Source organism: Labilibaculum sp. DW002, from assembly GCF_029029525.1.
GTDB lineage: Bacteria > Bacteroidota > Bacteroidia > Bacteroidales > Marinifilaceae > Paralabilibaculum > Paralabilibaculum antarcticum.
Map to the genome: position 1 here is coordinate 2,422,204 of NZ_JAKJSC010000001.1, position 230,686 is coordinate 2,652,889.

General features: G+C 35.3%; 201 protein-coding genes and 5 tRNA genes (2 of these 206 running past the window's edge). 115 read left to right on the forward strand and 91 right to left on the reverse strand.

Annotated elements, in window-relative coordinates:
* Positions 1-1,120, reverse strand: the 5' portion of a protein-coding gene (locus tag L3049_RS09555; protein ID WP_275109579.1) for a tetratricopeptide repeat protein. It extends 1,754 nt beyond the left edge of the window; the window shows 1,120 of its 2,874 coding nt (coding positions 1-1,120); its start codon is at positions 1,118-1,120; the stop codon falls past the left edge of the window.
* Positions 1,121-1,562: 442 nt separating this feature from the next.
* Between L3049_RS09555 and L3049_RS09560 the strand changes: the two genes are divergently transcribed.
* Together L3049_RS09560 and L3049_RS09565 are read left to right on the forward strand one after the other, a co-directional pair.
* The gene (locus L3049_RS09560; RefSeq protein WP_275109580.1) at positions 1,563-2,228 is read left to right on the forward strand and encodes a phosphoadenylyl-sulfate reductase; all 666 of its coding nucleotides are present in this window, start codon (positions 1,563-1,565) and stop codon (positions 2,226-2,228) included.
* 36 nt (positions 2,229-2,264) lie between these two features.
* Entirely contained in the window at positions 2,265-3,182 is a 918-nt protein-coding gene (locus tag L3049_RS09565; protein WP_275109581.1) for an NAD-dependent epimerase/dehydratase family protein, read from the forward strand.
* 88 nt (positions 3,183-3,270) lie between these two features.
* Here L3049_RS09565 and L3049_RS09570 read toward each other — a convergent pair whose 3' ends face one another.
* From L3049_RS09570 to L3049_RS09610, 9 genes are all read right to left on the reverse strand, one after another.
* The gene (locus tag L3049_RS09570) at positions 3,271-3,702 is read right to left on the reverse strand and encodes a hypothetical protein (protein ID WP_275109582.1); all 432 of its coding nucleotides are present in this window, start codon (positions 3,700-3,702) and stop codon (positions 3,271-3,273) included.
* Positions 3,703-3,722: 20 nt separating this feature from the next.
* Complete coding sequence (locus L3049_RS09575; protein ID WP_275109583.1) at positions 3,723-4,823, reverse strand: AI-2E family transporter; 1,101 nt, start codon at positions 4,821-4,823, stop codon at positions 3,723-3,725.
* 125 nt (positions 4,824-4,948) lie between these two features.
* Complete coding sequence (lon, locus tag L3049_RS09580) at positions 4,949-6,511, reverse strand: endopeptidase La (protein ID WP_275109584.1); 1,563 nt, start codon at positions 6,509-6,511, stop codon at positions 4,949-4,951.
* A complete protein-coding gene (locus tag L3049_RS09585) occupies positions 6,454-7,548 on the reverse strand; it encodes an LON peptidase substrate-binding domain-containing protein (RefSeq protein WP_275109585.1) in 1,095 nt (364 codons plus the stop codon). Before L3049_RS09585 ends, lon begins: the two co-directional genes overlap by 58 nt.
* A 41-nt stretch (positions 7,549-7,589) precedes the next feature.
* Positions 7,590-8,780 carry a GlmU family protein gene (locus L3049_RS09590; protein ID WP_275109586.1) on the reverse strand — a complete coding sequence of 397 codons (1,191 nt, stop codon included), beginning with the start codon at positions 8,778-8,780 and terminating at the stop codon, positions 7,590-7,592.
* Positions 8,781-8,895: 115 nt separating this feature from the next.
* Positions 8,896-9,147: a type B 50S ribosomal protein L31 gene (locus L3049_RS09595; protein ID WP_275109587.1), complete on the reverse strand. Its 252-nt coding sequence runs from the start codon at positions 9,145-9,147 to the stop codon at positions 8,896-8,898.
* A 107-nt stretch (positions 9,148-9,254) separates the two neighbouring features.
* Positions 9,255-10,448 carry a GNAT family N-acetyltransferase gene (locus L3049_RS09600; RefSeq protein ID WP_275109588.1) on the reverse strand — a complete coding sequence of 398 codons (1,194 nt, stop codon included), beginning with the start codon at positions 10,446-10,448 and terminating at the stop codon, positions 9,255-9,257.
* A 53-nt stretch (positions 10,449-10,501) separates the two neighbouring features.
* Positions 10,502-11,254: a Bax inhibitor-1/YccA family protein gene (locus tag L3049_RS09605; RefSeq protein WP_275109589.1), complete on the reverse strand. Its 753-nt coding sequence runs from the start codon at positions 11,252-11,254 to the stop codon at positions 10,502-10,504.
* A 115-nt stretch (positions 11,255-11,369) separates the two neighbouring features.
* The gene (locus L3049_RS09610) at positions 11,370-12,044 is read right to left on the reverse strand and encodes a DNA alkylation repair protein (RefSeq protein ID WP_275109590.1); all 675 of its coding nucleotides are present in this window, start codon (positions 12,042-12,044) and stop codon (positions 11,370-11,372) included.
* Between the two features lie 135 nt (positions 12,045-12,179).
* On the opposite strand from L3049_RS09610, the gene L3049_RS09615 reads away from it, so the two are divergent.
* From L3049_RS09615 to L3049_RS09680, 14 genes are all read left to right on the forward strand, one after another.
* Positions 12,180-12,255, forward strand: a tRNA-His gene (locus L3049_RS09615).
* Positions 12,256-12,546: 291 nt separating this feature from the next.
* Positions 12,547-13,056 (forward strand): DUF3124 domain-containing protein, encoded by a 510-nt coding sequence (locus L3049_RS09620; RefSeq protein ID WP_275109591.1) that lies wholly within the window; start codon positions 12,547-12,549, stop codon positions 13,054-13,056.
* Positions 13,057-13,477: 421 nt separating this feature from the next.
* A complete protein-coding gene (locus L3049_RS09625; RefSeq protein ID WP_275109592.1) occupies positions 13,478-14,149 on the forward strand; it encodes an MORN repeat-containing protein in 672 nt (223 codons plus the stop codon).
* 132 nt (positions 14,150-14,281) lie between these two features.
* Entirely contained in the window at positions 14,282-15,181 is a 900-nt protein-coding gene (locus L3049_RS09630; RefSeq protein ID WP_275109593.1) for a DMT family transporter, read from the forward strand.
* Position 15,182: 1 nt separating this feature from the next.
* Entirely contained in the window at positions 15,183-15,689 is a 507-nt protein-coding gene (locus L3049_RS09635; RefSeq protein WP_275109594.1) for a YkgJ family cysteine cluster protein, read from the forward strand.
* 55 nt (positions 15,690-15,744) lie between these two features.
* Entirely contained in the window at positions 15,745-16,770 is a 1,026-nt protein-coding gene (gene porQ / locus L3049_RS09640; protein ID WP_275109595.1) for a type IX secretion system protein PorQ, read from the forward strand.
* A gap of 150 nt (positions 16,771-16,920) precedes the next feature.
* Positions 16,921-17,616: a (d)CMP kinase gene (gene cmk, locus L3049_RS09645; RefSeq protein ID WP_275109596.1), complete on the forward strand. Its 696-nt coding sequence runs from the start codon at positions 16,921-16,923 to the stop codon at positions 17,614-17,616.
* Positions 17,617-17,642: 26 nt separating this feature from the next.
* Entirely contained in the window at positions 17,643-19,490 is a 1,848-nt protein-coding gene (gene pfkA, locus L3049_RS09650) for a 6-phosphofructokinase (protein ID WP_275109597.1), read from the forward strand.
* Between the two features lie 110 nt (positions 19,491-19,600).
* Positions 19,601-22,075: a replication restart helicase PriA gene (gene priA / locus L3049_RS09655; protein WP_275109598.1), complete on the forward strand. Its 2,475-nt coding sequence runs from the start codon at positions 19,601-19,603 to the stop codon at positions 22,073-22,075.
* Between the two features lie 127 nt (positions 22,076-22,202).
* Complete coding sequence (locus L3049_RS09660; protein WP_275109599.1) at positions 22,203-23,204, forward strand: bifunctional heptose 7-phosphate kinase/heptose 1-phosphate adenyltransferase; 1,002 nt, start codon at positions 22,203-22,205, stop codon at positions 23,202-23,204.
* Between the two features lie 215 nt (positions 23,205-23,419).
* Positions 23,420-24,223 (forward strand): ParA family protein, encoded by an 804-nt coding sequence (locus L3049_RS09665; RefSeq protein ID WP_275109600.1) that lies wholly within the window; start codon positions 23,420-23,422, stop codon positions 24,221-24,223.
* Between the two features lie 15 nt (positions 24,224-24,238).
* The gene (locus tag L3049_RS09670; protein WP_275109601.1) at positions 24,239-25,117 is read left to right on the forward strand and encodes a ParB/RepB/Spo0J family partition protein; all 879 of its coding nucleotides are present in this window, start codon (positions 24,239-24,241) and stop codon (positions 25,115-25,117) included.
* Positions 25,118-25,146: 29 nt separating this feature from the next.
* On the forward strand, positions 25,147-25,806 hold the full coding sequence (locus L3049_RS09675; RefSeq protein ID WP_275109602.1) for a DUF5683 domain-containing protein: 660 nt from the start codon (positions 25,147-25,149) through the stop codon (positions 25,804-25,806).
* 10 nt (positions 25,807-25,816) lie between these two features.
* Positions 25,817-27,511 carry a lytic transglycosylase domain-containing protein gene (locus tag L3049_RS09680; protein WP_275109603.1) on the forward strand — a complete coding sequence of 565 codons (1,695 nt, stop codon included), beginning with the start codon at positions 25,817-25,819 and terminating at the stop codon, positions 27,509-27,511.
* Between the two features lie 384 nt (positions 27,512-27,895).
* Here the strand turns inward: L3049_RS09680 and L3049_RS09685 are convergent, their stop codons facing one another.
* The 3 genes from L3049_RS09685 to L3049_RS09695 are packed head-to-tail and all read right to left on the reverse strand — an operon-like array spanning position 27,896 to position 31,076.
* Entirely contained in the window at positions 27,896-29,410 is a 1,515-nt protein-coding gene (locus tag L3049_RS09685; RefSeq protein ID WP_275109604.1) for a GldG family protein, read from the reverse strand.
* A 10-nt stretch (positions 29,411-29,420) separates the two neighbouring features.
* Positions 29,421-30,140, reverse strand: a complete 720-nt coding sequence (locus L3049_RS09690) for an ABC transporter permease subunit (RefSeq protein ID WP_275109605.1) — start codon at positions 30,138-30,140, stop codon at positions 29,421-29,423.
* A gap of 6 nt (positions 30,141-30,146) precedes the next feature.
* A complete protein-coding gene (locus tag L3049_RS09695) occupies positions 30,147-31,076 on the reverse strand; it encodes an ATP-binding cassette domain-containing protein (RefSeq protein WP_275109606.1) in 930 nt (309 codons plus the stop codon).
* A gap of 159 nt (positions 31,077-31,235) precedes the next feature.
* On the opposite strand from L3049_RS09695, the gene hxpB reads away from it, so the two are divergent.
* Positions 31,236-31,889 (forward strand): hexitol phosphatase HxpB, encoded by a 654-nt coding sequence (gene hxpB / locus L3049_RS09700; RefSeq protein ID WP_275109607.1) that lies wholly within the window; start codon positions 31,236-31,238, stop codon positions 31,887-31,889.
* On the opposite strand, the gene L3049_RS09705 is transcribed toward hxpB, so the two are convergent.
* The 6 genes from L3049_RS09705 to hpt form a co-directional block, all read right to left on the reverse strand.
* Positions 31,876-32,388, reverse strand: a complete 513-nt coding sequence (locus tag L3049_RS09705) for a shikimate kinase (protein WP_275109608.1) — start codon at positions 32,386-32,388, stop codon at positions 31,876-31,878. The genes hxpB and L3049_RS09705 overlap by 14 nt on opposite strands.
* A 25-nt stretch (positions 32,389-32,413) precedes the next feature.
* Positions 32,414-35,017 carry a DNA gyrase/topoisomerase IV subunit A gene (locus tag L3049_RS09710; RefSeq protein ID WP_275109609.1) on the reverse strand — a complete coding sequence of 868 codons (2,604 nt, stop codon included), beginning with the start codon at positions 35,015-35,017 and terminating at the stop codon, positions 32,414-32,416.
* Between the two features lie 48 nt (positions 35,018-35,065).
* Complete coding sequence (locus tag L3049_RS09715; RefSeq protein WP_275109610.1) at positions 35,066-36,898, reverse strand: DNA topoisomerase IV subunit B; 1,833 nt, start codon at positions 36,896-36,898, stop codon at positions 35,066-35,068.
* Between the two features lie 327 nt (positions 36,899-37,225).
* Positions 37,226-38,215, reverse strand: a complete 990-nt coding sequence (gene obgE / locus L3049_RS09720; RefSeq protein WP_275109611.1) for a GTPase ObgE — start codon at positions 38,213-38,215, stop codon at positions 37,226-37,228.
* Between the two features lie 11 nt (positions 38,216-38,226).
* Positions 38,227-38,835: an adenylate kinase gene (locus L3049_RS09725; protein WP_275109612.1), complete on the reverse strand. Its 609-nt coding sequence runs from the start codon at positions 38,833-38,835 to the stop codon at positions 38,227-38,229.
* The gene (gene hpt / locus L3049_RS09730) at positions 38,836-39,378 is read right to left on the reverse strand and encodes a hypoxanthine phosphoribosyltransferase (protein ID WP_275109613.1); all 543 of its coding nucleotides are present in this window, start codon (positions 39,376-39,378) and stop codon (positions 38,836-38,838) included.
* A gap of 292 nt (positions 39,379-39,670) precedes the next feature.
* Between hpt and purE the strand changes: the two genes are divergently transcribed.
* The 4 genes from purE (at position 39,671) to L3049_RS09750 (ending at position 43,849) form a co-directional block, all read left to right on the forward strand.
* Positions 39,671-40,177, forward strand: a complete 507-nt coding sequence (purE, locus tag L3049_RS09735) for a 5-(carboxyamino)imidazole ribonucleotide mutase (protein WP_275109614.1) — start codon at positions 39,671-39,673, stop codon at positions 40,175-40,177.
* Between the two features lie 271 nt (positions 40,178-40,448).
* On the forward strand, positions 40,449-41,258 hold the full coding sequence (locus L3049_RS09740) for a PorV/PorQ family protein (RefSeq protein WP_275109615.1): 810 nt from the start codon (positions 40,449-40,451) through the stop codon (positions 41,256-41,258).
* A 9-nt stretch (positions 41,259-41,267) separates the two neighbouring features.
* The gene (locus L3049_RS09745) at positions 41,268-43,310 is read left to right on the forward strand and encodes a ComEA family DNA-binding protein (RefSeq protein WP_275109616.1); all 2,043 of its coding nucleotides are present in this window, start codon (positions 41,268-41,270) and stop codon (positions 43,308-43,310) included.
* A 65-nt stretch (positions 43,311-43,375) separates the two neighbouring features.
* A complete protein-coding gene (locus L3049_RS09750) occupies positions 43,376-43,849 on the forward strand; it encodes a PaaI family thioesterase (protein ID WP_275109617.1) in 474 nt (157 codons plus the stop codon).
* 4 nt (positions 43,850-43,853) lie between these two features.
* Here the strand turns inward: L3049_RS09750 and L3049_RS09755 are convergent, their stop codons facing one another.
* Positions 43,854-44,756 carry an RluA family pseudouridine synthase gene (locus L3049_RS09755; RefSeq protein ID WP_275109618.1) on the reverse strand — a complete coding sequence of 301 codons (903 nt, stop codon included), beginning with the start codon at positions 44,754-44,756 and terminating at the stop codon, positions 43,854-43,856.
* Positions 44,757-45,119: 363 nt separating this feature from the next.
* Between L3049_RS09755 and ybaK the strand changes: the two genes are divergently transcribed.
* The 5 genes from ybaK (at position 45,120) to L3049_RS09780 (ending at position 49,383) form a co-directional block, all read left to right on the forward strand.
* The gene (gene ybaK, locus L3049_RS09760) at positions 45,120-45,608 is read left to right on the forward strand and encodes a Cys-tRNA(Pro) deacylase (protein WP_275109619.1); all 489 of its coding nucleotides are present in this window, start codon (positions 45,120-45,122) and stop codon (positions 45,606-45,608) included.
* Positions 45,605-46,243 carry an HAD family hydrolase gene (locus L3049_RS09765; protein ID WP_275109620.1) on the forward strand — a complete coding sequence of 213 codons (639 nt, stop codon included), beginning with the start codon at positions 45,605-45,607 and terminating at the stop codon, positions 46,241-46,243. The genes ybaK and L3049_RS09765 overlap by 4 nt, the downstream gene beginning before the upstream one ends.
* A 56-nt stretch (positions 46,244-46,299) precedes the next feature.
* Entirely contained in the window at positions 46,300-46,944 is a 645-nt protein-coding gene (locus L3049_RS09770; RefSeq protein WP_275109621.1) for a DUF5020 family protein, read from the forward strand.
* A gap of 27 nt (positions 46,945-46,971) precedes the next feature.
* Positions 46,972-48,294: an NCS2 family permease gene (locus tag L3049_RS09775; protein ID WP_275109622.1), complete on the forward strand. Its 1,323-nt coding sequence runs from the start codon at positions 46,972-46,974 to the stop codon at positions 48,292-48,294.
* Between the two features lie 228 nt (positions 48,295-48,522).
* Entirely contained in the window at positions 48,523-49,383 is an 861-nt protein-coding gene (locus L3049_RS09780; protein ID WP_275109623.1) for a hypothetical protein, read from the forward strand.
* Positions 49,384-49,473: 90 nt separating this feature from the next.
* Here L3049_RS09780 and L3049_RS09785 read toward each other — a convergent pair whose 3' ends face one another.
* The 4 genes from L3049_RS09785 to lipA form a co-directional block, all read right to left on the reverse strand.
* Positions 49,474-50,706, reverse strand: coding sequence for a uracil-xanthine permease family protein (locus L3049_RS09785; protein WP_275109624.1), 1,233 nt, complete (start codon positions 50,704-50,706; stop codon positions 49,474-49,476).
* A gap of 315 nt (positions 50,707-51,021) precedes the next feature.
* A complete protein-coding gene (gene recJ, locus L3049_RS09790) occupies positions 51,022-52,731 on the reverse strand; it encodes a single-stranded-DNA-specific exonuclease RecJ (RefSeq protein WP_275109625.1) in 1,710 nt (569 codons plus the stop codon).
* 23 nt (positions 52,732-52,754) lie between these two features.
* Entirely contained in the window at positions 52,755-53,459 is a 705-nt protein-coding gene (gene lipB, locus L3049_RS09795) for a lipoyl(octanoyl) transferase LipB (protein WP_275109626.1), read from the reverse strand.
* Entirely contained in the window at positions 53,452-54,330 is an 879-nt protein-coding gene (gene lipA / locus L3049_RS09800; protein WP_275109627.1) for a lipoyl synthase, read from the reverse strand. The genes lipB and lipA overlap by 8 nt, the downstream gene beginning before the upstream one ends.
* A 538-nt stretch (positions 54,331-54,868) precedes the next feature.
* Here lipA and lysS point away from each other — a divergent pair.
* The 3 genes from lysS (at position 54,869) to L3049_RS09815 (ending at position 59,232) form a co-directional block, all read left to right on the forward strand.
* Positions 54,869-56,590: a lysine--tRNA ligase gene (gene lysS, locus L3049_RS09805; protein ID WP_275109628.1), complete on the forward strand. Its 1,722-nt coding sequence runs from the start codon at positions 54,869-54,871 to the stop codon at positions 56,588-56,590.
* A gap of 127 nt (positions 56,591-56,717) precedes the next feature.
* The gene (locus tag L3049_RS09810; protein ID WP_275109629.1) at positions 56,718-57,713 is read left to right on the forward strand and encodes an NAD(P)H-dependent glycerol-3-phosphate dehydrogenase; all 996 of its coding nucleotides are present in this window, start codon (positions 56,718-56,720) and stop codon (positions 57,711-57,713) included.
* 178 nt (positions 57,714-57,891) lie between these two features.
* Positions 57,892-59,232, forward strand: coding sequence for a glucose-6-phosphate isomerase (locus L3049_RS09815; RefSeq protein ID WP_275109630.1), 1,341 nt, complete (start codon positions 57,892-57,894; stop codon positions 59,230-59,232).
* A gap of 30 nt (positions 59,233-59,262) precedes the next feature.
* Here L3049_RS09815 and L3049_RS09820 read toward each other — a convergent pair whose 3' ends face one another.
* Entirely contained in the window at positions 59,263-59,550 is a 288-nt protein-coding gene (locus tag L3049_RS09820) for a hypothetical protein (protein WP_275109631.1), read from the reverse strand.
* Positions 59,551-59,654: 104 nt separating this feature from the next.
* Here L3049_RS09820 and L3049_RS09825 point away from each other — a divergent pair, with 104 nt between their 5' ends.
* Positions 59,655-60,554: a DMT family transporter gene (locus L3049_RS09825; RefSeq protein ID WP_275109632.1), complete on the forward strand. Its 900-nt coding sequence runs from the start codon at positions 59,655-59,657 to the stop codon at positions 60,552-60,554.
* On the opposite strand, the gene L3049_RS09830 is transcribed toward L3049_RS09825, so the two are convergent.
* Together L3049_RS09830 and L3049_RS09835 are read right to left on the reverse strand one after the other, a co-directional pair.
* Entirely contained in the window at positions 60,551-63,016 is a 2,466-nt protein-coding gene (locus tag L3049_RS09830; RefSeq protein WP_275109633.1) for a PAS domain S-box protein, read from the reverse strand. The two genes, L3049_RS09825 and L3049_RS09830, sit on opposite strands and share 4 nt — an antisense overlap.
* Before the next feature lie 245 nt (positions 63,017-63,261).
* Positions 63,262-64,614 carry a cyclic 2,3-diphosphoglycerate synthase gene (locus tag L3049_RS09835; protein ID WP_275109634.1) on the reverse strand — a complete coding sequence of 451 codons (1,353 nt, stop codon included), beginning with the start codon at positions 64,612-64,614 and terminating at the stop codon, positions 63,262-63,264.
* A 276-nt stretch (positions 64,615-64,890) separates the two neighbouring features.
* Between L3049_RS09835 and L3049_RS09840 the strand changes: the two genes are divergently transcribed.
* Positions 64,891-65,514, forward strand: a complete 624-nt coding sequence (locus L3049_RS09840; protein ID WP_275109635.1) for an acyl carrier protein phosphodiesterase — start codon at positions 64,891-64,893, stop codon at positions 65,512-65,514.
* Here the strand turns inward: L3049_RS09840 and rodA are convergent.
* The 8 genes from rodA to rsmA form a co-directional block, all read right to left on the reverse strand.
* Positions 65,468-66,892, reverse strand: a complete 1,425-nt coding sequence (gene rodA / locus L3049_RS09845; protein ID WP_275109636.1) for a rod shape-determining protein RodA — start codon at positions 66,890-66,892, stop codon at positions 65,468-65,470. The genes L3049_RS09840 and rodA overlap by 47 nt on opposite strands.
* Before the next feature lie 15 nt (positions 66,893-66,907).
* Entirely contained in the window at positions 66,908-68,764 is a 1,857-nt protein-coding gene (gene mrdA, locus L3049_RS09850; protein WP_275109637.1) for a penicillin-binding protein 2, read from the reverse strand.
* Positions 68,765-68,781: 17 nt separating this feature from the next.
* Entirely contained in the window at positions 68,782-69,285 is a 504-nt protein-coding gene (mreD, locus tag L3049_RS09855; protein ID WP_275109638.1) for a rod shape-determining protein MreD, read from the reverse strand.
* Entirely contained in the window at positions 69,282-70,109 is an 828-nt protein-coding gene (gene mreC / locus L3049_RS09860; RefSeq protein ID WP_275109639.1) for a rod shape-determining protein MreC, read from the reverse strand. Before mreC ends, mreD begins: the two co-directional genes overlap by 4 nt.
* Before the next feature lie 46 nt (positions 70,110-70,155).
* Entirely contained in the window at positions 70,156-71,178 is a 1,023-nt protein-coding gene (locus tag L3049_RS09865) for a rod shape-determining protein (RefSeq protein ID WP_275109640.1), read from the reverse strand.
* Positions 71,179-71,208: 30 nt separating this feature from the next.
* A complete protein-coding gene (gene purH, locus L3049_RS09870) occupies positions 71,209-72,741 on the reverse strand; it encodes a bifunctional phosphoribosylaminoimidazolecarboxamide formyltransferase/IMP cyclohydrolase (RefSeq protein WP_275109641.1) in 1,533 nt (510 codons plus the stop codon).
* Between the two features lie 282 nt (positions 72,742-73,023).
* Entirely contained in the window at positions 73,024-74,385 is a 1,362-nt protein-coding gene (mgtE, locus tag L3049_RS09875) for a magnesium transporter (RefSeq protein ID WP_275109642.1), read from the reverse strand.
* Positions 74,386-74,410: 25 nt separating this feature from the next.
* Positions 74,411-75,202 (reverse strand): 16S rRNA (adenine(1518)-N(6)/adenine(1519)-N(6))-dimethyltransferase RsmA, encoded by a 792-nt coding sequence (gene rsmA, locus L3049_RS09880; RefSeq protein ID WP_275109643.1) that lies wholly within the window; start codon positions 75,200-75,202, stop codon positions 74,411-74,413.
* Positions 75,203-75,419: 217 nt separating this feature from the next.
* Between rsmA and L3049_RS09885 the strand changes: the two genes are divergently transcribed.
* Both L3049_RS09885 and L3049_RS09890 read left to right on the forward strand, forming a co-directional pair.
* On the forward strand, positions 75,420-76,433 hold the full coding sequence (locus L3049_RS09885; protein ID WP_275109644.1) for a lysylphosphatidylglycerol synthase transmembrane domain-containing protein: 1,014 nt from the start codon (positions 75,420-75,422) through the stop codon (positions 76,431-76,433).
* 7 nt (positions 76,434-76,440) lie between these two features.
* Positions 76,441-77,622, forward strand: coding sequence for a hypothetical protein (locus tag L3049_RS09890; RefSeq protein WP_275109645.1), 1,182 nt, complete (start codon positions 76,441-76,443; stop codon positions 77,620-77,622).
* Between the two features lie 50 nt (positions 77,623-77,672).
* Here the strand turns inward: L3049_RS09890 and recQ are convergent, their stop codons facing one another.
* Positions 77,673-79,850, reverse strand: a complete 2,178-nt coding sequence (recQ, locus tag L3049_RS09895; protein ID WP_275109646.1) for a DNA helicase RecQ — start codon at positions 79,848-79,850, stop codon at positions 77,673-77,675.
* Positions 79,851-80,112: 262 nt separating this feature from the next.
* Between recQ and L3049_RS09900 the strand changes: the two genes are divergently transcribed.
* The 9 genes from L3049_RS09900 (at position 80,113) to clpX (ending at position 89,180) form a co-directional block, all read left to right on the forward strand.
* Positions 80,113-81,081, forward strand: a complete 969-nt coding sequence (locus tag L3049_RS09900) for a KpsF/GutQ family sugar-phosphate isomerase (protein WP_275109647.1) — start codon at positions 80,113-80,115, stop codon at positions 81,079-81,081.
* Between the two features lie 26 nt (positions 81,082-81,107).
* Positions 81,108-81,932 (forward strand): twin-arginine translocase subunit TatC, encoded by an 825-nt coding sequence (gene tatC / locus L3049_RS09905; RefSeq protein WP_275109648.1) that lies wholly within the window; start codon positions 81,108-81,110, stop codon positions 81,930-81,932.
* An 83-nt stretch (positions 81,933-82,015) separates the two neighbouring features.
* Complete coding sequence (locus tag L3049_RS09910; protein WP_275109649.1) at positions 82,016-83,176, forward strand: DUF5686 and carboxypeptidase-like regulatory domain-containing protein; 1,161 nt, start codon at positions 82,016-82,018, stop codon at positions 83,174-83,176.
* A 14-nt stretch (positions 83,177-83,190) separates the two neighbouring features.
* Positions 83,191-84,531, forward strand: coding sequence for a DUF5686 family protein (locus L3049_RS09915; protein ID WP_275109650.1), 1,341 nt, complete (start codon positions 83,191-83,193; stop codon positions 84,529-84,531).
* Between the two features lie 107 nt (positions 84,532-84,638).
* On the forward strand, positions 84,639-85,373 hold the full coding sequence (gene lptB, locus L3049_RS09920) for an LPS export ABC transporter ATP-binding protein (protein ID WP_275109651.1): 735 nt from the start codon (positions 84,639-84,641) through the stop codon (positions 85,371-85,373).
* A gap of 141 nt (positions 85,374-85,514) precedes the next feature.
* Positions 85,515-85,596 (forward strand) — tRNA-Leu (locus tag L3049_RS09925).
* Between the two features lie 103 nt (positions 85,597-85,699).
* Complete coding sequence (gene tig / locus L3049_RS09930; RefSeq protein ID WP_275109652.1) at positions 85,700-87,049, forward strand: trigger factor; 1,350 nt, start codon at positions 85,700-85,702, stop codon at positions 87,047-87,049.
* A 148-nt stretch (positions 87,050-87,197) separates the two neighbouring features.
* Entirely contained in the window at positions 87,198-87,878 is a 681-nt protein-coding gene (gene clpP / locus L3049_RS09935; protein WP_275109653.1) for an ATP-dependent Clp endopeptidase proteolytic subunit ClpP, read from the forward strand.
* Between the two features lie 87 nt (positions 87,879-87,965).
* Positions 87,966-89,180: an ATP-dependent Clp protease ATP-binding subunit ClpX gene (gene clpX, locus L3049_RS09940; protein ID WP_275109654.1), complete on the forward strand. Its 1,215-nt coding sequence runs from the start codon at positions 87,966-87,968 to the stop codon at positions 89,178-89,180.
* Between the two features lie 30 nt (positions 89,181-89,210).
* Here clpX and L3049_RS09945 read toward each other — a convergent pair whose 3' ends face one another.
* The 4 genes from L3049_RS09945 to L3049_RS09960 all read right to left on the reverse strand — a co-directional run bounded on the left by L3049_RS09945 (position 89,211) and on the right by L3049_RS09960 (position 92,492).
* Positions 89,211-90,050, reverse strand: coding sequence for a hypothetical protein (locus L3049_RS09945; RefSeq protein WP_275109655.1), 840 nt, complete (start codon positions 90,048-90,050; stop codon positions 89,211-89,213).
* Positions 90,051-90,057: 7 nt separating this feature from the next.
* Positions 90,058-90,543, reverse strand: coding sequence for a dihydrofolate reductase (locus L3049_RS09950; RefSeq protein ID WP_275109656.1), 486 nt, complete (start codon positions 90,541-90,543; stop codon positions 90,058-90,060).
* A 95-nt stretch (positions 90,544-90,638) separates the two neighbouring features.
* A complete protein-coding gene (locus L3049_RS09955) occupies positions 90,639-91,433 on the reverse strand; it encodes a thymidylate synthase (RefSeq protein ID WP_275109657.1) in 795 nt (264 codons plus the stop codon).
* Between the two features lie 75 nt (positions 91,434-91,508).
* Positions 91,509-92,492: a nucleoside recognition domain-containing protein gene (locus L3049_RS09960; RefSeq protein ID WP_275109658.1), complete on the reverse strand. Its 984-nt coding sequence runs from the start codon at positions 92,490-92,492 to the stop codon at positions 91,509-91,511.
* A gap of 325 nt (positions 92,493-92,817) precedes the next feature.
* On the opposite strand from L3049_RS09960, the gene L3049_RS09965 reads away from it, so the two are divergent.
* Positions 92,818-94,074: a nucleoside permease gene (locus L3049_RS09965; protein ID WP_275109659.1), complete on the forward strand. Its 1,257-nt coding sequence runs from the start codon at positions 92,818-92,820 to the stop codon at positions 94,072-94,074.
* Positions 94,075-94,140: 66 nt separating this feature from the next.
* Here L3049_RS09965 and L3049_RS09970 read toward each other — a convergent pair whose 3' ends face one another.
* A complete protein-coding gene (locus L3049_RS09970) occupies positions 94,141-94,752 on the reverse strand; it encodes a bifunctional nuclease family protein (RefSeq protein ID WP_275109660.1) in 612 nt (203 codons plus the stop codon).
* Positions 94,753-95,239: 487 nt separating this feature from the next.
* Between L3049_RS09970 and rplU the strand changes: the two genes are divergently transcribed.
* From rplU to ruvC, 7 genes are all read left to right on the forward strand, one after another.
* Positions 95,240-95,551: a 50S ribosomal protein L21 gene (gene rplU / locus L3049_RS09975; protein ID WP_275109661.1), complete on the forward strand. Its 312-nt coding sequence runs from the start codon at positions 95,240-95,242 to the stop codon at positions 95,549-95,551.
* A gap of 19 nt (positions 95,552-95,570) precedes the next feature.
* On the forward strand, positions 95,571-95,831 hold the full coding sequence (rpmA, locus tag L3049_RS09980) for a 50S ribosomal protein L27 (protein WP_129252600.1): 261 nt from the start codon (positions 95,571-95,573) through the stop codon (positions 95,829-95,831).
* A gap of 113 nt (positions 95,832-95,944) precedes the next feature.
* Positions 95,945-97,219, forward strand: a complete 1,275-nt coding sequence (serS, locus tag L3049_RS09985; RefSeq protein ID WP_275109662.1) for a serine--tRNA ligase — start codon at positions 95,945-95,947, stop codon at positions 97,217-97,219.
* 86 nt (positions 97,220-97,305) lie between these two features.
* A complete protein-coding gene (locus tag L3049_RS09990; RefSeq protein WP_275109663.1) occupies positions 97,306-99,123 on the forward strand; it encodes a tetratricopeptide repeat protein in 1,818 nt (605 codons plus the stop codon).
* A 38-nt stretch (positions 99,124-99,161) separates the two neighbouring features.
* Entirely contained in the window at positions 99,162-99,464 is a 303-nt protein-coding gene (locus tag L3049_RS09995) for a DUF4286 family protein (protein ID WP_275109664.1), read from the forward strand.
* Positions 99,465-99,474: 10 nt separating this feature from the next.
* Complete coding sequence (locus L3049_RS10000; protein WP_275109665.1) at positions 99,475-100,368, forward strand: DMT family transporter; 894 nt, start codon at positions 99,475-99,477, stop codon at positions 100,366-100,368.
* On the forward strand, positions 100,361-100,915 hold the full coding sequence (ruvC, locus tag L3049_RS10005; protein WP_275109666.1) for a crossover junction endodeoxyribonuclease RuvC: 555 nt from the start codon (positions 100,361-100,363) through the stop codon (positions 100,913-100,915). Before L3049_RS10000 ends, ruvC begins: the two co-directional genes overlap by 8 nt.
* A gap of 55 nt (positions 100,916-100,970) precedes the next feature.
* Here the strand turns inward: ruvC and L3049_RS10010 are convergent, their stop codons facing one another.
* The 3 genes from L3049_RS10010 to L3049_RS10020 form a co-directional block, all read right to left on the reverse strand.
* Positions 100,971-101,363 carry an HIT family protein gene (locus tag L3049_RS10010; RefSeq protein WP_275109667.1) on the reverse strand — a complete coding sequence of 131 codons (393 nt, stop codon included), beginning with the start codon at positions 101,361-101,363 and terminating at the stop codon, positions 100,971-100,973.
* 30 nt (positions 101,364-101,393) lie between these two features.
* Positions 101,394-101,867 carry a transcription elongation factor GreA gene (gene greA / locus L3049_RS10015; RefSeq protein WP_275109668.1) on the reverse strand — a complete coding sequence of 158 codons (474 nt, stop codon included), beginning with the start codon at positions 101,865-101,867 and terminating at the stop codon, positions 101,394-101,396.
* Positions 101,868-102,045: 178 nt separating this feature from the next.
* Positions 102,046-102,486: a hypothetical protein gene (locus tag L3049_RS10020; protein ID WP_275109669.1), complete on the reverse strand. Its 441-nt coding sequence runs from the start codon at positions 102,484-102,486 to the stop codon at positions 102,046-102,048.
* Between the two features lie 97 nt (positions 102,487-102,583).
* Between L3049_RS10020 and L3049_RS10025 the strand changes: the two genes are divergently transcribed.
* Both L3049_RS10025 and L3049_RS10030 read left to right on the forward strand, forming a co-directional pair.
* Positions 102,584-103,045 carry a Rieske (2Fe-2S) protein gene (locus tag L3049_RS10025; RefSeq protein WP_275109670.1) on the forward strand — a complete coding sequence of 154 codons (462 nt, stop codon included), beginning with the start codon at positions 102,584-102,586 and terminating at the stop codon, positions 103,043-103,045.
* Between the two features lie 194 nt (positions 103,046-103,239).
* A complete protein-coding gene (locus L3049_RS10030) occupies positions 103,240-105,681 on the forward strand; it encodes a sodium-translocating pyrophosphatase (protein WP_275109671.1) in 2,442 nt (813 codons plus the stop codon).
* Between the two features lie 97 nt (positions 105,682-105,778).
* Here L3049_RS10030 and L3049_RS10035 read toward each other — a convergent pair whose 3' ends face one another.
* Positions 105,779-106,711: a bifunctional riboflavin kinase/FAD synthetase gene (locus L3049_RS10035; RefSeq protein WP_275109672.1), complete on the reverse strand. Its 933-nt coding sequence runs from the start codon at positions 106,709-106,711 to the stop codon at positions 105,779-105,781.
* 417 nt (positions 106,712-107,128) lie between these two features.
* Between L3049_RS10035 and L3049_RS10040 the strand changes: the two genes are divergently transcribed.
* The 8 genes from L3049_RS10040 to L3049_RS10075 all read left to right on the forward strand — a co-directional run bounded on the left by L3049_RS10040 (position 107,129) and on the right by L3049_RS10075 (position 114,891).
* Complete coding sequence (locus L3049_RS10040; RefSeq protein ID WP_275109673.1) at positions 107,129-108,283, forward strand: TlpA disulfide reductase family protein; 1,155 nt, start codon at positions 107,129-107,131, stop codon at positions 108,281-108,283.
* Between the two features lie 144 nt (positions 108,284-108,427).
* Positions 108,428-109,189 (forward strand): UDP-2,3-diacylglucosamine diphosphatase, encoded by a 762-nt coding sequence (locus tag L3049_RS10045; RefSeq protein WP_275109674.1) that lies wholly within the window; start codon positions 108,428-108,430, stop codon positions 109,187-109,189.
* 163 nt (positions 109,190-109,352) lie between these two features.
* Complete coding sequence (locus L3049_RS10050) at positions 109,353-110,726, forward strand: DNA recombination protein RmuC (protein WP_275109675.1); 1,374 nt, start codon at positions 109,353-109,355, stop codon at positions 110,724-110,726.
* A 497-nt stretch (positions 110,727-111,223) separates the two neighbouring features.
* Positions 111,224-112,042 (forward strand): hypothetical protein, encoded by an 819-nt coding sequence (locus L3049_RS10055; RefSeq protein WP_275109676.1) that lies wholly within the window; start codon positions 111,224-111,226, stop codon positions 112,040-112,042.
* Between the two features lie 155 nt (positions 112,043-112,197).
* Positions 112,198-112,572, forward strand: coding sequence for a hypothetical protein (locus L3049_RS10060; RefSeq protein WP_275109677.1), 375 nt, complete (start codon positions 112,198-112,200; stop codon positions 112,570-112,572).
* A 101-nt stretch (positions 112,573-112,673) separates the two neighbouring features.
* Positions 112,674-113,240 carry a LemA family protein gene (locus tag L3049_RS10065; protein ID WP_275109678.1) on the forward strand — a complete coding sequence of 189 codons (567 nt, stop codon included), beginning with the start codon at positions 112,674-112,676 and terminating at the stop codon, positions 113,238-113,240.
* Positions 113,241-113,245: 5 nt separating this feature from the next.
* Positions 113,246-114,172, forward strand: a complete 927-nt coding sequence (locus L3049_RS10070; RefSeq protein WP_275109679.1) for a DUF3137 domain-containing protein — start codon at positions 113,246-113,248, stop codon at positions 114,170-114,172.
* A gap of 86 nt (positions 114,173-114,258) precedes the next feature.
* The gene (locus L3049_RS10075) at positions 114,259-114,891 is read left to right on the forward strand and encodes a hypothetical protein (protein ID WP_275109680.1); all 633 of its coding nucleotides are present in this window, start codon (positions 114,259-114,261) and stop codon (positions 114,889-114,891) included.
* Positions 114,892-114,987: 96 nt separating this feature from the next.
* Here the strand turns inward: L3049_RS10075 and L3049_RS10080 are convergent, their stop codons facing one another.
* From L3049_RS10080 to L3049_RS10115, 8 genes are all read right to left on the reverse strand, one after another.
* Positions 114,988-116,217 carry a PLP-dependent transferase gene (locus L3049_RS10080; protein ID WP_342753444.1) on the reverse strand — a complete coding sequence of 410 codons (1,230 nt, stop codon included), beginning with the start codon at positions 116,215-116,217 and terminating at the stop codon, positions 114,988-114,990.
* Between the two features lie 25 nt (positions 116,218-116,242).
* Positions 116,243-117,574 (reverse strand): 4Fe-4S dicluster domain-containing protein, encoded by a 1,332-nt coding sequence (locus tag L3049_RS10085; RefSeq protein ID WP_275109681.1) that lies wholly within the window; start codon positions 117,572-117,574, stop codon positions 116,243-116,245.
* A gap of 217 nt (positions 117,575-117,791) precedes the next feature.
* The gene (locus L3049_RS10090; protein WP_275109682.1) at positions 117,792-119,825 is read right to left on the reverse strand and encodes a molybdopterin-containing oxidoreductase family protein; all 2,034 of its coding nucleotides are present in this window, start codon (positions 119,823-119,825) and stop codon (positions 117,792-117,794) included.
* Between the two features lie 270 nt (positions 119,826-120,095).
* The gene (locus tag L3049_RS10095; protein ID WP_275109683.1) at positions 120,096-121,337 is read right to left on the reverse strand and encodes an aminotransferase-like domain-containing protein; all 1,242 of its coding nucleotides are present in this window, start codon (positions 121,335-121,337) and stop codon (positions 120,096-120,098) included.
* A 91-nt stretch (positions 121,338-121,428) separates the two neighbouring features.
* The gene (locus L3049_RS10100) at positions 121,429-122,337 is read right to left on the reverse strand and encodes a thiamine pyrophosphate-dependent enzyme (protein ID WP_275109684.1); all 909 of its coding nucleotides are present in this window, start codon (positions 122,335-122,337) and stop codon (positions 121,429-121,431) included.
* On the reverse strand, positions 122,330-123,520 hold the full coding sequence (locus L3049_RS10105; protein ID WP_275109685.1) for a transketolase C-terminal domain-containing protein: 1,191 nt from the start codon (positions 123,518-123,520) through the stop codon (positions 122,330-122,332). Before L3049_RS10105 ends, L3049_RS10100 begins: the two co-directional genes overlap by 8 nt.
* 182 nt (positions 123,521-123,702) lie before the next feature.
* Complete coding sequence (locus tag L3049_RS10110) at positions 123,703-123,996, reverse strand: 4Fe-4S binding protein (protein WP_275109686.1); 294 nt, start codon at positions 123,994-123,996, stop codon at positions 123,703-123,705.
* Positions 123,997-124,044: 48 nt separating this feature from the next.
* Positions 124,045-124,626 (reverse strand): 2-oxoacid:acceptor oxidoreductase family protein, encoded by a 582-nt coding sequence (locus L3049_RS10115; RefSeq protein WP_275109687.1) that lies wholly within the window; start codon positions 124,624-124,626, stop codon positions 124,045-124,047.
* A gap of 301 nt (positions 124,627-124,927) precedes the next feature.
* Between L3049_RS10115 and L3049_RS10120 the strand changes: the two genes are divergently transcribed.
* The gene (locus tag L3049_RS10120; protein ID WP_275109688.1) at positions 124,928-125,386 is read left to right on the forward strand and encodes an Lrp/AsnC family transcriptional regulator; all 459 of its coding nucleotides are present in this window, start codon (positions 124,928-124,930) and stop codon (positions 125,384-125,386) included.
* 110 nt (positions 125,387-125,496) lie between these two features.
* Here L3049_RS10120 and tnpA read toward each other — a convergent pair whose 3' ends face one another.
* The 9 genes from tnpA to L3049_RS10165 form a co-directional block, all read right to left on the reverse strand.
* The gene (gene tnpA / locus L3049_RS10125) at positions 125,497-125,955 is read right to left on the reverse strand and encodes an IS200/IS605 family transposase (RefSeq protein WP_275109689.1); all 459 of its coding nucleotides are present in this window, start codon (positions 125,953-125,955) and stop codon (positions 125,497-125,499) included.
* 161 nt (positions 125,956-126,116) lie between these two features.
* Complete coding sequence (locus L3049_RS10130) at positions 126,117-126,461, reverse strand: chaperone NapD (RefSeq protein ID WP_275109690.1); 345 nt, start codon at positions 126,459-126,461, stop codon at positions 126,117-126,119.
* A gap of 50 nt (positions 126,462-126,511) precedes the next feature.
* A complete protein-coding gene (locus L3049_RS10135; protein ID WP_275109691.1) occupies positions 126,512-127,081 on the reverse strand; it encodes a nitrate reductase cytochrome c-type subunit in 570 nt (189 codons plus the stop codon).
* A gap of 61 nt (positions 127,082-127,142) precedes the next feature.
* Positions 127,143-127,940, reverse strand: a complete 798-nt coding sequence (napH, locus tag L3049_RS10140; RefSeq protein WP_275109692.1) for a quinol dehydrogenase ferredoxin subunit NapH — start codon at positions 127,938-127,940, stop codon at positions 127,143-127,145.
* A 76-nt stretch (positions 127,941-128,016) separates the two neighbouring features.
* Complete coding sequence (gene napG, locus L3049_RS10145; protein ID WP_275109693.1) at positions 128,017-128,808, reverse strand: ferredoxin-type protein NapG; 792 nt, start codon at positions 128,806-128,808, stop codon at positions 128,017-128,019.
* Positions 128,809-128,870: 62 nt separating this feature from the next.
* On the reverse strand, positions 128,871-131,660 hold the full coding sequence (gene napA / locus L3049_RS10150; protein WP_275109694.1) for a nitrate reductase catalytic subunit NapA: 2,790 nt from the start codon (positions 131,658-131,660) through the stop codon (positions 128,871-128,873).
* Positions 131,661-131,707: 47 nt separating this feature from the next.
* A complete protein-coding gene (locus tag L3049_RS10155) occupies positions 131,708-132,598 on the reverse strand; it encodes a c-type cytochrome (protein WP_275109695.1) in 891 nt (296 codons plus the stop codon).
* 4 nt (positions 132,599-132,602) lie between these two features.
* Positions 132,603-133,925 (reverse strand): NrfD/PsrC family molybdoenzyme membrane anchor subunit, encoded by a 1,323-nt coding sequence (nrfD, locus tag L3049_RS10160; RefSeq protein ID WP_275109696.1) that lies wholly within the window; start codon positions 133,923-133,925, stop codon positions 132,603-132,605.
* Between the two features lie 120 nt (positions 133,926-134,045).
* A complete protein-coding gene (locus tag L3049_RS10165) occupies positions 134,046-134,945 on the reverse strand; it encodes a 4Fe-4S dicluster domain-containing protein (RefSeq protein WP_275109697.1) in 900 nt (299 codons plus the stop codon).
* A gap of 388 nt (positions 134,946-135,333) precedes the next feature.
* Here L3049_RS10165 and L3049_RS10170 point away from each other — a divergent pair, with 388 nt between their 5' ends.
* From L3049_RS10170 to L3049_RS10190, 5 genes are all read left to right on the forward strand, one after another.
* Positions 135,334-136,104, forward strand: a complete 771-nt coding sequence (locus L3049_RS10170; RefSeq protein WP_275109698.1) for an outer membrane lipoprotein-sorting protein — start codon at positions 135,334-135,336, stop codon at positions 136,102-136,104.
* A 51-nt stretch (positions 136,105-136,155) separates the two neighbouring features.
* On the forward strand, positions 136,156-137,376 hold the full coding sequence (locus L3049_RS10175) for an ABC transporter permease (RefSeq protein WP_275109699.1): 1,221 nt from the start codon (positions 136,156-136,158) through the stop codon (positions 137,374-137,376).
* 94 nt (positions 137,377-137,470) lie between these two features.
* Entirely contained in the window at positions 137,471-138,688 is a 1,218-nt protein-coding gene (locus L3049_RS10180; protein ID WP_275109700.1) for an ABC transporter permease, read from the forward strand.
* Positions 138,689-138,728: 40 nt separating this feature from the next.
* Positions 138,729-139,418, forward strand: a complete 690-nt coding sequence (locus tag L3049_RS10185) for an ABC transporter ATP-binding protein (protein ID WP_275109701.1) — start codon at positions 138,729-138,731, stop codon at positions 139,416-139,418.
* 4 nt (positions 139,419-139,422) lie between these two features.
* A complete protein-coding gene (locus tag L3049_RS10190) occupies positions 139,423-140,586 on the forward strand; it encodes a hypothetical protein (RefSeq protein WP_275109702.1) in 1,164 nt (387 codons plus the stop codon).
* Between the two features lie 126 nt (positions 140,587-140,712).
* Here the strand turns inward: L3049_RS10190 and L3049_RS10195 are convergent, their stop codons facing one another.
* The 6 genes from L3049_RS10195 to L3049_RS10220 all read right to left on the reverse strand — a co-directional run bounded on the left by L3049_RS10195 (position 140,713) and on the right by L3049_RS10220 (position 145,836).
* Positions 140,713-141,387 carry a GyrI-like domain-containing protein gene (locus L3049_RS10195; protein WP_275109703.1) on the reverse strand — a complete coding sequence of 225 codons (675 nt, stop codon included), beginning with the start codon at positions 141,385-141,387 and terminating at the stop codon, positions 140,713-140,715.
* 497 nt (positions 141,388-141,884) lie between these two features.
* Complete coding sequence (locus tag L3049_RS10200; RefSeq protein ID WP_275109704.1) at positions 141,885-142,391, reverse strand: GNAT family N-acetyltransferase; 507 nt, start codon at positions 142,389-142,391, stop codon at positions 141,885-141,887.
* A 9-nt stretch (positions 142,392-142,400) separates the two neighbouring features.
* Positions 142,401-142,664, reverse strand: a complete 264-nt coding sequence (locus tag L3049_RS10205) for a hypothetical protein (RefSeq protein WP_275109705.1) — start codon at positions 142,662-142,664, stop codon at positions 142,401-142,403.
* A 103-nt stretch (positions 142,665-142,767) separates the two neighbouring features.
* Entirely contained in the window at positions 142,768-143,043 is a 276-nt protein-coding gene (locus tag L3049_RS10210; RefSeq protein ID WP_275109706.1) for a hypothetical protein, read from the reverse strand.
* A gap of 83 nt (positions 143,044-143,126) precedes the next feature.
* Positions 143,127-144,482, reverse strand: a complete 1,356-nt coding sequence (locus L3049_RS10215) for a sensor histidine kinase (protein ID WP_275109707.1) — start codon at positions 144,480-144,482, stop codon at positions 143,127-143,129.
* A complete protein-coding gene (locus L3049_RS10220; protein ID WP_275109708.1) occupies positions 144,472-145,836 on the reverse strand; it encodes a sigma-54-dependent transcriptional regulator in 1,365 nt (454 codons plus the stop codon). The genes L3049_RS10215 and L3049_RS10220 overlap by 11 nt, the downstream gene beginning before the upstream one ends.
* 202 nt (positions 145,837-146,038) lie before the next feature.
* Between L3049_RS10220 and L3049_RS10225 the strand changes: the two genes are divergently transcribed.
* From L3049_RS10225 to L3049_RS10255, 7 genes are all read left to right on the forward strand, one after another.
* The gene (locus L3049_RS10225) at positions 146,039-147,310 is read left to right on the forward strand and encodes an efflux RND transporter periplasmic adaptor subunit (RefSeq protein WP_275109709.1); all 1,272 of its coding nucleotides are present in this window, start codon (positions 146,039-146,041) and stop codon (positions 147,308-147,310) included.
* A gap of 78 nt (positions 147,311-147,388) precedes the next feature.
* Positions 147,389-148,081: an ABC transporter ATP-binding protein gene (locus tag L3049_RS10230; RefSeq protein WP_275109710.1), complete on the forward strand. Its 693-nt coding sequence runs from the start codon at positions 147,389-147,391 to the stop codon at positions 148,079-148,081.
* 37 nt (positions 148,082-148,118) lie between these two features.
* The gene (locus tag L3049_RS10235) at positions 148,119-150,488 is read left to right on the forward strand and encodes an ABC transporter permease (protein WP_275109711.1); all 2,370 of its coding nucleotides are present in this window, start codon (positions 148,119-148,121) and stop codon (positions 150,486-150,488) included.
* A 28-nt stretch (positions 150,489-150,516) separates the two neighbouring features.
* Entirely contained in the window at positions 150,517-152,859 is a 2,343-nt protein-coding gene (locus L3049_RS10240; protein ID WP_275109712.1) for an ABC transporter permease, read from the forward strand.
* Between the two features lie 15 nt (positions 152,860-152,874).
* Positions 152,875-155,259: an ABC transporter permease gene (locus tag L3049_RS10245; protein WP_275109713.1), complete on the forward strand. Its 2,385-nt coding sequence runs from the start codon at positions 152,875-152,877 to the stop codon at positions 155,257-155,259.
* Between the two features lie 16 nt (positions 155,260-155,275).
* Complete coding sequence (locus tag L3049_RS10250; RefSeq protein ID WP_275109714.1) at positions 155,276-157,666, forward strand: ABC transporter permease; 2,391 nt, start codon at positions 155,276-155,278, stop codon at positions 157,664-157,666.
* 52 nt (positions 157,667-157,718) lie between these two features.
* Positions 157,719-158,189: a nuclear transport factor 2 family protein gene (locus L3049_RS10255; protein WP_275109715.1), complete on the forward strand. Its 471-nt coding sequence runs from the start codon at positions 157,719-157,721 to the stop codon at positions 158,187-158,189.
* Between the two features lie 72 nt (positions 158,190-158,261).
* Here the strand turns inward: L3049_RS10255 and L3049_RS10260 are convergent, their stop codons facing one another.
* The 6 genes from L3049_RS10260 to lpcA form a co-directional block, all read right to left on the reverse strand.
* Positions 158,262-158,783 (reverse strand): GNAT family N-acetyltransferase, encoded by a 522-nt coding sequence (locus L3049_RS10260; protein ID WP_275109716.1) that lies wholly within the window; start codon positions 158,781-158,783, stop codon positions 158,262-158,264.
* Positions 158,784-159,004: 221 nt separating this feature from the next.
* Positions 159,005-159,676, reverse strand: a complete 672-nt coding sequence (locus tag L3049_RS10265; RefSeq protein WP_275109717.1) for an inorganic pyrophosphatase — start codon at positions 159,674-159,676, stop codon at positions 159,005-159,007.
* Between the two features lie 478 nt (positions 159,677-160,154).
* Positions 160,155-161,453 (reverse strand): cation:proton antiporter domain-containing protein, encoded by a 1,299-nt coding sequence (locus tag L3049_RS10270; RefSeq protein ID WP_275109718.1) that lies wholly within the window; start codon positions 161,451-161,453, stop codon positions 160,155-160,157.
* Positions 161,454-161,686: 233 nt separating this feature from the next.
* Positions 161,687-162,190 (reverse strand): hypothetical protein, encoded by a 504-nt coding sequence (locus L3049_RS10275; RefSeq protein WP_275109719.1) that lies wholly within the window; start codon positions 162,188-162,190, stop codon positions 161,687-161,689.
* 117 nt (positions 162,191-162,307) lie between these two features.
* Entirely contained in the window at positions 162,308-163,846 is a 1,539-nt protein-coding gene (locus L3049_RS10280; RefSeq protein WP_275109720.1) for a YifB family Mg chelatase-like AAA ATPase, read from the reverse strand.
* 159 nt (positions 163,847-164,005) lie between these two features.
* A complete protein-coding gene (lpcA, locus tag L3049_RS10285) occupies positions 164,006-164,581 on the reverse strand; it encodes a D-sedoheptulose 7-phosphate isomerase (protein ID WP_275109721.1) in 576 nt (191 codons plus the stop codon).
* A 166-nt stretch (positions 164,582-164,747) separates the two neighbouring features.
* Here lpcA and L3049_RS10290 point away from each other — a divergent pair, with 166 nt between their 5' ends.
* The 6 genes from L3049_RS10290 to L3049_RS10315 all read left to right on the forward strand — a co-directional run bounded on the left by L3049_RS10290 (position 164,748) and on the right by L3049_RS10315 (position 171,128).
* Positions 164,748-165,551 carry an ion transporter gene (locus tag L3049_RS10290; RefSeq protein ID WP_275109722.1) on the forward strand — a complete coding sequence of 268 codons (804 nt, stop codon included), beginning with the start codon at positions 164,748-164,750 and terminating at the stop codon, positions 165,549-165,551.
* Positions 165,552-165,814: 263 nt separating this feature from the next.
* On the forward strand, positions 165,815-166,120 hold the full coding sequence (locus tag L3049_RS10295; RefSeq protein WP_275109723.1) for a hypothetical protein: 306 nt from the start codon (positions 165,815-165,817) through the stop codon (positions 166,118-166,120).
* Between the two features lie 75 nt (positions 166,121-166,195).
* Entirely contained in the window at positions 166,196-168,178 is a 1,983-nt protein-coding gene (gene mutL, locus L3049_RS10300; protein WP_275109724.1) for a DNA mismatch repair endonuclease MutL, read from the forward strand.
* Positions 168,179-168,272: 94 nt separating this feature from the next.
* On the forward strand, positions 168,273-169,094 hold the full coding sequence (locus L3049_RS10305; protein WP_275109725.1) for a rhomboid family intramembrane serine protease: 822 nt from the start codon (positions 168,273-168,275) through the stop codon (positions 169,092-169,094).
* A gap of 20 nt (positions 169,095-169,114) precedes the next feature.
* Positions 169,115-170,050 carry a rhomboid family protein gene (locus L3049_RS10310; RefSeq protein WP_275109726.1) on the forward strand — a complete coding sequence of 312 codons (936 nt, stop codon included), beginning with the start codon at positions 169,115-169,117 and terminating at the stop codon, positions 170,048-170,050.
* Positions 170,051-170,054: 4 nt separating this feature from the next.
* Entirely contained in the window at positions 170,055-171,128 is a 1,074-nt protein-coding gene (locus L3049_RS10315; protein ID WP_275109727.1) for an endonuclease/exonuclease/phosphatase family protein, read from the forward strand.
* Here L3049_RS10315 and L3049_RS10320 read toward each other — a convergent pair whose 3' ends face one another.
* The 4 genes from L3049_RS10320 to dnaE form a co-directional block, all read right to left on the reverse strand.
* Positions 171,129-171,851: a toxin-antitoxin system YwqK family antitoxin gene (locus L3049_RS10320; protein WP_275109728.1), complete on the reverse strand. Its 723-nt coding sequence runs from the start codon at positions 171,849-171,851 to the stop codon at positions 171,129-171,131.
* Between the two features lie 176 nt (positions 171,852-172,027).
* The gene (locus L3049_RS10325) at positions 172,028-172,948 is read right to left on the reverse strand and encodes a DUF58 domain-containing protein (RefSeq protein WP_275109729.1); all 921 of its coding nucleotides are present in this window, start codon (positions 172,946-172,948) and stop codon (positions 172,028-172,030) included.
* Between the two features lie 77 nt (positions 172,949-173,025).
* Positions 173,026-173,343: a thioredoxin gene (gene trxA / locus L3049_RS10330; protein ID WP_275109730.1), complete on the reverse strand. Its 318-nt coding sequence runs from the start codon at positions 173,341-173,343 to the stop codon at positions 173,026-173,028.
* A 47-nt stretch (positions 173,344-173,390) separates the two neighbouring features.
* Positions 173,391-177,767, reverse strand: coding sequence for a DNA polymerase III subunit alpha (gene dnaE, locus L3049_RS10335; RefSeq protein ID WP_275109731.1), 4,377 nt, complete (start codon positions 177,765-177,767; stop codon positions 173,391-173,393).
* A gap of 294 nt (positions 177,768-178,061) precedes the next feature.
* Here dnaE and L3049_RS10340 point away from each other — a divergent pair, with 294 nt between their 5' ends.
* Both L3049_RS10340 and rimM read left to right on the forward strand, forming a co-directional pair.
* Positions 178,062-178,598 carry a 30S ribosomal protein S16 gene (locus tag L3049_RS10340; RefSeq protein ID WP_275109732.1) on the forward strand — a complete coding sequence of 179 codons (537 nt, stop codon included), beginning with the start codon at positions 178,062-178,064 and terminating at the stop codon, positions 178,596-178,598.
* Between the two features lie 10 nt (positions 178,599-178,608).
* Complete coding sequence (gene rimM, locus L3049_RS10345) at positions 178,609-179,145, forward strand: ribosome maturation factor RimM (RefSeq protein ID WP_275109733.1); 537 nt, start codon at positions 178,609-178,611, stop codon at positions 179,143-179,145.
* Positions 179,146-179,218: 73 nt separating this feature from the next.
* Here rimM and L3049_RS10350 read toward each other — a convergent pair whose 3' ends face one another.
* Complete coding sequence (locus tag L3049_RS10350; protein ID WP_275109734.1) at positions 179,219-179,638, reverse strand: acyl-CoA thioesterase; 420 nt, start codon at positions 179,636-179,638, stop codon at positions 179,219-179,221.
* A gap of 192 nt (positions 179,639-179,830) precedes the next feature.
* Between L3049_RS10350 and L3049_RS10355 the strand changes: the two genes are divergently transcribed.
* Positions 179,831-180,550, forward strand: coding sequence for a head GIN domain-containing protein (locus L3049_RS10355; RefSeq protein WP_275109735.1), 720 nt, complete (start codon positions 179,831-179,833; stop codon positions 180,548-180,550).
* 57 nt (positions 180,551-180,607) lie between these two features.
* On the opposite strand, the gene L3049_RS10360 is transcribed toward L3049_RS10355, so the two are convergent.
* Together L3049_RS10360 and L3049_RS10365 are read right to left on the reverse strand one after the other, a co-directional pair.
* Positions 180,608-181,171: an L-threonylcarbamoyladenylate synthase gene (locus L3049_RS10360; protein WP_275109736.1), complete on the reverse strand. Its 564-nt coding sequence runs from the start codon at positions 181,169-181,171 to the stop codon at positions 180,608-180,610.
* 67 nt (positions 181,172-181,238) lie between these two features.
* Positions 181,239-182,033: a 2,3,4,5-tetrahydropyridine-2,6-dicarboxylate N-succinyltransferase gene (locus L3049_RS10365; RefSeq protein ID WP_275110003.1), complete on the reverse strand. Its 795-nt coding sequence runs from the start codon at positions 182,031-182,033 to the stop codon at positions 181,239-181,241.
* A gap of 236 nt (positions 182,034-182,269) precedes the next feature.
* Between L3049_RS10365 and L3049_RS10370 the strand changes: the two genes are divergently transcribed.
* The 3 genes from L3049_RS10370 to L3049_RS10380 all read left to right on the forward strand — a co-directional run bounded on the left by L3049_RS10370 (position 182,270) and on the right by L3049_RS10380 (position 184,829).
* On the forward strand, positions 182,270-183,013 hold the full coding sequence (locus tag L3049_RS10370) for a uracil-DNA glycosylase (RefSeq protein WP_275109737.1): 744 nt from the start codon (positions 182,270-182,272) through the stop codon (positions 183,011-183,013).
* Positions 183,014-183,124: 111 nt separating this feature from the next.
* A complete protein-coding gene (locus tag L3049_RS10375) occupies positions 183,125-183,976 on the forward strand; it encodes a carboxypeptidase-like regulatory domain-containing protein (RefSeq protein ID WP_275109738.1) in 852 nt (283 codons plus the stop codon).
* A 19-nt stretch (positions 183,977-183,995) separates the two neighbouring features.
* The gene (locus tag L3049_RS10380) at positions 183,996-184,829 is read left to right on the forward strand and encodes a carboxypeptidase-like regulatory domain-containing protein (RefSeq protein WP_275109739.1); all 834 of its coding nucleotides are present in this window, start codon (positions 183,996-183,998) and stop codon (positions 184,827-184,829) included.
* Here the strand turns inward: L3049_RS10380 and cls are convergent.
* Complete coding sequence (gene cls, locus L3049_RS10385; RefSeq protein WP_275109740.1) at positions 184,813-186,285, reverse strand: cardiolipin synthase; 1,473 nt, start codon at positions 186,283-186,285, stop codon at positions 184,813-184,815. The two genes, L3049_RS10380 and cls, sit on opposite strands and share 17 nt — an antisense overlap.
* A gap of 87 nt (positions 186,286-186,372) precedes the next feature.
* On the opposite strand from cls, the gene prmC reads away from it, so the two are divergent.
* From prmC to L3049_RS10405, 4 genes are all read left to right on the forward strand, one after another.
* Entirely contained in the window at positions 186,373-187,236 is an 864-nt protein-coding gene (prmC, locus tag L3049_RS10390; protein ID WP_275109741.1) for a peptide chain release factor N(5)-glutamine methyltransferase, read from the forward strand.
* On the forward strand, positions 187,236-187,730 hold the full coding sequence (locus tag L3049_RS10395) for a regulatory protein RecX (RefSeq protein ID WP_275109742.1): 495 nt from the start codon (positions 187,236-187,238) through the stop codon (positions 187,728-187,730). The genes prmC and L3049_RS10395 overlap by 1 nt, the downstream gene beginning before the upstream one ends.
* A 78-nt stretch (positions 187,731-187,808) precedes the next feature.
* The gene (locus L3049_RS10400; RefSeq protein ID WP_275109743.1) at positions 187,809-189,218 is read left to right on the forward strand and encodes an LPP20 family lipoprotein; all 1,410 of its coding nucleotides are present in this window, start codon (positions 187,809-187,811) and stop codon (positions 189,216-189,218) included.
* Between the two features lie 61 nt (positions 189,219-189,279).
* Positions 189,280-189,876 carry a hypothetical protein gene (locus tag L3049_RS10405; protein WP_275109744.1) on the forward strand — a complete coding sequence of 199 codons (597 nt, stop codon included), beginning with the start codon at positions 189,280-189,282 and terminating at the stop codon, positions 189,874-189,876.
* Positions 189,877-189,949: 73 nt separating this feature from the next.
* Here L3049_RS10405 and L3049_RS10410 read toward each other — a convergent pair whose 3' ends face one another.
* On the reverse strand, positions 189,950-190,468 hold the full coding sequence (locus tag L3049_RS10410; RefSeq protein WP_275109745.1) for an outer membrane beta-barrel protein: 519 nt from the start codon (positions 190,466-190,468) through the stop codon (positions 189,950-189,952).
* Positions 190,469-190,854: 386 nt separating this feature from the next.
* Between L3049_RS10410 and prfB the strand changes: the two genes are divergently transcribed.
* Positions 190,855-191,953, forward strand: a protein-coding gene (prfB, locus tag L3049_RS10415) for a peptide chain release factor 2 (RefSeq protein WP_275109746.1) whose coding sequence is annotated in 2 segments (ribosomal slippage) — positions 190,855-190,917 and positions 190,919-191,953 — 1,098 coding nt in all. Because the reading frame shifts where the segments join, the coding sequence is not laid out codon by codon here.
* A 30-nt stretch (positions 191,954-191,983) separates the two neighbouring features.
* Here prfB and L3049_RS10420 read toward each other — a convergent pair.
* Positions 191,984-192,190: a hypothetical protein gene (locus tag L3049_RS10420; RefSeq protein ID WP_275109747.1), complete on the reverse strand. Its 207-nt coding sequence runs from the start codon at positions 192,188-192,190 to the stop codon at positions 191,984-191,986.
* Positions 192,191-192,386: 196 nt separating this feature from the next.
* Between L3049_RS10420 and arsC the strand changes: the two genes are divergently transcribed.
* The 8 genes from arsC to L3049_RS10460 all read left to right on the forward strand — a co-directional run bounded on the left by arsC (position 192,387) and on the right by L3049_RS10460 (position 199,953).
* Positions 192,387-192,728, forward strand: coding sequence for an arsenate reductase (glutaredoxin) (gene arsC / locus L3049_RS10425; protein ID WP_275109748.1), 342 nt, complete (start codon positions 192,387-192,389; stop codon positions 192,726-192,728).
* 80 nt (positions 192,729-192,808) lie between these two features.
* Complete coding sequence (locus tag L3049_RS10430) at positions 192,809-193,864, forward strand: endonuclease/exonuclease/phosphatase family protein (RefSeq protein ID WP_275109749.1); 1,056 nt, start codon at positions 192,809-192,811, stop codon at positions 193,862-193,864.
* 115 nt (positions 193,865-193,979) lie between these two features.
* A complete protein-coding gene (locus L3049_RS10435) occupies positions 193,980-195,842 on the forward strand; it encodes a methylmalonyl-CoA mutase family protein (RefSeq protein WP_275109750.1) in 1,863 nt (620 codons plus the stop codon).
* A 62-nt stretch (positions 195,843-195,904) separates the two neighbouring features.
* A complete protein-coding gene (gene scpA, locus L3049_RS10440; protein WP_275109751.1) occupies positions 195,905-198,061 on the forward strand; it encodes a methylmalonyl-CoA mutase in 2,157 nt (718 codons plus the stop codon).
* 88 nt (positions 198,062-198,149) lie between these two features.
* Complete coding sequence (locus L3049_RS10445; RefSeq protein WP_275109752.1) at positions 198,150-198,659, forward strand: hypothetical protein; 510 nt, start codon at positions 198,150-198,152, stop codon at positions 198,657-198,659.
* Positions 198,660-198,692: 33 nt separating this feature from the next.
* Positions 198,693-199,151 (forward strand): hypothetical protein, encoded by a 459-nt coding sequence (locus L3049_RS10450; protein WP_275109753.1) that lies wholly within the window; start codon positions 198,693-198,695, stop codon positions 199,149-199,151.
* Positions 199,144-199,587: a DUF2752 domain-containing protein gene (locus L3049_RS10455; RefSeq protein ID WP_275109754.1), complete on the forward strand. Its 444-nt coding sequence runs from the start codon at positions 199,144-199,146 to the stop codon at positions 199,585-199,587. The genes L3049_RS10450 and L3049_RS10455 overlap by 8 nt, the downstream gene beginning before the upstream one ends.
* 30 nt (positions 199,588-199,617) lie before the next feature.
* The gene (locus tag L3049_RS10460) at positions 199,618-199,953 is read left to right on the forward strand and encodes a hypothetical protein (protein ID WP_275109755.1); all 336 of its coding nucleotides are present in this window, start codon (positions 199,618-199,620) and stop codon (positions 199,951-199,953) included.
* On the opposite strand, the gene L3049_RS10465 is transcribed toward L3049_RS10460, so the two are convergent.
* The gene (locus L3049_RS10465; protein ID WP_275109756.1) at positions 199,946-200,788 is read right to left on the reverse strand and encodes an MBL fold metallo-hydrolase; all 843 of its coding nucleotides are present in this window, start codon (positions 200,786-200,788) and stop codon (positions 199,946-199,948) included. The genes L3049_RS10460 and L3049_RS10465 overlap by 8 nt on opposite strands.
* 111 nt (positions 200,789-200,899) lie before the next feature.
* Here L3049_RS10465 and L3049_RS10470 point away from each other — a divergent pair, with 111 nt between their 5' ends.
* Both L3049_RS10470 and L3049_RS10475 read left to right on the forward strand, forming a co-directional pair.
* On the forward strand, positions 200,900-202,267 hold the full coding sequence (locus L3049_RS10470; protein ID WP_275109757.1) for a UDP-N-acetylmuramate--L-alanine ligase: 1,368 nt from the start codon (positions 200,900-200,902) through the stop codon (positions 202,265-202,267).
* Between the two features lie 93 nt (positions 202,268-202,360).
* Complete coding sequence (locus L3049_RS10475) at positions 202,361-204,667, forward strand: tetratricopeptide repeat-containing sensor histidine kinase (RefSeq protein ID WP_275109758.1); 2,307 nt, start codon at positions 202,361-202,363, stop codon at positions 204,665-204,667.
* Positions 204,668-204,738: 71 nt separating this feature from the next.
* Here the strand turns inward: L3049_RS10475 and L3049_RS10480 are convergent, their stop codons facing one another.
* Complete coding sequence (locus L3049_RS10480) at positions 204,739-206,052, reverse strand: acetyl-CoA hydrolase/transferase family protein (protein ID WP_275109759.1); 1,314 nt, start codon at positions 206,050-206,052, stop codon at positions 204,739-204,741.
* Positions 206,053-206,584: 532 nt separating this feature from the next.
* On the opposite strand from L3049_RS10480, the gene L3049_RS10485 reads away from it, so the two are divergent.
* From L3049_RS10485 to upp, 6 genes are all read left to right on the forward strand, one after another.
* Positions 206,585-207,526: a hydrogen peroxide-inducible genes activator gene (locus tag L3049_RS10485; protein ID WP_275109760.1), complete on the forward strand. Its 942-nt coding sequence runs from the start codon at positions 206,585-206,587 to the stop codon at positions 207,524-207,526.
* A gap of 231 nt (positions 207,527-207,757) precedes the next feature.
* Positions 207,758-207,829: transfer RNA gene (locus tag L3049_RS10490), tRNA-Glu, on the forward strand.
* A 43-nt stretch (positions 207,830-207,872) separates the two neighbouring features.
* Positions 207,873-207,944, forward strand: a tRNA-Glu gene (locus tag L3049_RS10495).
* 31 nt (positions 207,945-207,975) lie between these two features.
* The gene (gene rpsT / locus L3049_RS10500; protein ID WP_275109761.1) at positions 207,976-208,227 is read left to right on the forward strand and encodes a 30S ribosomal protein S20; all 252 of its coding nucleotides are present in this window, start codon (positions 207,976-207,978) and stop codon (positions 208,225-208,227) included.
* Positions 208,228-208,351: 124 nt separating this feature from the next.
* Positions 208,352-209,047, forward strand: coding sequence for a RadC family protein (radC, locus tag L3049_RS10505; protein ID WP_275109762.1), 696 nt, complete (start codon positions 208,352-208,354; stop codon positions 209,045-209,047).
* Between the two features lie 95 nt (positions 209,048-209,142).
* The gene (gene upp / locus L3049_RS10510; protein ID WP_275109763.1) at positions 209,143-209,796 is read left to right on the forward strand and encodes a uracil phosphoribosyltransferase; all 654 of its coding nucleotides are present in this window, start codon (positions 209,143-209,145) and stop codon (positions 209,794-209,796) included.
* 50 nt (positions 209,797-209,846) lie between these two features.
* Here the strand turns inward: upp and folK are convergent, their stop codons facing one another.
* Positions 209,847-210,332 (reverse strand): 2-amino-4-hydroxy-6-hydroxymethyldihydropteridine diphosphokinase, encoded by a 486-nt coding sequence (gene folK / locus L3049_RS10515; RefSeq protein WP_275109764.1) that lies wholly within the window; start codon positions 210,330-210,332, stop codon positions 209,847-209,849.
* 190 nt (positions 210,333-210,522) lie between these two features.
* Between folK and sppA the strand changes: the two genes are divergently transcribed.
* The gene (gene sppA, locus L3049_RS10520; RefSeq protein ID WP_275109765.1) at positions 210,523-212,316 is read left to right on the forward strand and encodes a signal peptide peptidase SppA; all 1,794 of its coding nucleotides are present in this window, start codon (positions 210,523-210,525) and stop codon (positions 212,314-212,316) included.
* A gap of 267 nt (positions 212,317-212,583) precedes the next feature.
* The gene (gene lpxK / locus L3049_RS10525; protein ID WP_275109766.1) at positions 212,584-213,708 is read left to right on the forward strand and encodes a tetraacyldisaccharide 4'-kinase; all 1,125 of its coding nucleotides are present in this window, start codon (positions 212,584-212,586) and stop codon (positions 213,706-213,708) included.
* A gap of 195 nt (positions 213,709-213,903) precedes the next feature.
* Here the strand turns inward: lpxK and L3049_RS10530 are convergent, their stop codons facing one another.
* On the reverse strand, positions 213,904-220,206 hold the full coding sequence (locus L3049_RS10530) for a lamin tail domain-containing protein (protein WP_275109767.1): 6,303 nt from the start codon (positions 220,204-220,206) through the stop codon (positions 213,904-213,906).
* A 93-nt stretch (positions 220,207-220,299) separates the two neighbouring features.
* Here L3049_RS10530 and L3049_RS10535 point away from each other — a divergent pair, with 93 nt between their 5' ends.
* Positions 220,300-221,289 (forward strand): aspartate-semialdehyde dehydrogenase, encoded by a 990-nt coding sequence (locus L3049_RS10535; protein ID WP_275109768.1) that lies wholly within the window; start codon positions 220,300-220,302, stop codon positions 221,287-221,289.
* Positions 221,290-221,400: 111 nt separating this feature from the next.
* Here the strand turns inward: L3049_RS10535 and hflX are convergent, their stop codons facing one another.
* Both hflX and L3049_RS10545 read right to left on the reverse strand, forming a co-directional pair.
* The gene (hflX, locus tag L3049_RS10540; protein WP_275109769.1) at positions 221,401-222,675 is read right to left on the reverse strand and encodes a GTPase HflX; all 1,275 of its coding nucleotides are present in this window, start codon (positions 222,673-222,675) and stop codon (positions 221,401-221,403) included.
* Positions 222,676-222,851: 176 nt separating this feature from the next.
* Positions 222,852-223,535, reverse strand: a complete 684-nt coding sequence (locus L3049_RS10545; protein WP_275109770.1) for an energy transducer TonB — start codon at positions 223,533-223,535, stop codon at positions 222,852-222,854.
* 588 nt (positions 223,536-224,123) lie between these two features.
* Here L3049_RS10545 and L3049_RS10550 point away from each other — a divergent pair.
* Positions 224,124-224,197 (forward strand) — tRNA-Ala (locus L3049_RS10550).
* Positions 224,198-224,572: 375 nt separating this feature from the next.
* Here L3049_RS10550 and L3049_RS10555 read toward each other — a convergent pair.
* Positions 224,573-224,947, reverse strand: coding sequence for a DUF3592 domain-containing protein (locus L3049_RS10555; RefSeq protein WP_275109771.1), 375 nt, complete (start codon positions 224,945-224,947; stop codon positions 224,573-224,575).
* Between the two features lie 894 nt (positions 224,948-225,841).
* On the opposite strand from L3049_RS10555, the gene L3049_RS10560 reads away from it, so the two are divergent.
* The 5 genes from L3049_RS10560 to L3049_RS10580 all read left to right on the forward strand — a co-directional run.
* A complete protein-coding gene (locus L3049_RS10560) occupies positions 225,842-226,117 on the forward strand; it encodes a hypothetical protein (protein ID WP_275109772.1) in 276 nt (91 codons plus the stop codon).
* A gap of 112 nt (positions 226,118-226,229) precedes the next feature.
* Positions 226,230-226,604, forward strand: a complete 375-nt coding sequence (locus L3049_RS10565; RefSeq protein ID WP_275109773.1) for a hypothetical protein — start codon at positions 226,230-226,232, stop codon at positions 226,602-226,604.
* 65 nt (positions 226,605-226,669) lie between these two features.
* Positions 226,670-227,263: a hypothetical protein gene (locus L3049_RS10570; protein WP_275109774.1), complete on the forward strand. Its 594-nt coding sequence runs from the start codon at positions 226,670-226,672 to the stop codon at positions 227,261-227,263.
* A gap of 563 nt (positions 227,264-227,826) precedes the next feature.
* On the forward strand, positions 227,827-228,639 hold the full coding sequence (locus L3049_RS10575; protein ID WP_275109775.1) for a T9SS type A sorting domain-containing protein: 813 nt from the start codon (positions 227,827-227,829) through the stop codon (positions 228,637-228,639).
* Between the two features lie 42 nt (positions 228,640-228,681).
* Positions 228,682-230,686, forward strand: the 5' portion of a protein-coding gene (locus L3049_RS10580) for a tail fiber protein (RefSeq protein WP_275109776.1). It continues 1,877 nt past the right edge of the window; only the first 2,005 of its 3,882 coding nucleotides appear in the window; it begins with the start codon at positions 228,682-228,684; its stop codon lies off the right edge, out of view.

The following is a 230,686-nucleotide window of genomic DNA, read 5'->3' on the forward strand; positions in this document are numbered from 1 at the left end:
CCTGTGAAGTCTCTGAATTGTATAGGGAATCGGTGTAAATTTTAGTTTGTAATAAAGAGTTACATGCCTCCTTATACCTTTCTGTTTCAGAATAAACATTGTAAAGCGTCTGATTACATAGAATTAAATTATCAAGAGAATGAATTTTTTCTGCAATCGCCCTTCCTTCCAACAAATTCTTTTCTGCCTCTTTATAGCGTTTTAATTTAGCGCAAGCAGTTCCATGATGAATTAAAATTGCACTCAAATATCGTTTGTCTTTTATCTCTCGCTGAATGCTTAAAGATCTTTCAAAATGAGAATAAGCCTCAGAATAGTTCTTTAATGACATATCAACTTGCCCAAGAAGTTGGTAACAAATCCCCTGACTCATAGGGTAGTTTCGTTTCTTGGCTAAATCTAAACACTTATGTATGTAATAATTAGCTGAATCGGTTTCATTAAGAAACATATATGCTTCTCCTACATTTCCATAACTCAACTCTAAATGAAAACTATTTTCGCTACTAATTCCATATTTTAGCGATTCCTTAAAATAGGAAAGTGCCTTTTTGTACTCTTTTTGTACCAAATAAATGTTGCCAATACCATTTTCGGCAATTGCTTTTCCATATAAATTATTACTGTATTTGGTACTGTTTATCGACGAAACAAAGTAGTTAATTGCTTCTTGATTTTGATCGGTTTTACGACAAACAACGCCCAACTCGTTATAAATACGTCCAATTTGATAATGATCTTCATTCTTATGAGAATAAGGCAAAGCTTTTTTATAATAATATTTAGCCGAATCGTAAACATGCTGGTACCTGTGATTCACGCCTAATCGGTAATAGATCTCAGGTAAATTTATACTGTCAATATCTACTTCTATTTTCTTTCTAAGAATTTCTAGGTAATCACCATATTCACTTTTGAATAGTTTTCGATTCCTTACAACCAATTTTATTGCTCTCTCAGAATCCTTAATTTCACCTTTCTCAAAAAGCAAATCTTGAATCTCAATTTTTAAACTATCTAGGTTCTTGTATTTAGGAACCTTCAACTTATCCTGTGAAAAAAGATTTCCCGAAAAGGATATGAATAAAAAAACGAAAGAAAACTTCGCAAGAAAGTTCATTATATTGTTAGTTAAATAAATAGTCATTAGCACAATAAAATAAATACATGAAAATCAAATGCACACATCCCAACATCAATCACCACAAACAATCACAACGCATTATTAATTAACGAATTTATAACATTCAAAACGCAGATGCAAATAAACATTACAACTTAACAAAACAATAATCTTAGTACCAGCACAAATATCACTTTAAAAGCTTCCATTAACCCACATTAAGTTAGCTTACATCTGATTTATCCATTCACTTGTAAAACAAATTACAATTGCTGTAAGTAAGGAATACGAATAGGAACATCAACCTATTAAATAGTAAAAATCCTGAACTGGATCTCAAGTCAATTCCCCACAAACTTGCAATTTTTATTAGTATCTTTACAGTCCTTTACACAAACATTAATTAGCCTTGTAAATTAAAAGGCAAAAGGATTTTAGAATGGATTTTGAAAGCATAAAAAATAAATTACAACAGTACAAAGCGGAAGGAAAGAAGATGTTTACCACTTCATCTTTTCAATCACACAGTTTAGTATTGCTTCACATTATCAGCAGAATAGACAATACAATTCCTGTGTACTCTATTAATACTGGATTTTTATTCCCAGAAACAATTCAATTTAAAGATCGAATTGCAGAAGAATTTGGCTTAAATATTATTGATGCTAAATCATCGATACCGAAAGCACAACAAAAAGATGCAAAAGGCAATTTTCTTTTCACATCTGACCCTGACTATTGCTGCTTCCTAAATAAGGTGCAACCTTTAGATGGTGTTTTAGCAGATCATGATGTCTGGATTAATGGCGTTAGAGCCGATCAATCTGCTGTGCGAAAAGCGATGGAAATTGAACAAGCTGCCCCGCACGATGTGATTCGTTTTCACCCGATGTTAGATTGGAGTAAACAAGAAATTTACAAATACATTAAAGAGCATAACTTACCTCGTCATCCGCTTGAAGCTAAAGGCTACGATAGTATCGGTTGTGAACCGTGTACCCGAAAAATGATTTTGGGTGATGATCGTTCGGCCAGATGGTTTGGGATGAAAAAAACCGAATGTGGTTTAAATACCGATTTGGTTGTTAAAAAGGATAAAAAATAAATTTAGATCGCGAGTCGAAATTAAAATACACACACAATGAGAGTATTAGTAACAGGTGGTGCGGGATACATTGGAACCGAGCTATGCATAAAATTGAACCAGAATCCTGAAGTGAAAGAAATTATTGTACTCGATAATTTGCATCAGGCTAATTTCAATTTGTTTTTACACTCACAAATAAAACCTGGCAAATTAACCTTTGTAAAGGGAGAACTTTTAGATTCAAGAACACTTGATAAAATTGTAAAAGATGTTGACGTGGTTTATCATCTTGCTGCTGAAAATACGGACAGCGATAAGCTTCATCACCTTCACGAACAGGTTAACAATTGGGGAACAGCCGAATTGGTATACGCTATTGAAGAAAGTAATGTAAAACAATTGGTTTATGTTAGTTCTACAGCTGTTTATGGGTATTCCGATGATGAATTTAATGTTTATACAAACCCAGAACCATCAACTTCCTTAGGAAGCTCAAAATTAAGAGGCGAACAACATGTTGAACGCATTATGTCGAAAGTAAATACGCAAATTATTCGTTTGGGTAATGTTTTCGGATATGGTGTAAGCATGAACATGAAAGAAATTTTAAATAGCCTACTATTCGATTCCCATTTTGTTGGACGCATCTCTATTCATGGAAGTGGAAATCAAAAACGTCCTTTTATCTCTCTCGATAAAACAACAAATATATTGGCTAATTTATTGGGTGGAAAATTAGATTCTGGCGTGTACAACCTATCGGAACACAACAAATCAATTATGGATCTAGTTGAGATAATGCAAACTCAAAATCCAGACATGGAAATGATTTTCACCAATCAACATTTGGAGTTACCTCAACAATTGATTGCTAAAGATGAAAGAATCATGAAATTATACGAAGGTGAAAATTTAGGTTTTGAAGAGGAACTTAATATCCTTAAAAAGCACTTTGCAGCTTCGAGCATATAAAATTAGCATCTGACTTATAGTCATTCACATAAAAAATCCTGATTCACTTACGAATCAGGATTTTTTTATAATATTTATGATCTCCAAATCATTTAATCCTCTTATAAACAATACTCGATCCTAATTTGATTGTATTTTTATCGATAAATTCGACTTTAAATTCTTTACTCGTACCCAATCCATAAGTTGAAAACAAATCGCTACCTATCTTCTTTTCTGTTAACCTAAATTCAGAATTGGAAGACCTTTTAATTTTACTAACCAAAACATCACCAGGTTTCATAAAGAAATTCACATATTTATTTTGGTTAATCTCAGTAATCTTACCAAGCAATGCGCCACTTTCCGTTTTATTAATCGATACTCTAATTCCATCTAACATCGATCTTCCTTGCAATTCCCAATTACCAACAAATTGATCTACAGGAATTTTTTTCATACTTTCAGTATCGCAAGATGAAAATACTAAACTAGCTATGATCACTAATAAAACCTTAAAAAACTGATTGTTTTTTTTCATTTATATCCTTTTTGCAAATATTAAATTTTCTCCGTCAATTTTTTAACGAATCGATATTTATTAAAAAACTCTTTTGCAATAACACGAATCAATGTATAAGTGGGTATGGCTAAAACCATTCCCAAAATACCAGCCATGCTACCAGCCATAATGATTACAATAAATATCTCTAACGGATGTGCATTAACGCTATTTGAATAGATCAAAGGTTGAAACAAAATGTTATCGATTACCTGAACTACAGCAAACACAATAGCCATATACCCAAGCAATGGAAGAATTTCAGCATAAAAATCAACATCTAAATTCGTAGCAATTCCAATGATCATACCAAAACATGCACCTATAATCGGGCCAATGTAAGGAATCACATTCATCATACCAGCAAACAAACCAATAACAACAGCTGTTCCAAATGGCAAGCCTACAATGGTTAAGCCAATGGTTACCATGAACCCTACGAGAATTACTTCGAAAAACAAGCCGACAAAATAACGCATCAAAAGATTCTTAATCGACTCTAACACATGCATAACTCCTTCTTCGTGCTTAGCAGGAACCATAAGCACAACTCCACCAGTAAACAAACTACTGTCTTTCAGAAAAAAGAAGGTAATGAAAGAGATCGAAAACAGGGCAATAAATATATTTCCAAGCGTACCTGCAAGCGAACCAAAAATAGAAGAAACATCAGATATCTTCACAAATGATGTGATATTTTCGACTAAGACAGCTTTTAAATTAAAGGCTTCGCCATCGGCAGAATATTTTACAACTAAGCTTTCTAATTTCTGAATTGGCTCTTCTAAACTTTGAGCAGCAGCATTTACATCAATATTGGATAAATCCTGTGCCTGAGAGGCTACCATTGGTATAAATGTTCTGAAGAACATGATCATTATGAACCATAACAAAAGTAAGGTTACACCTGCCGACAAGGCAGACGGAACCTGCCATTTTTTAATTTTCAATCCATTCAGAAAATTAACAACCGGACGCCCAATAAAGGAAAGAACAACCGAAATTAAAACATAAGCTACAATATTACTGAAATACCAAAACAGAAGCCCCAATAAGATTAAACCAAGGGCGACAATAAAATATTTTCCTTTTTCATTCATAATTAGGCAAACAATTTTGTTTGTAAAATGTAGATTCTGTTTAAAAGTAAGAAATTTTACGGTATCAATAAACCAAAATAAAAAAAGGCTTTCTTTCGAAAGCCTTTCCTTAATTTTTCAATCCATTATATTTTTAAAGGAGCATTTACTTTCTGTTTCATCAAAGCAATATCAAGAACTTCCATCACATCTTCAACAAAATGGAATTTAAGTCCTTTCAGATATATGGGTTTAATTTCATCAATATCTCTTTGGTTTTCGTGACAAAGAATAATCTCTTTGATTCCAGCACGCTTAGCTGCCAGAATTTTCTCACGAATTCCACCAACTGGCAACACTTTACCTCGTAAAGTAATCTCACCTGTCATAGCCAGATTTTTCTTCACCTTACGCTGAGTAAAAGCAGAAGCGATAGAAGTAATCATAGTTACACCTGCCGATGGTCCATCCTTTGGAATAGCACCTTGTGGTACGTGAATATGAAGGTTCCAATTATCAAAAGCTTCCTTCTTAATCTCAAGCTGAGAAGCGCGAGCTCTTAGATATTCCTGAGCTAAAAGAGCTGATTCTTTCATTACATCACCAAGATTACCTGTAAGTGTTAGCTTACCTTTTCCCGGACTCAAGCTAGACTCGACATAAAGAATCTCACCACCTACCGATGTCCAGGCTAAACCTGTTACAACACCTGCAAATTCGTTCCCCTGATATTTATCGCGGCTAAACATCTTAGCTCCCAACAATTCTTTTAAGTCTTCTACGCTAATAGAAACCTCATATTTATCGTCCATTGCAACCTTACGGGCAATTCTTCTCATGATTTTAGCCAATCGTTGATCCAAAGATCTAACCCCCGATTCACGAGTATATTTATCGATCACTTCAGAAATAACCTCTTTAGATATTTTCACATCTTTCGAAGTAATTCCATGGTTTTCCAGTTGCTTTGGAATCAGATGACGCTTAGCAATCTCCGTTTTTTCTTCAGTGATATAGCCACTAACATCGATCATCTCCATACGGTCGCGAAGTGGGCCCGAAATAGCACCAACATTATTTGCAGTAGCTACAAACATCACCTTAGATAAGTCGTAATCTACATCAAGGAAATTATCGTGAAAAGCACTGTTCTGCTCCGGATCTAAAACTTCCAATAAAGCTGATGATGGGTCACCTTTATGATCTGAACCAACCTTATCAATCTCATCAAGAATGAAAACCGGATTCGATGATTTTGCCTTTTTCATTCCCTGAATGATTCGGCCTGGCATCGCACCGATATATGTTTTTCTGTGCCCACGAATTTCTGCCTCATCGTGCAAACCACCCAATGACATTCTTACGTATTTTCTATCAAGTGCACTTGCAATAGACTTACCCAAAGACGTTTTACCAACACCAGGAGGGCCATACAAACACAGGATTGGCGATTTTAAATCACCTTTAAGTTTCAACACTGCCAAGTGCTCGATGATACGATCTTTTACTTTTTCCAAACCAAAATGATCTGAATCCAGCACATTCTGAGCATTCTTTAAATCGAAATTATCCTTGGTATATTCATTCCATGGCAAATCAATCATCTCTTGCAAATAGTTCAGTTGAACTGAATATTCAGCAGCTGCAGGATTCAAGCGTTGCAACTTTTTAACTCTTTTGCAAAAATTTCCCCAACCTCTTCGGTCCACTTTTTATCTTTTGCCTTTTCTTCCAAATCAATTACATCCTGTTCGTTAGGAGTTCCGCCTAATTCATCCTGAATGGTTTTCATTTGCTGATGCAACAAGTATTCACGTTGTTGCTGATCCATATCGGTTTTCACCTTAGATTGAATATCATCTTTCAATTCCAAAACCTGCACCTCACGAACCAATAACTCCAAAAGCTTCATGGCTCTATTACCAATCTCATCAATCTCAAGTAATTTTTGCTTCTGAGTGTGTTTTATCTCTGAGTTACTAGAAATGAAATTGATTAAGAATGATGATCCCTCTATATTTTTAATGGCAAATGTGGCCTCATTCGGAATCTGAGGACTCAACTTAATAACCTTAATGGCAATATCTTTTATCGAACCTACCAAAGCCTTAAACTCATTATCCTCTTTTTCAGGACGAATGTCTTTAAGTGTTGTTATTCTGGCAACATGAAATGGGTCATTTGAGATCATCGCTTCAATTTCGAAACGCTTCTTTCCTTGAAGAATAACCGTTGTGGTTCCGTCAGGCATTTCCAAAATCTTAATGATTTGAGCCACGGTACCAATTTTATGCATATCCTCAACTTCTGGTTCTTCAACCTCATAGTCGATTTGAGAAACAGCTCCTAAAAGCCCTTTGTTTGCATAAACCTCACGAACCAGCTTCAGAGATTTTTCTCTGCCAACAGTGATTGGAATGACTACACCCGGGAAAAGTACTGTATTTCGAAGGGGTAGAATCGGCAAACTATCGGGCACCTCGAATTCATCAATGGCACTTTCATCCTCGTCTGCGATGATTGGAATAAAATCTGAGTCTTCATCCATCAAATTGGTTAGACCCATACTTCCTATATTGATTTCTATCTTACTACTCATTATTTCGCTTGTCATATTCTGTTTACTATCTTCTCTTGGAAACAAGTATTTCATCGCATTAAAATGACAAAATGTCCGTTCCGACCAAAAATAATTGGCTAGTCTTAAGTAGGCAATTGCTATGCCAAAATAAAAAATGAGTCTCATCATTCACAGATAAGACTCATTTCATGTTATTTTATTATGATTTAAAATGACTTTCTGAAATCTTTTGTCATCTCAAACACATTTGTCATGATATCTTTTTCAGCTTCATCAAACTCTATACCCCGACGCTGCATAACCAATTGAGCAACCTCATGAGCAGCCTTTAAGCGGTATTCCTGAAAACCATGATTCCCTCCCATTGAAAATGAAGGAATAAAATTACGCGGGAAACCTGCACCATACACATTGGCACTTACACCAATGACAGTTCCGGTGTTCAACATGGTATTAATGCCGCATTTAGAATGATCTCCCATGATTGTTCCACAAAACTGCAAGCCCGTTTTATTGAATCGGTTCGATTTATAATTCCATAGTTTTACCTCAGAGTAGTTGTTCTTTAGGTTAGAGTTATTGGTATCAGCTCCAATATTACACCATTCTCCGATGACTGCATTACCAAGGAAACCATCGTGAGCTTTATTGGCATAGCCAAAAAAGACAACGTTACTCAACTCTCCTCCCGATTTACAGTAAGGTCCCAGAGTTGTAGCTCCATATACCTTTGCACCTAATTTTAAAGCAGAGTGTTCGCACATGGCCAATGGTCCACGTACCAATGAGCCTTCCATTATTTCAGCATCCTTTCCAATATAGATTGGGCCCTCTTTTGCATTCAAGGTCGCAAACTCAACGCTGGCTCCTTCTTCAAGGAATATATTTTCTTTCCCAAGAACATTAACGGTATCACTTAAGACTTGTGAACTTCTCCCTTTAGTCAAGAATTCAAAATCCTCTCTTAAAGCAAAATCATTTAAACCAAATATATCGTAAGGCATTGCAATTCTAACAATCTCCTTATTGTATTCTATCTTTATTTTTTCAGATATAGCTTCTTCTTTAACCAGATTAACATCAGTATCAGAAAGCTTAGCCGCTATAATCAAATTCTCTTTTGCAAGATATTCTCCAAGCTTTAAATTTTGGATTGCTGAAATCAAATCCGAATTAGGAAGAATTGATCCATTAATCATCACATTTTCATCCTCAACTACCTTTTGGTATTTTACAGATAAGTATTTTTGAGTAAGAAAGCCAAAACTTGCATTTAAACGCTTTTCCCATTTTTCACGAATCGTAAGAATTCCAACACGAATTTCCGCAACAGGACGAGTAAAAGTTAATGGACGTAAATCATTCCACGCCTCATTATCAAAAAGAATATAGTTCATTGTAGTAGTGATTTTAATCTAAAAAGGTATCCTCTGTAGATTCTATGTACGATCAAAAATAAAAAAAAGCCTCGAATATTCGAGGCTTTTCTTGTATAGTAATTTTTTTTTGATCTTACTTTTTGAACTTCTTGTATTTGTTCATAAACTTATCAACACGTCCTGCAGTATCGATTAGAGTCATCTTACCTGTATAGAAAGGGTGAGATGTGTTAGAAATCTCAAGCTTTACTAATGGGTATTCAACATTGTCAATCTCGATAGTCTCTTTTGTATTCGCAGTTGACTTAGTAATAAAAACAGTCTCATTTGACATGTCTTTAAAAGCTACTAGACGGTAGTTTTTAGGATGTATTCCTTCTTTCATCTTATTCTCTTTAAAATTTCTTATAATCTTCTTCCAATGGACTGCAAAGGTAAATATTGTAATTTATTTTGCAAAAAAATGACACAAGAATCTAACTTTTATTGTCTTTATTCTTTAGAAGCCTTAGTTCCTCTGTTTTCCAGAGGGATAATAGCTGTTCTTTTAAAGGGTACATTCCTATCAAAAAGGTAGCGATAGGTATAATGAGTCTTCATTTTAACCCCTCCAACCGACTCATAAATCGATATCATTTTAGGATTAAAATCACCTACCCAGGATAATTCAACCTCGGTATATTGCTTCTTAGCTTTTATGGCCTTATCCATTTTCCAGAAAATAGCTGATTCAATACCGAATCGTTGATATTTTGGCACAACACCCATAATCGTAATACGAGTACGAGTAATGGTTTTTCGTTTAAGCAAATACATGAATTTCAACTTATTCCAGAAATCAAGCTTACCATTCATCTTTCTCAAAACCTGATTAATATCTGGCATGGCTACGAAAAAAGCAATAGGTTTTCCTTCATGGTAGGCAAACCAAATAAAATCTTCCTCTAATATACCTTTCCCTTCACGTGCTATTTTACGGATATCTTCAATATCTATTGGTGTAAAATTGTCATGAAACTTCCATGCCTCATTATAAACCTCAATAATATCCTGTATATATTTCTCCGAATTAGAAAACTTAAAATGCTCAAATTCAAAACCCGGCTTTTTAGATATCCACTCTGCGATTTTTGCAAATCGTTCCGGGAATGGTTTCGATCGATCAACATGATAGCTATACTGTTCGAAGAAAACTTGAAAACCATACGATTCGAAGAACTCCTGATAATAAGCTTTGTTGTATGGCATACCATAACCTTGTGGCAAAAATCCGTCAACTAACAGGCCCCAGTGGTTATCATTCTCACCAAAATTGATTGGACCATCCATAGCTTCCATACCACGCTCTTTCAACCATTCTTTTGCTGTATCAAAAAGCAAAAAAGCAGCCTCTCTGTCTTTGATGCACTCAAAAAAGCCACAACCACCTGTTGGTTGATCAAAACTAAAAGCCTTATTCGTGTTAATAAAAGCTGCAATTCGTCCAATAACCTTCCCCGAACCATCGGTAAGAATCCAACGGATAGCCTCACCATGCTTAAAAAAAGAATTCTCCTTAGGATCAAATATGCCTCCAATCTCACCATCTAAAGGGCAAGCAAAATTTGGATCATTTTTATAAATGATTCTGGCTATGTCTAAAAATTTCACTCGTTGTTTTTGATCTAAAACTTCAACTATATTCACTCGAGTCGTTTATTTAAGTAGTTTAGTTATTTGGGTCTTACTATATTACAAAATTAATCGCGACCTGCCAACTTTGCAAGTAATCGCAACAATTCTACATATAACCAAATTAAAGTTACCATGATACCAAAAGCACCATACCATTCCATATATTTTGGTGCACCTTGCTGAGCACCTTTTTCTATAAAGTCAAAATCCAACACAAGATTCAACGATGCAATTGCAACTATAAATAAACTAATACCTATACTGGTTAAACTAGAATCGTTGGCAAAGTGTAATCCAAATCCAAACATTCCCAAAATCCAGTTCAGCATGTAAAAAATAAAAATACCACCTGTTGCAGCAACAACTCCTGCTTTAAACTTTTGCGTTACTTTAATCAATCCCGATTTATAGGCAAACAACATCGCAAATAAAGTTGCAAAGGTTAAACCCACTGCTTGCACTACTATACCTGGATAATACGAATTCATTAATGCTGATAAACCACCCAACATTAAACCTTCCAATAATGCATAAATGGGAGTTGTATAAGGAGCCCAAACAGGTTTAAATGAAGTTATCAAAGCAAAAATTAACCCACCAATGGCACCACCAATTAACCAAGGCATAATAACTGCTGAATTGCCCGAGTTAGCAAATAAACCCCATGTGTAACTTGCTGCAGCTACCAAAAAAAATAATGACAATCCAATTTTATTAATCGTTCCATTAACGGTCATCGACTCGCTGTAGTCTTCGTTTCTTAAACTGGAAAATATTTTATCGCCTAAAACAGGATTTGAACTTTTAGTAAACCTCATATGTATATTTCTCTTTAAATCTATTCTTAAATAATGATTCAAATTTACTTTCTTTAATCTTCTTTTCCTAGATTAAAAAGTCATATCAGATCTTAAAAATTCTTAAAAAAAACGACTACAATTCGATTTCATATTTTAGATCGTCCCAAATATCACTCCAGTCAGTATCATTTTTCTTCCTTTCATCCACCAATGCTACAACACGTGTAACCAGTGGTTCTCCTTTTCTAACCATTTTACCAAGAGTTCTTTTCACCTGATTCATAAGGTAGTTATCCGTAAATTTTTGCGGCAACAAATCAATAAATTCAGAATACATTTCATCCTGCTCTTCTAAATCTCTCATCGCAATTCGTCCCACTGTCATAACTGCACAAACTTGCTTCGAAGGATTAGTACTTTTCATCCAATCAAAAACCAAATCTTGAATATTTGGTAGATGCTGGAAAAGATTCATACTAGCTTGTTCTAATAATTCATTAGAATCCATTTCTTCAAACCAGCGCTCCAATTGTTCTTCGGTAACCTTATCTGGCTCTTCTAGCATGCTTGCCAAGATTTTCGATTCACGAAATCCTTTGGTCCAAAGTTTATGTGCCAACAAATGGTTTTGCTGATATTCTTTTCCAATTTCTCGCAGATTAACGATAGTCGCTCCTAATGCTTTTTGATAATTCAATCCAAATTTTTTCATTTCATGATGAGTCTCACCATTACGAAGAATTTGAATTTTTTTGAAAATTTCCTGAAACAATTCCTCTGTCTCATTGTTGTCGATAAAAAAATCCATTTTTTTTTAAATTAGTTAACTATCTGCAAAGGTAGAGTTTATAATCTTTTCGGAATATTATTTCATATTTTTTTCAAAATAAATTTGGAGAATAACTAAAGAATTCTCTATATTTGCACCGCACTACAGAAAAATGGTGAATGTAGTTCAGTTGGTTAGAACGCTGGTTTGTGGTACCAGAGGTCGCCGGTTCGAACCCGGTCTTTCACCCTAAACAAAACGCAAATTACAGATTATCTGTCATTTGCGTTTTTTTTTGTTATTATTCCTTTAGATTACTTCCATCTCCATAACCAGACACGGCCCTATTCAAAACAACAATCCCTTCTAAAAACAAAATCTTTGCTTTTTTTATTAAATTAGCATGACATATTTAACAGATCTTAAGTAATTAAATTTTCTCAGGAAAGCAGCTTTTGTAACAATTGCATGTTATCCGAGAGTTAGAACCTTATAGACAACTAAATAAAAATAATACCTTACCCATTAAAAGCTGAGCAAAATGAAAAATCGTATTCTATTCATACTGATTGTAGCATTAACCATCGGATGCAACCATAATAAAGAAATTAGCTCTATAAATCCAGAAAACTGGTCCAAAAGAACGATTGATATCAGCACAAAGACCTCTTTGGAATATGGGAAATCATATCTTTCTATTTATTCGCAAATCTACAGTAATTCTGAACATAAAACTCACAACTTGACTGCAATGGCAAGCATGCGTAACACAAGTGATTCAGATACTATATTCTTACTAAAAGCAGAATATTTTGACACTCACGGAAAATCTATTCGAACATATTTTAATAAGCCAATCTATTTAGCACCAATGGAAACAACGGAAATTATAATTGACGAAGCTGATATCGAAGGTGGAACGGGCTCCAATTTTATTATTGAATGGAAAATTCCAGAGAACTGTCCAGAACCTTTATTTGAAGGAGTTATGAACTCTACCATGGGTCAACAAGGACTCTCTTTCACAACACAATCTAAACGAATTAAATGAATATTTGATAGGGAAAGCCACGTTCTGAAACCTTAATCTGTGTCAAAAACACCTATTAATATGTATTTTTTATTGCATTATACTTAAATACTATCAAATGGCAGCCTCTCTGAACTTCCATTAAAATAGAATTCCAGCATTAAAAGACACCTTAACATCTAATTAATTTAGTTCAAAACTTTCTTATGTTTGGTTTTACCTAGTCATTTTTGTACTTTAGTTCATTTCCAACAGTTTACAGTATAGATTTTAAAAACATGAAAACCTTTTAGCACAAATTTCTAAATAATTGGAATATCATAAGAAAGAAGCTACTAATGGTTATTCATTAACAATTCATCACAATACGCATGGATTACAATTTATTTTGAAAACAAGAATGGCACTGTGCAAATTATCATTATCACATAAAAAGTATCACATGAAATTCATTTTACCATTTATCCTCTTCCTAAGTTTATCACAATTTATTAGCGCGCAAGAAAACTGCAAGGTATTGCTGCACGAAATAGATAGTATTTACATTGGGAAATGTAAAAAAGGCTATGCTCACGGCAAAGGAACAGCCATTGGGAAAGATTCATATACAGGTAAATTTACAAAAGGATGGCCAAACGGTAAAGGCACCTACACTTGGGCCAATGGAGATATCTATACCGGAGGTTGGATAGAAGGTAAACGAAATGGAAATGGCAAATTAACTCTAAAATTAGCAGATCGCGATAGTATATTGGATGGACTATGGAAAGAGGATATGTATCTGGGCCCTAAACCCAAAGCGCCTAGTGTGATTACTAAAACCAGTATTGAGAGACATAGTTTCCAAAAGCTAGGAAAAATCCACAATCGAGTACTCATTAACTTCCTACAAAGCGGCGGAACAAATAACACTATTACAAATCTTTCAATTAATGCTACAAGTGGAGAAGAAACAAACTTGGGGAATTCAATTGGTTATGAATTTGTTAAATTTCCAGTCATCATAAGAGTGAGTTATGCGACCATGAACAAACTCAACACATTGAGATATCAAGCCATTTTTGAATTTGAAATCACCGAACCAGGAGATTGGTTGGTAAAGTTACACAATTGATATTTTACACTTAAAACTACCATCAACAACAAATATAAGTCAACGGGCCAATAGCAGTTTAAGGAAACATTATACTTTTCCTCATCACCTCAATTATTATCTGTATTTTCGCACAAAATTCTGAAGCGAAATATGAATAAAAAGTCCCTTTTAATTTATGGCAGCATCATTTTAGCTATGCTATTTTGGAGCTTTTCCTTTGTATGGGTGAAAATTGTTTACACAGTATACAATCCCATAACAACGGTTATTTTACGCTTAATTATCTCAACGATTCTATTGTTTGTGATAGGCAAAGGATTTAAGCGCATCGAAAAGATTGAGAAAAAAGATCGAATGCAACTGCTGCTACTCGCCTTTTTCGAACCATTCCTTTATTTTATGGGCGAAAGTTTTGGCTTAAAATTGGTTTCATCCACTTTGGGTGCTGTAATCATTTCAACAATCCCTTTGTTCTCGCCCGTAGCCGCCTATTTCTTTCATCGGGAAAAAATTGGAATTATGGGTGTTGTTGGTATTATCATATCCATTATTGGTGTATCTGTCATCATCTTCAATAAAAATTTTAACCTAATTGCTTCCCCACTTGGCATCGCGTTAATGTTTCTGGCTGTTGGAGCTGCAGTGGGCTATTCTATAGTACTGAAGAAACTGGCCGCAAAATATAATCCTGTAAGTCTTATATCTTATCAAAACCTTTTGGGAATCTTTTTCTTTCTGCCCTTATTTTTCACATTTGATTACCAACACTTTATTGCGGCAAAACCAACTACCGAAGTAATGATTTCAATATTGGAATTAGCCATATTCGCTTCATCATTAGCCTTCATATTTTTCACGTATGGTCTGAACTATTTAGGCATTACAAAAAGCAACATTTTTATTAATGCCATTCCTGTCTTTACAGCAATATTCGCCTATTTTGTAATCGATGAAGTTATTACACTCCAAAAAATGGTTGGAATAACAATTGTGATAAGCGGTTTGTTTTTATCACAAATCAAACTCAATTTTAACAAACAAGACAGATAAGATGGGAAAGATAGAAATTGACTTAGAACGATTAAAACAACAAGCGAAAAACACTGAAAGCGAAACGAAAGATTTATTCAACAAGCTGAAGAAGAAAAAACCAAAACAGCTAGATACGATTGTTCATGGTTTGCACAATGAAGTTTTTGAAGAAATTGATTGTCTTGAGTGCGCCAATTGTTGCAAAAGCATCAGCCCTATTATTATCGATAAGGATATCGAAAGAATGGCAAAACAGTTGAGAATGAAACCTTCGGCTTTTATCGATCAGTACTTGAATTTAGACAATGAGAACGACTATGTTTTCAAACAAGCACCTTGTCCGTTTTTAATGCCCGATAACTATTGCATGGTTTATGAACAGCGTCCCAGAGCTTGTAGAGAATACCCTCATACCGACAGGAAGCGCTTTTACCAGATTTTAAATTTAACTTTGAAAAATACGCACTACTGTCCTGCTGTATACGAAGTTGTTGATCGCTTAAAATTGAAAAGAGATCAATTGTAAATCCATTTCTTTTCAATCTGATTTCTATCTTTAGTGCTTGTTAACGATTAAATTCATGAATAAAAAAACGGTTCTTATTCTTGTACTGATTTTTATTTCTTTTTTGGGAAAAGCCCAAAGCGGAGGTGAAAACATCTATGAATTCCTGAACTTGGGTAGTTCGGCCCGTGTGGCTGCACTGGGTGGAAACCAAGTTGCGCTTCAAGATGCCGATGCTGATTACTCGTTCTACAATCCGGCAGCTCTTACTACTGATTTAGACCAAAAAATCGCTCTTAATTACGTCAATTATATTTCAGATATTAATTACGGTTACGCTGCCTACAATAAACATTTTGATAAAATCGGGACCTTTTCCATTGCCATGCACTATGTGAATTATGGGAAATTCATCAAAGCAAATGAATTTGGAGAAAAAAATGGAACCTTTAAAGCCTCTGACTATGCTTTTATCCTTAGTTATGGTCGACAACTAAATGAAAATTTACGAGTTGGAGCCTCTATTAAGCCAATATATTCATCACTCGAAAATTACAATTCCTTTGGATTGGCTGCGGATTTAGCCTTTATCTACGATAGTTCAAATAAACTATTTCGCGCATCAATTGTAGCTCGAAATTTTGGTTATCAACTTAAAGCATATTATGGATCTCATCGAGAAGATCTTCCCAATGAAATATTGATTGGCATGAGTACCAAATTACAACATGCCCCTTTTCGTTTTGCACTAAGCTATAGACATCTGGAAGAATTTGATATGAGCTATGCATCAGATCTAAACAAAACGGATGAAAACTTGTCGAACACCAACGAAGACAGCTTTTCTGACAAAGCCTTTAAGCATCTTATTGTCGGAACAGAATTCATTCCTTCAAAGAATTTCACAGTTCGTTTGGGCTATAACTTTCAAAGAAGACAGGAACTTAAAGTAGAAGAAAAAAGTTCCACGGTTGGTTTCACTTGGGGATTTGGCGTGAAAGTATCTCGATTTAGAATCAATTTTGCCAGTGCTAAATATCATCTGGCAGGTACAAGCAATCATTTTTCAATCAGTACCCGATTGAGTGACTTCAATTTCTAAAAAAAAACGATCCACTTTTGCGCATTGCAATCGTTTACAGGTGACTATAATACTTCCTACCCCCTATTTTTAGTGTAAAATCTCCCATTTTGATGTATTTTCTTCTTACTTTTGTACCCAATTGCACAAAAAAATCGAGCAATAAAGAGAATGGATATACCTGAAAAGAAACTAATTATAGCAATCGACGGACATTCGTCGTGTGGCAAGAGTACTGTTGCTAAAGATTTAGCAAAAAAAATAGGATACACTTATATTGATAGTGGAGCTATGTATCGCGTGGTTACCTTATTTGCCATGAGACACAATTTAATCTCTGAAGATCAAGTTGATGAAAATAAATTGGCTCACTTAATCAGTGAAGTTGCTATTTCTTTTCAGTACAACAATGAGAAACAACGTCACGAAACCTACCTAAATGGTGAGTTGGTAGAAGATGAAATTCGCAATATGAGTGTTTCGAACAATGTTAGCGTAATTGCTAAAATAAAATTTGTTCGTGATAAAATGGTTGCTTTTCAGCGTGAGCTAAGCAAAGAAGGTGGTGTAATAATGGATGGTAGAGACATTGGAACGGTTGTTTTTCCAAATGCCGAACTAAAAATATTCATGACTGCCGATGTTGAGATTAGAGCAATTCGTCGATTTAAGGAATTAAAAGAAAAAGGAGAGGATATTTCACTTGATGAAATCAGGGAGAATGTAAAAAAGAGAGATTTCATCGATGAAAATCGTGATGAAAGCCCACTTAAAAAAGCCGAAGATGCGATTGTTTTAAACAACAGTCATCTAACGCCAGCAGAACAGCTTGACTGGATTGTTGATCAAATGAATAAGGTTGGGTAATTAATCGTTAGGAAAATAAATTAATCATGAAAATTGAAATTGATCCTAATGCTGGCTTCTGTTTTGGCGTTGTAAATGCCATTAATAAAGCAGAAGAAATTTTAAAGGAAGAGAATCACCTCTACTGCATTGGCGATATCGTTCACAACAATTTAGAGGTTGACCGATTAAAACAAGCTGGATTAAAATCAATTGATCACGACGAATTTTCAAAACTATCAGGAAAAAAAGTTTTGTTTAGAGCACATGGCGAACCGCCACTTTCTTACGAAACAGCAAAAAAGAAAAACATCGAAATAATAGATGCTTCTTGCCCAGTAGTTTTAAATCTTCAGAAAAGAATAAAAAAAGCATACCACGAGATTGAAAAATCGAATGGCCAAATCGTAATTTACGGTAAAAAAGGCCATGCCGAAGTAAACGGCTTGGTTGGTCAAACAGAAGGGAAAGCCATTGTAGTTGAAAACATTGATGATCTAAAACTGATTGACAGAAATCTACCTGTTGTTTTGTTTTCCCAAACAACAAAGACCATTTCTGGATTTGAAAAAGTTTCAGAAGCTTTAAAAAGCAGCTGCCAAAACGAACTCAAAATCCATGATACCATTTGCAGAAAAGTAGCAAATCGTGTTCCGCTAATTAAAGAATTTGCGAAAAAACACGATCTGATCATTTTTGTTAGTGGCGAAAAAAGTTCGAATGGAAAATTGCTATTCGACATTTGTAAAAAATCGAACCCGAATAGTCATTTCATCACTTGCCCTGATGAATTGGAACTAAACTGGTTTGCAAATTCGAAATCAGTTGGAGTAAGTGGTGCCACATCTACTCCTACATGGCTGATGAACGAAACGATTGAAAAAATAAAATTGAATTATAAAGAGGAGTTAAACATGTCGAGAATTAAGAAAATTGGTGTGCTTACATCAGGAGGGGATGCGCCAGGTATGAACGCCGCCATCCGCGCCGTCGTGAGAACAGCCATTTTTAACAAACTAGAAGTTGTTGGAATAAATCGAGGTTACGAAGGATTAATCAAGGGTGATTTCGAGCATATGAAATCATATGATGTAAGTAACATTATCCAAAAAGGAGGAACTATCTTAGGTTCTGCAAGAAGTCAGGATTTTAGAAGTGTAGAGGGACGAAAAAAAGCACACGAGCAAATGCTTGCTGCTAAAATGGATGCTTTAGTTGTAATTGGTGGTGATGGAACATTCTCCGGGGCTCGTATTTTTACTCAAGAGTACGACATTCCTGTTGTTGGAATTCCAGGTACAATTGACAATGACCTATACGGAACAGATTATACCATTGGTTTCGATACAGCCTTAAATACAGTTATCGATGCCGTTGATAAAATTCGTGATACAGCAAGTGCTCACAACCGCTTATTCTTTATCGAGGTTATGGGACGTGATGCCGGATTTTTAGCATTAAGAAGTGGTATTGCTACAGGAGCTGAAGCTATTTTGATTCCAGAACGTCAGACGCATACAAAAGACTTAGAGAAGTATTTGGCTCTTGGTTATAAAGGACACAAAAACTCAGGTATCGTAATTGTTGCCGAAGGTGATAAATCAGGTGGAGCTTATACCATTGCCGGTGAAATTGAGAAGAAGCATCCTGAGTATGATATTCGTGTATCAGTATTAGGACATATGCAACGCGGTGGTGCACCATCGGCTTTCGACCGAGTTACAGCAAGTACTTTGGGAGTAGCTGCAGTTGATGCTTTGCTAGATGACCAAAAAAGTATCATGGTAGGAATGGTAAATGGAGAAGTATCTCACGTACCTTTCAATAAGACCATTAAGAATAAGAAAAAGGTAAAAGATTCATTGATTACAATCAACGATGTTCTTTCTATCTAAGAAATCTCATTCCGGTGGTTATTGTTCATGCAATTTTTCCTTTCAGGATTTAATGCCCAAGTGTTGAGATTCTGGTTAGAACTCATAACTTTGAGAAAAATGCCTAATAAATGAACAAGACTACCGAATTCGCAGATATAATACTGCCACTTCCATTGGCCCAACTTTTTACCTATTCAATTCCTGAAGAGCTAAAAGTTGATGTGGCCATTGGAAAAAGGGTGGTTGTTCCTTTTGGCAATAAAAAATTCTATACTGGAATTGTAAAAAACATTCACGGGAATCCACCAAAAGATTATTCCACAAAAGAAATATTAGCTTGCTTGGATGATTCTCCAATCATCAACAATTTTCAATTTCAATTTTGGGATTGGATTTCACAATACTACCAGTGTGTTCTTGGCGATGTATTTAAAGCTGCTATTCCTTCTGGCTTAAAGCTAGAAAGTCAAACCAAAATAACTGCGAACGAAGAATTTCAAACGCAGGAACTACTCAGTAAAACAGAAGAACAAATTTTGAATGTACTAAAACATTCAAAAGACGTTAACATCTCAACTTTAAATCAAGCTACAGGTTTAAAAAATACGCTTCCGCAGATCAAGTCCCTACTAGAAAAAGGTGCTATCACAGTCGAAGAGCAAATTATTAACGCTTACAAAGAAAAAACAAAGCAGTTTGTTCGATTGGCATCTGATTTTAGTGAATCAGAAATGGGAGATCTTATTATTGGTTTAAAAAGAGCGAAAAAGCAGCAAGAGATCCTACTCTCCTATTTGAATTTATCAAAATACTATTTTGAAGAAACTGCTCAAAAAGTATCCCTTACAGAATTTCTAAAATCAGGAGATTTTTCACGAGCTGTTTTAAAAAGCTTGGTCGAAAAACAAATTCTTGAAATTTATCATGAAAAATTAGATCGTATAGATCTATCACATACAGAGACTTCTGGTTTAAAAACATTAAACGAATATCAAGAAAAAGCCATTGCAGAAACTAGAAAACATTTTCAAGAGAAAAACTGTGTATTGCTTCATGGAGTAACTTCAAGCGGTAAGACTGAAATTTACATTCACCTGATTCAAGAGCAATTGCAACAAGGAAAACAAGTTCTTTACTTGCTACCCGAAATTGCTTTAACGACTCAAATCATCACAAGACTTCGAACTGTATTTGGCAATAAAGTAGGTATTTACCATTCCAAATTTAACGATGCCGAACGAGTAGAAATCTACAATAACGTCAATCAGAATGATCCTGAAAATGCTTATCAAGTAATTCTTGGCGTGCGCTCCTCTGTTTTTCTTCCTTTTAAAAACCTAGGACTTATAATTGTTGATGAAGAACACGAAAACACCTATAAACAATTCGATCCTGCACCAAGGTATCACGCTCGCGATGCAGCGCTTTATTTGGCACATCTGCACAAAGCAAAAACCTTACTCGGAACAGCTACACCAGCTATTGAAACCTATTACAACGCAAAAACAGGCAAATATGGTTTGGTAGAATTATTTCAAAGGCATCAGAATATCGAAATGCCCGAAATTATAATTGCTGATATAAAGGAAGCACGAAGAAAAAAAAGAATGAAATCCATTTTCTCTCCTGAGTTAATGGAAATGATGACAACAAGTCTTGAAAACAAGGAACAGATTATTCTTTTTCAAAACAGAAGAGGATATTCCCCTTATCTGGAATGCAAATCGTGTGGTTGGGTTCCTCATTGCCCAAACTGTTCTGTAAGCCTTACTTATCACCAATACAACAACCAATTGGTTTGCCATTATTGTGCGCATAGCATTCAACCACCAAACAATTGCGATCAATGTTCTTCTTCTGAAATTGAAGATAGAGGTTTTGGCACCGAAAAAATTGAAGACGAATTGCATAGCTTTTTTCCTGAAGCCCGAATTGGGAGAATGGACTTGGATACAACTCGTAAAAAAATGGCCTATGAGAACTTGATTTACAAGTTTGAGAACCATGAACTTGATATCCTTGTTGGAACCCAAATGGTTTCGAAAGGTCTCGATTTCGATAATGTAAGTTTAGTTGGCGTACTAAACGCCGATTCGATGTTAAATTATCCCGATTACCGGGCCTATGAGCGCAGTTATCAAATGATGGCTCAAGTTTCTGGACGAGCCGGAAGAAAGAAAAAAAGAGGAAAAGTTTTAATTCAAACTTTTACACCTGAGCATCCAATTATTAAAAATGTAATTGAAAACGATTATGTTTCAATGTATTCTTCTCAATTATCGGAAAGGCAAGAATTCATTTATCCACCCTATTATCGTTTGATAAATATTTGCTTAAAAGACAAGAACCAAACGAAACTTGACCAAGCTGCTAATGTATTGGCAAAATCGCTACGCAAAGTATTTGGCGCTCGTATTTTTGGGCCACAATCACCAGTAATAAATCGAATTCAAAATTATTACATCATCAACATTCTTTTAAAAATTGAAAAGAAAAGTTCACCGGCAAAAGCAAAATGGATTCTAAACCAACATGCTAATCATCTAAAAAACATGGAACAATTTAAATCTATTCAAATTAATTTTGATGTTGATCCCATGTAAAACAGACTGCCAAAGACAAAAAGTATAGCTTCCCGAAAATGTTAAAAATGCATAAGAAGTGAGGAAAAATTCAAGAACACATGAATTTGTTTATCTTTGTTGGGAAAACTAAAAAAAAATACCGCTTGTGAATAAATCTGAATTGAATCGTATTTTCGAATCCTTCTCTGATTACAACATACTTATTATTGGTGACGTTATGGTTGATGCTTACGCATGGGGCGAAGTCGATCGTATTTCTCCAGAAGCTCCGGTGCCTATTTTTTCATGCTCAAGTCGTGAGAACAGGTTGGGGGGTGCTGCCAACGTTGCTCTGAATATCAAATCACTAGGAGCTAATCCTATTTTGTGTTCGGTAATTGGTGATGATGACAGAGGTAAGGATTTCATTAAGTTGTTATCTGAGATTCAACAAGAGCAATCAGGTATTGTCGTCAGTTCTCATCGCAGAACAACAGTTAAAACCAGATTCATTAGCAATAATCAACATGTGATTCGTATTGATGAAGAAGATACGCATGAATTAGCGGATGAAACAGAATTAGAGTTCATCGATCACATCAAGAGTTTGCTTGAGAAACATGAAATTCATGCTGTGGTTTTTGAAGACTATGACAAGGGAGTGATCACAAAAAATCTGATTGAAGAAATAACAGATTTTGCGAACCAGAAAAATATTCCAATTTTGGTCGATCCTAAAAAACGCCATTACTCCGATTATAAAAATGTCACCTTATTTAAACCTAATTTCAAAGAATTCCTTGAAGGATCTAACTTGAGTTTAGAGAAAGGTGATATTGAAGGTTTATTTAGAGCAGCTAAACAATTTCAGTCAGAAATGGGCGTTGATAAGTTATTGATTACTCTTTCGGAGCTTGGTGTGTTTATCAGTAATGAGAATACTTATGAGCATATTCCTGCAGTTGTCAGAAAAATTGCAGATGTGTCAGGAGCAGGGGATACAGTAATTTCTGTTGCTACACTTTGTTTGGCTGCAGGAATGAATGCAGCTGAAATTGCTGCTATATCGAACCTTGCAGGAGGAATTGTTTGTGAAATACCAGTAGTTGTTCCAATTGATAAAGAACAACTGTTAGAGGAAAGCTTAAAACTATTTGCAATGGCCTAAATATGCATTCTTTGGATGTTCTTTATTATGAAAAATACTCATCAACAAGGAGTTTTATTCATGGCAGATCCAAATTATCAGTAATAAATATGTTGATAATTTACATCGTATTGTTACTATTTTAGACTGGTTCAAAATTTTAAATGTCTTTTAAAATACTATCTTTGAATCAACATCAATTTAATAAAACTAAAACCTTATAATTCGAATTGTTTATGGCTAAAATAATCGCTCTTGCAAATCAAAAAGGTGGTGTTGGAAAAACAACGACTGCTATCAATCTGGCATCAAGTCTTGCTGTATTGGAACATCGCGTTCTTATTGTTGATGCCGATCCGCAAGCTAATGCAACATCGGGTTACGGTTTTGATGTTCGTGCTATTGAAAACAGCCTTTACGAGTGTATTGTTGATGGAACCAATCCTAAGGATGCAATTCTGAAAACGGACATGGAAGGCTTGGATGTTCTTCCATCTCATATCGATTTAGTTGGAGCTGAAATTGAGATGTTGAACTTAGCTAATCGTGAAAAAATTCTTTTGAATGTCTTAAATACGCTTCGCGATGACTACGATTATATTTTAATCGACTGTTCACCTTCTTTAGGTTTAATTACAGTGAATGCCTTAACAGCTGCTGATTCTATTTTAATTCCGGTACAATGCGAATATTTTGCATTGGAAGGATTAGGAAAACTTTTGAATACGATTAAAATTATTCAAAGTCGATTGAATCCGGATTTGGAAATCGAGGGTTTCCTGTTAACGATGTATGATAGTCGTTTACGCTTGTCGAACCAAGTTGTGAGTGAAGTTAAGAAGCACTTTCAGGATATGGTTTTCGAAACCATTATTCAGCGAAATACAAAACTAGGAGAAGCTCCAAGTTATGGTAAGCCTGCTATTTTATACGATGCAGAATCGGCAGGTGCTGTTAATTACTTAAATTTGGCTCGTGAATTATTGAAAAATAATGACATGAGCAAAGCAAGCAACAAAAAAAAACTAATTAGCGAATAATATTGAAACAGTAACATGGCAAAAAAGAGCGCATTAGGAAGAGGATTAGGAGCATTAATTAATGATGTTGATGAAATTCAGGCAAGACCCGAAAGAGACTTGAGTAACGAAATTGACATCTCAAAAATTGAAGCCAATCCTTATCAGCCTAGGACTAAATTTGATGAAGAAGCTTTAAATGAACTTGCCCAATCGATTAAAGAGATTGGTATTGTTCAGCCAATTACGGTTCGAAAAATCAACAGTAACAGCTATCAGCTTATTGCTGGGGAAAGACGTTTTAGAGCTGCTAAATTAGTAGGTCTAACTAAAATCCCTGCCTATGTTCGCTTGGCAGAAGACGATAAAATGTTAGAACTTGCTTTGGTTGAAAATATTCAACGTGAAGATTTAGATTCTATCGAAGTTGCCATTAGTTACCAGAGATTAATTGATGAGTGTAAATTAACACAAGAAAGTTTATCTGATCGTGTTGGTAAAAAGCGCTCTACCATATCTAACTACCTAAGACTACTAAGACTACCAGCCGAAATCCAGAAAGGAATTCGTGAGAAAAAATTATTGATGGGCCATGCTAGAGCATTGGTTAACGTCGATGATCCTAGAGCTCAACTTGATATTTTTCAACTAACTGTTGAACATGATTTTTCTGTTCGAAAAGTTGAGGAATTAGTACGTACCTTCAATAAAGGGGATGAAAAGAAACCGGCTCCTGAAAAAGCTGTTTCTCTTCCTGAGGAGTATGAATCTTTAAAAGATCATTTAGCAAATCATTTTAGCGCTAAAGTAGATCTTAAACGAACCAAAAATGGTAAAGGGAAAATTATTATTCCATTTAAATCTGATGATGATTTGGAGCGTATTCTTGCTGTTTTGGATCAAATGAAATCATAGCTTAGTAGAAACATTTAAAAGAAATTACATTGAACAATTTGCGCCTGATATTTTTTCTTGGGCTGATCTTTCTATTGCTTTTTGGCAGCTCAAACAATGCCATTTCTCAGCAATTAGTAGAAGCAGACACAGTAGCGGTAGAATCGATTGTAAAAGTTCATTCGCCACACAAAGCAACCATGTACTCGGTGATGTTTCCGGGTTTGGGACAAGCTTACAACAAAAAGTACTGGAAGATTCCAATCCTATATGCAGGAATTGGAGCTACAATTTATGCCATCAACTGGAATTCTAAAAATTACAAAAAATACAAATCTGGTTTTCGTGATTTCTCTCAATTCTACGATTATAAATATCAAGATGAAGGATTGGAAACACCTATTGTTGAGCCGAGCTCTAAAAGTTATGAAGACCTAATCGATAGAGATTTTAGCGATACTGATCAAAGTTTTGATAATTGGTTCCAAACTCAATTGCAGAATAAAAAAGACTCTTTTAAACACGATCGTGATCTTAGCTATATCATTTTACTCGGAGTTTACGTACTAAATATTGTTGATGCGGCAGTTGATGCCCATTTTACCAATTTTAGTGTGGATGATAACTTAACGATCAATGTACAACCAGCTGTAAGTTACTCAGCTTTTACGGGAAATTCTGTTGGCTTTAAATGCCAAATTACCTTTTAAGAAAACAAGAATGAAAAAAAGTAAATATATTTTACCCATTATTTTACTGGGTACAACACTGGCTTGCAGCACAATTAAGCCAAATCAATCGGAACAAGTTGAAAGCAATGAAACAGCAATTGAACAAGTAACACTTTCAGAAATAGACACTATTTCTAAAGTTGAAGAAACAATCGAAACTATTGTCGAAAAAGATTCTTTGGCTTTTCTAAAAATTAATCCCGTTGATGTACGTTGGGATCTGAATGATAGCATCAATACCACATTCTCTAACAACTTAGAAGGTTTAATTCATTCTTGGTACGCCAAGAATTCTGATAAAACAACTACCTACGAACAAAATAGAGAAGTCTATAATTCTGCAAAAGTTCCAGACTCAGTTTACATTAAAAGACTGGAACAAATTCCTTCATTAATCGACCTTTCTTACAACAAAATTGTACGTAACTATATTGAGCTTTATACGCAACGCAGAAGAAAGCAAGTAGAGCTTATGATGGGAATGTCAGAATATTACTTTCCTATTTTCGAAGAAATTCTTGACAAAGAAGGTTTACCCCAGGAATTAAAGTATTTGCCAATTATTGAGTCAGCTCTTAATCCTAAAGCTTTATCCAGAGCTGGTGCTTCAGGTTTGTGGCAATTTATGTATTCTACAGGTAGACAGTATAAGTTGGAAGTGAACTCTTTCGTAGATGAGCGTCGTGATCCAATTAAATCGAGTTACGCAGCGGCTAAATTCCTAAAGGATTTATACAAAATGTATGGAAACTGGCCTTTGGTTATTGCAGCTTACAATTGCGGTCCTGGAAATGTAAACAAAGCGATACGTCGTAGTGGTGGTAAGAAGAACTATTGGGACATCTACTACCGCTTGCCAAAAGAAACAAGAGGTTATGTGCCAGCCTTTATTGCAGCCTTGTATACTTTTAATTATCACAAAGAGCATCAGTTGTATCCAAAACCTTCAAACCTACCAGTTGCTTGCGATACTTTATTAATTAGCGAACAAGTTCATTTCGATCAAATTTCGAAAGTTATCAACATTTCAAAAGATCAACTAAGAAATTTAAATCCACAATACAGAGCAGATATTATTCCTGCAAACAAAGCTTACGCTTTAAAAATTCCAATGGAATACACTGCAAAATTTATAGATAATCAAGATTCTATTTTTGCCTATAAAAAAGACTACTATTTCAGCATGAAAGATAAGGTAGTTAATCCTCGTGATCGATACCAAAAATTTGCTCATGCAACTCCAAAAGGGAAAGCAAAAACCTATTACAAAGTAAAATCTGGTGATGCAATAGGCTTAATTGCTTCTTGGTTTCATGTAAGAACATCAGATCTTCGATACTGGAATAACGTGAGAAGAAACTTGATTAAAGTAGGACAAAAACTTGTGGTTTATGTTCCAAAAGAAAAAGCATCTTATTACGAAAGCTTTAATACGATGAGTTATGCTCAGAAGCAAGCTACTTTAGGAAAAACAGTTTCAACCAGCAAAACGGTTGCAAGTCCAGCACCTGTAAGCAATAATGGCTCATACGAATACTACACGGTTAGAAGAGGAGACAACTTTTGGACGATTGCCAAGAAATTCCCGGGCATCTCTAATTTCGATATCATGAAAATTAATAATATTAAAGATGCAGGAAGTTTAAAAGTTGGACAAAAATTAAAAATCAGACCAAAGAGTTAATCTAAAATACACCCATAAGAAAACCGAAGTGAAAACTTCGGTTTTTTTTTGCCTTTTATTAACAATATATGTTCTTTTTTCAACAATTTATACAAATGGTTATTTTTATCACATCTAAATAACACTTGGTCAAAAACGCTGTAAGCCCTATAACTATTGAATTTAAAAAAGCTTTATAGCCTCATTATATTTTCATTAATCAAATAATTTTGATTGGATAATAATATAGTTTTAAATTGCTCTCAAGTAAATAAAACCAGACTTGTTTTGGTTTTATTTATCCCGATTTATTGATATGCTAATAAGCTTCTGGTACATTCTTTCCCGGGATTGCCAGAAGCCGGGGATAAACTTCCAACTTCTTTTGCATTTCCCTTTTCTAATTTACTTAATAAATCCAGGTTTCATTCGTTTCGAACGCCTTAAACTCCTTCTTCTAAATCTTATTAATCCATAAGTTATTAACAGCACCAAAGGCAATAAAAAATTCAAGTATTTAAGCATAAATACCTTCCCATCTGTCAATTCGTTTAATGGACGTGATTCTACTCCCTTCGTTCTCAAACTCATTAATCCAGAATCATCACTCAACCAATCAATGGCATTAGCAATAAAATTGATATTATCAGGTTGAATGGTAATCTTTTGATCTCCCACTCCATTCACAATAAAGTTGCCGTCGCCTATGACACAAATCCGAGCTTCCTTCTCTCCTCCCATTTTTCCTTTTAGCGTTGCAGCTACAGTTATTTCTGGAAATAGAAAATCATGTGTTCGCCACACTCTTCCAATATTAAAACTAATAGGTGCCTTTAATTTGCCTGATATACTAGATGTATATGCCAATGGTTTGTATTCCAGAAGAGTATCGCCAAGATAACTAATTGGACTAGCGAATTGAAGAACAACTGTCTCTAAGCCATCTGTTATGCTATGATTTGAAAAATTAGATATGACAGGTAAAAAGGGAAAATTAATTTGTTGAGGGAAAGAAAAATATCCCTGTTGATGAACGGTTACCGTACCACATTTTTTATCAACAATAAAAGAATCATCAACATGAATTCCTTTTAAAAGAAGCCATTTTTCAAGACCTGTATCAACAGAGACACCAATTCCATCATTTAACATTCCATTTACTCGCTCAATCGCAATGAATAGATTTCCTCCTTGAGCTAAATAATTATCCAAGCGCCTAAATTGAGAAGTCGATATTGTAGCCATTGGTCCTATTAGAAGCAATGATTTGTAATCTGTGAGATTTGATTGAGATAACAAACTAACTGGCTCTATATCGTACAAAATGGACAACTCTTTGATTGCTTGCTCCATCTTCGCCAATTCTGGTTCACCATGCCCAATGATGTATCCAACTTTGGGTTTATTTTTAATGGTAAGCCTTTTGATTAAGGTTGACAATGTGTATTCCATTATAATACCAGGTTTAATTAATGGTATTATCTCGGACTGATCGCCAACTTGAATTGACATTCCTAAAAAGACTCTTTGTACTTTGATTTGATCTTTTTCTCGAACTTCTAAAGGAACTGGATTAATTCCAGCTTCAACAGCTTCTTTTTCCAGGTCTTCATTTGCATTGGGATTTACATATTCGAAGCTTATTTTTCTTTTACTGTAATGATTGTATTCGGTCAACAAACTCTTTAGATCCTGAACCGTTCTATTCACATCGGGCGGTAAATTTTCCGATACATAAAGGGTCATAATTATAGGCTTTTCGACCTCCCTTAATATTCTTTTTGTAGACCGATCAAGAGTATAACGTTTATCCTCAGTAAAATCTGCCCGCAAAAAAAATACAGAAGCAATAAAATTCAGAATTATCAATAATCCTGCTACAACTAAACTGCTATAAATTATATTTTTTCTCTTGGTCATAAATCTGAGCTTATAAATTACGATTCGACAAAATCATTTTTGAAGTAAACAAACAGAAGAAAATAATTGAAAAGAAATAAACCAAATCTTTAGTATCTACAACACCTTTAGAGATGGATTGAAAATGAGTTGACAAACTTAGGTAACTAAACACACCTCCTAGAAAACCAACAAAATTAGAAGCTAACACATCAAAAATAATATGGAAAAACACTCCGATAGAAAGAGCAGATAAAAAAGCTATTATTGGATTAGATGCAATGCATGAAGTCAACAAACCAATGCTAATGTAAACCATACTCATTAACAGCAAGCCCACGTATCCTAACAAAATTGCAGAATGATCGACTGGACCAATTGCCCACAAAGTAAAATAATAAATTACGGTAGGTGCTAATGCAATAACAATCAGCAATAAGGTTGATAAAAATTTTCCAAAAATCAATTGCCAATCACTTACTGGCTTTGTTAGCAATAATTCTAAAGTTCCCGCTTTTAGCTCCCCTGCAATAGAACGCATGGTTAAAGCAGGAATAAAAATAAACAAACTCCAGTAAGCAACAGTGAAAAATATATTCAGGTTAGCCTCACCTATAAAGAAGATATCGTCTCCATAGATCCAAGTGAAGAATCCACTAAAACCTAGAAACATGATGATTAAAACATAAGCAGTTAATGAATCGAAAAAAGTACTCAACTCGCGACTGGCAATGTGTATAATTTGCTTCATAAAAATTTAATGAAGGGTTAGTTCCCTAAAAATATCTTCCAGCTTAGTTTCTATCGGTGTTAACTCAGTAATATAGTAGTTGTTTGCTACACAAGTATCAAAAATAGCTTTCACCGATGATTCATTCGGAACCGACTGAATTTCGAACAATTGCTTTTCCTCATCAATCAGATCGATTGAATCAATCGTCTCAATTTCTAATAATTGATCAAATATATCTTTTATCTCTCCTCCGCTAACGCCTAATTTTAATATCTCATTCCCCTGAGCTTGTTTTCTTAGTTCTTCAGCTGTTCCATCTACTATAACACGACCATTGTTAATAATCATGATACGGTCACAGGTAGCTTCAACTTCGGCCAAAATATGAGAACTTAAAATCACTGTTTTCTCCTTACCAATTCGCCTAATCAACTCTCGGATTTCAACAATTTGGTTCGGATCCAATCCTGTTGTAGGTTCATCCAGAATTAAGATATCAGGATCATGAATTAAAGCTTGAGCAAGACCTACTCTTTGCTGATAACCTTTAGATAATTCTCGTATCAACTTGTGCTTTTCCCCTTCCAAACCACAAACTTTTACCATATCAAGCAATCTTTCCTGAATCAAATGCTTAGGTATCTGATGAACCTTAGCAATAAACTCCAAAAAATCGATGATATTCATATCCTGATACAAAGGATTATTCTCAGGCAAATAACCAATATGTTTTTTGATTTTTTCCGGGTGCTCACGAATAGAGTAGCCTCCAATTTTCACATCGCCCTCCTCAGGCATTATAAAACATGAAAGAGCTTTCATTGTAGTCGTTTTTCCAGCTCCATTGGGACCGAGAAATCCTAAGACTTCTCCAGCTTTAACTCTGAAAGATATATTATCGACCGCTTTTTGTGGTCCATAACGTTTTGTTAGATGTTCAACGACAATATCCATAAAGAAAGAATTTCGTATTGGTTTCTAACAAATTTAAAAAAAAGGCTACCTATCTAACCTAGCTCTTGTAGTTTTAACAAATATTAACAGTTTAACAATTTTTTAATCTTCTCTTTTATCGAAAAAGGCTACATTTGCCACTCAAATACAGGAAGCAATATGATTAAAGCCGTAATTTTTGATATGGATGGGTTATTGATAGACTCAGAACCCTTTTGGCAAGAAAGTGAAACCAAAGTTTTCTCCTCCTTAGGACTAGATGTCAACAAGAAAATGTTTGAACAGTTTATGGGAAAGAGAATTGATGAAGTTGTTGATACCATGCATAAAATAACTCCTTGGAATCAGGTCCCAAAAGAACAAGTTGTTGAAGACATTGTTGAGAATGTAATTCGATTGGTAATTGAAAAAGGAGAAGCTCTTAGTGGCGTTTATGAAACACTTTCAAACCTTAAAAATTCACCATACAAGATAGGATTGGCCTCATCATCAAAAATGAAAATTATTTCTGCAGTATTGAAAAAATTACAAATTCAAGATTATTTTGAAGTTGTTCATTCTGCCGAATACGAAGAATATGGCAAACCTCATCCTCAAACTTTCATTTCAACAGCAAAAATGCTTGGCGTTCAAGCTGATGAATGTCTTGTATTTGAAGATTCCTTGAATGGTGTAATTTCAGCATTGGCAGCAGGCATGAAATGCATTGCCATTCCTGAAAAAGAAGCGACCAATCTTAATAAATTCATAATCGCCAATAAAACACTTGGTACATTAAACGAATTTGAACTTGGCTTGCTTAAGACTTTATAATCGGATCTAGTATAGCGGTGAAATTTTCGATTTCTAAATTTCCAGAAACCAACTTGTACTGCGCCTGCTCATAAAATGGTATTCTATTATTCAAATGCCTGATGATGTATTTCAACAATTCATCTTCAGATAGGTGCATGACCAAAGGGCGCTCATTATCTGAATTGGAAATTCTTTCTTGTAAAAGCTGAGGACTGCACTCTACAAATAAAGTGGTGCCCAAACTATTCATTGTTTCCATATTGTTGTGAAAACATGGCGCTCCACCACCTGTTGCAATAATTACATTCTCTTCTTCACGAATAGATTCGAGGGCCTCATGTTCAATTAAACGAAAGCCCGACTCTTCATGCTGACTAAAAATCTCAGGAATTGTAGCATTTTCTCTCTCTTCAATATGAGTATCCAAGTCAATAAAACGAAAGCCATAATGCTCGGCTATAATTTTGCCCCATCTCGACTTACCACACCCCATATATCCAATCAAAAATATCCTCATTCAATTATCTTTTAAAGAATAAGCATTATTGATTATTCTCATTATCCTCTACGACATCTACATCCACTTTGTTCTCAATCCCATTTACATCAAATTCTTCCTCACGTGGCAATGGCTCAATCTCCTTTATTTCTGCAATATCATAAATCGACAATCTTTTTCCTCTTGCTTTATACGATTTCACACCTATAAATTCTTCTCCATCGATGATGTCGTTTGGACGATCGGCATTTTTACCACCATACGAAATTTCGAATCGAGGATATTGCTCATCGGTTAAGCAAAGCAATTTATTTTCAGCATTTTCACCTAAGAAATTTACGGCCTTGCCATTTCCTTCCATGTTAAAACGCTTCAGATAGTAATATTCCTGATCGGCATCATAAAATATCGCTGACCATATTTTTTCAACTTCATATTTTTCAATGATACTGATATCATCAGAATAGTGATTACTCAAATCGAAACTTGTAAAATGAAATGAGTTTGGACGAGTAACAACAAGGATTTTTTCATCAGCAGAAAATTCACCAATAAAGTCACCTCTTTGATCCGTATTTAATCTTAACACATCTGTATCGAACCAAATTTTACGACCGCCAAGCGTAGAAACTCCTTCATGCTTTAAGGTTACTTTATGAACGTCGTTTCGGGTTAGAATATTCCCCATGGAAGCACGCCCTTTTACAGCTAATTCGGCAAAATCGAACTCAAAAACAGTTTTCTTTAAACGAGCTTTTGGTTTTAGTGCTACACGAATAACTTCTGCCTCACCATTAGGATTAGCACTAAAATAAGTAATTCTTGATCCTGGAGTTTCCTTGGTTAGGTTGTATTCTTTATCACGAGTTAAGCCCGTAACATTAAATCGTTTCGCATAAGTAACCCCAGCCTTTCCATCACGATAAACGACATTGTAAATGGTACGTTTATCGTTCTTACGGAACACAGCTATATGAATAATATTCTGACCAATAAATAACTTATCCGCTACTTTGGTTATGAAATAAGTACCATCCTTACGGAAAATAATCACATCATCAATATCAGAACAATCACATAAGTACTCGTCCTTTTTAAGACCTGTTCCCAGGAAACCTTCCTTATAGTTTACGAATAGCTTTTCATTAGCAACCACAACCTTACTTGCTACAATACTATCAAAACTTCTAATTTCAGTTTTACGCTCTTTTCCTCTACCGTATTTCTTTTTAATCGATTGGAAATAACGAATCGTAAATGGAATAATATTGGCGATATGAACTTTAATTTCCTCAATCTCATCTTCAATAGACTTGATATAATCCGTCGCTTTATTGATATCGAATTTAGAAATACGTTTAATTTTAATTTCTGTCAATCGAACAATATCCTCTTCAGTCACAGCACGCATTAAATGCTTCGTGTGTGGCTTAAGTCCTTTATCAATTGTTTCGATTACCGATTCCCAAGTTTCACATTCCTCAATATCGCGATAGATTCTATTCTCGATAAAAATTCGTTCCAAAGAAGCATAATGCCAAGCTTCTTCAAGTTCTGATTTACGAATTTCAAGTTCGAGCTTTAATAAGTCAACCGTTTTATCAGCCGAACGCTTTAATATCTCCTGAACACCTATAAACTTAGGCACATCCTCCTCTACAACACAAGCATTAGGCGAAATAGAATACTCACAATCGGTAAATGCGTAAAGCGCATCTATAGTTTTATCAGACGAAATACCATTGGCCAAATGAATCAAAATTTCAACATCAGCCGCTGTATTATCATCAATCTTTTTAATCTTAATCTTACCCTTGTCATTCGCTTTAATAATCGAATCAATCAGGGTCGATGTTGTCTTCCCAAATGGAATCTCAACAATCTTAAGAGTTTTATTATCAACTTTCTCAATACGTGCTCGCACCTTTACAGCGCCACCACGTAATCCATCATTATATCGACTTACATCAACCATCCCAGCGGTTGGGAAATCTGGATAAATTTCAAATTCCTCTCCCTTTAAATAAGCTATACAAGCTGCTAAAAGTTCATTGAAGTTATGAGGTAATATCTTTGACGCCAATCCAACAGCAATACCTTCAACACCCTGTGCCAAAAGCAATGGAAACTTAACAGGTAAAGTAATGGGTTCTTTGTTTCTACCATCGTAAGATTGCTTCCAATTGGTCGTTTTAGGATTAAATAAAACCTCAAGAGCAAATTTGGACAATCGTGCTTCGATATAACGAGGTGCCGCAGCAGAATCTCCAGTTAGGATATTCCCCCAGTTTCCCTGCATATCTATCAACAAATCCTTCTGCCCCAATTGAACCAAAGCATCACCAATAGATGCATCTCCGTGAGGATGAAACTGCATGGTATTACCAATAATGTTAGCTACCTTATTGTATCTGCCATCATCAAGTTTCTTCATTGAATGCAAAATCCTACGTTGCACAGGCTTTAAGCCATCGTTTACATAAGGAACGGCACGTTCAAGAATTACATATGAAGCATAATCTAAAAACCAATTCTCATACATCCCCGACAGATAGGTCACATTCCTCATCGCTTCGGATTGCTCCCCATTTACACTAGGTTCAATTTCCTCCGGGTTTTCCATATCGTTTGTCTCGTCGTTATTCATAGAGGTATTTCGGTTTTTTTAATTCAAAATGGATTACTTACTGCAGGTTTACACCTCATCTCGCTCAACATGCAAATTTTCAATAATAAACTCCTGCCTATTGGGCGTATTTTTTCCCATATAAAATGAAAGCATATCGGATACTGATTCTTCCTTTTTCATTAAAACAGGATCTAAACGAATATCCTTCCCAATAAAATATTTAAACTCGTCAGGAGAGATCTCACCCAAACCCTTAAATCGGGTAATCTCAGCATTAGCTCCCAAACGTTTCATTGCTCTATCTTTTTCTTCGTCAGAATAACAATATTTCGTTGTTTTCTTGTTACGAACTCGAAACAAAGGTGTTTGAAGAATGTACAAATGACCACTTCTCACAACATCTGGAAAAAACTGAAGAAAGAAAGTAATCAACAACAATCGAATGTGCATACCATCGACATCGGCATCCGTTGCGATAATCACATTATTGTAGCGCAAACCCTCAAGACCATCCTCAATATTGAGAGCGGCTTGCAGAAGATTAAACTCTTCATTTTCGTATACAATTTTCTTTGTCAGACCATATGTATTCAAAGGCTTACCCTTTAAACTAAAAACAGCTTGTGTATTTACTGATCGTGATTTTGTAATCGACCCACTCGCCGAGTCACCCTCGGTAATGAAGATACTTGTTTCAGATTTATTCTCGTGAGTCGAATTAAAATGAACCCGACAATCACGTAATTTCTTATTATGCAGATTCGCTTTTTTAGCTCTTTCTTTGGCTATTTTCTTAATACCAGATATCGCTTTTCGCTCCTTCTCCGATTCTAGAATTTTTCTATGAATGGCATCTGCTACTTCTGGATTCTTGTGTAAATAGTTATCTAGATTAGATGTCACAAAATCCATTATAAAGTTTCGAACAGATGGACCATCAGGGCCAATGTCCTTAGATCCCAATTTGGTTTTAGTCTGAGATTCGAAAACCGGTTCTTGAACTTTTATGCTGATAGCCGCAATTATGGATGTTCTGATATCAGAAATATCAAAATCCTTCTTATAAAAATCGCGAATGGCTTTTACAACTGCCTCTCGAAATGCTGCCAAGTGCGTACCCCCTTGAGTTGTGTGTTGTCCGTTAACAAACGAATAATATTCTTCACCATATTGATGTCCATGGGTCATAGCCAATTCGATATCTTCACCCTTAAGATGAATAACCTCATAAAGGCTTTTGCTACTCATATTCTCATGCAACAAATCAAGAAGTCCATTTTTAGATAAGAATTTCTTACCATTAAAATAGATTGAAAGGCCTGCGTTCAAATAAACGTAGTTCTTAAGCATTGTCTCAATATACTCGCTTATAAAGCGATAATTCGAGAACATCTCCTGATCGGGATGAAAAGTAATTCTAACGCCATTTTTTTCTTCACTTGGCTGAATTTCATCATCGTTCACCAACTCTCCTCTTGAAAAAGTAGCTTTCTTTACTTCTCCTTCGCGGAACGATTCTACAACAAATTCATTTGAGAGTGCATTTACAGCCTTAATACCAACACCATTCAATCCTACAGATTTCTTAAATACTGCAGAGTCATATTTAGCACCCGTATTCATTTTCGAAGTTACATCGATTACTTTTCCTAAAGGAATACCACGACCATAATCTCGAATACAAACCGTACGATCAGTAATATCAACATGAATTGATTTTCCAATCCCCATAGCAAATTCATCGATAGAGTTATCGATAACCTCCTTAATCAGGATATATATACCATCGTCATGAGAAGAACCATCACCCAACTTACCGATATACATACCAGGACGTTTGCGAATATGTTCTTTCCAATCAAGTGTTCTAATTGAATCTTCTGAATATTTAGCTGTCATGAAAAATCGCGTTTTTACAAATATAGCTAAAAGAACGATTCGTTAGAAAGTTGTTTATCAACAGGCTGTTGAAAATAGTCAAAAAATGCAATCTGGATGGAATCTCAGAACACCTATCCCTTTAAAAATCAACAAAAAAAGGAATGGTTAAAAAAAATAAATTAGAATAAAGTCAAATAATACTAATTGAAAAAAAGCGATTTTATTTAACATTAATATGTGTTTGACTTTAAATTTTACAATTTCTTCAATAAAAAGAAGCCTCTTATCCAATCAAATTTGGAGAAGAGGCTTCGTCAATTTTATCTAAAATATCAAGCGTATTTTTTAGCTGTTAATAGCTCTCCAAATCATATCCTTTAGCTCCATAAGTCCCTTTTGGGCTACGGAAGAAATAAACACACGTGGAATTTCTGGCAAATCTAACTCAATTTCGTCTTTCAACTCCTCATCCAACATATCAGACTTCGTTATAGCTAATAAACGTTTTTTATCTAAAAGTTCTGGATTGAATTGTTTCAGTTCATTTAGAAGAATCTTGTATTCGTTGTGAATATCGTTACTATCAGCAGCAACCATAAACAACAGAACTGAATTTCGCTCGATATGACGTAAGAAACGTAAACCCAAACCACGCCCCTCGTGTGCTCCTTCGATAATTCCAGGAATATCTGCCATTACGAATGAACGATTATCTCGATAACCTACAATACCCAAGTTTGGAACTAAAGTTGTAAATGGATAATCGGCAATTTTTGGCTTGGCAGCAGAAACTACAGAAAGTAAAGTCGATTTTCCAACACTTGGGAATCCTACTAAACCAACATCGGCCAAAACTTTAAGTTCGAGAATAACGGCACGTTCAACACGCTCCTCACCTTGCTGTGCATATCGAGGTGTTTGATTTGTTGAAGAACGGAAATTCCAGTTTCCAAGACCTCCACGACCACCTTTAACAAGAACTTTGCTCTCACCATCTTCAGTCACATCAAAAATCACTTCACCTGTTTCAGCATCACGAGCAACAGTTCCCAATGGCACTTCGATAATTTCATCAGCGCCTTCGTAACCTGTACTTCTACTCTGTCCTCCAGAACCTCCATCTTTAGCAAAAACATGTCGGCTAAAACGTAAATGAATTAGCGTCCAAAGTTGTGCATTAGCTCTAATGATAATATGACCACCACGACCACCGTCACCACCATCAGGTCCACCTTTCATGGTTAACTTATCACGATGAAGGTGAGCTGATCCTTGTCCTCCTGCTCCGGAGCGACAAAATATTTTAACGTAATCTACAAAATTAGATCCTGCCATTTTTTTATTTTTTATCTCTGTACCTCAACTGGAATCATTTCTACTGCCAAATATTCTTCCAGCAAAAGACTGATTCTATCAAGTACATTATTTAATGATCCTATTGCATCGATTGAGTGGTAAACACCTCTCTCTTTATATCGTTTTGCAATTGGAGCTGTTACATCGTCATAAATTCTAAGACGTTTAATAATAACTTCTCTTCCACTATCATCAGGTCGTCCCGATGACTCACCTCTTTTTAATAAGCGTTGAATCAGAATTTCTTCTTCAACTTTTAATTCAATCACTAAATCAACAACACCATTTCGCTTGGAAAGCATTTCATCGAAAACCTCAATTTGGCCTTCGTGACGAGGCATTCCATCATACACAAAACCCTTTGCTGTATTGTTAGAATCCAAAAATTTTTCTACAATTCTATAAGCTAATTTATCCGGGAAAAAGTTCCCTCCATCTATTAACCTTTTAGCTTCTAGACCTTCTGGTGTTGCTAATTTTATTTCTTCTCTACAAACATCTCCCGTTGAAAGGTGAATGATATTGAATTTATCTTGTAATAATTTAGACTGAGTACCTTTTCCTGATCCCGGAGGTCCAAACATGATGATGTTCACCATTTATTTATCAATTACAGTATAAACATCCGGCAAATTTCTACCGACACCATCATAATCTAAACCACGACCAACAATAAAATCGTTTGGAATATCAATACCTACATAGTCTATCTTAACATCACGCTTAAGTGCATCAGGTTTGAACAACATGGTTGCAACTAAAATTTCTTTAGCCTTATATTCTTCAATTTGAGCCAAAGTATTTTCCATTGTAATCCCAGTGTCAATGATATCTTCAAGAATAACAACAGTACGATCTTTAAGGTCTTCAGTAAAACCCATCAGTTTCTTCACCTTACCAGTTGTACCCATTCCTTCATATGAAGCCAAACGCATAAAGGTAATCTCAGCATTTTCAACAGTTATCAGTTTCATCAGGTCAGATGCAAACATGAATGATCCATTAAGAATACAAATGAACATTGGATTTTTTCCAGCAAGATCCTTGTTCATCTTCTCAGCCATTTCAGCAATAGCATTATCAATCTTCTCAGCCGGGATAGATACCTTAAACTCTCTATCAAGAATTTTTACAGTCTTCATTGATTCAATTTTTGTCTTAGTTGTCCGATTTTCCCCCTTCAAGATTCCCTTGAAATATCGGGCGTTTAAGGCAATGCCCTAAAGTATCGTAATTAAAATATGTACTTTTTTTAACTTGGAATAAAAAATGTTTCGAATCCACTATGTAACATACGTATTTTTTTTTCAATTTTACACTTGAAAAACAACAACCATTGTATGCACAACTCGGAATCAAAACAATTCCCAAATTTTTGCTGCAAAAGTACAATTTTTTGTTATTAATTTTATAAAACCACCAATATAAAACACGATGAAAGCGAAAGTTAGTATTATCATGGGAAGTACTTCGGATCTTCCAGTTATGGAAAAGGCTGCCCAAATTTTAAACGATTTTAAGATTCCATTTGAGATTAATGCCTTATCGGCACACCGTACGCCTGAAGAGGTTGAAGTTTTTGCAAAAGGCGCAATGGACAATGGAATTAAAGTAATTATTGCAGGTGCTGGTATGGCAGCTCACCTACCAGGTGTAATTGCAGCTATGACTCCACTTCCGGTCATTGGTGTACCAATCAAAGCCAGTCTTGATGGTATGGATGCATTACTTGCAATTGCCCAAATGCCTCCTGGAATTCCAGTTGCAACTGTTGCTATTAATGGCGCAATGAACGCTGGTATTTTAGCTGCTCAGATTCTAGCAATTGGCGATGCAGAATTGCAAAAGAATGTAATTGCATTCAAAGAAAGCTTAAAAGAAAAAATCGTTAAAGCGAACGAAGAATTATCTTCTATCCAATACGATTTTAAAACGAACTAAATAGAATCACTCTATTCAAATTAAAACTGCAAATCATAATACTGATTTGCAGTTTTTTTATTATATTTAACAATCAAATAATTTTGTTCACCTAATATTGATGAATAGAATTACTAAACAACCACTACAAACAATAAAACAGCTATGAATAGTATCATAAATAGATTCACTCATAGATCATAAGGTAATATTTAATTAAAACTGCATCACCAACCAATCAGTTTCAATTAACACATTACTCATTCATCTATGATAGAAATAACATTATAGAATGAAACAATTTTATTTGCTCCTCCTTATCGCTTGCTACAGCCTTAATGCCTTATCCGAAAATCATATTGCAGGTGCTCGCTCCAAATCTATGGGGAATTCATCGGTTGCTCTTGTCGATATTTGGGGAGGTTATCACAATCAAGCTACACTTGCGAAACTCAATAAACGATCATTCGGAGCTTATTATGAAAATCGGTTTGCAACAAAAGAATTAAGTACAAAAGCATTTCATTTTAACTACCCCACCAAACTTGGAACTTTCGCTGTTACTTATTCCCAATTTGGTTTTAATCTATACAAAGAATCTAAAATTGGTGTCGCCTATTCGCGAGCTTTAGGCAAACATTTTTGGGCTGGTTTACAATTCGATCAAATAACGAAACAACTCAATTCAGAATATGGCTCCCAAAGTCAGTACACTTTTGAAGCTGGTTTATTAGCTGAAGTATTTCCGGACTTTCATCTTGGCTTTCACATTTTCAATCCGATTCAAGCTGAATTTACTATGCTTGATTACAATGACAAAATTCCTTCAATTGCACGGTTTGGCTTTTCATGGAAACTATCTGATCAAACCATTATAAGTTCAGAAATTGAAAAAGACTTGGATAAGGATATGCGAACTAAAATTGGCATGGAATATAAAATTACTGATCGTCTTTTACTAAGAGCAGGAATTAATAATCATCCTAACACGATTAGTTTGGGAATGGGATTTACTTTCAAACTACTACAAACTAACATCTCATTTTCACGCCATCCTGTCTTGGGCTATTCTCCAACAGCAGATGTAAACATTTCATTTTAGATTTCTGCTATGTTATACATTAAAAAAATCAGCTTAAGCATTGGTCTAATTGTATTTGGTTCTATTGTAACCTTTTCTCAAAACACGAATGTAAATAACGATTTAATCGAAAAGATAATTGAAAACATTGCAGAACAAAGTGATGAAGAACTCGACTATTCTAATTTATTGGAAGAAATGAATATGCTAATCACAAATCCTATTAGTTTAAATACTGCTGATGAAAAAGAGCTCAAAAAATTATTCATTCTTAATCAAAATCAGATTGCTAGCTTTATTAAATACAGAGAAGGAACAGGGACCATTTTCAGTCTGTACGAACTACAGTTAATTCCAGGATTTTCAGAAGAGCTAATTCGAATGATAAAACCATTTGTGTCTCTGACCCAAAATGCAGAACGAGAATTTGATAGCAATCCCAAAGCTCAACATCAGTTACTTTTAAAGACAGAGAAAACCTTAGAAGAGGAAAAGGCTTATACAAGCACAAATCCAAACTCCAAGTTTCTTGGGAGTCCTTGGAAATATTATACCCGATATCAATACTTGTCTCCTAAAAAGAAAATGACTTTCGGATTCACCTCTGAAAAAGACAAAGGGGAACCTTTCTTTAAAGGAGAGAACTCCTCTGGATTTGATTACTATTCTGGATTTTTCCAATACAAGCTCAAAGGAATTATTAAACAAATAAACATTGGAGATTACCAAGTAAAATTTGGACAAGGCTTAAATCTTTGGTCTGGATTATCTTCAGGGAAATCCTCATTAACAACTCAAAATGCAAACAAGTCACAAGGGATTAAAAGCTATAAATCGACAAACGAAAATCAATTCTTTAGAGGTGCATCTTTGCTTCTCACACCAATTAAAAATTCAGAATTGGCCGTATTTGCCTCCTATTTAAATAAAGATGCAAGCCTAAATTCCGATTCAATCGAAACATCTGTTTCTTCAATTGTAAATACTGGTTTTCATCGAAATCTAAATGAATTTGATAAAAAACATCAACTAAATGAACGAGTTTTGGGCTCCTATTTTTATTTAAATCTTAAAAAGGTAGAATTAGGAATCTCCTATTTACAATCGGAATACTCTCTACAAATTCTTCCGGAAAACAAGGCTTACAATCACTATCGCTTTAAGGGAACAAGAAATCAGAACATTAGTCTTACTTACCAAACACAATATCAATCGATTCATTTATTTGGAGAAGTAGCACAAAGCAAATCAGGCGGAAGGGCTTTTATACAAGGGGCCAACATACAAGCTCATTCAAGATTAAACCTTGAACTAATTTATCGAAAATACGATCCAGATTACCATGCCTTTTTTTCCAGTGCTTTTTCTGAACAAAGTTCAAATCAAAATGAAGAAGGTTTTTATTTTGGAGCGGAATTTCATCCCATTCCGAAATGGACGATAAAAGCTTATTACGACCAATTTCAATTCCCATGGTTAAAATATACTGCGAATGCGCCAAGTAACGGGCACGAATATTTTTCTCAATTAGAATTCACGCCAAACAGCTCTACTTCCATTTATTTTAGATACAAACAAGAAAATAAACCCATTAACAACAGTTCTGAAATAATAAAAGGACTAACAATTCAAAAGAAAAATCAATATCGATTGCATTTATCTACACGCTTAGATGATAATTGGGAAATAAGAAATCGAATTGAAATCGCACAATACAAAAAAGCTGGAATTAAAGAATCTGGCTATTTACTTTATCAAGATATTCGCTATCAATTCTCCGAGAAACCCATTTCCATGAATCTTCGATTTGCCCTATTCGACACAGACTCTTTCAATTCAAGAATTTATGCCTACGAAAATGATATTTTATACGCTTATTCTGTTCCTGCCTATTATTTACATGGCAGTCGTTTTTACTTCAATTTTAACTGGAAGATCAATCGAAATTGTAAAATCTACCTGAAATACGCTCAAACAAAATACGCTAGCCTCTCAGAAATAGGCTCTGGAAATTCTGAAATCGATGGAAATAAAAAATCAGAAATAAAAATTCTCTTAAAATTACGCTTATAGATTACCGCGAGAATTTCTTAAATCAAAAATCCTTTCTTACTTTCGAATTCGAAAATTAGAAAATCATGAAGAAAATATTAAATCCTTATATCCATACAGAAAATGGACATTGTTTTGGTTGCTCTCCTCATAACGAGCAAGGCTTGCAAATGGAATTTTTCGAAGATGGAGATTACATTATTGCCGAATGGGAACCTCAGCGACATCTGTCTGGTTTTAAAAATGTATTGCATGGCGGGATTCAAGCCACGATTATGGATGAAATTGCCAGTTGGGTTGTGTTTGTAAAATGCCAAACGAGTGGTGTAACAACAGAGTTAAACACCAAATATCGAGGTGCAGTTTTAACCGATCATGGTTTACTTACAGTAAGAGCTCGATTAATTTCTCAAGAAAAGAAATTTGCAAATATTCATGCAGAAATATTAGACTGCAATGGTAAAGTTTGTTCCGAAGCAGAAGTTCAATATATGATTTTCCCACAGGAAATGGCCAAAAAGAAATTTGAATATCCTGGTATAGAAGCCTTTTTTGAATAGAAATTTACTCTTCCATATTTGGATTGTATTTATTATAACGCTTTTCTTCCATTTCCATAAAACGCCCGAATTTATAAGGTGGATCAATCGAAAGGTCCATCTTTTCATTTGTGAATGGATGCTCGAAATGAAGGCCTGCAGCACACAAAAACAATCCTTTTTTCTGTAAGATCTCTCCTTCCGTACCGTAAAGCTTATCACCCAAAATAGGAGTTCCCAATTCTGCCATATGAATCCTTAATTGATGCGTTCGCCCTGTTTCTGGGAATAAATGAACCATGCATAAAGATTTATTTCTAATTGAAGGAACTTTTTTAACCACTCGAAATGTACTAACGGCTCCTTTTCCGTCTACTTCCATTTCAACTCTGCCTTTATCGGGCAAATCTCCGATAACAACAGCTGTATATCTCTTTTTTATAGTTCTATTTTCGAATTGTGCCCCTAAAGCTCCAATTGCTTGAGAAGTTTTTGCAATTAACAACAAACCACAAGTTGGGTTATCAAGTCGATGAACAGGACGAAAAACCGGTAAAGCATCTTGGCAAGAAGATTCCTTTAAATTGAAAGGCAACATGTTTTGAATCGTTCGAAACATATTCCCGCTCACCGAAACTCCTGCAGGCTTATTAATAACAGCAATATGATCGTCTTCATATACAATTTCCAACTCCATTTCAAAAACCTTAGCTGGCGGCAATTCCAAATCCAACAACTCTATTCGCTGTCCCTCTTTCACCCACAAACCAGTTGGTGCAGGTTTGCCATCAACATAAACCTTTTTTCTTTTTATGGCCTTTTTCATCCCTTGATAAGACGAAATTGAATTGAAAATTTTTGGTGCATAATCCTGCAAACGAATATCTTCAATACCAGCTAGGACAATATGAAACTCAAGTACTCTCACGCTTTTTATATTAATTTACCGATCTGAAAGGTAAAACAAAATCTGCTTCAACTTTCAATCTAAAAATTCATATTTCTGAAAAAAAAGATCATATTTTCAGAATACAATACTTAATTGTCTGATTTTGTATCATTTCTCATCCTAATTTTAATTCTTAATAAATTAAAACTACACCTTTTTTCATTTACGCAATCCTTTGTATGTGACAATTATCAGCATTTCACAGAATTTCAATTTTTGTAGAAAGTTTTGAAATATAAAAAATTTACTACTTTTGCGGCTTCATTATAAGAATCATCTGGGAAACTGGTAGTTTCCAATTAAGATTACAATAGTTATCTAAATTGGCCAAAAAACAAAAGGATGAAGAAGACAAATGCAGCTCGCATACTAGATCGAGCAAAAATAGAATATGAGATTATCGACTACGATGTTGATCCAATAGAATTGGGTGCTGCACGCGTAGCTGAGAAAACAGGTCAGAATATTCGATTTGTCTATAAAACTCTTGTCCTTTCGGGTGATAAAACAGGCCTTATCCTTGCTTGCATTCCTGGAGCTTCCGAATTAGATCTTAAAGCATTCGCAAATCTTAGTGGTAATAAAAAATGTGCCATGGTTCCAATGAAAGATATCTTGGAACTAACTGGTTACGTTCGTGGTGGCTGTTCTCCACTGGGCATGAAAAAAGATTTTCCACTTTTCATCGATGATAGTGCATTTGAACTAGATCACATTTTAATTAGTGCTGGACTAAGGGGCAAACAACTAAAAGTAACTCCTCAAGACATTCAAAAAGTAACTAGTGCAGCAACTGGTGCAATATCAACTCCTAAATCCCAATTGGCATGATAGACAGCAAAGCTATAATTTGGGATTACAACGGAACACTTTTAGATGATTTATCTATTGGTGTGCAGTGCATCAATACAATGCTAACAAAAAGAGAACTTCCTCTTTTAAGCAAAGATCAATACCGTGAGGTATTTACTTTTCCTGTAAAAAAATACTACGAAACTGTTGGGTTCAACTTTAATAAAGAAGATTGGGATATCACTGCAAAGGAATTTATTTCTTTGTACACTTCTCTTTTACCTGACTCAAATATATTTCCTGAAGCAATTCAGCTTCTTTCTCAATTCAAAAGTTTGGGCAAAAAACAATTTATCCTTTCGGCAATGGAGCAAAACATGCTTAACAAATCGGTTAAAACCGAAAATATTAGCACTTTTTTCTCCGAAGTATCTGGAATTGATAACATTTATGCAAGTTCTAAAATTGAGAATGGAAAAAAAATGATTGAAAAACATCAGCTAGCAGCAAATGAGGTTTGTTTATTAGGTGATACGGTTCATGACTATGAAGTTTCACAGGAATTGGGTTGCCAATGCATATTAATTGCAGCAGGACATCAATCCATAGAAAAATTAAAACAGACAGGTTGCCCTAATGTGGTCAATCATCTAAACGATATTATAAAGAATTGAACAACCATTTTATTTTTTAAACAACCTATTTTATTTACTAAAACAATCTTTTAAAGATGAAAAAACTACTTACAATTTTCGCTATTCTTTCAGCTTTTGCTGTAAATGCTCAAAACTTACAATTGCACCGCGATTTTGAGCGAGGACATTTCACTACAACATTCGAAATGTTTAAAGTGGACAAATGGGGTAACACTTTTACCTTTATCGATTTTGATTACGATGCTGAGAATGGAATCAACCAAGGTTACTTCGAGATTGCTCGTGTATTAAAAACAGAAAAAATGCCTATCGGTTTACACATTGAGTATAACGGTGGTGTTGGAAATAATGAAAACTTCGGTTACACAATTAACGATGCATGGATCTTGGGTGCTAACTATTCTCAAGGAAGTGCAAAATGGGGGTTCTCTACATATGCAGGTTATAAAGCAATTAAAGATGCTGACAAAGGAAACTTCCAGGTTACAGGTACATGGTACGTAAACATGTTTGAAGGAAAAATGACTTTCTCTGGTTTTGCTGACCTTTGGACAGAAAATGGATTAAATGATAACACTATTTTCTTAACAGAGCCACAGCTTTGGTATAATGTAAACAAGCAGTTTTCTTTTGGTGGTGAAGTTGAAATCTCTAACAATTTTGCTGGTGTAGAGAAATTCAAAGTACGTCCTACTTTAGCAGTTAAGTGGAACTTCTAATCCAAACCAAATTAAAAACAAACAATCATGTTAGATAAGTTTTTTAATATTACTGGGCAAGGTTCAACCATGAAGACAGAAATTGTCGCTGGTTTAACAACATTTGCTACAATGGCATATATTTTAGCCGTTAACCCTTATTTCCTTTCTGTTGCAGGAATGGATTACGGTGCGGTTATGACTGCTACTGCTTTATCAGCAGTAATCGCAACTTTAGTTATGGCTTTAGTTGCAAAACTTCCATTTGCTTTGGCTCCAGGAATGGGATTAAATGCATTTTTCGCTTTCACTGTTTGTGGTGTAATGGGATGTAGCTGGCAATTAGCTCTAACAGCTGTTCTTGCTGAAGGTATCATCTTTTTATTACTAACCTTCTTTAATGTTCGTGAAGCAATTATCAATTCGATTCCTAAAAATATCAAGCACGCTATTTCGGTAGGTATTGGTCTTTTTATTGCCTTTATCGGATTAGCTCACCAAGATGTTGCAATTATTGTACAAGGACAAGGTATTCCTGTTCACTTAGGTAACCTACATGCTCCAGGTGCATTACTATGTATTGCTGGTATCATCATTATTGGTGTTCTTTTGGTTCGCAAGGTTAAAGGTGCTATCCTAATCGGATTATTAGCAGTTACTGTTATTGGTTTAATCCCAGGCTTAGACATTACGAACTTACCTAAGGATGGCGGAATCATGAGTCTTCCTCCTTCTCTTGAGCCTATCTTCTTTAAATTTGTAGGTTGGGATGAAATCTTAACTTGGAAATTTGTAACGATACTATTTGTATTCCTTTTTGTTGATATGTTCGATACTGTAGGAACACTTGTAGGTGTAGCTTCTAAAGCTGATATCTTAACAGAAGATGGAAAAGTACCTCGTGCTAAGCAAGCTCTTTTAGCTGATGCTGTTGGTACAACTGCTGGTGCTATCTTAGGAACTTCAACAGTTACTACTTATGTAGAAAGTGCTGCTGGTGTTGCTGAAGGTGGTAAAACAGGTATGACTTCATTAACTGTTGCTGTAATGTTCTTTTTAGCATTGTTCTTCACTCCATTATTTACCATGATTCCTGCTGCAGCTAGTTCTTCAGTATTGGTAATTATTGGTATTTTCATGATGAGTCCAATTACTAAAATTGATTTTGAAGATTACACGGAATTTATTCCTGCTTTCTTGACCATGATCATGATGCCACTTACTTACAGTATTGCTGAAGGTATCGCATTTGGTATGCTTTCTTACGTTATATTGAAAGTGTTAACTGGTAGATACAAAGAAGTGAATATTGCAATGCTTATAATCGCAATTTTATTTGTATTGAAATACGTTTACAACATCGGCGAATAATTTCGCAGTTTCTCATATTTAAAAGTCCTTTTCGCAGTTGCGAAAAGGACTTTTTTTGTACACTTAAAATTTAGGCAAAGTAGTTAACTATTGAAAATTCCGAAAAACAATCCACAAGCATTAACGTGGATATTATGATTGTTGGTCATTAATTTATATTGATTCATCCAAACTTTATTCGTTTTGTCTCGTTTAAGAACTTGTAGTTAGACAGATAAGGAGAGCGATATGAGGACGACAAGATTATTTATTTGGATATTTTTATTAATAGGTGTTGCATGTTCTACTGATGAAGAAGTAATGGACATGGAAATTCAAATTACCAACCCTTTAAATATTGAAGAGAATGCAATGGTCAATTGCATATTAGAAGATCTACTTTGCGAAATTGAAAAAAACGTAATTCAAGCCGATTACGGTACCAACATAAAGGACAATACCAAAAGAGATTCAATTCCTCTTGTTAAAATACAGCAAGAAGCATCTGAAAACAGCCTCACTACGCTTAGTATAAATTATGGAAACACAGACCAAACAGATCATTTAGGAAGATTAAAACGGGGAGAAATCATTACTCAAATAAAAGGTCGATTTAGCCAAAATCAATCGGAACAAGAAATCAAATTCAACAATTTTTATATCAATAAAATGAAAGTTGATGGTTCTATTACTATAAAATCAATGGGCTATAATAATTACGATCAACCTAGTTTCTCCATTTCATATGATAGCCTTTTATTCACTTGCGAAAGTGGCTTAAGCTATAGTATAGCTGGTAATAAAATCAAAGAATGGATAGAGGGATTTGAAACGCCAGAAAATCCTTGGGATGATCAATTCTTAATTTCTGGTGACACTTACGGTACAAATTCTGAAAATAGGGAATACAAATCGAAGATATTAACACCATTGTTAATAAGTAGAGCTTGTGAGTTTATTCTATCGGGAGAAACAGAATTTACAATTGAAGATGAAGCCGTAATCTACAATTTTGGCGACGGACTTTGCGACAATAAAGGATCTTATATCCGTGAAGACGAAAAACACCAATTCGAATTTGGAAGATATACATTTAGACAAAAACATTAGCCCAATAAATCTTAGTGCATAATGGTAATTAGTTAGACAAGAAAAGGCCCCAAATTGGGGCCTTTTTTATATCTATAAAAAGAAACAATTTTAGCTCTCTTCACTTCCTTTAATCGCTTTCGATTTGTCTGGTAAAATAAGGTTTAAAACAACACCTACTACCGATGCTAAACCAATTCCTGCTAAAGAGAAATTGTCATACGAAATCTGGGCTCCACCAATTCCAACAGTCAAAATAATAGAAATGATAACTTGATTTCTTGTCTTGCTGAAATCAGCTTTGGCTTCTATTAGAGTTTTGATACCAATACTGGCAATCATACCGAAAAGAAGAAGCATAATACCACCTAATACAGCCTGTGGAATTGTTTTAAGGAATGCACTTACTTTTCCAATAACTGAAAAACAGATAGCTGTAATTGCCGCAATTCTCAGAATAGCTGGGTTTGTAATTTTTGTAAGAGCGATAGCACCAGTCACCTCTGAATAAGTTGTGTTTGGTGGCCCACCAAAAAATCCTGCAAAAGCAGTTGCCACACCATCACCTAAGATAGTACGGTGTAAACCAGGTTTTTTAACAAATTCTTTGTTTGCTACTCCGCCAATTGCATACATGTCACCAACGTGTTCAATTACCGGAGCAACAGCTACAGGTAACATATAAAGAATAGCTCCCCAAGAGAATTCTGGTCTTACGAATTCTGGTAAAGCAATCCATGAAGCTTCCTGGATAGGTGTGAAATCAACAGCACCTAATATGATAGAAAGGATATATCCAACGATGATTCCACAAAAAATAGGAATCAATTTCATAATACCTTTTGCGTAAACAACAATCAAAACGGCTGTAAGTAAAACGACAGAAGCAATAGCCCAGTTTGTTTTAGCCATATTAACAGCTACAGGAGCTAAAGATAAACCAATAATCATGATAACAGGTCCAACAACTACTGCCGGGAAAATTTTTTCGATTACTCGGAGCCCCCAGGTTTTAATAATTCCTGAAACAATACCGTAAACCACACCAACTGCTATTAATCCTGATAGAGTTCCGGCAAAGCCGTAAAGCTCAGTTGCGGCTACAATAGGTGCAATAAAGGCAAAACTACTGCCTAAAAAAACAGGAACCATACCCTTTGTTATCAAATGAAAGATAAGGGTGCCGACTCCTGCTGTGAATAGTGCTACTGCCGGATCAATACCGACAAGAAGAGGAACGAGAACAGTTGCTCCGAAAGCAACAAATAAAAACTGTACCCCGACAATAATTCTTTTTGCTGGGCTGTCGAAGTTCGGAGCCCCATTTTCTTGAGATAGGATCATAAAATAGGTTTAAGATTTCACAAATTGGCGCAAAGATAATAATGAAGTACCTAAGATCAAATCCGAATTACATCTCTTTTGAATGAAGCTTTGATTCAAATAATCTTTCAAGCTATTTCAGGAGAAGACAGTCCGAAGAGTTAGAATAGCATTCCGATTAGTTAGTGCAAGACTCCGAAGTGTTAGAACAGCACTCCGATTAGTTAGTGCATGACTCCGAAGAGTTAGAACAGCACTCCGATTAGCTAGTGCAAGACTCCGAAGAGCTAGAACAGCACTCCGATTAGTTAGTACAAAACTCCAATTAGCTAATTCTTATAATTTAATATCTCGAACCATCATTTGAGTTTCAACCTTACCCATGTATTCATTCTCTTGCAACGAATAGCATATATTGAAAGGCGACCCTTTTGCAATTTTTGGATACATATTGCCCATTTGGAATGCAATTCCACTTATTACATTACCATCACGAATATCATCGACCACAGATAATTTTAGATGTTCTTTATTTCTACCAACCTGACGTGAATAGCCGTAATCCACCACATCTTCACTAATGAAAATAGGTGTCATATTTTTGGGCCCGAAAGGCTCAAATTGCTTTAACAAGCGATAAAACTTTGGTGTAATATCGGAAAGTTTAATTTTGGCATCAATTTTTATTTGAGGTACCAACATATCATCCGAAATATTGTGTTGAACGTACTCTTCGAATCGTTGCTGAAATTCACTTACATTTGCCAACTTCATTGTAAGACCAGCGGCATATTTATGTCCCCCAAAATTTTCTAAAAGATCACTACAAGCCGATATAGCCTGATATAAATCGAATCCATCAACCGATCGTGCAGAACCGGTAGCCATTCCATTCGATTCTGTTAAGATAACAGTTGGGCGGTAATAGGTTTCAATCATTCGTGAAGCAACAATCCCAATAACACCTTTGTGCCAGTTTCTATCGAAAAGGACTGTACTCTTCTTGGCTAACAAAGTTTGACTTTTAGCAACTCGATCTAGAGCCTCATCAGTTATTGTATGATCTAGCTCTTTGCGATCCTCATTCATTACATTAATGGTATCGCCAATTAATTTAGCCGAATCCATTGTATCAGCAATCAACAATTGAACTGCTCTATTTCCAGATTGAATACGACCTGCTGCATTAATTCTCGGTCCAACCTTAAAGACAACATCATTAATTGTCAAGTCTTTTTCGACACCAGCTAAATTTAAAATTGTTTTTAAGCCTAATCGTGGTGTGTTATTCAGTTGAATTAGTCCATAATGCGCTAAAACTCGATTCTCATTTTCAATAGGCACAATATCTGATGCTATACTCACAGCAACCAAATCCAACAAAGGAACTAAATTCTCAAAAGGCCAATTAAGTTGTTGACTCAAGCCTTGCATTAACTTAAAACCAACACCACATCCCGATAGACAATCACAAGGATATTCACAATCTACACGCTTAGGATCTAAAACTGCTGTTGCCTCAGGTAAAATCTCATCTGGTGTATGGTGATCGCAGATGATGAAATCAACGCCCTTTTCTTTGGCATATGCAATTTTCTCCATGGCTTTAATACCACAATCCAATGCTATGACCAAAGTCACTTTACTTTCAGCTGCAAAATCGATTCCCTTTAAAGAAATACCATAGCCTTCAGAATAACGATCAGGAATGTAATAATCGATATAGTCGAAATGTTTTTTTAGGAAGGTATAAACCAAAGCAACCGATGTTGTTCCATCAACATCGTAGTCACCATAGATCATGACACGCTCTTGATTGTTTAAGGCTGTGATCAATCTGGTCACAGCCTTATCCATATCTTTCATTAAAAACGGGTCATGCAAATCGTCGAGACTTGGTCGAAAAAATTTCTTTGCAGAATCGAATGAGGTAATCCCTCGCTGCACCAGCAAGTTTGCGACTAAACGATCTACACCTAATGAATCCATCAGTGTTGAAACCGTTTCCTCATCTCCCGGCTCTTTGATTACCCATCTTTTATCCATAGTTCGATCTTTAGAACGGGAAATTAGTCATTTTTAAACGTCATATCAAACAAGTTAGCGATATGATTTTTCAAGTTATGTTTTACCTCCTCGATATCAAGCTCTTTACCCAGTTCTTTTTTTAAAGATGTGACTCCCTTGTCTTGAAAACCACATGGATTTATATATCCAAAATAGTCTAAATCGGTGTTTACATTAAAAGCAAAACCGTGCATACTCACCCATCTGCTTACACGAACACCTATGGCACAGATCTTTCGAACACTTGGTTTATCAATATCCAGCCAAACACCTGTTGCACCTTCAAGACGATGACCTTCTAATCCATAATCAGCAATACAATTAATTACCGCTTGTTCGAGATTATCGATATAGTTTTTAATTCCCATATCGTAAGTCTCCAAATTTAGAATTGGATAACCTACAATTTGCCCTGGTCCATGATAAGTAATGTCACCCCCTCTATTAATCTTATGGAAAGTAGCATTTTTCGCTTGTAGCTGAATCATATTAAGTAGCATGTTCTGCTCTTTACCACTTTTCCCAATAGTATACACATGAGGATGCTCGCAGAATAAAAGATAGTTATTGCTCAGCTTCTTTTCTTCAGCTGGCAAATCAGCATTATCTTGTTTCGATTTTAAAACCTCATCAAATAATTCTTCCTGATAATCCCAAGCTTCCTTATAATCGATTGATCCAAGATCGCGAAAAATAGTCTTAGTCATTTTTCAAAGTCTGTTTTAAATTCAACGCATTTACATGTCGCTCTGCATGGTAAGATGAACGCACCAAAGGCGTACTCTCACAGAATGTAAATCCTTTTTCCAAACCTACAGTTTCATATTTCTTGAAAGTTTCAGGTGTTACATACTCCTCAACAGCTAAGTGCTGACGAGATGGTTGAAGGTATTGTCCAATTGTCATCACCTTAACACCTACTGCCAACAAATCATCCATTACCTGATAGATTTCTTCTTCTGTTTCACCTAAACCCAGCATAATTCCGGATTTAGCAACAATTCCTGAATCAGCTATTTGCTTCAGAACCTGTAAGCTTAAATCATATTTGGCACGGCTACGCACTTCAGGCGTTAGTCGACGAACCGTTTCCAGATTGTGAGAAATCACTTCTGGCTTCTCATCTATTACTCGCTGAATATCTTCTTCCTTACCATTAAAATCTGGAATCAAGACTTCTAATGTCGTAGTTGGGTTATTCTTTCTGATTTCCTTAATGGTTTCAGCCCAAATCCCAGATCCACCATCTTCAAGATCATCACGATCTACCGATGTGATAACCGCATGCTTAAGTTTCATCAACTTAATAGATTTGGCCAAACGACGTGGCTCCTTCCAATCTGCTGCAAGAGGTTTACCCGTTTTTACATTACAAAACTTACAGGCTCTTGTGCAGATATTTCCCAATATCATGAAAGTTGCGGTTCCATTACCCCAACATTCTCCTACATTGGGACATTTTCCGCTTGAGCAAATTGTGTGCAAACCATGATCGCGAACAATTCCATTCACATATGAGTAATCATCGCCCTTAGGCAATTGTATTTTCAACCAATCTGGTTTTCTCTTCATCTTCATCTTCTTAATGCTTATTACTTTCCAGAACAAAGCTTTTAATTCTCAATTTGGTATCTTATTATCAAGTTCGCTTCTCTCGGAAAACTCATTTGAATAAACACCTGAACCTCATCAGGAAACGTCACAATAAAATAAATCTTAGAGATAAAATATCAATTACGCAAAGGTATTCGAAACAATTAATATTTTACCGAAACTCAATTAATATTTAAGCTAGTTTAATAGAAATTATTATTCTTATTAAATCTAAATACTATTAATCTGATGCAATATTAAGCAAATAAATTTTGCTTTTCAATAGTCTTTTCATTCTCTCTTTTAAAGATCTTATTTCGAACAAACAAAAAGACACAAACAGAATGCATTAACAAACAAAGCACACCCTCCATACTAAGTTGTTTTTTAAGCAATTAACACACATCAACAATCTCCTAAAAACTGGTTAAAAGAATGAAGAGCAATAAGTAAAGCCATTGATATTAATTATTTGCACATATTATTATATCTTTGCATCCAAATTAATATTATTAGATTAGAGATGAATACGTTAGAACTTAGTGAGCAAGAAGTCATTAGAAGAAATTCCCTAAAAGAACTTCAAGCATTAGGAATAAATCCATTCCCTGCAGCACAATATCATGTAAATACCTTTTCGGCAGATATCCTAAAAGATTTCGACCCAGAAAAGAAAAACCTTCAAGAGGTTTGTATTGCAGGTAGAATTATGAGCCGCCGTATTATGGGTAAGGCTTCTTTTATTGAACTACAAGATGCAAATGGTCGAATTCAGGTTTATATTAGCCGCGATGACATTTGCCCAGGTGAAGATAAAACACTTTACAATACAGTATTCAAAAAACTCTTGGATATAGGTGACTTTGTAGGGATTAAGGGATACGTATTCAAAACAAAAGTTGGCGAAACTTCAGTTCACACTGCTGAGTTAACCGTTCTATCAAAATCTATTCGTCCTCTTCCAATTGTAAAGGAAAAAGACGGTAAAGTATATGATGCTTTTACTGATCCTGAGTTACGTTACCGTCAGCGTTACGTTGACTTGGTTGTTAACCCTAAGGTAAAAGACACATTTATCAAGCGTACTCAAATTATCAACTCAATGCGTGAGCTATTCAATAGCAAAGGTTATCTTGAGGTTGAGACTCCAATTCTACAAGCAATTCCAGGTGGTGCATCTGCTCGTCCATTCGAAACGCATCACAATGCATTGGATATTCCTTTGTATATGCGTATTGCAAATGAGCTTTATCTAAAGCGTTTGATCGTTGGAGGTTTCGATGGTGTTTACGAGTTTGCAAAAGATTTCCGTAACGAAGGTATGGACCGTACTCATAATCCGGAATTTACTGTAATGGAAATTTACGTAGCCTACAAAGACTACAACTGGATGATGGATTTTACTGAAGAAATGATTGAGAAAGTTGCTCTTGATCTTCACGGTAAAACCAAATTGGGATTAGGCGATAAGGAAATTGACTTTAAACGTCCTTTCAAACGTATTTCAATGACTGATTCTATTCTTGAATTTACAGGAATTGATATCAATGGAATGGATGATGTTCAACTTCGAGAAGTTTGTAAAAAACTGAATATCGAAGCGGATGAAACGATGGGTAAAGGAAAATTAATTGATGAAATTTTTGGTGAGAAATGTGAAGGTAACTACATTCAACCAACATTCATCACTGATTACCCAGTTGAAATGTCTCCATTGTGTAAGAAGCATCGTGAAAACCCTGAGTTAACTGAGCGTTTCGAACTAATGGTTAATGGTAAAGAGGTTTGTAATGCTTATTCAGAGCTTAACGACCCTATCGATCAATTGGAGCGTTTCCAAGAGCAACTAAAATTAGGTGCTAATGGCGATGACGAAGCAATGTTTATCGATATGGATTTTGTTCGTGCTCTTGAGTATGGTATGCCTCCTACATCAGGTATGGGAATTGGTATCGACCGTTTAACCATGTTGATGACAGATTCTCATTCTATACAAGATGTGTTATTCTTCCCTCAAATGCGACCAGAAAAGAAAGCTGTGATTGATGGTGATGAGAAATTCATGGATTTAGGTATTTCCAGAGAATGGGTTGAAGTTATTCGCAAAGCCGGATATCAAACTGTTGCTGCAATCAAAGAGATTAAATCAACAAAATTCCACCAAGAGATTTGTGGAATCAATAAGAAAAACAAAATGGGATTGAAAAACCCATCACAAGATGAAGTTCTTGCTTGGCTTTCGTAGTTAGCAATTCAAAAAATATATCCTTATCGGAGGCCGGGAATTTTTCCCGACTCCGATTTTTAGTAAATTAGAGATCTGATCGTTAACGAAAACTTTCTCTATTAACACTTGACCTATTAAATTGTATATGAACGAATCTTCTAAAATAGCCATTATTGGTGGAGGAAGTTGGGCTACTGCTATCGCAAAAATCCTTAGGGAAAATGTGCAAGGGATTAACTGGTACATGCGTAACCCAGACACCATTAGTCAATTTAAGCAATTGAGTCACAATCCTCGATATATTACCGGTGCTGAATTTGATATCGATAAAATCAACTTTTCGGATAATATAGATGAAGTTGTTTCAAACTCAGATGTGATCATATTTGCAATTCCATCTGCTTTCTTAAAAAATGCGCTAAAAAAGCTTACAGTAAGTTTAGAAGATAAATTCATCGTTTCAGCTATTAAAGGTATTGTTCCTGATGAGAATATGATTATTGGAGATTTTTTCCATAAAATTTACCAGGTCCCCACTGATAGCATCGGGGTTATCTCAGGTCCTTGTCATGCCGAGGAAGTTGCAATGGAACGTTTATCCTATTTAACTATTTCTTGTCAGGATTCTGAGAAAGCTAGTTTCTTAGCTGACAAGTTAGAATGTTCTTATATCATGACAACCATATCAGATGACATTTATGGGACTGAATATGCAGCTGTTTTGAAGAATGTTTTTGCCATCGCTGCAGGTATTTGTCACGGTTTGCGATATGGTGATAATTTCCAATCGGTATTAATTTCCAATGCCATTCAAGAAATTAAACGCTTTGTTGATACTGTTCATCCCATTACAAGAGATATTAAAAGTTCAGCTTATTTAGGAGACCTTTTAGTAACTTGCTATTCACAGTTTAGTCGTAACAGAACATTCGGAACAATGGTAGGAAAAGGCTATTCAGTAAAAACAGCACAGCTTGAGATGCATATGATTGCCGAAGGTTATTATGCTGTAAAGTGTATTAAAGAAATAAACGAAAAGTATAATGTACATATGCCTATAACCATGGCTGTTTACAATATTTTATACGAGAAAATTGCTCCGTCAATTGAAATTAAATTGTTAACGGAAGATTTACGATAAAGTAATTTTGCAATTGTATTTTTGCATCATAAATGAATGTGATTTAATCGGTTATTGAGCATTCACAATGAACTTAGAAACATATTTATTATTTATAAAGTAAAGCCATTTCTGTCTTTTCGCTCTGAGGGGGTATCGGTTCTGACAGCTATGGATTTTACAACTTAATTTCAAGAAAATGGAACACATTAAATTAAGTGTCGACAAAACTTTGAACTTTGTTAGTAAAGACGACATCTTTAAGTACAAAGAAGACAGTAAAAAGCATTTAACTGCCCTTCAAGAAGGAACAGGTAAAGGCAATGACTACACAGGATGGGTTGAATTACCATCGCAGATTACATCGGAAGAGTTAAAAGATATTCAAAAAACTGCTGCAAACATAAAAGAACGTGTTGAAGTTCTGGTGGTTATTGGTATTGGAGGTTCATATTTAGGAGCTAAAGCTGTTAACGATGCATTAGCAAGCAACTTTGATATGTTGCAAGCAGATAATGAGAATCCTCTGGTTCTATATGCAGGACAAAATATCAGTGAAGATTACCTTTACGAATTGATGGAGATTCTTGAGAATATTGAATTTGGAATTTGCGTAATTTCTAAATCAGGAACGACTACTGAGCCTGCTCTGGCTTTCCGTCTACTTAAGGAGTTACTGGAAGAAGGTGTAGGAAAAGAAGAAGCCAGAGAAAGAATTGTAGCAATTACAGATGAGTCAAAAGGTGCTTTGCGTACTTTAGCTGATCAAGAAGGTTATAAAACTTTCGTTATTCCTGACAATGTTGGGGGGCGTTATTCAGTATTAACTCCGGTAGGATTACTTCCAATAGCGGTTGCAGGTCATGATATTACACAATTGGTTGCCGGAGCAAAGGCAATGCAAGAATATACTTTTACTGCACAATTCGAAGAGAATCCGGCACTACTTTATGCCTCAACTCGAAACGCTTTATATTCAAAAGGAAAAGAGATTGAAATCTTAGCCAACTATAATCCTAAACTACACAACGTAGCTGAATGGTGGAAACAACTTTATGGCGAGAGTGAAGGAAAAGAGAATAAAGGTATTTTCCCTGCTGCAGTAGACTTCACTTGTGACCTACATTCAATGGGTCAGTATATTCAAGAAGGTAGACGCAATATCTTTGAAACAGTCGTTTCAATTGCAAAAACCAAGCATAAAGTTCTAATTCCTGAAGACAAGGCTAATCTTGACAAACTAAATTTCCTTGCTGGAAAAAGAGTTGATGAAGTAAATAAGATGGCAGAATTGGGAACACAGCTGGCTCATGTTGATGGTGGTGTACCAAACCTAAGAATTGAACTTCCGGAATTAAACGAGTTTTATATTGGAGAATTGCTTTATTTCTTCGAAATAGCTTGTGGTGTTAGTGGTTACATTCTTGACGTTAATCCATTTGACCAACCAGGTGTTGAAGCTTACAAGAGCAATATGTTCGCTTTGTTGGAAAAACCAGGTTTCGAAGAAGAGACTAAAAAAATTAAAGAGAGATTATAATAATCTGCTTTATAAATACAGAAGACCAGCTTATTGCTGGTCTTTTTTTATATCCGTAACTTCTTTCTTTTCATCAATGTAAATTCTTAACTTCTTGCCTGCAAACTGTCCAAGAAAAAAGGCACTCACCATTATTGGATAAGTATACAGCTGGAAACCTAATCCAAAAAAGTGTCGAAATAAAACAACAAATGGGATAGGTAAATGAATAGCCACAAACCATTTAACCGAGTATTTCCTGAATCCTTGACGAATATAACCAAAAGGGATATTCAAAAAGAAGGTTGCCAATGCAGCAAAGAGTAAATTTAATTCCATAGAGACGAATATATTAATAATATCTATAAAAACAGAGCACATCCTTCTTTATAAAAGCAAACAAATTTATCTACATTTGCTTCCATCAGAAAATACCTACAAACATGATTAAACCATCAAAACTGAAAGGAAGTCTATTGGCACTTTTAGCCACCATCAGTTTTTCAAATGTTTATATTTTCAGCAAATTAGCCATGAAGGATATCAGTTTACCTTCATTTGGATTGCTATGGTTCGGCTTGGCTCTTTTTTACAATCTCTTGTATTATACTTTTTTTAGTGAGAAAAAGAAAATTAGTCAACTTCCTAAAAAATCGAAATCAACTCTTATTTTTATTGGTTTATCAGAGCTCATTTCTATTTCTGCCTTCTTTTTATCTATTCAATTAACCGAAAACCCTTCTATCGTATCTTTTCTTGCCAATACAAGTCCTATTTTTGTAATCATACTTGGATTTTTCTTTTTGAAAACGAGATACAATTTGTTGGCGGTAATAGGCATAGTTATCACCTTGAGTGGTGTTTTACTTATCAATTATACTAGCTCAGGCTTTAATTTGAATAACTTTCTTCAACCTTCGAGTATTGCAGCTTTGGTATTTGCTTTGTTTTATGGAATTAGCTTACTGCTTGCTAGGCAGCAAATAAAGTCATTACCGCCAGCTATGGTAACGGTTTGTAGAACTTTTTTTCTGTTTATTGGATTTGGCCTATACAATATTGCATCGTGGCAGATACCGCAATATTCTCTCAACTCACTTTTTTATATCGGAATCGGATCGATACTAGGACCGTTTATGGGAATATCTTTAACTTTTGCTTCCTTAAAATACGTTGATGCTTCAATAACCACATTAATAGGAACCTCTAGAAGTTTTTTTATTATTCTAGGTGCTTTTCTATTTATGAGCATATTACCTACTACCAATCAATTACTAGGTGGACTTTTAACCATAATTGGAATCGTGCTTATCACAATGGAAGATATAAAGAAAAGATCCTAAACTAATACTCTCTTCACTTCGCCTAAGAATGCCTCTTTTTCTATTGGCATTGCAATGTAACCGTGACAACCTGCATTAAGAAACTTCTCTTCTTCTCCTTTTTTTCCAAATGGAGATTGAGCTATTATTTTGGTTTTTAGATTTCGACTCTTCATTTCAGCCAAATAATCCATAGAATTATTACCAGGAATGTCCACATCAAGAATTAATAAATCGGGCGCCCACTGATCGATCATACTTAAAATCATACTACCATGATGAGCATGCGAAATATTTACATTTTCACCATCGAATAACTTTTTCAAATACAAAAATGAATTGTAATCATCTTCAGCTATTAAAATATTCTTCTCCTGTAAACTACTGTTTGAAATCTTTTCGTTTACTTCAATTTCTTCAGCCAAATCCGTTTGTGAAAACGGAAGCGTAAAAAAGAATGTACTGCCTTTTCCAAGCTCAGACTCACATCTTATTTCTCCTCCCAATCGTTCCACAAGACCTCTAGAGATACTCAATCCAAGTCCTGTTCCATCATTAAATTGATCTTCGTCTCCTTGTCTAAAACGTTCAAATATTAATTCTTGCTTATCTTCAGGTATTCCTATCCCTTCGTCTTTAATATAAACTTCAATAAAGCTCTCTTTTGCTGATTTTTTAATGGAAAATCCAAGTTCAATGGTTCCTGAATCTGAAAACCGAATGGCATTACTTATTAAATTATCTAAAATCTGTTGGAATCGATTCACATCTGTGCTTAAAAAAAGATTGCGGTATTTTTCTTCAAAATTTAGATTTAGATTAACATTTACTTTTTCTGAAAGTAAGGATCCATTTTTAAAGACATTAATACTATGTGTGAATAACTCGTACAAATTGGATTCTGATTTATTAATTGACAATTGATCTAACTCCAATTTTGAAACATCCACAATATCATCGATTAATTGAAGTAATCTATTACCCGAGCTTTGTATTATATTAATATATTGAGATTTTTCATCGTCGTCTATTTCAGGAGTTACTAATAATTCTGAGAACCCCATTATTGCATTCATAGGAGTACGAATTTCATGACTCATGTTTGCTAAGAATATAGATTTCAATTTATCACTTTCCTCTGCCTTCTCTTTAGCTTTTACGAGTTCTTCCTCTGTCTTTTTTATCTCTGTAATATCTCTAGAAACCCCTAAAACCCCAAGCAATTTACCATCAGCATCATGCATTGGTGTTTTTATCGTTTCTGTTAATATACGTTTACCTTCTTTTGCTGAAACTGCCCAACTAACAAAACGAACACTCTCCGAACTTGACAGAACAGCCAAATCCTTTTGCCAATAAAATTCTGCGAGCTCTTCGGGATAAAAATCAAAATCTGTCTTTCCGATCAATTCATTATTTTCCAATCCATTAAACTGTTCAAAAAGTCGATTACACGAAAGATAAACGCCTTCAGGATTCTTTAACCATATCATTTCTGGTACAGTTTCTATCAATATTTTCAATTGAGATTTTTCATTTTCAACTTCTAATTCCGCCTGTTTTCTTTGGGAGATATCCCTTACCATTGCCCAAAAACCATCAGGATTTCCATTTTCGTCCTTCAACAAATGGATTCGTACTTCAATTGGAATTAAACTGCCATCTTTTCGGGTACACTCTTTTTCATAAATTTTCGAATTACCGTAAACCAAAACCTCCTCTTCCATTATTTTATTATCCACAGCTACCCAATTAGATGGTGTTAAATCATGGCAAGTCAAGCATAAAATTTCTTCATTTGAATAACCTAACATTTCTCGATAGGCATTGTTACACTCAACAACTTTTCCCTGCTTATCAAGAACAACAAACGCATCATTCATATTCTCATGTAAGCGAGAATATTTCTCTTCACTATGATTTAAGGCGTGCTTGTTCTTCCAATTTTGCATTTGTCGACTCATAAATAAGCCCAACAGAAGGTTTGCAAGAGGATAAACAGTTAATAATGGTATGATCAGATATGATAAGGTAGACCAGATGATATCGGAGGGTAGAAAAATAGAACAAGCAAGCATTGCAATGTGAACAACAAACCCCATTAACAAGTACTTTACCCATTGATTCACCTTAGGAAAATATTTCCATGTTTTGTTCCAGTAAATTCCAATACTTCCAGAACTAACAATTACTGCGATTCCCATTACAACACCATCTCCACCTAATGAAAACCTGTAAATTCCTGCCACCAACATAGCAACAATGGTTGGAATTGCCCCAAAAAATAATCCAGAAATGGAAAGAACCACTGATCTTGTATCAAATACCATTCCTGGTTCATACTCCCAAGAGGATAACATCAATATAATTGCAATAAAACCGATTATAATACCACTAGCCAATTTATTCCAAATTGTAATTGAATTCCTTTTCTTAACCCATAAATATTCATATAACATACTGAATGACAATAATATTGCCATATTTTGAATTAAACTTAAAAAAATAGAATCGGTCATAAATAAAACAGTAGTCCTAGTTTACAATAGCAGTTAATCTAAATTTTAGAGAATGTATTCTCCTTAATCATGCTAGTTATACTTATTTTTCGTTATAAGGTTGTGTTCACAATCCACTTTTTCAGCGTTTATATCGAGTCTAAAAAATAGAGAACAAAAAAAAAGAGCAGAAGAATCTGCTCTTTTCACTTTTAACGTAATCCACCTATTTAAGCCATCTCTTCAGTAAGATGATGCTTTTTTATAAACTGATTGATAATATGAGATAATTTTGGATAGCCTATTTCTTCCAAATCATAATAAACACGAGTTGTTGGCTTATTGATCTTTAAAATTCGATTCAAATCGATTGGCGTTCCAATAATAACAGAATCACAATCAGAAGCATTAATCGTTGCTTCCAAATCTTTCAATTGCTGATCGGAATATCCCATAGCTGGAAGAATACTTCCAATATTTGGATAAATCTCGAAGGTCTCTTTTAATTTTCCTACCAAATATGGACGAGCATCAACCTCATCAATAGCACCAAATTTTCGAGCTGCTACAGTTCCTGCTCCTATTTTCATTTCACCATGGGTTAAAGTTGGCCCATCTTCTACAATTAAAACACGCTTTCCCTTAATAATTTCAGGTTTATCAACTAATATTGGAGAAGCGCCATCTACAACAACTGCATGATCATTTACTTTAGCTATACTTTCACGTACAGTTTGAATTCCCTCAGGTGATGCAGAATCCATCTTGTTGATAATAACAACATCGGCCATACGTAAATTCACCTCACCTGGATAATACGACAACTCAGCTCCTGGTCTGTGTGGATCTGCTACTGTAATAGTTAAATCAGGCTTGTAGAATGAGAAATCATTATTTCCACCATCCCAAAGAATAACATCGCAACCTGCCGGATCATTTTCAGCTGCTCGAACGATAGCCTCATAGTCAACTCCTGCATATATGATATTCCCACGACTCACATGTGGTTCATACTCTTCCATTTCTTCAATGGTGCATTTATGCTTCTTTAAATCTTCTACTGTTGCAAAACGTTGTACTTTTTGTGCAACCAGATCGCCATAAGGCATAGGGTGACGAATCGCAATAACTCGCAACCCTCTTTCCATTAATTCCTCGATTACCTTACGTGATGTTTGAGATTTTCCACACCCTGTTCGGGTTGCTACCACTGCAATTACAGGCTTATGGCTTCGAATCATGGTATCTTCTGGCCCCAATAGTTTAAAATTGGCACCTGCAGCATTAACAATAGCACTCATATTCATCACTTTCTGATACGATACATCTGAATATGAAAAAACACAATCATCAATTTCGTGCATTTTAATCAGTTCAGTTAATTCCTCCTCCGCATAAATTGAAATACCATCCGGATAAAGTCCTCCTGCAAGTTCCGCAGGATACTTACGTCCATCAATGTCGGGAATTTGAGCAGCTGTAAAAGCTATAACCTTATAATCCTGATTGTTTCTGAAATAGGTGTTGAAGTTGTGAAAATCACGACCTGCTGCACCAATGATAATTACCTTCCTTTTAGTCATAACTTCTTTTTCTTTAGTTAAAAATTAGTATTAGGTATGATTACATAAATTATGAACATTAACACAAAACAGCTAATTTTTAAACAGATAAATCACTCAAACACTGACTGTTGCTTAACACGACTTTAAAAATTGACATTCTCAGAAAAGAGTCTTAACTTATTTAGTTATGCCAATTAATTAAACTTCATTCGTAAAGACATCAACAAAAAAGAAACAAAACACAGTTTACAATTCTGATATATTGGCTACTTTCGATAAAATAGAAAATGAAACATGAACTTTTTAGCACATCAATATCTTTCTGGAGAGTCGGAGAAAATAAAGTTGGGGAATTTTATTGGAGACTATATAAAAGGTCGTAAGTACCAAAACTACCACTCGGAAGTTCAAAAAGGTATTTTACTTCATCGAAACATAGATCATTTCACAGATCATCATCCAATAACATTAAATAGCTCAAAAAGGCTTAAAAAAGGGTACAGGAGATATTCTGGAGTTGTTGTTGATATGATTTATGATCATTTCTTGGCAAAAAACTGGAATTCTTACCACAGCGAAACAATTTCGAGTTTTGTTAATTTATCTCATGAAGTGTTAATCAGAAATTACTTAACACTCCCTAATCGAGTAAAACTTTTTCTACCATTCATGATTCAGAGCAGAAGAATGGAAAGTTATGCAAGTCTTGATGGATTGCAAACCGCATTGCAAATAATGGCCAAACACACAAGCCTTCCAAACGAATCGGATTACGCAATTGAAACGCTAACAAATGAATATGATGAATTTGAAAACGAATTTAATCTCTTCATGAAGGATTTAATTGAATACGTTCGTAACGAACACTTAATTAACGTAGCAACTCCATACGGTTGGCATCTAAACGAAGGAAAATAAACAACAAAATTGTAAAAGACCATAAAGAAGATCCTCCATAACTAAAGAATGGCAATGGAATTCCAATTACAGGCGCTAAGCCAATGGTCATACCAACATTTATAGCCAGATGGAAAAATAAAATACAGGCAACACCATATCCGTAAATTCTACTAAAGGGTGATCGCTGTCGTTCTGCTAAAAACAAAAGTCTAATTATTAACAAGAGCAGAAGAAATAAAACTACACTAGAGCCTATAAATCCCCATTCCTCACCTACCGTACAGAAAATAAAATCTGTACTTTGCTCAGGTACGAATTTAAATTTTGTTTGCGTACCATTCAAGAATCCTTTCCCCGCAAAACCACCAGAACCAATCGCTATTTTTGATTGAGCTACATTATATCCTGCTCCATAAGGATCCGATTCGACACCCAACAATTCATTTATTCGTGTTCTCTGATGAGCCTCCAAAATATTATCAAAAATATAGCTTACAGAGAAAGTATAAAAGATACTTCCAATTGCAATTGCAAAAACCCAAATTGCATTCTTAAGGCGATTTTTATAGATGTAGTATAAAAATGGAATTGTATTTAAAACGATAGACATTAACAAAATAATATAGGCTGATAATTCCATTTTAAACAAGTAGGAAATCCCCCATACAAGTCCATAACCAATAGATATTGTAGCCAAGCCAAAAAGAACATTTCTCCAACTTACCCCCATAAATTTTAGGCATAAAAAAGAGCCGGCAATCATGAAAAGTAGCACATACAACTTAGCCATTACTAGTGTAAAAACAAACAAAACAATGGCTAAAAACCCAAGAAATAAAACAATTCCAGATAAACCTTCTCGGTATAAAACTAGTATGAAAACGGTATAAACCAGAGCAGATCCAGCATCATTTTGAAATATAATTAAAACTGCTGGCGTAAATAATATGATGCCCGAAATCACAAGCGATTTAAACTTGTGAATTTTGAAATTAAACTGACTTATGTAACGAGATATAGCTAAACAGGTTGCAAACTTTGCGAATTCAGCAGGCTGAAAGCGAACTGGCCCTAGTTGAAACCAAGATCGAGCACCATTTACCTCTCTACCAAATAGTAAAACGGCAATTAAGAGAAAAATCATGGTGAGATAAGTAGGATAAGCAAAAGCTGAAAAAAACTTTCCTTCAATAATCAGAATAACAATGGCCAAAAAAAATGCAGCTCCAATCCATATCAATTGCTTACCGTAGCGTTGAGTAGCATCGAAAATACTCTGATGATCTTCGTTGTAAACTGCTGCATATATATTTATCCACCCTAAAAAAACCAGCAGAACATACATGAATATTGTCCACCAATCTAAATTCTTTATTAAGCTTACTCTTCTGGTCATTCTATATTCCGTTTTCTAGTTTGCAGTATTTTTCTTGGGTTTCTTTGCACTGATTAAATCAGCTTCCAACATTCGTTTCTCAAGGTATTTTTTATTCTCGGAGATTTCACCTTTAAGATATTTTTCAATCATTAAACCTGAAATAGGTGCTCCGTATCTGGCACCCCATACACCATTCTCAACATAAACAACAATGGCAATCTTTGGATCGTCTTTAGGAGCAAATGCTACATATACAGAGTGATCATCTCCATGAGGATTTTGTACGGTTCCCGTTTTTCCACATACGCGAATATCTTTTATTGCTGAAGAACGACCGGTACTACCTTCTCCACCATGAACAACCAAATCCATACCTTCAATTACAGGATCAAAATTTACTGAATCGATACTAGTATGCTTCTTTTCTAAATACTTTTCATCTATGGCTCCATCATTACCAACTGATTTTACGATATGGGGAACGTAATAATAGCCGCGATTGGCTATTGCTGCAACCATATTCGCCATTTGCATTGGTGTTATCATCAATTCCCCTTGCCCAATAGACAAAGAAATTACATTTAAAGCACGCCAATTTTTTCTTTTGTATTTTTCTTGATAAGTCTTGTTGGTAGGAACATCACCCGATCTTTCATAGGGCAAATCTGTACCCAAAACACTTCCTAAACCAAATGAGGTTACATGTTTTCTCCAAGCTTCATAACCTTTCTGAACGGAACCAAACTTTGGACTCTCTAATATATATCTAAACACATTTGCATAGTAGGCATTACACGAATGCATAATGGAATTACGAAGATCTAATGGTGATTTGTGAGCATGACAGCCCATTGTAAAATTTCCAATGTGATAACCACTATAGCATTCGAATTTTGTAGATGGACTAATCACTTTTTCTTGCAAGCCTATTAAGGCATTTACAAGCTTAAAAATTGAACCTGGAGGATAACTTGCCTGCATTGCCCTATCGTATAGAGGCTTTAATGAATCGTTTTGAACCAAGCTTCTGTAATTCTTATTCATGGCTCTACCAACAAACATACTAGGATCGTAGGTCGGACTTGATATTTTTGCTAAAATTTCTCCGCTAGCAGGTTCAATTGCAACAATTCCACCTTTTTTATTTTGCATTAATTGCTCACCATATTCTTGCAAATCAATATCTAAAGTTGTGTAAATATTTTTTCCAGAAACAGGCTTCTTGTCAAACTTTCCTCCTTTATACGAACCTTGAGAACGGTTGTAAACATCAACCCAATTAATTTTTACGCCTTTTTCTCCTCTAAGATCTCTTTCAAATGTTCCCTCAATTCCACTTTTCCCAATGTAATCTCCTTGGCGAAAATATTTATCTCTTTTAATTTCTTGATTATTTACTTCTCCAAGATAACCTAATGCATGAGCTGCATTTTTCATTGGATATTTTCGTAAAGTTCTTGTCTGAACGAAAAAACCAGGGAACTTGTATAATTTCTCTTGAAGAACGGCATATCGTTCCGAAGACAATTGCTTTAAGAAAATAGAAGCTTTCCGGCTAGAATAGTTTTTAGCTTTCTCTATTTTTTTAATTAAATCTTTCTTTTCAATATCCAATAAAGAACAAAAATCTAGAGTGTCAAAATCACTTAATTGACGAGGAATTAACATCAAATCGTAAGCAGCTTGATTGTAAACTATTAATTTGCCATTTCGATCATAGATCAATCCGCGAGCAGGATATTGGGTAACATGCCTTTGAGAATTGTTTTCGGCTGATTGTTTGTAAGTATCATCTGATATTTGAAGATTAAACAGACGAATAATAAAGATGAGAACTACAAGAATGAATATTCCCCCAATAATATACTTTCGGTTTGAAAAATTATTCATTTTAGGATGTTATTAATCTATTTCTTGAACATTAAGAACTGAGATGTCACCAATAAAGTTAAGGTAAAAAAGGCACTAAAAATGATTCTAATAATAGTTTCACTTAAATTCGAGAAAGAAAATACCTCAATAAAAAACAAAAAACTATGATGTGCTAAAACCAATGCAATGCAATATTTAAAGAACCAAGCAAATCCATAATGAAAAACGCCAGGTCTAGTTCCCTGTTCGTATCCATCCCTTACCGATAAATAGTTTAAGACATAAGGACGTAAGTAAGCCATAAAAACACTTGCAGATGCATGCATTCCTAATGTATTCGAAAAAATATCGACGCTTAAGCCTAAGAAAAAAGACAGCACCAACAAAACCCAGTTCGGTGTTTCGAAAGGTAGCAAAAGAATAAAAAGAACATATACATAAGGGTTAATAAAACCACTTATTTGAATATTGTTTAAAATAGCTACTTGAATAAAGACAAGTATCACAAATCGTAATGTATTTTTTAAGATTTGATTCATTTGACTTCTCCTTTCTCCAATTGAATACGTTCTGTTTTCATCAAGTCACCAATCACTTTAACGTAAGATATTCCTTTAAAATCATTGGAAAGATCAATAACTACATCATGAAAATTTCCGCCAGATTCGGGTAAAACCTTTTGAACTGTTCCCAACAATATCCCTTCAGGAAAAATAGACGAATAACCACTTGTTACAATGGTATCACCTACCTGAATTTGCACGTGAAATGGAATTTCATATAGGCGAGCCGTTTTATAGTTTTTACCATCCCAGGTAAGAGAACCAAAATAATTGTTCTTCTTAATTTTAGCTGATACTCTAATTCGACTGTTTAACAAAGAAATTGCTGTTGAAAAATTGTCAGAAACACTATTGATTACCCCTACAACTCCATTATCGGTAACAACAGCCATTTCGGGCTTAATACCATGTATTTTCCCTTTGTTAAGCGTAATGTAATTTAGCTGCTTATTAACGGAGTTATTGATGATTTTAGCTGTACGATAGATGTACTGTTGCTGATACAGTGAATCATTATAGAGATGTGAAGAATCGACTGAAACCTTAAACGATTCAGCCAAAATATTTTTCAATTTTGTATTTTCTCTATTTAATTGTTCATTGGTTTCGGCCAAAGCCAAATAATCGGTTGTAGAAGAAACCCGATCATAAATGGACCCAGTAACAACATTACTGGAGTTCAGGAATTCTGTTTTTTGATAATTATTGTAGCTAACCAACAATAACAAGCAAAAAATTTCAATTACAACAAACAAGATCGTAAAATGAAATCTTACGATGAAATGTAATAAATTCTTCATTCAAAAATTCGAATCCCTGTTAAACCAAAATAAGTTTCATTCCTGATTATCTCATTAGGAATGAGAAATTATTCACATTTTTAAGAGCAACACCTGTTCCTCTTGCAACAGCTCTCAAAGGATCTTCAGCAATATGGAATGGAATATTTAGTTTGTTCATCAAACGCTTATCTAGGCCACGAAGTAGCGCACCACCACCAGCTAGGTAAATTCCACGGTTTACAATATCTGCGTACAATTCAGGAGGTGTTTGCTCCAATGCGCTTAGAATTGCAATCTCAATTTTAGAGATCGATTTTTCCAGACAATGTGCAATCTCCTGATATGAAACAGGAATCTCAATTGGAAGAGCTGTCATCTGATTTGGTCCTTGAACACGGAAATCAGTTGGTGGTTCTTCTAATTCAGAAAGTGCAGACCCAACATGAATCTTGATATCTTCAGCTGTACGCTCACCAATTTTGATATTGTGTTGATGACGCATGTATTCTTGAATATCAGCAGTTAAATCATCACCAGCAATACGAATAGATTTATTCGTAACAATACCTCCAAGTGAGATAACCGCAATTTCAGTTGTACCACCTCCTATATCCACGACCATGTTTCCTTCAGGGGCTTCAACATCGATTCCAATACCAATAGCAGCAGCCATTGGCTCATAAATCATGTAAACATCTCTACCTCCGGCATGTTCCGATGAGTCACGAACGGCACGCATTTCAACCTCGGTACTACCCGATGGAATACATATTACCATTCTTAACGAAGGAGGAAACAGACGTGGTTTTTTGTTGATCATTTTGATCATCCCACGAATCATTTGTTCGGCAGCATTAAAGTCTGCAATTACACCATCGCGTAGCGGACGGATTGTACGAAGATTATCGTGAGTTTTACCTTGCATTTGGCGTGCTTTCTCGCCAATAGCTACCATCTTCTCGGTGCGTCGGTCTAATGCCACAATCGAAGGCTCGTCAACCACAATCTTATCATCGCAAATGATGATTGTGTTTGCCGTTCCCAGGTCGATGGCAATTTCCTGTGTCATGAATGAAAAAAATCCCATATAGTCGTTATATTTCTCTGTTATCTTATTTTAATGTTTAAAGTGACGCATTCCAGTAAACACCATCGCAATACCATATTTATTGGCTAAGTCGATAGATTCCTGATCGCGAATTGAACCTCCAGGTTGAATGATTGCTGTAATTCCTGCTTCGTTTGCAGCTTCAACACAATCGCCGAAAGGGAAAAAGGCATCTGATGCCATAGCACTTCCTTTGATGTTTTCGCCACCTTGACGAATTGCATTTTCTAAAGCCCAAATGCGACTAACTTGTCCTGGCCCAACACCAGTTGTAGTCTTGTCCTTAGCAATTGCAATACCATTCGATTTAGCATGTTTCACTGCTTTCCAAGCAAACATTAAATCTTCCATTTCTTTTTCTGATGGCTGACGTTCTGTTACAACTTTCAACTCATCCTTAATTAATTTCTGATCTTGTTCCTGGATTAATAATCCTCCCAGCACAGTACGTGCTTTAAAGGTTGAATATCCGGTTTTTAAGATTTCCGGAAGCTCCAATAATCTTACATTCTTTTTCTTGGTTAATATCTCAAGTGCTTCAGCACTGAATGATGGAGCAACAATAACTTCTAAGAAGATTTTGTTCATAATTTCAGCTGTTGCAGCATCAATCTCACGGTTTGAAGCAACAATACCTCCGAAGATTGAAACAGGATCAGCCTCATAAGCTTTCTTAAATGCTTCAGCGATAGTTTCGGCACTACCAATTCCACACGGATTAGCATGCTTAGCTGCAACAATAGTCGGCTCGCTGTATTCTTTTAATGTTTCAAGAGCACCATCGGTGTCACCAATATTGTTGTATGAAAGTTCCTTACCATGAAGCTTGTTTGCTGCAGTAAGTGTTCCTTCAGTTTCTTTAATTTGAGCATAGAAACTAGCTTGCTGATGTGGGTTTTCACCATATCTTAAATCTTGCTTCTTCTCGTAAGTTAAAGTGATCGTATCCGGAGATTTAATATCCAGTTTAGTGTTGAAATAGTTTGAAATTAAAGCATCGTAGTGTGCAGTATGTTGAAATACTTTAGCTGCTAAGTACTCTTTAGTTTCGAAACTAGTTTCGCCTTTTTCTTTAAGTTCTGCAATAACAGTATCGTAATCTTTAGGATCTGTAATAACAGAAACAAAATTGTAGTTTTTTGCAGCAGCTCTAAGCATTGTTGGTCCACCTATGTCAATATTTTCAACAATATCTTCATGGCTTGATTTCGGATTCAAAACAGTTTCCTTAAAAGGATAAAGGTTACAAACAACGATATCGATTGGATCGATTCCCAACTCTTTCATTTGTTTCTGATGCATTTCGTTATCACGAATTGCAAGTATACCACCTTCAACATGTGGATGAATTGTTTTTAAACGTCCATCAAAACATTCTGGAAATTGAGTTAAGTCTGAAATATCCATAACTGGAATTCCCTCAGCCTTAAATTTTGCAGAAGTACCACCAGTAGAAATAATTTCCCATCCTAGTTTGTCTAGTTCTCTAGCAAATTCAACAACATTTGTCTTATCAAATACACTGATTAGAGCTCTTTTCATGATTCGTTTTTTGGGGTAATTTTATAAAATGGTATCAATTAATTTTTCCTTCGAAAAATAATCTCGGCTCCTCAATCTTGCAAATAATTCAATTACAACAACTTACATCAATCTCAAAAACCTCATGCAAAGTTAAGAAAAACCTAAAAAAATACGTCCTCAAAAAAAGATTTTTATTCATCTTTTTTCCAAAATCATAATATAGGGAATTGTTTACAATAAAATGCGACTTTCTTTTCTCATCTCAACTCCTTAAATTTCATTCAAACACCTTTTTGCATTCTAAAAAGCACTATAAAAATAGACTCCAATGGCAAGATAAATTAGAAGACCAACAATATCGTTCAATGTTGTAATAAAAGGTCCTGTAGCTAATGCCGGATCAATTTTCATTCTGTTCAACATTAAAGGAATTAGAGTTCCTGCGATTGCTGCAAATATAATTACGGCAAATAATGCTACAGAAACGGAGATGGTTAGTGCGAACGAATCAGCGTAGAAAAAATAGTTGCATAAAAATAATAAAGAAGAACATGTTAGACCGTTAATGATAGCTCCTCCCAATTCACGCATCAAACGACTAAATGTACTCTCAATTCCTAAAGAATTACTAGCAATACCTTGCACAATAATTGCAGATGATTGTACTCCAACATTACCTGCCATTGCTGTGATTAGAGGTATGAAGAAGGCAAGTTTGGCATTATCTGCTAATCCATTTTCATGAATAGAAATGACCATTGCCGCTAAAATACCACCTGCCAAACCAATCAGCAACCATGGTAAACGGGCTCGGGTTTGTAGCCAAATGGAGTCATTCGCCTCAATATCTTCAGAGATACCTGATGCCATCTGGTAATCTTTTTCTGCTTCATCACGAATGACATCAACAACATCATCAATGGTAATGCGTCCCATAAGTCGACCAATACTATCCACTACAGGAAGTGCTACGAGGTCGTATTTCTCCATAATAAGAGATACTTCTTCCGCTGGTTCATCAGTATGAACAGACATGGCATCTGGTTCGAATATATTAATAATCTTGGCAGAAGTTGGACTCAAAATCATCTTTTTGAGAGAGAGAGTTCCAATGAGTTTGTTGTCATCATCAACGACATAAACGTAATAAATCTCATCAATATCTTCAGCTTGACGACTCAATTCACGGAGGCAGGTTAGAACAGTCCAGTTTTCATTGACTATAACCAACTCTTTTCCCATTAGACCACCGGCAGTATCTTCATCGTAATGAAGAAGATCTACAATATCCCCGGCGGTTTCAACATCTTCGATTTGTGAAAGGATTTCCTCCTGTTTGTCATCGGATAAGCCACCAATTAGGTCGGCAGCATCATCAGAATCCATATGGTCGATGAATTTTTTTGCAATAACCTCAACTGGAAGAGCTTTTAAAAATCTGTCTCGATCATCATCTTCCAGTTCTGCTAAAACATCAGCCGCAATATCCCCATCTAAAAGTAAATACAGAAATTTAGCTTCTTCAATGCCAAGTTCATCGTAAATTTCCGCAATATCGGCCGGATGCAATTCATCCATTAAAGCAATTGCCTCCGCTTCATTTTGTTCCTCAATAATTAGTTTAAGATCATCGATGTATTCGCGTGTTAATTCAAATTGCATAACATCTTATTTTTTGAGTGTGTTTTTATTCTCTTAATTCTGAATTAATCAATTCTTCAATTTTATTTGTTAATTCTACAAATTCTTGGACAGATAATTGCTCTGGTCTTTGTGCCATGATTTCATCGTCCAGTTTTGCGTCACCAAGAATGCTTTTAAGAGAATTTCTTAGCGTTTTACGTCGTTGGTTAAAACCTGTTTTAACGACTCGAATGAAAAATTTTTCGTCACAATTCAAATTCATTGTAGTGTTACGACTCATTCTTATTACAGCAGACTTAACCTTGGGTGGTGGATCGAAAACTTTTTCTCCAACCGTGAAAAGATAATCGATATCGTAGAAAGCTTGCATAAGTACGCTTAAAATGCCATAAGCCTTGCAGCCAGGTTTTGCAGCCATACGTTCGGCAACTTCCTTTTGTATCATACAGACAACCTCAGGTATTTGATCTCTAAAATCAAGAACTCTGAAGAAAATTTGTGAAGAAATATTGTATGGGAAATTCCCAATAACTGAAAAAGGTTCATTAAATAATTTGGATAAATCGAATCGTAGAAAATCCTCTCCAATAATTCGACCATCAAGTTCGGGATAGTTCTCTTTTAGGTAGGCTACGGATTCAGTGTCAATTTCCACAACATGTGTTTCGAAATTGGTATTGGGTAAAAGGTATTGTGTTAGCACGCCCATTCCAGGACCAACTTCTAATACTTTGTTTACCTTATCTCCATTCAAGCTGTCAACAATTTTCTTTGCGATATTTAAATCTTTAAGAAAATGTTGTCCTAAATTTTTCTTTGCTCTAACTTGTCCCATATCCTTCTATATTATTACTTCTTTTACTAGCACCTCAAGTTAACAAACATTAAAAACAGAAGCTTTTCAAAGGAGATTTCAAACATTTACTTATTTTTGTAGCTCATTATCGCTCGGCAAATTTAGAACTTAATACTTGAAACCTATCGTTTCGCTGCCGAAAAATTTAAACTTCGTTAGAAATTAGTTCCAATTTCTAACTTTAAAAATATTAAAATTGAAGAAAAAGCTCGTTCATATCATAAAATTTTTAATCTTCTTTTCGATTAGTTCGTTTTTATTTTGGTGGACCTATAAAGGACAAAACTTTTCAGAACTACTAACAACTCTGAAAACACAAGTTAATTATTATTGGATTTTACTATCCTTATTTTTTGGATTATTAAGTCATATCAGCAGAACTATTCGATGGAATTTACTGATTGAATCTCTTGGCAAAAAACCCAGAACTGTAAACACTTTTCTGGCTGTAATGATCGGATATTTCGCAAACTTATTTCTTCCTCGGATGGGAGAAATATCAAGATGTGGCTTAATTAGCAAATACGAAGATATTTCCTTCTCTAAACTAGTCGGAACAGTTGTTTTAGAACGTGTTTTAGATATTATCATGTTATTGATATTTCTTCTCATTGCCTTATCAACCCAATTTTCTATCATTGCTGATTTCTTTACTCAAAATCCGCGTGTAAGCGAAAACCTATCAAACGTTTTTGCTTCTTCCTATACTCTTTATTTCATCATTTCAGTTTCCTTAATTATCTGGATACTCAGAAAGAAATTTAGAGACACAATTGTATTTAAAAAAATCGACGCAACACTAAAAAACTTCGCCGATGGATTTAGAGCAATTAAAAAGCTTGAAAACAAATGGGCCTTTGTTTGGCATACTGTGTTCATATGGATCATGTATTACCTGATGACCTACATCTGTTTTTTCAGCTTTGGTTTTACCTCTAACCTTCCGGCAATTGCAGGACTAACGGTTTTCGTGATGGGAAGTTTTGGAATGGTTGCACCTGTTCAAGGTGGAATTGGAGCTTGGCATTTTATGGTAATCGGAACCTTATTGGTATACCTTCCTGAAGTTGCAAACATTGAAACAATGTCGAAAAGTTTCGCATTAGTAGTTCATGGCGCACAAACAGGAATGATTCTCATATTAGGTGCACTTTCAATAATTGCACTTCCAATTGCCAACAGAAAATACACAAAACCAGCTAAGGCTTAAGATTGTTATGAGTATCGAATTTAAAATAATAGAGGTTTGCGATGCCCAAACAGTTAAGGAGTTCATTGAACTTCCCGTAAGACTTTACCAGAAGAAAAAAAACTGGATTCGCCCATTGGATTCTGACATTGAAAAAGTGTTTGATCCTAAGAAAAATAAAATGTTTGAACATGGAGAATGCACCAGATGGATTCTTCAAGATAAAAACAAACAAACCATTGGACGTATTGCAGCCTTTATTGATCACAAATCAAAAGATGTAAACGAACAGCCTACTGGTGGGTTAGGATTTTTTGAATGCATTAACGATAAAAAAGCGGCATATCTACTCTTCGATACCTGCAAGCAATGGCTCGAGAAGAAAAATATTGAGGCAATGGATGGACCAATCAACTTTGGAGAGCGACACCAATGGTGGGGACTTCATGTTGATGGTGATCACAAGCCTTTGTATTGCATGCCATACCACCTTGATTATTATCAAGAGTTTTTTGAATCGTATGGTTTTCAAATCTATTTTAAACAATACACCTATCGTGCTAAATTTGAAATAGAAAGTTTAAGCGAAATTATTCAGTGGAAAGCAAATCGTCTTTTAAACAACCCAGATTACAAGGTTGTTCATTTCAACAAAAATAATTCGGACAAGCTAGTTAAAGATTTTGTGCAAATTTACAACGAAGCTTGGGTTAAGGAAATTCCAGGTATCGAAGGCATAACAATCGAACAAACCAAAGAGCTCTTCGATTCTTTAAAGCCAATTATGCATGAACAGCTAATGTGGTTTGCTTACTATAAAGAACAAGCAATTGGTTTTTTCATCATGTTACCAGACTTAAATGAGCTATTACAACATCTGAATGGGAAAATGAATTTATACGCTAAAATGCGCTTCTTATACTACAAACACATTCAGAAAAATAAAAATGCAATTGGTTTAATTTTCGGTGTTGTTCCTGAATTTCAAAAAAGAGGAATTGAGGCAGCCATGATTTATGAATTTTCAAAATCTGGCAGAAAGGCAAGTTTTCCATTCTTGAACCTAGAAATGAACTGGATTGGTGATTTCAACCCTAGAATGAGCCATTTAATGGAACACGTTGGAGCCAAAATATACAAAACTCATCACACCTATCGTAAACTTTTCGATGATACCAAAGAGTTCAAACGCTCTGTAATTATAAAATAACAAAGGCTACTCAAATGAGTAGCCTTTGTTATTTATATGATCTGATTAATCTACAATCCATTTTCTGAATGATACAAAATCCGCATCAAACGAATATCTCCTTCAGTATAGTCTTCCTCTCCTAATTCATCGAGAGCTTCTTCAATACTATCTGTTTCAGCCTCATCGAAATATTCCAAAATTTCATCCTGACGATCCTCGTCTATTTTTTCTTCGACATAATACTCTAAACTCAACTTAGTACCAGAATAAACAATTGCCTCCATCTCTCTTAACAGATCAGAAAATTCCATTCCTTTTGCTTCGGCAATGTCTTCCAAATCCATCTTTCGATCGATACTCTGGATGATATAAACCTTAAATTTTGACTTATCAACAACAGAACGAACTACCATATCCTGAGGCCTTTCAATTCCATTTTCTTCAACATGCTTCCCAATTAGGCTCACAAAATCTTTTCCAAATCGCTTAGCCTTCCCTGCTCCTACACCCTGAATATGGGATAATTCCTCAATATTTATTGGGTAATGAATCGCCATTTCCTCCAAAGATGGATCTTGAAAAACCACATATGGTGGCACCTCCTTTGTCTTAGCTACTTTTCTTCTCAAATCTTTCAACATTGAAAGCAATGCATCATCAACAGCAGCAGTTCCTGCAGCTTTAGTGGCCTCTGTGTCAATTCCATTAAAGTCATGATCATCAGTAAGCATAAAAGGAACTGGATTAGCTAAGAAATTATGTCCTTCTTTTTTAATCTTGATAACGCCGTATTGTTCAATGTCTTTTTCAATGAACATGTTGATTAATGCACGGCGGAAAACCATATTCCAAAAGTGCTGATCTTTATCTTTTCCACAACCAAAAATTTCTAAATCGTCATGTTTGTACGATTTGGTTGAAGAGTTTGATTCACCAGTGAGAATATTGACAAGGTGATCTATCTTGAATCGTTCTTTTACTGTTTTTACAACATTGAGAGCTTTAACAACATATTCTTCACCCTGGAATTCTTTTTTAGGATGTAGGCAATTATCACAACTTCCACAATTTTCTTCCGAATGTGTTTCACCAAAGTAGTGAAGTAGGACGGTACGTCTACAAACTGCAGATTCGGCATACGAAACAGTTTCTAAAAGAAGCTGCTTCCCAATTTCTTGCTCAGCAATAGGTTTGCCTTGCATGAATTTTTCAAGTTTCTGAATATCTTTATAACTATAGAAAGTAAGGCAATGTCCTTCGCCACCATCTCTTCCGGCACGTCCGGTTTCCTGATAATAACCTTCCAAACTTTTAGGAATGTCGTAGTGTATCACAAAGCGCACATCGGGCTTATCAATTCCCATTCCAAATGCGATTGTGGCGACTACAACATCGATATCTTCCATTAGGAATTTGTCCTGATTACCAGATCGGGTTGCAGAATCCATACCTGCATGATAAGGAACTGCATTAATACCATTAACCTGTAAAGTTTCGGCAAGTTCTTCAACTTTCTTTCTGCTTAGACAGTAAATGATACCTGATTTACCTGTATTAGCACGAATGAATTTTATAATTTCTTTGGTGGCATTTACCTTAGGAAGTACTTCGTAGTATAAATTTGGCCTATTAAATGATGATTTAAAAACCAAGGCATCTAACATTCCTAAATTCTTTTGGATGTCGTGCTGAACTTTTGGAGTTGCAGTTGCAGTTAATGCGATTATTGGAGCTTTCCCAATTTCCTCAACTATAGGTCTGATTTTACGATATTCTGGACGAAAATCGTGTCCCCATTCAGAGATACAGTGAGCTTCGTCAACAGCGTAAAAAGATATCTTAATATTTTTAAGAAATTCTATATTACTCTCTTTGGTAAGAGATTCTGGTGCAACGTATAGAAGTTTGGTTCGGCCTTCAATTACATCCTCCTTTACCTTTAGTGTGGCAGATTTCGAAAGTGATGAGTTCATAAAGTGGGCAACTCCATCATCTTCCCCAAAATTTCTCATAGCATCAACCTGGTTTTTCATCAAGGCAATTAGTGGGGAGATAATAATGGCTGTTCCTTCCAGCATCATGGCTGGTAGTTGGTAACAAAGTGATTTGCCACCACCTGTAGGCATTAGTACAAACGTGTCGTTACCACTTAAGATATTTTGAATTACTGGTTCTTGATTTCCCTTAAAATTCTCGAATCCAAAATACTTCTTTAAATTAGTTGATAATTCAAAGTTCTGTCCCATACTTACTATTGATATGCTTTTTCCCAAAAATATATGCGGTCGGCTAAATTAATATTTTATTACCAACCTAAAATTTTAAATGGTAATATTTACATCACCATTCATTCCCGTATTACAAATTTCGATACTTTTGTATTTTAAATTTAGATAAACATTTGAAGAAAACAAAACCTTGAAATCTTTTAACAGCTTTTAACTGAGAATTAAAGATTGATTTGTCGGACTTTGTTTAGCTTTGTGCAGACCATAAAATTCAAAAGATTTGGAGCCTACATACAATATTAAAGAAATTGCGATTAAAACGATTGCAGAAGAGGAAAAAACCATTAGTCAACTTAAAAAGTATATTGATGGAGATTTCGTCAACACAGTAGAATTAATTCTAGAAAGTAAGGGGCGTGTTGTAGTTACAGGAATTGGTAAAAGTGCCAATATTGCAACTAAAATTGTTGCTACTCTAAATTCTACAGGTACACCTTCTATGTTTATGCATGCGGCAGATGCAATTCACGGAGATTTAGGTATGATTATGCCTGATGATATTATTATTTGTATTTCGAAAAGTGGGAATACACCAGAAATTAAGGTTTTGGCACCACTAATTAAGAATGTAGGTAATACATTAGTTGGAATGGTTGCTGGTTTAGATTCTTTCCTTGCAAAACAATCAGATTACGTTCTAAAGGCTGTCGCTGACAAAGAGGCTTGTCCAAACAATTTGGCTCCTACTAATTCAACAACTGCGCAGTTAGTTATAGGCGATGCATTAGCAGTATCATTACTTGAAATGCGTCAGTTCACATCTCAAGATTTTGCTAAATTTCACCCAGGAGGAGCTTTAGGAAAGAAACTGTATTTGCGTGTTAGTGATCTTTATGGAAAAGATCTTCCGCCAAAAGTATCTGAACAGGAAACTATTCGCCCAATAATTCTAGAAATATCTTCTAAAAGAATGGGAGCTACTGCTGTGGTTAACGAAAACAATAAGTTAATTGGAATTATTACAGATGGTGACCTTCGTAGAATGTTGGAACAAAATAAGGATGTAAGTCATCTTCTTGCAAAAGATATCATGAGTAAAAATCCAAAAACAATTGATTCCGATGCGCTGGCTATCAATGCCTTTCATCTAATGGAAAGCAACAACATTACTCAACTTGCGGTTATTCAAGATGAAAAATATGTTGGAATGGTGCACTTACATGATATTTTGAAAGAAGGAATTGTTTAACTTAGCTACTTCGCAAAACAATACATATGTCAGATAAAGAGGAAGTAAAAGAAGAAGATGGGATGAGTTTCCTAGAACACTTAGAGGAACTCAGATGGCACTTAATGCGCTCGGTTATAGCAGTTATGGCTTTTGCAGTCGTAGCTTTTATTTTTTATGATTTCATTTTCAATGTTCTTATTCTAGCTCCAAAAAACCCAGAGTTTTTCACCAATAGAATGTTCTCTTTACTATCTGACTATACAGGTGTTGAATCATTAAAGATTAATACGAAGCCATTTCAAGTCATTAATATAAATATGGCTGGTCAATTTGCAACTCACATTACTGTTTCATTGGTGATTGGATTGATTGCTGGCTTCCCATATCTGTTTTTTGAGTTCTGGAGATTTGTAAAACCAGCATTATATAAAAAAGAGCAAAAACATGCGAGAGGTTCTATCTTTTACACAAGTTTCTTATTCGCATTGGGAGTTGCTTTTGGTTATTATGTGATTACACCTTTATCTGTACATTTTCTAGGTTCATATAATGTCTCTTCTCAGGTTATGAATCAGATTAACTTGAATTCGTACATTTCTACAGTGACTTCTATAGTGTTAGCAAGTGGAATTATTTTTGAGTTGCCTATTCTAATCTTTTTCTTGAGTAAAATAGGTCTGGTGAGCCCGGAATTCTTAAGAAAATATAGAAAGCATTCTATTGTGTTAATATTAATACTCTCGGCTATTATTACACCTCCTGATATTTTCTCTCAGGTATTGGTATGCTTACCATTAATGTTGCTTTATGAAATTGGAATTAAAATCTCTAAAAACGTTCAGAAGAAACAACAAGCAGCCTTTGAATAAATAACTACTCTATTTATTTGTATTTTTCATTTAACTAATGCCTGAACTATACCTATAGCTCTGGCAATTACGATTATTTATATATGATGAAGATTTTAAAAACAGGGTTTCTGTTATTAACGATATTGGTATTTTCTGGATTTAGCCAAGTAGTATTGGCACAATCAACGAAAATTCGTGGTCGAATTATCGATTCAGAAACAAAGCAACCGCTTCCTTTTGTAAATATTGCATTTAAAGGAACTACCATTGGAACAACAACTGATTTTGATGGGAATTATTTTTTAGAAACCCGAACACCAACCGATTCGTTATTTGTTTCTTTTGTTGGTTATAAAGAGCGAGTTTATAAAATTCAGAAGGGAATTTTTCAAACCCTAAATATAGAGTTGCATTCGGAGACAGTTGCTCTTAATGAAATTAAAGTGGTTCCTGGTGAAAATCCAGCGCATATACTTTTACGTAAAATAATCGCACGTAAAAAAAAGAATAACCCTGCTCGTTTAGAATCGTATCAATACGAAACCTACACGAAAATGGAAATGGATTTGAATAATATTGGAGATGATTTTAAGAACAAAAAAATCATGCGTCAATTCCAATTCGTTTTTGATTATGTCGATACATCTGTTGTGACCGGAAAGTCATACCTTCCAGTTTTTATTACTGAATCTTTATCGGATTATTATTATAGAAAAAGTCCTAAGCTTGAACGAGAAGTTATTAAAGCATCTCAAATGTCAGGAGTAGAGGATAATGCAAGTTTAGCTCAGTTTACAGGACAGTTACATCAGAATATTAATATTTACGACAATTTCATCGATCTTTTTAATAAGGGCTTTGTGAGTCCCATTGCTGATGGAGGATTGAGTTATTATAAGTATTATTTGACGGATAGTGCCTATCGCGATGGCAATTGGTCTTACCACATGTCATTCAAGCCTAAAAGGAAATTGGATCCTTGTTTTGTAGGTGATTTCTGGGTGGCTGATACAACCTTCGCTATTGATAATATGAAAATGCGTATCACCAAAGATGTTAATCTGAATTGGGTAACCGATTTGGTGAGTACCAATGAATTTCAAAAGGTAAATGACTCGACTTGGTTCTTGAAAAAACAGGATTTGTTTGTTGATTTCATGTTGACTAATAGGGATTCTACAAATCAAATGGGATTCTTTGGACGAAAATCGATTTCATATCGCGATGTAAAATCAATCCTCCAATTAAAGAAGAAATTGTAAAACTCGATAACAATGTGATTGTTAAAGAAACCGCACTTTCGCAATCTAAAGAATATTGGGATAATGCTCGCCCATTTAAACTTTCGGAACGTGAATCAGGAATTTATTCTATGGTTGATTCTATTCAAAATGTTCCATTGTATCGAAATATCGTTGATGTGATACAAACTTTCGTGACCGGATATTATACAAAAGGTATGTTCGAATATGGGCCTTATTATAAGTTGTACTCATTTAACGAGATTGAAGGAAATCGTTTTATGTTCGGAGGAAGAACATCCAATGATTTCAGTACGAAGGTGATGTATAATGCACATCTTGCCTATGGTGATAAAGACAATCGTTTTAAGTATGGTCTGGGCTTTTTGTACATGATAGACAAATTGCCTCGCGAGAGTTTTGGTATGCAATGGAGACATGACATACATCAACTTGGAAAGAGCCCCAATGCCTTTACTGAAGGTAATATTTTGGCTTCTTTATTGAAACGAAATCCTAATAATAAACTGACGATGATGAATCAGTTTGAAGCACATTACGAAAAGGAGTGGTTTCAGGGATTCATGAATACATTAAAATTTCGTTACCGAGATATTAGTCCAACTAAATTTGTCCCTTTTGGTAACACATTAGCTAACGGAGCGGCTCCAATATCTGGAATTACTTCTACCGAACTAGAATTAAGAACGCGATTTACCCAAAATGAAAAAATGGTAATGGGAGAATTCGAAAGAGTGCATTTAGGTGGCCCCTTCCCTATTTTTAACCTTTACCTTACCATGGGAATGAAAGATGCGCTTGGCGCTGATAACGAATATTACAAAGTAGATCTTAGTATTGAGCATACTGTTGAAATTCCACCTATAGGTAATTTTTACTATTTACTTAATGCTGGAAAACTATTTGGGAAAGTTCCATATCCACTGCTTCATTTACACGAAGGGAATGAGACCTATGCATTCGACCCGTATGCTTTCAATATGATGAACTATTTTGAGTTTGCCAGTGATCAGTATGTTAGTCTTTCCCTGGAACACCATTTTCATGGTTTTATTATGAATAGAATTCCCTTGTTTAGGAAACTAAAATGGAGAACTGTTATTTCTGGAAAAGGTTTAATTGGTAGCTTAAGTGATAAAAACAATGGAGCTCTTGCCGACTCTGATGCCAAAATGCTATTCCCACAAGGCTTATCAGATGTAAAGGATCCTTATTTTGAGGCGAGTGTGGGCATTGAAAATATCTTCAAGTTTTTCCGTGTAGATGCCATGTGGCGACTGAATCACTTGGATCCAAACCCAAATCAGGACTTTGAAGAATTTGGCATTCGTGCGATGTTCCAATTTACTTTTTAACAAAATTTACAATTTATTGAGATCACTAGGATTAGTGCACAGCACTTTATTCTCATAGATCTTTTTTATATTTGCACCATTCCGATCGTTAAACATATTGAATCACGATGATTTTAAGAGCTGAAAATTTAGTAAAGAAATACAAAAGCCGTACTGTAGTAAAAGGAGTTTCGGTAGAAGTAAAACAAGGGGAGATTGTTGGACTACTTGGACCTAATGGTGCTGGAAAAACAACATCTTTTTACATGATAGTTGGATTGATTCAACCTAATGGAGGTCGAATCTATCTTGATGAAAGAGAAATAACAAAGGAACCAGTATATAAACGAGCTCAAATGGGAGTTGGTTATTTAGCTCAGGAAGCTTCTGTCTTTCGTAAGTTAAGTGTTGAGGACAACATTAAAGCGGTTCTTCAAATGTCTGATTTTACAAAAGAATATCAGGAGCAACGTCTTGAAGAAATGTTGGATGAATTCAGTCTTCAAAAAATTCGTAAGAGTTTAGGAATACAACTCTCCGGTGGTGAGCGTAGAAGAACAGAGATTGCAAGAGCCTTATCAATTAAACCAAAATTTATTCTTTTGGATGAGCCATTTGCCGGAGTAGACCCAATTGCTGTAGAAGACATTCAGGATATTGTTCGTAAACTGAAAGATAAGAATATTGGAATTCTAATAACCGACCACAATGTACAAGAAACGCTTTCAATTACTGAAAGAGCCTATTTATTGTTCGAAGGGAATATCCTGAAATCGGGTACGGCAGAAGAGTTAGCCGCTGACGAAGATGTGCGTAGAGTATACTTGGGAAAGAATTTTGAGCTTAGAAAGCCAGTAAAATAAAGCTTTAGCGCAATCAATAAATTAATTCAAAAACGGAATTAATGTGCGGGATTTATCATTCTTAAAAAAAACTTCTGTTTTTTTCAAATTTACTATTGCACAAATAAAAAAAGACGTTTATATTTGCACCGCAATTAACCCGCGGATGTGGCGTAATTGGTAGCCGCGCTAGACTTAGGATCTAGTGCCGAGAGGCGTGGGGGTTCGAGTCCCTTCATCCGCACTACAGAAAAATAACCTTAAACCGCCCTGCTGAAGATGTACAACATCATGCTTGTGGCGGTTTTTTGCAATTTTAAAGGTTTTATCATTCTAATAGCTGAAAAATGAATATCACAAGAACCAACACTGATGATTTGAATGCTGTAATTAAATTACAGTTAGTAAAGGAAGATTATGCGAGTCAAGTTGACTCTGTGCTTAAGGACCATCGTAGAAAAGCTAGTATTGATGGCTTCCGTCCTGGTAAAGTGCCAATGGGTTTGATTAAAAAAATGTATGGTACTCCTGTTTTAGCTGATGAAGTAAATAAAATTCTTGGTCAAGAGCTATACAAGTATATCGAAGAAAATAAGTTGGATATCTTAGGTGAGCCTCTTCCAAACGAGACTGAGCAAAAGAGCATCAACTGGGAGAAAGATACAGAGTTCGAATTTGTATTCGACATTGCTATGGCTCCTGAGTACACTCTAAACCTAAGTAAGAGAGATAAAATCAACTTCTTTAAAATTGCTGTTGATGAGAAAATGATTCAGAATGGTGTAGATATGCACGCTCGTCGTTTTGGTTCTAACAACGAAGCTGAAGTTGTAGAAGATAAAGAAATCCTTAAAGGTAACTTTGCTCAACTTGACGCTGAAGGTAATGTTGTTGAAGGTGGTATCGCAAGTGAAGATGTAGCTATTTCATTGGAATATATGAAAGACGAAGAGTCTAAAGCTAAGTTCGTAGGTGCTAACGTAAACCAGATTATTACTTTCAATCCTGCTAAGGCATTCCCTAACAGAACTGATTTAGCTTCTATGCTAAACATCTCTAAAGAAGAAGCTGAAGTTTTAGATGCAGACTTCCAATTTACAATTACAGAAGTTAACAAATTTGTTAACGCTGAAATGAATCAGGAGTTATTCGATAAGGTATTTGGTGAAGGAAAAGTTGCTAACGAAGAAGAATTCAAAAACCAAATTAAAGCTGATATCGAAGCTCAATTGGTTAATGATAGCGATTACAAATTCCTTATCGATGCAAAAGAGAAATTAGTTAAGAAAGCTAAGATTGAATTGCCAGTAGAGTTCTTGAAACGTTGGATTATTGCAACTAACAAAGAAATGACTGCTGAGCAAGTTGAGAAAGATTTCGAAAACTACTCAGATGATATTAGATGGCAGTTGATTAAAGATAGGTTAGTAAAAGATAACGACCTTAAAGTTGAAGAAGAAGAGGTTGTAGAATTTGCTAAGAAACAAGCTTTAATGCAATTTCAGCAGTATGGTATGATGGAAGTGCCAGAAGAGTACTTGACTAACTATGCTAAGCAAATGTTAGAAAATAAAGACGAGGCTAGAAAAATCTGGGATCGTAAGTTAGATGATAAAGTTGCTGATTACCTTAAGAACACAATTAAGGTTGAAGACAAGGAGATTTCTACTGAAGAATTCAACAAAATGTTTGAATAAGTCGGTATACCGAAATAATACATTAAACCACGCTTTGTATAAAGCGTGGTTTTCTTTTTGAATTAAACTATTGATTTTGTTAAGCCATTCTTTTCAAATGGAGAAAATTTGACTAATTTAGGTCTACGAAATATAAAATCATATCACTATGATACCACAAGACGAATTTAAAAAGTTTGCGACTAAGCATAGAGGCATTAGTAGCCTGACATTAGATAAATATACTTCTATTGCGAATTCATATATTTCTCCTACAATTATCGAGGAACGTCAGTTGAATATTGCATCAATGGATGTATTTTCTCGTTTGATGATGGATAGAATCATCTTTTTGGGTGTGCCTATTGATGATTATGTAGCAAATATTATCATGGCTCAGCTTTTATTTCTTGAGTCTACTGATCCGTCAAAGGATATTCAGATTTATTTTAACACCCCAGGTGGATCTGTTCACGCTGGCTTAGGAATTTATGATACTATGCAGTATATCAATTGCGATATTGCAACAATCTGTACGGGTATGGCTGCATCAATGGGTGCGGTATTATTGACTGCTGGAGAAAAAGGAAAGCGTTCTGCCTTGAAACATTCACGAGTAATGATTCATCAACCAATGGGAGGAGCACAAGGTCAGGCATCTGATATTGAAATTACTGCTCGCGAGATTATGAAGTTGAAGAAAGAGCTTTATACGATTATCTCTGATCATTCAGGTATGCCTTTCGAAACGGTTGAGAAGAATTCTGATCGTGATTATTGGATGACAGCTCAGGAAGCTAAAGAATATGGTATGATTGACGAAGTTTTGTTGAGAGAACCTAAAAAGTAAGACTTATAGAGTCATAAAAAATTGAGAAATGCAGAGTTAAGCTTAAAATGCTTAACTTTGCATTTCTAGTGTTATAAAATAAGAATCATGGATAAATGTTCATTTTGTGGGCGAGATAAAAAAGATACCAATCTTTTAATTGCGGGGATCAGTGGTCATATTTGTGATAGTTGTATTGATCAGGCTCATGATATCATCAAAGAAGAATCTAAGGTTAATTCAGATCTTAATCTGAATGAGCTTCAATTGTTGAAACCAACCGAGATTAAAACATTTCTTGATCAGTATGTAATTGGGCAGGATGCAGCTAAGAAATACCTTTCGGTAGCCGTATATAACCATTATAAAAGATTACTTCAGGAAGATGATGAGGAGGAGATTGAGATTGAAAAATCGAATATTATTCTTGTTGGAGAAACTGGTACAGGTAAGACACTTTTGGCAAGAACAATTGCTAAAATGCTTCACGTTCCATTCACTATTGTTGATGCAACAGTATTAACAGAGGCTGGTTATGTTGGTGAAGATATTGAATCAATTTTAACGCGTTTATTGCAGGCTTCTGATTACGATGTAGAGGCGGCGGAAAAAGGAATTGTATTTATCGATGAGATTGATAAGATTGCACGTAAGAGTGATAATCCATCAATCACACGTGATGTTTCAGGGGAAGGAGTTCAACAAGGTCTATTGAAATTACTTGAGGGATCTATTATTAACGTGCCACCACAAGGAGGTCGTAAGCATCCTGACCAGAAGATGATTCCAGTGAATACTAAAAATGTACTTTTCATTTGTGGAGGTGCTTTTGATGGGATTCAGCGTAAAATTGCTCAACGTTTGAATACAGCAGTTGTTGGTTTTAATGCAAGTAAAGAGGCAGAAAAAGTAGATCAAGAGAATTTCTTGCAATATATTGCGCCTCAGGATTTGAAATCATTTGGTTTAATTCCTGAAATCATAGGTCGTCTGCCCGTATTGACTTATTTGGAGCCGTTGGATAGAGAGGCATTGAGAAATATTCTTACAGAGCCTAAGAATTCTATTATTAAGCAATACAATAAGTTGTTTAGTATTGATGATATCGAATTGACTTTCGACGAATCTGCTTTGGAGTATATTGTTGATAAAGCTGTTGAGTATAAGCTTGGAGCTCGTGGTTTGCGTTCTATTTGTGAAGCAATTATGATGGATGCTATGTTTGAATTGCCAACTAGTGACGAAAAGAAAATATCCGTAGGTAGAAAATACGCAAGTGAAAAACTTGAAAAAATAAACCTCAAGCGTTTAAAAGTCGCATAGAAAAGGCCGGATAATATCCGGCCTTTTTCTTTATAATGCTATTGTAATATTTTTTCCTGAAACCCTTAATGTTGCATTGGTATCACAATCACTGTCTGGGTCACCATAGTCGATTGTTCCATCTCCTAAATCAACAATTGAAAAATCAGCATCACCTCCATTTATATTCTTGCAAGAGTAGTCATAGGTTAAAACGTCTACACTTTCCAAATTAAAGAACATTCCATCGGGTGTTCCGCCTGAAAGAGTTGATGTAAATTCAAAAATATCATCTGTATAGGTAGTATTGTCATCATTCTCAATTAGAGTATATTCATTAATTACGGATGAGATTGGAAAAATATAGGTAATCTCATCGCTACCCAATATGGAGAAATTAGCATTTTTCACGTCTAATAAAAAATCACTCCCACTAACAATAGTAGTTGATTCAAATTCAATTGTACCTGTAATATCATAACTCGAAGAAGAAAAATCTCTTAAACGAATATCAAATTTACTTAACGCTTCATTTTTAGGATCGACAACTATCTTTCCTTGAAAACTAGCACCGTTAGAAACACAACTAGTAGTTCCATAATCCAATACAATTGAATCCAAAACTGAAGTTGATGCATCTCTGTATACTAATGCATCAAGACAATCACTTACATTCACTTTAATTGTATCTTCTTCAAAATTCAAATTATGCATCGCAATACCATTAACTTCCATAGCTAAATCGTTAACGATATTGTGAATTTGTATTGCAATTTGTGCAGGCACAGTAAATACATCCAAAACCTCTGGCTCCGGATCGGATCCGGTAGAACAGGAATTCCCAGATAATAGGACGAGGCTTAAAAATAAACCTGCAAGAATTTTATTCATAACTAAACTATTTTCTTTTGTAATCAATAAATGAATAAGCATATTCATTCTTCTCATCGGGCATACAATCTTCTCTACTTACCGATTCCCATTCTTGAAAATTTACAACTGGAAAAAAAGTATCCCCTTCGAAATCTTTGTGAACTTTTGTATAATAAAGCTTATCGGCCTTAGACAATGCTTCCTTGTAAATTGTACCACCACCAATAATGAAAACCTCTTCTTGATCTGCAGCTTTCTCAATGGCTTCTTCTAGCGAATTAACTACAATACAACCCTCAGCTTTATAATCAGCTTGACGGGTGATAATGATAGATGTACGATTAGGTAGTGGTTTTCCTATTGAATCGAAAGTTTTACGACCCATAATAATATGGTGACCTGTAGTCAAAGCCTTGAATCGTTTTAAGTCGGCAGATAAACGCCAAATCAGTTGATTATCTTTCCCAATAACATTGTTTTGAGAGGCTGCAACGATGATAGATAGTTTCATATTTCAATAATTATAAATGATAAATTATTAATTATGAATTAGAAGTACAAAATTGTACTGCTAATCATGAATAACTAATAATTCCTAATTATTTTTTAAATGGCAATAGCTCCTTTAATATGGGGATGCGGATCGTAGTTTTCCAGGCTGAAATCCTCATATTTGAAATCGAATATGCTTTTCACATCAGGATTGATTTTCATTTGAGGTAGCTTTTTAGGTTCACGTGTCAATTGTAAATCAACTTGTTCAAGATGATTGTTGTAGATATGAGCATCGCCTAATGTATGAACAAAATCACCAGGCTCTAAATCACAAACCTGTGCAATCATCATTGTAAGCAAAGCGTATGATGCAATATTAAATGGGACACCCAAAAAGATGTCAGCACTTCGCTGGTAGAGCTGACATGATAGTTTACCATCTGCCACATAAAATTGGAATAAGGCATGACATGGAGGCAAAGCCATATTTTCAATATCAGCAACATTCCATGCACTTACAATTAAACGTCGCGAGTTCGGATTATTTTTAATATCATGTATCAATTGAGAAATTTGATCAACATGTTCGCCATTAGGTTTTGGCCAGGAACGCCATTGATAGCCGTAAACATGTCCTAAATCACCATTCTCATCAGCCCACTCATTCCAAATTCTTACTCCATTATCCTGAAGGTATTTTACGTTCGTATCGCCATTTAAAAACCAGAGTAATTCGTGAATAATCGATTTTAAATGAAGTTTTTTCGTAGTCAGTACAGGAAATCCTTTCGATAGGTCGAATCGCATCTGATGACCGAAAACACTTACTGTACCAGTGCCTGTACGGTCTTCTTTTTTATTCCCTTCTTCGAGAACTCTTTCTAATAAGTGAAGATATTGTTGCATAATTATGTGTCAAAATTTAATTTTTAAAGATACATCATTAGACAATAGTATCAAGATATCAGATAATGATTTTTTTTAGTCGCCTGATTTTTTTGAATTAAAGTTCAATCCTTTTTTCAAACCTCTCTCTAACCTACAGAGCCAAACAACTAAAACTCCTAACAAAAATCTAGGTATAATTAGCCATCCTAAAGGAGCACCAATTGCTGCAAACAGCAAAGGATCTTCCAATTGCGAATGCGAAACGGCTACATGATGATTTAATAAATCTGCATCTGATTTGGCCATTTGTCCCTTCTCTACCTGTTCAATCATTATTGCTGATCCATAAGCTAATCCTAAGGTATTTGCAACAATCCATGAGAAAGAAGTAGACTCTGGTAAGCCCATTACAACTTGCAAGGGAGCTAGAATCTTGGACATTAATTTAATTACACCAAAAACTTCCAAAATTCGCTGCAAAATCATTAATAAAGTAATCAAAACAACCACTTTTACGCTTAGCAAAATAGAAGACCAAGCCCAATCCATAAACATTACTTTAAAACTTTCATTTTGCACCAAAACTTGTGTTTGCGCATGAATTAGGTCTGTAGGCAAAGCCCAATTAAGAAAAACCCCAATCGCAAAACTTCCCAGCAAACGAACTAAAAGCATTCTAATGGCCGATGATCCTGTTTTTTTCAGCACAGCTGTCTCAACAATAAATCCATGAGAAACCAAACACATCGCGGCTAAAATAGTTACCACTCTTCCTTCCAGTTCCAAACTTGTTATAACGGCTATAGCGGTATAGATATTTGTAAAAATACTTGTGAGCAAAACAAAAGCCGACTCTCCTGGTAAGCCCATCAACTCAAATACTGGAGCTAAATAGCCCGAGATAACAGCTAAAACACCTGTATAATTCAGTAACAAAACTGCAAAAGAGACAGGAATCATAATACTCAAAAGCCATTTTGTTGTTGCAAATGCCTTTGGTATTGATTCTCGAACGGCTCCCATCAGTTTCGCTTTCGCTGATTGATTATTAGCATGTAAGGAATTTCCTTGAATCATTTTATTGGTCATATGTGAATTGCAAAAGTACTTTTTATCCTCAATTTATTCGCATGCAATTCCAATCCACTCTTTAAATTTATATTGATTTTTTATAGACTTAATTATATAGAATCGTTTCAGATCACTTTTAATTGTCATAAAAAGACATTCCTACTGTTTTATGAATCTATTTTTTTACTTAGTTTTGAGAGCTTTGATTTCAAAATGATTCTATTAATCCTATTTTGATCATTTCGATTCTACAAAAAACAATGCTACTGCAAGAACAACCAATAAGCTATTAAGACATATTAAATTACTAACCTATTTTTAAAACTACGTTATGGGTATAAAGAATCGTCTGACATTATTAAACTTCCTTCAGTTTTTTATCTGGGGAGCTTGGTTAATAACCATTGCAAACTACTGGTTTGGAAATAAAGGCTGGTCGCCACAAGAATTTGGAGCTGTTTTCTCAACATTGGGAATTTCATCTTTATTTATGCCAACATTAACAGGTATAATTGCGGACAGATGGATGAACGCAGAAAAGCTATATGGAATTCTTCATTTATTAGGAGGAGTTGCCATGTTATATCTACCTCAAATTGATGATCCAACACTTTTCATTACGGTAATTTTATTGGCTATGATATGCTACATGCCAACTATTGCTCTAATGAATTCAATTTCTTATACCATATTAAAAAATCAAAATTACGATGTAATTAAGGTATTCCCACCTATTAGAGTCTGGGGAACTATTGGTTTTATTGCAGCCATGTGGGTGACTAACCTAACTGGTTCAAAAGCAACACATCACCAGTTTTACATTGCTGCAATCGCTGCAGCTGTTCTAGCGGTATACTCCTTTACAATGCCGCAATGTAAACCTCAGAATACAACCATAAGTGGTGCTTCCTTAACCGAAACATTAGGTTTAAATGCATTTAAGCTGTTTAAGAACTATAAGATGGCTCTTTTCTTCATTTTCTCAATGTTTTTAGGAGCGGCATTGCAACTAACAAACATGTATGGTGACAGATTCCTATCTGAATTTGAGAAAGTTCCGCAATATGCAGATTCTTTTGTTGTAAAATACTCAACAATTATCATGTCCATTTCTCAAATTTCTGAAACACTATTCATTCTGGCTATTCCTTTCTTTTTAAAGAGGTTTGGGATCAAAAAAGTGATGATCATCAGTATGATTGCATGGGTATTGCGATTCGCACTATTTGCTTACGGCGATCCATCAGGGGGACTTTGGATGATTATACTTTCATGTATTATTTACGGAATGGCTTTTGACTTTTTCAATATTTCAGGCTCACTTTTCGTAGAAACACAGTGTGATTCAAATATCAGATCAAGTGCGCAAGGACTATTTATGATGATGACCAATGGTTTTGGTGCTATTCTGGGCTCATGGCTAAGTGGAATTATTATTGGAGCATTCTTCACTAGTGATTCAGGAGATTTTATCTGGATGGATATTTGGAACACTTTTGCAGCATACTCATTGGTAATAGCAATTTTCTTTGCCATTCTATTCAAGCATAAGCACGATCCTAAAGAACTGGTTGATATAAAACACTAGATTATAGATACAAAAAACGGCAAGCTTAAAGCTTGCCGTTTTTTTATGATGTTATCTTGTATATCATTAACTTTTCTCTCCTCTTCTTCCAATTTCATCCCTTAATAATGATGCCTTCTCGTAATCTTCATCCTTAATGGCATCATCTAACATCCCAGTAAGTTGAGCTAAGGAATAATCAGAAAATTGATTTCCCGCAGAAGTTGATGGCATCACTGATTCTGATTCTTTTGGTGCTGCAATTGATGGCTCTTGTGATTCACCTTCAATACTTAATACAATTCCCGCCTTCTCAATAATTTCATCGGTTGTGTAAATCGGGCACTTAAACCTTAAGGCAATAGCTACCGCATCTGATGTTCTTGAATCGATACGAATTCGATTAGCTCCCTTTTCACAAATCAATTCTGAATAAAAGATTCCCTCTTCAAGACGATAAATATTTACCTCTACTACATTTACAGTAAATGCTTCGGCAAAACTCTTAAACAAATCGTGTGTTAATGGTCTTGGTGGTGCTAACTCTTCTAACTGAATGGCAATAGATTGTGCTTCAACACCACCTATTATTATAGGAATTCTCCGATCTCCATCCTCTTCAGACAGCACCAGTGCATAGGCTCCTGTTTGAGTCTGACTGTATGACAATCCTAATACATTAAGCTTTATCTTACCCATAAAAACTCCTAAAATTAATCAGCTATCAATTTAACAAATATAAGAATTGTTTTAAAAATTAGTGAAGCCTAAATTTTCAAATTACCTCTTTGCATAAATAGAAAACTGATTTCCTTTAAATTAACAACTAAAATTTAGCAGGAAATCATTCATCTAATTTTTAAAAGTATTTTTTTTTATAAAAATAGCCCTCCTATATTGTGCTTAAAATGTTTTATATGAAGATACATATTAAAGCGAAACAAAGCCAAAACTATATAGGTAAAGTTTATTTTTATAGTTTATATTTGAAAAATATTTGGGTCAAAGAAATTAAAAAAATAAAAAAGAAGAGCAAACTGTTCATTTATAGACCTAAAACTTTGTTTATCAATTATTGTTTTCTATTTTTGCAGTCCGAAAACATTTCCCTTGGGGGTTCAAAAAGAGGTTGCTTTAAACGTATTAAAACACCCACCTTCAGGAATAAACCGAAAATTGTAGAATAATGTACGCAATTGTAGAAATCGCTGGTCAGCAATTCAAAGTTGAGAAAGACCAAAAGATTTTTGTTCACAGACTTCAAACTGAAGAAGGTGGACAAGTAGAATTCGCCAAAGTTCTTTTGTTAGACAAAGATGGTGAAGTTGTAGTTGGAGCTCCAGCTATTGAAGGTGCTAAAGTTAGCGCTAAAGTAATCTCTCATTTGAGAGCTGATAAGGTAAAAGTATTCAAGAAGAAAAGAAGAAAAGGATACAGAAAACTGAACGGTCACCGTCAGAACTTATCTCAGATTCAGATTGAAGAAATCGTAGCTTAATACTTAAAAATATCTAAAAATGGCACATAAAAAAGGAGCCGGTAGTTCACGAAACGGTAGAGAATCCGAAAGTAAGCGATTAGGCGTAAAAATTTATGGCGGACAAGTTGCCAAAGCAGGTAGCATTTTAGTACGTCAAAGAGGAACAACTCACAATCCAGGTGAGCACGTAGGTTGTGGTAAAGATCACACTTTATTTGCACTAGTTGCTGGAACAGTGGTATTCAAAAAGAAAAGAAACAACAAATCATACGTTTCTATTGAGCCTCTTGCTGAATAATTTATTTAGCATTAAAATATTTAAATCTCCTCTCTTTATTTCATGTAAAGACAGGAGATTTTTTTATTTTTACACCTTGAAGTTTTAGATATAATCATTTACAAAAGTTACCGATGCTAAGTCTTAAATACATACAGGAAAACAAAGAGGAAGCTATTGAAGCCCTTAAAATCAAGAATTTCGATGCGAAAGAAATCTTTGATAAAATCACTATTCTTGACGAAAAAAGAAAAGCAAACCAAATTAAGCTAGATGCTAATTCGGCTGAAATGAATAGCCTTTCAAAGGAAATTGGAATGCTATTTAAGTCAGGAAAAGCTGATGAAGCAAATGCTGCTAAAGCTAAAACCGGAGAGTTGAAAGAGTCCATTTCGGAATTAAACACTGAAATGACTGATGCTATTTCTCAATTGAACGACTTACTTCTTAAAATTCCTAATATTCCTCACCCTACAGTACCAGCAGGTAAAGGTGAAGAAGAAAATGTGATTGAAAGAACCGAAGGTGAAATGCCTAATTTGTATGAAGGCGCAATTCCTCACTGGGAATTAGCTAAAAAATACAATATCATCGATTTTGAATTAGGAAACAAAATCACGGGTGCAGGTTTTCCTCTATACCGTGGTAAGGGTGCAATTTTCCAGAGAGCTTTAATCAACTTTTTCCTTGATGAAAATCGTAAGGCCGGATACGAAGAAGTCATTCCTCCATTGATGGTAAATGAAGCTTCTGGATATGGTACAGGTCAGCTACCTGATAAGGATGGACAGATGTATCATGCAACTGAGGATAACTTATACTTGATTCCTACAGCTGAGGTTCCGGTTACGAACATCTACCGCGATGTTATTTTGAAAGCAGAAGATTTCCCTATCAAAAACACAGCTTACTCAGCTTGTTTCCGTCGCGAAGCAGGTTCATATGGTAAAGATGTTCGTGGATTGAATCGCCTTCATCAGTTTGACAAAGTAGAAATCGTTCAACTTCAGCATCCTGATAAATCTTACGAAGCTTTAGATACAATGGTGGCTCATGTTGAAAGCATTATCAAGAAATTGGAATTACCATACCGTTTACTACGTTTATGTGGCGGCGATACAAGTTTCACAGCAGCTTTAACTTTCGATTTCGAGGTTTTCTCTGCAGCTCAAGATAAGTGGCTAGAAGTAAGTTCTGTTTCTAACTTCGAATCGTACCAAGCTAATCGCTTAAAGCTTAGATTCAAAGAAAAGAATGAGAAGAAAACTCAATTGGCTCACACATTGAATGGTTCTGCTTTAGCTTTACCTAGAATGGTAGCTGCTTTATTGGAAAACAATCAGTGCGCTGAAGGAATTAGAATCCCTAAGGCATTGGTTCCATATACAGGATTTGACTTAATTGACTAAAGGATATTTACTTAATTTTGAAGCCCGGTTCTAAACAACCGGGCTTTTTTTATATTTTTGATTATTGTATCATTAAAAATCCTGCTTTGAAAAAATTCTTAATTAGCTTTCTGCTTCTTATCTCCTTCTTGGGATCAGAACATGCCTTTTCTCAAAATCGTATTCAAACCGATAGCCAATTGGCCTTTGGTTACTTCAGAGATAAGGAATATCAGCCAGCAGCTTCTTTGTTTTTTAATTTGCACAAAGCAACTCGCTCCAAAACTTATTTCAACTACTATATTGATTGCTTAATTCAATTGGAAAATTTTCAAGAGGCAGAAAAAGCAATTAAAAAGGAGATTAAGAAAAATCCGGACGACCGAAGTTTTTTAATTGCCTTGGGCTTTCTGTATAAAAAGGCTGGAGAAAATGAAAAACACCTAAACCAATACAACAAAGTACTGGATAAATTAATTCCGGTAAAAAGCCAAATTACAAGCATAGCAAATTCTTTTATCAGTAAACGAGAATATGATTATGCCATAAAAACTTATTTGAAAGGGCGCGAAATCCTTAAGCAGGATCACGTTTTTCATCTTGAATTGGCCAATGTATTTCTTTCGCAAAGAGATTTCGAGAAAATGGTTTCGGAATACCTATTGGCATTAACGATCGATCCAAACCTAAACAAACAAATTCAAAACCGACTTCAATCGGCCCTTTTGCAGGATATTAATTCAAGTCTTGATCCAATTCTAAAAAATCAACTCTTACAAAAAATCCAAACCCAATCTGACAATCTAGCTTTTAAAGAACTATTACTTTGGTATTTTATGCAGAAAAAGCAATTTAAAGCTGCCTTTACCCAAGCCAGATCCTTAGATTTATTGAAGAATGAAGATGGCACACGCTTACTAGCTTTAGCAAATGCAGCCAGAACTAATCACGATTATGAAACAGCCCTTAAGTGCTTTCAATTGGTGATTGATAAAGGTGAATCAGCACCCAAATACTTATCTGCTCAAATGGGCGATTTGGAAACCAGGTACCAAACTCTGGAAGAGCAAAATTCCTATTCTAAGGATGTTTGGATCGAATTATCAGAACGGTATCAAAAATTCTTTGAGACAGAAGCGAATTATTTAAAAGCAATATCTAGCGTAATTCAATATGCACATATCAATTCTTTCTATTTACTGAATCCTGATAAATCAATAGAATTATTAGAGAGAACATTGGCAAAAAAAGGAATTAATAGCTTGAATAAATCAAGGTTAAAATTAGAATTAGCAGACACAAAATTATTCGCAGATGATAAATGGGATGCGATTTTACTTTACTCCCAAATTGAAAAATCGAACAGAAACAATGAGCTTGGCTTCGATGCTAAATTTAAAAAGGCAAAGGTTTCCTATTATATGGGAGAAGTAATTTGGGCGAAAGCACAGCTTGATGCATTAAAAGGCAGTACTTCGAAATTAATTGCCAACGATGCCATTTCACTATCGCAATTGATAAGCGATAACACCACCTTGGACACGAGCTATACAGCAATAAAATTATATGCTGCTGCTGATTTTTTAATCTATCAACGCAAAGATTCTTTAGCCATTTTAAAATTTGAAGATCTTCTTAAAAATCACACAGGACATTCTCTTAGCGATGAAGCCTATTTTAAGCTCTACGAAATTTATTATAAGGCAAACAAAATGGATTTGGCCAATGAAGCTTTAGATGCCATTGTTAATGAACATCCATATGAATCCATAGCCGCAAAGGCCTTATTCGTTCAAGCTGAATTATTTGAAAAGCTGCAAAAGCCCGAAAAAGCAAAAGAAAACTACAAAACAATTGTAACTGAATATCCTGATAGTATTTTCTCGGTTGATGCAAGAAAACGACTAGAAGCCTTTAGAAAGTAATATTTAAGATATCTTTGCACAAAATAAAAAAACAACTAATGATAATATACAATACAAGCTTCTTGATTGAGGATACAATGGAAGAAAGTTTTTGTGAATGGATGAAAACTAAATTTATCCCTTTGCTAAAAGAAACAGGAACTTTCTCGTCGAGTTATTTTTGTAAAGTAATGGTTGCAACTGAAGATGGAGGATTGACCTTTTCTTTGCAATTACTTTTTAAGTCTCGAGAATTGTTCAACAAGTATCACACTAGCTTTGAACCTAAAACAAAAGCAGTTTTCGATGCCAAATTTCGAAATCAGGTAATGACTTTCTCATCTCTTTTAGAAGAGGTCTAAATCGAATATTTTGAAATTACAGAGCAAAGCATACATCTACGCCCTATCCGCAATTCTTTGCTGGTCGACAGTTGCTACAGCCTTTAAAATTGCTTTAGTAGGCATGGATTTCATGCATCTTCTGTTAATTTCATCTGCAGTCGCAATGCTTTTTTTGGGAAGCTTACTTTTGTTTTCTTCTCAATTAAAAAAAGCATTCTCTGGAACTAAAAAAGATTACTTACGATCGGCAAGTTTGGGTTTCCTAAATCCTTTTTTATACTATTTAGTGCTCCTAAAAGCTTACTCGATTATTCCAGCACAATTTGCTTTAAGTCTTAATTACATTTGGCCAATTACACTTGTCTTGCTTTCGATTCCTCTTCTGAAACAGCGAATTGGGTATAAAAGTATTTTATGCATTTTACTAAGCTTTTCCGGTGTTCTTGTAATTGCAAACAAAGGGTCTTTTACATCGATAGAAACACCAAATAACCTAGGTGTTTTACTGGCTTTAGTTAGCTCCATTTTTTGGGCTCTCTATTGGATCTTTAATGTTCGTGATCAGCGAGAGGAAAAAGAAAAGCTTTTTCTTAATTTCGTTTTTGGATTTGGATACACTCTATTATTCATTTCTTTTTTTGGTGAATTTCAACTTCCAAACACGAAGAGCATTCTTGCTACAATTTACATTGGATTGGTAGAGTGTGGCTTGGCTTATCTTTTTTGGCTTAAAGCTATGAAGAGTACAAGTTCCACTGATAAAATAAGTAATCTGGTATTTTTAAGCCCATTTATTTCCATGTTCTTTCTTTATCTGATTATCGGAGAATCTATCTATATTAGTACTCTTGTGGGACTGGGTTTAATAATCTTGGGAATTGTTCTACAAAAATTCGTAAAAAAAGCCAATTCAATTGAGTAACGACAGAATTATAATGGGCATTGACCCAGGGACCAATTTAATGGGTTACGGACTCATAAGAGTTGTTGATAAAAAACCACAAATCTTAGTTTCTGGAGTCGTAGACATGAAAAAAATCACGGACCCATATATTAAGCTTCAAAAAATATTCCAGCGAACTTTGCAGGTTATCGATGAATACCATCCTGATGAACTGGCTATTGAGTCACAGTTTTTCGGCAAAAATGTACAATCAATGTTGAAATTGGGAAGAGCTCAGGGGGTTGCAATATCTGCTGCCCTGCATCGCAACATTCCTATTTTTGAGTATGCTCCAAAAAAAATAAAATTGGCGATTACAGGTACTGGACTTGCCTCAAAGGAACAAATGGCAACCATTCTTCAGCGATTTTTTAAGATGAAAGATTTTCCGCAAAACTCAGATGAAACGGATGCCATCGCAATAGCCATGTGTCACTTCTTTCAAGGGAATAATCCTTTGGCAAAAGCAAAACCAACTTCTTGGGCCGACTTTGCGAAAAAAAATCCAGACAGAATAAAGAAATAAGCATAAAAAAAGCCGCTCCAAATGAAGCGGCTTTCGTATTCTATATTTTAATTCATTAAAAATTCTTTCGAATCTTATCGGCAATCTCAGCTAACTGCTCAGCAGAAACTTCCAATTTTTGGTTTGCAAAATTTAAATCACCAATCTTATTTAATGGCACTAAATGAATGTGCGTGTGTGGAACTTCAATTCCAATAACCGCAACACCTATTCGCTTGCATGGCATTGTTTTCTCAACCGCTTTAGCTACTTTTTTTGCAAAAATATGTAAGCCACTTAAGACATCATCTTCTAAATCAAAAATATAATCTACCTCTTGTTTTGGTATAACCAAGGTATGACCTAATGCCAGTGGACTAATATCCAAAAAGGCAAAATAGTTTTCATCTTCTGCAATTTTATGACAAGGAATCTCGCCATTAATTATTTTTGTGAAAATTGAAGCCATGTTTATTTATTTTATGATTTTAAAGCTTAATTAGATAGAAATATCAACAATTTCGAATGGTATTAAACCATTTGGAACCTGAATTTCAACAATATCACCAACAACCTTACCAATTAAACCTTTTGCAATTGGTGTATTGATAGAAAGTTTTCCTTGCTTAAAATCTGCTTCTGTTTCAGATACTAAAGTATAGGTCATAACAGCTCCATTCTTTTGGTTCTTAATGGTAACTTTATTCATCATCTGAACTTTCGATGTATCAATTTTAGTCTCATCAATAACCCTACTATTTGCAACAATACCTCTTAATTGTGCAATTTTTGCCTCTAATAATCCTTGAGCTTCTTTTGCGGCATCGTATTCTGCATTTTCCGACAAATCACCTTTGTCGATTGCTTCTCCAATTTGCTTAGATATGTTTGGACGCTCGATGGTTTCAAGTTGTTCCAATTCTGCTCTTAACTTTTTTAGTCCTTCGGCTGTTACATATGAATAACCAGACATAATATCCTCCTATTTAAAATTCTCTTAATTCAAAACGATTTGATCGCTAGCGATCTATAAAAAACAAAAAGAATCTCGACACTTCGAAACTCTTCCGGATGCGAATAGTAAAATTTCGCAAAATGCATCCATTCCTGTATTGATTAACAGGAACCTATAAAAGTATAATTTTTTTACATTAATTGTACTTTCTATCTAATATTTCCTTGTAAATAATTGCCTGACGCCAATCAATTTTTTCACTTTCGTCCTCTTCCTCTTCTATTTCATCTATACGATCTATAGAAATAGAATCTAAGCCCCCAAAAGTAGATTTTTTTGTCTCCACGCGCTCTTCAGCTTTTTCCCTTTCCCTTCGATTGTATTCCTCCATCATGCTTTCCTGACGCACTGGTTCTGTTTCTTCAACAGCTTGGACTTGAGATTTGGGTATTGCTCCTCCTAAGAATGCCTCCAAAACTGATTCCAAACCCTCTTTAGGTTCGAATTCTTGCTGCTCAACTTCACCATCTTCTGGAGGGGCGACAGCTACAGGTGGCTTCTTTTTCTTCAGCATACTAATGATACCAAAGAGCACTACAGCAATCAAATAAATTATATTTCCCCAATCACCATCCATACGAATACGATTAAAATTGAATAAAAAGCTTAGTTTTGCTTCTGCGTAACACTAAAAACAACAATACAAGCGTTATTAAAAGTAAATAAACACAAGAATGAGCATCAACAAATCAAATTTACTATATTTTTTTCTTTTCCTTCTGTTAAACACGATTTTTTGTTCGTGTAGTTCCGATAATAAGAACAAAGATATTGTTCCCAATTGGCATATCAACTCAACACTATATTTAGATTACCATAGCGAACTAGGTTCAGTTAACAATGCACTTTATTTTTCTGATATAGGTGGAGAACCCGTAGGCTATATGAACCATGGCATTATAGTCGTAAAATTAAATACAGGTTTTGCTGCTTATGATGCCACTTGTACTCATGATGTTGAAGCTGAAGAAAATGTTGAACTTGATGGTGTTTTTGCAGAATGTCCAGTTTGCGAAAGTAAATTCAATATTCTTGATGGTGGATATCCTTTCGAAGGATCCGTTGCCCGATATCCTCTCAAAAAATACAATGCTCGCTATTCTTCTTCAAGTAATACACTTCGAATTTTCAACTAAATTCATTCCCATAAAAAAAGTTAGCCCTTTAATTAAAGAACTAACTTCGACAGGTTAAAAATAAGAAAATCAGGATACAATCAAAACAAAATAAAGTTTACTTTTCAAAAAAGTAATAAACTAAAGCCTTGTTTCACTGTTCAATAATGCATAATTTGAAAGGGAATTCACCTAATTAAATTAATTGTTATCCTATGAAAAAAGCATTATTACTACTAGTGTTCGGGGTATTGTTAACCCCTTTTTCAAGCGTTGCCAGTGAAGCAGATTTGGTTGTTCCGGATTTAAAACAAAGTGTTTTTACCGGTCTTGGGGGTGTGAACGGTTGGGATTTATTGTTTTATGGTATTATTGTAATTGTCCTTGGCTTACTATTTGGGCTTGTTCAATTCAATCGCATCAAAAAATTGCCAGTACATCACTCGATGGCAAAGGTTTCTAATATTATTTACGAAACCTGTAAAACGTATTTATTACAGCAAGGTAAATTCCTAATTATCTTGTTTGCAATTATTGGTGTTGCCATTAGCTATTACTTTATAGCATTGGCTCATATGTCTATCCCTAAAACTTTACTTATCCTTCTTTGGACTGTACTTGGTATTTTAGGTTCTTATGGTGTTGCCTGGTTCGGTATTCGTATCAACACGTATGCTAACAGTAGAACCTCCTTTGCTGCGCTTAAGAAACTCCCTTTTAATGTGATGTCTATTCCTTTGCAAGCTGGAATGAGTGTTGGTCTTCTTTTAATCTGCGTTGAGTTGATTATGATGATAGCCATCCTTCTCTTTATTCCTGGCGAAAGTGCTGGAGCATGTTTCATTGGTTTTGCAATTGGTGAATCACTAGGTGCATCTGCATTGAGAATTGCCGGTGGTATTTTTACTAAAATCGCTGATATTGGAGCCGACTTAATGAAGATTGTTTTCAAAATTGATGAAGATGATCCACGTAACCCTGGTGTTATTGCTGACTGTACTGGTGATAATGCTGGTGATAGCGTTGGTCCTACGGCTGATGGTTTTGAAACCTATGGTGTAACGGGTGTAGCCCTTATCACATTTATTATTCTGATGTTTGGTGAAACGGGCTTACTTCCTGATGTAGAATTTGCATCAACTCTAATTGTTTGGATATTCGCAATGCGTGTTCTTATGATTTTTACATCTGTATTTTCATATCTTGTCAATCAAGCTATAGCTAAAATAAAATACGCAAAAGAGGAACATTTCGATTTTGAAGCTCCATTAACTTCATTGGTTTGGATTACTTCTATTATTTCAATTGTTGTAACCTATGCATTAAGCTATGTTATGATATTTGATCTTCCTGAAGGATTATGGTGGAAACTTTCTACTATTATTTCTTGTGGTACTTTAGCTGCCGCTATTATTCCTGAATTTACCAAAGCTTTTACAAGCTCTAAATCTCGTCATGTACAAGAAGTTGTAAATGCTTCTCGTGAAGGCGGGGCTTCATTAACTATCCTATCTGGTATGGTAGCTGGTAATTTCTCAGCATTCTGGAAAGGAATGGTTATGATGGCGCTAATGGCTGTTGCTTTTTACACGGTTCAGGATCTAAGTTTATTTGGTGAATATCCTGGTATTTTTGCTTTTGGTTTAGTTGCTTTTGGATTCTTAGGCATGGGACCTGTTACCATTGCTGTTGACAGTTATGGCCCGGTTACCGATAATGCTCAATCGGTATTTGAATTATCACAAATTGAGAAAATCCCGAATATTAAAGAAGAAATCAATAGTGAATTTGGTTTTGAGCCTAACTTCGAAACAGGAAAGCATAATCTGGAAGAAAATGACTCTGCAGGTAATACTTTTAAAGCTACTGCGAAACCGGTATTAATTGGAACTGCGGTTATTGGTGCAACTACAATGATATTTGCAATTATTCTACTTCTTAAAAAGACAATTCTTTCTAATGGTGAATCTTTATTGCAAATTGAACTTACCGATCCGTCTGTAATTCTTGGTTTAATAACTGGTGGTGCTGTTATTTACTGGTTCTCTGGAGCATCGATGCAAGCTGTAACAACAGGTGCTTATCGTGCTGTTGAGTATATTAAAAAGAATATCGATTTAAATAAGTCGGAAGCCGATATCGAAGATTCTAAGAATGTTGTAAAGATTTGCACGCAATATGCTCAAACGGGTATGTGGAATATCTTTGCTGTTATCCTTAGTTTAACTTTAGCTTTTGCATTCTTTAGCCCTAATTTCTTTGTTTCTTATCTAATTTCAATTGCTATTTTCGGATTATTCCAAGCTATGTATATGGCAAATGCCGGTGGTGCATGGGATAATGCTAAGAAAGTTGTTGAGGTTGATTTAAAAGAGAAAAACACAGCTCTTCACGATGCAACTATTGTTGGTGATACTGTTGGTGATCCATACAAAGATACCTCATCAGTAGCTTTAAATCCTGTAATCAAATTTTCAACCTTATTCGGTTTATTAGCTGCTGAAATTGCTATTGAATTAATCGTTGAAGCTGACAAAACCGGAGGAACAAATATTGCTCCTTATATTGGTGTTGTTTTCTTAGCAATTGGTTTATTCTTTGTTTACCGCTCATTCTACGGCATGAGAATTCCGGCAAAGGAATTAAAAACGAAATAAATACATTTCAGGTAAAGCCCCGGAGAGATTTCTTCGGGCTTACTTTTTTAATAATGAGCAGTTAATGATTGGGAATTACGAATTCCCACAATCACCATTATTCCCCTAACAAATTCTCTACCTCTTTTTTATCTTTAGCCAGCTGAGCCGTTAATTCGTCTATTGACCCAAAGAACTGTTCGTTACGAATGCGTTGGTAAAAATGAATGGTAATATTTTTAAAGTAGATGTCCTGATCAAAATCAAGAATGTGAACTTCGATGGATCGATTGTCCAATTGATTGTTAACGGTAGGTCGAACACCAATGTTTAGCATTCCCAAATAACGTTTGTCATCCACCTCTACTTTAACAGCGTATACACCATCCTTAGGCACTAATTTATAGCTCTCCTGAGGATCGACATTCGCCGTTGGAAAACCAATTTCATGTCCTAGCTTCTTACCATCAACAACAATACCTTTAATGAAATAACGATGACCTAAATATTTATTAGTTGTTTGAATATCCCCTTCAGCTAAAGCTTTTCTAATTTTAGTTGAGCTAACATCTATGGTATCTACATTCAAAACCTCCAATTGCTCAATCTTAAAATTAAGCTTATCAGCATAAACTTTTAAATCTTCGTAGGTTCCTTTTCGCTTATGGCCAAATTTATGGTCATAGCCAACAACCAGAGATTTCATTCCTATCTGCCCCACTAAAATTTTCTCAACAAAGTCGGTATAGGATAATTTAGAAAATTCCTTTGTAAATGGGTAAATCACCAAATGATCCACACCAGCAGCTTCAAGTAATTTCTTTTTCTCTTCAAGCGTATTAATCAAACGTAACTCGTCGTCATGCGTGTTCAATACCAAACGAGGATGTGGATAAAACGTAAAAATTACTGTTTCTCCATTCACTTCGCGGGCTAAGTCCTGAAGGCGCTTAATGACCTTTTTGTGTCCCAAGTGCACACCATCAAATGTTCCAATGGTGACAACCGGATTGGTTGCAGAAAAATCTTTTAAATCCGTATATATTTTCATGTGAAAGCTAAATTATTAACCAAGTTAAAATATCCTCTGTACACAACCACTCAATATTCAACAACTCCTTTGCACAAAAAATAAAAGCTCGATTTCTAGCAGCAAAAATATGAAAATTTGTGGAACTAAGCCCGACTTGCCAAAAGCGATTGTATTTTCACTTCATAAATTAAAAAATCGAATGTTCTTAAAAGTTCTATTTTACCAATATCAAATTAAACTGACAGGTGAAATAATAATGATTATACAGGAAATTATTAGTAAATTTCCGCCTAATATTCTGAATTGTTACTAAGAAAATTGATTTCTAAGTCATTCCTATTCGTAAGTGAATGAAGATCATGAAATAAAAGCTCTTTATAAGCGATTCGGAAGTTTTTTTGAAATTGTAAATCCTAAACAAAGAAAACGATTCATATGAAAAAATTATTATTAGCTCTACCATTCCTTTTATTCTGGGCTTGTAGCCAGAAAGAAGTTGCTGAAATTGAAGGTGAAATTGTAAATGCCAATGGTAAAGTTTTGTATCTGGACAAGTTGCATACTTCAAGTACTGAATTGATGGATTCTGTTGTGATAGGTGATAATGGAAGATTCAAACTAGAGGTAGAAGTAACTCAGCCTGATTTTTATTTACTGCGTTTATCGAACGGGAAATTAATCACGCTTTTATTAGAGCCAAAAGAAGATGTTTTAATGCATATTAAAGGGCCTGAAATGTCGAAAGACTATATTGTAGAAGGTTCAAAAGGTTCTAAATTGGTAAAACAAATCACGGACACCTTAAATAACACTAAAGCTAAATTAGCTAGCATTCGTAAAGAATTAAACGAGAAAAAAAGCGATCCTAATTACTCTAGTATTTCTCAAAACTTATTAGCTGAATATGTTGAAACTCTTCAAAATCAAAGGAAATTCTCAGTCGATTTTGTGATGAAGAATGCGACATCTTTATCTAGTTATATGGCTCTTTATCAGAAATTAGATGATAAGACCTTCACGCTTAACGAAAATGACGATATCCAATATGTGAAAATTGTTGCTTCATCGATGAGAGCGCTATACCCGGAGCATGAGTATACAAAAGCAATTTTACACAACTACAAAACCTTGGAGAATAACTTGTCCAATTTAAAAATTAAACAATTAATACAAGAAAAAGGAGCTAGCTTCCCAGATATAACACTTCCAAACACAAAAAATAAAGAGGTTAGCCTTAGCTCATTCGACGGAAAATTCGTCATTTTAAGTTACTGGGCTTCGCAAGATGCTAATTCAAGAAAACAAAACAGCACACTGAGCAAGATCTACAAAAAATACAAAAATAAAGGTTTAGAGATTTATCAGGTTTCTGTGGATCAGAATGAAGACCAGTGGAAAGAAGCAATTAAAAAAGATGGTTTGAAATGGACAAATGTTTGTGAGTTGGAAAATGGTAGCGCCATGGCAGTTCGTAACTTTAATGTTCAGCAAATCCCTGCCAATTACCTTATTAGCAGACAAGGTGAAATTGTTGGTAAAAACCTTTACGGATTGGCTTTAGAAGAAAAAGTAGCTGATTACGTAAAGTAAGTATTAGAATACTTAAAGTATTTAGGAGTGCCTTAAGTTATCAATGAATATTTTTAACTTAAGGCATTCTATATCTACATATAATAAACAAACATTTTTTCAACTTTAAGTACTGTAACTTTTAGGCACTTATAAGTACTATTTATGGAAAACAAAAAAATCTATTTTGCTTCTGATATTCACTTGGGTGCACCAGCTTTAAACAACAATCTTCAACGCGAAAAGTTGTTTGTAAAATGGCTAAACCAAGTGAAAGAAGATGCCAAGGCCATTTATTTAATGGGTGATATTTTCGATTTCTGGTTCGAATACAAGCGAGTTGCGCCTCGGGGATTTACGCGAGTTCTTGGTAAACTTGCTGAAATTTGCGATTCCGGCATTGAAGTTCATTTCTTCACCGGGAATCACGATATCTGGGTTTTCGATTATTTGCCACAAGAGTTAGGCATAATTGTTCACCGAAACGAAGTCAAAACAGAAATAGAAGGCAAAAAATTCTTCCTTGCTCATGGCGATGGACTTGGCCCGTATGACAAAGGGTATAAAATGCTGAAGAAAATTTTCACCAGCAAATTTTTACAATGGTGCTTTGCCCGTCTACATCCGAATTTTGCAATTGGTATAGCTCACAAATGGTCGTCGCACAGCAGATTGAGCGACGGCAAAGTTGAAGCTGATCAGTTTAGAGGCACCGACAAAGAATGGCTGGTTCTATTTGCCAACGATGTACTTAAAAATGAAGATTTCGATTATTTTGTTTTTGGGCATCGTCATTGGCCTTGCGACATTGATTTAAATGGTAAAAGCCGATACATTAATACTGGCGATTGGGTAACGAACTTTACTTATGCTGTTTTCGATGGAGAAAACATGGAACTAAAGCAATTTGAAAAGCCTATTTATTAACCACTAAGGAAAACAAAGTTTTTCACAAAATAAGAAAGCACAAATTTGCAAGCATTATGCAAATCACCAATTACACAAATTAACACAGATGTGTTTATCTTCGATAAACTTAGATTGCTTTGCAATTCTTGGTTTATGATATTTGTGGAAAATTAAAAGCAAAATGGAATTTTTATATATCGCAATCGGAATTTTAAAAGGGATGATTATTGCCTGGCTAATAATGCGCAAGAAAGCATCTCAAAAAGCAGCAGCCTATCGTGAAGATTTATTGAAGCAAGAGAATACCTATATAAAAGAAAAAAGCGAACTTTCTCACCAACAATCCATTTTGGAAGAGCGAGCGCTTAACCTACAACGCGAGAAGGTTGAATTGAATGAAGTTTTGAGCTTGGAACGTGAAAAAAATGAAAAACTGACTCGCTCCGTTTCTATTTCTGCAACCGAGCGTAAGAATTTAGAAGAAAAGCTAGAATCTCAGAAAAAAGAACTTGAAGAACTTCAAAAACGTTTCACTACTGAGTTTGAGAATATCGCAAACAAAATTCTAAAAGAGAACTCAAAGGAATTTAGCTCTTCGAACCAGAAGAATATGAATGAGATTTTAAGTCCCATAAAGGAGAAATTAATTTCATTTGAAAAGAAGGTTGAAGAGACCTACGATAAGGAATTACGCGATAAAATCAGCTTGCGCGAAGAGGTAAAAAAGCTTTACGATTTAAACACGAAGATCTCTGATGAAGCCAATAATCTAACCAAAGCCCTTAAGGGTGATGTCAAAAAACAAGGAAACTGGGGCGAAGTTGTTCTTGAAAGAATTCTTGAAAGGTCGGGCTTGACCAAAGGTCAGGAATACGACAGAGAGGTTGCCATGAAGAATGACGACGGACAATCAATTCGTCCTGATGTGATTATTCGCCTACCAGAAGAGAAGCACATTATTGTGGATTCTAAGGTATCTTTGGTTGCCTACGAAAGATTTGTAAATGCAAGTAATGATACAGAAAGAGAAGCTTTTCAGAAGGAGCACATCACTTCTTTCAAAGCCCACATAAAAGGCTTGGCCGAAAAGCATTATCAAAGTTCTGATGCATTAAACACGCCTGACTTTGTATTGATGTTCGTACCTATTGAATCCTCATTCTCGGTTGCCGTTCAGGCCGATCAGGAACTATTTGGATACGCTTGGGACAATAAGGTTGTTGTGGTGAGTCCTTCTACCCTATTGGCTACGCTTCGCACCATATCATCAATTTGGAAGCAAGAAAACCAAAATAAGAATGTGATGGAAATTGCCCGTCAAGGTGGAGCACTTTACGACAAATTTGTTGGCTTTGTTGAAGATTTAATCAAGCTTGGAAAACAAATGGATGGTTCTCAGAACTCCTATCAAGATGCTATGAAGAAATTGTATGATGGTAGTGGAAACTTGGTAAGAAGAGCTGAGAACATTAGAGAACTGGGTGCGAAAGTGAAAAAGAAATTGCCACAAACTTTAATCGACAGAATGAACGATACAGATGCATTGCAACAATAACAAACACAACAATATTATTCTATTTATTTTTTTGTAATGGGCTTTCCGCCCAAACCAGACTTCATTTTTTGGCTTGATCCAAAAAACGAAGCAAAAAAGATCAAGGCTACTTTTTAAATCTCGTTCTTATTTGCCTCATGCTTAAGTGCGGCTGGGTGATTTTCGAACAAGTTCTCAACTTCCCAGTCTTACTAAAGCTTTCGTAAAACGAAAAATATTTAAAAGAGATGCCAGTTTATGGGTAACTTATAACAATACCCTTTAATGAAATCAGCTAGTATAATACCATTTAAATGAATAAATTAAAAGCTATTCTATAGAATGTTTAGGACGCGATTGCAAACACAATATAATTTATGAAGAAAGGCTGCGAATATTCGTGGCCTTTTTTTGTATCCTATAATGAGTAATCAAACTCCATTCTAAATTATTTTTTTGTTAAATTCACATGTTTATTATCATCATAATGACACATTTCCAATTTAACACATAAAAGAATGAAGTTTTTCAAATACTTATTGCCTATCCTCCTTTTTTCATCTTATCAGCTTAGTGCTCAGGATCGAATTATAAAAACAAGCAAGGATACCATTTCCTGTAAGGTAAAAGAAGTATTAACTGATGAAGTCAAATATATCTTGCCCGAAATGTCAAACGATATTCTATTTGGGATCGATAAAAATGACATCATCAAGATTATTTTAGGCAATGGAAAAGAGTTATCCTTTTCACATTCTCTTTATGGAAAGGAAACCTATGAGAATCAGAAAAAACATGCTCTTAAGGTAGATTTTCTGGCTCCTTTAACCGGAAACACAACATTTGCATATGAAAAGCTCATTCGACCATCGAGAAGTTGGGAAGTAAGCCTAGGTATTATTGGCTTAGGAGTAGATGGAAATGATGAAGATCCGCGTGGAGCTTTTGCTAAGTTTGGAATGAAATTCATTAAAAATCCGGATTTTTATTTGAAAGGCATGCGCTATGCTCATGTTTTAAAGGGGACATACGTGAAACCAGAAATAGCATTATCTGCTTATTCTTATGACAGATGGAACTATTATGATTTTGGTATTGGTTATTCTTATGATGGTGATGACAGGGAAACAAATTGGGCGATGGCCATTAATATCATTGTTGGAAAGCAGTACGTTTTTAATGACACATTTCTTTTAGATATCTACTTTGGTCTTGGATACGGCTATAGCGAGAATAATAATGACGACAGTGTTTATCATTACGGCTTTTTAGGTGCTGATTCAGTCACACCTATAACGCTTACTGCAGGCTTTAAAATTGGAATCTTGTTGAAGTAAGAAAATAACACACAAGAGGTTCGTGCCTATTTTGACGCTCAAATGATCCATTAAAGAAAAAGACACTTATACTAATTCAGCTTGCAAAGCATGTTAGTGAATATATTACACACATTAGCAGTCTTGAAATCCCTAACTAAATTAGAAAATTAACTATGAAAAAACCACTTGATACTTTTGGGAGATTTATAATTGAGAATCTGTTCGATCAAGGAATAAGAAAATTTCAACGGCTATCAAATGAAGAGATAAAAACACCTTCACTCTTGACTTTGCAACAAAACCTAAGAACATTTAATAAAAACGAAATTGAAATAATTCAGGAACTAATAATCGAAATCATGACTAGTTCAACTCATGATTTTCTTTTTGCAATTCAAGAGCAAACTGACTTAGACGAAAATATTCAAATGAATGTGGAGAATGAAAATGTAGCTGATTTAAGTGATGGTTTGCATGGCGAAATATTCACAGAAAGTGGTTGGGTTAAAAAATATAGTGCGTTTAAAGACCTATATGAAGTAAAATAAATTACGAATTGCCAACAAAAACTACATTATCATGACCGTTGACAAGTCTGAACCAGCATAACAATTGATACAACTAGAACACAATAAACAAAAATAAACATATGGATTTTACAGAAATAGGAATACTGGCATTTATATTCGTTTTTATCATCGTATTGATTATAATTTATAACGTACTAGTAAAACGAAAAAATGAGGTTAACAATGCATTTGCTTCGGTAGATGTAATGCTAAAGAAACGATATGATTTGATTCCAAATCTAGTTGAAGTCACCAAAGGTTATATGGAACATGAACGAACCGTTTTTGTTGAAATCACTACGTTGCGTACGCAGGTTGTAGAAGAAAAATCAGATGAACAAAAAGTTAAAACTCACAATGAAATTCATCGAAAAGTAAATGATTTGCTAATGAATGTAGAGAATTATCCAGATTTAAAAGCTGACAGTAGTTTTTTAGCCCTTCAGGCAAATTGGACATCTTCAGAAGAACATATATCCGCTTCGAGAAGATATTACAATACAGCCGTTACCGAATACAATAATTACATTCAAATGTTTCCTTCAAATATTATGGCAAAAATGTTTGGCTACAGGGAAAAGAAAGTATTTGAAGCAAATGAAATTGAACGCAAAAAAATAAAAGCATCAGAACTTTTTAACTCCTAAAATTAATGAGTAGCAACGGAAAATCTTTTGATAATTTTTTTAATCAAATATATCCCAAATTAGAAGAGCTTGAGGCAAAAAGATTAAAAGGAGCAAAAAAACTGAATGTTTTATATAAAATTGGTATAATTGGTTTTGTAATATTGCTTATTCTAACAATCCTTAAAGCCTATTTTATTTACTTGTTAATTATTTTTGTTCTGTTTTTTTGCGGATTATTTAATGAACGAGCAGGTAAAATATCAAAAGAACTTACACCTACTTTTAAAAAGGAAGTAATCGGTCAGCTACTTACTTATTTTTACGATGATGTAAGATATGTACCAAGGCAAAGAGTAAGTGCAAAGTTATTGCGTAATAGTTTGTTGTTTGAAAAATCAATTCGGAAAACCACAGGCGACGACTATACCGAATGTCGAATCGAAAACACATACATCCACTTCTCTGAAGTTCAAGCGTATGATCCAAGTAGCATTCTTTTTTTTAACGGCATTTTTATTGCAATTAAATTCAACAAAAGCTTTACCGCCAAAACAATCGTTATTCCCAGATCTAGAACCTCTTTTTACAAAAGAATTAAAATGAATTTAAGAGGTGAAATGAAAAATGCTTCAACCATAAATCTAGAAGATATCATATTTAACAAAGAGTTTAGAGTAATAGGTGAAGATCAGGTGGAATCGAGGTATAAGCTAACAACTAGTTTAATGCAACGAATGCTTGACTACAAAAGAAAAATAAATAAAAAGGTAGCCTTCTCCTTAGTAAATAATTGGTTGTATGTGTCAATTCCTACAAAGAAAAACCGATTTGAAGCCAGTGTTACAAAACCTATAAATAATAAAGAGTTCATTAGGTCTAGTTTTGATTATTTTCAACTTTTAACTGGCTTAGTGGATGATTTGGATCTGAATACCAAAATTTGGAAATAAATTGCTGCCTACACTAACAGGGGACAAAATAACGTATATTACTAATTAACTATCAACAACTTAACAGGTCGCAAAACAAAATGCAAATGATGGATTATACTGATAGTAAATACATTGGTTTTAACCGAGAGGAAGATATTACTGAACTTGAAAATCTTTCAAATTTATTTGTTGTTATTTCCGAATATGATAATGAAAAAAACCTTTTAGAAATTGGAAAAACCTATTCTTCATTTATTTCTATACTACTGGATATTTTTTTCCTTTTAGTATTTCTAATTTCATCTTACCTCATACTTTTTACAGATATGAACTTGAATATATTTGAAATAAATAATCCATTCATATCAAAACTAATTATATTAGGTCTTGTTACAATTGGATTAGCTTCAATTGCCTACTTAAGAATTGCCAATGCAAAGTATACAAATAAGCTTGTTTTCAATTTCGATAAAAAATTGCTAACCCTTGTTAATTTAGATCCATTAGGAAAATCTTTCTATGAAAATGTAAATTTTGATTTCTATGAAATTAGAAAATTTAGAACCCGTATTGTTAATTCAGCTGATAAATATTACTCTAGAAATAGAAGAAGTATACTAATAATTGAAACAAAAGATGATAAAGAATATCCATTATTTGTCTTTGGGGCAACACGATTATTCAGTTTTAATGAAAAACGGTTTACAGATTTATTAAATAGTATTTTGCGAGTTTGACTCTGCGCAACGTACACAGAACAAATAATATCCTTACACAATATTAAGATTCTATAAAAAAGGAATGTTCCCAAAAAGAACACTCCTAACATTAACTTACATTTTTCCTAAGGCATCACCAATCAAAGCTTTTAACTTTTCTATACTTTCGATACCAACTGAAAGGCGAATAACACCAGGCAAAGGATATTTTGCTCCCCAAACAGGTTCTACAGGCAATAGAATCGTATCGACTTCGCCCAATGTTGGTACCAATGGAATCGTATCTTCCAGGGCAGCTATAAATCGGTTACACTTTTCTCTTTTATCGGTATCAGAATCACCTTTTATATCGAAGGTTAGCATACCACCAAAGCCTTTATCGCCAAATAAAGCCACAGCCTCTTTTCGGGTTGGGTGAGATTCCAATCCCGGATACAAGACTTCTTCAATTTGAGGATGCTTCTCTAAATAAGTTGCCAACGCCATGGCATTATCGCAATGCTTCTGGAATCGAAGCTCAAAACTTTTCAGTTGAGTACCCAATCGGTAAGCATCATCCGGACTTAGGAAATGCCCTGCCCATTTGCGATACTCTATGGCTTCTTTCATCAGCTCCTCGTCGTTACCACAAATAACACCAGCAGTAATATTACCATGTCCGCTAAGGTATTTGGTAGCTGAATGAATCACCAAATCAGCTCCATCCATTAAAGGTTTCCATAGTAATGGTGTGCCGAATGTATTATCAACAATAATTTTAGCCTCGTATTGTTTTGCCAAAGCCATAATGCGTTTTACATCGGCAACAATCAGCATTGGGTTCGATACCGCCTCGAAGTACAAGAATTCGGGTTTAATCTCGGCTAACATGCGTTCCAGTTCCACGAAATCGTAACGTCCATCTGTGGCATAAAAACGGTGCACATCCAAATTACGACGCTTAATCAATACGGTATCGATAAAGGAATTCGTTCCCCCATAAATCTCATGAAAATACAAGCTAGGTCGGGTATCTTTTCCTTTCTGAAAAACCGACACAGCCACATCGATAGCAGCCATTCCCGTTTCTACAAGCAATGCCCATTTACAATCTTCAAGTGCCATAATTTGCTTCTCTACGGCTACGGTCGTCGGATTTCTATATCGGGAATAAATGTAATCTTCTGGCTCGTGTGCATGATCCAATTCAGCTGCGAAGGCCTCTTTTGTGCGTTTCGAATTCTGTAAATTAAAGCCAGCTTCGCGGTAAAGTGGCATGTGGTTAGCATTGATTTTTTTCATGGTCGTTATATTTTGGTAGAGATGCAATGTTTTGGTATGTATGTTTTTTTGATAGAGACGCAATGCATTTCGTCTTTACGATATTGCGTCATTTAATAATTTGTAATTCTTTTTCTGGCGTTGGAACATCCGATTCGTAATAAAATTCTGCTCTGCCTATAATTTCTCCAATAAAGGTAATGACTAAAACTATTGGCAAGGCCAATTCCCATTGTATATCGTAAAAAAAGTATGGCACGAACAGAAATAGAATTCTTATAATGGAAAGCACTGGAAAATAACTGGCTCCTATTTTCTTTAGCATTCCTTTTCTCCAGATATATAAACTTCCTTTTGCAAGAATTATTAATTCGATTAGGATGTGGATATCAGCAATCCATGCGAAAAACAAGATCGCTGTTGTACTCACCATTCCTGAATGCACTGAAAGACCATCTTTTCGAGTCAAGAATTTGTAGACCATGTCTACCGAAATCAAACAAAAGATTCCAAAAACTAAAGCCGCATAGCCAAATAGCTGAATTTCGGTGATTAAGTGTAAGCCTGTTAATCCAAGAAACGCAGAAAAGGAAAAGATTTCTCTACTCAACCAAGAGCCTTTTAAGTTTAGGATGAATCGCCACATTCTCAATTTTTTTCCAATGTGCAAAGAGGTTAAGGCGATTGCCAATACTGAAATTACAGCAAAAGGAATCACTGGCATTTCTACTTTTCCAAACAAATGTGCTGCTTGCCAACTTACCAGTCCGGCGACGGCTATCGTAAATAAAACCAATGTCCACTCTTTCTCCAGCGATACTTTGTCTTTGCTTTTTGGCAGCCACTCTTTTATTCTTTCCGGATCGATTTTCTCCTCATCTAAATTTTCGATAGTTGGACTCGCATGTTCTTCGCGTAATGGCACCAATTGTATGGATGGTTTTATTCCCATATCTACAAAACCGGGCATTACTCTATCTTCATCGCTTAATGATAGCTGTCCAAAATCCAAAGCACCCACAGGACAAGCCTGTGCACAAGCGGGTTGTTTGCCATCGGAAATACGATCGACACAGAAATTACATTTCTCTACAATACTGCTTGCGGGATTAAATTTTGGTGCATCGTAAGGGCAAGCCCAGGTGCAATACTTACAGCCAATACAAGCTTCGGCATGATGAATAATGGCGCCCGTTTCTTTATCGCGGGTATAGGCCAAGGCAGGACAGTTCTTCATGCAAGGTGCCTCTTCGCAGTGGTTGCAAGCCAGTGAGAAATGGAAAACGGGTAGGCTGGGGTGTTTTATTTTGTTGTGGCAATTTACCTCTCGCCAGTTCACGCCCAAGCTGGTGCCGTTTTCTATGCTGCAACCGGCAACACAAGCCATACAGCCAACACATTTGTTTGTGTTAAATATGAATGCATTTTTTTCCTCAATCATCTTACTATTGTACTTTAAGTTGATTTATAAATCACTCTTATTATTTATTCTCAATTGGGCTTTCCGCCCAAACCCGACTTCATTTTTTGTCTTAATACAAAAAACAGAAGCAAAAAAAATCAAGGCTACATTTTAAAAAGCTTTCTTATTTAGCTCTAAGTTTAAGTGCGGCCGCGAGAGCTTCTCTCTATGCTTTTTCTATATTATTAATTGATAATTAATCATTCTTAATTCTTCTAATATCTACCCAAGTATTGTGAAAGGCCGTTCCATGCCCAATATCTGTTTCTCTTCCTTCTGTGAAAAGGTTAGGGGCTGCACCATTTATGGCCCAATGCCCGTTGGTGAGAACCACATTACCTCGTCGCAAACCCAAATCGAACTGTACTTTTACTTCGGCTTTCGCCTGATGGTTAAAGAGCTCGACTAGTTCCATATTGACTATTCCTTTTGCTTCGGCATCCAGTGGATGAACAAATAGGTAGGCCTCTGGTTCGAATTGCTTGATTACCTCTAAGTTTCCAAATTGTGAATGGATCCTATTTTTCGAATTGGGTGAAATCATCTGCAAAGGAAAATCCGTTTGTTCTGGCAATGGCACATAATCGGGCAGGGGATCTATTCCCCAAAGCTCTTTGGCTTGCTCGCTATACAATTCAATTTTTCCCGATGCTGTTGGGAATTTGTGATCGGCAAAGGGAATCTCTTCGAATGAATTGGCCAGTTGCGGTCCTTCTTTTAGGGCTGCAAGACTCAATTCAGGAAATTTATCGAGGAATCCCTCTAAATATTTTTCAATGGCTTCATCCGTAGGCTCAGGAATATGCTGACTGACTTCAGTTTGATCCATACCCAGGCGTTGTGCCAGTAGATGGTATATTTCTGTTTCGGGTTTTACTTCGCCCGCAGGTTCAAGAACCTTTTGTTTTAATTGCACATAAGGGTTCCAGTACGAACCTATAATATCCGATTGCTCGAACATGTTTTTGGCTGGAAGAATAATGTCGGCCTCGTAAGCCGTATCAGTCATGAACTGCTCCACAACAACGCGAAAATCTGCTTTGCGAAAAGCCTTGCGAATGGCATTGGTATCGGGATTTTGAGCAAGAGGATTACCTCGTTCTACCCAAATCATTTTTATTTCAGGATCAACAATATTAAGTAAATCTTCGCCTAATTTGGCTACTGATATTTTTCTTCGGAAGCTTGGGTGTTCACAGCCTGGAAAATAAGATTCCGGCTCTTTCAAATCGTCGAACACATAGCTTTGCAAATTGGCATAATGCCAACAAGCGCCTTGTTTACCAACATTCCCTGTTATCACCGAAAGGGCAAGTAAGCAACGTGTGGTCTGACCACCATTTTCGTAGCGCTGCATCCCATAGCCCGGAATAAGGGTCATAGGTTTAATTGTTCCTATTTGCTTGGCTAAATCTTTAATCGCATCAACTGATATTCTACAGATCTCCGAAACTTTCTCTAAGCGATATTCTTCTACTCTATCTTTGAATTGTTCAAAACCAAGCACATATTTTGCTATAAAGTCGTGATCTATCCAGTCGTTCTTGATAATTTCTCGTGCAAGCCCCAAAGCCAAAGCTGCATCGGTTCCCGATTTCACTTGAAAGAGGCTATTCGCACGTTCGGTTGAAGGTGTTCTTCTTGGGTCGATAACGACAAATTGTGCCCCTCTTTCCTGAGCCTTTTCAATTGGCATCATCTCCTGAATGTTCGTTTCCGCAGGGTTTTTCCCCCACAAAACAATCAGCTTGGCATGCTCTAAATCCCAAGGGGCATTGTGCTTGTTAGCACCCATAGTTAGGCGAGCTGCCTCCAAGCCTGCAGGCCAACATAGGTTGCCATAGGTGGTTGTAGCACCACCAAACATTTTCCAGAAAGAGGTACTGACTCCATTCAATAAACCCGACATGCCACTCGAAGCGAAATACAAGACTGAATGAGGCCCGAACTGATCTTTACAATTCTTTAGTTTTTCTGTTATCGTATCTAAAGCCTCATCCCATGTAATTCGCTTATACTTTCCATCTGCCACTCGCTTTTGCGGGTACAAAATTCGATCTTTCGAATTAGCACGTTCCACATAGGCCAAGCCTTTTATACAAGGACCTTCTGGCGTGGCACGATTTTCGGCATGTGGCTCAATACCTGTTACGGTATTGTTCTCTACTCTCACTTTTATACTGCAAGTGCTGTAGCAATTTCTAGGGCATGCTGATGAGAATTCTTTCATTGATAGGAAACTAAATTTTTCGAAAATTTACTCAAAAAAAACAAAAGGGAATGAATACACGAAATAAATCGTGCAAAACACTCCCTCAATAAATTATTAATCTCGTGATCTATAAAGTCGCGGAACAACATTTCTCCTTCGATCAAGCAAGCAGACGCGACAGATTTATAGAACCGAAACAACCCCAGCGCGTTGCCCTGAGCTATATTATTTTTGCCTTTCAGGCAAAATTTAAATGAATAACAGAAATAAATTCCCGTGACTCAATTATTAATTGTTCATTACTAATTTTTCATTATCAACTGTCATTACTTCAGCTTCGATAATTTCTGCCAAACGCTTTACACCAGTTATTGCTTTCTCATTGTTCACATATGAGAAATTCAAACGTATGGTATTTGTTCCTCCACCATCGCAATAAAATACATTCCCTGTTACAAAAGCAACTTTCTTTTCAATAGCCTTGTGGAAAAGTTCTAAGGCATCCATATGCTCTGGTAAGGTAATGAAAAGGAACATACCACCTTCAGGACGTGTCCATTTTACACAATCAGGCATATGTTTTTCCATCTCAGCTAACATCACATCACGACGCTGGTGATATAAATCAATCGTTTTTTGAAGATTGGCTTCGAAAACACCTGAGTTCATATAACGAACAGCAATTTTCTGTACAAAAGTTGGTGTACACAAGTCTGCCGATTGCTTTGCGATTACGATTTTCTCGTTCACATCTTTTGGTCCTAAGATCCAGCCAATACGGAATCCCGGAGCAAAAATCTTAGAGAAAGTTCCCAGAGTAATCACGTGATTGTCATTGTCCAAATCATACATCATACGTTGAGGCTCTCCTTCGAAACGCACTTCGCGGTAAGGGCAATCTTCAACAATAAGAACATCGTATTTGTGAGCTAATGCGATAATTTCCAAACGACGCGATTCAGGCATCGTAATACCTGTTGGGTTTTGGAAATCAGGAATCACATAAATGAACTTTGGCTTAATGCCTTGCTGCTTTAATTCTTCCAGTTTGGCTTCCAATAGCTTTGCACTCATTCCTTGCTCATCCATTGGTACACCTTCCATTTTTGCACCATAGCCTTGGAAAGCTCCAATACCACCCAGGTAAGATGGAAGACCACAAATAACCACATCGCCTTGATTCACAAAAACCTTACCCACCAGGTCTAGTCCTTGTTGTGATCCTGTTGTGATAATTAGGTTCTCTAAATCTGCTTTTGTGCCTTCGGCCTCATATTTCTTTAATAGAACTTCTCTTAGTTCTTTTACGCCTTCGGTTGCATCGTATTGCAATACGGCTGCACCTTCTTCGCGTAACATATCCGAAACAATCGTATCTAATGCATCTACCGGAAAAGATTCCGGAGCTGGTAATCCGCCTGCAAATGAAATAATCTCAGGATTCTGAGTCAATTTCAAGATTTCACGTATAGCTGATCGTTTATTGTTGTTACTGATTTGGGAAAAGGTACCTTTTAAATCGCTGATCATTTTGTTTGTTTTTTTGATTGAGACGCAATGCATTGCGTCTTTACTGTTTTATATTGTTATTGTTGGAGCGTATTGCAATACGCCATTACCGTTACAGCCAATGCTTACGCATGCGAGACCATTTTTTGTCGCGATTGTCAATGACGCATTGCATGTCTGCATCAGACATATGCTTGAATCGACCTTGCTTCTTTAAATAATCTTGTACAGGTGCAAATTGTTTTGGATTACGGTTCAATTTGTATTCGCCATCCTCGAATTCTGCAAGGAAAATGAGACCACAATCAACAGCATCTTTAGCAATCTCTACCGATGTTTCGGTTGGTGTTCCCCATCCTGTTGGACATGATGCGTACACGTGAATGAAAGTTGCACCTTTGATATGCTTAGCCTTGTTTACCTTATTCAAGAAATCTTGAGGGTAACCAATACTTGCAGTTGCTGCATAAGCAATATCGTGAGCGGCAATAATCTCGAACAAGTTCTTCTTGTGAGTAATTGTTCCGGGGATATTATCACCAGCAGGTGTTGTTGTTGTCTTTGTTCCGTAAGGCGTCAATCCACTCTTCTGAATACCTGTATTCATATAAGCTTCATTGTCGTAGCAGATGTAAAGCACATCATCGTTACGGTCAATCATTCCTGATAGGGCCTGGAATCCGATATCGGCTGTTCCACCGTCACCAGCAAACACAACTGTTTTCACATCTTTTTGCCCCAGAGCTTTTGCTCCAACAGCAATTCCTGATGCCATACTCGCTGAGCCAGGGAAAGTTGTAATAATAGCATTGGTGTTGAATGCCATTTGTGGATAAATAAATCCTACTGCCGACATACATCCGGCTGGTAGTGCTGTATAGGTGCGCTCACCTAATACTTTAAGTGCCAATCGTACTGCAATACTTCCACCGCATCCGGCGCAAGCTTTATGACCATAGAAAAATTCCTTTTCGGTCATGTTTTTGGCATTCACTTTTGGGATATCTACTAGATTAGTCATTGCTTTCTACGTTAAGGCTAAAAAATTCTACTTTTTCTTCACTCTTATTCTCAACTCCGCTGAATAGCTTGTTGAACATTTCTTCGATCTCATCTTTAGTGATGTCACGTCCACCTAGTCCGCCAACAAAATTGCTCTTGTAAACGTACTTGTCGATTTTAGAGATAGCTGAGTTTACATTGGTGTAAACCGTTCCTTCGTATCCGAAAGAAATATCTTTATCTACAACACCAATTGCATTAACACGCTTAGCTAGATCTTTAACTTCAGCTTCAGGGAAAGGACGCATATAGCGAATCTTCAATAGACCAACTTTCTTACCTTCAGCACGCATCTTGTCAACTACGACACGAATGGTTCCACAAACACTTCCCAAGGCTACAAGAACAACCTCTGCATCTTCGCAACGGTATTCTTCAACCATGCCATCGTACTTTCTTCCGAATGTATCAGCAAACTCCTGATCCACATCTTTAAGAACTTGTATCGAATTGAACATCGCTTCGTTCTGCTGGTATTTGAATTCGGTATTGTCATCTGGCTTAGAGCTAAAACCTAAGTTCTTTGGCTCTTCGAAAGACATTTTGTTTGGCGTTTGGAAAGCAGGTAAGAATTTATCTACCATTTCTTGTTCCGGGATATCAACCAATTCGTATGTATGAGTTAGGATAAAACCATCCAAATTCACCATCATTGGTGTTAATACGTCTTTGTGCTCAGCAATTTTGTAGGCTTGGATAATCATATCCAAAGCTTCCTGTGCATCTTCCACATAAACCTGAATCCATCCACAATCTAATAGTGATAAAGAGTCACGCTGATCGCCGTAAATACTCCATGGCAAAGCCACCGAACGATTAGCATTCATCATCACGACTGGCCAACGACCACCACTACAGTAGTGCAGACCTTCTGCCATATACAATAGGCCTTGCGAAGAAGAAGCTGTAAATGTTCTGGCACCAACTGAACTGGCACCCATAGTTGCTGAAATTGCAGAGTGCTCAGACTCTACGTGCATGTATTCGCCTTCCATTTCGCCAGATTCTGCCATTTCTGCCAGGCGCTCAACGGTTATGGTTTGCGGGGTGATTGGGTAAGCAGCTACGACATGTGGACGAGATAATCTCACGCCCTGAGCAACAGCTTCATCACCTGATATGAATATTTTATTTGATTTCATTGTTTTTTCTTTTAGTCATTTGTTGACTGGTCATTGTTCAGAAACACCCTTCTGTCCTTCGGACATCTCCCCTAAAAAGGGAGAGTTTTGTTTTGATTCTTCCCCTCCTAGGGGAAGTGCCGGTAGGCGATGGGGTGAAAAAAACAGATAACTGTAAATATTGGACACTATATTTCGCGTCCCTACTCTTTTACCATTTCAATTGCATCCTTTGGGCATTCGTGTGCACATACACCACAGCCTTTGCAATAATCCATGTCGAATGTGATTTTACCATTGTCTTTAACGACTGTGCCATCTGGACAAAGTAGGTAGCAACGAAGACAATAAACACAAGCATCGTGATCAACTACAGGACGAACTGATCTCCATCCTGCATTGGTCTCCGGAAGGTAACCAGCCGCGTATTGTGGGCCAGTTGGGTATTCATCTATATGAGTTGGGAATTTAAATTCCGTTTTTTTAGGACGATTCATTTCTCTTTAATTAATAATTAAGAATTATCAATTAATAATTACCAATCTCTAACCTATAAGCCAGAATAATTGTTCATTATTAATTACTAATTGTGCATTAATAGTTTCAAAGGCTCTCTCTACAATTTTTTCATTCAGGGCAGCTAGTTTTGGTTTCATCTCTGTGTGAATACTAGCGATTGCAGCTTCTTTGCTTACCAAACCAGATGCAGCAGCTAAAGCACCGTACATTGCTGTATTGGTAATTGGTCTACCTAAAATTTCCATTGCTAAGCTTGATGCATCGATACCTACTACCTGAAATCCTTTTAAAGGCTCACGGTACTTTTCAGCATTCTCAGTGTTAATAAGTATAGTTGCACCTGGTCTGATTCCTTTTTCAAAGCCAGGAGTTACCAAAGTTTCATCCATCACCACAACGTAGTCGCTATTCTGAACTTCACTACGATCGTGAATCTTAGTATCGTCAATTTTGGTGAATGCTAATACCGGAGCACCTCTACGCTCAGGTCCGAATGATGGAAATGCTAAAGCATGCTTACCACCGTGAACACTAGCTGCAATTCCTAAAAGACGTGAAGCAGTAAAACCACCTTGTCCGCCTCTTCCGTGCCATCTAATTTCTTTCATTTGTATTTAGATTTTGTTTGTTGTTTTGTTATTTTGTTGAGGCGTATTGCAATACGCCTTTACTTAAAAGTCTTCCTCCTCTCAGGTAATCCCGAAAGCTTTCGGGAGCCGATAGGCGAAAGTGTGTTTTGAATCAAACTCTTTACGAGATCTTTTCACTTGTAAAAATACACTTAAGCCAATTTATTTACTAGTAAATTAATTAATTACAGAAAACTCATCTATCATATTGCCTTTACTGTAGAATTTATATCTTTGAAAATGCTAATTGTAACGATTTTACCAGATAAATTTTCTTTTCATGGATAAACTAGACAGAACAGATCGCAAAATTTTACAGCTTCTTCAGCAAGATTGTCGTATTACTATCAAAGAGTTAGCGGAAAAATTACACTTAAGTAATACCCCAGTTTACGAGCGAGTAAAAAAGCTTGAAAGAAGTGGAATTATTAAAAACTATGTTGCGGTACTCGATCCGGAGAAAATTGATCGAAATCTGGTGGTTTTTATCTCCATATCGTTAACTAAGCACACGCGAGATGTGGTAGAGAAATTTGAATCTGAAGTATTGGCTTTATCTGAGGTAATGGAGTTTTATATTACTTCCGGAAATTTTGATGCGATGGTGAAAATTATGGTGAAGGATATGAATGCTTTTCAGCATTTTATTCAGGAGAAACTCTCAAAGTTCGAATACCTGACTCGATTCAACAGTACCTTTGTGATTTCTTCTTCGGATAAGATTGGATACGATTTGTAAAAAACAAGGATCCTCTAGCTAAAGCAAGAGGCAATGAATGGAATGCCATACTTTACTAAAATCCTCGGATTGAAACCCAAGGTAAAGGATAAATCTATAACTAAATTGAATCAGATGTCCCCTGCTTTAGCTGGGGGATCCATTTTAAGAAATCCATATTTTTCAATCAATTTATCTTCTTCTTCCTCGAATGATTTCGTTTGATGGTGAAATTCCTGATTTTTAATGTAATTGCGGACGTTCTGTAAGGCTGATTTACTAACCGATACCGCATAATAATCGTTTTGCCACTGGAAATGATCCTTACACAACTTATTTTTATTGATCCAAAAGGAAGATTCCCCTTTAATAAGCTGCATAATTTGACTCAGAGTCTGTTCTGACTGGAGTGCTACTAAACAATGGCAATGATCGTGATATCCATTAATAAAATCAATATGAATACCTTTCTCTTCAGCATTCTTCTTGATGTGTTTCCAAACCTTCTTTCTTAGTAAACTTGAATGTAAAAATGGTTCGCGATATTTTGTGCTCCATACAAGATGGATATATACTCTTACATGTGGCATATTGTACTTTTTTGTTTTGAGAAAAAACTTACATCTTTTTATCGAACAAAACAATTATATTAATACCCTATGGATGGAAATTTAAAAACCTCGGGTTAAAACCCGAGGCAAAATCATAAGTTGTTTTAATTGCCCCCTGCCTTAGCTGGGGGATTTAATAATTAAATTTTCTTCTTTAAATCTCCCGCATAGCTTATTAAACCCGCATCTTTACTGTTATCGTTTAGCCAAGGCTTTATCTCGTCTGATTTTTCAATTTTATCTTTTTCTCTATCGAGTTCATCTTCCGAGTAGGAATACATCATATCCGCAGAGATGACATGATCCATTTTCTGAATCTTTTTCAACTTAGCGATTTCTTCACTAATTCCTTCTCCCTCTATTGTGACAATGATTTTTGTTTCATCGTGCAAATAGTAATCGCAAATCTCACTTTTCTTAAGCTCCGAAACCAAATTTTCCGAATGCTCTGGTAAAGTTCGAATCACTATACTTGATATGTTCATATTATCAATATTTATTAAATGTACAGACGCAAGGCATTGCGTCTCTATGGTTAATTGTTCACACCTTCCGCAACATTATCTTTAAGATTGGATTCTTTAATACCAAAAGTCTCACGGAATTCAACGGTGAACAAATTCTCAATATCAATGGTAACATCAGCCTGAGGTGCGTGACATTGTGAGCAGTTAAAATAAGCATTATTTAATTCTTTTCTATCCTCTACGAATACTTCTGCATCTTTTGGATTTACATATTTGCCATCTACCAATACCAATTGTGGACGCCACGACTGGAAATGAGTTTTAGAGATCTCACGAGCCCCTGATTCTTCCACCTTATCTGGCATATGACAACTTAAACAAATATTATTATCCATTTTAATTGGGAAAAAACCTGCAGTTGTATGAGGAATCATTGGTGGCGCATTCTCAAAAGATCGCTCAATTGTTGTTCCCACCTCGGGTTTATCTTCATTAAAATTAGCTTTCATCTTAAAGTTGGTTTCATCCGAATTTAAATCCGCATCGATAAAACCCAATTGATCTTCATCAATTTTATTCTCCTTTGGCTGGTTACAAGCCACTAGAAAAAACAGTGCAATTAGGGCTAGGTATTTCATATTCTTTTGATTTTATTTTCAATTATGACATGGAGTACACCATGTTGGTAATCATTATCTTTTATTTTTTCAGATCAAATTTTAAAGCGTACTTTAAAGCATTATCATCGCAAACTTCTATGCATCGAGCACAATTGGTGCAAGCTCCTGAGCGTATAAAATCACTTTCTTTGCCAACAATCGACAAAACGGGTTCTTCTATGCAAACATCGAAACAAGCCATACAATTGGTGCAATTGTCTTTATCGTGCTTTACCTTGATGACAGCTTGCTTGCCAACCAGAGAATAGAATCCTCCTAAAGGACAAATATGGCCACACCAACCTGCTTTAAGAATAAAGAGATCGATAAGGAAAACAACTGCCACAATTGCCCAACCAGCTCCCGAACCAAATACAATGGCTCTGTGTAGCATAGAAATAGGGCTTATGATTTCAAAGGCTGCCAACCCAAAAACTGCTGAAACTATCAGGCTTAAAGCCAAAATGTAGTAACGGAAATTTCTAGGCAGGGAAATACGTACTTCTGTTTCAATTTTAAACATTCTGCGCAGGCGAAAGGCCAAATCGGTAATGATATTCATTGGACAGATCCAGGAGCAAAACATTCTACCACCAACCAAAACATAGATTAGTAAGATGATTAATGCGCCAATCAAGACAGAACTTGAAGCCAAAAAGCCGGACGCCAGTATTTGTAAGATTGCATAAGGATCACTCAAATGCAAAGAGTCAACAATGATGGCTGAACTATAATTGCCTCGAAGCAACTCCCATCCAAAATAATTCCCTGCAACAAAAAGGAATAAAATGGATAGTTGAATGATTCGCCTTAGTATTAAAAACTTATATTTTCTCATTCATTTTTCAGTTAACAGTGAACAGCAAACAATGAACAGTAATTGGTTATCATCATTAACCATTAATCACCATACATTAGTCATCAATTAGATCATTATCATTTAAGTAGTCGATGGCAGATTCAACATCTTTTTCATCATCTACTTTTTTGACATCATCATTTATGCGATTTTCATCTTTTTTTTCCCAGCCTTTGATGTAATGGTCTCCTACTTCGCCAGTTGACTTATCTAGTGGTAACACAAAAATGGCTGCTTTTTCAGCAATGCATGATTGCTCGCAAACGCCACAGCCTGTACAAACATCAGAGTGAACTATAGGTAGCAATTTAGCATGCATTCCCGTTCTTTTATTCACTTCGTAATCCAGCGTTATGGCTTTGTCAATTAAAGGACAGGCACGATAACAAGCCTCGCAACGAATTCCCCAATAGGCAAGACATGATTCTTTATGAATCACTGCCAATCCCATCTTTGCATTGTTAATATCAGCTGGTTTTTCTTCCTTAGTAAGAAGTTTTAGATCCAAAGCTCCCGAAGGACAAGAATCGGTGCAAGGCATATCGGTACACAGATAACAAGGAATACTTCTAGGCTCGAAATATGGCGTCCCGTTGGCAATGCCATCGCCAGGCTCAGCTAATTTAAGTGTATCGTAAGGACAAGCTTCAACACACTGACCACATTTGATGCAAGCTTTCAGAAAATTTTTCTCTTTCAAAGCTCCTGGTGGTCGAAGCACGTAATCAGCCTTGGTAGTTGTTTGTATGGCTTTTCCCCATATCAAACCACCAGTGCCCATAAACACAGCTCCCTCCATCATTCTTTGAATTACTTTTCTTCTTGTTGCCATAGATTTTTCTTTCATAGATATGAGATAATAGAAGTGAGATAAGAGATTTAATTAGTATCTCACCTCTCATATCAGTGTTAGGCCTTCGTTATCTTAACTGCACACTTTTTAAAGTCCGTCTCCTTAGACATCGGACAAGTCGCATCCAAACATAGTTTGTTGATGAATACTTTTTCGTCGAACCAAGGCACATAAATCAATCCTCTTGGGACACGGTTTCTACCTCTGGTCTCGATATGCGCTTTTACGCGTCCACGTCTTGATTCTACCCAAACCAAATCGCCTTCGACCAAACCTTGCTCTGATGCATCTTTCGGATGAATGTAGCACAAAGCCTCAGGTACGGCACGATACAATTCAGGTACTCTCATTGTCATGGTTCCCGAGTGCCAGTGCTCTAAGACACGACCGGTACACATCCAATAAGGATATTCTTTATTTGGAATCTCTGGTGCTTCCATATACGGACGGAAGAAGATCTTTGCTTTATTTTTCAGATCAACCTTAGGCTTCGACATGTCAGGCTTTGAGATAGATCCCTGTGGCATTTTCTTCAATGCTTTTCCGTAGAATGCAAATGGTCCAACATTAGCTTTTTTCGCATATACATCGTATTCTGAATTGAAACGCCATAGAGTTTCTTTACCATCTACAACCGGCCATTTTAAACCACGGCATTTGTGATAGGTATCAAAATCAGCCAAATCGTGACCATTTCCGATACCAAACTTACGATACTCTTCCCAAATGTATTTGTGCATAAAGAAGCCGTAACCTTCGAATGGCTTACCATCCGAACCAACTACTTTACGTTTATCTCCACCAGATTCGGTATTCATTTTTCCTTCTGCAATTGGGTCTGGCCAAGCATATTTCTTGGCATCCTCGTTTGCAAACAATACATCGTAAAGCGTATCATCAGGAGAGTACCCCATAGCTTTAGCTCCTTCCAAAACATCAGGAAGCCCATCTTTTAATCCAGGAACTTTCTGCGCTCCCCAAACTTCGCTTAATTTGAATCGTTTAGCTAATTCAACAAACTGCCAAACATCAGGCATTGCATCACCAACTGGTGTTACTTGCTGTTTCCAATGTTGGGTTCTGCGTTCTGCATTTCCATATGCTCCCCACTTTTCGTAGATCATTGCCGAAGGCAATATCAAATCGGAAACTTTAGCCGAAATACCAGGATATCCGTCAGAACAAACAATAAAGTTATCCATCTGACGAGCTGCTTTAATCCAGTGATTCGCATTGGCCGTATTCTGATAGGGGTTACATACATTAATCCATGCAAATTTAATCTTACCATCCTCAATATCGCGGTGGATTTTCATCAAGTGGCTACCCGGCTTAGGATTAATAGTTCCTTTAGGAATTTTCCAAAGCTTCTCAGAAATTTCACGATGCTTTGGAACTTTAACTAACATATCGGATGGCAAACGGTGAGAGAAAGTTCCTACCTCACGAGCTGTACCACAAGCCGATGGTTGTCCGGTTAAACTGAAAGCTCCATCACCTGGCTTCGATTGTTTTCCAAGCAATAAATGCACCATATAAGCTTGCTCATTTACCCATGACCCTCTGGTATGTTGGTTGAACCCCATGGTCCAATATGAACATACTTTTCGTCCTTTCTCTATATAAAGATCAGCCAATGCTTTTAGCTTCTTCTTGAAATCTTCAATTGACTCTTCAGAATCTCCTTTTGAAACATTTGCAACGTAATCAAGGGTATATGGCTTTAGTGCTTTCTTGAATTCTTCGTACTGAATGATCCAATGGTTCATGGCTTTATTGCGATGATTCATTTCCATAGTATCACCTTCCTTATAGCCAAGGTAAGCAAGAGATTTTCCTTCATCGGCAGATAACTTTTTAGCTACCTCGTGTCTTACTGTTTCTCTTTCTTTATCTGAAAATTTTGGATGATCAGGCGTACGCATACCGTAACCTATATCAGTAAAGCCTGTTGCAAACACGGTATATTTCTTCACGAAATCCCAATCGATCGCCTGTGGTTGATTGTATACAATTTCGTGAGCAATGTAATTCCAAATCGCAAGATCCGTATTCGGCTTGAAGATAATTTCAATATCTGCTAAATCGGAAGTACGATTGGTATAAGTGGATAAATTAACAATCTTGGTTCTTTTCGGATGACTCAATTTATTCTCAGTAATTCTCGACCAAAGAATAGGGTGCATCTCAGCCATATTGGCTCCCCAAGTAACTACGGTATCCGTGATTTCCATATCGTCGTAATTACCTGCTGGCTCATCGATACCAAAAGCCTGAATAAAGGCAACAACAGCTGATGCCATACAGTGGCGGGCATTGGGGTCGATATTATGCGAACGGAAACCTGCTTTCATTAATTTTGATGCAGCATAGCCTTCCATAATGGTATACTGCCCCGAACTGAAGATCCCAATACCAGTTGGGCCCAATTCTTTCATGGCTGATTTCATGTGCTTCTCCATTTCGTCGAAAGCACGTTCCCAGCTGATGGTTTTAAATTTTCCGTTTTTATCGAATTCACCATTTTCGTTCATACGAAGCAATGGTTTTTTCAGACGGTCGGCACCGTACATTATTTTGGCATTAAAATAGCCTTTGATACAATTCAATCCACGGTTTACAGGTGCCAATGGATCTCCTTTTACAGCAAGTATTTTATCATCTTTGGTGGCTATCATGATACCACAGCCGGTACCACAAAATCGACAAACAGCCTTGTCCCACGACCAGCCTTTTTCGGCTTCGCGAGCTTCTGCTTTAAGAGTTTCAGGAATGGCAACGCCAACTGCAGTTGCTGCTGCTATAGCTGCCGAACTCTTTAAAAAATCACGCCTTGCAAGTTTCATATATTTTAAGATATTAAGTTCAAAGAATAAGGGTTAAAAGGAGTTCTCTATGCTTCCTCTTTATTGGCTTTATTGATATTTCGTAAGCCAATTACAATAAAGAGAAGTACGAACCACACACCAAATACGGTAATGAAGAAACTTACCTTTAACCATACCGGAGCCATTTTATCAGTACTCCAAATGTGACGCCCTTCAATGGCTGATTTTCTAATAGTAGGCTCTACCATTACCATTTCCTCATTCATTTTAGCTCTACCAAAACCTTTGGAAGCTTTCACCATCACACTCAGCTTTCCCTCTTCGTCGCCAGGCATGGTCGGATCAACATCGATATAGGCAATACCTAACTCGTTGGTCTGAGATTTACCCAAAAGGTATTTCCCGAAAGTTCCCATAACATAAGCTGCAATGCTTACTTCAGGCTGTGGCTGATTTTTGGCAAAAACCTTAACAACCAATTTGTCTATATTATCATCGAAGCTCAGTTTCATGCTGTACTCAGGAATTTCAACACCTTCCATATTAGGTAAGGGCTGCTTGTAATCTTTATTAAAGCTACGGATGTAGGCTACAATATTCCATAGTTCATCATCTGCAAAAGCATCTTCGAACTTAGGCATGCTACCACGCCCCATTTTAATTTTATGGAAAAGTGCACCATCAGTTTGTAACTGAAACTGATCTGACGCAGGATCGCCCGGAGGTGGCGCCATAGGTGTAAAATCATCCTGACCTGGTGTACCGTGACAAGATGTACAAGAGTTTTCGTAAGAGATTCTTCCCTCTAAAACCATATCATCATCGAAGAGGAAAGGACTCATGTTCTCATTTTCTTTGGCAGGAACTGGCCAATCGCTTTGAGCATTCACATTTGCCACAGCCAAAAAGCAAAGGCAGAACAGAATGATCAATCTATATTGTTTAATGTTCTTCATCGTGCTATTTCTTATTGTGGTTAATTTCTTCTTTTACTTCCCAAATTGGTATAATTGGGAACAATTTGGCCAATACGGTCATAATCAGCAATACCAAAATAAAGGAAGCCACCGTTATCGCAATCTCAGGCAATGTTGGTGAATAATGTGTCCAGTTTTCAGGAACATTCTGAATAGGATAGTATGGTGTTAATTGTGTAGGAACTACAATTAAAACTCTCTTGAACCAGGCTCCTGCCAATACGATAATCGAAATTAAAGTTAAAGGCAAGGGTCTACGCATAGGTCTGAATAAAATCAGAAGGAAAGGAATGACCAATCCACCCAATTGTACCAGCCAGAACATAACCGATTCGTGTCCATACAACATTTCGTGTACGTGCTTGGCGTCGGCAGTATTGGCTTTATAACCCGGAACGATAATTTCATTGATATTGAAATACACATAAACCAAGGCAACCAGTACCAGTAATCTACCCATACGATCGAAATGATCAACAGTAATGTAATCTTTCAATTTGTAATTTTTCTGAAAGAAATACATAGCGATGATAACCGCAGCACAACCGGCAACAAAGGCTCCTGATACAAAGTAAGGACCGAATATTGGCGAATCCCAACCTGAACGAAGGGTCATGGCAAACAGCCAGGAAGTAACGGTGTGAATAGATAAGGCAATTGGAATAATCAGGATTAATAAGATACGCGTGTAGTTGTGCATGATCTTAAATTGCTTTGCTTTTCCACTCCAGCCAAGGGCTAGGAATTTGTACATTTTCTGCTGCCATTTGGGTACATTTTTAAGCTTATCGCGACAAAGTGCAATATCGGGTAACATCGGAATGTAAAGCAACAACACACTAATGGCAACATAGGTAACCACTACGGCTATATCCCAAACAATTGGTGATTGCACTCTTCCGTGCATAAATACATTTAGAAGACGATCGGGACGTCCCATATCGGTAATGATAATTAGGCCTGCTACCATAGCAAAAGCTACAGCAACCAATTCTGCAATTCGTGCAAGAGGTTTGACCCAACTCACATTCATCAGTCCTAAAACCGATGAAATTAGCATACCTATTAAAGAGGTCGCAACAAAAAAGACAAAGTTGGAAATATAGATTCCCCAGGAAACATAGTCGTGAAGGCCTGTTACACCAAGTCCGTTTTGTAATTGTTGATAGTAGTAGTACAAACAAATTATGAGTGATACTGCAAGAAAGGCTAACCATAGCTTGAATTTACCTCCCCAGTTCACGTTTTTTAAAAGATCCTGATCGATTTGCGATTCGCTCAGTTCTTTTGTTATCGTTTCATTCATATGATTAAGTTCCAAGTAAAAAGGTTAAAGGAAAAAGTAATCAATACAGCTTTTGTAAATCTTTAACTGTAATTGATAATTCGTAATTACGTCCCAACAGCTATTGGGGTATTATTGGTTTTATCCTTTGCTTTCGCGTGGAGGCAAGTAATAAACACTTGGTTTTGTACCCAATTCAGGCATTAAGGTATAGGCTGCATTATTATCGAGTAATGCGCTCAAACGAACTGTTTTCTTTGTAGTACCATTGGTTACTAAATCTTCGTTTTGATCACCAAAATAATACACGCCGTTTGGACAAGCCGATACACAGTAAGGTAACTTTCCTTCACGTACTCGGTCTGCAGAAAAGGCACATTTGGTAACGGTTCCTTTTTTCTGTGGTACGTTAAGTTCCATATCATAGGTAACCTCTGCAAACTCTTCAGAATTTTTAGGCTCGGTCCAATTAAAAGTACGAGCTGAATAAGGACAGGCAGCCACACAGAAACGACAACCGATACAACGCTCATTGTCGATTAGTACAATTCCGTCTTGTCTTTTAAAGGTAGCATCAACGGGACATACCGAAACACATGGTGGGTTGTCGCAATGTTGACACGTTTTTGGCATCCAATAAGAAGTGTCGCGAACCGGATCTTCCATCTCTAATACATTCAAATGATGCATCTCCGGTTTTAGTTGGTGTGCACTCTGGCAGGCTTTCATACACTTGCGTGCATTTTTACATTTTGCCAGATCAACCACCATAACAAACTTTTTGCCTGGAATTCCTTCTCTTCCTCGTTCTTGCAGGTAGCTTAAATCTTGGATTTTATCTCCTGGTTTTAGGTGGGCTACATCAACTTCAACTAACTTGTTGTCGGCTGTTAACACCTTTACTTTGTTACCGCTTGATTTGTTAGAGTCGGAACAGCCTTGAAGTAGTAAGGCAGATCCGGCAACGGCACTGGCTCCTGCAACACCCAATTTTTGCAGGAATTTTCTTCTGGACTTGTCGTTTTTATTAGCTTGGTTCATCTGTTAATTAGTTTTTATGGATTTTACCAGATGTTCCCTGAATTCAATTACTTGCACAGGGAATTTCATAGATTATTGTTTCGTTCACAGTATTAACTGCTGAATAAATATATGAAATATAAGCACTTATAGCCAGCGTTATGTTTATTATCCAGATATCTAGATCCATCAAGATAAAAGACAAAAAGCTCTGAATACCCACTAATCACAAACGTTTTCACAATAATAAGATAAACAGATAAGATGATCGTTTTATACAGTTTATATTTAGAATAAATTCAGATAATTATTTTTTCCTAAAAGCACATCACTTTGATGTACAAATTAAATAATCACTTCATTTTTCAATTGTTTTGTGATCATATTTGCCGCATTAATAGTAACTTATATGCAAACAACTCTTCCAAAAATGTATAAGATCATAAGCATAGTAATTATTTGTTTGGTTTCCTTATCTGGCTTCACCCAAGAACTGGATGTGAAAAAATGGGTACAAGAGGCTGATGAAAAAATGAGAGGCACGTCGAGCAAAAGCAATTTCAGCATGACTATTGAACGCCCAGGTTGGTCACGCACGGTTAAAATGAAAAGCTGGACCATCGGGAACAAATTCTCATTAATGTACATCACCTCTCCTGCCAAAGAAAAAGGGCAAGTTTTTTTGAAACGTGCTAATGAAATGTGGAACTGGATTCCAAGTATTGAGCGTATGGTAAAAATTCCTCCTTCAATGATGATGCAATCCTGGATGGGCTCAGATTTCACAAACGATGATCTGGTAAAGGAATCATCATTGGCAAAAGACTACACTCACAAGCTTGCTGGAGAAGAAAAAATACAAGGATATGAATGCTATAAAATTGAATTAATTCCTAACGAAGAAGCTCCCGTAGTCTGGGGTAAAATTTACATGTGGATCAGTAAAAAAGAAAAGCATTGGCTTAGAGCAGAATATTTCGACGAAGATAATTACCTGGTGAAATATGAAGTCTTGTCGGATATTAAAATGGTGGATGACAGAATGATGCCCACGCGACTGGAAATGATTCCTGCCGATGAGGAAAATAAAAAAACCATACTCATTTATGGTGACACCCAGTTTAATATTTCAATTAAAGAATCCTTTTTCTCGATTCAGAACATGAAAAGAGTACGATAAGGAACAAAATGAATCTTGCAATTTAGAATAACAAACGAAACGCCTAAAGATATGCTTACAAACCTAAAATTGGCCTGGCGTAATTTGTGGAGAAACAAACGACGAACATTCATAACGGTCGCCTCGATCTTTTTTGGAGTTGTTTTTTCCGCATACATGACTTCGATGCAGGAAGGTTCCTATACCAAAATGGTTGATATTGTGGTGAAGTTCTACTCAGGATACATGCAAGTGCATCACGAGGACTACTGGGAAAACAAAAGCCTTAACACCACCTTCGAATACAGTCAGGAATTAGTAGACGAACTACTTGCTAATAAGGATGTAGAATTTGTTTTTCCAAGGCTAGAGTCCTTTGGTTTGGCCTCATCAAAAGAACTAACAAAAGGTGCCATGATATTCGGCATTGACCCTTTAGGTGAAAATCAACTCACCAAAATTGCCGATAAAGTAAGGAAAGGGAAATATTTGGAAGCCAATGACAATGGTGTTTTACTCGGCGATGGATTGGCAAACTATTTACATCTTGGAATTAATGACACTTTAGTGATGATTAGTCAAGGATACCACGGCGTTAGTGCTGCTGAAAAATTTCCCGTTCGCGGAATTATTAAACATGTATCACCTGAGTTAAACAAAACCATTGTTTACATGAGTCTTTCGAAATGTCAGGATTTTTTTAGTGCTGAAAATCGCCTAAGCTCATTAGTGATAAATGTGGCCGACAATGAAGTAATGAGAAGAACTTTTCGTGATCTGAAAAAGAAAATGAAAGCTCCCTACTCTATTATGAGTTGGGAGGAAATGCAACCAGAAGTAGTACAGCAAATAGAAGGTGACCGCGCTGGCGGTGTAATTATGAAAGCAATTCTCTATATCGTAATTGCCTTTGGTATTTTGGGAACGATTATGATGATGATAATGGAACGACGCAGAGAATTTGGCGTGATGGTAGCCATTGGCATGAGCAAGGGAAAACTTGCCAGTGTGATATTCTTTGAAACTTTATTTATTGGCTTGTTAGGCATTCTTTCAGGTTTGATAGTCAGCTATCCTCTGCTGCACTTACAAAGTGCTAACCCCATTCCGCTAACTGGCCAGGCTGCACAAATGATGGAAGAATTTGGTTTTGAACCTTACATGTTTTTCTCTGTTGACTGGACCGTATTTAGCCAACAGGCCATTAGTGTGTCGATTATCATACTGATTATTGCTATTTATCCTGTAATATCAGTATTGAGATTAAAAGAAATCAATGCTTTAAAGGCTTAATCTGGAGTGCAAAAAAGTAGATAAACGAAAGAATAAAATCCAATAACAAGAAACAATTAACGAAGAGTAACGAATCAAAAAGTTAGCAAAAAATATGATCAAATCGATAGCATGGAGAAATATTTGGCGCAGCCCGCTTCGTTCGGGAATTATTATTGCTGCGATAAGCGTAGGCATGTCGGCAGGTGTTTTCACCGCAACATTCACGAAAGGATGGATGAATCAGCGTTTGGAAGCTGGTGTAGAAACCGAAGCTTCGCATATGCGTATTCAGCAACCAAAATTCAATGAGAATTACGACTTAAAAGAGTCAATTCCAAACAGTAGGTCTTTAGTGAATGAGATTACTAAATTGGACCATATTGACGGCATTAGCCCAAGAATCGTAATTCAATCGATGATTGCATCGGCCGAAACAGGAACAGGAGTTAGAATAATTGGTGTTGATCCGGAAAAGGAAAAAACCGTTACCAATTTACACACTAAATTATCGGAAGGAAAATATTTCGAGGGAATGAAAAGAAATCCGATCGTAATTGGAGCCAAGCTTGCAAAAAAACTTAAAGTCAAAATGCGCTCAAAAGTAGTAATCACCGTTCATGATGCATCGGGAAATATTACTGGAGGTGCTTTTAGAGTATGTGGAATTTTCGACATAAGCAGTGGAATTTTTGAAGAGATGAACGTATTTGTGCGCAAAAGTGATTTGGCTCGTTTACTCGGTCTAGATAAAAACACCTCTCACGAAATTGTCATTCATTTGGATGATACTGAACAAATAGATCAATATGCAGCCATGCTGAAAGAGCAACATCAAGACCTTTTGGTACAAAGTTGGAAGGAAGCTATGCCAGAGTTGGGATATCTCAACGAAATTGGCAATCTGTATACCTATATTTTCGTTATTATTATTCTATTGGCACTGGGTTTCGGAATTGTAAACACCATGTTAATGGTTATCCTCGAAAGAGTAAAAGAATTGGGTATGCTTATGGCTGTAGGAATGAGCAAGGCAAGAATCTTTGGTATGCTTATGCTAGAAACCGTTCTCTTAACTTTTACAGGTGGATTTAACGGCATTCTGATTGGCTTGGGTGCCACCTATGCTACAATGAAAAATGGAATTAACCTTTCGGGTTATAATGCTGGTTTTGAAGACATGGGCTACAGTTCACATATTTATCCTGTGGTAGAATTTGAAACCATATATGTAATTGCCATTCTGGTAATTATTACAGGAATTCTCGCATCGATTTATCCAGCAAGAAAAGCTTTAAAATACAATCCAGCTGATGCGATAAGAACAGAGTAAAAAGTCAAGAAATTAGTACACATAGCAAACGAGCAAGAAAATGAACATCATCGAAATCACAAACCTGCATAAAATATACAAAGATTCGGAAGTAAATGTACATGCAGTAAACGACGTTAGTCTTACTTTTAAAGAAGGTGAATTTGCCGCAATTGTTGGCCCTTCAGGCTCTGGAAAATCAACACTTCTAAATATTCTTGGAGGGTTAGATGTGCCTACCAATGGAAAAATCCTAATCGACAAAACCGATTTGAGCCAACTAAAATCATCGGACCTGATTAAATTTAGAATGCAAAATATTGGTTTTGTTTTCCAGGCTTACAACTTAATCCCCGTTTTAACGGCAAAAGAGAATGTAGAGTTTATTATGCAATTGCAGAATCGTTCGAAGCAGGAACGCGAAAAAAGAACAATGGACTTACTTAAAGAAGTAGGATTGGAAGGCAGAGAGAACAGCCGTCCGGCCAAATTATCAGGAGGACAGCAACAGCGAGTTGCTGTTGCCCGCGCATTAGCTTCCAAACCAAAATTTGTTTTGGCCGATGAACCAACAGCAAATCTCGATACGAAATCGACAGAAAACCTGTTGGATATTATGGAAGAACTGAACCAAAAAGAGAACATTACATTTATATTCTCGACTCACGATCAGCGCGTTGTTAAAAAGGCGCATAGAGTAATCACGCTGGAAGATGGTAAAATCATAAGCGATGTTCGCAAATCAATCTAATAAAATGAAATTTAAATCGCTGTTTATATTATTCCTCATTCCTTTCTTTTCTTTCTCGCAAGATCAGAAACTTACACTTGATGGTTATCTAAAGGATCTCCACATGTACTATCACCCAGAACAACTATCAGTAGGACCAGAATTACACGATTTCAATATCAACACCATCCATAATCGTCTTAACTTAAACTGGTTTGCCAACGATAAAATGACTTTTACACTGGGCATGCGCAACCGTTTCATTTCTGGAAATGCAGTGAGCGATATCCCCAATAACAAATCATCGGTGGATTTTGACAATGGCTTTTTAGATTTATCGTGGATTACGACCGAGGGAAACAATTCTTTTCTGCATTCGATATTTGACAGGGCCTACATCGATTATTCTACCGGCAATTGGCAAATAAGATTGGGCAGACAGAGAATCAACTGGGGCATTAATCTAGTTTGGAATCCTAATGATGTTTTTAATAGTTTTTCCTATTTCGATTTTGATTATGAAGAACGTCCAGGCAGCGATGCAATTAACATCCGACACTATATCGGGGCAACCTCATCGGTCGAAATTGTTTACAAAATAGCTAAGAGCACCAACGAAATGGCCCTTGCTGCTATGTATCGTTTCTCTTATAATAATTACGATTACCAATTTATTTCGGGCTGGGTTGGTGATGATTACATGATTGGTGGCGGATATACCGGAAGTATTAAAGGAGGAGGATTTAGAGGAGAAATCACCCATTTCTTCCCTCGCACAAATCAAACTAATTCACAAGAATCAACTGTCGCCTCAATCTCCTACGACTATACTTTAAAAAATAATTTATACCTATCGATAGAAGGATTATACAACAGCAAGGGAACAACGGGAGATGCCGGTGGGTCGAACCTTTTACTCACTCAAAATTTATCAGCAAAACAGCTATCATTGGCAAAATACTCCTTGTTTGCTCAAGCATCTATCCCAATAAATCCACTTTTTAATGCAGGCATAGCTGCTATTCTAAATCCTTCCGATAACTCTTGGTATTTAAGCCCTTCTTGCAGGTATTCCATTCATGAGAATATCGAATTAATGATCACCACACAACTATTTTTTGGAAAAGAAAGAACAGAGTTTGGCGACATTGGTCAATTGGCCTTCGCCAGAATCCGATGGAGTTTTTGAATCTTTATGACCAGAATACAAAAAAGCCTCGCCATTTGAGAGGCTTTGTAAATAATAGAATATATTTTATAAGCTAAAGGATGTATTTTCTAGAATTTAATGATATTAAATTTTTGCCAATAGCATCTATTTAAGCTTAACAACAGGCTGCCTAATTAATGTTTTTAAATTTTCGGGTGCAGTTCGTCGAGGGTCATTTAGGTAGATCTCTCGATGCTTACCACTTATTTCGCACCCACTTTCGTGGATATGGGCATGCAGTTTTTCGATTGTTGGTCCCTCATCGGCATAAGGTCCAATGTGCATAATTTGTGCAGACAAACCATCACAGAAATCGACCAATTCAATTTGCTTCAAAAATGGTAGGTCTTTCTTTTTGCCCAATTCATCGCAGGCAGTTTCAACAATTTCTTTGGTGATAAAATTGGGTTGCATAATCATGGCCGACCATTCCCATTCATTCATTCGATCTTTCGAAAACTGGGTCATGTCATCCATCCACCACAAACTTTCCAATGGCATTACCCCATAATCTACTTCTCGAGCTGTTCTCATCGAAAATTTAATATGGTAGGCTAAAGGGAAAAGTGCCTCTAGAGCATTTTTGTATCCATCTGAGCAAGGACCACCATTTCCGCTGCACATTAGGTATTTAAATTCTGGAACTTCTAGAATGGATATATTGCCTCTGCGTTCCGAATAGAAAGTTTTGTATTTCTTCTTTAAATCTACTTTTCTCAATTCACTCATTGCTTCTCCTCCATCTATTATTACATCTTTTTTAACTACTACTATGTTCAAGTTAAAAAATGTAGAGGAATGTATTATCAAAAATTGCCAATATTTAAGAAGGAAGCTCTTATATAGAAAGAAAAATACTTGATTTAAGGAGGCGTTTATTTTTTTGAAAAACCGTTCAAGATAGATTATCTATTTACTATTTACAAGTGTCAAATGTGCCAACTCACAATAAATTAAATTTTCATAATATTTGCTTATGGTTTAATAATCTTTTTGTAGATTCGCATCAACTTATTTAATTAAATATTTTTTACTGGCTCTAATAAAGCGCAACAAATCAATATTTTTAGAGTAAGGAAAAGCTAAATTTAGATTATACTTAGCGAAAAAGACAAAGTGGCAACTGGTATTTCTTGCTGGTTAAAACAAAAATGAAAATTCTCTATCCTATTTGGATATGGTTATGAAATAAACTTGTTGGCTATCCCTCGTGCTGTAATGGTTCGGGGGGTCTTTTTTTTTAATAGATAGTTTTTTAGACACGTCATGGCGTGTCCCTACGAATATTCTGATTTTAGAATAGACATCACCAACTTGTCATGGTATTGGCCATTTCGAAACGCCGCCTCTCGAAACCTTCCTTCCAAAACAAATCCTGCTCGTTCGTATGCTTTTACGCCTCCTTTATTGGGAACCGAAACCGTGAGCATAATTCGATTCAAATTCAATTCTTCGAAACCTATTTTAACAATTTGCTTAGTAACTTCGGTTCCTACACCTTTTCCCCAATAGTCTTTGTCGCCAATAAATATGAAGTATTCTCCCGATTTATTGGTGGTAGAAATTCCACAAATACCAGCATAACCAACAAAAACATCACCGACAAAAATGCCATGATTGCTATTCTTTTTGTTATTGATCGTATTTATAAACCAATCCTCAATCTGTTGATCGGTTTTCATCTTCTGAAAAATGGATAAAGAATAAAAAATGGCTTCCTCATCTCGGATCCAATTGTAAAAAGAAGGCAAATTTTCTATTGTTAAAGGGCGAAGTGTTATCATGAATTTTATTTACAAAAAGTACAGACAAGCAATAATCAACACAAGAAATATTGATAATGAAATAAGAAGAATACGTTTTTGCTCCATTTCCGCTTTTATACGAATATCTTCTTTTATCGATTTAAGTTTTTCTTCAGAGACTTCTTTGAATTGCATCTCGTTTCTTTCAATAAAGCCTAAATCAACATTATCTCTAAACTTTGCATTTTTAGAGTTTAATTGACTTCTATTCTGCTTGATGCAATTCTTCATGTGTCCTACAAAGCCTGTCATATTAATCTATTTTATTAAAACGAAAGTTAATTAAAAACTCCCTTCTGCAGAACAAAAGGGAGGAGTAATTTATCTTAAGATTTACTTAGTTATTACCACAAGTTTAGAAAAACAAGACCCAAACATATGCTAAAACAAATACTATAGTCACAACAATCGTAATTAGGAAGATTCTTCTTTTTTCTAATTTGGCCTTGTAGCGAATCTTGTTCTTAATACTTTTTAATTCCGGCTCAGAGACTTTTTTGAAACGTAGAAATGTTCTTCTTTTGTCTCTGATTTCAATATTATCGCGGAAACCTGCTTTATTAGAAGTTAAACCTTCTTTATTTCCTCTAATTCTTCGAATCATATCGAAAACATGACCTGCTGATGACATCTGAAGTGGATTATATCGTTATTGATAAAGCAATTTAATAAAAATCAATTAACAATAATGTTTTTTTTCCATCTTAAATCAAATTACCATCTCAATGTAAATACCGTCTCACCCTCTTTCGATCTGCAATTTAAACTTCCTCCATGTGCTCTTATTATCTGACGAGAATAACTTAAACCAATTCCTGAACCATTATCCTTTGTTGTAAAAAATGGTATGAATATTTCATCGGCAATTTCATCTGTTATTCCAGGGCCATTATCACTTACTTTAATCGAAGTAATTTCTCCTGATTTAATAGCCGTAACCCTAATCTTCGAGCCATTACCATTTTCTGATCCTTGTCCGTTGATTGCCTCAGAAGCATTCTTTACCAAATTGATAATAACCTGAACCATCATTTGTTCGTCGGCAATAAAATGGAAATTTTTAGCTGGTGGAAGTAAGTTTAAATTCCCTGAGAAACCCTCCTTTATAGGAGATAGTAAGATATTCAAGCGATCGAAAAAGCTGTAAATACCAATACTACTTAAGCGAGGTTCAGGAGCTTTAGATAGAATTCGGTACGATTGAACAAAACGAATTAAGCCTTCACTCATTTCTGTAATTACGCCTAATCCATTAATCGTCTTCTCAACATGAATGTCTATTGGTTGATTTTCTGCAAGCTCTAGTTTTTGCTCCCAAATTCCTTTTAATGATTGGGATATTGACGTTACTGGAGCCAATGAATTCATAATTTCATGACTTAAAACACGAATAAGTTTTACCCAGGCGTCAATTTCTTTACGTTCCAACTCTCCTCTAATGTCCTGAAGCGTTATTAATTTTACATCCTCATTCTCCAATCGAATAACCGTACAGCGAGTTATCACTTGTACTTTCTCCTTTTGCAAAAGAAGGTCAAGCACTTTCTTCTCCTTATTTTTTAACTCGATTAGGCCTTTTGAAAATTTTGCATCGATATGTTCCAATTGCTTAATATGGGTGAAGGTTTGTAGACTTGTCAACTCCAATGCTGATGAATTAACATCGGTAACAAACCCATTTTCTGTAATAACGATAACACCAGTGGCAATATTCTGAAGAATTTCAGCAAAATAGGTTTCCTTTATTCTGCTTTTCATTTGAACTTCCTGAATGATACCATTCAGTTCATTTAAACTTTGATTTAACTCATCAATAATTTTATTACCTGATTTTTTAGGGAAGTGTAGGGTCGTATCCTTATTTTTTATGGACTGAACAAAGTAATCCATCTGTTTGTGTGTTTTGCGCAAAAAGAATAACAATCGCCATACAAGTAGAAGCTCTATTAAAAGAAATACTGACAGTAGATAATAGTTTTGGATGGACACGCAGAAACCAATTGCTCCCGCAATGAAAATCACAAAAATTAGACGAATAAATAAAACAATATTGTAGTGTCTATATCCCATATTTCTTTATTTTGTTGTATAAGGTTTGGCGTGTAATTCCAAGCTGACTTGAAACAGCACTAAGATTTCCCATTTGTTTTTCGATGGCTGCTGTAATCAACTGTTTTTCCATTTCTTCTAGTGTTCCACCGTACGCTTCACCACTTGAAAGTTCTACGGATTTAAACACAAAATCAGCAGCTTTAATTACATGACGATCACTTAAAATAACCACTTTTTCGATGGCGTGTTGTAATTCTCGAACATTTCCAGGCCAATGATAAGCTTTCAATTTGGAAATCGCATCTGATGAAATTGTCAAGCCCTTCTTATTGTATTTATCTGTATACAACTGTAAAAAGAATTCCGCTAAGGCAGGAATATCCATTTTTCGATCTCGTAAAGCAGGAAGTTCAATTTGTATAGTATTTATTCTATAAAGTAAATCCTCCCTAAAATTGCCATCATTCACCATTTTAGATAAATCACAATTGGTTGCACATACTACTCTTACATCAATATCTACTGGTAAATTCTCACCCAATCGGGTTAACTTTCTATTTTGCAGAACTGCTAATAGTTTGGCTTGCATGGGCAGTGATAGGTTTCCAATCTCATCCAGAAAAAGAGTACCTTTGTTCGAGGCTTCAATTTTTCCCATTCTATCGCTTTGCGCATCAGTAAAAGCACCTTTTTTGTGGCCGAACAACTCACTTTCGAATAGGGTTTCAGCTATAGAGCCCATATCAACATTAACCATTACATTTTGTGACCGGTTGGATAATCTGTGAATTTCTCTAGCAATTAATTCTTTACCAGTACCATTTTCACCTGTGATAAGAATATTCGCATCAGTTGCAGCAACTTTACGAACCATGGCCATCACAGTTTCCCATTCTGGCGACGAACCAATCAAGTCATTCTTGCTTTTATTGATTTCTGCAATCAATTCATCTTCCTTTAAACGCAATTTTCTGACTTCTTTTCGGGAGTTACTCAATTTCACAGCCATTTCAATAGTAGTCAGCATTTTTTCGTTTTCCCATGGTTTCAGAACAAAGTCGACAGCTCCATTTCGCACAGCTTTTACAGCTAATTCTACATCACCATATGCAGTAATCATAATAACACTAATACCTGGGTTGTATTCGAATATCTGATTTAACCAATAAATACCTTCATTTCCTGTGTTTATGCCAGCTTTAAAATTCATATCCAAAAGAACAACATCGTAACTATCCTCAATCAATTCTGCAAGCAAAACATTTGGGTTCGACAAACATTTCACCTTTTTACAGTTCCCGGTAAGCAGCAAGTCTAGTGCACTTAGAATGCTTTTGTTATCATCTACAATTAAAATTTTGGCTTCTTTCATTTTTAAGAATCACATTCAAATGTTCATAATTTTAGAACTAATGTAAAGAGCTTTTAAAAAAATTAGACAATGATTGTCCATTTTTTTTACACTACAATTTAAACGCTGACACATAAACAGCTAATATCATGACAATTACACCTCATGGCACAAGTTTAGCTTAGATAATCATGAATTGCAATTTTTTCACTTGCAAGAGGTAATGAGTAAAAGTCTTAAGATGACGATGGATCGAAAAATAGAAAAAGGTAAAGGAATTAAAGCCAAGCATGTTTACATGATTATTGCCATAAGTGTACTTGGCATTTTGATATGGTTAATGTTGAGCAGTTCAACATCAACATTCCGCGCAGAAGAAGAGAAATTAAATATTTCGATAGTAAAAATGGGTGAATTTAAAGATTACATATCCATTATTGGGACGGTAGAACCGAAAACAACAATTTACCTGGATGTTGAAGAAGGCGGAAAAGTAATCGAAAAATTAATCGATGAAGGAGAAACCGTTAAAAAAGGTGATATCATCCTGAAAATGATAAACAGTGATTTAAAACTTGAGATTTTAAATACCGAATCACAATTGGCTTATCAATCGAATGAGCTAAGGAATACGCTTATTAATATGGAGCAACAGAAGATAAGTAATAAACAGCAACTGCTTGTTATTGATACAGATATTATCAGACAGAAAAGAAAATATGAACAAAACCTAATGCTGTTTGAAAAAGGATTTGTGTCGAAAGAAGAGTATTTACAATCGAAAGAAGATTACGAATTGTCTCGTCAGGATAGAGAGTTGAGATATCAGAGAATGGTGCAGGATTCAATTTTTAGAGCGAATCAAAAAATTCAGATGAATAGTAGTTTGGCCAATATGCAGCAGAATTTGAATATGGTTAGACAACGTTTGGAAAACCTGAATATAAAAGCACCAGCAGATGGTCAGCTAGGAAGTTTAGATATTGAAATTGGTCAATCGATTAACAGAGGGGAACGAATTGGACAACTTCACATGCTTGAAAGCTTTAAGGTTGTTGCAGAAGTCGATGAGCATTATATTGATCGGGTTCGAAGAAATCTTTCAGCCACATTTACAAGAAACGAGCAACAATTCAAGCTAAAAACTAAAAAGGTTTATCCGGAAGTTAGAGAAGGACGTTTTAAGGTTGATTTAATTTTTGATGGTACTTCGCCAGAGAATTTACGTACTGGGCAAACCTATCATCTCAAACTAGAGTTAGGACAACCCGTTGATGCAATTCTATTGCCTCGAGGTGGTTTTTTCCAAAGCACAGGTGGACAATGGGTATTTATTTTAGATGAGTCGGGTGATTTTGCTATAAAGAGAAAAATAAACATTGGACGACAAAATTCACAATATTTCGAAGTGCTAGAAGGCTTACAAGAAGGAGAAAAAGTGATCACTTCCAGCTACGAATCGTTCGGCGATAATGAGCGGATTGAATTTAAATAAGTAAAACATAAGTATCCTACAAAGACGAATTACTAAATTAGACCTTATATATAATTGTAAATCCTAAAATCAAAACATATGATTAACACGGTAAATCTTAAGAAAATATTTAGGACAGACGAAATTGAAACGCTGGCACTAAATAATGTAAACCTAAACATCAAAAAAGGTGAATTTGTTGCCATTATGGGACCTTCAGGTTGTGGAAAATCAACTCTTCTAAACATCTTGGGTTTACTTGATAATCCATCAGAAGGAGAGTTTCATTTCAAAGGAACCAATGTTGCCGAGTACAAAGAAAACAAACGTACCGATTTACGAAAAGGGAACATTGGTTTTGTGTTCCAGAGTTTTAACCTGATTGATGAATTGAATGTTTTTGAGAACGTTGAAATGCCACTGGTTTATCAGGGAATTAGTAATAAGAAGCGCAAGGAAATGGTAAATAAAGTACTCGATCGTATGAGTATGAGTCATAGAGCTAAACATTATCCACAGCAACTTTCAGGAGGACAACAGCAGCGTGTTGCTATTGCTCGTGCAGTTGTGTCAAACCCGGGCTTAATTCTTGCCGATGAGCCTACAGGTAACCTGGATTCATCAAACGGTCAAGAAGTGATGGAATTGCTTACTGAGCTTAACCGTGAAGGTACAACGATTATAATGGTAACCCACTCACACAAAGATTCTGGCTATGCACATCGTGTGATTAACTTGTTTGATGGAAAAGTGGTAACTGAAAATGTTCCTGTAGAAGAAATGGCAGATTAAGAATCAACCATAAATCCTTATCAGATTACAACATATTATGAAATTACCTATTAGTCTTAAATTATCTATTCGTAGCATCCTGAAAAACAAAGTTCAATCCGTTATTAGCATATTGGGTTTGGGAATTGGTTTGGGTTGTGTGTTTTTACTGCTTTTGCTGTATATACATGAAAATTCTTTCGATAAATTCATTCCTCAAAAGGAAAATTTATATCGAATTATTCGTGGAGAAGATTGCAATACTACCTACCCATTGGGAAGTACGATACAAGCGGAAATTCCTCAGGTAAATAGCTTTTTTAGAATTCATCAGGTAAGCCAAGTAGAATTAAAAAACGCCAATAATGTTTTGCTCAAAGATGATAATTTTGCTTGTGCAGATAGCAGTATATATAAGAATTTAGGAATTAAAATTCGGAATGGTAGCGTCCCAAGATCTGTTAACGAAATTTGTATTTCTTCATCCATTGCAGATAAATATTTTGCGAAGGAAGATCCGATTAATCAATTGTTAAAGATTAAAATAGGTGAACAGTTTTGTGATTTAAGTGTTTGCGGTGTTTACAAGGATTTTCCCGCTTATTCAAGTCTACATCCTAATTTCATTGGGCACATTCATCTAATGGATAAGTTCTCATCTCACAAAAGAAAAAAATGGGGACATTACACATCATCAAAAAATAATTTTAGAGACTGGAATCATTTTGATTTGCATACCTATGTTCGTTTGACTTCAAAAGCAAAACCTGCTATGGTCGAACAAAGTTTACAAGCATATAAAAATCGCACATCTGATGAGAAAATAATGGTTCTAGATTATCATTTACAGCCAGTTTCTGATATATATCTCCATTCGAACAACTTGAATCGTAATTTTTATACTCGAAAAGGAAACCCGAGCGAGTTGATCTACTTTTTGATCATATCTTCTTTAATTTTAATTATTGCAATCGTAAACTATGTTTTTCTGACAAAGGCCAAGATTGAAATTCGCATTAAAGATTTAGGAGTACAAAAGGCAATGGGTGCTTCCAGTATGCATATTTTCAAGCAAGTATTATTGGAATCAAATCTCTTGGCAATCATCAGTCTTATACCAGCATCACTAATTGTCATACTTGGAATTCCCTATTTAAAAGAAACGCTCAACAGAACACTAAGCATTGATGTTTTTACACTTTGGCAGAGCTATATTGCTCTTATTCTTGTGGTACTTATTACTGGCAGCTTTGCTGGACTGCTAATTGGATTTCGTGTTTCAAAAATCTCCTCGGTACTACTGATTAAAGGCAAATTAGTGAAATCTATAAAAAGAAAGCAATGGGGAAATTCATTCTTAATTGTACATTTTACAATATTCGTATTATTAATTGTTGGCGTAATAAGCATCAAAAAACAATTGGATTTCGCTCAAACAGGATCTAAAAATATCGATACCCAAAACATCATTGTCTGTGAACTAAATTCTGAAGAGTTGAGCCAACAATTCCAGATGATTGATAGTGAGATAAGAAAAATACCAGGTGTAACAAAAGTTGCTGGATCATCCTTTATTCCTCCTTTTAAAAATTTCCTTCCTGTTAATATGGCATGTGGTGATGATCAAGTTCGTTTCGATGGTTTGATTATGGGTAAAGGCATGATTGATCTCTTGGGCTTAAAGCTTATAGATGGAGAAGGTCTAGGTGATTTCCATGACAATAGGAACGAAATGGTTTTTAATGAATCGGCCGCAAAAGAGCACAATCTTAAAGTTGGCTCTATATTTAATGGCGCTTTTTTGGTAAGAGGTATTGTGAAAGATTTTAACGCACACTCCTTTCATGAAAAAATTCGTCCGATGGTAATTCTGCAACAGGATCCTAAAAAATTATACCTTTTAGCAGTAAAAACTACAGAGAATAGCCATGTGTCCGTTCAAAAGAAATTGAATCAGTTTTTCAAAAAAATTGCTCCTGATAAAATCGTCAAAACCTATTCTTTACAAGATCAAATCAATCAATTTTATCATAAAGAAGAACAACAGGTGAAAATTATTAGTGCCTTCTCTTTACTTGCTATTGTATTATCAATTATGGGCTTATTAGGTATGGTGCTAAATGCCATATTCTTAAAAAGAAAAGAAATTGGAATTCGAAAAATAAACGGTGCTAAAACCCATGAAATAATAAAAATGCTAAATCGAGATTTTCTAAAATGGGTTGCAATTGCCTTCATCATAGCTTGTCCAATAGCTTATTATGTCATAGATAAATGGTTGGAAAACTTTGCCTACAAAACAGAACTTTCATGGTGGGTATTTGTTTTGGCAGGACTTATTGCCATGTGTATTGCACTACTGACTGTATCTGTTCAATCGTGGAGAGCAGCCACAAGAAACCCTGTTGAAAGTTTGAGGTATGAGTAATAATTGCACATAATACAAACCATAAACTATGCATTTAATCAAACAGATTTTTCGAAGTATATTGAAATTTAGAATGGCTTCTCTATTCTCAATTTTCAGTTTAGTTACGGCATTTTTATGCATTATTATAATTACACTCTACGTATCATTCGAAAAGAGTTTTGATCAATTTCACACAAACAATAGTTCAATTTATAGAGTCGAAACTAGTTATTCGGCTTGGATTCCAGCAATCGCAGCAGATGTAATCAAAGAGAATATTCCAGAAGTGGTAAATGTAACTTCTATTTGGAATAGGGGGAAATCTAAATTTGCAACAGAAAAAATGAATTTGTCAGACCAATTTGTTTCCACAGATGCCTTATATGCAAGTGATGAATTTCTAAGAATGTTTAGTTTTCCATTAATTATTGGCGATAAAAATACAGTGCTCATTGAGCCTGGAAATGTTGTCATTACCGAATCCCTCAGCAAAAAACTATTTGGTAAAGAAAACGCATATGGAAAAACGATTACCATAAATAAAGCCGAATTCATGGTAAGCGGTATTATGCATGATCTCCCTAACAACTCAACCATCCAATCAGATTGCTTAATCTCTTTTTCTACTTTAACTCGAGATGCTCGCGGTAAAATAAAAGCCACGAAATCTTGGTCCGAATGGAGTTATAATGTTTTCATCCAAGCTCGCAAGGGTATCAAACCAAAAAAATTGGTTCAAAAAATATCACAAATCGATCAATTTGATAAAAAGTTAGAAGGAATAAAAGAACGTAATCCAAACAAGGAACCTCTTAGCCTAAGACCTTTAAAGGAATTGCATTATGCATCATCCTATTGGGGAAAATCAAACAAACTAATTTTAAATATTCTAAGCATATTAGGATTTATGATTATGTGCATGGGATTTGTAAACTTTATCAATTTCTCCACTTCTCAAGCTTCAAATCGTGCCAAAGCTCTTTCAATTCAACAAGTTTTAGGAGGAAAAAAACAGATGGCTCGAATTCAAGTAATTCTTGAGTCTATTATATTATCCCTCATCTCAATTATAGTTGCCATCGCTATTCATTTTCTAATTTACCCAACAATTGAATCGTTCTTTGAGATAAAAGGGCTTTCATTTGAATCCAGACCTATATATCTAATCTGGTTTTTTATCTTATCCATCTCCTTTGGTGTTTTGGCGAGTCTATATCCTTCAAATTATTTTAATTCAGCTCCGATATCAGAAGTTATAAAAGGAAAAATTTTCTTCGTTAAAAAGGGGAAAGCATTTAGAAATGCATTAATAATAATCCAGTTTGTTTTTGCAATTGGACTAATTATATCAACATTAATTATTGAGAAACAACTCCATTTTTGGAAAAATTTTGATATCGGAATTGACAAAGAACATGTTGTTTGCATCCGCACGACAAAAGACCTTAGAGAACATCATCAAGCTTTCGCAGATGAATTGATGAAATCAAGAGAAATTCTCGATTATACATATTCTAATTTTATTCCAGGTCAAGTAGGAATGGGTTGGGGACGTGAAATTGATGGACAATATGTAAATATTAAATGTTGGCCTATTGATCATCATTTTCTTGACTTTTTCAAAATAAAAATAGCGGAAGGAAGAAGCTTTAATCCAAATTCTCAAGCTGATATCAATACCTTTATTATTAATCGTAAAGCTGCAGAAGAATTTGGATGGGAAAATCCTCTCGAACATCAAATGGGAGGCTTCGATTTCTTGGGAGATATTATAGGTGTTGCTGAAAATTTCAATTTTTCCAGACTACAAGATGAAATAATGCCTATGCAATTCTGGCTTACGAATAAAAGAAAATACGTTTTAATGTTACGTGTACAACCTCAAAAATATCAACAAACAGTTACGTACATAAAAAATATTGCACAAAAATTTGATTCAACGAATCAAATTGACGTTAAATTCCTTGATGATCAATTGAATGCATTATACACAAAAGAAGAAAAGATCGCTCGCTTTATCGAATTCATTACACTATGGTGTGTAATACTTGCCATGTTTGGAATACTTGGACTTAGCTTCTTTATAGGCTATGATAAAACAAAAGAAATCGGTATTAGAAAAGTAAACGGAGCTAAAACCCACGAAATTATTAAAATGCTCAATATAGACTTCCTAAAATGGATCGCTATTGCCTATTTAATTGCTTGCCCCTTAGCATATCTGGCAATGAATAAATGGCTCGAGAATTTCGCCTACCGAACAGAACTTAGCTGGTGGGTTTTTGCATTGGCAGGAATCATCACTATGGGCATTGCATTGCTAACCGTTTCATTCCAATCGTGGAGAGCAGCTACCAGAAATCCTGTGGAAAGTTTGCGTTACGAATAAATAAAATTGAAAATTATGCTTTGGTATCATTTAAAATTATCGGTTTTACGTCTGCTTAAAAATAGAGCTTTTTCGGTAACCAATATATTGGGTCTCAGTATTGGAATTGCATCCTTTTTCGTTCTGTTCATTCATGTGCAAAACGAACGAAGTTACGATAGGCATATTAAAGATCATCAAAATATCTACAGAGTCGTATCAACACCTTCGCATATCAACGACCCTTGGGCTAGAAGTTTAGGATTCATAAAAGAAGCGTCCATAAATTTTCCAGAAGTCGAAAATGCAACACAATTTTCACATTGCCCGTTAGGAACCATTAAAATAAATGAACAAAGCGTATCGCAAACGGATATTTTATCGGTCGATACCAATTTCATGAACCTATTTGGCGTTGAAAGTCTTATTGGTAAATTGTCTGATATTACAAAACCCAATGTTGCTTTCATTTCTGAGCGTTGTGCAAAAAAACATTTTGAAAATGAAAACCCAATTGGACAATACATTGATGTTGAGCGCTTGCAATACAGAAGAGTTCTTGGGAAATATGAAATTATTGGCGTCGTTAAAAACACGCCTATCAAAACTCATTTCAATTGCGAAATTCTGCTCTCGCAAAAAGGTTCACTAGAAGCAGCTTATGCTGCTTTATCCGAAAGAAAAATTCAATGGGTTTACAACTATCTAAAATTAAAAAAAGGAGTCTCGCCTTCCATTATTGAAGAAAAACTTCTCAAAAACTTCAATAATTCAAGCTTAAGACAGACCCGAGGGCCTAAAGATTACAAATTCAAACTCGCGAATCTTACCGATATTCATTTAAAATCAAATTGTAGATTTGAATTAAAAGAAAGCAATTCAAAAATAAATATCAATTTATTCACAATCGTTGCCCTTGTTATATTACTAATTTCCTTAATCAATTTTGTTAGCTTAATCACCGTTAACCTATTCAAAAGATCAAAAGAATTTGGACTAAAATCTTCAATTGGCGCTCACAAAAAACATTTGCTAACTCAAGTTCTTATTGAAGTGCTTCTCCTTTGTTCTTTATCAGTCATCATCTCCTTATTTCTGATTGAAATAATAACACCTTACATTAATAACTTCTACGAAATTCAATTCGACATCTTCTATTTAGAGCCGATCATTTATCTGGCAGCATTGACCGTTCTGCTCTTTAGTGGAATTTTAAGTGTCCTTTTTGTGCGCTTTTTTATTTTAAACAACAACTCAACCAGTGATATCATAAAGGGTCAAACACCTTTAACTGGCAGACGTATTTTACAACCATTAATGATCTTTCAAATCATGATCGTAATTGTACTTATTTCATCTGCCATTTTGGTCAACAAACAAATCTCCTACCTGCTAGATAAACCTCTTGGCTTTACAAAAAATAATATTGTTGTGCTTAAACTGACTGATTTTTCGAAAGACCCCAATGTTTTTGCGAATGAATTAAGAAAAAAATCATCCATTGAATCGATTGGTTTCACGATGCAACATTTTGGTTATCCAACACAAACCCTTTCCTTAGAAGGATTTGGAATTGAAGGAACTGCGGAATTGTCTATGGCTAATTATGATTTTTTAAAAACCATGAACATTCCTTTTATTCACAACTACATCAATACTTCGAAGGATACCATTGATGGAATGGTGATCAACAAACATTTGTACAAAAGGTTGATGGAAAAACACAAAACGCTTGAGAATTTGAACGCCTACCGATCGGGAATCCCTTTAGAATCTGATCAGAGAAGAGTTGATATTATTGGCGTTGTGGAGGATTTCAATTACAGTTCTGCACACGATCAAATTGGGGACTATATTTTCATCATCAATGAATCTCATAACAGAGGCAGATTTATTCATATTCGTGTATCGCCAGGGAATACAAAAACAGCAATGACGAGTATTAAGAAAGAGTGGGAAAATCATTATCCCAACCAAAAAATAGATTACTTCTTTATGGATGATAAAATTGCACAGCAGTACAAATCAGAAAACATTCTACAGCGAATTCTAATGAGTTTCTCTATTCTTGGAATTATCATCGGAATTCTCGGAATTAGTGCACTCTCCTATTTTACCTCCGAACAAAGAACCAAAGAAATAGGTATCAGGAAGGTGAACGGAGCAAAAACCAAAGAAATACTATCCATGCTAAATGGTGATTTTGTAAAATGGGTAGCTATTGCCTTTGTAATTGCATGCCCTATTGCCTGGTTTACACTGAGAAAGTGGCTTGAAAACTTTGCCTATAGAACGGAGCTCAGTTGGTGGATGTTCATCTTGGCAGGAATTATTGCAATGGGAATAGCCCTAATAACTGTTTCATTTCAATCATGGAGAGCTGCCACACGGAATCCGGTGGAAAGTTTGAGATACGAGTAAATCTAAAACAAAAAATATGCTTTGGTATCATATTAAATATGCAATAAGAAGTACCCTGCGACAAAAATCCTATGGAATTACCAATATTATTGGTTTATCCATATCCCTTGCTGCTATTTTCTTAATCCTGTATTACATCCAATTTGAGACTGGTTTTGATCAACATTACTCCAATAGTGCACGGGTAGCTCGTTTTACCATGGAATATCAAAAAGGTGATTACAGTAACCATTTTGCTCGTGTTAAATATTCAGGCATTCAATATCTTGATGAAGATATCTCGGAAGTAAAATGCATGGCTCGTCTTTCTCCTTTTAGGCAATGTGCCGTTAAGATTGGAGAGGATAAATTCTATAGCAAGGGTGCCTATGCAACAGACTCAAATTATTTTAAGGTATTCAACGACACCTTATTACTGGGAAATCCAAATGAGATCTTAAATTCAAAAAATCAAGCTGTTATATCAGAGTCTATTAGTAAAAAATTCTTTTCCTCAGAGAATCCAATAGGCAAACAAATCTCTCTGGAACATCAATTTAATCCTCAATTTGTTGAGTATACAATTGTTGGTGTTATGAAAGATGTTCCTTCTCAAACCCATTTTCATCCAGAAATCCTTACCTCTCTGGATAAACAAGACAATTATTCAGCATGGAATTACACCTATTTGCTTTTGGATAAACCCGAAAGTATCAATCGGGTAAAAAATCAGTTTGATGAATTCAAGAAAAAACACTTAGATGAAGTATCAGCCCCTCTTTATACATTTCATCTACAAGCTGTTCAGGATATCCATCTGCATAGTCACAAAGACAGAGAAATAGAAATTAATGGAGATATAAAAAATGTAAGAATATTAATTCTATTGGCGATACTTATTATTGTAGTGGCCTTTATCAACTTTACAAATTTAAATCTTGTGGCCATAAAGGAGCGATCTAAAAATATATTGGTAAACCATTTTCTTGGTGGAAAACTACATCACATTGTCATAGTAGGTTTCTGGCAAAATCTTATCATCATTGGTCTTTCTGTCCTTATTGGATTTATTTTAGCTCGTTTGGCATATCCAGGTTTTCAGCACCTATTTTCTCTACCTGATTTTGCCATTTCACTGTCTACCTATAAAGTTTTACTAATTACAATATTTCTGCTACTCCTGTGTGGATCCTTTATCGGAATCTTACCCATTCTGAGATACAAAATTAAGCCAGATATAGTTAATAGTTCAGGACAAGATCTTAAAGCTAAATCAGGAAAAATATCGAGTGGTATATTATTATCCTTGCAGTTTGCCATCGTAGTTGGTCTATTAATTACAACTTTCGTTATCCAAAGTCAGATACATCTTTTAATGGCAAATAGGCTAGGCGGAAACGACAAAAACATTATTAACATCACAAACGTATCGCGCTCTTTACTTGACAAATATGATATATTTAAAAGCAAATTATTAAAAATACCCGGAATTGAAAATGTAACTGGTGCTATGGAAGAGCCAGGAGGCGAAATCATGGATGCCTTTTTCTACCATTTGGATGGTATAACCAAAGAAGAATTCTCAAGCAATCGCCTTAATGTATTCCCTTGCGATCACAATTATCTAGATTTTTATAACGTAAAAATGCTAGCTGGTAGCAACTTCACTCCCGATCCAGATAAAAAGCAATACATCCTAAACAAAACAGCATTAAAATACATTAAAGCGGAACTTCCCGCTGAAGAATTTATTAATCGGGATTTTGAATTCAATTATAATTATAACGAACTTCTGTCAAAAGGGAAAATTGTTGGTATTTGTGACGACTTGCATTTAACAAGCATGGATGAGAAGGAAAAACCCATTGCTTTACATTATCAAAACATGGTTAATTCCTGCATAAGCATACGTTTTACTCCTGAAGCTCTGCTTGGTATTTTACCTGAAATCCAATCTACATGGGAGCAATTATTTCCTGATTATGCATTGGAATATCATTTCATCGATGATTTGTATCTGCAACAATACAAACAATACATCAATCAACGGAATTTTCTGAGTGTGTTGTCAATCCTATCCATTCTAATAGCTTGCATCGGATTGATTGCAATTTCCATTTCAATGATACAAGCCAGAAAAAAAGAAATAAGCATCAGAAAGGTAAATGGGGCAAAAACCCATGAAATTATTAGAATGCTCAATAAAGATTATCTCAAATGGATGATTATTGCCTTCATTATAGCTTGTCCAATAGCTTATTATGCCATAGATAAATGGTTGGAAAATTTTGCCTACAAAACAGAACTTTCATGGTGGGTATTTGCTTTGGCAGGATTCTTAGCTATGGGAATCGCACTGCTTACCGTTTCTTTTCAATCCTGGCGAGCAGCAACAAAAAATCCTGTGGAGAGTTTGAGGTATGAGTAGATCAAATCTTAATTTAAAAAACAATAAATGATTTAACTAACAATAACACAGTATGAAAAAAACACTATTATTCACAATTTTCCTGTTCTCTTCTATTACACTTCTTTTGGCACAACAAAATGATGTCGAAAAAGAGAAAGAGCTTATTAAAAATGTAATTCAAAGTGCATATATTGATGGCTTGTGCAATAATTTTGAACTTGATTCGATACATGAGGGGATCCATCCAGGTTTTGTTTTATTTGGATCGGGACAAGGAAATATCCTGAGAAAAACCACAATACACAATTGGATCGAATATGCAAAAATGGGCAAAGCCAAGGGTAATAAATATACTTTCCAAAATGAGTTTACCACCATAAAATATCAATTTATTGATGTTACTGGCAAAGCGGCTGTAGCTAAAATAGATTTTTACGAAGGTGAAGAATTAAAATTTGTAGATTACCTGTCCTTATTGAAATTTGAATCAGGATGGAGGATAATCAGCAAAACTTATCACGCCTTGCCACAAGAAAAATAAAAGGATTTTAAAGAATCGTACCCTTTTAAGGAATAATGAATAAGCCTCAGGTTAAAACCTGAGGCTTATTCATTATTTATTTACTCGTTTATACCAAGTAATTTCATCTCCTTGATATTTGAATTTTTCTTCCAATTTAAAACCTAATTTCTCCAAAACTCGTTGCGATTTCTTATTGCTCACCAAAGTCATGCTGCAAATTTCAGGTAGCTTTAATTCTGAAAAAGCATATTCAATCGCAGCCTTTGTGGCTTCAGTAATTAATCCTTTCCCCCAATATTTACGCAACAAACGAAAACGCAGATCATAAAAATCAATGTGCCCGTTATAGCTTTCCTTTTCCAACTTAAACCCTGTCCAGCCAATAAAACGATCCGATTCTTTCTCAACAATCGCCCACCTACCAATTCCATTCTTTTGGTATTGCTCCTGTATCGATTCAATCATTTTTTGACTCTGACCAATGTCACGAATCGGTTTTCGCCCTAAAAACTTATACACTTCGGGGTCAGAATCCATTTCAAACATGAATTCATCATCACTAGCTAATATTTCTCGTAGATATAATCTTTCTGTTTCAAACAATATTTTCATTCTGAGCCTTCCTACTTTTCATTTTAAAAATCAATATTTTAATCTCGCACATATCCGTCAATTGTGCAAATTTTTCAGCCTTAAAATTCTTATTTAGATTAAATTACCAGAATATTTAACTATAGATTAACAGATTACTCATTTTAGCCTTTATTAGCACAAAAAAAAAGCAACAGCTCTTTCGAACCATTGCTTTATATCTTTTCACAATTATTAATTGCTTAAACGTGTCTCAAAATATCTTCCAAATTCTCAAATTTGGTTTTGTAATCATTCATCGAACGAACAATTACTTCATGAGCCTCTTCAACCCCATAAATGTGAGTAATTTCAGCCTCACTCTCCAAACCTGGCATATCCTTATAAGTTAAGAAATAATGCTTTAAACGATCAGTAATTACAGCTGGCACACATTTTATATCGGTAAAACCACCATACGTAGCATCGTTTATTAAAACAGCAATTATCTTATCATCCGCCTCATTTCCATCAATCATTCTAAAGCCACCAATTGGGCGAACTTCAGCAATAATATCCCCATGAGAAATTGATTTTTCCGTTAAAATACAAATATCTAAAGGATCCAAATCTCCTTCAATACCTTCTTTTCCAGATTTTTCGCTACAGTATTCGCCAACCGATCTTCCACAATAAGTCTGTGGTAAAAATCCATACAAAGCAGGAACTACATTCGAAAATTTCTGAGGGCGATCAATCTTTAAATAACCACTCGTTTTATCAACCTCATATTTAACGGTATCAGTAGGAACCATTTCAATAAAAGCCATTACCGATTCCGGCGCATTGTCTCCAACATCCAGCCCATGCCAAGGATGAGACTTGTAACGCAATCCCATTAATCTTGCAATAGGATCATTCAATTTGTTTCCCATAGTAAGTGTTTCTTTTAAAGCTTCGTTTTTAGCACAACGATCTTAATTCTTTAGTTAAACAAATTTAGCAAAACAATATAAAAAACAACCCAATCGTCTTTTTCTTTTCTCTTTATTCTCAAAATTGAGTGATTTCCGCCATTTTTATTGGGGTTCCCTCCTTTCAGTCGGTCGGGCTATTCGCTATAACTCCTCGCCTTCCCACTCACATCCCAACGCCAAGCTGTGGGGTTTCCGCTTCTATCCCTAACCCAAAACCGCTGCTATTATCAAATTACTACGAACAATTCCCCCACCAACCAATGCAAACATGCTTATTGTATGATGTGGCGATAATTCGAATACAGAATATCCCAGAGGGATTTCATGTTTATAAAAAAACAATACGAAAAGTTTGGTACGACTCCTTCGGAGTCGAATTATGTGGGTTAGCTTTTTTGCTATAAATATTTGAATCCTAAGGATTCATTCTTAATTGTCAATTGTTCTTCTCTTCACTAGTTTCTTCTTCCTGATTAATTATATTTTCCTCTTCAACTATTGGGTTGATGAGCAAAGGAATGTCGCTCACAATAGCAGAATGAATTAGTCCCCAAGACATGATTAGGCTGGTCGAAATAATAATGAACAAAAGGATACCAGGATCAAAGGACTCGTTAGCATATTCTTGAGGAATGGCATAATACAGCAAAACGGTAATCAAGCCTCGAGGTGCGATCCAAATTTGTGGAAAAATATCAACACCTATAAAAATACGAAGCAATAACCAGCGTATGGCATAAATACTAAGCAAGAGCATTAAACTGACCTCCAAAACACTATAGTTGAGCAGATTTGAAACAATAATACTCAAGCCAAATATTACAAAAAAGAAGGTCCTAACAACAAAAGCAGATTCCATTGTTATCACATGCAGCTCTCTTTTTAAAACATCGAACCTCTCTTTATGAAGATATTTTCGCAAAGGACCACGATAAAACAATTCATTATTCTGAGCAATTATTCCAAACACAAGAATGATAATGAGCGGTGATAAATGTAATATTTTGCCAACAGCATAAAGTAAAACCAATATAGAAATCAACAGAAATAAATGCGCTCCATCTTTAACAAACTGGAAGGCATATAGAAGTAAGTAGCTAGCAACAAATGCGACTATGCAAGAAACGACAGTGCTTATACCAAAACTTAACATCGGATGCATAATTTGTGATGTACTCAAAGGATCTGGATTTTGAAATTCAATAACATTCAGAACAAAATAGAAGAGCATAATACCAATAATATCGCTAAATGTGCTCTCGTAAACATGAAATTCTTTTTTCTCTTCACTCAAATTTCCAACACTTGGAATGATAATAGCACTTGAGAGAATTGATAAGGGCGTGGCATACAACATCGCAGTAAACCAATCCATGTCAGGAATTAAATAAAATATGATGCCCGCTGCAGCCATCAGTGAAAAAATAAGCCCCAGACTTGCCACCAAAAGTGATTTCAAAATAACTCTGATTTTATCTTTCTTCAGTTCGAGTTCCAATGCAGCTTCCAGTACAATCATAATCAACCCAATAATCCCAATGATCTCAAGTATTGGAAAAAAATCAATTTCCGGAATCTTCATTAGTTTTAATCCATACTGGATAATCACACCCAAGCCAATTAGCATAAGAACAGCAGGCACATTGGTTCGGTTTGCTATTTTGGTGAAAATAAACGAGAGCAAAATGATTAAACATCCTGCTATAATTAAATGATATGAGTCGAATTCGAGCATTTGCAATAGATTATTATTTATTTTATCGAAAATAAACATTTTTAAGATAATAAATCCACTGATTGCAGGTAAATAAAGGGCTTCGAAGAAATTCAAATTTTCATATAAGCAATTGGCAAGAAATCTAATACAGATCTCTCACAATATCATAGGGATAGGACATTCTACCAACCCAAAAACATCAAACAAAAAAAGTCACACCATAGCATGACCCTACAAACATTCAATAATTTCTAATTCAAAATTAAAGGCGTTAAATCATTCTTAATGGTATTGTATTCCTCACGACCAATAACTTCAAGGTCTAAAAGTTCTTTTGCTTCTTTTAGCTTATTGATCGCTTCTGTTCTTGTTAATTTTGCCTTTGGATTTTTAATTTCTCCAGTTACCAAAGCCGATTCATAATCTATTAATACAGATGATAAACCAGAACCTTTTACCTGAACGTAAATCTTAAAGCCTTTCCATTTTTCGCCGTATGCTTTTAGCTTCTTAATTACAACAGAAGTTCCGGATATATCAGGGCTAAGCATTTCTCCATTTTCCGAAATATAATTAAAACCTGTATTTGCAGAAGGCAATCCTACAACCAATGTATCTCCAACTTTAATTTGGTTTCCATTCTTACTAAGGTATTCAGTAAAACTACCTTTCTTACTTAATTTGCCAAATTCTGCATTTTGGGAATAGCACAAAGAGCATTGTGCTATCAATAACAAGATTAAAAGTTGTCTCATTTATATTTTAGTTTAAACATCCCTCTGTCCTGTCGAACATCTCCCCTAAAATGGAAGATTACTTTAATTGAGAGAGAAATAAAAATATTCATTTATAATTCTTAATTAATCATTAATTTACCCTCCCCATCCATCACGATCCAAACTTCTATATTGGATCGCTTCCGATAGGTGATCGGTTTCGATAGTTTCAGATCCTTCTAAGTCGGCAATTGTTCTCGATACCTTAAGAATTCTGTCGTATGCACGAGCCGATAGCCCAACCTTCTCCATAGCTACTTTAAGAAGCTTCATACCATCTTCATTGGGCTGACAGTGTTGGCGCAGTAATTTTGAACTCATTTGTGCATTGCAATGCACACCATCTTGTTCCTCGAAACGTTTTTCTTGTATTTGTCGAGATTTCTCAACCCTCTCGCGAATTACCTCACTTTTTTCCGAAAGCCGTTTTTCTGATATCTTATCGAAAGAAACAGGGGTAACCTCTATATGAATATCAATACGATCGAGAAGTGGTCCAGAAATTCGGCTCAAATATTTTTGTACCATACCCGGAGGACACAGGCAATCTTTATCAGGATGATTATAAAATCCGCAAGGGCAAGGGTTCATAGAGGAAATCAACATGGTACTTGCCGGGTAATCAACCGTAAATTTAGCGCGTGATATGGTAATGGTTCTATCCTCTAAAGGTTGTCGCATAACCTCAAGTACTGTGCGTTTAAACTCAGGTAGCTCATCGAGAAACAAAACCCCATTGTGCGATAAAGATATTTCACCGGGCTGAGGAACAGTACCACCACCTACGAGGGCTACATCAGATATGGTGTGGTGCGGAGATCGAAAAGGACGCTTAGTCATTAAACCATTATCTTTTTCAAGAGTACCAGCAACAGAATGAATTTTTGTTGTTTCCAGTGCTTCCTGCAAACTCAATGGAGGCAATATGCCTGGTATGCGCTTTGCCAACATGGTTTTTCCAGAACCCGGAGGTCCGATCATGATAATATTGTGTCCCCCCGCTGCTGCAATTTCAAGAGCACGTTTCACATTCTCCTGTCCTTTTACATCGGCAAAATCATGAGGAAAATTATTTAGGTGTGCATAAAACTCAGCTCGCGTATCTACCTCAGTAGGTAGAATCTCCAAATCGCCTTTTAGAAATTCGATCACTTCCTTAATGTTATCAGCACCAATTACTCTTAATTTGTTTACAACAGCTGCTTCTTTTGCATTTTCCTTGGGTAAAATCAAACCTTCAAAACCTTCCTCTCTGGCTTTAATTGCCATTGGCAAAACACCTTTTATAGGAACTAAACTTCCATCAAGCGAAAGCTCTCCCATGATTACATATTTTTGTAAATCGGGGCACTTAATTTGCTCAGTTGCCGTTAAAATTCCAACTGCCAATGGTAAATCGTATGCCGATCCTTCTTTTCGAATATCAGCTGGGGCCATATTAATGATGATTTTTTTTCCCGGAATTTTATAGCCGACTTCACGCAATGCAGAATCAATACGCTGCTGGCTTTCTTTCACGGCATTGTCGGGTAAACCAACTAATGAAAAACGAACTCCGTTAAAAACATTGACTTCAATTGTAATAGTGGTGGCATGAATACCATACACAGCACTTCCGTAGGTTTTAACAAGCATATTACGAAATCTTACTAATTAACAATATCAACTCTTGAAGATAACAATAATATTTCACCGCACAAATACATAATTCATATTATGGAGCTTTTGTGACATCCTATAAAATAAAAAAGGGATGCCTATTCTGCATCCCTTCAACTTTATATGATCAAAAAATCATTTCATTTTTGCTTCGATATATTGAATTAAGCAATGAATAACTTTAATGTGAATTTCTTGAACTCGATCGGAATATTGCTTCCAAGGCACTCTAATTTCAACATCGCAAAGTTCTGCCATTTCGCCACCAGTTTTACCCGTTAAACCAACAACAAACATCCCCTTCTCTTTAGCTGCTTTAATTGCGTTAATAATATTAGCAGAATTTCCCGAGGTGCTAATTCCTAAAAATACATCTCCTGATTGCCCCATTCCTTCAACATATCTAGAAAAAATATAATCGAAGCCATAGTCATTGGCAACACAAGTAATGTGACTTGGATCTGATATTGCAACTGCTGCCATAGATGGTCTGTCGGCTCTAAAACGGCCTGTTAATTCTTCCGCAAAATGCATGGCATCACACATAGAACCACCATTACCACACGAAATAACCTTGCCATTTTTTTTTAAGGATTGAACCATTGCATCACCTGCCTTTTCAATCGCCAAAAAGTTTGCCTCATCGGCAACAAATTCATTCAATACTTTTTGCGCATCCAAAAAGCTTTCCTTTATATCGTTTAGAATCATCGTATTCAAATTTTACTCAAAAGTATAAAAAAAAGACCAATGAGTTTTAAGTTCTTGGATACTTTACTCCCTCACAACTCACTTCTTAGGATCCAAAACGAAAGTTTTTTCTACTCTTTCAAGTTTTTTAGTAAGTTTATGTTGTAAAACCCATACTAAACAGATCATGATCACTACCAAAAGTCGTCTCTACGAAATCATCTTTGAAGCCGATACAAAAACGGGAAAAATATTTGATGTTTCTCTCCTAATTGTCATCCTTCTAAGCATACTCTTGGTAATGCTCGAAAGTGTTCCATCAATTGAGGCTGAATACCACTATTTACTAAAAATATCAGAATGGGTGATAACCGGTATTTTCTCTCTTGAATACATTATGAGAATTTGGATTGTAAAAAAACCAAAGGCGTATATTTTTAGTTTTTACGGCATAATCGATCTACTATCGGTATTGCCAACCTATTTGGCTCTTATCGTTACAGGAACTCATGGTTTCATGGTTATTAGAGCTCTCCGATTGCTTCGCGTTTTCCGTATCTTAAAATTAAATCGTTACACCAAAGAGGGTACAATTATCATACGAGCTTTGCGCAATAGTAGAATAAAAATTTCTGTATTTCTCTTTGCTGTTGTTACTCTGGTGATCATTATTGGAACCATCATGTATTTAATTGAAGGCGGCGAAAATGGATTCACAAGTATTCCCCGTGGTATTTATTGGGCAGTTGTGACCCTAACAACAGTCGGATATGGAGACATTTCTCCTAGCACATCATTGGGACAATTCTTTGCGAGCATTGTCATGATAATGGGTTATGCCATAATTGCTGTTCCTACTGGAATTGTAACAGCAGAACTTAGCAAAAACTCTTCTAAGCCACAATCAACACAAGTTTGTCCGAATTGCATGGCCGATGAACACTCCGAAGACTCTATTTATTGTAATAAATGCGGTAAAAAACTAAATTAACAAGCCTTTCTCAACTACAATTTAAAGTGAAAAATTATCCACCTTCAAAAAAACTGTTTTTTAGGATATTTTAACGATCAAACTATAGGTTCTTCTGAAAAAAAAGTCATAATTTATCGGTATATTTGTAGGTCTTTTTTAGACAAAAAGGGTTGCCCGTTTCGATTCTTAAGAATTCCTTAGAAAATAATTTCTAAAAGGAATACAGTAGATTCTTTAAACATTACTGGCTTCACTTATTAATTGGTACAAAACATTTTATCATGGGATTTGCTAGTTTTTTCAATAAACCAGAACATAAAAAATTCAATATTCAACCTAGATATTGGGATCCTGCTAAAGAGGAAAGAGAAGAGCGAGAAAGAAGAATTAAAGGTGAGTTAGGTATAAAGGATGAAAATGATCAATACATTCCCAACATAAAAGGCCGAATGAAAAGTGAACTTCGTCATGGTCACTCGGGCTCAAGCAACGAACGTAACAAATCAAACATTCGAATGTTAGTCATTTTTGTTGTACTTTGTTTTGCAGCTTACATTTACCTTTACGGATGGGATGGAGTCATGTAAATTTCTTCCTTCTTAAAACACATTTAACCAACAAGTAATCCCTTTAAAATTAAACCTTAGAAGTAGAAATTCTATATGTCCGATATTATACAAATACTTCCAGATTCAGTAGCGAACCAAATTGCGGCAGGAGAGGTTGTTCAACGTCCAGCTTCAGTTGTTAAGGAATTGGTTGAGAATGCAATTGATGCAGGAAGTACTTCCATAAAAATAAACCTCAAGGATGCAGGTAAAACACTCATCCAAATTATAGATAATGGTTGCGGCATGTCGGCAACGGATGCCAGATTGGCTTTCGAGCGTCATGCGACTTCAAAAATTAAAGCTGCTAAGGATCTGTTTGCCATTCGTACAATGGGTTTTCGAGGAGAAGCTTTGGCTTCTATTGCTGCCATTGCCAATGTCGAACTAAAAACAAAACGAACCGAAGACGAGTTGGGTACTCATCTTGTGATTGATGGTTCTGAATTGGCTTCTCAAGATTCTATTGCTTGCCCACCGGGAAGTAATTTTATCGTGAAGAATCTTTTTTATAATGTTCCTGCACGACGAAAATTTCTCAAAGCGAATTCAACTGAACTTCGAAATATTATCACTGAATTTCAGAGAATAACTTTGGCTAATCCTGAAATTGAGTTTCAGTTGATTCATAACGATGCCGAGGTTTATAATTTGACACCAAGTAATACACGTCAGCGCATTGTCAATATTTTTGGTCGTAGTATCAATACCAGATTAATTAGTATTGATACAAATACGAGTATTGTAAAGTTGACGGGCTTTATTGGGAAACCTAAGAATGCTAAGAAAAGAACGGATGAACAGTTTTTCTTCGTGAACGATCGCTATATGCGCCATCCGTATTTTCACAAGGCTGTTTTGTTGGCTTACGATAAAATTTTGCCGCCTGATACTATACCGCCTTATTTTATTTTCTTCGAGGTTGATCCTAAGATTATAGATATTAATATTCATCCAACAAAAACAGAAATCAAGTTTGAGGATGAACAAGCAATTTTTCAGATTATTCAGGCCTCAATTCGTGAGGCTTTAGGGAAATTTAATATTGTTCCTTCTATCGATTTTGATGAGGATACCAGTTTAGAAATTCCGGTGGCTGGGCAAAATTCGGAAATTGAAGCTCCCATGATTAAGGTAAATCCGGAGTTTAATCCTTTCGAAGCAGATTCAAACTACAATCCTTTCGATGGAGAAAAAAGCTATAATCCTTTCGACGAGGAACGCAAGTCTTTTGAGTCCAATCAGTTTTATCAAGAATTTAAAGCCAAAACGCCTCCTCCTTCTAGCACTCCAACTAAAAAAGAGGTTCCTGAAAAATGGGAAACGCTTTACGAAGAGCCTGCTAAGAAAGAGAAAGAAGAAAAATTAAGCCAAGCGGCAATTGATCGGGAAAATATTCCTGATTATTTTCAGCCTCAACAATCGATGCCCGAGTTTACTCAAAAAACCTTACAACCTAAAGAGCAAATTCAAAAGGCAAAGAACTTTTTCCAGCTGAAAAACAAATACATTCTTACGCCAATTCGGTCCGGTTTAATGATTATTGATCAGCGCAAAGCTCATGAGCGAATTCTTTTCGAAAAGTTTATTAATTCATTGGAAAACCATCAAGGAATTGCGCAGCAAACACTTTTTCCACAAACCATAGAATTAAATGCTTCGGATTATACCCTTTTGCAGGTAATAATTGAAGATGTTAGAGCCTTGGGCTTTGACATTCGTGAATTTGGAAAGAAAACTTTTGTAATTAATGGTACGCCAGCCGATATTCAAAATTGCGAACCAAAGGAATTGGTTGAAAACCTATTGGCAAATTACAAATCGAACCAAATGGATGTGAAACTAAAAGTTCGTGAAAATCTGGCTAAATCTTTAGCAAAAGCTTCTGCCCTTAACTATGGCAAAACGCTTTCTAACGAAGAAATGAGCTCGATTCTTGATCAACTTTTTGCTTGTACAACACCAAACTTTACTCCTGACGGGAAAGCAATTATTTCTGTACTGGAGTCGCAAGAATTAGAAAGCCGATTCAAATAAAGTGACATTATGTCGCATATTTGTTATTAAAATACACACACAATAAAATGGTCTAACTATTGTTAGATATCAGTAAATAATAAAACAATTTCGAATGAGTCAATTTAGATCTTCATTAATGAATCTGCCTCCGGTTGTAAAAAACCTGTTAATAATTAACGTTCTTATGTTATTAGTCACTAGTGTTGTTGGTGACCGATTTGGCTTTAATATTGATCGTCTTTTAGCACTTCATTTTCCACTATCGGAATATTTTCGACCGCACCAATTCGTAACGCATATGTTTATGCATGGTGGTATTGGTCATTTGTTTTTCAATATGTTTGCTCTTTTTATGTTTGGGCGAGTATTGGAGAGTGTGTGGGGACCAAAGAGATTCTTAATTTACTATATGGTAACAGGGCTTGGAGCTGCTGCTCTTCACACTTTCGTGGGATGGCTCGATTATTCTTCGATGAAAGCTGCTGCCAATGCTTTTGCTAATACTCCAACGCCTGATTTAATGTTGGATTTTATTCGTGAACACATGGGCCGAGTTCAACCTTGGGTTACTGATTTTGTGAACTCTTGGGCTGAAAACCCAAGCAACGCCTACGATACACAGAAAGCCATCGCAATGGTGAACCAAATGATTACAGAGAACATTAATGTTCCAACAGTAGGTGCCTCTGGTGCTGTTTTTGGTATACTTCTAGCTTTTGGAATGTTATTCCCTAATACCGAGTTGATGCTGATTTTCCCTCCAATTCCAATTAAAGCCAAGTATTTTGTAATTGGTTATGGTCTTATAGAATTATTCATGGGTGTTCAAAATCAATCAGGCGACAACATTGCCCATTTTGCCCATTTAGGAGGAATGCTATTTGGCTTTGTCTTAATTAAGATTTGGCAGAAGAATTCAAAAAACTTTTATTAACAGCTAAAGATTGCTATTTCATGAGCATGAATTTTAACAACCCATACCAATCTTATTCTCATCAAAGTATTTGGGAAGGCATTAAGAACTCTTTTAAAGAGGGAAGCACGCTTAGTAAGTTAATTTACATCAATTTGGGAGTATTTTTAATTGTGAAAATTGTTGGCCTATTTACCTACCTTTTCAATTTGGAAATATCGCAAGTTCCATTTTTGGTTTATTGGCTATCGGTACCTGCCGAAACAAGCGCTCTTTTAGGAAGACCTTGGACCGTATTCAGCTATATGTTCTTACATAAGGGATTTCTTCATATTCTATTCAACATGCTTTGGCTGTATTGGTTTGGTAGAATTTTCCTGAGTTTTCTCGATCAGAAAAAACTATTAAGTGTTTATTTAATTGGCGGTTTAACTGGGGCAGCAGTCTTCATTTTTGCTTTTAATTTGTTTCCGGTTTTTGAGAATGTTTTACCTATAGCAGTGGCTTTAGGTGCTTCGGCTTCGGTAATGGCAGTTGTATTTGCTGCGGTTAGTTATTCCCCAAATTATATTGTAAATTTAGTATTCCTGGGACCTGTTAAGATCAAGTATATTGCTCTTTTCTTCGTTCTTACTGATATTATTCAGTTGCCTGATGGTAATGCTGGTGGGCATTTAGCTCATTTAGGTGGTGCTTTTTATGGTTGGCTATTTATCACACAATTACGTAAAGGAAAAGATATTTCTTCGGGCTTTAATCAGATGATGGATACCGTGTTTTCATGGTTTAAATCGAAAAAGAAGATGAAAGTGACACATAAAAGGTCACGTACGGGTGATGATAAGGCTTACAATAAGCAAAAGAAGCAAAAGCAAGAGAATTTGAATGAGATCCTTGAAAAAATATCTAAATCGGGTTATGATAGTCTTTCGAAAGAAGAGAAAGAAATTCTATTTAAGTCGAGTAATCAGAAATAAGCCGGTGAAAAAATTTCTGCACAAATTCTTAGTTATTTTTAGTCTTATTTTTTCAGGCTCACTCCTTATTTCTTATTTGGCAGCGCACATCAACCCTGAAAACTTTTGGCTACCAGCATTTTGGGGCTTAGCTTATCCCTATCTGCTAGCAAGCAATATTCTTTTTGTAATTTACTGGATGCTTCGAAGAAAGTGGAGTTTTCTAATTCCGCTTACGGCCATTTTAATTGGCTATCAGTCATTTGGGAATTTCATTCAAATTCGAATCAACAGAGATGCAGAACCTAAAGAAAATTCGTTTCAGGTTCTATCCTACAACATTCGCTCCTTCGACATTTACAAATGGACGAATGATCCTAAAACGCCAAAAAACATCCTTCACTTCTCAAAGAATAGCAAGGCAGATATTGTTTGTTTTCAGGAATTTAGAAGTACTGAAAAAGGCTTACTCAGCATGTACAACATCAAAAAAGAGTTAGGTATTAAACATGCAATTAAAAGTAAAAAAGGTACCGATGTTGCCATCTTTTCCAAATACCCAATCACTCATCAAGGTGAAATCTCGTTTGAAAAAGGAAATTTTGGAAGCGCTATTTTTGCTGATCTAAAAATTGGCAAGAAAACGCTACGGGTTTACAATCTTCATTTGGAATCGAACCGTTTTGTTAGAAAAAACTACAAGTTTATAAACAAAAAAGAATTTAAGGGAGACGAACAAGAACTAGATGAATTAAGAGACATTTCTTTCCGTTTGCGACATGCCTTCATTCGCAGGGCTAAACAAGCTCAAATCGTACGTTCGCACATCAATAAATCTCCTCATCCAACACTTGTTTGTGGCGATTTCAACGACACACCACAATCTTTTACGTATAGCACTTTAAGAGATGATTTTAAGGATTGTTTTAAAGAAAAAGGGAGTGGAATTAGCACAACCTATTCTGGCGATTTTCCTTCTTTTAGGATTGATTACATATTGCACGATAAAAACATGATCTGCAACAAATACAGCAGAATTAAGAAAGAACATTCTGACCATTTCCCAATTCTTTCCGAGCTATCTTTTGCAAAGAAATAATTACTTAATTATAATTCTGTATTTGCGCTGACTTACGTTGATGTTGTAATCTTGCGTTTGGTATTTAGCGATGATGCTAATGGTTGTATCCAAAGCTGTTCCACGAGTATATGGTATTTCGTATCGTCCTGATCCGCTTTTTGCATAAATAGGTTTTGCCACGACAGGAATGTATTTTTCCTTCATAAAATCAGAAACATAGAAAACCACATTCTTCGAGTAATTGGTTAAAAACAAGCTCAGAACAATCCGATCCTCCTTGATAATTTTCTGGACTTCTATTCCAGGAAAATTGCTGCGTAAACTACCATCTTTTCGATACTCTTTTAGACCAACCCCTGGCTGTCCCCTCAAGTAAGGAGTCTCTGCCCATAATTTTCCGTTGGCGTAATACTTTTTTTGAATTCCTTGCCTTTCATCCTCGTGATATGGAGTTAAGCTGTACAACTGTCCATTTTTATGAAATTTCTTTGCAAAACCACTCCTCATATCCTCGACGTACATAATTTCATCGCTTATTGCACCAGAAGAATAGTATATTCGGGTAAGGCCATGACGAACGCCATTTTTAAAAGTTATTTCTGCCGAAAGACGATTTTGATCATCGTATTGCTTTACCACACCATTCTCCACAAAAGAATCATCGGAACTCACCTGCTTTCCATCCTTTTGCTCGCATGCAAAAAGAAAGACAATCAATATGAGATGAATATATTTTTTCATTTAAAGGTGTATCTAAAGAATTGATTATAACAGAACAATTAATTGCACAACAAAGATTTGGTCTTCCTTAAAAATAGCGTAAAGGACTGTAAGATGAAAATTATTCATCTATTAAATAAAGTTAATTAAGAGGAATAGAAATTTTCATTGGATTTTGATGTTCAAGAATATCCTGACTACATCATTTTTTTACGTTTTAGTAAATAAGCTTGGAGCACACGACTAAAATCTTCACGGATATCAGCCTCAGCATAATCTATTGAGAATTGTCCACATAACAATTCGAGTTCCGTAAAAAATTCTTCTTGCTTTTTGCGATACAGATCACGTATTTCGGATGGGTTTAATTTTATGCTTTCCCCAGTCTCCAAATCGATAAACTGACTAGGTCTATTTGCAAAATCAAATTCATTTTCGAATTGCTTGTCGCGGATGGAGAAAAGTAAAACCTCATGCTTATTAAAACGCAAGTGTTGTAAGGATTCGAGTATTTCTTTAGGGGATTCCTCTCCAATAAAATCAGAAAAAATAATCACCAATGATCGTTTGTGAAGGCCTTCGGCTAATTGGTGCAGCGTATCGGAAATTTTGGTTTGTCGATTCTTTCCTATTTCCTCCTGATGATAGACTTTGTTTAATGTAGCATACATTAATTGAGCATGCGAGGTAGATAATTTTGCTGGTGTGAGCAGCTCTATTTCATCTGAAAAAGTTGATAAACCAACGGCATCGCGTTGATTACGCAAGAGATGAATCATAGCCGCTGAACAAAGCACAGAAAAGGCCATTTTAGAGAGCTTCTTATCCTGATAAGGGAAAAGCATGGATGATGAGGTATCGATCACCATATGAGCTCTAAGGTTTGTTTCTTCTTCATATTGTTTCACAAACAACTTATCGCTACGAGCATATAATTTCCAATCTACATGTTTGGTTGATTCACCTTTATTATACAAGCGATGTTCAGCAAATTCAACAGAAAAACCATGATACGGACTTCGGTGCAAACCAAGAAGAAAACCTTCAACAATTTGCTTGGCCATTAGCTCCAGATTATCAAAAGCTTCAAATTCTATTAAATCAGATAATTGCTTCAAAAGAGTCTATTCTAAAAGGAAAAAAAAGGGCATAGAAAATAGATCTCCATGCCCTAAAATATTTTTGTGATTTCAGCTTACAATAAAGCGTCAATCTTTTCAGCAAGACTTGATTTTGGAACTGCTCCAACTTGCTTGTCAACAACTTCTCCACCTTTTAAGAAAATAATGGTAGGAATGTTACGGATACCAAATTTAGCAGCAGTTGCAGGACTTGCATCAACATCAACTTTAGTAACTACAAATTTACCGTCGAAATCATCAGCTAACTCGTCTACGATTGGTCCAACCATTCTACATGGTCCACACCACTCAGCCCAAAAGTCAACCAATACAGGCTTGTCTGACTTCAAAACAATCTCCTCGAAATTAGTATCATCTACTTTAATAGTCATGGTTTTTTATTTTTAAGTGTTTTGTATTTTATATAAACTTTTGCAATTTAGTTAATTTTGAATTCAATTTCAGAATTATTTTTGAAATATTCTATCAAATCAGTAGAAAGTTTCACTTTACAAGTTCTTGAAAACATTTTGACCCTCACGTTTCTTTCATCAAAAATAACAAAGTTCAACTTTAAGTTACCCTGATTTTCTTCCATACAATTAGCCATCTCTGTAACCAGTTCGTTAGTAAGACTCCCCAATGGAACTTCAACAGTAAGTTCTTTTACTCTCTGCTCTAAAACGTCGGTAAGTAAGCTAATATTTTTGACCTTAAATTCTAATTCTGTCGAATCCCTGGGCCAGGTTCGTTGTTGAACGCGACCATTTATAAATACGGAAAGTCCTTCAACAAAATAGTTGTTGAACTCAACAAAATCCTTTCCAAAGAAAGGGAGTTCGTATGAATCCGTAAAATCTTCAATATTAACAATTGCAAAAGGGTTACCTGTTCGGGTTATACCTCTTCGGACAGCGGTTACCATTCCTGCAATATTAATTTCTTTGTCCTTAAACTGAAGCATATCAACAGATAACTCAGATAAGGATGCATTACAAAATGAATCAATCTCCAGTCGGTAATCATCTAATGGATGCGCTGAAAGGTAAATTCCAATCAAAGCTTTTTCCTTATTCAGGCGCTCAAGCTTACTCCACTCTCCCGAGTTTGGTACCTTAGGTGGCGTTACCACATAATCTTCTACCCCACCAAAAAGGGTTTGTTGAGCCATAGCTTTCTCTGCCTGCAACTTATTACCGTATTTGGATAAGAGCTCAATGAAAGTTGTATCAAATTCGTCGGTTGCAAAGTATTGGCTACGATTAAATTCGAAACTATCGAAACCGCCCGACATGGCAAGATTTTCAAGCGTACGTTTATTGACTGTTCGCAAATTCACACGTTCGACAAAGTCAAAAACATCCTTGAAGTCTCCATTCTCTCTTTCTTTGATAATATCTTCAACAGCGGCTTCTCCAACACCTTTAACAGCGGCCATTCCAAAACGAACAGCGCCTTCCTTATTTACCGTAAACCGAAGGTAAGATTCATTGACATCAGGACCTAATACCGGCAAACGCATACGCTTGCACTCATCCATGAAAATGGTCACTTTTTCAATATCAGAAAGGTTACGGCTAAGTACTGCTGCCATAAATTCTGCCGGATGATGTGCTTTTAAATAACCCGTTTGATAGGCAATATAAGCGTAACAAACAGAGTGAGATTTATTAAAAGCATACTGTGCAAATGCCTCCCAGTCAGCCCAAATTTTATCAATCAGTTTGTCTGCTTTTGCATTATCACCATTTACACCCTCCATAAATTTCGGGTTATCGTGACAACCTTCGATAAATTGAACCTTAAGTTTATCCATTTCGGCGATCTTCTTCTTTCCCATTGCCTTACGCAAGGAGTCAGACATACCACGCGTGAATCCCCCCAGTGCTCTCGACTGGAGCATCACTTGCTCCTGATAAACCGTAATACCATAAGTATCGTTCAGATATTTTTCCATGATTGGATGATCATAGACAATTTCCTCCTTACCATGCTTACGATTTACAAAATTCGGAATGTATTGCATCGGTCCCGGACGATAAAGAGCATTCATTGCCACAAGGTCTTCAAAACGGTTAGGTTTTAACCCCTTTAAGTGCTTTTTCATTCCCGGTGACTCAAACTGGAAAATACCCGTTGTTTCACCTTTACTAAACAGTTGAAAAGTCTCCTCATTCTCCAGATCGACATTGTTAATATCAACATCAATACCTCTTGACAATTTTACATTCGCTAGTACTTCTTTTATAATGGATAAGGTTTTTAGACCAAGAAAATCCATTTTTAACAGACCGATATCCTCAACGTAACGACCATCGTACTGCGTTGTTAATAATTCCTCTCCTTTGGTTGGCATCACTGGCAAATGCTCTACCAAAGGATTTTTACCAATCAAAACACCACAAGCATGCACTCCTGTTTGTCTTACCGATCCTTCAAGAGATTCGGCAAATTTAATGGTTTGTGCTATGAGCGGATTAGAAGAATTCTTTTCTTCGAGCAGAGCAGGCTCTTCTTCATATGCTTTTTTAAAACTCATCTTTGGTGCTTCAGGCACCAATTTGGTAAGGCGAATAGCTTCAGACAAATCCAAACGCAATACACGTGCAACATCCTTAATGGAACTTTTGGTAGCCATGGTTCCAAAGGTGCAAATATGAGCTACTTTATCTTGTCCATATTTCTCAGTTACATAATCCAATACATCCTGTCGACCATCATCATCAAAATCAATATCCACATCGGGCATTGAAACACGATCAGGATTTAGGAAACGCTCAAACAGTAAGTCATATTTAATCGGATCTACATCAGTAATTGAAATACTATAAGCTACAACTGAACCTGCAGCTGAACCTCGACCAGGACCAACAATAACTCCGTTGTCCTTAGCCCAATTAATAAAATCCTGTGTAATCAAGAAATAACCAGGAAAACCCATGGTCTTAATTGTATCCAACTCGAAATTAAGACGTTCAACAACATGATCCTCTAAAACTTCACCGTAACGAACCTTAGCGCCTTCAAATGCAAGATATTCAAGATAATCAGCCTCTAATTTAATTGGCAACACTTTATCGTAACCACCTAACTTTTCATAACGTTCATCTTTAAACTCCTCTATAAGTGCAGCTTCGTTGAATTTCTCTTTATAAATTTCTAAAGTTCCAAATTCTTCTGGTATATCAAAAGGAGGCATAATAGGATTGGCATTGAGTTCAAAAGCCTCAACTTTTTCAGCGATCTCCAAGGTGTTCGCAAGTGCATCAGGTACATCAGCGAAGAGTTCATTCATCTCTTCTGTAGTCTTAAACCACTCTTGCTTGGTGTAACGCATTCGTGTTGGATCGTCGTAATCACGGCCTGTATTTAAGCATACCAAAACATCGTGCGCTTCTGCATCTTCAGGGTTCACAAAATGTGAATCATTAGTCGCAATTACTTTAACACCAAGTTCAGCACCTAATCCACGAATTACCTTATTCACTCTCACCTGTTTTTCCCAAACATCGCCCTTCAAACGAGGATCGTTATTTGGATGACGCATAATCTCCAAATAATAATCTTCTCCAAATACATCTTTAAACCATAGAATCGTTTCTTTGGCCTTATTAATATTCCCATTCATGATGTGTTGCGACACTTCACCACCAAGGCAAGCACTACTTACAATAAGTCCTTCATTATATTCTTCGAGTAAATCCTTGTCAATACGAGGTTTGTAATACATACCATCTGTATGGGCAATAGATGTTAACCTCAAGAGATTTTGATACCCTTTGTAATTTTTAGCTAGCAAAATAATGTGATGACCTGATCCATCCCCTTTATTTTCTTTAATTAAATGTCCTCGTCTTGCTACATAGGCTTCAACACCGATAATCGGTTTGATACCTGCTTTGCCGCAAGCAACATGAAACTCTTTTACGCCGAACATGCTACCATGATCGGTAATAGCTACAGCTGCCATACCATCTTCTTTTGCTTTTGCTGCAACTTGAGCAGTTTTAGCAGCTCCATCGAGAATAGAATATTGCGTATGAACATGCAAATGAACAAAAGGTTGCGGTGTAATATTTTTTGCAGCCTCTTTCCTTTTTCGTTCTTCCTTTTCAATAGAAATATCGTCAAAAGCGGTGTTGACCTTAAAAGACTCATACTTAATACCCACCAATTCAATTGGCTTTGGATTATTAAGTTTAAACGCCTGAATCTGCTCCATTGAAAACCTCAACAACTCAGCACTTAAACCATCCACCCTAATCAACTCCAAGAAACAACGAGAAGTTGCTTCCACATCTGCGGCAGCATTATGAGCTTCTGCAAAAGGAACACCAAAAAGCTTCATGTGAAGCTCGGTAAGCGTAGGGTTTTTAAGTTGGCCTTTGCGTTTAAGATCACAATACTCCTTACTGCCTGTCATGGTATCAAGAGAAGATGCATTTACAAGCTCCTGCTCCTCCATTTCACAGCGCAATAATTCACAACCTGCTATATTAATATCGAATGACACATTATGTCCGATGATAAAGTTTGATTTCTTTACATCCTCCATAAAATCAAGTAGAGCATCTTTAAGGGGAATCCCTTTTTCCTGAGCTATTTCTGTTGTTATGCCATGCACCGCTACCACATCTTCAGGAATGGTATATCCATCGGGTGTAATAACATGGTTTTTTGCAAACAGGAAATTACCCTCGATATCGTGACATTGCCATGCGAGTTGTACCATGCGTGGCCAGTTCTCAAAATCACTTAATGGTGCTTTCCATTTCTTGGGTAAGCCTGTGGTTTCAGTGTCAAATATTAAAAACATCTCAGTATCAGAATTATATATTTATCCCTTATTATTCGTAGGCGGATTGCGAAGATAAGGAATAAAAAAGGGATTCAAGTAAGGCGAAATAGTAAATATCACGAACGCACTTCTCTAAGTTATCAACAAGTGAGTTATGCATGTAAAGACTAGTAAAACAACAGCTCTACCTACATGATTTTCAGTCAATAAAATTATTGCATCTAAGCTATTTTTATTCAGAAAATAAGTTGTATCTTTGTCGCGCTTATAAATCGTGGTATGTATACCACAACTTAATAAAAAAAAAAAGCTATGGCAACAAAGATTAGATTAGCCCGACATGGTCGCAAAGGTAGACCATTTTACCACATTGTGGTAGCAGATAGCAGAGCGCCACGTGATGGTAAGTACATTGAGCGTATTGGATCTTACAATCCTAATACAAACCCAGCTACTATTAACTTGGACTTTGATAAAGCATTGACTTGGTTAAATACAGGAGCACAACCAACTGACACTGCAAGAGCAATTTTATCTTACGAAGGTGTAATGATGAAGAAGCACTTACAAGGTGGTGTTAAAAAAGGAGCTTTCGACGAGGCTGCTGCAGAAGTAAAATTCGAAGCTTGGAAGAAAGAGAAAGAAGCTAAAATCAACGCTAAGAAAGAAGGTCTTTCTACTGCTGCGTCTGATTCAGCTAAAGCTCGTTTAGAAGCAGAAACTAAGGTTTCTACTGATAGAGCAGAAGCTATTGCAAAGAAAGCTGCAGATGCTGAAGAAGCTGCTAAAGCTGAAGCTGCTGCTAAAGAAGCTCCTGCTGCTGAAGGTTCAGAAGAAACTGAAGCTTAATAGTTATTGTATGCTTAGAATAGAAGATTGCTATCTTGCCGGAACATTTACTAAAACTCACGGAGTAAAAGGTGAACTTGTAGCAAAAAAATCTAGCGATCTTCTCGAAAAATATAAATTGGAATCAGTCCTTGTCGATATCGACGGAGGACTGGTTCCTTTTTTCATTCCTAAAAAAGGAATTACACCTCGCAACCACTCAAGTGTGAGGATTCAATTGGAAGATTTGGATTCAGAAGCCAAAGCACAGCGTTTCATTGGCTGTGACATCTACATTCTGATGAAAGATGTTCCTGATTTTATTGAGGAAGAAGAAGACATTGACCCTAACGTACTTATTGGATTCGTTTATATTGATGAAGAAAGAGGCGAAATAGGAACGATTGAAGACATTCAGGATTATTCAGGCAATATTGTATTGGTTCTTGAACTGAATGGGCAAGAAGTCTTAATTCCATTTGCTGATGAGAACTTCATTGAAATAAATGAGGAAGAAAAATCTATCATCATGGAAACTCCGGATGGCTTGCTTGACATGTACCTTTAATCAAGTAGTAAAAAACAAATTCTTTAACTGATTTTATTTTTAAGTAACTGTTTATTATACAACTGTACTTAATCTATCCAATGACTTTGTCTTCGAACTCGCGGATTCTAATTTTTAAAGTTTCTGGCACTAGAATACTTTTTCCTAACTTTGAACTAAAAGCAACCATAACCTGTGATGTTTTGGTTTTTATTTCCCCAGAAATTGAATCGACAATGTCTTGATGCAAAGACACACTTTTATTTCCTATTTTATAAATTTTTGTGTGTACTTCAATTTTATCATCAAGCATGATTGGTGATAAATAATCTATTTCTAAATGCGCTACAATTAAAGCTGCATCCTTCCAATCGATTACTTCCCCATATACCTTTTGGAAATACTCCATTCGCGCCAAGTCCAAATAGCTCAACTGCACACCATTATTGGCATGTCCCATTAAATCGATATCGCCGAAACGGATTTGTATTTTCTTTGTATGCTTGAATTCCATCGTGTAAAATTTTATGCGAATGTATAGACAAATTACGAAAGGAATAAATCTAAACCTGACATTTATATTTTTTTAAGCAATCATTGATATTTTAATCCGGTTTATAATCTCTAAAATCATTTTCTGTGCAACTTTTCACCTACTTGTTCGTCATTATAAGAGTACTACATTTTTCACTTAAATCGAACACAAATGAAAACAAGAAAAGTTGTATCCATATTTGCCCTTTTCGCTTTTATTTTAAGCGGAAGCATGGTTTTTGCTCAAAGCAAAGAAAACAGAGAAGTTCGCGATTTTGAATCAATCAGTTTATCGATTCATGCCAAAGTATATCTAACGCAGGACAATTCTACATCAGTCAAAATCAAGGGAGATTCTGATGATTTAAAAGAAATCATCACAGAAGTGGAAAATGGCAGTTTAAAAATCAAACGCAAAAAGAACAGAAATTGGGGTTGGAACAACTCTTTTAAAAATGTGGAAATTTACATCACCACTCCTGACGTGAGAAACCTAAGAATTTCTGGTTCTGGAAATATAATTGCAAAAAGTTCGATTAAAACTAATAATGCTACTTATGCCATAAGTGGTAGTGGGAACATTATTGTTGATGACCTAAGCGCTGAAACTCTTGAATGCCATATTTCTGGTTCAGGTGATATGAATCTAAAGGGAGAAGTTACAGATGATTTTGAGATTCACATTAGCGGATCGGGTGATGTTGATGCAGCCTATCTAAAAGCTGAAGACGTAAGTGTTAGAGTTTCCGGATCTGGTGATTGCAAGGTATATGCAACTAAAAATTTAAATGCAAGAGTTGCTGGTAGTGGCGATATTTACTATCGCGGAAAGCCTCAATCTATCGATTCAAAATCGGCAGGATCTGGCAAGATTAGATCAATTGGAAAATAAATGAAATAAAAAAGGACGTTGTTATCAACGTCCTTTCTCATTATTATCTATAATTTTTTACGATCGAAGAATATCAATTTCTCCTCCTAAGCCCAATTTAATAATACTTGAAGCTTTATTTTCAGATAAATCATCTTGTCTGTACTCTACAATATAATCTACGGCTTCTTTTATTTCCTCATCAATTTCATCAAAATTTGCAGGTGATGGCTCACCACTAATATTTGCAGAAGTAGAAACGATAGGCTTTCTAAAACGCTGAATCAACTGTTGAGTGAAATTTTCATCCGTAATTCGAATACCAATACTACCGTCAGAATTAATCAGATTATTAGCCAAATTTTTGGCTCCAGAATAAATTATAGTTGTTGGCTTATTCGTCACTTCAAGTAGATCTAAAGCAATCTCAGGAACATCATCAACATATGAGCTAATACGGTTTGGATTCTCCATAAGAACTAACATAGATTTAGAATCTTCACGTTGTTTTATCTCATAAACACGTTTTACAGCTTCTGCATTTGTAGCATCACAGCCAATTCCCCAAATAGTATCTGTAGGATAAAGGATAATACCACCACTTTTAAGAACCTCTAAAGCCTTTTTTATATCGTTGTGCATATTATTTAGAAAAAAATAAATAAGTGAATAAGTACTTTAAGAATGGACTCATTCACTTTTTTACTGTTTAAACGGCTACGTCGTACTCGCGCAAGGCGTCGTTCAATGATGTTTTAAGGTCGGTAGACGCTTTTCGCTTACCAATAATTAATGCACAAGGCACTTGATATTCACCCGCAGGGAATTTTTTAGTTCTGGTACCTGGAATCACAACCGAACGTGCAGGAACAAACCCATCGTACTCCACTGGCTCATCACCTGTAACATCAATAATTTTAGTCGACTTGGTTAAAACAACATTTGCTCCAAGAACAACTTCTTTCTCAAGGTGAACACCTTCAACTACGATACAACGTGATCCAATGAAACAGTTGTCTTCAATAATAACCGGAGCAGCTTGAATTGGCTCTAAAACACCACCAATACCAACACCGCCACTAAGGTGAACATGTTTACCAATTTGAGCGCATGATCCTACAGTAGCCCAAGTATCAACCATGGTTCCTTCATCAACATATGCACCGATGTTTACGTAAGATGGCATCATCACCACATCGCGAGCAATAAAAGCACCATAACGAGAAACGGCATGAGGAACGACACGAACTCCAAGTTCTGCATAATTCGTTTTGAGTGCCATTTTATCGTGAAATTCGAATGGACCAACTTCAATGGTTTCCATTTTACGAATAGGGAAATATAGAATTACAGCTTTTTTCACCCACTCATTCACTTGCCACCCATTTTCAACTGGCTCTGCTGTTCTTAGCACTCCTTTATCCAGAAGTTCAATGACTTCGTTGATATTTTTTTGAACGTCAGCATTTTTTAAAAGACTTCTGTCTTCCCAAGCTGATTCGATGCTTTGCTTTCAAATTTTCGGACATAATCAATTGTATCAATTCAATTCTGGTTAATTAGGTAACAAAACTACTTAAAAAAGTTGAAAAAGGTTTAGAAATTAACAATTCGAAGATTCAAAAAATCAAATCATTAACAGTAAAAAACTCAATCTCACCAGTTATTGCTTTTTATTTATTCGAATTGAAATCTTCAATCAATTCTTTTTACTTTTGACTGAATTTAATCAAAAGGTTCATGCAAAAATCGAAATTTTTAGCTCAAATCAACACACATCCTAGTTGGAATTCTTTTTTATCTAATGAGATTCTTCTGTTGTTGGAAAAAATTGAAGAATCAATTACCATTTCAACCGCTACACCAGCAGTTCATCTCATATTACGATTTCTAGAAATGGACTTGAACAAAATTCCAGTCGTTATTCTAGGTCAAGATCCTTATCCTCAAAAAGGTGTCGCTACAGGAAGAGCCTTTGAAGTAAATGGTTTAAATTCCTGGCACGATAAATATCGAAATGTTTCTTTAAAAAATATTTTACGGAGTATTTATAAATCTGTAAGAAACGAGGAATTAAAATATTCTGAAATTTTGGCCAAACTAAACGAAGGAGATCGTTTACCAATGGATGATGATTTTTCAATTCTACCGCCGAATCAACTTTTTAAATACTGGTGGGAACAAGAAAATGTACTGCTTTTAAATACCGCATTCACCTGCGAAATTGGCGAACCAAATTCGCACAGTAAAATCTGGGCTCCTTTTACGCATGCTTTACTAAAATACATAGCACATGCGAATAAAAATACCATTTGGTTTTTGTGGGGTAAAAATGCACAGCAAATTGTTGAAGGAATAAACATAAGCAACAAAATAGAAACTGCCCACCCAATGATGTGTTTCCAGAGAGATAATGACATCCTATTTGGGCACATTAATCCGTTCTTAGAAACAGCAAATCTTGTTAACTGGACAGGTAAATAGCATACTACAAGCGCATTAATTTGGGTTAAAGTGTGTTAAAAAATGTAATTAATAGTCCTGAGATTCAAAAGGAAAAATTATCTTTATGCATTACTAAGAAAATTGACCATTTTGAAAAAAAGTTTACTCCTTATATTTTTCTCTTTACTTTTAGTAACAAGCTCTTTTGCTCAAACAGAAAGTCAAGAAGAAGTTCAAGACAGCAGTTTTATTGTTTCAGGAAAAATTATCAATCCTGAGACCTTGAAAGGTATTTCCTTTGCTCATGTGAAAATTCACGATAGCTACTTGGGAATTATTTGTGATAGCCTTGGATTTTTCCGCCTAAGAGTAAATCACGGTCAAAAGCTGAAAGTAACAGCTCTTGGTTTTCAAGAACAGATTGTTGAGATAACGCCTCCTACCGAAGAAGATGAAGTATTTCAGGATATTCTAATGGTTAGGCAAAGTTATTTACTTGAGGAGGTTGATATTTATTCTCTTGGCTCTTGGAAAGATTTCAAGGAAAACTTTGTAAATACAGACGTACCAGTAGAAGAAAATGTTGCATCTACTTTTGATTTTGGAAACCTTAACTTAGCACAAAAAGAAGCTAGTACATTACAAAGAGGTGGCTTTGGTGTTAATCTTATGGATGGGATTGACTTTATTAAAAAAATTCGCAAAAAAAGAAGAGCTAGAAATGCAAAACCAAGCATGGCCGATTGGCAACTGCGAATTCTTCAATCTAAATTTAATAAAAAGGTTGTTGCTGAGCTTACGCATGAATCTGGATTAACATTGGAAGTATTAATGGAATACATCAATACATATTCTAATTTCACACACAACACAAGTGAAATGTATATAGGCGTTAAAGTTAAGCAGCTGCATAAGAGATTTTTAGAAGAAAGACCTCAATTTGAAAAAAACTTGACCCTTTTAGACTCTATTGGTCCAATAAACAACCACTTACGACCTTAAAAACTGAACAAATGAACCTATGAAATTAAATAAACTAATTTTCATTTCATTTTTTCTATTTCTCACATCAAGCTTTGATTCTTTCTCAAAACCTACGGAACTCGATTCCATAATTAGTATTTCTGGTCAAATAATTCATGCTGATAGTCTAAGTCCAATTCCTTTGGCTACAGTTAGCATTAAACGCACAAAAAAAGGGATTATTTGCGATAGTTTAGGCATTTTTCATTTGCAAGTTCAGCAATACGACACACTCCGAATTAGTGCGCTCGGTTATAAAAAAATAGAATGGGCAATCCCGCTCATTATCAATCCTGAATTCCCACCTTTTTTTCAGATCAAATTAGAAGACATTTCCTACCTGCTAGATGAAGTTGAAATTTATGCCTTAGGTACTTGGGATGAATTTAAGGATGAATTTCTCAAAACAAAACTTACGGATAAAAACCCGATCAGCAAAAACATTACGAATCAGCTAGCTCCTTACAACACAAAAAAGCCAAATGTAGTTCCTGCACAATACAGACCTAAACGAGAAGGTAAAATGGGTGTAGTTTCAGCAATTTTTGCACCAACAGATTTCTTACACAATAAATTGAGTAAATCTGAGAAATCGAAGAAAAAACTATCAAAAATAATCCGTAACGAAGGAAATTTGAAAAAAATAAGTGCGAAGTACAATGCAGAAATAGTATCTGATGCCACAGGTTTAAAAGGTGATGAATTATTAGCCTTTATGGAGTTTAGTGGATCTCATATTAATGTGACGGCAAACACTTCAGATTATTCTGTCATGAAGCAGATCCTATTTTGGTTCGAAAAATACAAAGAGAAACCTACAAAAGAGGAGTAAAAACTCTAGCCATTGATTCTTTTAATTTTTGTCCTTTAGAGCGTTTTTGCCAATCAGATAAATGAAGTTCTTCACTAGCTTCTAGATCTGTTAAAAATCGCGTTCTTAATGCCATTGTAGCTTCCTCATCATAAATCAAAGCATTGACTTCAAAATTCTGTTCGAAACTTCTGATATCCATATTAGCAGTTCCTACTGTAGAGATAATTCCATCGACCATCATTATTTTACTGTGATTAAAGCCTGCTTTGTAGAAATAGATTTTTACACCTGCTTCTAATAATTCCTCTATGTAAGATAGAGTGCCATAAAAAGTCATAGCTGAATCTGATTTTTCAGGAATTAGTACTCTAACATCAATACCACTCATAGCAGCTGTTTTTAGAGCCATTAGGATACTTCCATTGGGCATAAAGTAAGGCGAAGAGATGTACACATTTTGTTTAGCAGAGGCAATCGCCGAGAAATATGCTTGTAAAATACTAGCCCAATCAGAATCGGCTCCCGAAGAAACAATTTGAATCAAACAGCGTTCTTTTACTTTGAAATTAGGTCTGTATTTTTCATCAAGTAGCACTTCCTGTCTAACAAAATACCAGTCAATGAGGAAAACGATTTGTAAACTACTAGCAGCTTCTCCTACAATTTTCAGATGGGTATCTCGCCAGATTCCAATTTCAGGGATCCCATTTTTATAACGATCTGCAAAGTTCAAACCACCTACAAATGCTGTCTTTCCATCAATAACAATTATTTTTCTATGATTGCGATAATTGATTCGACTGGTTAGGATTGGAAAACGAACAGGAAGGAAGGCATAAACTTGTGCACCCGCACTCTTAAGTTCTTCCACATATTTATTACTTAATTTCCAACTTCCTACTCCATCGTAAATAACGCGAACTTCAACTCCTTCTTTTGCTTTTTGCACTAATATTTCAAGTAATTCTGAAGCCAACTCACCATCTTCAATAATGTAATATTCCAAATGAATGTGATCCTTTGCCTTACGAAGTGCCTTAAAAATAGATGTAAAAGTTTCCTTTCCATCGTTTAATACTTTTACCCGATTGTATCCGGTAAGCAATGCCTTAGAATTATTTAAAAGCAATGTCATTACATTTTTTTTCTCATGAATTCGCTCATCTTTAAGCAATTTGCTTTTTTCCAAACGCAAGCTTTGATCGTGACTCATAACCTGTAGCCATTTTAAATCTCCTAACTCTTTATGATTGAACATTTTTTGCTTTCGGAAACTCTGGCCAAAAACCAAGTAAGAAAGCAAGCCAAAAACAGGTAACAAAACCAAAACAAACATCCACGAAATGGTTTTTTGCGGACTCCGATTTTCAAGTACAACTATAATTACTGTAGATATAATGGTTATAACATACAGTACTGCCAACACTTGAAAAAAGTGTATCCAAAAAACCGGCCAATTAATTGTTAATAGCATATCTAATTAACTCTTTCAGAAGATTTGTATCTTTGTTTTCAAATCTGAATTGAGAACACAATTGATCCAATTCCTTTATCAAAACAAATGGAAACAGTAAACACTATACAATCTACAATAAATTACATAAAAAATGAACTTAAGGAAATATATCCTGCCAGAGAAACAGAGAGCATGGCCTATATTTTACTTGAATTTGTGCTCCAATACAGCAGAATACACATCCAACTAAACAAAGATGAAAAGATTGACAATCTTACTGTTAGCCAGATTGTAAATTACACAAAAGAGTTAAAAACAAAAAAACCACTTCAATACATTCTGAGAGAAACTGAATTCTACGGTTTAATTTTTAAGGTAAATGAGCACACCTTAATTCCAAGACCCGAAACAGAGGAATTGGTTCATGCAATTTTGACTGAAAATCCTATTTCTGGATTAAATATTCTTGATATTGGCACCGGTAGTGGTTGCATTCCAATTTCATTGGCTAAAAATCTAAAAAAAGCCAAAGTAGCTTCCGCAGATATTTCTTCAGGAGCTATTGAAAAAGCAAAAGAAAACGCTCTCCTAAATGATGTTAACATTGCTTTCTACAACAGAGATATCTTAAGATGGGAAGATTTTGAATGGGAAAACTATGATATCATTGTAAGCAATCCGCCTTACGTTACCGAATCTGAAAAAGAAAAAATGGATGGTAATGTTTTGGATCACGAACCTCACACAGCACTTTTTGTGACCGACCATGATCCTCTTATTTTTTATAGAACCATTGCAAATTTGGCAAGTAAATATTTGAATACAAACGGAAAATTGTATTTTGAAATCAACGAAAGTTTAGGAAAAGAAATGATTGAACTTTTAGAAGGAAATAACTTTACCAATATCCGTTTGCAAAAGGATATTAACGGCAAAGACAGAATGATTTCAGCGATAAAAAGCAAGTAATGGATTACGAGAAAAAACAGAAAAAAGAAATCAGCGCACAATCTGCTCTATCGAAAGTCATGTTTATTTGCAGCAGGCAAGAAAAATGCTGTTTTGACATCAGAAAAAAACTTCATGATTGGAACCTTTCTTACGACGATCAGGATGAAATTATTCAAACTTTAATCGAGGAAAAATTTCTAAATGAAGAGCGCTACACCAATTTTTATGTGCGCGATAAATTTCGTTTTAACAAATGGGGGAAAATAAAGATCTCGCATCATTTAAAACAGAAGCAAATTCCTGAGAATCTAATCGATAATGCTCTTGATCAAATAAATGAGAAAGACTATAAAGAAAGCTTAGGCGATATTTTATCCCACAAAATAAAAAGCATAAAAGAAGATGATCCCTATCAGCTTAGAGCGAAACTATACCGCTTTGCGCAAGGCAGAGGTTTCGAATCTCACATAGCACTCAACTTTATCGACAAACTCATTTCGGAATTAGAATAACATTTCTAAGCTCCTTTGGCAAGCTTATTGTTAACAAATCATTATCTTTAAAATTCACTTAAAATAGAAATCATTCCTATGGTTAAATCTTTACGCACCCTTTTTAATTATTTTACCATTCTTTTAATCATGGTTAGCTGCTCTCCTTATTCATCTTCAGCTAAGCGCAGACCGCCAAATTGGGTTAAAGAGCGTCCTATTTCTTCGGAATATTACATTGGCATAGCTGTGGTAAATAAAGATGCTAATCAAACCAGCTACATGCAATTGGCAAAAAATCAGGCTTTACAGGATTTAGCTTCTGAAATATCCATCAACATATCTTCTAATTCTGTTTTGCATCAATTTGAAAATAACACCAGTTTTAAAGAAGAATTTGAGGCTGATGTTAGAACATCTATTGTTCAGGAATTGGAAGGTTATGAAATGATTTCGTCGTGGACAAATAAAAAAGCAAAGGAATATTGGGTTTACTACCGATTGTCAAAGAATCAATATGCTTTGCTGAAGAGAATAAAACTTAACAAAGCAAAAAAACTTTCTCAAAGCTATTTAGAAGAAGGAAAACAACTTGAGAAACAACTGGATCTTTTTCAGGCTTTAAACTATTATGCCAAATCTTTAGATGCAATTAAAAATCATTTAGATGAAGATTTATCTGTTATGACTTTTGATGGAAATGTAAACTTGGGTACTGACATTTACAATTCTATTCAGAATATTTTTAATCGCACTCAACTAATCCCTGAGAAAAAAGGTATAAAAATTCAAATTTCAACATCTCAAAAAGAACCAATTTTGGTAAAAGCCGATTGGTTAGGGAATGATGGAGCGCAAAGTATAAAACAATTGCCTTTGCAATTTAAATTCGTAAAAGGTGAAGGTGTTTTAAACCAGAATGTGGCAACAGACCAATTTGGTTACGCAGCCTCTCAATTGTCAAAAGTTACGTCTCGACAAAAACTGCAAGAAATTGAAGTATCTCTCGATCTTTCATCCATTTTAGATGAAACAAATGAGAACTATGAATTGAATAAACTTTTTTTTACTCCTGAATCTGCTCCAAAAAGCAAAATCATTCTTACTGTAGAAAGGTTAAAAGCCTACTTGAACTTTAGTGAAAAGATTTTTGGTGAAGACTCCAAGCGTTCTATTCTGAAAAATGCAATTAAAAAAGAGTTGTCAGAGAATTTTTTCTCATTTACTGAAGACAAAGATAGTGCTAACGTTATTCTTGATGTAAAGACCAATGTAATAAAAGGTGAGATAAAGAAAGGCCGTAACTATAAAGTTCATATCGTATATCTGGATTGCTTTTTCTCATTAACAGATATCAAGTCAGGTTTTGAGATTTTTAACGACGCCATTTATGAAGTAAAGGGAATGAAACCTGTTAGTTATAATTATGCTGTGAAAGAGGCTTATGAGCAGGCTGTTGAAGAAATTCATAATACGATTATACCAAAATTAAATCAACTCGATTTATAATCAGAACTAATTTTAAAATAAAAATATCAAGAAAAATAATAGCGTTTTAAATTCAACACACATGAAAACAAGAAAATTACAATCATTATTCCTAGGATTAGGAATGATAATGACTGCCGGATTAAGTTCTTGTGGTTCTAGTGAAAAAGTAGCATCTACAAAATCACAAGGCGAAGAATTAATTGAAGTTTATTGTACAGGTCCTGACTATCAGTCAGACAAAAAGCATTTTAGAGCTTCAGCAATAGGTGAGAGTTTAGATCAAATGGTTTCGAAGAAGAAAGCAGGAACCAATGCTCGTGCTGAGTTGGCTTCTTTGGTTGCATCTACAATCAAAGGAACGATTGATAATTACGTGAATTCAACAGAGTTGAATAATGTTGAGCAGGTTGAAGAACGTTTCGAAGGCTTAACTCGTGAGGTGATCAATCAGCAATTGAATAACATTAAAGTGATTTGTGAGAAGCAAACTCGTACTGCTCAAAGCAAATACAAGACTTATATTGCTATTGAAATGAGCGCTGATGATTTGGAAAAAGCAATCGAGCAGAAATTATCTCAGGATGAGAAATTAAAAGTGGATTACGATTACAATAAGTTTAAAGAAACTTATGAAGCTGAAATGCAAAAGCTGGAAGCTAAGCAGAGAGGATTTTAATAAAAAACACCCACAATAAGAAAGACCATTTCTAATAAAGAAATGGTCTTTTTACATCTAAAAAATTGGCCTATTATAAATTAAATAACACACCAACAGCTAGGTTAATATTCTCATAAGCTGAATTGTACTTAAGGTCTCCAAAAAACTGAACATCTCCTCCAGTTCTCGCTCCAATACCTAAATTCAAGCCTACTTTTGAATCGGAACCACCAAGATCTCCAAATTCACCCAAATCAATTGAAACATCTGCATATGAATAATTCAATCCTCCAATTGCATATACTTTTAAAGACTCATTTTTTACGAAATTATACTGAGCATCTGCATCTAACACATAATAAGATACATCTATACCATCTGGAGAACTTGGAAGAAAATAAGTGAACCCAGGGGCAATTGAAAATGATTCATTCAACTCATACAATCCTTTAACTCCAATTCCAAATGCGGCTTTATCACTTCCGTCATCATCAATAGAAAGCTTAGTTCCAAATACAAGATTACCTCCCAATTTCATTTGAGCGCTTACCTCTTGACCTACCAATAACATTGCAAAAATTGCAAATACCAATAAAATCTTCTTTTTCATAACTTAATTTTTAGGTTTAATGTTGTTTTACTTATTAAAAATAAGATTAATATTATTTTTAATGAAAGAAAAATAAGCATTTCTCCACACGCACAACAAATAAGCCTCACTATAAACATGTTGCACAACTTGGATATTAACATAAAACATTACTTCTTTTAAATATCCATTTAAGTAAATTTCTTTTTCGGCAAATTCACACCCTATAAATTTAACATATGCATCACTTTATCAGATCTAAAACAATTAGTGGGACGCACCAAAGTGTTAAGGAAGTATCCTTACTATTAATTTCAAGTCAATTCGAATTTTTATTCAATCAACAACCGATCCTTGTTAATTGCTCACTGTTGACTACCTTTACATCTCAATTATAAAATTCAAGAATGATAACAATAGACCAGCTAAAAGATTTAGCGGAACGCACGGCAGCGTTAAGGAGGTATCTTTGACATTGATGCCAAATTAATACAGATACAAGAAGATGAAATGAGAACTCAGGCTCCAGGTTTTTGGGACAATCCAAAAGAGGCCGAAGTTCAAATGAAAAAGCTTCGTGGAATAAAATCTTGGGTAGAATCATACAATGAGATAAAAGAAGCCATTGATGACCTTCAGATTTTGTTTGATTTTGCCAAAGAAGATGAAGCATCTCCAGAAGAAGTTGATGAGCAATTTGCTTCAAGCGAAACATTAATTGAAGCTTTAGAGCTTAAAAATATGCTCGGGAAAGATGAGGATAAGCTAGGTGCTATTCTGAAAATAAATTCGGGTGCTGGTGGTACTGAGAGTTGTGATTGGTGCGAAATGCTTTATCGAATGTATTTACGATATGGTGAAGCTCATGGCTATAAGGTGACTTCCTTAGAATATCAGGAAGGTGACGAAGCTGGAATAAAGTCGGCAACTATCGAAATTGAAGGCGATTTTGCTTACGGATATCTTAAATCGGAAAATGGTGTACACCGTTTGGTTCGCCTTTCTCCGTTTAATTCTGCCAACAAACGAATGACCACTTTTGCATCGGTCTATGTATATCCTGCCATTGATGATACGATCGAAATTGAAATTAATCCTGCTGATATTTCTTGGGATACATTTCGTTCAGGTGGTGCAGGTGGACAGAATGTGAACAAGGTAGAAACTGGTGTGCGATTACGACATGCTCCTACTGGCATTATTATTGAAAATACCGAAACCCGTTCACAACACGGAAATCGTGAAAATGCACTTCGATTGCTAAAATCGCAGTTGTACGAATTGGAACTAAGAAAACGTCAGGAAGAGACTGATAAAATTGAAGGTTCTAAAAAGAAAATTGAATGGGGATCGCAAATTCGGTCCTATGTAATGCAACCTTACAAGCTAGTTAAGGATGTGAGAACAGGCCACGAAACATCCAATGTTCAAGCCGTTTTAGATGGTGATTTGGATGGATTCATTAAAGCATTCCTAATGGAATTTAGTAATGACGAAAAAAAATAAAATACCGTAGGGACGTTACCTGCAACGTCTCTACTCTTTTGTTTTTTTGGGTTTAAACATCCCTCCAATTAAAACTCCGAACAACACCCCGTAAGGAACCATTGTATACCAATTGGCCTGTATTACGCAAGTTCCACTTACACATCCAACATATTTCCAATAAAGAAATCCTCCTAAAAGGCCTACTAGACCACCAATTAATTCAAATTTCCTATTTGATATGAATTGCTTTACCATACTGTAGTTATATATCTATTTATATAATTCAAACTTAGTAAAGAATAATGAATAATTTTGTCTTACGACTGACAATTCTTTCCTAAATTAATTTTTCAAGCTTTTTTTTTAATTTACAAAACACAAATTCAATTCTCCTCGATAAAGCTGAAAGACGTATATTTGTATCACTTTAAACTATAAACCAGAATTAAACATGTTAAAAATATATCACAATCCTCGTTGTTCTAAAAGTAGAGCTGGATTAAAATACCTACAAGACAAAGGCTTAGAGCCTGAAATCCGTTTGTACCTGAAAGAAGAATATACAGAAGCAGAACTTGCCGACGTATTGATGAGAATGGCAAAGAAACCTGTTGAAATCATTCGAACTCATGAAAAAATCTACAAAACAGACTTTAAGGGTAAAAATTTTAACGACGATGAATGGATTAAAATTCTAATCGAATTCCCAAATCTAATTCAAAGACCAATTGTGGTTAATGATCACAGAGCAATATTTGCTGTTCCTGCTGAAACAATGGAAGAAATTCTCTAAGAAATACTCTCTATCAACCAATTATCACAATCATATTTGATTTTCTATGTTTATGGATTTACTCATTGTAATATAATGACATGAATAAATTTGGAAAAATATATCTCGTATTATTAATCTTACTTTTCGCAGCTTGTGATCCTTTTGCAACTAAAATAGGAGACGAAGTATCGCTATATGAAAGTATCGAACAGAAAGAATTTGCTTTTCCTGACACATTAAAAGTAATGACATGGAACATTAAATTTGGAGGGGGTCGAATCGATTTCTTCTTCGATTGCCACGGAGAAAGGGTGATTATGGAAGAATCTGAAGTTTTGGAAAACATGTCAGCTGTGGCTGAAAAAATCCGTGAAGTAAATCCTGACATTTTAATGATACAGGAGGCAGATGTAAATGCAAAACGAAGTGCCTTTGTAGATCAAGTTCAATATTTGCTTGACAATACTGATTTTAATTTTGCAGCCTACGCTTCGCAATGGAAAGCCAAACACATTCCTAGCGATGGAATCGGTAAAATGGATTCGGGAAATGCTATTTTATCGAAATGGAAGTTTACCGATGCAAAACGCATAACACTTCCTTTAATTAAATCGCAAAATTTTATCGTTCGTTACTTTTATCTAAAAAGGAATATCTTGGGAATTAAGCTAGAGCATGAAGGTAAGACCTTACACCTGCTTACAACTCACGCATCTGCTTATGCAAAAGATGATACAAAGAAAAAACAACTGGATATTATTAAGTCACATATCGATTCTCTAAAACAAAATGGTGAACGATTCATATTTGGTGGAGACTTTAATTCCCTTCCGCCTTACAGCAAACAAACTAGCCAATTTGATGATTCGGCTTGTACCGATGGAGATTTTGAAGCAGATAATTATGCAGAAGAAACCGATTGGATGATCCCATTTTATGAAGATTATAATCCGGCGATATTATTAGAGGATTATAAAAATGACAATTCGAAGCACTTTACGCATACAACAGACAAAAATGGGTACTGGAATCGCAAGTTAGATTTCCTTTTTACCAATGGAGCATTTATTCCAAACAGTGGCACAACACTCCAACAGTGGATGCAAGTGTCTGACCATGCTCCGATTATAGTAGAATTTAACACAAAACAATAGAGTTTTTCATGTTCTAAAAGTATGATTAAGAACATTTTTTAAACTTTCCCTAAGTGATAAAAAGGCCTTATTTTTAGGCTCTAATTTTAAAACAGTTACATTAACAGTTACAGTTATGGCAGATAATAAACTTTTTAGTGACTTTGCTCCTCAATCAACTCAAGAGTGGATTGACAAAATCACTAAAGATCTTAAAGGGGCTGACTACGATAGAAAGTTAGTTTGGAGAACGAATGAAGGATTCAATGTACAGCCTTTCTACAGACTGGAGAACATGGATGACAAAGCCTTCATGAATACTTATCCTGGAGATTTTCCATATGTTCGTGGAAACAAGAAGGATAACAATGATTGGTTAGTTCGCCAGGATATTATTGTTGAAGATGTAAAAGCAGCTAACGAAAAAGCGTTGGACATCTTAAACAAAGGTATCGATTCAGTAGGATTCGTTCTTAACTGGAAATCTATCAGCAAAGAAGAATTAGCTACTTTATTAGAAGGTATCTATATGGATTGTGTTGAGATTAACTTCGAAAAGACACATTCTTCTGTTGAGCTTCTTCAAAACCTACAAGCATTAGCTACTGAAAAAGGTATTGCTTTAGACAAGGTTCAAGGTGGTGTTGCTATCGATGTTATTAAAGGGTTCAGTACAGTAGGTAACTATTGTGGAACTGAAGAGAGCGCTTTCGCATATGTGAAAGAAGCTGTTGAAGCTGCTAAGGCTCTTCCTAACTACAAAGTTATTGCAGTTACAGGTAGTGTATTCAACAACTCCGGATCTTCAATTGTTGAAGAATTAGGTTTCTCTTTAGCATCGGGTGCTGAGTATTTAGGAAAAATGATCGAAGCTGGTCTTTCAGTGGACGAAGTTGCTCCTAAAATGCGTTTCAACTTTGCAACAAGCTCTAAGTATTTCATGGAGATTGCTAAGTTAAGAGCTGGTCGTATGCTATGGGCAAACATCGTTAAAGCATTTGGTGCTTCAAACGAAACTGTTTGTAAAATGTTTGTACATGGTGAAACTTCAGAGTGGAACAAGTCTGTTTATGATCCTTATGTGAACATGTTGCGTACTCAAACTGAATCTATGTCTGCTGTTTTAGGTGGTTTGGATTCATTCACAGTGAAACCTTTCGATTCTGTTTATGCTGAATCTTCAGTATTCTCCGAAAGAATTGCTCGTAACCAACAATTATTATTAAAAGAAGAATCGCACTTGGGTAAGATTGCTGACCCTGCTGCTGGTTCATACTATATTGAGTCATTAACTGAATCAATCGCTGATGAGGCTTGGAAATTATTCTTAGCTGTTGAAGACAAAGGTGGATACCTTGCTGCTTTCAAAGCTGGATTCATTCAGGAAACAATTAAGGCTACTGCTCAGAAGAGAGATTTAGCTATTGCGACTCGTAAAGAAAACTTCTTAGGAACAAATCAATTCCCTAACTTCGGTGAGGTTCTTGAAACCATTCCAGAAGCAACTCTTTCTCCAGAAGATAAAACTGCTGACAACGCAGTTTGCGAAACATTGAAGCCATACCGTGGTGCTCAGGCTTTCGAAACTCTTCGTAACAAAACTGATATTTACGCTAAGGAAAATGGTCGTCCTAAGGTGATGATGTTCCCTATCGGAAACTTGAATATGCGTAAGGCTCGTGCACAGTTTGCATGTAACTTCTTCGCTTGTGCTGGATTCGATGTTGAAGACCACAATGGTTTTACTTCGGTTGAAGAAGGTGTGAAATTCGTAACAGAGAAGAACGCTAAGATTGTTGTTATTTGTTCATCAGATGATGAGTACGCAACTATCGCTCCTGAGCTTTTCGAAGCACTTAAAGGAAGCGCAACTCTTGTTGTAGCAGGTGCTCCTGCATGTGCTGACGAGTTAAAAGCTAAAGGTATCGAGAACTTCGTTAACGTGAAATCTAACGTTCTTGAAACTTTAAAAGCTTACCAAGCTAATCTTGGAATTTAATTAGAGATGTTGCACGGTAAAGACGTAGCATGCTACGTCTCTACAGGATAAAAACAGAAAAAATGAAACCAAATTTTAAAGATATAAATATCAAGTCATCTCAAAGAGCTGCTGCTACTTCTCAGGAATGGGAAAAGGAAAACGGCATTGAAAAATCTTGGATGACACCAGAGCAAATTCCGGTTAAAACAGCTTTTAACAAGGAAGATTTAGAAGGTATGGAGCACTTGAACTATGTTTCAGGTTTACCACCATTCCTACGTGGACCTTATTCAGCTATGTATCCTTTGCGTCCTTGGACAGTTCGTCAGTACGCAGGTTTCTCTACTGCTGAAGAATCAAATGCATTCTACCGTCGTAACCTTGCTGCTGGTCAGAAAGGTCTTTCTGTAGCATTTGACTTGGCTACACACCGTGGTTATGATTCAGATCACGCTCGTGTAGTTGGTGATGTTGGTAAAGCAGGTGTTGCTATTGACTCTATTCTTGATATGGAGATCCTTTTCGATCAAATTCCATTGAATAAGATGTCTGTTTCTATGACTATGAATGGTGCTGTACTTCCAGTATTGGCTTTCTATATTGTTGCAGGTTTGGAGCAAGGAGCTAAGTTGGAAGAACTTTCAGGAACCATCCAAAATGATATCCTTAAGGAATTCATGGTGCGTAATACTTACATTTACCCACCAGAGTTTTCAATGAAAATTATTGCTGACATCTTCGAATTTACTTCTCAGAAGATGCCTAAGTTTAACTCTATTTCTATCTCAGGTTACCACATGCAAGAAGCAGGTGCAACCGCAGATATCGAGTTAGCTTACACTCTTGCTGATGGTCTTGAGTACTTGAAGAAAGGTGTTGCTGCAGGTATGGACGTTGATGCTTTTGCTCCTCGTTTGTCTTTCTTCTGGGCGATTGGAATGAATCACTTTATGGAGATTGCTAAGATGCGTGCTGGTCGTTTACTTTGGTCTAAGATTGTAAAACAATTCAATCCTAAGAACCCTAAGTCAATGGCATTGCGTACTCACTCACAGACTTCAGGTTGGTCATTAACTGAGCAGGATCCTTTCAACAACGTTGGACGTACTTGTATCGAGGCTATGGCTGCTGCATTGGGTCACACTCAGTCGTTGCATACAAATGCATTGGATGAGGCGATTGCATTGCCAACTGACTTCTCTGCACGTATTGCTCGTAATACTCAAATTTATATTCAAGATGAGACTACAATCTGTAAGGCTGTAGATCCTTGGGCTGGTTCATACTACGTTGAGTCATTGACTCAGGAGTTGGTAGACAAAGCTTGGGCTCATATCGAAGAGGTTGAGAAATTAGGTGGTATGTCTAAAGCAATTGAGTCTGGTATTCCAAAACTTCGTATCGAAGAAGCGGCTGCTCGTACTCAAGCTAAGATTGACGCTAATACTCAAACTATTGTAGGAACTAACAAGTACCGTCTGGAGAAAGAAGATCCATTGGATATTCTTGAAGTAGATAATACTGCTGTACGTACTGCTCAAATCGAAAGATTGAATAAGCTTCGTGCTAACCGTGATGAGGCTGCTGTTAAAGCTGCTCTTAAAGCGATTACTGCATGTGCAAATGGTGGCGAAGGTAACCTATTGGATCTTGCTGTTAAGGCTGCACAATTACGTGCTTCGTTAGGTGAGATTTCAGATGCATGTGAAGAAGTATGTGGAAGATATAAAGCTGTAATTAGAACTGTATCAGGCGTGTATTCATCAGAATCAAAACAAGATGCTGACTTCGCTAAAGCGAAAGAGTTAGCTGATAAATTTGCAGAATTGTCAGGACGTCGTCCTCGTATCATGGTTGCAAAAATGGGTCAGGACGGTCACGACCGTGGTGGTAAAGTTGTTGCTACTGGTTTTGCTGATATAGGATTTGACGTTGATATGGGACCACTGTTCCAAACTCCGGAAGAGTCTGCTAAGCAAGCTGTAGAGAATGATGTACACATCGTTGGTGTTTCTTCATTGGCTGCTGGTCACAAGACTTTGGTTCCTGCTATTATCGAGGAATTGAAGAAATTGGGTCGTGAAGATATCATGGTTACTGCAGGTGGTGTTATTCCAGCTCAGGATTACGATTTCTTATACGAAGCTGGTGTTGTTGGTGTATTTGGTCCTGGTACCAAAGTATCAAAATGTGCTATCCAGATGCTTGACATCCTAATTGAGCAATACAAAGACTAGTTCTTTTATTACACTATATTTAAAGACAGGAACAATGTTCCTGTCTTTTTTTTGTGCTATATTTCTACCTCAATTAAATATGAGTGCAATGAAAAAACTAAGCTTACTAATTTTACTTTCTATACTTACGATTAGCCTTCAAGCGCAAAATAAAACGATAGAAGATTCTCGAATAGAAAAACAAATTCTTTACGGACAAGTTAACCTTGAAGCTTTCCAAATGGACCTCTGTAAAGATTGGTATGCTCCGGAATATAAATCCTACCAAATAAAAGAAGAAAAACTAAAACAACTAACGGATCAAAAACTATCAAACATTTCTATTAATTTAATTTTTGGATCCTGGTGCCACGATAGCCACCGAGAAGTTCCTAGATTCATAAAAATTTTAGAAGAAATAAACTTCCCCTTTCCTCAACTTAAAATGCATGCTCTTGACACTTATAAAAAATCACCTAGTTATGATGCAAAAGCAAACCAAGTTGAGTTTGTTCCAATAATGATTATTTATAGAGGTAAAACAGAAATCGGGAGAATAATTGAAAGTCCAGAATTAACACTTGAGGAAGATCTTTTCAATATTATCTCTAAAAATTAGTACCTTTACCCTATTGGATCAATCTACTTAATCATGGAACAAGAGAGAACAAATGCTGGACAAACACTTGGTATTATTGGATTAATACTTGGTATTTTAACTTTTATGTTGGGATTTATTCCTTGTGTAGGTGTTATTGCAATCATCCCTGGTGTTATTGCAATTGTATTAAGCAGTATTGGCCTAGCTCAAGCGAATAAAAGTAATGGTGCACGCGGAATTAATATTGGTGCATTAATCGTATCAGTAATTGGTGTTTTAGCTGCCTCTTTGTGGTTGGTTTTTGTAGTTGGAATTGCAAGTTTAAACGAAGATGAAATTGAAGATTTTGTAGAAGATGTTATCGAAGAAGTAATTGAAGAATCTGTTCACAACCCAGACTTACAAGATGCATTGCACGAACTAGAAGAACAATTAGACGAAGTTTGTGTTGACTCAATTCACATCAAAACCGATAGCATTAATATTGAAATCAAAATAGAGAATGACTAGTTCTCATATTTCTGCAGAACACAATTATAAAATTGTTAACTATATTCTAGCAGGAATAATCCTATGTATTTTTCTTTATTCTGCTCTTTTTTCCCCTGAAGGAGGTAAGCATCCAGTTCCCTCTTTTTTTACACAATTAACAGGTTACGAAAGTCCATCAACCGGACTTTCCAGAAGCTTTTCGGCTATCGTTAGAGGCGATTTTGATCTTGCAAATAACTTTAACCCAAATGGATTGCAAATTTTTCTTTTTTTTGTGATTCAGTTTTGCTTTAGAATAAGTTCAAGCTTTTTTATAAAGATTCCAAACAGCTATCTAAAACCTTATATTACTGCAGATATCCTTATCTCAATTTTCGGCTTTTACCTAGCCTTCAGACCATTAATTTCGTTTACCATTAAACTTTTTAAAGAATCTCTCGTAGAATACATGTAAGTTAAATATTCTTAAACTAAATCTTACATTATGTCAGTACTACTTGTGATTTTTTGCATTGCACTGCTGACCAGTTTAATGGTTCTACATGTGTTTAATGAGCTCAATTTATCTAAAAGGATAAACAAGGCAGGATATTTTGTGCAAGAATTATTGGATCAAAAAGGGATTAATCATCTCGATGTGGAAAAGAAATTTGAAATATCAACTTTCCCAACCCAGCTTAGAGTAATTGAATATTATTTGCATTCTCTTGATTCTAACTACAATGATTTTGGCAGAAAAAAGACTGTTACCGAAAGAATTGATTCCATAGAAAACACTCTGATAAATTATGGATACCAGAGTGATCTAAGTCTTATTTAAGCTCGTCTAAGGCAAAACATTTATCTACCTTAACGCCACGTTCTGTTTGTTTTAAACTACAACATTCAGTGGTAATATCATGTTGAAAAAACAAGGTGTAATTATTTTCTACAGCCTCTTTTAAAAAGATCTGCTTTTCACTCAGTGATACAGTTGGATTTAAATCGTAACTAGCCAACCATTTTACAGGAACATTAGCCGCTGTTGGAATAAAATCACCAGCAAAAACCAAAGTACGATCTTCATTCTTAATTAATGATATCATTAAACCCGGCGTGTGACCATTTACAAATCGCACCTCAAAATTTGGAAACAACTCTCCCTCCTCTTCTACAATTTGCAGCTTCCCAGCTTCTTTTATGGGCATTACGTTCTCCTTAAAATAAGCGTCAGCTTCTCGGATATTAGGATTTAAGTAATTTTCCCACTGTGCTCTACTTACCCAATGTGTAGCATTTGGAAATACCAATTCGTAACCATCCCTATTTTCATTATGCTTTACAGCGCCACCACAATGGTCAAAATGCAAGTGCGTCAACACAACATCGGTAATATCTGTAGGAGAATAGCCTACGTTTGCTAAAGAAGAAATAAGTCTAGCATCACCATTCAAATGTTGATGTTCAAAAAAGGCTGCATCTTGCTTATCACCAGTACCATTATCAATTAATATTTTACGCTCACCATCTACCACAAGCATACTTCTCATGGCGCAATTGCATAAATTATCATCATCACTTGGATATTTTCGGCTCCAATAAAGTTTAGGTACAACGCTAAACATAGCTCCTCCATCACACTTAAAATTACCCGTTTCGATATTATATATTTTCATTATTTTAACTTAAATATGTTATCTTTAAAATTATTTTTTCCTGTAAATTCAGAGTTTACAGAGGCGACTTCTCAACGCAAGTCAAAAATACGATTTTAAAAACGAAATTCCATGAGAGTACATTTTATAGCCATTGGTGGTGCTGCGATGCACAATTTAGCTTTAGCTTTACACAAAAAAGGGTTTCATATTACTGGTTCGGATGATGAGATATTCGATCCTTCGAAAAGTCGATTGGAACAATACGGTCTCTTACCTGAAAAATGGGGATGGTTTCCTGATAAAATCACCTCAGACATAGATGCTATTATTCTTGGTATGCATGCTAGAATAGATAATCCGGAGCTTTTAAAAGCAAAAGAACTAGGCTTAAAGATCTACTCTTATCCTGAATACATATACGAGCAGACAAAAGATAAAACTCGGGTGGTAATTGGTGGTTCACACGGCAAAACAACAACAACTTCGATGATTATGCATGTTTTAAAATGCAATAATATCGATTTTGACTATATGGTTGGTGCTCAAATTGAGGGATTCGACACAATGGTAAAGTTAAGTGAGGATGCAAAAATAGCAGTTTTTGAAGGTGATGAATACCTTGCCTCTCCCATAGATCCACGCCCAAAATTTCATTTGTACCATCCACACATCGCTTTACTAACAGGAATTGCATGGGATCATATTAATGTTTTTCCAACATTTGATAATTACGTAGAACAATTCGAAATCTTTACGGATTTAATTCAAAAAGATGGAAGTCTGATTTATTTTGAGAAGGATGAGCACATTCAAACAATCTTAAAGAACAAAAGAGAAGATATTACTTACATTCCGTATAATACTCATCCGTTTAGAGTAGAAAACAACCTTTCCATACTAAAAGGTAAATCGGAAGAATATGCTCTTGAGATTTTTGGGGAACACAACCTACAAAATTTAATGGGTGCATACCACATCTGCAAAAGCATTGGTGTTTCAGATCTTGATTTTTATTCCTCTATTCAGAATTTTTCTGGAGCAGCTCGCCGTCTTCAAAAATTAGACGAAAATGATACTTGTAGTGTTTTTCAAGATTTTGCACACTCGCCATCAAAATTACAAGCAACAACGCAAGCTGTAAAAAAACAATATCAAAACAGAAAACTAATAGCCTGTATGGAATTGCATACATTTAGTAGTTTAAAAAAGGAATTCCTGCCTCATTACAAGGATACCATGTGTACCGCTGATCAGGCATTCGTTTATTTTGATCCAAAAACAATCGCTCATAAAAAATTAGAGCCAATTACTAAAGAACAGGTTGCTGAGGCATTTGGAGGCGATAATCTTAAGGTTTATACAGATTCCGATCTGTTAATTTCTGATTTGCTAGCCATGAACTTTACCAACACAAATGTACTTTTAATGAGTTCAGGTAACTTTACTGGAGTAGATCTAAAGCTACTGGCTAGCAAAATCACTAAAAAAAAGGACTAAGTTGACTTTCAGCACCTTGAGAAACGCAATGTTGCTGATGGTTAAATTAATACTATTTTTACACTATGATTAGTCCTAAAACCAAGGAATACTATGCTTCAACTCTTTAGATATATTTTATTTATTCTTCTGTTAACTCCGACCAATTTATTGATCGGACAAAATCAGGATCAAATTCTAAAGGCCGAAGAATTACTAATAAGCACTTCAGGTAAAGAAAGAGTCGCTTTACTTAATGAGCTTTCACGTCTATATATCGATATAGATCCAGATAAAAGCGTTGAATACACAAAAGAAATCGTAATACTTACTGCAGATGACCCCATAAAGAAATCATCTAATTTATATAATCTAGGAAACCTTTATCGAAGAGTTAATAATTACAGATTGGCCTTGGATTGTCAAACTCAAGCGCTTGAAATACGTAGGCAGATTAATGATATCAAGGGCACTGCTAGTTGCCTAAATAACATTGGTGAAATCTATAAAATACTTAACAAACACGAAGAAGCACTCAATTACTTTAACCAGTCCCTAAAAATTAGACAAAAGGAAGGCAGCCCCAAAGAAGTTGCCTACACTTTGAATAATATTGGAAGTACTTATTGGCTAAAGAAAGATTACGCAAGCTCGTTGGAATTTTACCTGAAATCACTCGAAATTAGATCTAAACTAGGCGATAAATCTGATATTTCTTCATCTTTAAACAACCTTGGTAATGTTTACAAAAACCTTGGCAAGTATAACAAAGCTCTTGACTATTATGCAAAAGCATTAGAAATACGACAAGAAATTGGAGACAAAACGCTGATTGCATTCAGCATGAATGACATAGGCGGCATCTACTGGCGATTAAACAACTACAATGAATCGCTTTCCTACTACAATAAATCTTTAGCCTTACGAAAAGAGATTGGAAACAAGAGATACATTGCAGCAACTCTAAAAAATATTGGAACTGTATACAAAGACCTAAATGAGTTAGATTACTCTTTGAAAAGTTATAATGAATCCTTAAAGATATATGATGAATTAAACGATTTAAAGGAACAAGCAAATGTCTTTTCATCCATTGGGAAACTGTACGAAAGCTATAATAATTTCGACAAGAGTCTGGAATATCACAAAATAGCTTTGAATTTGCATCGCCAAATTGGAAATACAAAAGGAATAGCCTACTCTTCCAATAGCATAGGTGAAATTCTAATGAAATATTTCATTAGCGAAGAAGCTAAGACTTATCTACTTTCAGCTTTTGAACATGCCAATCAATGCAAGGACCGAAGTTTGCAAAAAATCACATCAGAAAATTTATTTGAATATTTTTCAAATCAAGGTGATTACAAAAAAGCGCTAGAATATTTTAGAGAATTTTCGAGTACGCAATATGATAGTATTGTTGATCAAATTGACAAAGGCAAGATTGCAGAGTTTGAAGCTAATTACGAAATCTCAAAAAATAAAAATGAAATTAAGAGTTTAAAAGCCTATAGCCGTCAGCAGACTATTGTAATTTACCTTTTTATAGCCTTAATTATTTTAGCTGGTGGAATCGGATACATTGCTAATAAAAACATCAAAATAAGAAAAGAAGCAACTCAGGCACTTACTGAGAAAAATACCGAATTAGAGGAAATCAATTCTCGCTTAAAGGAAACTGAAGTTAGCTTACGAGACTTAAACCTTACTAAAGATAAAATATTCAATATAATTTCGAATGATTTACGAACTCCCTTCAATGACATGAAGGTAATGAGTTCAAAATTGATTCAAAGCTTTGAGCAACCAGAGATAGGATCTCAAAAGGATCTTTCCCAGAATATTCGCGACTTATCTTTTCATACTTCCGATTTAGTCGAAAAGCTCCTTTCTTGGTCAGCTTCACAATCTGGGAAAACAAAATTTGCTGCTCGTGCTTTTAATCTAAAAGAACTATTAGATTACTCTTTATCAAAATTGTCAGAACAACAAATAGAAAAAAATGTAAAAATCATTTTCAATTTAGACAGTACAATAAAAGCCTTCGCAGATACTGCATCAATGACCGAAACCTTTAAAAACTTACTGTCAAATGCTATTAAATTCTCATATCGTGAAGGCAAAATCACCATTTCGGCAAGAGAAAAAAAGTATTTAGTTGAGCTAGAAATAACCGATGAAGGTGTTGGTATGAGCAAAACAAATCTTCATAAAATATTCCGATTGGACAATGACTATCTTGCTTTAGGAACTGCACAAGAAAAAGGTGCTGGTATCGGTCTACTTCTTTGCAAGGAGTATGTAGAAAAAAATGGCGGGAAGATTTGGGCTGATAGTGAAGAAGGAAAAGGAAGTAGTTTTTTTATTACCATTCCTAAATCAGATAAATTAATGGGCTCTGTTCCTCAAGCTAATCATTAAACATCAAAAATACTTCATAAAAAAAGGCCTCGAATGAGGCCTTTTTTATTTTGATCGATAAACTATCGATATTAGTATTTTTTAGCAACGAAGTGGTAATGAGAACCGAATCTTTCGAAAGCAGCTTGATCTAGCTCTTCTCTAAAATCTGGGTGAGCAACAGAAATAATTGCCTTAGCTCTTTGCTGAAGTGTTTTACCGAATAGGTTAACACATCCGTGCTCAGTAGCAAACCAACGCATGTTGTTACGAGTTGTTACAACACCTGATCCTTGCAATAGAGTTGGTGTAATTTTAGAAACACCTTTACCAGTTACAGATGGCATAGCAATAATTGGAACACCACCTTCTGAAGCAGCAGCACCACGAGTAAAGTCAATCTGTCCACCTACACCAGAATAGTGAGTTGTTCCGATTGAATCAGCACAAACCTGACCAGTTAAATCAATAGAAAGAGCCGAGTTAATTGCACATACTTTAGGGTTTTGCTTAATAACGTGTACGCCATTTGTGTAAGCAACATCCATCATCAAAACACCTGGATTATCATCAACGAAATCGTAAAGTTCTTTAGTTCCCATTAAGAAACCAGCAACGATTTTACCTTGATCAAGTTTTTTGTTCATACCGTTTACAACACCGCTTTCTACCAATGGAAGAAGACCGTCAGCAAACATTTCAGTGTGAACACCAAGATTTTTGTGGTTACCAAGCTGAGCTAATACAGCATTTGGAATTCCACCAATACCCATCTGAAGACAAGCTCCATCAGGAATAAGATTTGCTACATTCTTACCAATAGCGATATCGATATCAGAAAGAGGAGCGTTGTGATGTTCGATAAGTGGAGAATCATCTTCACAGAATACATCGAAAGATCTTAAATGCATCATAGCATCACCAAAAGCACGTGGTACGTTTGGATTGATAATAGCTATAACTGTATCAGCAGTTTCAACAGCAGCACGAGAACAATCTACAGAAGTTCCTAAAGAAACATAGCCATGTTTGTCCGGAGGACTTACCTGTACAACAGTCACATTAACGTCAAGAACACCTTCGCGAATTAATTGCTGAGTTTCACTTAGGAATACCGGAATGTAATCAGCGTATCCGGCTTGAGTTTGTTTACGAACATTTGCCCCTACGAATAAAGATTCAAGATTGAAAATGCCTTCGAACTCGGTAGCAGCATATGGAGCCGGTCCTTCGGTGTGAATGTGCTGTATAGTTACATCGTAAATTTCACCATTGCGACCTCGGTCACACATAGCGTTAATAAACTTGTGTGGCGCTAAAGCAACTGAGTGCAGGTGTACTCTGTCACCTGATTTAATCACCTTTGCAGCTTCTTCGAATGATACTGTTTTAATACCTTGTTGCATTGTTATTCAGTTTATATGATGTGGTTTATAATTTCTAATTCGCCGACTAAAGTAGTATAATTTTCAAGTGAAATTTCTGCTATTCAGCATGAGTGCTACACAACATATATGTGCTATCTATTCATAATTAAGACATTGCGCCTCAAACAATCGAAGAAATAAAAATTAAAGGAAATAGAAGAGAATGAATACAAATTGAGGAGCCAATATATAGGATGAAAAACTCCTTAATCGCTTTTAAAGTTTGGGCAAAAAAGAAGCCGGGAACTACCCCGGCTGCAAAACCCAAACATCTAATAAAACTTAAATAACAAAAACTATCAAACTATTATATTGTAACCCTATTATTAGGTAACATTTACTATATTAGCATGTTATAGCTGTTACCAAATAAGAAAATAATTGTTGTTCTTATTCTGTACTTCAAATATACTTTACTTTCCATCATCAATCAAATCAATATTGTATATAGACTAATAGATATTGTTTATATTTGTGATGCAAAATCATTAGAAAAACAAAATAAACTGATATGGTTACTTTAACTCAACTTGAATATATTGTTGCCGTCGATACACATCGTCACTTTGCAACTGCAGCGGATAGCTGTTTTATTACGCAGCCTACTTTAAGTATGCAGATTAAGAAACTTGAAGAATTTCTGGATGTTACCATCTTTGATAGAAGCAAGCAACCTATTATTCCAACTGATGTAGGAATTCAAATTATTGAGCAAGCCCGAATTATTTTGGGAGAGGCAAAGAAGGTTGATGAAATTGTCAAGAATCATAGAGAAACGGTTGAGGGTAGTTTAAAGATTGGTATCATTCCAACTTTGGCACCATTCCTACTTCCTATGTTTATTGGTGATTATATTAGAGATTACCCGGATGTAAAGGTTGAAGTTGAAGAGATGGTATCGGATGATATTGTTGAGGCATTGAAAAAAGATTTACTTGACGTTGGTATCTTTGTTACCCCACTGAAGGATGAAAAAATAAAAGAAGTCCCTTTGTTTTTCGAGGAGATGATGATATATGCTCATAAGGATCATGAGATACTTAAAAAGGATATTATAGAAGTAAAGGATATTGCGACTTCAGAGATTTGGATGTTAGGAGATGGGCACTGTTTCCGTAATCAGGTTATAAATCTATGCGAAATGCATAGTATGCAGCATCAGGAGTTGCCTTTTGAATTTGAAAGTAATTCGCTCGAAACATTAATGAAGATTATCGATCGTGAAGGTGGATTTACTCTAATCCCGGAATTGGCAACGCAGTATATGTCGACAGAAAAGATGACTCAAGTAAAACCTTTTACTAATTTGCATCCACTTCGCGAAGTGAGTTTGATTTATTCCCGACATTATTCGAAACACAAACTTCTCGACTTACTTGCTAAAAGTATTCAAAATGTCATCCCAAACGATCTTTTAAATAGTTCTAAAGGAACAATTGTTGAATGGCGCTAACCCTATTTCAATCTAAGTTTGAAGCAGTTAGTTTAGGCTGTAAAAAAAAGTATGATTTTTTTTAAAAAAAGTATTGTCGGTTTAAAGAATTATCTCTTACTTTGCAGCGCTAAAGAAAAAAACTAGAGCACATCATTACTCTCTTTTTTCAATAGCATTTAAAGAAAAAAAATACAGAAATGTATTGCGAAATTAAATTACTTCAATTATCTTTGCAGCTCCAAATTTGATGGTCCGTTCGTCTAGGGGTTAGGACGCTAGATTTTCATTCTAGTAACACGGGTTCGATTCCCGTACGGACTACATAGTTTTGCAATTCTTTAATTGCTTTTTGGAGATTTTTTTTGGTCCGTTCGTCTAGGGGTTAGGACGCTAGATTTTCATTCTAGTAACACGGGTTCGATTCCCGTACGGACTACAGTTTTAAATAATTATTATACAATAAAGAGATGGCAAATCATCAATCCGCAATTAAAAGAATTCGTCAGTCTGAGGCTAGAAGAGTGCATAACAAGTACTATGCTAAAACTACGAGAAATGCCGTAAGAAATTTACGTGCGACTACTGATAAGGAAGCTGCTTCTGAGTTGCTACCTAAAGTTACTGCTATGTTGGATAAGTTGGCTAAGATCAACGTAATTCACAAAAACAAAGCGGCTAACTTGAAATCGAAATTAGCTTCACACGTTAACAAACTGTAAGTAAGACATTACAACTCTATAATAGAGGGTTCTCATTGAGAACCCTTTTTTGGCGTGTAGTAAATCCTCGTTTGATAATTTCATATTTATTCATAACTTTAATTAAGTTACAAAATATGAATTGATGGATGAGTATAAGAAATTAAGCATTAAAGACTGGGCAGTTGAAGATCGCCCCAGAGAAAAATTAATGTACAAAGGAGTAAAAAGCTTATCATCAGCTGAACTTCTTGCAATTATTATAGGAAGTGGAAACCGAAAACTATCTGCAGTAGAGTTATCCAAATATATCCTTTCCCATTGCGACAACGATCTAAATTTACTCGCAAAAAAATCCATTTCAGATTTAATAAAAATTCCAGGTATTGGCGAAGCCAAAGCAATTGGAATTATTTCAGCATTAGAATTGGGCCGCAGACAAAAAGCATTCCCTTCTAAACAAAAGCAAAAGATTACTTGTAGCCAAGATGCATTTGATATTCTATCACCCTACGTTGAAGATTTAGGGCATGAAGAATTTTGGGTTGTTTTCTTAAACCAAGCAAACAAGATTGTAGAAATTAAAAACGTTTCATCGGGAGGCATAACAGGAACTGTTTTCGATGTGAGGTTAGTATTTAAAGATGCTCTTCTCTTACAGGCAACCAATTTAATTCTCTGTCACAATCATCCATCTGGAAACCTAAATCCCTCTAAGGCCGACAAAGACGTCACTACAAAAGCTAGCGAAGCTGGTAAGTTGATGAACATATCAGTATTAGATCATCTAATAATAGCAGATAATCAGTTCTTTAGCTTTGCCGATGAAGGCCTAATTTAGATTGAATTAGTCTTATCAATTTTTAGCTAAATTCTTGTTTAATATTTTTGAAATATACTTACATTTGCGCTCAGCTAATTTTTAAATACGACATCATGGTGCATACTATTGGGGACAACAATTCCCTTTTCAACCAATTTATAGCTGAAATTCGCGACGTAAATGTTCAAAATGATCCTTTACGATTCAGAAGAAACCTAGAAAGAGTGGGTGAAATCTTTGCTTATGAAATCAGCAAAACTTTTAATTACTCTGAAAAAGACGTTCAAACTCCGCTTGGAATTGCAAAAACAAATCTTGCTGAAGATGAGGTTGTTGTTGCTTCTATTCTTAGAGCTGGTTTACCATTGCACAATGGTTTATTAAACTACTTCGATCGTTCTGAGAATGCATTCATTTCTGCTTACCGTAATTATAACGAAGATGGTGAATTCGAAATTAAATTCGAATACATTGCGTCTCCTTCTATTGATGGTAAAGTTGTAATTTTAGCAGATCCGATGCTTGCAACAGGTTCATCTATGGAGTTAGCATATAAAGCTATACTTACAAAAGGAACACCAAAGCATGTTCACATTGTTTCTATTATTGCCAGTACAGAAGGTGTTGAATTTGTAAAGGAAAAACTTGCCGGAGAAAATATTACTTTATGGATGGGTGCAGTTGATCCTGAATTAAACTCTAAATCATACATCATTCCTGGTTGTGGTGATGCCGGAGATTTAGCTTTCGGTTCGAAATTAGGATAAAAAATATTTCGATCAAGAAATGGCTGTTTGTAACAAACAGCCATTTTTTTTTATTTGTATTTTTTCACTTCCATTTTATCAGGACAATCTGCCAATAGTTCTTTAATCGTTTTTCCAATTACCGGATGAACTAAATCCTCTCCTACATCCATCATTGGCATTAAGGCAAACATTCTTTCTTGAATACGAGGATGCGGTACTTCCAAACGTTCAGAAGCTATCCTTTCCTCGCCATAAAAAAGGATATCAATATCTATTGTTCTTTCACTATATTGATTCTTTTTGCGAATTCGTCCCAAGTCCTTCTCTATACTTTGAGTAAGATTCAATATTTCTATAGCTTCCAAGTCCGAATCGAGCACAACAACCTGGTTAAGGAAATTTAATTCATGATGGAAACCCCAAGGTTCTGTTTCATAAATTGCTGAAACCTTAACAACAGTTCCAACATCTTTACTCATTTTTTCGATTGCCTCTCGTAAGATCTGTTCCCGATCGCCAAGATTACCTCCCAACAAAAAATAGACTCTAGTCATAAATATTCAATTTGATCGGTAAAAGAAACAAAGAAATCCCGAGTATCAAAATGTACATCGAAAATTCATATTTTGATCAAAGCAATATCAGCTTATTTAGATATATTTGTTAGAGAGTATATTTACATAAATATTATGCCCTACATTTAAATTTGTAGGTTTGATATTGATTACCATTTAAAATTATAATATGAAAAGTTTCTTCAAATTTACATTTGCTTCAATATTGGGAGTTATTATTGGTGGATTTCTTCTGCTTTTTTTAGGAATAATGATTATAGCTGGAATAGCATCAAGTGCTGACAAACCGGTTACTGTTAAAGCGAAAAGCATCCTTGAAATCAAGCTAAACAATCAATTGGTTGATAGAGGTTCGGACAATCCTCTTGCTGATTTCGACGTTCTTTCAATGAGTCCAACAAAAAACATCGGTTTAAATACAATCCTAAGCAATATTGAAAAAGCTAAAACGGATGATAAAATAAAGGGAATCTACCTAAACGTATTCGATATTCCTGCCAACTTTGGTGGTTTAGCATCAATTGAAGAGATTCGAAATAAACTTAAGGAGTTTAAAACAACAGGAAAGTTTATTGTCAGCTACAATAATATGGGTCATTCACAAAAAGCCTACTATCTAACATCTGTGGCCGATAGCGTATATTTAAATCCTGAATCGATGTTATTCATACTAGGTATGGGTGGCGAAAGAACTTTCTACAGAAAATTTCTTGAAAAGATTGGCGTTGAAGCACAGGTTATACGTGTTGGAAAATACAAATCGGCAACCGAGCAATATTTCCGTGATGATATGAGTGACGAAAGTCGTGAGCAAACCATGTCTTACGTTGGTGCAATGTGGAATCAAATACTTAAGGGCATTTCAGAAGAGCGCAATATAAGCATCGAAAAACTAAATGAACTAATAGATGCAGTAGCTATTAAAAAGGCAGACGATGCTCTAAAATATGGCTTAATTGATGGCGTTATCTATCAAGATGAAATGAATTCGAAACTAAGAAAATTAGCAGGTTTAGATGAAGATAAAAAACTAAGATTGATTAGTTCTTCGAAGTATGCAAAAGCTCCTGATGCGAATTATCAATTTTCTAAAAATAAAATTGCAGTTATTTATGCTAGTGGTGCTATAGGCTTTGAACAAAGCGAAGATGCTATTGGTCCTGAAATGGCAAATACAATTCGTAAAGCTCGTCGTGATTCATCGATTAAAGCAATTGTTTTAAGAATTAACTCTCCAGGTGGAGCTGCTAATGTTTCAGATTTTATATGGAGAGAAGTAAAATTAGCAGCCGAGACAAAACCTGTTATTGCTTCAATGGGTAATGTTGCCGCTTCTGGTGGATATTATATTGCTTGTCCTGCCGATACAATTGTTGCTGATAACAATACAATTACAGGTTCAATTGGTATCTATGGTTTATTTTTCTCAGGTGAAGAATTAATAAAGAATAAAGTAGGCTTAACAACCGATTACTACGGAACAAACAAGCATTCTGCCTTTGGAGGAAGCTATCCGTTAATGCTACCAGTATCGTCAAGAAAATTTAACAGAACAGAGAAAGAAATTCTTCAAACAGTTATTAACAATGGTTATGACACTTTCTTGAGTAAAGTAGCTGAAGGTAGAAACATGACTACCGAGGCCGTTCACGAAGTAGCACAAGGTAGAGTTTGGAATGCGATGGATGCAAAAGAAATTGGATTAGTTGATGTTCTTGGTGGATTAGAAACAGCAATTAATATCGCAAAAGAAAAAGCAGGTATTGAAAACTATAAAATTGTTTCTCTACCAAAAGTTAAGGATCCTGTAGAAGCATTTGTGGAAGAATTAACTGGTCAAGCGAAAATCAGAATTATGAAACACGAATTGGGTAGTTTTTACAACACTTATGAAAAAACCCAGAATCTTATGCAATTAGGTGGCATACAAGCTCGTATCCCATATGAAATTGAATTAGACTAACGAATAGAATACTCGATAAAAAAGATCCTCAACAATTGAGGATCTTTTTTTATATCCATTTTTTAGTAAAAATGGATTAATAATTTGATGCTATTTCTTATCTTAATAAAATGCTAATGAAAAGCTTTCCTTAGCCATTGCGAAGAAAATTATTATCATAGGAAATATTTCTGTATTTTTAGCAGATACAAAACTCAATTCCTAAGCAAGCAATATCAAAATGGTAGAAGGCCTAATGTCAAGTCCTTTTCCCAAATATATGATCAAATGAAGAAACTATCCCCTATACTAAGAAGTCTGCTTATTCCTTTTAGTTTACTATATGGTTTGATCGTATCAATACGAAATCTTTTGTTTGATTTCAACATTTTATCCATTACAGAATTTAAAATTCCAATTATATCCGTAGGGAATATCACTGTTGGAGGAACTGGTAAAACTCCTCACATAGAATACCTTATCAACTTACTTAAAGATGATTATAAACTTGCAACTCTAAGCAGAGGATACAAGCGTAAATCAAAAGGTTTTCTTCTTGCAGATGAAAAATCAACAACGAATCAGCTTGGTGACGAACCAATGCAGATCAAAAGAAAATTTCCAGAAATTCTGGTTTCTGTAGACCGAAAAAGAGTTAATGGAGTAAAATCCTTACTCAAATCAGAAAATGGTAATAATCTAGATGCTGTATTATTGGATGATGCCTTTCAGCATCGGTCAATAAAAGCTGGTTTATCGGTTCTTTTAATCGATTACAATCGACCAATTACTAGAGATTACATCATGCCTTACGGCAGACTAAGAGAAAGTGCTCATGAAAAAGACAGAGCCAATATAATTATTGTGAGTAAGTCTCCAGAGAACATGACTCCAATTGAAAGAAGAATAATTGTTAAAGAATTAAATCTTCTGCCTTATCAATCGTTATATTTTACCTGCTTAAATTACGGTAATTTAGAGCCTGTTTTCGAAGAAGATGCAATCGCAATTAGTGAAGATTGGGCAAATGACAATTCTTCGATTTTATTGGTTACAGGAATTGCCAATCCAAAACCTCTGCGTAAATATCTAGAAAATTTTTCAGACACAGTTGAAGAATTAAAATTTCCAGACCATTATGCCTTTGTTCAAAAAGATCTGGATTTAATCCAGCAAAAATACGATCAACTCGAAGGAGAAAATAAAATCATTATTACAACAGAAAAGGATGCGACCCGTTTCTTTGACATGCAAATCAGTCAAGATTCCATTAGAAAGCACCTCTTCTATATTCCTTTGAGAATAAAGTTCTTAAATGATGATAAATCGATGTTTGATAATCAAATATTGAATTACGTAAGAAAGAATAAACGCACCAGTAATTTGCACAATATTAAAACAGACTCTATTTAAATACAAAAGGGGAATCGAAATGATTCCCCTTTCTTTTTAGCAATAAATTAACCACTACATTAATTAACAGCTATTCTAAAGTGATCTTATTTAACCCAAAACTTTTTATTTTTTCTTGTTAACACCTTAGATTAAATTAAGATACAAAAATTAACATAAAAATCCAACAATGATTTTAATTTATTAAACAGTTTGTCATTTAAACTTACCTCCTAAAACACATGGTAATTTAAACGAGCTAACATCTCCTTCCAAATTAAACAACTCAATATAAACTAAATAAACACCAATAGGTGTTCTCATTTTATTCGATGATAAGCCATCCCAAAACAAAGTATCTTCGTTCGCCAAGTTTACATTTGTCGCTAATTTCCTCACCTCTACACCAAGAGAATTGTAAATTCTTATCGAGGCTAGATAACCGTCTTCTTTAAGTTTAAAATTTATCATTAAACGGTCATTAATACCGTCATTATCTGGCGAAAAGACTTCTGAAGATAGACTAACTTCTGTGGTCTGAAGAGCTGCCTCTTGAAAAACGGAATTTTGCATACCTGGAGAACCAAATCCAATATTTTGTGCTGCCGATTGCCAATTGCTTTCCTTATTCGTTTCTACAAAAGGGTCAACTCTTTCTAAGGCAACACCATTAAGTGAAGCCAATAATGCAAAATGCATTTCCTCATTGTATTCAAAATCGTCAATTATCACTTCTTTTGAACTCAAAACAACCCTTCCCTTTTCATCATTAAAAGACGGTAAAGATTTTGCCTGACAAAATACATTCGAATTAGTGGTAAAATAATTTTTGCTGACATTCAAAGTATCATCTGTAATGAGAAAATATTCCTTCGGATGTAAATATTCCATTGAAAACGGCAGAGTATCCATCAATTGATAGTTTTCATCTCTTGTACCAAGTTTTACATCCTTTAAGTCAATTATTTTATCAGATACATTCACTATTTCAACGTAATCAGATCCGTTAGGATAGGGATTAAAAAGCACTTCATTTATTATCACATCTCCCTCAGCTATTTCATCAGCAACCCAAAATGCATATTGCGTAATTTCAAGAGAATTACCTCCTAAATCTTTTACCTTCTCAGATATTATTAATTCATATTGCTGATTTACGGACAATGTCTCGGAACAAAACAAATGATATTCAAGTGGATTGGAATCTTGTTGCTCAATTTTATCAATTGAAGTGTTATCAGATAACTCAAAATTGGCTAAGTCATGCATGGATTGCTCATCCATTGGTTCACTGAAAACAAGCTCAAGGCAATCCTCATAACGCAAATTGCAGGTTAAAACCAAGGGAGGATCAAGGTCAATATTTACCGAATCTATGGAATTCAACTTTCCAGGAGTTCCTCCACTCTCATCCATTGAACTACTCCAATTGTTTTGTTGCCAAGCTGTATTGTTAGGATCTATGCGTTCTAATGACCATCCTCCATTTTCCTTCTCTACAGTTTGATGCCACGCACTAAAGTATTGTATATGATCTAACATTACATTTTCACTAGACTCAATTGTTATGGTACCTTCCGAGTTTGTCAATCCAGAGAAACCAGTGAGTCCACTAACATTTCCATAATTTTTAAACAGATCAACAGCTGAATTACTGCACAAAATTAGATAAGAATCGGCCTCAACGGTAACTGCATCTATGTGCAGATGTTTTCCATTAATTTTCAAAGTCCAATTTCTTATAGAAACTGAATGACTCGTATTATTATACAATTCGATGTATTCGAACTCAGGAAGACCAACAGACGGGTTCTCATCTGCCATAATCTCATTAATAACAATATCATTGGGATGAACCTCATGCCAAGTAAAATTCAAAATGGTATCCAAAGCATTATCACATTCATCTTTTAATCCTGAAATGCTTAGGTTTTGATTCACTCCGTCCTCAAAGGGATTGGAAAAATTAATTTTCAGCTGATCTGATGTTAGCAATTCAATTGATGAAACTGAATTATTGGCAAACGTATAATTATCCGTATTTTTCAGAATTAATGTATCCACATATTCACTAAGCGAAAGTAAGACATCAAGTCTAGATAAAATGCTAAACTCAGAAATTTTGGGTGCAATATTATCAGGGTTGTTTTTGTAAATAGAATTTTCCGCTCCAGGAGTTCCGCAATCACCACTTTCTGATGCCGCCCAATTCCCATTACGACTGCAAGTATTTAATGGATCAATTCTTTCTAAAGACCAACCTCCATCAGATTTGAATTCATCTTGATACCATGAATCGGAATATACTACCCGATCGATTAATACTTCTTCAGCCGATTGAATTTCTATGCTAGTGCCAGAATTTGTCAATCCTGGGAAACTTGTCACACCAAGTACATTACCATATTCCGAAAACTGCTCTGCTGCTGTTGTAGAACAAAGAAGTAGGTATTCAAAAGCTGGAATTGAATCTTTTCCTAGAATTACTGTTTTTGATCCAACTTTCAATTTCCAATCTTCCACAGAAATTGGATATTCAGTGGTATTATACAATTCGAGATATTCATATTCTGGAAGACCAACAGACGGATTCTCGTCCGCCATTATTTCATTAATAACAATATCGTATTCCTTGGCAGGAGCAAAATAGTTTAGGTGAAAAGTTTCTTTATCTCGAACTGCTCCTTTTAAATCACAGATGTTCAAGATTTCGAATGAATACTCTCCAGTTAATAAGGCTTCTTCAAATTTCAGTATAAGCTCATTATTTGCATCTCCCTTATTCACATCGAAAGACGAAAGAGATTGTTCATTCCTTTTCACAATGAAATTCTCTTTGTTTACTAAACTCTCAAAATCAAGATCTTCTGAATAGATCAATTTTATGGAATCTTGTCCAATAAGATGATGAAACTTGAGGAATGGAGCAGTATTAATGGCTTTAATTTTAAGATCATCAAACCATAAATATCCTGCTCTGGAAGAGGATTCAAAAGAAAAATCTAAACCTGAAAACCAATCAGCTGAAGTATCATTCACTTCTGAATAAAACTGCCCAGCTCTTAGCCAGTTATCTAGCTCTCCTAACCGATTGTAAGCCAACTCCCACCTTCCTTCAGGAAAATAATTAACCTGAATTGCAATTGACTCGTTTTCGTTCCAATTCAAATCTGATTCAAACAATAATTTTAGATCTTCATCCTTGTTTGCATTCCAAAAACTCAATAAATCTTTTGAACCTTGTAAATTTACACCAACTGAATATTTCTCTGTTAATTTTTCGGGATCAGAATTATCCATTAACAAATGAAATACGAATTGATTTCCTGCAGAAGGATCCCAGTCGCCATTTCGAATAATAAACGACCATTGTATTACGCCAGAATTTGGTTTTAAATCTGTTAAAGGAATTGAAATATGACTAGAACCAATTTCGGAAGATAAATTGTGTTTTAAGGAATAATCTCCATTTATAGCTTGGTAAGAAGAAGCCTTCCATGCATCAGTATTCTGCCACAGATTAAGATTGCCAGTTTCAAAATCATCACTGATCTTAAGCTCATCTTCACCCAAAAATATCTTAGCAGTGTCACTTACAAGGTTAGCATCAATAATTATTTGAAAATTATCATTACCTGTGTATTGAATCGAATCAAATACAGCAATCCCATTTTCCAGACCCTTAACTTCTTCTGATAGTAAAAGCTCTCCTATTTCATTATCTAGAATTAAATTAACATCTTCTTGTGCATCAACATCTATATTTCCATGGGTATCGCATGCTCCTATTCTCAATGAGAACTTATCCTGAGAACCTACTATTGCAAAAGGTGCAGCTAAAAAAGCATATTTACTTGCCTGTACTTGAATTTGATATACGCTAGAGCTTAGTTTTGGCATTTCACTACTTAGTGCTGAACTATTCTCTAAAGTTTTCCATTCATGATCTTCTGAGGGAATTTCAACTTGTAAAGTAGCCAAATCTGATAAATTACCCTTTCTAAAAAAGATTTCTAAAGTGAGGTTCTTTGAAAGCCCATTGCCAACTTCAACAACTCCCTGCGAAGAAGAAAAGCGAATGTAATCTTCCTCAATATCATTTGTTGTCGCGATAAGCTCTCCTGAAGATTTCAGAACAGCTCCTGCAATGTGTTTTTTCCAGTTGAAATAATTTTCTGGATAACTATTATAAAATTTCAGATTAGACAATGAAGTTGATAACTGATCATGGCTTCCCAAATCAGCTATTTGAAAACTGAAAATAGCTATTGCATTCTGCTGATCGATCGCTAATGGATTCAATTCAAGCGATTCTATTGCGTCAGCAGAACTAATCATTGAAGTTCTATCTACTGCTGATATATTATCGCTTAAAATGGTTGGAAAGTAGTCACATTCGACCTGTATTGTAAAAATTTCAGCCATTGAATAAACTAAATCACTCCAAACATACTTTACTTCTTTCTTAATCGCATTAAAATTTTCTGATAAGAATTCACCATTTCCTGTGGCAAGAGAAAGACGAATCTCAGAATCGAAGTCACTATCAACATTTCCAAATCGATCTATTAGTTCAATACCAAGCTCAAACTGCTCCTGAAAATTTATGAATTTAGGAACATCAGTAAAGTTCATATTTTCAGGTTCTACATTTAATGTGAACTCAGGTCCGAGCAAGTTACTTTCGAAAATGGGCAGCAAACCACTCCCTTTATCAGAAACTTCCCATTGGGTATGCAAAGAATCAATTGCCATTTGAAAGATTTCCCCATCTATGGTTTTGCCTTTTTTCAGATAGCATAAAATAGAATACGCTGCAGTTAATTCACTAGCAACTTCCCGACCTATTTCCGATTCTGAAAATTGAATCGTCAACTCAGAATCATCAACATCTAAAACGCCATCTAAAACTTCATTATCTCTTTTGATGATAAATTTTTCAATTGATTTTTCCCAATTAACTTGATTTTTATCTGATCCGATCAATCGAATATTTTTCAATATTGTCGACAAACTATCTTGTCCTGAATCAATAATTGTAAAACGATATACTTCAAGTGCATCCTCTTGTTCTACCCTTAAAGATGAAAAATCCCTGTTATTGGCATACGAAGAATCTACTGCAACATATGTTTGCCTCGTATTCTTAACCACTATATTATTAGAAATCCACTCTCCTAAAACATTTCCTTTAGCAGATAAATTAATCGTTTCAACTTCTGAATATTGAAGCGAATCAAAACAAATCTCGCCTTTAACAAATAATTGATTTATTTCATTTTTAGATTCTAACACTCCTGAACCATTTTTCAGAGATAAACTAACCTCCTCTTCAGCATCAACATCTAAATTATCAAAATTGTCTACAGCCTTTAAAGAGATTGAAAACTGATGATTGCGAATAATAGTGTCTTGTAGGTTCGTAAAGCATATTCGTGATGCACTCACATCAATAAGATGAATCTCTGAACTTAGCTTATTGCTCTGCGAAGAAAAGCCGGAACCAGAATCAAATGTCTTAAAGCCAAGTGCGCTTTCTTTGATATACAACTCAAAATTTTTACCATCAACAATAGGATTAGTGGTATCTAAATAAACTCTTAACTCAAACTCCCGACTTGTAGCATTAGGAATGTTAATTTGCCCTTCCAAAAATTCCATCCAAATAGAATCGGCATCATGTTGTACGATATTTGGTACAATCTCGTTCTCCTCAGAAAATAAATGAATACCACCAATATTATTATTCCAATTCATTCCATTCTCTGGATTTGAATTGTAAAAAGCCATATTAGAAATTTTAGTTGGTAAATCATCTGTTACTTCAGCAGTTTCTTCAATTTTAAATCGAAAAAATGGAACTGCAACGCTTGGTTCATTTATAGTAGTTTCAATATTAATTTTCTCAATCGGACTTTGCGATGCTAAAATCTGTGTAAGCTTATCGCTTTCTGGAATTATAGGTTTTCCGCTAATCAACACATCTTTTATATAAACTGCATCTCCAGCATTAGGGTTATTCATCTTCACTAACACTTGCAAATTGCTACCGTTTAGTTCTCCTTGAGAAACAGTAGTATTGCCCCAATTACCAATATTTTCAGGATTTGTTTCAAAAGGTACTTCATCACCTCCATCCAATTTGTAAAAACACTTGATATATTTATTAGCATTGGTAGAACTACCCGTTTCTGCCACATATAATGAAATCTCAACATCAGTAAAAGTCGAAATATCAATAGAAAAGGTTTTCCAAATGGCTTCACCATCACAATCCTTTGCTTCTAAGCGTCCTCCGCTTGTTGAAATCACTTTTATGTAATCGCTCTCATCAGTCAAAGAACAATTCTCTGTACTTAAAGTCCAGTCAATAATTCCTGCCATATCGGAACCACCGCCCCAATAACCTTTCCCTGTTTCTTCAGCAAAATTATCCCTCCAAACATCTTCCGCATACAACCAACTACTGTTCAACAGGAAAACCATTAAAAACAATTTAACGCAAAGAGTTTTTTTCATGGAAAAATCCTTTTAAATTTGATTCACTTAATTAACCAAAGTGAATTTAACTATAATTAAATTTATAATCAAAATTTTAAACTGAATTATGTTATGAAGATTGCTGTAGTAGGCGCCACAGGTTTAGTGGGACAAAAAATTCTTGATGTACTGACAGAAAGAAATTTCCCTATTGATGAATTGTACCCCGTTGCAAGTGAAAGATCTGTAGGTAAGGAGATTGTATTTAATGGAAAAAAATACAAAGTTATCAGTATGATGGACGCAATTAATTTAAAACCACAAATTGCAATCTTCTCAGCTGGTGGAGACACCTCTTCAAAATGGGCTCCTGAATTCGAAAAAGCAGGGACTTTCGTTGTTGATAATTCATCAGCTTGGCGAATGCATCCTGAAAAAAAATTAATCGTTCCGGAAATTAATGCTTCAGAACTTAGTGTTGATGATAAAATTATTGCCAACCCTAACTGTTCAACTATACAAATGGTTGTAGCTTTAGCTCCTTTACACAAAAAGTACAAAATTAAACGTTTGATTATTTCAACTTATCAATCGATTAGTGGTACAGGTGTTAAGGCTGTTGAACAACTTGATAATGAAAGAGCAGGTATTGACGGAGAAATGGCTTACCCATATCCTATAGATAAAAACTGCTTACCTCATTGTGATGTATTTGAAGACAATGCTTACACAAAAGAGGAAATGAAATTGATTAATGAGACTAGAAAAATTCTTTGTGATGATTCTATTCGAATTACGGCAACAGCCGTTCGTGTTCCTGTTGTTGGTGGTCACTCTGAGTCTGTAAATATTGAGTTTGAAAAGGATTTTGATTTGGATGAACTAAAGAACCTTCTTTCAGAATCAGAAGGTGTTATTCTTCAGGATGAACCGGAAAAGAATATTTATCCAATGCCTAAATTTGCTCACGAACAAGATGAAGTCTTTGTTGGACGAATTCGTCGTGATTTCTCAAACCCAAACAGTTTAAACATGTGGATTGTTGCAGATAACCTGCGTAAAGGTGCTGCTACCAATGCGATTCAAATTGCTGAATACCTCAGCAAAAACCAATTAGTATAAAACACAGGAAAGGCCAATAAAATTAGTATTTATTGGCCTTTTTTTATTTTACGAAGGATTGGTAAATAATAAACACTACGGATATTCGCATCCACTATTCTTTAATATCACTTAGTCCATCAGATTTGAATAATCCTGATAAAGATAATCGTTATAAGGAAAACGTGCAGAATGAATTTCTTTAACCATATCGTACACTTTCTCTTTAAATTCCTCAACATTTTCTTTTTCTTTAGCTGAGATAAATAGACATGGCGTATCACCTTTAGCAACCCACATTTTCTTCAACTCATCAAGACTGTAGTTTTCTCTCAGCTTCGGGGTTAAATCATCTTCATCCTTTTTCACATAGCTAAAAGCATCAATTTTGTTGAAAACCAAGAAAGTTGGTTTTTCCTTTTTATCGATTTCTGCCATCGTTTCGTTCACCACATTAATGTGATCTTCGAAATTAGGATGAGAAATATCAACAACATGAAGAATAACATCAGCCTCACGCACCTCATCAAGTGTAGACTTGAATGATTCAACTAAATTGTGAGGTAGTTTTCTAATAAAACCAACTGTATCGGCAAGCAAGAAGGGGACATTTTGTATCACAACCTTTCTAACCGTAGTATCTAATGTTGCAAAAAGCTTATTCTCAGCAAAAACATCCGATTTACTCAAAACATTCATCAATGTTGATTTCCCAACATTGGTATACCCCACCAAGGCAACACGAACCATTTTATCACGGTTCTTACGCTGAACAGTCTTTTGCTTATCTATTTTCTTAAGATCTTCTTTAAGTTTAGAAATCTTATCCAAAATAATACGACGGTCAGTTTCAATCTGGGTTTCACCAGGTCCGCGCATTCCAATTCCACCACGCTGACGCTCAAGGTGAGTCCAAAGTCGTGTCAATCGAGGCAATAGATACTGATATTGTGCCAGTTCAACCTGAGTTTTTGCATTTGCAGTTTGAGCTCGACTAGCAAAAATGTCCAGAATCAAATTTGTTCTATCAAGAATTTTACGCTTCAGTTCACGCTCAATATTTCTCAGTTGAGATGGTGTCAATTCATCATCAAAAATAACCAAGCTAATTTCTGGATTATCATTAAGATATTGTGCAATCTCTTCAAGTTTACCAGTACCAACAAAAGTTTTAGGATTCGATCGTTGTAATTTCTGAGTAAAACGTTTCATCGTTTTTGCTCCTGCAGTTAAGGCAAGAAAATCTAATTCATCAAGATATTCTTTCACCATAACTTCGGTCATGCCCTGAGATTGGTCTACAATACCAATCAAAATTGCTTTTTCCGATTCTATTTTATTTTTAAGGAAATCTCCCATCTTATCAATTTGCAAAAAACAAAAGGCTAAAGTGCCTTTATAAATCATGATTTCCGTTCTTGAAATAGACTTTACAATCTATATTCAAAACAAATACAATTAGCAAAGTACGGAAATTATCGGCCAAAAATAAACAATATTAAACAAAGCATTAGCCAATTGGTCATAAAAAAAGAGGCTCTGAAAAATCAGAGCCTCATATATCGAATACAAAATGTATCAGCTTATTGTAACTGGAAATTGATCGGTACAGTATAAGATACTTTTACAGCTTTACCACGTTGCTTACCTGGCTTCCACTTAGGCATCTTGTTGATTACACGAACAGCTTCTTTATCCAATGAAGGATCGACACCACGTACAACGCGAATTTGTTCAACTTTACCAACTTTATTCACTACGAAATTTACGTATACACGTCCGGTAATACCATTCTCTTGTGCAATAACAGGATACTTAATCGATCTGGCAATCCATTTTTGTAACTCAAGGTCTCCACCTGGAAACTCAGGCATATCCTCTACAATTACAAAGACTTGTTGCTCATCTTCTTCCTCTGTTTCCTCCACAACTTGAATCTCAATATCTTCGTCCATATCGGCTTCAGAATCTTCAATCTCAAGTTCGTCATCAATTTCTTCATCGTTGTCCACAATGTTCAAAACGTCAGCAACCTTAGGAGCTGGTGGTGGTGGTGGTGGTGGCTTAACAGGCTCTTGACGAGTAATAGGAATAATTTCCTCCTCAGCCTGGATTTCTTGCTCTGTCTCCAACACAGTGGCTTCACTTGTATCAACTCGCCACTCAAAGGCTAGAAATACAATAGCAAGAGTAAGAGCCAGACCAATCTCTAGAAAAAGACCTCTCTTATTCTCCAGATCTGCTTTTTGTGACTTCTTAACTTCCATAGTTTTCTTTTAATTTTCTAGTAAATTCAGCGTTTAAAAGTAGGTATTTCAATTCTATAATCAAAATTCTTTTCGATCAGAGAATTAAATTGAGGCCTAAAGATATAAAAATTACAAGCAAACTGTTTTTCCTAGGCAATAAAATTGATTCTCAGCACGTAAACGTTTGAGAAAACAAGATTAAAGTAGGAAGTTATTGGTAATTTCTATTTGGATAAAACCTCTGTGTATAAATGAACTATAAACTTAGTCCATTTTTTCTTTATAGCCAATCTAAATTGTATTTTATTACAAAAGTAGAGTGAAAAATCCATTGTGTCCGAACTCATCCTACCTATACACACACTATACATTGCTACCAATCAATTGTCTATTGACAAACAATTTTCGAACTAAAATAGATTCTTCACTCTTCATTCCTTTACGTACTAATTAAAAAAATGTTTGGCTTTCTAAAAATTCCATCGTATTATTTTTTGAGATGTGCAATTTTCATCTATATTTGCAGTCCTGTTGAGGAATAGGCCCATTCTAATCTCTTTGGTTAGATGAGTATATTTATTCTTGTACATATTAAGAATACCTCACGGGGGATTAGCTCAGTTGGCTAGAGCGTTTGACTGGCAGTCAAGAGGTCAGCGGTTCGATTCCGATATTCTCCACATTGAAGATAAGGCGTTTGCGGGCTTCCACCGTAGGCGCTTTTTTTATGCTTCGCAAACAAATTCGCAAACACAACATCCTTATTTTTTTTCAAATTATAATATTGCTCTTTAATTAGGAGCTAATTTTCTCTACACTATAGAATGTATTGTAATTTTCTGTGTAAACCTGTAAACCTACCACACTACAAGCTACATATCAACACCTTACGGTTTACATTCATGGTTTACAAGGTTTACACCATTTGTTAACCAACTGATTTTCATGGGGTGTTTGGTTTACATGACTTTATAGATTTTTAACTCATGTGGTTCAATTCACTGCTGTAAATAAGCTTATTCTTTATAATACACCTATGAAAAATCGCACATTTACTAATCAGGAAGCTTTAACCAACCAGCAGGAGGTGCATTTTTTAGAACAGATGGTACGGGATTGCCAATTAACATTTTTGATTTACTTGGTGCGTCTGGAAGAAAAATCACAAAAAATCTTTTAGAAATTAACGTGTTTTGCATATGATTTACAATGACTCCACCTCTGTACTCAACATTTTTATATTTAAACTCATAATGCGCAGTTGGAGCTGAATGATGATCATCAACAAATTTTGTAATTGTCCCAATCGTATATATACCTTCTTTCGTTAATCGACTTCTTTGATATAAATCTTTTACACCAAAAAAGATGAAACATGTAATGGCCAATCCCACTATTACAATCATTATTTGTTTTTCATTAATTTCCATAAGTGTTGAATTTATAATTTACACCAGAACCAACTCCCTGCATTATTAGATGGTATAACAAAGCAGTTATAAAATATTTCTTGACCTATTAACATTCCAAAGACATGTTCCTTCCAAGATCAGGTACAGGACACAATTCTTTAACAAATAGATAGGGTATAATATTACTAAAACTATTTCTTGTATATATTTTGTTTTTCTGTTTTTCATTGTAAACCTGTAAACCACTGCCACTACAAATTGTATTACAATACATTAAGGGTTTACATTGAAGTTTACAAGGTTTACATCAATTCTTAATTGATTGATTTTCATAGGGTGTTTGGTTTACACAAGTTTTACTGAATAGAAACATTATCAAATTTTATTGAAACTTATCTTAGAAAAAAGTAAGCATTTAATAATGAGTTGTTAATTTTACATAGTAAAGATGACAATTATCTTTACTATGATAATAATAATATTCCACAAAGGGTATGATTGATTAATAATTACAGCATGAAAATATTAGATCGCTTTTTCTATTTTTTATATTCTTTCTCAAGAAAACATAGAGATACAACTGATCACATAGGAGCAAATGTTTTACTAATAAGCATACTCCTAACATTTAATTTATTAAGTATTTTAAATTTGATTGATATTCTTAGTGAACTAACAATAAGAACTCCAAAGTTGATCGTTCTTATTTTACTATTAATAATTTATGGAGTTTGCTCTATTTATTTTTATCAAAAAAAGAAATACCTCAAAATAATCTATACATACGGTAGAAAAAGGATTAATCGAAGAGTTAATATAGTCCTAACATTGTATGTTTTCATTAGCCTAATATCAATTTTTATAGTTGGATTTATTAGACTACTCATTTAAACCAATCATCAATACAAATTCATGTTCAAGTACATACTAATTACCTTAGGAGCTATATGCTTGCTTAGTGCTTTCTTTTTTGTTTACAAATGGTATTCATCATATGCTAAATTTAAACGAAAAACCTTAACGGATATCCTTTTAAAGGGACATTATCGCCCAATGCATATAGACCCTAAAGAATCTAATTTTAATCAGGCCCAAACTAAAACTTTAAATACTTGGATATATCTTATTTACGTAGCTATGGTAATCGGATTTATTTTAGCAATGACTTTTAAAGCGATGAAATTATAAATAGCTTTTCAAATGAAACAATTTATAGAACTATTGGATTGATATTCTTCACACTCGTTGTTTCAATTATATATTTAAAGGAATACTTATTCTAAGCTAAGAAATCAATTTTATGAACCTCTACACCTACTGGTATTTTATTGTTTATAGTATATATGAACGGTTTAGCCACGATAAGCATTTCGATATATTTGCAACAGCATTTTTTAGTGTTTTTACAGGTTTTCTTGTTATTGGAATTATTGGCATAACACTAGCCTTTCTAAATATTGAAGGCGTTGTTCTTAATTCTAAAGGAGCTGTAATCACAGGCCTTCCTATTTTGCTTGGAAATTTTATTTTTTTCAACCAAAAAGATCGACAAATCAGGCTTCATGAAGTATTTAAAAAAAATAGAAGTGCTAAAAAAGACATTCTTTCTGTTTTGATGACAATAGCATCAATTATAATTTTTGTAATAGCAGCACGATTGAATATGGAAAATTAGTTTAGAAAAAGATCCTTGTTTGCCGCAACTAAGGAATACAAATATAAATTATCACCCCACTAAAAATGAAACAATTAATAATAATCCTCTTATTGATAATTCTTGCAAATCACAGTAAAGCAAAAGACAAACCGATACCAAAAATGTCGTTTGAACAGATATTGACTAAGATCATTCCCAATGATCACATTGACTACTGGGAATATCGAAACTATGATTACATAGAATCAACAACAGAAGTAATATTCAGCAAAGGAATTAAACCAGCAAGCATTGCTATTCCAGATATCAAAATAAGTTCAAGTTTTAGAGAAGGATGTCATCCTACAATGTGTTTCGATTACATAGCAACTGTTGAAGACGGTAAAACTTATTACATCGATGAAACAAAAGAGGTTTGTGACTTCGTTGGCAAAATAGATAATCTTGAAGAAGGTCTATTTTTAAGATATATTATTGCTCCAGAATATTATTCGATTAACGAGGAAGGAGAATCAACTGGCATGTACAATTTGAACAAACAAGAAATCACTTTTATTCTGCTAAAAGATGAATTTACCCATCCCAAATTAGTTGGACAATACAAAATTAGCATCAACAGAACTACACACGAATTATCTATTAATAGAATTGAGACATACTACCAGGAGGAGCTTTAATTATTCTGTGTAAAAATAAGTCTGCAATCGACTCAATACACACTCTAAAGAGTTTGTTTACTTATCACTATGTTACTTTTAAAGAATCTGCAAACGAGTCGGCAATCGTTTTTACAATTTAGCCTTTAAGAAGACATCCCAACTAACAATAAAGTTACAAGAGTTTTCTACTTATTTTAGGAAGGTTACTACTTCTACCTTCTATTGAAGATATTCCTGTTATGCTTGAGCCATTATTCGGTCTTAGCTGTGTGCTTTAAATTTGCATTTTTTAAAAATCAACATACTTCGTTACCAACAGGATCTCCCAATAAAATTCCTTACAAAACACAACTTACTGAACAATACGATACTAATGAATCAATTTAAAAACAAGTAATCGAATAAATATCAAAGTATAAAAATCCAACATAAAATTAAATTAGACCCATTCTTTATTTACATATTTTTTATTGATGTTTATTTAATTTTTATATTTTTGACTTTCTTAAATCTCTAATACAGAAACTTAGCCTAAACCAAGACCAATACACTGCAGTAAATACACGAAAACATAATTTCAAATGATTAATTTTCCAAAGCTTTGCTTCAAAATCTTATCTATACTTATCTTAATAGTTAATCTTCACATTGTTGCAAGTGCTCAATCAGTACAATTAAAATCTACTGAGGAAATTATTAGTTTAAATAATCTTAATCAACTTGGAGCTTATAGAGCAACCCTTGGTGCCGATATTGTTCATCTTAGCAATATGCATGGAATCACGTATAAATTAAGTTTTGATCCAAACGTTGTATATGCTGATTCAATGCGCATATCCGCAAATGAGAAACAATTAGAATTAAATAAAGACGACTACTACGAAATACAACGAATAGACAGTTCATTTATCTTGTACTCTTTAACTCTAAAAGGAAGAGACAAAAGTCTTAAACTTGACGAACTTCCAATCTCAATAGATTTTGTGATCAAACCCGAAACATATTATAAACTTATTTCAAATAATTGCAAGTACGAAATAGAGTTTAAAGCAGAAAGCATTACTGCATATGACAACAATAAATCAGAAATACCTTTAAGTCCTTTTGTTTTACCAATAAACATTGAATGCGAAGATCACGGTGAACCTAATTTACTCCTAGCTGCTCCAAATCCAACAAAAGAAAGATGCTGGATCCATATTCAACCAGAAAAAATAGAAACAATTGAGTTTATGCTTTTATATGATACAAAAGGATCTCAATACGATTCTAAACCAAAATTATTGGGAGATCAAATTGAATTAAACCTTTCTCACTTAAAACCAGGTCAATATTTCTTTAATATTATTTACTCCAATCAGCAAAAAGATATTGTAAAAATTATTAAAGTTTAATAAATACGATTCCTCCATAACATCAACCTATAAATCAACACTATGACAAAACTATACTCCTACTTTATACTTACCGTTCTTTTCTTTGGCAATATCCATAACATAAACGCACAGCAGACAAAAAATGAGGTGAAGGGTCATTTTCAAAATGGCTATGCTCCAGGTGCAGCTCATTTTGGATATCTTATTGATGCTTGCTACAATTATTCTATTGGAGAAGGATTAATCTACGACACAAGTAATAATCTATTAAAGGCAGAAGTTCCTTTAAGTTTACTCGAGCAAACCCTGAAAGATACAGCTACCGTTATTAGAAATGAACGAGACGCCAAATTAGAAATCCTCTCTCAACAATTACTTAATAATGAAAGTAGTTCATCAGGAGCTATAGACAATTTAGAGCAAAGACTAAACAATCAAATAATTGATACCGCATCAGCAATTAGGCAAAGTATTAATCAACTTGACCTGAGCAAAACAATTGAACTGGAAAAAACAAGCCAGAATATTAGAGCTGAGATAAACGCCTTAAATTCTGAAACTAACTCAAAACTAAATAACGAGGTTAATCTACTAAATGATAGAATCAACACAACTAACTCATCTGCAGAAGATATTGAGCAACAACTAAGATTAGATTTTCAATCAAAATTAGAGCAACTAGATCTGGACAAAACAAGCCAATTAGCAGATACCGCAAAGAATATCAGATCCAAAATGTATTCGCTAAATTCAATTAATCAAAATAAACTAAATAACGAAGTCATTTTGCTAAATGACAAAATTAACTCAACTCAGTTAGCAATTCAAGATACAGCACAAAAGGTTCGATTAGATTTTCAATTTAAATTAAATCTTTTAGAAGAAGCCTTGCAAGATACTGCACAAATAATTAGAACTAGCCTTAATACATTTCACAATACTTTAAGTCAAAAAATAGAATTGGGCGATTACAATCTATCCAATCTAATTAACCAAACTCAAAATAACTTAATCAAAAAAATTGACTCCTTAGCAGAAGTTCACAACATAGAGAGAGTAATTCAAGAGAATAGAATGACCAAAATAGAAACAGATCATTCGACACTTAAGGATACAGTTGTTGAAATGAAAACTAAGTTAGATACTTTAAACTTCACTGAAGAAAACTTTTCCCAAACATTAAAATTAAAACTAGCTAATATTGAAGATGGAGCAACAAAAGCTGACAATAATTTTACTGATGCTTTAAAAACCAAACTCGACGGTATTGAAAATAGTGCCAACAACTATCAACTACCATTAGGCACACATAACAAATTAGGTGGAATTCAGTTAAGTCAAGATTTTGTATTATACAATGGCAAGGCCTACAATGCATTGGATGCAAGCAAAATCGATCGCGAATATGCCAAGGATACAATCATGAAAAATTGGACTTCTGAAATGAAGACAGACGATGAATGGACACGCATTCGTTATAAAATGGAGAATGGCTTAGTTGATGCAAGTGGGAATAAATTATATGACTATGGAGAATGGAATCAAGCTTACAAATTTATTTATGATGATCTAGAAAATTCGTTCTATGAATTCAATGCAACGGATTCTTTAAATGTAATCCTAGGGATTCATGAAAGAGATAAACTTTTTACTGGCAAAAATAACACGATCATAGGTCACGAAGCAGGATATACACTTTACAAAGGTGGTGAACGAAACGTACTAATTGGTAAAAATGCAGGCAGAGGTTCTGAAAATGTATTTGATAACGTTTTTGTTGGAAATCAGGCTGGAGAATCAATAGGAGATCCTTCTAAATCAGCCTCAACAGTTGGAGATTTTTCAGGCGAAAGAAATGTTGCATTGGGAACCATGGCTATGCAAGGACGAAATGCATCTGGAAAATCTGTTGCTATTGGCTATTCAGCAATGGAGCTCGGAGAACAAAATTCATCTATTGCAATCGGATACAATGCTGCAAAGCAAAATTCAGGCAACAATAACATTTCAATTGGTTATGAAGCTGGATTATCGGTTCCAGGATCGACCAACACAAATACCATTG

Coding starts and splice junctions, on each gene's coding strand:
- L3049_RS09560 (WP_275109580.1), top strand. CDS start 1,563: ATGGATTTTGAAAGCATAAAAAATAAATTACAACAGTACAAAGCGGAA.
- L3049_RS09565 (WP_275109581.1), top strand. CDS start 2,265: ATGAGAGTATTAGTAACAGGTGGTGCGGGATACATTGGAACCGAGCTA.
- L3049_RS09570 (WP_275109582.1), bottom strand. CDS start 3,702: ATGAAAAAAAACAATCAGTTTTTTAAGGTTTTATTAGTGATCATAGCT.
- L3049_RS09575 (WP_275109583.1), bottom strand. CDS start 4,823: ATGAATGAAAAAGGAAAATATTTTATTGTCGCCCTTGGTTTAATCTTA.
- L3049_RS09585 (WP_275109585.1), bottom strand. CDS start 7,548: ATGAGACTCATTTTTTATTTTGGCATAGCAATTGCCTACTTAAGACTA.
- L3049_RS09590 (WP_275109586.1), bottom strand. CDS start 8,780: ATGAACTATATTCTTTTTGATAATGAGGCGTGGAATGATTTACGTCCA.
- L3049_RS09595 (WP_275109587.1), bottom strand. CDS start 9,147: ATGAAAGAAGGAATACATCCTAAAAACTACCGTCTAGTAGCTTTTAAA.
- L3049_RS09605 (WP_275109589.1), bottom strand. CDS start 11,254: ATGAGGTTTACTAAAAGTTCAAATCCTGTTTTAGGCGATAAAATATTT.
- L3049_RS09610 (WP_275109590.1), bottom strand. CDS start 12,044: ATGGATTTTTTTATCGACAACAATGAGACAGAGGAATTGTTTCAGGAA.
- L3049_RS09620 (WP_275109591.1), top strand. CDS start 12,547: ATGAAAAATCGTATTCTATTCATACTGATTGTAGCATTAACCATCGGA.
- L3049_RS09625 (WP_275109592.1), top strand. CDS start 13,478: ATGAAATTCATTTTACCATTTATCCTCTTCCTAAGTTTATCACAATTT.
- L3049_RS09630 (WP_275109593.1), top strand. CDS start 14,282: ATGAATAAAAAGTCCCTTTTAATTTATGGCAGCATCATTTTAGCTATG.
- L3049_RS09635 (WP_275109594.1), top strand. CDS start 15,183: ATGGGAAAGATAGAAATTGACTTAGAACGATTAAAACAACAAGCGAAA.
- porQ (WP_275109595.1), top strand. CDS start 15,745: ATGAATAAAAAAACGGTTCTTATTCTTGTACTGATTTTTATTTCTTTT.
- cmk (WP_275109596.1), top strand. CDS start 16,921: ATGGATATACCTGAAAAGAAACTAATTATAGCAATCGACGGACATTCG.
- pfkA (WP_275109597.1), top strand. CDS start 17,643: ATGAAAATTGAAATTGATCCTAATGCTGGCTTCTGTTTTGGCGTTGTA.
- priA (WP_275109598.1), top strand. CDS start 19,601: ATGAACAAGACTACCGAATTCGCAGATATAATACTGCCACTTCCATTG.
- L3049_RS09665 (WP_275109600.1), top strand. CDS start 23,420: ATGGCTAAAATAATCGCTCTTGCAAATCAAAAAGGTGGTGTTGGAAAA.
- L3049_RS09670 (WP_275109601.1), top strand. CDS start 24,239: ATGGCAAAAAAGAGCGCATTAGGAAGAGGATTAGGAGCATTAATTAAT.
- L3049_RS09680 (WP_275109603.1), top strand. CDS start 25,817: ATGAAAAAAAGTAAATATATTTTACCCATTATTTTACTGGGTACAACA.
- L3049_RS09685 (WP_275109604.1), bottom strand. CDS start 29,410: ATGACCAAGAGAAAAAATATAATTTATAGCAGTTTAGTTGTAGCAGGA.
- L3049_RS09690 (WP_275109605.1), bottom strand. CDS start 30,140: ATGAAGCAAATTATACACATTGCCAGTCGCGAGTTGAGTACTTTTTTC.
- L3049_RS09695 (WP_275109606.1), bottom strand. CDS start 31,076: ATGGATATTGTCGTTGAACATCTAACAAAACGTTATGGACCACAAAAA.
- hxpB (WP_275109607.1), top strand. CDS start 31,236: ATGATTAAAGCCGTAATTTTTGATATGGATGGGTTATTGATAGACTCA.
- L3049_RS09705 (WP_275109608.1), bottom strand. CDS start 32,388: ATGAGGATATTTTTGATTGGATATATGGGGTGTGGTAAGTCGAGATGG.
- L3049_RS09710 (WP_275109609.1), bottom strand. CDS start 35,017: ATGAATAACGACGAGACAAACGATATGGAAAACCCGGAGGAAATTGAA.
- L3049_RS09715 (WP_275109610.1), bottom strand. CDS start 36,898: ATGACAGCTAAATATTCAGAAGATTCAATTAGAACACTTGATTGGAAA.
- obgE (WP_275109611.1), bottom strand. CDS start 38,215: ATGGCAGGATCTAATTTTGTAGATTACGTTAAAATATTTTGTCGCTCC.
- L3049_RS09725 (WP_275109612.1), bottom strand. CDS start 38,835: ATGGTGAACATCATCATGTTTGGACCTCCGGGATCAGGAAAAGGTACT.
- hpt (WP_275109613.1), bottom strand. CDS start 39,378: ATGAAGACTGTAAAAATTCTTGATAGAGAGTTTAAGGTATCTATCCCG.
- purE (WP_275109614.1), top strand. CDS start 39,671: ATGAAAGCGAAAGTTAGTATTATCATGGGAAGTACTTCGGATCTTCCA.
- L3049_RS09740 (WP_275109615.1), top strand. CDS start 40,449: ATGAAACAATTTTATTTGCTCCTCCTTATCGCTTGCTACAGCCTTAAT.
- L3049_RS09745 (WP_275109616.1), top strand. CDS start 41,268: ATGTTATACATTAAAAAAATCAGCTTAAGCATTGGTCTAATTGTATTT.
- L3049_RS09750 (WP_275109617.1), top strand. CDS start 43,376: ATGAAGAAAATATTAAATCCTTATATCCATACAGAAAATGGACATTGT.
- ybaK (WP_275109619.1), top strand. CDS start 45,120: ATGAAGAAGACAAATGCAGCTCGCATACTAGATCGAGCAAAAATAGAA.
- L3049_RS09765 (WP_275109620.1), top strand. CDS start 45,605: ATGATAGACAGCAAAGCTATAATTTGGGATTACAACGGAACACTTTTA.
- L3049_RS09770 (WP_275109621.1), top strand. CDS start 46,300: ATGAAAAAACTACTTACAATTTTCGCTATTCTTTCAGCTTTTGCTGTA.
- L3049_RS09775 (WP_275109622.1), top strand. CDS start 46,972: ATGTTAGATAAGTTTTTTAATATTACTGGGCAAGGTTCAACCATGAAG.
- L3049_RS09780 (WP_275109623.1), top strand. CDS start 48,523: ATGAGGACGACAAGATTATTTATTTGGATATTTTTATTAATAGGTGTT.
- L3049_RS09785 (WP_275109624.1), bottom strand. CDS start 50,706: ATGATCCTATCTCAAGAAAATGGGGCTCCGAACTTCGACAGCCCAGCA.
- recJ (WP_275109625.1), bottom strand. CDS start 52,731: ATGGATAAAAGATGGGTAATCAAAGAGCCGGGAGATGAGGAAACGGTT.
- lipB (WP_275109626.1), bottom strand. CDS start 53,459: ATGACTAAGACTATTTTTCGCGATCTTGGATCAATCGATTATAAGGAA.
- lipA (WP_275109627.1), bottom strand. CDS start 54,330: ATGAAGATGAAGAGAAAACCAGATTGGTTGAAAATACAATTGCCTAAG.
- lysS (WP_275109628.1), top strand. CDS start 54,869: ATGAATACGTTAGAACTTAGTGAGCAAGAAGTCATTAGAAGAAATTCC.
- L3049_RS09810 (WP_275109629.1), top strand. CDS start 56,718: ATGAACGAATCTTCTAAAATAGCCATTATTGGTGGAGGAAGTTGGGCT.
- L3049_RS09815 (WP_275109630.1), top strand. CDS start 57,892: ATGGAACACATTAAATTAAGTGTCGACAAAACTTTGAACTTTGTTAGT.
- L3049_RS09820 (WP_275109631.1), bottom strand. CDS start 59,550: ATGGAATTAAATTTACTCTTTGCTGCATTGGCAACCTTCTTTTTGAAT.
- L3049_RS09825 (WP_275109632.1), top strand. CDS start 59,655: ATGATTAAACCATCAAAACTGAAAGGAAGTCTATTGGCACTTTTAGCC.
- L3049_RS09830 (WP_275109633.1), bottom strand. CDS start 63,016: ATGGCAATATTATTGTCATTCAGTATGTTATATGAATATTTATGGGTT.
- L3049_RS09835 (WP_275109634.1), bottom strand. CDS start 64,614: ATGACTAAAAGGAAGGTAATTATCATTGGTGCAGCAGGTCGTGATTTT.
- L3049_RS09840 (WP_275109635.1), top strand. CDS start 64,891: ATGAACTTTTTAGCACATCAATATCTTTCTGGAGAGTCGGAGAAAATA.
- rodA (WP_275109636.1), bottom strand. CDS start 66,892: ATGACCAGAAGAGTAAGCTTAATAAAGAATTTAGATTGGTGGACAATA.
- mrdA (WP_275109637.1), bottom strand. CDS start 68,764: ATGAATAATTTTTCAAACCGAAAGTATATTATTGGGGGAATATTCATT.
- mreD (WP_275109638.1), bottom strand. CDS start 69,285: ATGAATCAAATCTTAAAAAATACATTACGATTTGTGATACTTGTCTTT.
- mreC (WP_275109639.1), bottom strand. CDS start 70,109: ATGAAGAATTTATTACATTTCATCGTAAGATTTCATTTTACGATCTTG.
- L3049_RS09865 (WP_275109640.1), bottom strand. CDS start 71,178: ATGGGATTTTTTTCATTCATGACACAGGAAATTGCCATCGACCTGGGA.
- purH (WP_275109641.1), bottom strand. CDS start 72,741: ATGAAAAGAGCTCTAATCAGTGTATTTGATAAGACAAATGTTGTTGAA.
- mgtE (WP_275109642.1), bottom strand. CDS start 74,385: ATGCAATTTGAATTAACACGCGAATACATCGATGATCTTAAACTAATT.
- rsmA (WP_275109643.1), bottom strand. CDS start 75,202: ATGGGACAAGTTAGAGCAAAGAAAAATTTAGGACAACATTTTCTTAAA.
- L3049_RS09890 (WP_275109645.1), top strand. CDS start 76,441: ATGAGTATCGAATTTAAAATAATAGAGGTTTGCGATGCCCAAACAGTT.
- recQ (WP_275109646.1), bottom strand. CDS start 79,850: ATGGGACAGAACTTTGAATTATCAACTAATTTAAAGAAGTATTTTGGA.
- tatC (WP_275109648.1), top strand. CDS start 81,108: ATGTCAGATAAAGAGGAAGTAAAAGAAGAAGATGGGATGAGTTTCCTA.
- L3049_RS09910 (WP_275109649.1), top strand. CDS start 82,016: ATGATGAAGATTTTAAAAACAGGGTTTCTGTTATTAACGATATTGGTA.
- lptB (WP_275109651.1), top strand. CDS start 84,639: ATGATTTTAAGAGCTGAAAATTTAGTAAAGAAATACAAAAGCCGTACT.
- tig (WP_275109652.1), top strand. CDS start 85,700: ATGAATATCACAAGAACCAACACTGATGATTTGAATGCTGTAATTAAA.
- clpP (WP_275109653.1), top strand. CDS start 87,198: ATGATACCACAAGACGAATTTAAAAAGTTTGCGACTAAGCATAGAGGC.
- clpX (WP_275109654.1), top strand. CDS start 87,966: ATGGATAAATGTTCATTTTGTGGGCGAGATAAAAAAGATACCAATCTT.
- L3049_RS09945 (WP_275109655.1), bottom strand. CDS start 90,050: ATGAATAAAATTCTTGCAGGTTTATTTTTAAGCCTCGTCCTATTATCT.
- L3049_RS09950 (WP_275109656.1), bottom strand. CDS start 90,543: ATGAAACTATCTATCATCGTTGCAGCCTCTCAAAACAATGTTATTGGG.
- L3049_RS09955 (WP_275109657.1), bottom strand. CDS start 91,433: ATGCAACAATATCTTCACTTATTAGAAAGAGTTCTCGAAGAAGGGAAT.
- L3049_RS09960 (WP_275109658.1), bottom strand. CDS start 92,492: ATGATTCAAGGAAATTCCTTACATGCTAATAATCAATCAGCGAAAGCG.
- L3049_RS09965 (WP_275109659.1), top strand. CDS start 92,818: ATGGGTATAAAGAATCGTCTGACATTATTAAACTTCCTTCAGTTTTTT.
- L3049_RS09970 (WP_275109660.1), bottom strand. CDS start 94,752: ATGGGTAAGATAAAGCTTAATGTATTAGGATTGTCATACAGTCAGACT.
- rplU (WP_275109661.1), top strand. CDS start 95,240: ATGTACGCAATTGTAGAAATCGCTGGTCAGCAATTCAAAGTTGAGAAA.
- rpmA (WP_129252600.1), top strand. CDS start 95,571: ATGGCACATAAAAAAGGAGCCGGTAGTTCACGAAACGGTAGAGAATCC.
- serS (WP_275109662.1), top strand. CDS start 95,945: ATGCTAAGTCTTAAATACATACAGGAAAACAAAGAGGAAGCTATTGAA.
- L3049_RS09995 (WP_275109664.1), top strand. CDS start 99,162: ATGATAATATACAATACAAGCTTCTTGATTGAGGATACAATGGAAGAA.
- L3049_RS10010 (WP_275109667.1), bottom strand. CDS start 101,363: ATGGCTTCAATTTTCACAAAAATAATTAATGGCGAGATTCCTTGTCAT.
- greA (WP_275109668.1), bottom strand. CDS start 101,867: ATGTCTGGTTATTCATATGTAACAGCCGAAGGACTAAAAAAGTTAAGA.
- L3049_RS10020 (WP_275109669.1), bottom strand. CDS start 102,486: ATGGATGGTGATTGGGGAAATATAATTTATTTGATTGCTGTAGTGCTC.
- L3049_RS10025 (WP_275109670.1), top strand. CDS start 102,584: ATGAGCATCAACAAATCAAATTTACTATATTTTTTTCTTTTCCTTCTG.
- L3049_RS10030 (WP_275109671.1), top strand. CDS start 103,240: ATGAAAAAAGCATTATTACTACTAGTGTTCGGGGTATTGTTAACCCCT.
- L3049_RS10035 (WP_275109672.1), bottom strand. CDS start 106,711: ATGAAAATATATACGGATTTAAAAGATTTTTCTGCAACCAATCCGGTT.
- L3049_RS10040 (WP_275109673.1), top strand. CDS start 107,129: ATGAAAAAATTATTATTAGCTCTACCATTCCTTTTATTCTGGGCTTGT.
- L3049_RS10045 (WP_275109674.1), top strand. CDS start 108,428: ATGGAAAACAAAAAAATCTATTTTGCTTCTGATATTCACTTGGGTGCA.
- L3049_RS10050 (WP_275109675.1), top strand. CDS start 109,353: ATGGAATTTTTATATATCGCAATCGGAATTTTAAAAGGGATGATTATT.
- L3049_RS10055 (WP_275109676.1), top strand. CDS start 111,224: ATGAAGTTTTTCAAATACTTATTGCCTATCCTCCTTTTTTCATCTTAT.
- L3049_RS10060 (WP_275109677.1), top strand. CDS start 112,198: ATGAAAAAACCACTTGATACTTTTGGGAGATTTATAATTGAGAATCTG.
- L3049_RS10065 (WP_275109678.1), top strand. CDS start 112,674: ATGGATTTTACAGAAATAGGAATACTGGCATTTATATTCGTTTTTATC.
- L3049_RS10070 (WP_275109679.1), top strand. CDS start 113,246: ATGAGTAGCAACGGAAAATCTTTTGATAATTTTTTTAATCAAATATAT.
- L3049_RS10075 (WP_275109680.1), top strand. CDS start 114,259: ATGATGGATTATACTGATAGTAAATACATTGGTTTTAACCGAGAGGAA.
- L3049_RS10085 (WP_275109681.1), bottom strand. CDS start 117,574: ATGATTGAGGAAAAAAATGCATTCATATTTAACACAAACAAATGTGTT.
- L3049_RS10090 (WP_275109682.1), bottom strand. CDS start 119,825: ATGAAAGAATTCTCATCAGCATGCCCTAGAAATTGCTACAGCACTTGC.
- L3049_RS10095 (WP_275109683.1), bottom strand. CDS start 121,337: ATGATCAGCGATTTAAAAGGTACCTTTTCCCAAATCAGTAACAACAAT.
- L3049_RS10100 (WP_275109684.1), bottom strand. CDS start 122,337: ATGACTAATCTAGTAGATATCCCAAAAGTGAATGCCAAAAACATGACC.
- L3049_RS10105 (WP_275109685.1), bottom strand. CDS start 123,520: ATGAAATCAAATAAAATATTCATATCAGGTGATGAAGCTGTTGCTCAG.
- L3049_RS10110 (WP_275109686.1), bottom strand. CDS start 123,996: ATGAATCGTCCTAAAAAAACGGAATTTAAATTCCCAACTCATATAGAT.
- L3049_RS10115 (WP_275109687.1), bottom strand. CDS start 124,626: ATGAAAGAAATTAGATGGCACGGAAGAGGCGGACAAGGTGGTTTTACT.
- L3049_RS10120 (WP_275109688.1), top strand. CDS start 124,928: ATGGATAAACTAGACAGAACAGATCGCAAAATTTTACAGCTTCTTCAG.
- tnpA (WP_275109689.1), bottom strand. CDS start 125,955: ATGCCACATGTAAGAGTATATATCCATCTTGTATGGAGCACAAAATAT.
- L3049_RS10130 (WP_275109690.1), bottom strand. CDS start 126,461: ATGAACATATCAAGTATAGTGATTCGAACTTTACCAGAGCATTCGGAA.
- L3049_RS10135 (WP_275109691.1), bottom strand. CDS start 127,081: ATGAAATACCTAGCCCTAATTGCACTGTTTTTTCTAGTGGCTTGTAAC.
- napH (WP_275109692.1), bottom strand. CDS start 127,940: ATGAGAAAATATAAGTTTTTAATACTAAGGCGAATCATTCAACTATCC.
- napG (WP_275109693.1), bottom strand. CDS start 128,808: ATGAAAGAAAAATCTATGGCAACAAGAAGAAAAGTAATTCAAAGAATG.
- napA (WP_275109694.1), bottom strand. CDS start 131,660: ATGAAACTTGCAAGGCGTGATTTTTTAAAGAGTTCGGCAGCTATAGCA.
- L3049_RS10155 (WP_275109695.1), bottom strand. CDS start 132,598: ATGAAGAACATTAAACAATATAGATTGATCATTCTGTTCTGCCTTTGC.
- nrfD (WP_275109696.1), bottom strand. CDS start 133,925: ATGAATGAAACGATAACAAAAGAACTGAGCGAATCGCAAATCGATCAG.
- L3049_RS10165 (WP_275109697.1), bottom strand. CDS start 134,945: ATGAACCAAGCTAATAAAAACGACAAGTCCAGAAGAAAATTCCTGCAA.
- L3049_RS10170 (WP_275109698.1), top strand. CDS start 135,334: ATGCAAACAACTCTTCCAAAAATGTATAAGATCATAAGCATAGTAATT.
- L3049_RS10175 (WP_275109699.1), top strand. CDS start 136,156: ATGCTTACAAACCTAAAATTGGCCTGGCGTAATTTGTGGAGAAACAAA.
- L3049_RS10180 (WP_275109700.1), top strand. CDS start 137,471: ATGATCAAATCGATAGCATGGAGAAATATTTGGCGCAGCCCGCTTCGT.
- L3049_RS10185 (WP_275109701.1), top strand. CDS start 138,729: ATGAACATCATCGAAATCACAAACCTGCATAAAATATACAAAGATTCG.
- L3049_RS10190 (WP_275109702.1), top strand. CDS start 139,423: ATGAAATTTAAATCGCTGTTTATATTATTCCTCATTCCTTTCTTTTCT.
- L3049_RS10200 (WP_275109704.1), bottom strand. CDS start 142,391: ATGATAACACTTCGCCCTTTAACAATAGAAAATTTGCCTTCTTTTTAC.
- L3049_RS10205 (WP_275109705.1), bottom strand. CDS start 142,664: ATGACAGGCTTTGTAGGACACATGAAGAATTGCATCAAGCAGAATAGA.
- L3049_RS10210 (WP_275109706.1), bottom strand. CDS start 143,043: ATGTCATCAGCAGGTCATGTTTTCGATATGATTCGAAGAATTAGAGGA.
- L3049_RS10215 (WP_275109707.1), bottom strand. CDS start 144,482: ATGGGATATAGACACTACAATATTGTTTTATTTATTCGTCTAATTTTT.
- L3049_RS10220 (WP_275109708.1), bottom strand. CDS start 145,836: ATGAAAGAAGCCAAAATTTTAATTGTAGATGATAACAAAAGCATTCTA.
- L3049_RS10225 (WP_275109709.1), top strand. CDS start 146,039: ATGAGTAAAAGTCTTAAGATGACGATGGATCGAAAAATAGAAAAAGGT.
- L3049_RS10230 (WP_275109710.1), top strand. CDS start 147,389: ATGATTAACACGGTAAATCTTAAGAAAATATTTAGGACAGACGAAATT.
- L3049_RS10235 (WP_275109711.1), top strand. CDS start 148,119: ATGAAATTACCTATTAGTCTTAAATTATCTATTCGTAGCATCCTGAAA.
- L3049_RS10240 (WP_275109712.1), top strand. CDS start 150,517: ATGCATTTAATCAAACAGATTTTTCGAAGTATATTGAAATTTAGAATG.
- L3049_RS10245 (WP_275109713.1), top strand. CDS start 152,875: ATGCTTTGGTATCATTTAAAATTATCGGTTTTACGTCTGCTTAAAAAT.
- L3049_RS10250 (WP_275109714.1), top strand. CDS start 155,276: ATGCTTTGGTATCATATTAAATATGCAATAAGAAGTACCCTGCGACAA.
- L3049_RS10255 (WP_275109715.1), top strand. CDS start 157,719: ATGAAAAAAACACTATTATTCACAATTTTCCTGTTCTCTTCTATTACA.
- L3049_RS10260 (WP_275109716.1), bottom strand. CDS start 158,783: ATGAAAATATTGTTTGAAACAGAAAGATTATATCTACGAGAAATATTA.
- L3049_RS10265 (WP_275109717.1), bottom strand. CDS start 159,676: ATGGGAAACAAATTGAATGATCCTATTGCAAGATTAATGGGATTGCGT.
- L3049_RS10270 (WP_275109718.1), bottom strand. CDS start 161,453: ATGCTCGAATTCGACTCATATCATTTAATTATAGCAGGATGTTTAATC.
- L3049_RS10275 (WP_275109719.1), bottom strand. CDS start 162,190: ATGAGACAACTTTTAATCTTGTTATTGATAGCACAATGCTCTTTGTGC.
- L3049_RS10280 (WP_275109720.1), bottom strand. CDS start 163,846: ATGCTTGTTAAAACCTACGGAAGTGCTGTGTATGGTATTCATGCCACC.
- lpcA (WP_275109721.1), bottom strand. CDS start 164,581: ATGATTCTAAACGATATAAAGGAAAGCTTTTTGGATGCGCAAAAAGTA.
- L3049_RS10290 (WP_275109722.1), top strand. CDS start 164,748: ATGATCACTACCAAAAGTCGTCTCTACGAAATCATCTTTGAAGCCGAT.
- L3049_RS10295 (WP_275109723.1), top strand. CDS start 165,815: ATGGGATTTGCTAGTTTTTTCAATAAACCAGAACATAAAAAATTCAAT.
- mutL (WP_275109724.1), top strand. CDS start 166,196: ATGTCCGATATTATACAAATACTTCCAGATTCAGTAGCGAACCAAATT.
- L3049_RS10305 (WP_275109725.1), top strand. CDS start 168,273: ATGAGTCAATTTAGATCTTCATTAATGAATCTGCCTCCGGTTGTAAAA.
- L3049_RS10310 (WP_275109726.1), top strand. CDS start 169,115: ATGAGCATGAATTTTAACAACCCATACCAATCTTATTCTCATCAAAGT.
- L3049_RS10320 (WP_275109728.1), bottom strand. CDS start 171,851: ATGAAAAAATATATTCATCTCATATTGATTGTCTTTCTTTTTGCATGC.
- trxA (WP_275109730.1), bottom strand. CDS start 173,343: ATGACTATTAAAGTAGATGATACTAATTTCGAGGAGATTGTTTTGAAG.
- dnaE (WP_275109731.1), bottom strand. CDS start 177,767: ATGTTTTTAATATTTGACACTGAAACCACAGGCTTACCCAAGAAATGG.
- L3049_RS10340 (WP_275109732.1), top strand. CDS start 178,062: ATGGCAACAAAGATTAGATTAGCCCGACATGGTCGCAAAGGTAGACCA.
- rimM (WP_275109733.1), top strand. CDS start 178,609: ATGCTTAGAATAGAAGATTGCTATCTTGCCGGAACATTTACTAAAACT.
- L3049_RS10350 (WP_275109734.1), bottom strand. CDS start 179,638: ATGGAATTCAAGCATACAAAGAAAATACAAATCCGTTTCGGCGATATC.
- L3049_RS10355 (WP_275109735.1), top strand. CDS start 179,831: ATGAAAACAAGAAAAGTTGTATCCATATTTGCCCTTTTCGCTTTTATT.
- L3049_RS10360 (WP_275109736.1), bottom strand. CDS start 181,171: ATGCACAACGATATAAAAAAGGCTTTAGAGGTTCTTAAAAGTGGTGGT.
- L3049_RS10370 (WP_275109737.1), top strand. CDS start 182,270: ATGCAAAAATCGAAATTTTTAGCTCAAATCAACACACATCCTAGTTGG.
- L3049_RS10380 (WP_275109739.1), top strand. CDS start 183,996: ATGAAATTAAATAAACTAATTTTCATTTCATTTTTTCTATTTCTCACA.
- cls (WP_275109740.1), bottom strand. CDS start 186,285: ATGCTATTAACAATTAATTGGCCGGTTTTTTGGATACACTTTTTTCAA.
- prmC (WP_275109741.1), top strand. CDS start 186,373: ATGGAAACAGTAAACACTATACAATCTACAATAAATTACATAAAAAAT.
- L3049_RS10395 (WP_275109742.1), top strand. CDS start 187,236: ATGGATTACGAGAAAAAACAGAAAAAAGAAATCAGCGCACAATCTGCT.
- L3049_RS10400 (WP_275109743.1), top strand. CDS start 187,809: ATGGTTAAATCTTTACGCACCCTTTTTAATTATTTTACCATTCTTTTA.
- L3049_RS10405 (WP_275109744.1), top strand. CDS start 189,280: ATGAAAACAAGAAAATTACAATCATTATTCCTAGGATTAGGAATGATA.
- L3049_RS10410 (WP_275109745.1), bottom strand. CDS start 190,468: ATGAAAAAGAAGATTTTATTGGTATTTGCAATTTTTGCAATGTTATTG.
- L3049_RS10420 (WP_275109747.1), bottom strand. CDS start 192,190: ATGGTAAAGCAATTCATATCAAATAGGAAATTTGAATTAATTGGTGGT.
- arsC (WP_275109748.1), top strand. CDS start 192,387: ATGTTAAAAATATATCACAATCCTCGTTGTTCTAAAAGTAGAGCTGGA.
- L3049_RS10430 (WP_275109749.1), top strand. CDS start 192,809: ATGAATAAATTTGGAAAAATATATCTCGTATTATTAATCTTACTTTTC.
- L3049_RS10435 (WP_275109750.1), top strand. CDS start 193,980: ATGGCAGATAATAAACTTTTTAGTGACTTTGCTCCTCAATCAACTCAA.
- scpA (WP_275109751.1), top strand. CDS start 195,905: ATGAAACCAAATTTTAAAGATATAAATATCAAGTCATCTCAAAGAGCT.
- L3049_RS10445 (WP_275109752.1), top strand. CDS start 198,150: ATGAAAAAACTAAGCTTACTAATTTTACTTTCTATACTTACGATTAGC.
- L3049_RS10450 (WP_275109753.1), top strand. CDS start 198,693: ATGGAACAAGAGAGAACAAATGCTGGACAAACACTTGGTATTATTGGA.
- L3049_RS10455 (WP_275109754.1), top strand. CDS start 199,144: ATGACTAGTTCTCATATTTCTGCAGAACACAATTATAAAATTGTTAAC.
- L3049_RS10460 (WP_275109755.1), top strand. CDS start 199,618: ATGTCAGTACTACTTGTGATTTTTTGCATTGCACTGCTGACCAGTTTA.
- L3049_RS10465 (WP_275109756.1), bottom strand. CDS start 200,788: ATGAAAATATATAATATCGAAACGGGTAATTTTAAGTGTGATGGAGGA.
- L3049_RS10470 (WP_275109757.1), top strand. CDS start 200,900: ATGAGAGTACATTTTATAGCCATTGGTGGTGCTGCGATGCACAATTTA.
- L3049_RS10475 (WP_275109758.1), top strand. CDS start 202,361: ATGCTTCAACTCTTTAGATATATTTTATTTATTCTTCTGTTAACTCCG.
- L3049_RS10480 (WP_275109759.1), bottom strand. CDS start 206,052: ATGCAACAAGGTATTAAAACAGTATCATTCGAAGAAGCTGCAAAGGTG.
- L3049_RS10485 (WP_275109760.1), top strand. CDS start 206,585: ATGGTTACTTTAACTCAACTTGAATATATTGTTGCCGTCGATACACAT.
- rpsT (WP_275109761.1), top strand. CDS start 207,976: ATGGCAAATCATCAATCCGCAATTAAAAGAATTCGTCAGTCTGAGGCT.
- radC (WP_275109762.1), top strand. CDS start 208,352: ATGGATGAGTATAAGAAATTAAGCATTAAAGACTGGGCAGTTGAAGAT.
- upp (WP_275109763.1), top strand. CDS start 209,143: ATGGTGCATACTATTGGGGACAACAATTCCCTTTTCAACCAATTTATA.
- folK (WP_275109764.1), bottom strand. CDS start 210,332: ATGACTAGAGTCTATTTTTTGTTGGGAGGTAATCTTGGCGATCGGGAA.
- sppA (WP_275109765.1), top strand. CDS start 210,523: ATGAAAAGTTTCTTCAAATTTACATTTGCTTCAATATTGGGAGTTATT.
- lpxK (WP_275109766.1), top strand. CDS start 212,584: ATGAAGAAACTATCCCCTATACTAAGAAGTCTGCTTATTCCTTTTAGT.
- L3049_RS10530 (WP_275109767.1), bottom strand. CDS start 220,206: ATGAAAAAAACTCTTTGCGTTAAATTGTTTTTAATGGTTTTCCTGTTG.
- L3049_RS10535 (WP_275109768.1), top strand. CDS start 220,300: ATGAAGATTGCTGTAGTAGGCGCCACAGGTTTAGTGGGACAAAAAATT.
- hflX (WP_275109769.1), bottom strand. CDS start 222,675: ATGATTTATAAAGGCACTTTAGCCTTTTGTTTTTTGCAAATTGATAAG.
- L3049_RS10545 (WP_275109770.1), bottom strand. CDS start 223,535: ATGGAAGTTAAGAAGTCACAAAAAGCAGATCTGGAGAATAAGAGAGGT.
- L3049_RS10555 (WP_275109771.1), bottom strand. CDS start 224,947: ATGGAAATTAATGAAAAACAAATAATGATTGTAATAGTGGGATTGGCC.
- L3049_RS10560 (WP_275109772.1), top strand. CDS start 225,842: ATGTTCAAGTACATACTAATTACCTTAGGAGCTATATGCTTGCTTAGT.
- L3049_RS10565 (WP_275109773.1), top strand. CDS start 226,230: ATGAACCTCTACACCTACTGGTATTTTATTGTTTATAGTATATATGAA.
- L3049_RS10570 (WP_275109774.1), top strand. CDS start 226,670: ATGAAACAATTAATAATAATCCTCTTATTGATAATTCTTGCAAATCAC.
- L3049_RS10575 (WP_275109775.1), top strand. CDS start 227,827: ATGATTAATTTTCCAAAGCTTTGCTTCAAAATCTTATCTATACTTATC.